General features: G+C 71.3%; 209 protein-coding genes, 1 tRNA gene, 2 pseudogenes and 1 riboswitch (2 of these 213 running past the window's edge). Of the genes and pseudogenes, 79 read left to right on the plus strand and 133 right to left on the minus strand.

What is annotated here, in order from left to right:
* From OG736_RS12215 to OG736_RS12230, 4 genes are all read right to left on the minus strand, one after another.
* Positions 1-1,387 carry the 5' portion of an FUSC family protein gene (locus tag OG736_RS12215; protein WP_327182449.1) on the minus strand. 509 nt of this gene lie to the left of the window's left edge, so 1,387 of the gene's 1,896 nt are visible here — the first part of the coding sequence; the start codon lies at positions 1,385-1,387; its stop codon lies beyond the left edge, outside the window.
* 532 nt (positions 1,388-1,919) lie between these two features.
* Positions 1,920-2,651 carry a DUF7873 family protein gene (locus OG736_RS12220; RefSeq protein ID WP_054242961.1) on the minus strand — a complete coding sequence of 244 codons (732 nt, stop codon included), beginning with the start codon at positions 2,649-2,651 and terminating at the stop codon, positions 1,920-1,922.
* 41 nt (positions 2,652-2,692) lie between these two features.
* Entirely contained in the window at positions 2,693-3,547 is an 855-nt protein-coding gene (locus tag OG736_RS12225; protein WP_327182450.1) for a nucleotidyltransferase domain-containing protein, read from the minus strand.
* Positions 3,548-3,560: 13 nt separating this feature from the next.
* Entirely contained in the window at positions 3,561-3,944 is a 384-nt protein-coding gene (locus OG736_RS12230) for a hypothetical protein (RefSeq protein WP_327182451.1), read from the minus strand.
* Between the two features lie 221 nt (positions 3,945-4,165).
* Here OG736_RS12230 and OG736_RS12235 point away from each other — a divergent pair, with 221 nt between their 5' ends.
* Complete coding sequence (locus tag OG736_RS12235; RefSeq protein WP_327182452.1) at positions 4,166-4,411, plus strand: hypothetical protein; 246 nt, start codon at positions 4,166-4,168, stop codon at positions 4,409-4,411.
* Positions 4,412-4,448: 37 nt separating this feature from the next.
* On the opposite strand, the gene OG736_RS12240 is transcribed toward OG736_RS12235, so the two are convergent.
* Both OG736_RS12240 and OG736_RS12245 read right to left on the minus strand, forming a co-directional pair.
* Positions 4,449-5,171 (minus strand): aspartate/glutamate racemase family protein, encoded by a 723-nt coding sequence (locus OG736_RS12240; RefSeq protein WP_327182453.1) that lies wholly within the window; start codon positions 5,169-5,171, stop codon positions 4,449-4,451.
* A gap of 5 nt (positions 5,172-5,176) precedes the next feature.
* The gene (locus OG736_RS12245; RefSeq protein ID WP_327182454.1) at positions 5,177-6,655 is read right to left on the minus strand and encodes an NCS1 family nucleobase:cation symporter-1; all 1,479 of its coding nucleotides are present in this window, start codon (positions 6,653-6,655) and stop codon (positions 5,177-5,179) included.
* A gap of 153 nt (positions 6,656-6,808) precedes the next feature.
* On the opposite strand from OG736_RS12245, the gene OG736_RS12250 reads away from it, so the two are divergent.
* Together OG736_RS12250 and OG736_RS12255 are read left to right on the plus strand one after the other, a co-directional pair.
* Positions 6,809-7,507, plus strand: coding sequence for a GntR family transcriptional regulator (locus tag OG736_RS12250; RefSeq protein ID WP_327182455.1), 699 nt, complete (start codon positions 6,809-6,811; stop codon positions 7,505-7,507).
* Positions 7,508-7,564: 57 nt separating this feature from the next.
* Entirely contained in the window at positions 7,565-9,022 is a 1,458-nt protein-coding gene (locus OG736_RS12255) for a LamG domain-containing protein (protein WP_327182456.1), read from the plus strand.
* A gap of 7 nt (positions 9,023-9,029) precedes the next feature.
* Here the strand turns inward: OG736_RS12255 and OG736_RS12260 are convergent, their stop codons facing one another.
* The 3 genes from OG736_RS12260 to OG736_RS12270 all read right to left on the minus strand — a co-directional run bounded on the left by OG736_RS12260 (position 9,030) and on the right by OG736_RS12270 (position 11,340).
* The gene (locus tag OG736_RS12260) at positions 9,030-9,674 is read right to left on the minus strand and encodes a uracil-DNA glycosylase (RefSeq protein ID WP_442817167.1); all 645 of its coding nucleotides are present in this window, start codon (positions 9,672-9,674) and stop codon (positions 9,030-9,032) included.
* Between the two features lie 337 nt (positions 9,675-10,011).
* Positions 10,012-10,470, minus strand: a complete 459-nt coding sequence (locus tag OG736_RS12265) for a DoxX family protein (protein ID WP_327182458.1) — start codon at positions 10,468-10,470, stop codon at positions 10,012-10,014.
* Between the two features lie 186 nt (positions 10,471-10,656).
* Positions 10,657-11,340 carry a class I SAM-dependent methyltransferase gene (locus tag OG736_RS12270; RefSeq protein WP_327182459.1) on the minus strand — a complete coding sequence of 228 codons (684 nt, stop codon included), beginning with the start codon at positions 11,338-11,340 and terminating at the stop codon, positions 10,657-10,659.
* Positions 11,341-11,514: 174 nt separating this feature from the next.
* On the opposite strand from OG736_RS12270, the gene OG736_RS12275 reads away from it, so the two are divergent.
* Positions 11,515-11,781, plus strand: coding sequence for a DUF6343 family protein (locus tag OG736_RS12275; protein WP_327182460.1), 267 nt, complete (start codon positions 11,515-11,517; stop codon positions 11,779-11,781).
* A gap of 158 nt (positions 11,782-11,939) precedes the next feature.
* Here the strand turns inward: OG736_RS12275 and OG736_RS12280 are convergent, their stop codons facing one another.
* The 4 genes from OG736_RS12280 to rpsA all read right to left on the minus strand — a co-directional run bounded on the left by OG736_RS12280 (position 11,940) and on the right by rpsA (position 15,829).
* Entirely contained in the window at positions 11,940-12,320 is a 381-nt protein-coding gene (locus OG736_RS12280) for a tetratricopeptide repeat protein (RefSeq protein WP_171396630.1), read from the minus strand.
* A 50-nt stretch (positions 12,321-12,370) separates the two neighbouring features.
* On the minus strand, positions 12,371-12,991 hold the full coding sequence (gene coaE / locus OG736_RS12285) for a dephospho-CoA kinase (protein ID WP_327182461.1): 621 nt from the start codon (positions 12,989-12,991) through the stop codon (positions 12,371-12,373).
* A gap of 123 nt (positions 12,992-13,114) precedes the next feature.
* Positions 13,115-14,053: a PAC2 family protein gene (locus tag OG736_RS12290; protein ID WP_327182462.1), complete on the minus strand. Its 939-nt coding sequence runs from the start codon at positions 14,051-14,053 to the stop codon at positions 13,115-13,117.
* Positions 14,054-14,320: 267 nt separating this feature from the next.
* The gene (rpsA, locus tag OG736_RS12295; RefSeq protein WP_057599462.1) at positions 14,321-15,829 is read right to left on the minus strand and encodes a 30S ribosomal protein S1; all 1,509 of its coding nucleotides are present in this window, start codon (positions 15,827-15,829) and stop codon (positions 14,321-14,323) included.
* Positions 15,830-16,147: 318 nt separating this feature from the next.
* Here rpsA and OG736_RS12300 point away from each other — a divergent pair, with 318 nt between their 5' ends.
* Together OG736_RS12300 and hrpB are read left to right on the plus strand one after the other, a co-directional pair.
* Positions 16,148-17,032 (plus strand): class I SAM-dependent methyltransferase, encoded by an 885-nt coding sequence (locus OG736_RS12300; RefSeq protein WP_327182463.1) that lies wholly within the window; start codon positions 16,148-16,150, stop codon positions 17,030-17,032.
* Between the two features lie 102 nt (positions 17,033-17,134).
* Positions 17,135-19,708 carry an ATP-dependent helicase HrpB gene (gene hrpB, locus OG736_RS12305; protein WP_327187592.1) on the plus strand — a complete coding sequence of 858 codons (2,574 nt, stop codon included), beginning with the start codon at positions 17,135-17,137 and terminating at the stop codon, positions 19,706-19,708.
* Here the strand turns inward: hrpB and OG736_RS12310 are convergent.
* The 3 genes from OG736_RS12310 to OG736_RS12320 all read right to left on the minus strand — a co-directional run bounded on the left by OG736_RS12310 (position 19,698) and on the right by OG736_RS12320 (position 22,763).
* Positions 19,698-20,690 (minus strand): cell envelope lipid trafficking protein PgfA, encoded by a 993-nt coding sequence (locus OG736_RS12310; protein WP_327182464.1) that lies wholly within the window; start codon positions 20,688-20,690, stop codon positions 19,698-19,700. The two genes, hrpB and OG736_RS12310, sit on opposite strands and share 11 nt — an antisense overlap.
* Before the next feature lie 39 nt (positions 20,691-20,729).
* Positions 20,730-20,864 carry an SPW_0924 family protein gene (locus tag OG736_RS12315; RefSeq protein ID WP_142269809.1) on the minus strand — a complete coding sequence of 45 codons (135 nt, stop codon included), beginning with the start codon at positions 20,862-20,864 and terminating at the stop codon, positions 20,730-20,732.
* Positions 20,865-21,020: 156 nt separating this feature from the next.
* The gene (locus tag OG736_RS12320; RefSeq protein WP_327182465.1) at positions 21,021-22,763 is read right to left on the minus strand and encodes a lytic transglycosylase domain-containing protein; all 1,743 of its coding nucleotides are present in this window, start codon (positions 22,761-22,763) and stop codon (positions 21,021-21,023) included.
* A gap of 356 nt (positions 22,764-23,119) precedes the next feature.
* Here OG736_RS12320 and OG736_RS12325 point away from each other — a divergent pair, with 356 nt between their 5' ends.
* Positions 23,120-24,043, plus strand: coding sequence for a DUF4184 family protein (locus tag OG736_RS12325; RefSeq protein WP_327182466.1), 924 nt, complete (start codon positions 23,120-23,122; stop codon positions 24,041-24,043).
* On the opposite strand, the gene OG736_RS12330 is transcribed toward OG736_RS12325, so the two are convergent.
* Complete coding sequence (locus OG736_RS12330; protein ID WP_327182467.1) at positions 24,009-24,446, minus strand: hypothetical protein; 438 nt, start codon at positions 24,444-24,446, stop codon at positions 24,009-24,011. The genes OG736_RS12325 and OG736_RS12330 overlap by 35 nt on opposite strands.
* A 236-nt stretch (positions 24,447-24,682) precedes the next feature.
* Positions 24,683-27,406, minus strand: coding sequence for a DNA polymerase I (gene polA, locus OG736_RS12335; protein ID WP_327182468.1), 2,724 nt, complete (start codon positions 27,404-27,406; stop codon positions 24,683-24,685).
* 189 nt (positions 27,407-27,595) lie between these two features.
* On the opposite strand from polA, the gene OG736_RS12340 reads away from it, so the two are divergent.
* The 9 genes from OG736_RS12340 to OG736_RS12380 all read left to right on the plus strand — a co-directional run bounded on the left by OG736_RS12340 (position 27,596) and on the right by OG736_RS12380 (position 37,608).
* A complete protein-coding gene (locus OG736_RS12340) occupies positions 27,596-29,875 on the plus strand; it encodes an FdhF/YdeP family oxidoreductase (RefSeq protein ID WP_327182469.1) in 2,280 nt (759 codons plus the stop codon).
* Positions 29,876-29,926: 51 nt separating this feature from the next.
* Complete coding sequence (locus OG736_RS12345) at positions 29,927-30,415, plus strand: hotdog fold thioesterase (protein ID WP_142269815.1); 489 nt, start codon at positions 29,927-29,929, stop codon at positions 30,413-30,415.
* A gap of 72 nt (positions 30,416-30,487) precedes the next feature.
* Complete coding sequence (locus OG736_RS12350; RefSeq protein ID WP_327182470.1) at positions 30,488-30,913, plus strand: hypothetical protein; 426 nt, start codon at positions 30,488-30,490, stop codon at positions 30,911-30,913.
* A complete protein-coding gene (locus tag OG736_RS12355; RefSeq protein WP_327182471.1) occupies positions 30,910-31,602 on the plus strand; it encodes a Tat pathway signal sequence domain protein in 693 nt (230 codons plus the stop codon). Before OG736_RS12350 ends, OG736_RS12355 begins: the two co-directional genes overlap by 4 nt.
* A gap of 271 nt (positions 31,603-31,873) precedes the next feature.
* Entirely contained in the window at positions 31,874-33,100 is a 1,227-nt protein-coding gene (locus OG736_RS12360) for a branched-chain amino acid ABC transporter substrate-binding protein (protein ID WP_054242940.1), read from the plus strand.
* A gap of 110 nt (positions 33,101-33,210) precedes the next feature.
* The gene (locus tag OG736_RS12365) at positions 33,211-34,143 is read left to right on the plus strand and encodes a branched-chain amino acid ABC transporter permease (protein ID WP_327182472.1); all 933 of its coding nucleotides are present in this window, start codon (positions 33,211-33,213) and stop codon (positions 34,141-34,143) included.
* A gap of 5 nt (positions 34,144-34,148) precedes the next feature.
* Positions 34,149-35,975 (plus strand): branched-chain amino acid ABC transporter permease, encoded by a 1,827-nt coding sequence (locus OG736_RS12370; RefSeq protein ID WP_327182473.1) that lies wholly within the window; start codon positions 34,149-34,151, stop codon positions 35,973-35,975.
* Between the two features lie 5 nt (positions 35,976-35,980).
* Positions 35,981-36,895 carry an ABC transporter ATP-binding protein gene (locus tag OG736_RS12375; RefSeq protein ID WP_020131826.1) on the plus strand — a complete coding sequence of 305 codons (915 nt, stop codon included), beginning with the start codon at positions 35,981-35,983 and terminating at the stop codon, positions 36,893-36,895.
* Positions 36,892-37,608, plus strand: coding sequence for an ABC transporter ATP-binding protein (locus tag OG736_RS12380; protein WP_327182474.1), 717 nt, complete (start codon positions 36,892-36,894; stop codon positions 37,606-37,608). The genes OG736_RS12375 and OG736_RS12380 overlap by 4 nt, the downstream gene beginning before the upstream one ends.
* 75 nt (positions 37,609-37,683) lie before the next feature.
* Here the strand turns inward: OG736_RS12380 and OG736_RS12385 are convergent, their stop codons facing one another.
* Positions 37,684-38,340, minus strand: a complete 657-nt coding sequence (locus OG736_RS12385; protein WP_020131824.1) for an ANTAR domain-containing response regulator — start codon at positions 38,338-38,340, stop codon at positions 37,684-37,686.
* Between the two features lie 100 nt (positions 38,341-38,440).
* On the opposite strand from OG736_RS12385, the gene OG736_RS12390 reads away from it, so the two are divergent.
* Positions 38,441-38,523 (plus strand) — tRNA-Leu (locus tag OG736_RS12390).
* 80 nt (positions 38,524-38,603) lie between these two features.
* The gene (locus OG736_RS12395; RefSeq protein ID WP_327182475.1) at positions 38,604-39,377 is read left to right on the plus strand and encodes a helix-turn-helix domain-containing protein; all 774 of its coding nucleotides are present in this window, start codon (positions 38,604-38,606) and stop codon (positions 39,375-39,377) included.
* A 10-nt stretch (positions 39,378-39,387) separates the two neighbouring features.
* Here OG736_RS12395 and pyk read toward each other — a convergent pair whose 3' ends face one another.
* A complete protein-coding gene (pyk, locus tag OG736_RS12400; RefSeq protein ID WP_327182476.1) occupies positions 39,388-40,824 on the minus strand; it encodes a pyruvate kinase in 1,437 nt (478 codons plus the stop codon).
* Positions 40,825-41,015: 191 nt separating this feature from the next.
* Complete coding sequence (locus OG736_RS12405; protein ID WP_327182477.1) at positions 41,016-41,717, minus strand: SIMPL domain-containing protein; 702 nt, start codon at positions 41,715-41,717, stop codon at positions 41,016-41,018.
* A gap of 149 nt (positions 41,718-41,866) precedes the next feature.
* Here OG736_RS12405 and OG736_RS12410 point away from each other — a divergent pair, with 149 nt between their 5' ends.
* Entirely contained in the window at positions 41,867-43,678 is a 1,812-nt protein-coding gene (locus OG736_RS12410; protein ID WP_327182479.1) for a bifunctional metallophosphatase/5'-nucleotidase, read from the plus strand.
* 126 nt (positions 43,679-43,804) lie between these two features.
* On the opposite strand, the gene OG736_RS12415 is transcribed toward OG736_RS12410, so the two are convergent.
* The 3 genes from OG736_RS12415 to OG736_RS12425 form a co-directional block, all read right to left on the minus strand.
* Positions 43,805-45,226, minus strand: a complete 1,422-nt coding sequence (locus OG736_RS12415; RefSeq protein WP_327182480.1) for a lysine N(6)-hydroxylase/L-ornithine N(5)-oxygenase family protein — start codon at positions 45,224-45,226, stop codon at positions 43,805-43,807.
* Positions 45,223-46,581 (minus strand): pyridoxal phosphate-dependent decarboxylase family protein, encoded by a 1,359-nt coding sequence (locus OG736_RS12420; protein ID WP_442817026.1) that lies wholly within the window; start codon positions 46,579-46,581, stop codon positions 45,223-45,225. The genes OG736_RS12415 and OG736_RS12420 overlap by 4 nt, the downstream gene beginning before the upstream one ends.
* 679 nt (positions 46,582-47,260) lie before the next feature.
* On the minus strand, positions 47,261-48,361 hold the full coding sequence (locus OG736_RS12425) for a nuclear transport factor 2 family protein (protein WP_327182481.1): 1,101 nt from the start codon (positions 48,359-48,361) through the stop codon (positions 47,261-47,263).
* A 150-nt stretch (positions 48,362-48,511) separates the two neighbouring features.
* Between OG736_RS12425 and sigJ the strand changes: the two genes are divergently transcribed.
* The gene (sigJ, locus tag OG736_RS12430) at positions 48,512-49,450 is read left to right on the plus strand and encodes an RNA polymerase sigma factor SigJ (protein ID WP_327182482.1); all 939 of its coding nucleotides are present in this window, start codon (positions 48,512-48,514) and stop codon (positions 49,448-49,450) included.
* Between the two features lie 73 nt (positions 49,451-49,523).
* Here sigJ and pepN read toward each other — a convergent pair whose 3' ends face one another.
* On the minus strand, positions 49,524-52,004 hold the full coding sequence (pepN, locus tag OG736_RS12435) for an aminopeptidase N (RefSeq protein ID WP_327182483.1): 2,481 nt from the start codon (positions 52,002-52,004) through the stop codon (positions 49,524-49,526).
* Positions 52,005-52,175: 171 nt separating this feature from the next.
* Entirely contained in the window at positions 52,176-52,529 is a 354-nt protein-coding gene (locus OG736_RS12440) for a chorismate mutase (protein WP_327182484.1), read from the minus strand.
* A gap of 92 nt (positions 52,530-52,621) precedes the next feature.
* Here OG736_RS12440 and OG736_RS12445 point away from each other — a divergent pair, with 92 nt between their 5' ends.
* Positions 52,622-53,515 carry a hypothetical protein gene (locus tag OG736_RS12445; RefSeq protein WP_327182485.1) on the plus strand — a complete coding sequence of 298 codons (894 nt, stop codon included), beginning with the start codon at positions 52,622-52,624 and terminating at the stop codon, positions 53,513-53,515.
* A gap of 43 nt (positions 53,516-53,558) precedes the next feature.
* Here the strand turns inward: OG736_RS12445 and OG736_RS12450 are convergent, their stop codons facing one another.
* Both OG736_RS12450 and OG736_RS12455 read right to left on the minus strand, forming a co-directional pair.
* The gene (locus tag OG736_RS12450; RefSeq protein ID WP_327182486.1) at positions 53,559-54,473 is read right to left on the minus strand and encodes an SDR family oxidoreductase; all 915 of its coding nucleotides are present in this window, start codon (positions 54,471-54,473) and stop codon (positions 53,559-53,561) included.
* A gap of 1 nt (position 54,474) precedes the next feature.
* Positions 54,475-55,215: an SDR family oxidoreductase gene (locus OG736_RS12455; RefSeq protein WP_327182487.1), complete on the minus strand. Its 741-nt coding sequence runs from the start codon at positions 55,213-55,215 to the stop codon at positions 54,475-54,477.
* Between the two features lie 54 nt (positions 55,216-55,269).
* Between OG736_RS12455 and OG736_RS12460 the strand changes: the two genes are divergently transcribed.
* Genes OG736_RS12460 through OG736_RS12475 form a run of 4 tightly spaced genes read left to right on the plus strand, consistent with a single transcriptional unit; the run spans position 55,270 to position 58,744 of the window.
* Positions 55,270-56,025: an enoyl-CoA hydratase family protein gene (locus OG736_RS12460; protein ID WP_327182488.1), complete on the plus strand. Its 756-nt coding sequence runs from the start codon at positions 55,270-55,272 to the stop codon at positions 56,023-56,025.
* 54 nt (positions 56,026-56,079) lie between these two features.
* Complete coding sequence (locus tag OG736_RS12465) at positions 56,080-56,943, plus strand: CoA transferase subunit A (RefSeq protein WP_327182489.1); 864 nt, start codon at positions 56,080-56,082, stop codon at positions 56,941-56,943.
* Complete coding sequence (locus OG736_RS12470; RefSeq protein ID WP_327182490.1) at positions 56,940-57,671, plus strand: CoA-transferase subunit beta; 732 nt, start codon at positions 56,940-56,942, stop codon at positions 57,669-57,671. The genes OG736_RS12465 and OG736_RS12470 overlap by 4 nt, the downstream gene beginning before the upstream one ends.
* Entirely contained in the window at positions 57,671-58,744 is a 1,074-nt protein-coding gene (locus OG736_RS12475; RefSeq protein ID WP_327182491.1) for an NAD(P)H-dependent flavin oxidoreductase, read from the plus strand. Before OG736_RS12470 ends, OG736_RS12475 begins: the two co-directional genes overlap by 1 nt.
* A 76-nt stretch (positions 58,745-58,820) precedes the next feature.
* Here OG736_RS12475 and OG736_RS12480 read toward each other — a convergent pair whose 3' ends face one another.
* Genes OG736_RS12480 through OG736_RS12490 form a run of 3 tightly spaced genes read right to left on the minus strand, consistent with a single transcriptional unit; the run spans position 58,821 to position 61,427 of the window.
* Positions 58,821-59,978: an acetyl-CoA C-acetyltransferase gene (locus OG736_RS12480; protein WP_327182492.1), complete on the minus strand. Its 1,158-nt coding sequence runs from the start codon at positions 59,976-59,978 to the stop codon at positions 58,821-58,823.
* 23 nt (positions 59,979-60,001) lie between these two features.
* On the minus strand, positions 60,002-60,613 hold the full coding sequence (locus OG736_RS12485) for a TetR/AcrR family transcriptional regulator (RefSeq protein ID WP_327182493.1): 612 nt from the start codon (positions 60,611-60,613) through the stop codon (positions 60,002-60,004).
* 25 nt (positions 60,614-60,638) lie between these two features.
* Positions 60,639-61,427 (minus strand): SDR family oxidoreductase, encoded by a 789-nt coding sequence (locus OG736_RS12490; RefSeq protein WP_327182494.1) that lies wholly within the window; start codon positions 61,425-61,427, stop codon positions 60,639-60,641.
* A gap of 124 nt (positions 61,428-61,551) precedes the next feature.
* On the opposite strand from OG736_RS12490, the gene OG736_RS12495 reads away from it, so the two are divergent.
* Both OG736_RS12495 and OG736_RS12500 read left to right on the plus strand, forming a co-directional pair.
* A complete protein-coding gene (locus tag OG736_RS12495; protein WP_327182495.1) occupies positions 61,552-62,703 on the plus strand; it encodes an acyl-CoA dehydrogenase family protein in 1,152 nt (383 codons plus the stop codon).
* A 26-nt stretch (positions 62,704-62,729) separates the two neighbouring features.
* Positions 62,730-63,680 carry an acyl-CoA dehydrogenase family protein gene (locus tag OG736_RS12500; protein ID WP_327187594.1) on the plus strand — a complete coding sequence of 317 codons (951 nt, stop codon included), beginning with the start codon at positions 62,730-62,732 and terminating at the stop codon, positions 63,678-63,680.
* A gap of 2 nt (positions 63,681-63,682) precedes the next feature.
* Here OG736_RS12500 and OG736_RS12505 read toward each other — a convergent pair whose 3' ends face one another.
* Positions 63,683-64,174 carry an FBP domain-containing protein gene (locus OG736_RS12505; protein WP_327182496.1) on the minus strand — a complete coding sequence of 164 codons (492 nt, stop codon included), beginning with the start codon at positions 64,172-64,174 and terminating at the stop codon, positions 63,683-63,685.
* 89 nt (positions 64,175-64,263) lie between these two features.
* Between OG736_RS12505 and OG736_RS12510 the strand changes: the two genes are divergently transcribed.
* On the plus strand, positions 64,264-64,836 hold the full coding sequence (locus OG736_RS12510; protein ID WP_327182497.1) for a TetR/AcrR family transcriptional regulator: 573 nt from the start codon (positions 64,264-64,266) through the stop codon (positions 64,834-64,836).
* Positions 64,837-64,908: 72 nt separating this feature from the next.
* Here OG736_RS12510 and qcrB (OG736_RS12515) read toward each other — a convergent pair whose 3' ends face one another.
* From qcrB (OG736_RS12515) to OG736_RS12525, 3 genes are all read right to left on the minus strand, one after another.
* A complete protein-coding gene (gene qcrB, locus OG736_RS12515; RefSeq protein WP_327187595.1) occupies positions 64,909-66,543 on the minus strand; it encodes a cytochrome bc1 complex cytochrome b subunit in 1,635 nt (544 codons plus the stop codon).
* 176 nt (positions 66,544-66,719) lie between these two features.
* Positions 66,720-67,265 (minus strand): HutD/Ves family protein, encoded by a 546-nt coding sequence (locus OG736_RS12520; RefSeq protein WP_327182498.1) that lies wholly within the window; start codon positions 67,263-67,265, stop codon positions 66,720-66,722.
* Positions 67,262-67,981: a vWA domain-containing protein gene (locus tag OG736_RS12525; protein ID WP_327182499.1), complete on the minus strand. Its 720-nt coding sequence runs from the start codon at positions 67,979-67,981 to the stop codon at positions 67,262-67,264. The genes OG736_RS12520 and OG736_RS12525 overlap by 4 nt, the downstream gene beginning before the upstream one ends.
* 106 nt (positions 67,982-68,087) lie before the next feature.
* Between OG736_RS12525 and OG736_RS12530 the strand changes: the two genes are divergently transcribed.
* On the plus strand, positions 68,088-68,900 hold the full coding sequence (locus OG736_RS12530; RefSeq protein WP_327182500.1) for a chitosanase: 813 nt from the start codon (positions 68,088-68,090) through the stop codon (positions 68,898-68,900).
* Positions 68,901-69,149: 249 nt separating this feature from the next.
* Here OG736_RS12530 and OG736_RS12535 read toward each other — a convergent pair whose 3' ends face one another.
* The 3 genes from OG736_RS12535 to OG736_RS12545 all read right to left on the minus strand — a co-directional run bounded on the left by OG736_RS12535 (position 69,150) and on the right by OG736_RS12545 (position 76,318).
* Positions 69,150-70,613 carry a glutamate synthase subunit beta gene (locus OG736_RS12535; RefSeq protein WP_028806850.1) on the minus strand — a complete coding sequence of 488 codons (1,464 nt, stop codon included), beginning with the start codon at positions 70,611-70,613 and terminating at the stop codon, positions 69,150-69,152.
* Positions 70,606-75,204 (minus strand): glutamate synthase large subunit, encoded by a 4,599-nt coding sequence (gene gltB / locus OG736_RS12540; RefSeq protein WP_327182501.1) that lies wholly within the window; start codon positions 75,202-75,204, stop codon positions 70,606-70,608. Before gltB ends, OG736_RS12535 begins: the two co-directional genes overlap by 8 nt.
* A 382-nt stretch (positions 75,205-75,586) precedes the next feature.
* Positions 75,587-76,318: a VIT1/CCC1 transporter family protein gene (locus tag OG736_RS12545; protein WP_327182502.1), complete on the minus strand. Its 732-nt coding sequence runs from the start codon at positions 76,316-76,318 to the stop codon at positions 75,587-75,589.
* Positions 76,319-76,609: 291 nt separating this feature from the next.
* On the opposite strand from OG736_RS12545, the gene OG736_RS12550 reads away from it, so the two are divergent.
* From OG736_RS12550 to OG736_RS12580, 7 genes are all read left to right on the plus strand, one after another.
* A complete protein-coding gene (locus tag OG736_RS12550) occupies positions 76,610-77,737 on the plus strand; it encodes an ADP-ribosylglycohydrolase family protein (RefSeq protein ID WP_327182503.1) in 1,128 nt (375 codons plus the stop codon).
* A gap of 263 nt (positions 77,738-78,000) precedes the next feature.
* Positions 78,001-79,263 carry an ADP-ribosylglycohydrolase family protein gene (locus tag OG736_RS12555; protein WP_327182504.1) on the plus strand — a complete coding sequence of 421 codons (1,263 nt, stop codon included), beginning with the start codon at positions 78,001-78,003 and terminating at the stop codon, positions 79,261-79,263.
* An 8-nt stretch (positions 79,264-79,271) separates the two neighbouring features.
* Positions 79,272-80,447, plus strand: a complete 1,176-nt coding sequence (locus tag OG736_RS12560; RefSeq protein WP_327182505.1) for an ADP-ribosylglycohydrolase family protein — start codon at positions 79,272-79,274, stop codon at positions 80,445-80,447.
* Positions 80,435-81,814 carry an ADP-ribosylglycohydrolase family protein gene (locus tag OG736_RS12565; RefSeq protein ID WP_327182506.1) on the plus strand — a complete coding sequence of 460 codons (1,380 nt, stop codon included), beginning with the start codon at positions 80,435-80,437 and terminating at the stop codon, positions 81,812-81,814. Before OG736_RS12560 ends, OG736_RS12565 begins: the two co-directional genes overlap by 13 nt.
* Positions 81,811-82,704 carry a ribokinase gene (gene rbsK, locus OG736_RS12570; protein ID WP_327182507.1) on the plus strand — a complete coding sequence of 298 codons (894 nt, stop codon included), beginning with the start codon at positions 81,811-81,813 and terminating at the stop codon, positions 82,702-82,704. Before OG736_RS12565 ends, rbsK begins: the two co-directional genes overlap by 4 nt.
* A complete protein-coding gene (locus OG736_RS12575; RefSeq protein WP_327182508.1) occupies positions 82,701-83,909 on the plus strand; it encodes a CaiB/BaiF CoA transferase family protein in 1,209 nt (402 codons plus the stop codon). Before rbsK ends, OG736_RS12575 begins: the two co-directional genes overlap by 4 nt.
* On the plus strand, positions 83,906-84,739 hold the full coding sequence (locus OG736_RS12580; protein WP_327182509.1) for an HpcH/HpaI aldolase/citrate lyase family protein: 834 nt from the start codon (positions 83,906-83,908) through the stop codon (positions 84,737-84,739). The genes OG736_RS12575 and OG736_RS12580 overlap by 4 nt, the downstream gene beginning before the upstream one ends.
* 78 nt (positions 84,740-84,817) lie before the next feature.
* Here OG736_RS12580 and lgt read toward each other — a convergent pair whose 3' ends face one another.
* The 11 genes from lgt to hisI form a co-directional block, all read right to left on the minus strand.
* A complete protein-coding gene (gene lgt / locus OG736_RS12585) occupies positions 84,818-86,008 on the minus strand; it encodes a prolipoprotein diacylglyceryl transferase (protein WP_327182510.1) in 1,191 nt (396 codons plus the stop codon).
* A gap of 94 nt (positions 86,009-86,102) precedes the next feature.
* Positions 86,103-86,879, minus strand: coding sequence for a thioredoxin domain-containing protein (locus OG736_RS12590; protein ID WP_327182511.1), 777 nt, complete (start codon positions 86,877-86,879; stop codon positions 86,103-86,105).
* A 103-nt stretch (positions 86,880-86,982) separates the two neighbouring features.
* Positions 86,983-87,819, minus strand: a complete 837-nt coding sequence (trpA, locus tag OG736_RS12595; RefSeq protein WP_327182512.1) for a tryptophan synthase subunit alpha — start codon at positions 87,817-87,819, stop codon at positions 86,983-86,985.
* Positions 87,816-89,099, minus strand: coding sequence for a tryptophan synthase subunit beta (gene trpB, locus OG736_RS12600; protein WP_327182513.1), 1,284 nt, complete (start codon positions 89,097-89,099; stop codon positions 87,816-87,818). Before trpB ends, trpA begins: the two co-directional genes overlap by 4 nt.
* A 56-nt stretch (positions 89,100-89,155) precedes the next feature.
* A complete protein-coding gene (gene trpM, locus OG736_RS12605; RefSeq protein ID WP_327182514.1) occupies positions 89,156-89,398 on the minus strand; it encodes a tryptophan biosynthesis modulator TrpM in 243 nt (80 codons plus the stop codon).
* A 22-nt stretch (positions 89,399-89,420) separates the two neighbouring features.
* The gene (trpC, locus tag OG736_RS12610) at positions 89,421-90,230 is read right to left on the minus strand and encodes an indole-3-glycerol phosphate synthase TrpC (protein WP_028806852.1); all 810 of its coding nucleotides are present in this window, start codon (positions 90,228-90,230) and stop codon (positions 89,421-89,423) included.
* A 149-nt stretch (positions 90,231-90,379) separates the two neighbouring features.
* Positions 90,380-90,838, minus strand: coding sequence for a DUF2752 domain-containing protein (locus OG736_RS12615; protein ID WP_327182515.1), 459 nt, complete (start codon positions 90,836-90,838; stop codon positions 90,380-90,382).
* A gap of 99 nt (positions 90,839-90,937) precedes the next feature.
* On the minus strand, positions 90,938-91,189 hold the full coding sequence (locus OG736_RS12620) for an HGxxPAAW family protein (RefSeq protein WP_020129886.1): 252 nt from the start codon (positions 91,187-91,189) through the stop codon (positions 90,938-90,940).
* A 168-nt stretch (positions 91,190-91,357) separates the two neighbouring features.
* Positions 91,358-92,008 (minus strand): TIGR02234 family membrane protein, encoded by a 651-nt coding sequence (locus tag OG736_RS12625; protein ID WP_327182516.1) that lies wholly within the window; start codon positions 92,006-92,008, stop codon positions 91,358-91,360.
* 93 nt (positions 92,009-92,101) lie between these two features.
* Positions 92,102-93,580 carry an anthranilate synthase component I gene (locus OG736_RS12630; protein WP_327182517.1) on the minus strand — a complete coding sequence of 493 codons (1,479 nt, stop codon included), beginning with the start codon at positions 93,578-93,580 and terminating at the stop codon, positions 92,102-92,104.
* A gap of 11 nt (positions 93,581-93,591) precedes the next feature.
* Complete coding sequence (hisI, locus tag OG736_RS12635) at positions 93,592-93,984, minus strand: phosphoribosyl-AMP cyclohydrolase (protein ID WP_327182518.1); 393 nt, start codon at positions 93,982-93,984, stop codon at positions 93,592-93,594.
* 140 nt (positions 93,985-94,124) lie between these two features.
* Here hisI and OG736_RS12640 point away from each other — a divergent pair, with 140 nt between their 5' ends.
* Both OG736_RS12640 and OG736_RS12645 read left to right on the plus strand, forming a co-directional pair.
* Positions 94,125-94,760: a TIGR03085 family metal-binding protein gene (locus OG736_RS12640; RefSeq protein ID WP_327182519.1), complete on the plus strand. Its 636-nt coding sequence runs from the start codon at positions 94,125-94,127 to the stop codon at positions 94,758-94,760.
* A gap of 10 nt (positions 94,761-94,770) precedes the next feature.
* Positions 94,771-95,169, plus strand: a complete 399-nt coding sequence (locus OG736_RS12645; RefSeq protein WP_327182520.1) for a VOC family protein — start codon at positions 94,771-94,773, stop codon at positions 95,167-95,169.
* 1 nt (position 95,170) lies between these two features.
* On the opposite strand, the gene hisF is transcribed toward OG736_RS12645, so the two are convergent.
* Genes hisF through hisD form a run of 8 tightly spaced genes read right to left on the minus strand, consistent with a single transcriptional unit; the run spans position 95,171 to position 100,880 of the window.
* Positions 95,171-95,926 carry an imidazole glycerol phosphate synthase subunit HisF gene (gene hisF, locus OG736_RS12650; RefSeq protein WP_327182521.1) on the minus strand — a complete coding sequence of 252 codons (756 nt, stop codon included), beginning with the start codon at positions 95,924-95,926 and terminating at the stop codon, positions 95,171-95,173.
* The gene (locus OG736_RS12655; protein ID WP_314222595.1) at positions 95,923-96,321 is read right to left on the minus strand and encodes a RidA family protein; all 399 of its coding nucleotides are present in this window, start codon (positions 96,319-96,321) and stop codon (positions 95,923-95,925) included. The genes hisF and OG736_RS12655 overlap by 4 nt, the downstream gene beginning before the upstream one ends.
* Positions 96,318-97,043: a bifunctional 1-(5-phosphoribosyl)-5-((5-phosphoribosylamino)methylideneamino)imidazole-4-carboxamide isomerase/phosphoribosylanthranilate isomerase PriA gene (gene priA / locus OG736_RS12660; RefSeq protein WP_314222596.1), complete on the minus strand. Its 726-nt coding sequence runs from the start codon at positions 97,041-97,043 to the stop codon at positions 96,318-96,320. The genes OG736_RS12655 and priA overlap by 4 nt, the downstream gene beginning before the upstream one ends.
* The gene (gene hisH, locus OG736_RS12665; protein WP_442817027.1) at positions 97,040-97,693 is read right to left on the minus strand and encodes an imidazole glycerol phosphate synthase subunit HisH; all 654 of its coding nucleotides are present in this window, start codon (positions 97,691-97,693) and stop codon (positions 97,040-97,042) included. The genes priA and hisH overlap by 4 nt, the downstream gene beginning before the upstream one ends.
* The gene (locus OG736_RS12670) at positions 97,690-97,854 is read right to left on the minus strand and encodes a CG2302 family histidine operon protein (protein ID WP_020129896.1); all 165 of its coding nucleotides are present in this window, start codon (positions 97,852-97,854) and stop codon (positions 97,690-97,692) included. The genes hisH and OG736_RS12670 overlap by 4 nt, the downstream gene beginning before the upstream one ends.
* Before the next feature lie 4 nt (positions 97,855-97,858).
* A complete protein-coding gene (hisB, locus tag OG736_RS12675; protein WP_057599520.1) occupies positions 97,859-98,452 on the minus strand; it encodes an imidazoleglycerol-phosphate dehydratase HisB in 594 nt (197 codons plus the stop codon).
* Positions 98,449-99,558 (minus strand): histidinol-phosphate transaminase, encoded by a 1,110-nt coding sequence (locus tag OG736_RS12680; protein WP_327182523.1) that lies wholly within the window; start codon positions 99,556-99,558, stop codon positions 98,449-98,451. The genes hisB and OG736_RS12680 overlap by 4 nt, the downstream gene beginning before the upstream one ends.
* Complete coding sequence (gene hisD, locus OG736_RS12685) at positions 99,555-100,880, minus strand: histidinol dehydrogenase (RefSeq protein WP_327182524.1); 1,326 nt, start codon at positions 100,878-100,880, stop codon at positions 99,555-99,557. The genes OG736_RS12680 and hisD overlap by 4 nt, the downstream gene beginning before the upstream one ends.
* A gap of 167 nt (positions 100,881-101,047) precedes the next feature.
* On the opposite strand from hisD, the gene OG736_RS12690 reads away from it, so the two are divergent.
* From OG736_RS12690 to ybaK, 4 genes are all read left to right on the plus strand, one after another.
* The gene (locus OG736_RS12690) at positions 101,048-102,637 is read left to right on the plus strand and encodes an oxidoreductase (protein WP_327187596.1); all 1,590 of its coding nucleotides are present in this window, start codon (positions 101,048-101,050) and stop codon (positions 102,635-102,637) included.
* A 125-nt stretch (positions 102,638-102,762) separates the two neighbouring features.
* Positions 102,763-103,809: a hypothetical protein gene (locus OG736_RS12695; RefSeq protein WP_327182525.1), complete on the plus strand. Its 1,047-nt coding sequence runs from the start codon at positions 102,763-102,765 to the stop codon at positions 103,807-103,809.
* An 11-nt stretch (positions 103,810-103,820) separates the two neighbouring features.
* On the plus strand, positions 103,821-104,561 hold the full coding sequence (locus OG736_RS12700; protein ID WP_327182526.1) for an LON peptidase substrate-binding domain-containing protein: 741 nt from the start codon (positions 103,821-103,823) through the stop codon (positions 104,559-104,561).
* Between the two features lie 8 nt (positions 104,562-104,569).
* A complete protein-coding gene (ybaK, locus tag OG736_RS12705) occupies positions 104,570-105,070 on the plus strand; it encodes a Cys-tRNA(Pro) deacylase (RefSeq protein WP_327182527.1) in 501 nt (166 codons plus the stop codon).
* Positions 105,071-105,158: 88 nt separating this feature from the next.
* On the opposite strand, the gene OG736_RS12710 is transcribed toward ybaK, so the two are convergent.
* The 4 genes from OG736_RS12710 to OG736_RS12725 form a co-directional block, all read right to left on the minus strand.
* Entirely contained in the window at positions 105,159-105,848 is a 690-nt protein-coding gene (locus OG736_RS12710) for a DUF2567 domain-containing protein (RefSeq protein WP_327182528.1), read from the minus strand.
* 34 nt (positions 105,849-105,882) lie between these two features.
* Positions 105,883-106,707: an ABC transporter permease gene (locus OG736_RS12715; RefSeq protein WP_327182529.1), complete on the minus strand. Its 825-nt coding sequence runs from the start codon at positions 106,705-106,707 to the stop codon at positions 105,883-105,885.
* A 94-nt stretch (positions 106,708-106,801) separates the two neighbouring features.
* A complete protein-coding gene (locus OG736_RS12720) occupies positions 106,802-107,776 on the minus strand; it encodes an ABC transporter ATP-binding protein (RefSeq protein ID WP_057599528.1) in 975 nt (324 codons plus the stop codon).
* Between the two features lie 107 nt (positions 107,777-107,883).
* On the minus strand, positions 107,884-109,107 hold the full coding sequence (locus OG736_RS12725; protein ID WP_327182530.1) for an NYN domain-containing protein: 1,224 nt from the start codon (positions 109,105-109,107) through the stop codon (positions 107,884-107,886).
* 223 nt (positions 109,108-109,330) lie between these two features.
* Here OG736_RS12725 and OG736_RS12730 point away from each other — a divergent pair, with 223 nt between their 5' ends.
* On the plus strand, positions 109,331-109,495 hold the full coding sequence (locus tag OG736_RS12730; RefSeq protein WP_020129908.1) for a hypothetical protein: 165 nt from the start codon (positions 109,331-109,333) through the stop codon (positions 109,493-109,495).
* 140 nt (positions 109,496-109,635) lie between these two features.
* On the opposite strand, the gene dnaE is transcribed toward OG736_RS12730, so the two are convergent.
* A complete protein-coding gene (gene dnaE, locus OG736_RS12735) occupies positions 109,636-113,175 on the minus strand; it encodes a DNA polymerase III subunit alpha (protein ID WP_327182531.1) in 3,540 nt (1,179 codons plus the stop codon).
* A 215-nt stretch (positions 113,176-113,390) separates the two neighbouring features.
* Here dnaE and OG736_RS12740 point away from each other — a divergent pair, with 215 nt between their 5' ends.
* The 4 genes from OG736_RS12740 (at position 113,391) to OG736_RS12755 (ending at position 118,174) form a co-directional block, all read left to right on the plus strand.
* On the plus strand, positions 113,391-114,716 hold the full coding sequence (locus tag OG736_RS12740) for a DUF2252 domain-containing protein (protein ID WP_327182532.1): 1,326 nt from the start codon (positions 113,391-113,393) through the stop codon (positions 114,714-114,716).
* A 68-nt stretch (positions 114,717-114,784) separates the two neighbouring features.
* Positions 114,785-115,477: a hypothetical protein gene (locus OG736_RS12745; RefSeq protein ID WP_327182533.1), complete on the plus strand. Its 693-nt coding sequence runs from the start codon at positions 114,785-114,787 to the stop codon at positions 115,475-115,477.
* Between the two features lie 109 nt (positions 115,478-115,586).
* A complete protein-coding gene (locus OG736_RS12750; RefSeq protein ID WP_327182534.1) occupies positions 115,587-116,402 on the plus strand; it encodes a DsbA family protein in 816 nt (271 codons plus the stop codon).
* A gap of 92 nt (positions 116,403-116,494) precedes the next feature.
* Positions 116,495-118,174: an alkaline phosphatase D family protein gene (locus OG736_RS12755; protein WP_327182535.1), complete on the plus strand. Its 1,680-nt coding sequence runs from the start codon at positions 116,495-116,497 to the stop codon at positions 118,172-118,174.
* 30 nt (positions 118,175-118,204) lie between these two features.
* Here the strand turns inward: OG736_RS12755 and OG736_RS12760 are convergent, their stop codons facing one another.
* Complete coding sequence (locus tag OG736_RS12760) at positions 118,205-118,774, minus strand: dienelactone hydrolase family protein (RefSeq protein ID WP_327182536.1); 570 nt, start codon at positions 118,772-118,774, stop codon at positions 118,205-118,207.
* Positions 118,775-118,872: 98 nt separating this feature from the next.
* On the opposite strand from OG736_RS12760, the gene OG736_RS12765 reads away from it, so the two are divergent.
* Positions 118,873-119,985 carry a mechanosensitive ion channel family protein gene (locus OG736_RS12765; RefSeq protein WP_054242880.1) on the plus strand — a complete coding sequence of 371 codons (1,113 nt, stop codon included), beginning with the start codon at positions 118,873-118,875 and terminating at the stop codon, positions 119,983-119,985.
* A gap of 3 nt (positions 119,986-119,988) precedes the next feature.
* Here the strand turns inward: OG736_RS12765 and OG736_RS12770 are convergent, their stop codons facing one another.
* The 6 genes from OG736_RS12770 to OG736_RS12795 form a co-directional block, all read right to left on the minus strand.
* A complete protein-coding gene (locus OG736_RS12770) occupies positions 119,989-120,729 on the minus strand; it encodes an SDR family NAD(P)-dependent oxidoreductase (RefSeq protein WP_327182537.1) in 741 nt (246 codons plus the stop codon).
* 100 nt (positions 120,730-120,829) lie between these two features.
* Complete coding sequence (locus tag OG736_RS12775) at positions 120,830-122,416, minus strand: Na+/H+ antiporter (RefSeq protein ID WP_327182538.1); 1,587 nt, start codon at positions 122,414-122,416, stop codon at positions 120,830-120,832.
* A 66-nt stretch (positions 122,417-122,482) separates the two neighbouring features.
* Positions 122,483-122,956, minus strand: a complete 474-nt coding sequence (locus tag OG736_RS12780) for a GNAT family N-acetyltransferase (protein ID WP_327182539.1) — start codon at positions 122,954-122,956, stop codon at positions 122,483-122,485.
* On the minus strand, positions 122,953-123,897 hold the full coding sequence (locus OG736_RS12785; RefSeq protein WP_020129920.1) for an RluA family pseudouridine synthase: 945 nt from the start codon (positions 123,895-123,897) through the stop codon (positions 122,953-122,955). The genes OG736_RS12780 and OG736_RS12785 overlap by 4 nt, the downstream gene beginning before the upstream one ends.
* 62 nt (positions 123,898-123,959) lie before the next feature.
* A complete protein-coding gene (lspA, locus tag OG736_RS12790; protein ID WP_142263775.1) occupies positions 123,960-124,556 on the minus strand; it encodes a signal peptidase II in 597 nt (198 codons plus the stop codon).
* Positions 124,557-124,623: 67 nt separating this feature from the next.
* The gene (locus tag OG736_RS12795) at positions 124,624-125,679 is read right to left on the minus strand and encodes a TraR/DksA family transcriptional regulator (RefSeq protein ID WP_327182540.1); all 1,056 of its coding nucleotides are present in this window, start codon (positions 125,677-125,679) and stop codon (positions 124,624-124,626) included.
* A gap of 580 nt (positions 125,680-126,259) precedes the next feature.
* Between OG736_RS12795 and ileS the strand changes: the two genes are divergently transcribed.
* Entirely contained in the window at positions 126,260-129,427 is a 3,168-nt protein-coding gene (gene ileS, locus OG736_RS12800) for an isoleucine--tRNA ligase (RefSeq protein ID WP_327182541.1), read from the plus strand.
* 197 nt (positions 129,428-129,624) lie between these two features.
* On the opposite strand, the gene OG736_RS12805 is transcribed toward ileS, so the two are convergent.
* The 16 genes from OG736_RS12805 to rsmH form a co-directional block, all read right to left on the minus strand.
* Positions 129,625-130,899 carry a DivIVA domain-containing protein gene (locus tag OG736_RS12805; RefSeq protein ID WP_327182542.1) on the minus strand — a complete coding sequence of 425 codons (1,275 nt, stop codon included), beginning with the start codon at positions 130,897-130,899 and terminating at the stop codon, positions 129,625-129,627.
* Positions 130,900-130,951: 52 nt separating this feature from the next.
* On the minus strand, positions 130,952-131,236 hold the full coding sequence (locus OG736_RS12810) for a YggT family protein (protein WP_020129925.1): 285 nt from the start codon (positions 131,234-131,236) through the stop codon (positions 130,952-130,954).
* A gap of 63 nt (positions 131,237-131,299) precedes the next feature.
* Positions 131,300-131,941, minus strand: coding sequence for a cell division protein SepF (locus tag OG736_RS12815; RefSeq protein ID WP_327182543.1), 642 nt, complete (start codon positions 131,939-131,941; stop codon positions 131,300-131,302).
* Between the two features lie 128 nt (positions 131,942-132,069).
* Positions 132,070-132,789, minus strand: coding sequence for a YggS family pyridoxal phosphate-dependent enzyme (locus tag OG736_RS12820; protein ID WP_327182544.1), 720 nt, complete (start codon positions 132,787-132,789; stop codon positions 132,070-132,072).
* 6 nt (positions 132,790-132,795) lie between these two features.
* Positions 132,796-133,524 carry a peptidoglycan editing factor PgeF gene (gene pgeF / locus OG736_RS12825; protein ID WP_327182545.1) on the minus strand — a complete coding sequence of 243 codons (729 nt, stop codon included), beginning with the start codon at positions 133,522-133,524 and terminating at the stop codon, positions 132,796-132,798.
* A complete protein-coding gene (gene ftsZ / locus OG736_RS12830) occupies positions 133,521-134,717 on the minus strand; it encodes a cell division protein FtsZ (protein ID WP_327182546.1) in 1,197 nt (398 codons plus the stop codon). Before ftsZ ends, pgeF begins: the two co-directional genes overlap by 4 nt.
* Positions 134,718-134,994: 277 nt before the next feature.
* A complete protein-coding gene (locus tag OG736_RS12835) occupies positions 134,995-135,789 on the minus strand; it encodes a cell division protein FtsQ/DivIB (protein ID WP_327182547.1) in 795 nt (264 codons plus the stop codon).
* Between the two features lie 143 nt (positions 135,790-135,932).
* Positions 135,933-137,030: an undecaprenyldiphospho-muramoylpentapeptide beta-N-acetylglucosaminyltransferase gene (gene murG / locus OG736_RS12840; RefSeq protein ID WP_028806861.1), complete on the minus strand. Its 1,098-nt coding sequence runs from the start codon at positions 137,028-137,030 to the stop codon at positions 135,933-135,935.
* Between the two features lie 6 nt (positions 137,031-137,036).
* Positions 137,037-138,401, minus strand: coding sequence for a putative lipid II flippase FtsW (gene ftsW, locus OG736_RS12845; RefSeq protein ID WP_327182548.1), 1,365 nt, complete (start codon positions 138,399-138,401; stop codon positions 137,037-137,039).
* A gap of 108 nt (positions 138,402-138,509) precedes the next feature.
* Positions 138,510-139,937: a UDP-N-acetylmuramoyl-L-alanine--D-glutamate ligase gene (gene murD / locus OG736_RS12850; protein ID WP_327182549.1), complete on the minus strand. Its 1,428-nt coding sequence runs from the start codon at positions 139,935-139,937 to the stop codon at positions 138,510-138,512.
* Positions 139,919-140,992 carry a phospho-N-acetylmuramoyl-pentapeptide-transferase gene (gene mraY / locus OG736_RS12855; RefSeq protein WP_020129934.1) on the minus strand — a complete coding sequence of 358 codons (1,074 nt, stop codon included), beginning with the start codon at positions 140,990-140,992 and terminating at the stop codon, positions 139,919-139,921. Before mraY ends, murD begins: the two co-directional genes overlap by 19 nt.
* Positions 140,989-142,404, minus strand: coding sequence for a UDP-N-acetylmuramoyl-tripeptide--D-alanyl-D-alanine ligase (locus OG736_RS12860; protein WP_327182550.1), 1,416 nt, complete (start codon positions 142,402-142,404; stop codon positions 140,989-140,991). Before OG736_RS12860 ends, mraY begins: the two co-directional genes overlap by 4 nt.
* A 4-nt stretch (positions 142,405-142,408) precedes the next feature.
* Positions 142,409-144,085, minus strand: coding sequence for a UDP-N-acetylmuramoyl-L-alanyl-D-glutamate--2,6-diaminopimelate ligase (locus OG736_RS12865; RefSeq protein ID WP_442817028.1), 1,677 nt, complete (start codon positions 144,083-144,085; stop codon positions 142,409-142,411).
* Positions 144,086-144,155: 70 nt separating this feature from the next.
* Positions 144,156-146,123 (minus strand): peptidoglycan D,D-transpeptidase FtsI family protein, encoded by a 1,968-nt coding sequence (locus OG736_RS12870; protein ID WP_327182552.1) that lies wholly within the window; start codon positions 146,121-146,123, stop codon positions 144,156-144,158.
* 5 nt (positions 146,124-146,128) lie between these two features.
* Positions 146,129-146,674: a cell division protein FtsL gene (locus OG736_RS12875; protein WP_327182553.1), complete on the minus strand. Its 546-nt coding sequence runs from the start codon at positions 146,672-146,674 to the stop codon at positions 146,129-146,131.
* 45 nt (positions 146,675-146,719) lie between these two features.
* Positions 146,720-147,676: a 16S rRNA (cytosine(1402)-N(4))-methyltransferase RsmH gene (gene rsmH, locus OG736_RS12880; protein WP_327182554.1), complete on the minus strand. Its 957-nt coding sequence runs from the start codon at positions 147,674-147,676 to the stop codon at positions 146,720-146,722.
* A 261-nt stretch (positions 147,677-147,937) separates the two neighbouring features.
* Here rsmH and OG736_RS12885 point away from each other — a divergent pair, with 261 nt between their 5' ends.
* From OG736_RS12885 to OG736_RS12900, 4 genes are all read left to right on the plus strand, one after another.
* Positions 147,938-148,546, plus strand: coding sequence for a beta-class carbonic anhydrase (locus OG736_RS12885; protein ID WP_442817029.1), 609 nt, complete (start codon positions 147,938-147,940; stop codon positions 148,544-148,546).
* Positions 148,547-148,816: 270 nt separating this feature from the next.
* Entirely contained in the window at positions 148,817-149,851 is a 1,035-nt protein-coding gene (locus OG736_RS12890; RefSeq protein ID WP_054242860.1) for an AAA family ATPase, read from the plus strand.
* Complete coding sequence (locus tag OG736_RS12895; protein ID WP_327182556.1) at positions 149,851-151,224, plus strand: DUF58 domain-containing protein; 1,374 nt, start codon at positions 149,851-149,853, stop codon at positions 151,222-151,224. The genes OG736_RS12890 and OG736_RS12895 overlap by 1 nt, the downstream gene beginning before the upstream one ends.
* Entirely contained in the window at positions 151,221-153,743 is a 2,523-nt protein-coding gene (locus OG736_RS12900) for a transglutaminase TgpA family protein (RefSeq protein ID WP_327182557.1), read from the plus strand. Before OG736_RS12895 ends, OG736_RS12900 begins: the two co-directional genes overlap by 4 nt.
* A 251-nt stretch (positions 153,744-153,994) precedes the next feature.
* On the opposite strand, the gene OG736_RS12905 is transcribed toward OG736_RS12900, so the two are convergent.
* The 3 genes from OG736_RS12905 to OG736_RS12915 form a co-directional block, all read right to left on the minus strand.
* Positions 153,995-154,408, minus strand: coding sequence for an SCO2097 family morphological protein (locus OG736_RS12905; protein ID WP_020129944.1), 414 nt, complete (start codon positions 154,406-154,408; stop codon positions 153,995-153,997).
* Between the two features lie 275 nt (positions 154,409-154,683).
* A complete protein-coding gene (locus tag OG736_RS12910) occupies positions 154,684-155,511 on the minus strand; it encodes a methyltransferase (protein WP_327182558.1) in 828 nt (275 codons plus the stop codon).
* A gap of 189 nt (positions 155,512-155,700) precedes the next feature.
* A complete protein-coding gene (locus OG736_RS12915) occupies positions 155,701-156,264 on the minus strand; it encodes an SAV_6107 family HEPN domain-containing protein (RefSeq protein ID WP_327182559.1) in 564 nt (187 codons plus the stop codon).
* A gap of 175 nt (positions 156,265-156,439) precedes the next feature.
* Here OG736_RS12915 and OG736_RS12920 point away from each other — a divergent pair, with 175 nt between their 5' ends.
* The 5 genes from OG736_RS12920 to OG736_RS12940 all read left to right on the plus strand — a co-directional run bounded on the left by OG736_RS12920 (position 156,440) and on the right by OG736_RS12940 (position 162,661).
* Complete coding sequence (locus OG736_RS12920; protein WP_327182560.1) at positions 156,440-157,393, plus strand: ATP-binding cassette domain-containing protein; 954 nt, start codon at positions 156,440-156,442, stop codon at positions 157,391-157,393.
* Complete coding sequence (locus OG736_RS12925) at positions 157,365-159,449, plus strand: YhgE/Pip family protein (protein ID WP_327182561.1); 2,085 nt, start codon at positions 157,365-157,367, stop codon at positions 159,447-159,449. The genes OG736_RS12920 and OG736_RS12925 overlap by 29 nt, the downstream gene beginning before the upstream one ends.
* Before the next feature lie 44 nt (positions 159,450-159,493).
* Complete coding sequence (locus OG736_RS12930; RefSeq protein WP_327182562.1) at positions 159,494-160,120, plus strand: TetR/AcrR family transcriptional regulator; 627 nt, start codon at positions 159,494-159,496, stop codon at positions 160,118-160,120.
* Between the two features lie 412 nt (positions 160,121-160,532).
* Entirely contained in the window at positions 160,533-161,150 is a 618-nt protein-coding gene (locus tag OG736_RS12935) for a DUF4126 domain-containing protein (RefSeq protein ID WP_327182563.1), read from the plus strand.
* A gap of 38 nt (positions 161,151-161,188) precedes the next feature.
* The gene (locus OG736_RS12940) at positions 161,189-162,661 is read left to right on the plus strand and encodes a phytoene desaturase family protein (RefSeq protein WP_327182564.1); all 1,473 of its coding nucleotides are present in this window, start codon (positions 161,189-161,191) and stop codon (positions 162,659-162,661) included.
* Between the two features lie 58 nt (positions 162,662-162,719).
* Here the strand turns inward: OG736_RS12940 and OG736_RS12945 are convergent, their stop codons facing one another.
* From OG736_RS12945 to OG736_RS12970, 6 genes are all read right to left on the minus strand, one after another.
* Positions 162,720-163,757, minus strand: coding sequence for an SCO2102 family sporulation regulator (locus OG736_RS12945; RefSeq protein ID WP_327182565.1), 1,038 nt, complete (start codon positions 163,755-163,757; stop codon positions 162,720-162,722).
* Between the two features lie 56 nt (positions 163,758-163,813).
* Positions 163,814-164,737 carry a methylenetetrahydrofolate reductase [NAD(P)H] gene (gene metF, locus OG736_RS12950; protein ID WP_314222645.1) on the minus strand — a complete coding sequence of 308 codons (924 nt, stop codon included), beginning with the start codon at positions 164,735-164,737 and terminating at the stop codon, positions 163,814-163,816.
* A gap of 142 nt (positions 164,738-164,879) precedes the next feature.
* Positions 164,880-165,527: a thiamine phosphate synthase gene (gene thiE / locus OG736_RS12955; protein WP_327182566.1), complete on the minus strand. Its 648-nt coding sequence runs from the start codon at positions 165,525-165,527 to the stop codon at positions 164,880-164,882.
* Between the two features lie 76 nt (positions 165,528-165,603).
* The gene (locus tag OG736_RS12960) at positions 165,604-165,969 is read right to left on the minus strand and encodes an Rv2175c family DNA-binding protein (protein ID WP_054242848.1); all 366 of its coding nucleotides are present in this window, start codon (positions 165,967-165,969) and stop codon (positions 165,604-165,606) included.
* Positions 165,970-166,028: 59 nt separating this feature from the next.
* Entirely contained in the window at positions 166,029-167,276 is a 1,248-nt protein-coding gene (locus OG736_RS12965; protein WP_327182567.1) for an NAD(P)/FAD-dependent oxidoreductase, read from the minus strand.
* Between the two features lie 32 nt (positions 167,277-167,308).
* A complete protein-coding gene (locus OG736_RS12970; protein WP_327182568.1) occupies positions 167,309-167,659 on the minus strand; it encodes an avidin-fold protein in 351 nt (116 codons plus the stop codon).
* A gap of 160 nt (positions 167,660-167,819) precedes the next feature.
* Here OG736_RS12970 and thiO point away from each other — a divergent pair, with 160 nt between their 5' ends.
* The 5 genes from thiO to OG736_RS12995 all read left to right on the plus strand — a co-directional run bounded on the left by thiO (position 167,820) and on the right by OG736_RS12995 (position 173,031).
* A complete protein-coding gene (gene thiO / locus OG736_RS12975) occupies positions 167,820-168,986 on the plus strand; it encodes a glycine oxidase ThiO (protein ID WP_327182569.1) in 1,167 nt (388 codons plus the stop codon).
* A gap of 44 nt (positions 168,987-169,030) precedes the next feature.
* Positions 169,031-169,231 carry a sulfur carrier protein ThiS gene (thiS, locus tag OG736_RS12980; RefSeq protein WP_327187597.1) on the plus strand — a complete coding sequence of 67 codons (201 nt, stop codon included), beginning with the start codon at positions 169,031-169,033 and terminating at the stop codon, positions 169,229-169,231.
* A gap of 3 nt (positions 169,232-169,234) precedes the next feature.
* Entirely contained in the window at positions 169,235-170,029 is a 795-nt protein-coding gene (locus tag OG736_RS12985; protein WP_327182570.1) for a thiazole synthase, read from the plus strand.
* 137 nt (positions 170,030-170,166) lie between these two features.
* Positions 170,167-172,107, plus strand: a complete 1,941-nt coding sequence (gene pknB / locus OG736_RS12990) for a Stk1 family PASTA domain-containing Ser/Thr kinase (protein WP_327182571.1) — start codon at positions 170,167-170,169, stop codon at positions 172,105-172,107.
* Positions 172,108-172,152: 45 nt separating this feature from the next.
* Positions 172,153-173,031 carry a deoxyribonuclease IV gene (locus tag OG736_RS12995; protein WP_327182572.1) on the plus strand — a complete coding sequence of 293 codons (879 nt, stop codon included), beginning with the start codon at positions 172,153-172,155 and terminating at the stop codon, positions 173,029-173,031.
* A gap of 16 nt (positions 173,032-173,047) precedes the next feature.
* Here OG736_RS12995 and OG736_RS13000 read toward each other — a convergent pair whose 3' ends face one another.
* A complete protein-coding gene (locus tag OG736_RS13000; RefSeq protein ID WP_327182573.1) occupies positions 173,048-173,680 on the minus strand; it encodes a sulfite oxidase-like oxidoreductase in 633 nt (210 codons plus the stop codon).
* Between the two features lie 198 nt (positions 173,681-173,878).
* Between OG736_RS13000 and bfr the strand changes: the two genes are divergently transcribed.
* The gene (gene bfr / locus OG736_RS13005; protein ID WP_020129964.1) at positions 173,879-174,358 is read left to right on the plus strand and encodes a bacterioferritin; all 480 of its coding nucleotides are present in this window, start codon (positions 173,879-173,881) and stop codon (positions 174,356-174,358) included.
* 8 nt (positions 174,359-174,366) lie between these two features.
* On the opposite strand, the gene OG736_RS13010 is transcribed toward bfr, so the two are convergent.
* Together OG736_RS13010 and OG736_RS13015 are read right to left on the minus strand one after the other, a co-directional pair.
* Complete coding sequence (locus OG736_RS13010; RefSeq protein WP_171396756.1) at positions 174,367-174,609, minus strand: (2Fe-2S)-binding protein; 243 nt, start codon at positions 174,607-174,609, stop codon at positions 174,367-174,369.
* Between the two features lie 123 nt (positions 174,610-174,732).
* Complete coding sequence (locus OG736_RS13015; protein ID WP_327182574.1) at positions 174,733-176,085, minus strand: class II 3-deoxy-7-phosphoheptulonate synthase; 1,353 nt, start codon at positions 176,083-176,085, stop codon at positions 174,733-174,735.
* 96 nt (positions 176,086-176,181) lie between these two features.
* Between OG736_RS13015 and OG736_RS47270 the strand changes: the two genes are divergently transcribed.
* The gene (locus OG736_RS47270) at positions 176,182-176,238 is read left to right on the plus strand and encodes a trp operon leader peptide (RefSeq protein WP_078912442.1); all 57 of its coding nucleotides are present in this window, start codon (positions 176,182-176,184) and stop codon (positions 176,236-176,238) included.
* Between the two features lie 117 nt (positions 176,239-176,355).
* Positions 176,356-178,263 carry an anthranilate synthase family protein gene (locus OG736_RS13020; RefSeq protein WP_327182575.1) on the plus strand — a complete coding sequence of 636 codons (1,908 nt, stop codon included), beginning with the start codon at positions 176,356-176,358 and terminating at the stop codon, positions 178,261-178,263.
* 7 nt (positions 178,264-178,270) lie between these two features.
* Here the strand turns inward: OG736_RS13020 and OG736_RS13025 are convergent, their stop codons facing one another.
* The 4 genes from OG736_RS13025 to OG736_RS13040 form a co-directional block, all read right to left on the minus strand.
* Positions 178,271-179,299 carry a 6-phosphofructokinase gene (locus OG736_RS13025; RefSeq protein WP_327182576.1) on the minus strand — a complete coding sequence of 343 codons (1,029 nt, stop codon included), beginning with the start codon at positions 179,297-179,299 and terminating at the stop codon, positions 178,271-178,273.
* Positions 179,300-179,430: 131 nt separating this feature from the next.
* Entirely contained in the window at positions 179,431-180,111 is a 681-nt protein-coding gene (locus OG736_RS13030) for a response regulator (protein WP_020129969.1), read from the minus strand.
* On the minus strand, positions 180,108-181,334 hold the full coding sequence (gene macS / locus OG736_RS13035; RefSeq protein ID WP_327182577.1) for a MacS family sensor histidine kinase: 1,227 nt from the start codon (positions 181,332-181,334) through the stop codon (positions 180,108-180,110). Before macS ends, OG736_RS13030 begins: the two co-directional genes overlap by 4 nt.
* A 53-nt stretch (positions 181,335-181,387) precedes the next feature.
* The gene (locus OG736_RS13040; protein WP_327182578.1) at positions 181,388-182,146 is read right to left on the minus strand and encodes a lysophospholipid acyltransferase family protein; all 759 of its coding nucleotides are present in this window, start codon (positions 182,144-182,146) and stop codon (positions 181,388-181,390) included.
* A gap of 158 nt (positions 182,147-182,304) precedes the next feature.
* Between OG736_RS13040 and OG736_RS13045 the strand changes: the two genes are divergently transcribed.
* The gene (locus tag OG736_RS13045; protein ID WP_327182579.1) at positions 182,305-183,084 is read left to right on the plus strand and encodes an alpha/beta hydrolase; all 780 of its coding nucleotides are present in this window, start codon (positions 182,305-182,307) and stop codon (positions 183,082-183,084) included.
* Positions 183,077-183,739 (plus strand): hypothetical protein, encoded by a 663-nt coding sequence (locus tag OG736_RS13050; RefSeq protein WP_327182580.1) that lies wholly within the window; start codon positions 183,077-183,079, stop codon positions 183,737-183,739. Before OG736_RS13045 ends, OG736_RS13050 begins: the two co-directional genes overlap by 8 nt.
* Here the strand turns inward: OG736_RS13050 and OG736_RS13055 are convergent.
* The 6 genes from OG736_RS13055 to OG736_RS13080 all read right to left on the minus strand — a co-directional run bounded on the left by OG736_RS13055 (position 183,736) and on the right by OG736_RS13080 (position 188,943).
* Entirely contained in the window at positions 183,736-184,497 is a 762-nt protein-coding gene (locus tag OG736_RS13055; protein WP_327182581.1) for an endonuclease/exonuclease/phosphatase family protein, read from the minus strand. The genes OG736_RS13050 and OG736_RS13055 overlap by 4 nt on opposite strands.
* Before the next feature lie 181 nt (positions 184,498-184,678).
* A complete protein-coding gene (locus OG736_RS13060) occupies positions 184,679-185,632 on the minus strand; it encodes an ROK family glucokinase (RefSeq protein ID WP_327182582.1) in 954 nt (317 codons plus the stop codon).
* Positions 185,633-185,699: 67 nt separating this feature from the next.
* Positions 185,700-186,212 (minus strand): DUF5304 domain-containing protein, encoded by a 513-nt coding sequence (locus OG736_RS13065; RefSeq protein WP_327182583.1) that lies wholly within the window; start codon positions 186,210-186,212, stop codon positions 185,700-185,702.
* An 81-nt stretch (positions 186,213-186,293) separates the two neighbouring features.
* Positions 186,294-187,469 carry an ArsA family ATPase gene (locus OG736_RS13070; RefSeq protein WP_327182584.1) on the minus strand — a complete coding sequence of 392 codons (1,176 nt, stop codon included), beginning with the start codon at positions 187,467-187,469 and terminating at the stop codon, positions 186,294-186,296.
* Positions 187,470-187,561: 92 nt separating this feature from the next.
* Positions 187,562-188,026, minus strand: a complete 465-nt coding sequence (locus OG736_RS13075) for an SRPBCC family protein (RefSeq protein WP_327182585.1) — start codon at positions 188,024-188,026, stop codon at positions 187,562-187,564.
* A gap of 161 nt (positions 188,027-188,187) precedes the next feature.
* Positions 188,188-188,943, minus strand: coding sequence for a metallophosphoesterase family protein (locus tag OG736_RS13080; RefSeq protein WP_327187598.1), 756 nt, complete (start codon positions 188,941-188,943; stop codon positions 188,188-188,190).
* 348 nt (positions 188,944-189,291) lie between these two features.
* Here OG736_RS13080 and OG736_RS13085 point away from each other — a divergent pair, with 348 nt between their 5' ends.
* Positions 189,292-191,088, plus strand: a complete 1,797-nt coding sequence (locus OG736_RS13085) for an AMP-dependent synthetase/ligase (RefSeq protein WP_327182586.1) — start codon at positions 189,292-189,294, stop codon at positions 191,086-191,088.
* Positions 191,089-191,116: 28 nt separating this feature from the next.
* Here OG736_RS13085 and OG736_RS13090 read toward each other — a convergent pair.
* Both OG736_RS13090 and OG736_RS13095 read right to left on the minus strand, forming a co-directional pair.
* Positions 191,117-191,387: pseudogene (locus tag OG736_RS13090) on the minus strand (GMC oxidoreductase); the annotation flags it as partial.
* Positions 191,388-191,394: 7 nt separating this feature from the next.
* Complete coding sequence (locus OG736_RS13095) at positions 191,395-192,537, minus strand: glycosyltransferase family 4 protein (protein WP_327182587.1); 1,143 nt, start codon at positions 192,535-192,537, stop codon at positions 191,395-191,397.
* Positions 192,538-192,615: 78 nt separating this feature from the next.
* Here OG736_RS13095 and OG736_RS13100 point away from each other — a divergent pair, with 78 nt between their 5' ends.
* On the plus strand, positions 192,616-193,851 hold the full coding sequence (locus tag OG736_RS13100) for a glycosyltransferase 87 family protein (protein ID WP_327182588.1): 1,236 nt from the start codon (positions 192,616-192,618) through the stop codon (positions 193,849-193,851).
* Here OG736_RS13100 and OG736_RS13105 read toward each other — a convergent pair.
* Positions 193,812-195,140: an MATE family efflux transporter gene (locus OG736_RS13105; protein ID WP_327182589.1), complete on the minus strand. Its 1,329-nt coding sequence runs from the start codon at positions 195,138-195,140 to the stop codon at positions 193,812-193,814. The two genes, OG736_RS13100 and OG736_RS13105, sit on opposite strands and share 40 nt — an antisense overlap.
* A gap of 146 nt (positions 195,141-195,286) precedes the next feature.
* Here OG736_RS13105 and OG736_RS13110 point away from each other — a divergent pair, with 146 nt between their 5' ends.
* Positions 195,287-195,817 (plus strand): PadR family transcriptional regulator, encoded by a 531-nt coding sequence (locus tag OG736_RS13110; protein WP_327182590.1) that lies wholly within the window; start codon positions 195,287-195,289, stop codon positions 195,815-195,817.
* Here the strand turns inward: OG736_RS13110 and OG736_RS13115 are convergent.
* The 5 genes from OG736_RS13115 to OG736_RS13135 form a co-directional block, all read right to left on the minus strand.
* Positions 195,805-197,007 carry a hypothetical protein gene (locus OG736_RS13115; protein WP_327182591.1) on the minus strand — a complete coding sequence of 401 codons (1,203 nt, stop codon included), beginning with the start codon at positions 197,005-197,007 and terminating at the stop codon, positions 195,805-195,807. The two genes, OG736_RS13110 and OG736_RS13115, sit on opposite strands and share 13 nt — an antisense overlap.
* Before the next feature lie 39 nt (positions 197,008-197,046).
* On the minus strand, positions 197,047-198,069 hold the full coding sequence (locus OG736_RS13120; RefSeq protein ID WP_327182592.1) for a C40 family peptidase: 1,023 nt from the start codon (positions 198,067-198,069) through the stop codon (positions 197,047-197,049).
* Positions 198,070-198,268: 199 nt separating this feature from the next.
* Positions 198,269-199,303, minus strand: coding sequence for a C40 family peptidase (locus tag OG736_RS13125; RefSeq protein WP_327182593.1), 1,035 nt, complete (start codon positions 199,301-199,303; stop codon positions 198,269-198,271).
* A gap of 211 nt (positions 199,304-199,514) precedes the next feature.
* Entirely contained in the window at positions 199,515-200,858 is a 1,344-nt protein-coding gene (locus OG736_RS13130; RefSeq protein ID WP_327182594.1) for an NYN domain-containing protein, read from the minus strand.
* Between the two features lie 69 nt (positions 200,859-200,927).
* Positions 200,928-201,167: a hypothetical protein gene (locus tag OG736_RS13135; RefSeq protein ID WP_020129990.1), complete on the minus strand. Its 240-nt coding sequence runs from the start codon at positions 201,165-201,167 to the stop codon at positions 200,928-200,930.
* Positions 201,168-201,340: 173 nt separating this feature from the next.
* On the opposite strand from OG736_RS13135, the gene OG736_RS13140 reads away from it, so the two are divergent.
* Both OG736_RS13140 and OG736_RS13145 read left to right on the plus strand, forming a co-directional pair.
* On the plus strand, positions 201,341-202,126 hold the full coding sequence (locus tag OG736_RS13140) for a rhomboid family intramembrane serine protease (protein ID WP_327182595.1): 786 nt from the start codon (positions 201,341-201,343) through the stop codon (positions 202,124-202,126).
* On the plus strand, positions 202,123-202,404 hold the full coding sequence (locus OG736_RS13145; protein WP_020129992.1) for an Lrp/AsnC family transcriptional regulator: 282 nt from the start codon (positions 202,123-202,125) through the stop codon (positions 202,402-202,404). The genes OG736_RS13140 and OG736_RS13145 overlap by 4 nt, the downstream gene beginning before the upstream one ends.
* Before the next feature lie 32 nt (positions 202,405-202,436).
* Here the strand turns inward: OG736_RS13145 and OG736_RS13150 are convergent, their stop codons facing one another.
* The 6 genes from OG736_RS13150 to ctaE form a co-directional block, all read right to left on the minus strand.
* Positions 202,437-203,798 (minus strand): aminotransferase class V-fold PLP-dependent enzyme, encoded by a 1,362-nt coding sequence (locus OG736_RS13150; RefSeq protein WP_327182596.1) that lies wholly within the window; start codon positions 203,796-203,798, stop codon positions 202,437-202,439.
* A gap of 180 nt (positions 203,799-203,978) precedes the next feature.
* Positions 203,979-204,095: riboswitch (SAM riboswitch) on the minus strand.
* Positions 204,096-204,174: 79 nt separating this feature from the next.
* A complete protein-coding gene (gene trpD, locus OG736_RS13155; protein ID WP_327182597.1) occupies positions 204,175-205,239 on the minus strand; it encodes an anthranilate phosphoribosyltransferase in 1,065 nt (354 codons plus the stop codon).
* A gap of 162 nt (positions 205,240-205,401) precedes the next feature.
* Positions 205,402-207,048 carry a cytochrome bc1 complex cytochrome b subunit gene (gene qcrB, locus OG736_RS13160; RefSeq protein ID WP_327182598.1) on the minus strand — a complete coding sequence of 549 codons (1,647 nt, stop codon included), beginning with the start codon at positions 207,046-207,048 and terminating at the stop codon, positions 205,402-205,404.
* Positions 207,045-208,106 (minus strand): cytochrome bc1 complex Rieske iron-sulfur subunit, encoded by a 1,062-nt coding sequence (gene qcrA / locus OG736_RS13165; protein WP_327182599.1) that lies wholly within the window; start codon positions 208,104-208,106, stop codon positions 207,045-207,047. The genes qcrB (OG736_RS13160) and qcrA overlap by 4 nt, the downstream gene beginning before the upstream one ends.
* On the minus strand, positions 208,103-208,915 hold the full coding sequence (gene qcrC / locus OG736_RS13170; protein WP_057599605.1) for a cytochrome bc1 complex diheme cytochrome c subunit: 813 nt from the start codon (positions 208,913-208,915) through the stop codon (positions 208,103-208,105). The genes qcrA and qcrC overlap by 4 nt, the downstream gene beginning before the upstream one ends.
* 65 nt (positions 208,916-208,980) lie before the next feature.
* Positions 208,981-209,601 (minus strand): aa3-type cytochrome oxidase subunit III, encoded by a 621-nt coding sequence (ctaE, locus tag OG736_RS13175; protein WP_020129998.1) that lies wholly within the window; start codon positions 209,599-209,601, stop codon positions 208,981-208,983.
* Between the two features lie 178 nt (positions 209,602-209,779).
* On the opposite strand from ctaE, the gene OG736_RS13180 reads away from it, so the two are divergent.
* On the plus strand, positions 209,780-210,184 hold the full coding sequence (locus OG736_RS13180; protein ID WP_327182600.1) for a response regulator: 405 nt from the start codon (positions 209,780-209,782) through the stop codon (positions 210,182-210,184).
* A gap of 57 nt (positions 210,185-210,241) precedes the next feature.
* Here OG736_RS13180 and OG736_RS13185 read toward each other — a convergent pair whose 3' ends face one another.
* The 4 genes from OG736_RS13185 to ctaC form a co-directional block, all read right to left on the minus strand.
* Positions 210,242-211,495 carry a L,D-transpeptidase gene (locus OG736_RS13185; RefSeq protein WP_327182601.1) on the minus strand — a complete coding sequence of 418 codons (1,254 nt, stop codon included), beginning with the start codon at positions 211,493-211,495 and terminating at the stop codon, positions 210,242-210,244.
* Positions 211,496-211,626: 131 nt separating this feature from the next.
* A complete protein-coding gene (locus tag OG736_RS13190; RefSeq protein ID WP_327182602.1) occupies positions 211,627-212,025 on the minus strand; it encodes a cytochrome c oxidase subunit 4 in 399 nt (132 codons plus the stop codon).
* On the minus strand, positions 212,022-213,758 hold the full coding sequence (gene ctaD, locus OG736_RS13195) for an aa3-type cytochrome oxidase subunit I (protein ID WP_327182603.1): 1,737 nt from the start codon (positions 213,756-213,758) through the stop codon (positions 212,022-212,024). Before ctaD ends, OG736_RS13190 begins: the two co-directional genes overlap by 4 nt.
* Positions 213,755-214,714 carry an aa3-type cytochrome oxidase subunit II gene (ctaC, locus tag OG736_RS13200; protein ID WP_020130003.1) on the minus strand — a complete coding sequence of 320 codons (960 nt, stop codon included), beginning with the start codon at positions 214,712-214,714 and terminating at the stop codon, positions 213,755-213,757. The genes ctaD and ctaC overlap by 4 nt, the downstream gene beginning before the upstream one ends.
* Before the next feature lie 309 nt (positions 214,715-215,023).
* Here ctaC and OG736_RS13205 point away from each other — a divergent pair, with 309 nt between their 5' ends.
* Positions 215,024-216,406 carry a cysteine desulfurase/sulfurtransferase TusA family protein gene (locus OG736_RS13205; RefSeq protein WP_327182604.1) on the plus strand — a complete coding sequence of 461 codons (1,383 nt, stop codon included), beginning with the start codon at positions 215,024-215,026 and terminating at the stop codon, positions 216,404-216,406.
* A gap of 1 nt (position 216,407) precedes the next feature.
* On the opposite strand, the gene OG736_RS13210 is transcribed toward OG736_RS13205, so the two are convergent.
* Positions 216,408-217,382 (minus strand): carbohydrate kinase family protein, encoded by a 975-nt coding sequence (locus tag OG736_RS13210; RefSeq protein WP_327182605.1) that lies wholly within the window; start codon positions 217,380-217,382, stop codon positions 216,408-216,410.
* Between the two features lie 130 nt (positions 217,383-217,512).
* On the opposite strand from OG736_RS13210, the gene OG736_RS13215 reads away from it, so the two are divergent.
* Positions 217,513-217,722 (plus strand): hypothetical protein, encoded by a 210-nt coding sequence (locus tag OG736_RS13215; RefSeq protein ID WP_327182606.1) that lies wholly within the window; start codon positions 217,513-217,515, stop codon positions 217,720-217,722.
* A gap of 129 nt (positions 217,723-217,851) precedes the next feature.
* Positions 217,852-219,702: a flagellar basal body-associated FliL family protein gene (locus OG736_RS13220; protein ID WP_327182607.1), complete on the plus strand. Its 1,851-nt coding sequence runs from the start codon at positions 217,852-217,854 to the stop codon at positions 219,700-219,702.
* A gap of 96 nt (positions 219,703-219,798) precedes the next feature.
* Here OG736_RS13220 and OG736_RS13225 read toward each other — a convergent pair whose 3' ends face one another.
* Entirely contained in the window at positions 219,799-220,155 is a 357-nt protein-coding gene (locus tag OG736_RS13225) for a HesB/IscA family protein (RefSeq protein ID WP_015033024.1), read from the minus strand.
* A gap of 277 nt (positions 220,156-220,432) precedes the next feature.
* Between OG736_RS13225 and nadA the strand changes: the two genes are divergently transcribed.
* Positions 220,433-221,617, plus strand: coding sequence for a quinolinate synthase NadA (gene nadA / locus OG736_RS13230; protein WP_327182608.1), 1,185 nt, complete (start codon positions 220,433-220,435; stop codon positions 221,615-221,617).
* An 18-nt stretch (positions 221,618-221,635) separates the two neighbouring features.
* Here the strand turns inward: nadA and OG736_RS13235 are convergent, their stop codons facing one another.
* From OG736_RS13235 to OG736_RS13260, 6 genes and pseudogenes are all read right to left on the minus strand, one after another.
* Complete coding sequence (locus tag OG736_RS13235) at positions 221,636-223,867, minus strand: serine/threonine-protein kinase (protein ID WP_327182609.1); 2,232 nt, start codon at positions 223,865-223,867, stop codon at positions 221,636-221,638.
* 36 nt (positions 223,868-223,903) lie between these two features.
* Positions 223,904-224,155, minus strand: a pseudogene (locus tag OG736_RS13240) (hypothetical protein); the annotation flags it as partial.
* Positions 224,137-224,820 carry a response regulator gene (locus OG736_RS13245; protein WP_267020334.1) on the minus strand — a complete coding sequence of 228 codons (684 nt, stop codon included), beginning with the start codon at positions 224,818-224,820 and terminating at the stop codon, positions 224,137-224,139. The gene OG736_RS13245 and the pseudogene OG736_RS13240, both read right to left, overlap by 19 nt.
* Entirely contained in the window at positions 224,817-226,040 is a 1,224-nt protein-coding gene (locus OG736_RS13250) for a sensor histidine kinase (RefSeq protein ID WP_327182611.1), read from the minus strand. Before OG736_RS13250 ends, OG736_RS13245 begins: the two co-directional genes overlap by 4 nt.
* A gap of 135 nt (positions 226,041-226,175) precedes the next feature.
* Positions 226,176-226,454, minus strand: a complete 279-nt coding sequence (pspAA, locus tag OG736_RS13255) for a PspA-associated protein PspAA (protein ID WP_327182612.1) — start codon at positions 226,452-226,454, stop codon at positions 226,176-226,178.
* Positions 226,455-226,488: 34 nt separating this feature from the next.
* Positions 226,489-227,259 carry a PspA/IM30 family protein gene (locus OG736_RS13260; RefSeq protein ID WP_253268195.1) on the minus strand — a complete coding sequence of 257 codons (771 nt, stop codon included), beginning with the start codon at positions 227,257-227,259 and terminating at the stop codon, positions 226,489-226,491.
* Positions 227,260-227,583: 324 nt separating this feature from the next.
* Here OG736_RS13260 and OG736_RS13265 point away from each other — a divergent pair, with 324 nt between their 5' ends.
* Positions 227,584-227,842 carry the 5' portion of a DUF3043 domain-containing protein gene (locus tag OG736_RS13265; RefSeq protein ID WP_028806871.1) on the plus strand. Its footprint extends 338 nt past the window's final position, so the window shows 259 of its 597 coding nt (coding positions 1-259); the start codon lies at positions 227,584-227,586; its stop codon lies off the right edge, out of view.

The raw sequence follows: 227,842 nt of genomic DNA on the forward strand, positions 1-227,842 counted from the left end.
ACAGCACGAGGACGGTGACGACGGCCGTCTGGGCGGCGAAGTGCCGGGTGGACACGGGGATGAGCGCTCCGCACAGGGCGACCAGCGCCACCAGCCCCTCCGGCCGGGGCAGCACGGCGGCGAATCCGGCGAAGAGCAGCGCCCCGAGCACGGTCCCCGCGGCCCGGCACAGCACCCGCGACACCAGGGGCCCGAGGTCGGGCTTGACCAGGAAGACGGCCGTGGCGGGCAGCCAGTACCAGTGGGTGTGCCGGCCGTACCACTGGGAGTGGTAGAGGGCCTGCGCGACGGCGGCACTGGCCCCGAAGGAGAGCGCGACCCGCAGCCCGTACTCGCGGCCGCCCGCGCCGAACCCGGTGCGCAGCAGGTTCCGCACGCCGTGCCGGCGGGCGTGCAGGTCACCGCCGCCGCCCTGGTCGAAGGCGTCGGCGGCATGCAGCAGGGCGTCGTCGAGGGCGCGCAGCGCGGGGGCGGACCGGGCGGGCGCGGGCAGCGGCCCGGTGTGGGTGTTCTCGCGGACGGCGGCGGCGAGCCGTCGGGGCCCGGCCGAGGCCCGTTCGGACAAGGGCTCGGCGGCCCAGGCGAGGGCGGTCGCGGCCTCGGCGAGGGGCAGGGCGGCGGCGAACTGGGCGTGCAGCCGCCGTTCGGAGGAGGAGCTGGCGTAACGCCGCAGCCGCGGTCCGGCGAGGGCGTCCTGGGCGTGGTCGAGGGCCGCGGTGAGCGCGGCGCGGCGGGCGGTGGCGTGCTCGGTCCCCGTCGCGTCGAGCAGGTCCGCGACGGCGTCGTACACGCGGGCCACCGCGTCCCGTTCGCCGTCGAACCGGAAGTCGCCGGTCATCGCGCCGGGCGTGGGCAGGACGAGCCGCAGCGCGAGCAGCCATCCTGCCCCGGCGAGGAAGGCGAGGGCGCGCGCCCAGCCGGGCTCCGCGACCGGCATCCCGGCCCCGATCGCCGAGGCGACGAGCAGCTGTGTGCCGCCGCCGGACGCCACCGGCCCGATGGCGCTCATCCCGCCGGCGAGAAGCCCGAGCCCGGTGAGGACGGCCGTCAGCGCGACGGCCCCGACGTGATCCCCGACGTAGGTCCCGACGAGCAGCCCTCCCGCGCCCACGAGGGCGGGCGCCCCGAGCCGCTTCACGGCGGTCCGCCTGCTGCCGGGCCGGTCGTTGATCCCGGCGAGCATCGCGGCGATGGCGGCGACCACCCCGAGAGCGGTCCGGTCGACGAGGACGGACACGAGGAGCAGCGGCCCGGCGGCCAGCGCCCCGCGCGTGACCGCGCTCCACGGGACGGGTCCGCGCTGGGCGCGCAGGGCATGGGCGAGCCAGGGCGGAAGAGCGGCGAGCGGGCGGAATGCGCGAGCGGGAAGGTGCGGGCGCGGGGACACGGAGCTCCTGTCGGGGCGAGGGCGGGGGTGTGCCTTCGGGCGACGGTGGCCGGGGCTGGTCAGCTGTGAGCTGTGGTGTCCACGGTACGGGGCGGTCCGGCAGAGGTGGGGGCGGTTTCGTTTCGGCGAGGTGACGCCTGGCCCGAATCCCGCGTTCTTTATGAACGCAAGGCCGAAAACGGGAGCGGGGCCGGGGGCGTAGCCTGCCCCCGGCCCCTGTGGAGCCGCCCATGTCGCACACCGGCGCACTTGAGGACCCAGGTCAGTCGTGATGTCGTCGCGTCCTGCCTTTGGACCACCGCGCATCGAGCTGCGCGGGCCGGACTTGAACCGGCAATTCGACGTCCGGGGGCCTGGGCCCGGTCGCTCCGGCGATCGGCGGCGAATGCTGAGTCTGGAGCAAGAGTCTGAGATTCATCGCGATCCGTCCCTGAATTGCTCGGCGGGTACGGTTCGCTCGTCACGACAAGCTTCAGGTTCAGCTTGCGCTCCTCGCGCACCCCGGTCACGAAGGACCGGGGAGTCTCGAAGGCTACCCGAACAGATAGCCGAACACGGCGTCACCGACCCGCTGGTCGACGACGTCGGAGCCGTTCGCCTCCTCCCGGGCGAACTTCACCGCCTGCTGCACCTTCTCCAGGCGCGCCAGGAGTTCGTTGACCCGGCGGGCGGGCAGGGCTCCGGAGAACTTCACGGTCGTCCAGTACCCGACCGGCACGTCCTCGTAGTACACCTCGACCTGCGCCGGGTGCTTGTCGGTCGCCTCCGCCTTCACATGGTTGCGCGGCACCTTCTTGGTGCGCAGCGTCCGCACCGGCTCGGTCTTCCACGCGTCGGTGGACGGGTCCTGCGCCCAGGACTCGGAGGCGTCGAGCACGGGCAGCCTGCGCACGAAGGCGGTCAGGTCGACGAGCTGCTTCTCGAGGAAGAGCAGGTAGGACACAGGTACCTCGGCGACGAGCACCCGGCCGTCGACCTTCACGTCGGCGCGGGCGGTGCAGTTGGCCCAGTCCTTCGTGGCGGTCACGTCGAACAGCCGGGTCAGCGTGGCCGCGGTCTCCCGCAGCACGTCCTCGGCCTTCACCTGCACCCGTGTCGACTCGGGCGGCAGCTGCTCGCCCTCCTCGTCCTTGGGCTGGTAGGTCCGCGAGATACCGGCCAGCAGCGCGGGCTTCTGCAGTCCGTGCTGGGCCGTGCTCAGGTCCTGGTGGGCCTTGGACTTGATGCCCTTCTCGACTGCGATGATCTGATTGAGTTTCGCCACGACGAGGACGGTAGCGGCTCCGACACGATCACCCCAAAGGATTATTGACCGAAGAGACGGCCGGCCCTTGCCAACGCCTCTTCCAGCTCGCCGGGACCGGACCCGCACAGTCCCGCGACGATGCCGTCGACACCCCGCAGTCCGGCCCTCTCCAGCAACCGCTTCTCGTTCGTCACCCACTCCCCCCGCGCCGCCAGCACACCGTGGCCCGCCTGCACCGCGGAGGTGACGAGAGCGCCGGCGACCTCCGCGAGACGGCCTGCCGGGGCGTGGTTGGCCAGGGCGTAGGCGAGGGTCGCGCGGGCCGTCCCGTGCCAGCGCTCGCCCGCCGTCCGGCGCAGCCTGTCCGGATAGCCGTCCGGGCGCGGGAGTTCACCGCTGAGCACCTCGTTGATCGCCAGCTCGGCGACCACGAGATAACTCGGGATCCCCGCGAGATGGAACAACAACGGCTCCACCCTGAACCGCCCCTCGGCCGCCTCCGCCCACTCGTGCTCGACGACGTCGAGATCCCGGTAGTGCACATCGACCCGCCGCCCCTCGATCGTCAGCCAGGCACCCCCGTTGAACACCCCGCCGCCCCAGCCGCCCAGCTCCGACACCTCCCCCTCCCAGCCGAGCGCCCGCAGGCCGGCCGGCTCGAAGGAACCCCGGTAGTAGACGGCCAGGTCCCAGTCGCTGTCGGGCCGGTGGGTGCCCTGGGCACGGGAACCACCGAGGGCGACCGCGCGGACGTTCGGAAGGCTTGCGAGGCGGAGAGTGACCTCGCCGAGAAAGTCCCGGTCGTCGCCGGAGGGCGAAGGGGAGCCGGAGGAAGCGGCGGAAATGGTGGAACCGGAGTGCGTGGGAGCGGAGTTGGAGGAGCCGGAGGCTGGGGAGGCGGAGGCTGGGGGCATGAGCGGGTTCCGATCAGCAGTCCCACACGTCCTGGTGACGGTGGCGGGTCGGCGGGTGATCCAGCTCCTCGGCCACGGAGAGCAGCGCGCCCGTCGGGGCGGCGCGGAGCCGGTTGCGGGCGGACGAGCGGAACACGGACAGCGCGGCACGCGCACGGGACTCGTACGGGCCGTCGATCCGCGCGTTCAGGGACCGGGGAAAGGTGTAGGACCGGAAGGCGCGCACCAGCGGAACGGGTATTGGCCGACGCCGCTCGCGCCGTGCCCGTGCCAGCTCCTCTTCGCTGTACCGCAGTTCACCGAGACGGTGGCCGGTGCTCCAGCCCCAGTGCTGCGACGGCCGGTCATCGGGCCGGACGCGGTGCCGCAGACGGACGTGATGGACGGTACGGGACATGGCAGACCTCCTGGGGCCCGCCGGAATCTCCGGCGAGGCACTGAGAAGTCCGCCGCCGTGAATCGGCCCAAGTGCTTGCTCCGCATGGGCAGCAGCGTGGCGAGTACGGCTCGGGGTTGTCCAACGGTTATCCGCCGCACGGCGATTGTCAGTGGGGCGCGCTTCAATGGGAGGTGTCGTGACAGAGCGTCACGACCGGAGTGCGGCGGGGGGAGCGGGCCTTGGTGAGGTACGGGGAGGACGGGCGGCATTACGTGTCACTGGCCGGACTGCGGATGCGGGGGTGGACGGGCCCGCTGGTGCTCCGGCTGCTCGGGCCGCCGGACCGGCTCGGCATCGATCCCCGCGCCCGGGCCGCGCCGCAACTGCGCCTCTACCGCGTCGAGCGGGTCGAAGCGGCCGAGCACAGCGAGGAGTTCCGGACCGAGTGCGCCCCACGAATACGCGGCCCCGAGGAGTCCCCGTGATCCACGGCCTCGCCGCCCCGGGAGCCCCGCCGCCCTGCTACCCGGCCCCCCACACCCTCCGCTTCGCCACCGGCTTCGCGAGACTCCCCGCCCGGCTGGTCGTCAGCCCCAGCCCGACCAGCCCTTCGGCCAGCTTCACCGCCGCGCCCACCCCGTCGACGACGGGAAGGCCCAGCTTGTCCCCCACCATCCGCTCCAGTCCCGTCATCCCGGCACACCCCAGGACCAGCACCTCGGCCCCCGCCGCCCGGACCCGCTCGGCAGCCGCCAGGAAGGCCGCCTCGGTGCGGTCGCGATCGCCCAGATCGAGGACGCCGAGCCCGGTGCCCACGACGGCGGCGCAGTTGCGGCCCACCCCGGCCAGCTCCAGGCTGTCCTCGATCTGGCCGCAGGACCGCTCCAGCGTGGTCACCACCCCGTACCGGCGCCCCAGCAGACACGCCAGATGCGCCGCGGCCTCGGTGATGTCGACGACGGGCACGTCCACCAACTCCCGTACGCCCTCCCGCCCGTGCTCACCGAAGCCGGCCATGACGACGGCGTCGTAGGGCGCCCCGTCGTAGGTCCGCAGCGCGTCCATGACCGCCGCGGCGGAGAGGAAGCTGTCGAGCCAGCCCTCCGCCGACTCGGGCCCCCAGGCCGGGGTCAGTCCGGTCACGGTGGTGCCCGGGCCTGCCGCGGCCCGGGCACCTCGCACGATCTCCTCGGTCATCTCCTGCGTGGTGTTGCAGTTGGTGACGACGATCCGTACGTTCCGCACGCTCCTCAGACCTCCACGGGCTTCTCGGTGACGGCCGCGGACCCGGCGGCCCGCTCGACTCGGCACAGCAGCACGTACAGTCCGGCCCCCAGGGCCGTCCCGATGAACCAGGAGTACGGCGCCACATCGCTGAAGGTCTTCACCAGCGCGAGCACCGCCGCGACCGCCGCCGAGGGAAGGAACGCCCACAGCGCCTTCGGGTTGACGCCCTTGCGGTAGTAGTAGCGGGAGCCGGGGGTGGCGTCGAACAGCTCGTTCACGTCGACACGACCACGCTTGACCCAGTAGTAGTCGACCATGATCACGCCGAACAGCGGACCGAGGAAGGCGCCGAGGCCGCCGAGGAAGTAGTTGACGACCGTGGGGTTGGAGAACAGGTTCCACGGGGTGACCACGAGCGCCGCGACCGTGCTGATCATTCCGCCGACCTTGAAGGTGATCTTCTGCGGCCAGACGTTGGCGAGGTCGTACGCCGGCGACACGAAGTTGGCGACGATGTTGACGCCCATGGTGGCGATGGCGAAGGTGAGTGCGCCCAGGACGAGCACCCAGGTGTTGCCGACCTTCGCGACCAGCTCCGCCGGGTCGGTGATGGCCTCGCCGAACACCTCGAGCGAGCCGGCGGTGACGATCACGGAGACGACCACGAAGGCCGTCGAGTTGAGGGGCAGCCCCCAGAAGTTGCCGCGGCGGACCGTCCGGTAGTCGGGCGCGAAGCGGGAGAAGTCGCAGAAGTTCAGCATCAGCGTGCCGTAGGTGGCGAGGATCAGACCGATCGCGCCGAACCACTGCCGCCACTGCTCCCCCACGGAGACCGGGTGCGGGGTGGAGGTGAGCGAGATGGTCCAGCCCGCCTTGGACAGCACCCACACCGCCAGCGCGATCATCACCAGCCAGATCGCCGGGCCGCAGAAGTCCTGGAACTTGCGCACGGACTCCATGCCCTGGCTGATGATCATCGCCTGGACCAGCCAGAGGGACACGAAGGACAGCCAGCCCAGCGCGTCGAGGCCCAGGAAGGAGTTGTGCGTCCAGGACTCCAGTCCCGGCCAGGCCGCCAGCAGCATCACATTGACGGCGACGGAGGCGAGGTAGGTCTGGATGCCGTACCACATGATGGCGATCACGGCTCGGATGAGGGCGGGGATGTTGGCGCCCCAGACGCCGAAGCTGATGCGGCTGACCACCGGGAAGGGCACCCCGTGGCGCTGGCCGATCCGGCCCATCCAGTTCATGCCGACGTAGATGAGCACGAAGCCGACGAGGAGGGACGTGAAGATCTGCCACACGTTCATACCGAGGACCAGCAGTCCGGCGGCGAAGGTGTAGTTGCCGAGGTTGTGGACGTCCGACATCCACATGGCGAAGAGGTCGAAGACCTTCCAGTTCCGCTTCTCGGCGGGTGCGAGGTCTTCGTTGGTGAGCCGGGGGTCGGGGACGAACGCTGGTGCGCCGGTGGCTTCGGCGCTGTCGGCGAGGGACACGGGGCCTCCATGGGCGAGGGGACGGAGGAGGACTGCTGACCGGACCGTTTGGTATACCAAACTGCGGACATGGTCCCGCCGTCAAGCGTTCCGACCGATGTCCGTCCCGTTACGGCTCCGTAAAAGCACCCTCGCATCGGCGAGGATGGGCCCATGACGAAGATCGAACCCCTCGGAGCGGTGCGCGAGCGCGTCCTGGGGTCCCTGCGGCAGGAGATCATCGCCGGCAGGCTGCGTCCCGGTGACCGGCTCGTCGAGCGCGAGCTGGCCGAACGGTTCGGCGTCTCCAGGGTCCCGGTCCGAGAGGCCATCCGGGCACTCGTCGCCGAGGGCTTCGTCCTGTTCGAGACCCCGCGCCGGACGGTCGTACGGCCACTGAGCCCCACCGACGTGAAGGAACTCTTCGAGCTGCGCGAGGCGTTGGAGGTGTACGCGGCCGGACTGGCCGCCGCCCGGGCCACCCCGCAGGACCTCGCAGAACTACGGGAACTCCTGACGAACGCGGCGAGCGCCACCGACGCCGGGGACGCCGAAGCGATCACCGACATCAACACCCGCTTCCACGACCGGCTCCTCACCATGGCCGGCAACACCCTGCTGATCTCGGTCATGGAACCGGTCGCCGGCCGCCTGCAATGGCTCACCCGACGCAACGAGGAATGGCCCCAACTCCTCACCGAACACCAGGACCTGTACGACGCCATCGCCTCCGGCGACCCGGCCCGCGCCCGCGCCCACGCCCTGAACCACGTACAGGCCAACTACCGCTCCACGGTCCGGCACCTGTTCGGGGAAACGAACCCTCCACAGGCACCGCCCTCCCCCGATCATGCTCCGCCTAGAATCCCCTGACCCTTCGGACAGGTGCCCGAAGGCGCGCACACGGCGAACGGGACGGGGAGAACGACCATGGTGAGCAGACGCGGACTGCTGAGCGGAGCCGCACTCGTAGGGGCGGGAGCGGTGACCGGCGTACTCGGCTCCGCCGGGAGCGCGGCCGCCGACGCCCCACTGGACACCCCGTTCACACCGGTCGCCGCACCCCATCTCGCCCAGGCCGAGCAGCTGGTCCAGTACCAGCGCCTCCTGGCGGCCGGCTACCTGCCCACCGGCCTCACCGGACACTGGCCGCTGGACGGCTCCGGCGCCGACCGCTCCGGCCACGACCACCCCCTGACCCTCGGCACCGGCGCGAGCTGGACCACCCTGCGGGCCGGCGGCGAACTGACCCTCGACGCGGCCTACGCCGCCACGGCCTCCGTGCTCGACACCACGGCCCCGTTCACCGTCTCCGCCTGGGTACGCCTCGCCGACGACGCCGTCCTGACCAACATGTACACGGCGGTCAGCCAGGACGGCACCGGCTGCAGCCGTTTCCTGCTCCAGTACGACGACACCGCCGGCGCCTGGGCGTTCAAGGTGCGCGCCGAGGACCAGAGCGCCAAGATCTCCGCCCTCGCCACCACCGCCCCCGTCCCGGGCAAGTGGACCCACCTGACCGGAGTGTGGGACGGCACCCGAGTCCACCTGTACGTGAACGGCGTCCCGGAAGGCACCGCCGACGCCACCCTGTCCTGGGCCGCCCCCGAGGGCTTCAACATAGGCCGGGCCCGCTGGAACGGCGCCTACGTCAACCACTTCAAGGGCTCCGTCGACGAGGTGCGCGCCTACGGCCGCGCCCTGGGCGCCGACGAGATCTCCCTGATCAGCGGCCGCACGGCCCGCCTCAACAACGTCTACCTGATCGGCTCCCCGTCGACCGTCGCCTGGGGCACACCCGACGACCTGGCGAGCTGGATCGCCCGAGCCCGCTGCTCGTCCTTCGTCACCTGGGTGCTGAAGCACACCTACGGTTGGGCCACCGACGCCTACTTCGCCCAGTACTTCCAGGACCGCATCCCCGAGGCCGCCGACTACCGCCAGGCCTTCGCCAACGGCACCGCGGGCCCGCGCTTCCAGCAGATCCGCAAGGTCGCCGACCTCCGGCCCGGCGATCTGATCGCGGTGGACTACAGCGGTCAGGTCGAGGGCAACACCGGCCACATCGTCATGGTCCGCGAGGTCAAGGGCGTCTTCAGCGGGGTCGCCGACTTCACCGGCGAGACCCAGTACGCCGTCGAGGTCGTCGACTGCACGGCCGAGCCGCACGGCGTGTACACCCTGACCAACTACCCCAGGTATCCCGACACCCGCATGGTCGGCCTCCTCGCGGAGGAGCAGTTCGAGGGCGTCGGCATCGGCCACATGATGTTCTACGCCGCCGGCACCACCGGAGAGTTCTCCCGCTACCGCTGGAGCGTCAACACCGCCCGCGACAAGGCCTACCCCGTCGCGTCACGGCCGGTCACCGCGGCACGCGTCGTCTGACCGGACTTCACGACAGCCCCGCCGCCCCCGCGGCCGTGCGCAGCACATCGCGCAGCATCCCGGGGGTGAGCCGGCCGGTGAAGGTGTTGCGCTGACTGACATGGAAGCAGCCGAAGACATCGAGGCCATCGGCACCGCCCGAGCCGTCCGGGCCGTCCGGGCCGTCGAGCGTCACCCGGGTCCCGTGCCCGAAGGCCGGCCGCGGCCGGGGCACGGTCCAGCCCGCCTGGGCGAACGCGGGCAGCGCCGCCTGCCAACCGAAGGCGCCGAGCACGACGACCGCGCGCAACGTCGGCCGCAGCAGCCTCAACTCCTGCACGAGCCAGGGTCGGCAGGTGTCCCGCTCCCCCGGGGTGGGCTTGTTGGCGGGCGGCGCACAGTGCACGGGCGACGTGATCCGCACGCCGTACAGCTCCAGCCCGTCGTCGACGGACACTGCGGTGGGCTGCGACGCCAGCCCCACGTCATACAACGCCTGGTACAGCACATCGCCGGAACGGTCCCCGGTGAACATCCGCCCCGTACGGTTCCCGCCGTGCGCGGCCGGGGCCAGCCCGACGATCAGCAGCCGGGCGTCCGACGCGCCGAAGCCGGGTACGGGCCGACCCCAGTACGTCCAGTCCGCGAAGGCCGCCCGCTTGGTACGGGCCACCTCCTCACGCCAGTCCACCAACCGAGGACACGCCCGACAGCCCCCGACCCGCCGGTCGAGCACGACCAGGGCGGAGGCGGAGGCTGCGGAGTCGGGGACGGAGTCGGAGGCTGCGGAGTCGGAGGGGGAGACTCCGCAAGCGGAGGGTGAGGAAGGTGAGGGTGAGGAGAGAGGGGTCACGGAGTCGGAGGGGGCCTTGGAGGCGTCCATGTCTCCACGGTAAGACCGCACCGGAGCGATCCGAGCCGGCTGGGTCCGGAGGGGGTGGGGAGCTAAGGGCTGGGGCCCCTCCCCCCCACCCCCCTTCCCCAGCCCTCCCGACTCGTCACGCCTCTCGTCATGCCCCTCGCCGCGCCAACCGCAGCAGCTCCGCGTTCGACTCCCGTCGCTTCCAGGCGATGAGCGCCAGCGGTACGAGCAGGATGAGCGGCGTCGCCGCGTTCTGGCCGTCGAAGACGACGACCTGGACGACGAACGCGCCCACCATCAGCGCACCCAGTGCGATCGCCGCCACGGACTGGAGCACCGGAACGAGCAGGGCGATCGCACCGGCGAGTTCCAGGGCACCGATGGTGTACATGCCCGCGCTGCCCCAGCCCATCTCGTCGAAGGCGTCGGCGGCCGACGGGTGCGCGATCAGCTTCGGCAGCGCGCTGGCGATCCCGTAGAAGAGCGCGAGGAGCACCTGCAAGCCTCGCAGGGCGATCCGGGCGCGGCGGCCTCGGGCGATCGCGGAGGCGGACCGGGGAGCGGCTGCGGAAGTGGTGGCGGCGAGGGAAGCCGTGGTCTCGGACATGAGGGTCTCCTGCGGTGAGCGGTCCGTTGTGCTGTCGGGGAGGTAGACCGACCTCCGTCAGCGAACTCATCGCAACCCGCCGGGCCTTCTCGAACCTTCGCCCCTACCGCCCCTACTACCGCTCCTGCCGTCGCCTCCCGCCCCACCCCCTTCCGTCTTCTCCGGTCCTACCGCCGCCCCTCCCCTCTACTCCGTCACCGGCACCGCCTTCACCCACATCCGGTCCTCCGTCAGATAGCGCTCCACTCTCAGACCCGCCTCCGCCAGGGCCTCCTCGAACTGGTCCTTGGTCAGTGGTCGGGACCGGAACGTCTGGGTCCACACGGCGTCCGGGAAGTCGTACTCCGCGCGTACGGAGTGGACGCCGTCCCCGACGGGCTCGGTCGAGACGATCCGGATCGTGAAGCCGCTCGGGTCGACGCGCTCGCGCGGCACGTTCGAGTGGTAGTCCTCTCCTTCCCGTTGGATCAGCACGCAGCCGCCCTTCGTGACGTGCCGTACGCAGGCCCGCAGCATCCTTCGCCGTAACTCGGCGTCCCCGTTGTGCACGAGGAACGACGCGAGCATCACCACGTCGAACGTCTCACCCAGGGCGAGATCCTCGATGGGACTGCATATCGTGCGGGCCCCGCGGACGCGCTCCAGCATCTCGGCGGACTCGTCCACCGCCGTGACCGCGAACCCGCGCTCCAGCAGGGCGTGGGTCACTCGCCCGACCCCACTGCCCAGCTCGAGGATGTGCGCGCCCGGGGGCACCGCCTCGGCGATGACTTCCGGTTCGTTCCCCACCTGCAGGCGCGAGTAGAGCTCGACCGCGCAGCCGTCCGGGGTGATCGCACCGGGACCGGTTCCCTTGTGTCCGTCTCGCATTTCCAGCTTCATGCCCGTTCAACGGCCCGTCCCCGTAAGGCCGTTCCCCATCCTGGGCGGTTCACCCGTTCGAGGGATGGCCCTTCTGTTCGAGCTACGCCGGAGGCAAGGACACCGGCCCCCTGGAGAACGTCCGGACCGGGGAGTACGTTGCAGGGAGGAGCGGTGATCGGGATGCGTACGGGCAGTGAGCCGGTGACAGCGCGCAGTGCGCTGCGGATGCGTCTGTGGCTGACCCTGTGGGGCCTGGCCTGGGCGATCTTCGGGACGGCCGCGTTCGCTGTCGTGGGGCGTCCGGGGTGGGCGGCCGCGTGCGGGGTGCTGTGGCTGGTGATCACGGTCGATCTGACGATGATCCTCAGGCATCGGCGACAGGGTCCTCACTATCAGCCGGGCCGCGACATCCCGCCGTACCGGCCGCCCGAGCACCGCCACCCTTGAGGCCGGGGGATATCCGGAAACCTGGAGATCCACAGGCCCGGAGATCCGAGGGCCTGAAGGTCGAAAGCCCCGACGGCGCGGCAACCCGAAGCCACAGCGCTACAGCGCCCCAGCGGCCCGAAGCCCCGGCATCCCGAAGGCCCGGCGGCCGGCCGTTCTCAGCTCTCGAAGCGTGCCGCTTTGAGGTACTGCGGGTTCGGGTCCAGTGCCGCGGCCAGCCGGAAGTGGCGCTTGGCCTGGTCGCCCCGGCCCTGCCGCTCATAGGTGCGGCCGAGTGCGAAGTGCGCGAAGGCGTTGTCCGGCTCGCGCTCCAGGACGATGGTGAACTCCAGCTCGGCAGGCCGTAGTTGGGCGGCGGCGAAGAAGGCACGCGCGCGCAGCAGCCGGGCGGCGGTGTTCTCGGGGTGCGCGGCGATGACTCCGTCGAGCAACTTCACCGCGCCCCGCGGGTCCCGCGCGGCGAGCAGATGCTCCGCGGCACGGAAGTCGATGACGTGTGTCTCCGGAGTACGTCCGGTCGAACCGCTGGTATCGGGCACGGAAAAATCCTTCCCTTGCTCAAGGGGTTCAACGCGCGGAGCGCGGGCCGCTATTCCGGAGCGGTCCCGTGCGGCGCGTGGGATCGGTGCGTGAGGTCGGCCCATACGTCCTTCACGCGCCGGTGGAGTTCCGCGAGCGGTACGTCGTTGTCGATCACGATGTCGGCGATCTCCCGGCGTTCGTCGCGGGTCGCCTGTGCGGCCATCCGCGCGCGGGCGTCCTCCTGCGTCATGCCGCGGAGCCGGACGAGCCGGTCGAGCTGGGTCTCGGGGGTCACGTCGACGACGACCACGACGTCGTAGAGGGAGCCGAGGGCGTTCTCGGTGAGGAGGGGGACGTCGTGGACGACGACGGCGTCCTCGGGGGCGGCCGCCTCGAGTTCGCGGGAGCGGGCGCCGACCAGGGGGTGCACGATCGAGTTGAGGAGCGCCAGTTTCGCCGGGTCGGCGAAGACGACCGAGCCCAGGCGGGGGCGGTCGAGGCTGCCGTCCGGGGCGAGGATGTCCGCGCCGAAGGCGTCCACGACCGCCGCGAGTCCCGGGGTGCCCGGCGCGACGACCTCGCGTGCGATGCGGTCCGCGTCGATCAGTACGGCCCCGCACTCGACGAGCAGCCGTGACACCTCGCTCTTGCCGGCGCCGATCCCGCCGGTCAGGCCCACTGTCAGCATGAGCGGAAGCTTAGGGCCTGTCGGTGACGATGCACCCGACAGGCCCCTGTGTGCCGCCCCCTCGGCTTGCGCGGCCGCAATGCCCGACCGGAACGCTCGGCTGCGAACGCTCGGCCGGAGCGGTCAGCCTTCGCCCTCGCGCTCGGCGAGGAACCGCTCGAACTCCTGCCCGATCTCGTCCGCCGACGGGATGTCGACGGGCTCGGCGAGCATGTTGCCGCGGGTCTCGGCGCCGGCGGCGGCGTCGTACTGGTGCTCCAGGCCCTGGACGAGGGAGGTGAGTTCCTCGTCGCCCTCCTGGATCTGACGGTCGATCTCGGTCTGCGTCCGGTGGGCGTCCGTGCGCAGGGCGTGCGCGATGCCGGGCAGGACCAGGCCGGTGGCCGCCGTGATCGCTTCCAGGACGGTCAGGGCGGCGTCCGGGTACGCCGAACGGGCGATGTAGTGCGGGACGTGTGCGGCGACGCCCAGGATGTCGTGCCCGGCTTCCATGAGGCGGTACTCGACGAGCGCCTCGGCGCTGCCGGGGACCTGGGCCTCGTCGAAGGGGCTGCGGTGGCCCGGCATGAGGTCCGTGCGGTTGCCGTGCGGGGTGAGGCCCACGGGGCGGGTGTGCGGGACGCCCATGGGGATGCCGTGGAAGTTCACCGAGAGGCGGACGCCGAGCCGCTCCACGATCTGCTTGACGGCGACGGCGAAGCGTTCCCATTCCACGTCCGGTTCGGGTCCGGACAGCAGGAGGAAGGGTGCACCGGTGGTGTCCTGCACCAGTCGCACCTCGATGGCCGGCTCTTCGTACTCGGTCCACCGGTCGCGCTTGAAGGTCAGCAGCGGGCGGCGGGCGCGGTAGTCGACCAGCCGGTCGTGGTCGAAGCGGGCGACGACCTGGTGGGGCAGCGAGTCGAGGAGCCGGTCGACGATCTGGTCACCGGTCTCGCCCGCGTCGATGTATCCGTCGAAGTGGTAGAGCATGACAAGTCCGGCCGACTCCTGGGCCAGCGCCATGTCGACGACTGCCAGGCCCTTCGGCTCCCATGCGTACAAACCCTGCGGATCAAGCACTTGGACCGCTCCCCTCGTGTTCCTTCTGTCCAACGCGCGCCGGACCGTGGGCATTCCCGGTCCACGCGCCTTGATCGAATGACTCCGGCCGGCTTCTCGCGGGTGGGGGGAGCGGGTGAGGTCGGGCCGGGTCGGGGGCGCGCGGGCGGTCATGGGGCGGACGGCGATCCCGCTTCCGGGCAGCACCGAGGGCCCGCACCTCGAAAGGTGCGGGCCCTCGACACACTGCTAAACCTCAGCGGCTGGGGTCACCCCCGCCGGGGGAGTTCAGCTCTGGCCGCCGGCCAGCTTCTCGCGCAGAGCGGCGAGCGCCTCGTCCGAGGCCAGCGCGCCGGACGTGTCGGCACCCTCGGAGGAGTAGGAACCGCCGCCACCGCCACCGGACGCGGCCGGAGCGGCACCAGCCGCGTCGCCACCCTCGGCAGCGGCCTTCTCGTCCGCCTCGCGGGACTTGATGACCTGAGCCTGGTGCTGCTCGAAGCGCGTCTGCGCCTCGGCGTACTGGTTCTCCCAGACCTCACGCTGCGACTCGAAGCCCTCGAGCCAGTCGTTGGTCTCGGGGTCGAAGCCCTCGGGGTAGATGTAGTTGCCCTGGTCGTCGTACGACGCGGCCATGCCGTACAGCGTCGGGTCGAACTCGACCGAGGCCGGGTCGGCACCGAAGGACTCGTTGGCCTGCTTCAGCGAGAGGCTGATGCGGCGGCGCTCGAGGTCGATGTCGATGACCTTGACGAAGATCTCGTCGTTGACCTGGACGACCTGCTCCGGGATCTCCACGTGGCGCTCGGCCAGCTCGGAGATGTGGACCAGACCCTCGATGCCCTCGTCGACGCGCACGAACGCACCGAACGGAACGAGCTTCGTGACCTTACCGGGAACAACCTGCCCGATCTGGTGCGTGCGGGCGAACTGCTGCCACGGGTCTTCCTGGGTCGCCTTCAGCGACAGGGAGACACGCTCGCGGTCCATGTCGACGTCGAGGACCTCGACGGTGACTTCCTGGCCGACCTCGACAACCTCGGAGGGGTGGTCGATGTGCTTCCAGGAAAGCTCGGAGACGTGAACCAGACCGTCGACGCCACCCAGGTCCACGAACGCACCGAAGTTGACGATCGAGGAGACGACGCCGGAGCGGACCTGACCCTTCTGGAGGGTCGTGAGGAACGTCTGGCGGACCTCGGACTGGGTCTGCTCGAGCCAGGCACGGCGGGACAGGACCACGTTGTTGCGGTTCTTGTCCAGCTCGATGATCTTGGCCTCGAGCTCCTTGCCCACGTACGGCTGGAGGTCGCGGACGCGGCGCATCTCGACGAGGGACGCCGGGAGGAAGCCACGGAGGCCGATGTCGAGGATGAGACCACCCTTGACGACCTCGATGACGGTACCGGTGACGATCCCGTCTTCTTCCTTGATCTTCTCGATGGTGCCCCAGGCACGCTCGTACTGGGCGCGCTTCTTCGAGAGGATCAGGCGGCCTTCCTTGTCCTCCTTCTGGAGAACAAGGGCCTCGATCTCGTCACCGACGGCGACGACCTCGTTGGGGTCGACGTCGTGCTTGATGGAGAGCTCGCGGCTCGGGATAACGCCTTCGGTCTTGTAACCGATGTCGAGCAGGACCTCGTCCCGGTCGACCTTCACGATGACGCCGTCGACGATGTCGCCGTCGTTGAAGTACTTGATCGTCTCGTCGATCGCGGCGAGGAAGGCTTCCTCGTTACCGATGTCGTTGACCGCTACCTGCGGCGTGGTAGAGGTGGTCTCGGTGCTGCTCGTCATGTGGGAAAGGGCTCCGGTACGGACAGTGAGTCGTAGGTACTGCTACGCCGGGAGCCCGTGATCGCTCTGAAGAAGCCGGACAGCTTAGGAAGCACCCCACCGGAAACCCGGTGATGGCGCCTCGAGAACCGAGGGGACAACAACAGATGCGAGCGCAGCCTGCTACGTCTGAGGTGCGCAGGCCCGCAGCGCAACTTGTAGCATACGGGGGCAGCCGGGCGGGGTCAATGCGCGAAGGCGCACACCCGGGGCGGATCGCCGCATTCCCGGCACACAACCTTTCTCCTGAGGTCACGCAGGCCGCAGGAAGCCTCACCGGTGACACCTGGGGGTGACACCGACGGGCGGGTTGCACGGAAGAGTACGACGAGGGAGCCGATCATCCAAGAGCCTGAATCGTCCGAGGCGGCCTTCGAGCCGGAAGCCACCCGACGTGACGCCGACGTCACCGAGAGCTCCCGGGCCAACCGGGGCTGGTGGGACCGCAACGCGGACGAATACCAGATCGAGCACGGCACCTTCCTCGGCGACGACCGGTTCGTATGGGGTCCCGAGGGTCTGGACGAGGTGGAGGCGGAGCTGCTCGGCCCGCCGGAGGAGCTGAAGGGCAAGTCGGTCCTGGAGATCGGCGCCGGCGCGGCACAGTGCGCGCGCTGGCTGACCGCGCAGGGCGCGCGTCCGGTCGCCCTGGATCTCTCGCACCGCCAGCTCCAGCACGCGCTGCGCATCGGCGGCTCGTTCCCGCTGGTGTGCGCCGACGCGGGCGCGCTGCCCTTCGCGGACGCCTCCTTCGACCTGGCCTGCTCGGCGTACGGGGCGCTGCCCTTCGTGGCCGACCCGGTGCTGGTCCTGAAGGAGGTGCGGCGGGTGCTGCGGCCCGGGGGCCGTTTCGTGTTCTCGGTGACCCACCCGATCCGCTGGGCGTTCCCGGACGAGCCGGGCCCGGAGGGGCTGACCGTGTCCTCGTCCTATTTCGACCGCACTCCTTATGTCGAGCAGGACGACCAGGGCCATGCGGTGTACGTGGAGCACCACCGGACGCTGGGCGACCGGGTCCGCGACATCGTGGCGGGCGGTTTCCGGCTGGTGGACCTGGTCGAGCCGGAGTGGCCGGCCTGGAACTCCTCGGAGTGGGGCGGCTGGTCCCCGCTGCGCGGGAACCTGATCCCGGGTACGGCCGTCTTCGTCTGCGAGCGGGACTAGCCGGCTCCCGCTCGCTCGTCCCTCCTCCTCTCCCACCCCGCACACGCACGCGCGCGTGCGTGTGCGGGGTGGTTTTCGCGGGCGTACGACACTGGGGGCGTGATCCCCCGTTACGACGCCCTGGACGCGCTGCCCGTGCGGGCCGCCCTGCCCGCCCTGAACGACGCCCTGGACGGGCACGGCACGGCCGTCCTCGCCGCGCCACCGGGCACCGGGAAGACGACGCTGGTGCCGCTCGCGCTGGCCGGGCTGCTGGGCGAGGGGCCGGCGCGCCGGGTGCTCGTGGCCGAGCCGCGGCGGATCGCGGCGCGGGCGGCGGCCCGGCGGATGGCGTGGCTGCTGGGTGAGCGGCCCGGGGAGAGCGTCGGCCACACCGTGCGCGGGGAGCGGGTCGTCGGGCGGCACACGCGCGTGGAGGTCGTCACGACCGGTGTGCTGCTCCAGCGTCTTCAGCGCGACCAGGAGCTGTCGGGCGTCGATGTGGTGGTGCTGGACGAGTGCCATGAGCGGCATCTCGACGCGGACACCTCGGCCGCGTTCCTGTGGGACGTGCGCGAGACGCTGCGGCCCGAGCTGCGGCTGGTGGCGGCCTCGGCGACGACGGACACGGCGGGCTGGTCGCGGCTGCTGGGCGGGGCGCCGGTGGTGGAGGCGCAGGGTTCCGTGTTCGGTGTCGAGGTGGTCTGGGTGCCTCCGGCGCGTCCCGTGCGGCCGCCGCACGGGATGCGGGTGGATCCCGCGCTGTTGGCACATGTGGCGTCGGTGGTGCGGCGGGCGCTGGCCGAGCGGTCGGGGGACGTGTTGTGCTTCCTGCCGGGTGTCGGGGAGATCGCGCGGGTCGCGGGGCTCCTCGGTGCGCCGGCCGGGGTGGACGTGCTCCAGGTGCACGGGCGGGCGCCGGCGGCCGTGCAGGACGCGGTGCTGGCTCCCGGGGAGCGGCGCCGGGTGGTCCTGGCGACCTCCGTGGCGGAGTCCTCGCTGACGGTGCCGGGGGTGCGGGTGGTCGTCGACTCGGGGCTGGCGCGGGAGCCTCGGGTGGACCACGCGCGCGGGCTGAGCGCGCTCGCGACGGTGCGTGCCTCGCAGGCGGCGGGCCGGCAGCGGGCGGGGCGGGCCGGGCGGGAGGCGCCGGGTGCGGTGTACCGGTGCTGGGCGGAGGCGGAGGATGCCCGTCTGCCGTCGTTCCCGGCCCCGGAGATCAGGGTGGCCGATCTGACGGCGTTCGCCCTTCAGGCGGCGTGCTGGGGCGATCCTGACGCTTCCGGGCTGGCGCTGCTGGACCCGCCGCCGGGTGGGGCGATGGCGGCGGCGAGGTCTCTGCTGACGGCGATCGGGGCGGTGGACTCCGCCGGCCGGGCCACCGAGCGGGGGTTGCGGCTGGCCCGGCTGGGGCTGCACCCCCGGTTGGGCCGGGCTCTGCTGGACGGGGCCGCGTCGGTGGGGGTGGAGCGGGCCGTCGAGGTGGTCGCGCTGCTCAGCGAGGAGGCGCCGCGGGAGTACGGCGACGATCTGGCCGCGGCTCTGCGGTCGGCGCGGCGTGGGGGTGACGCCTACGGCGCGCGGTGGCGGGCGGAGGTGCGCCGGCTGCGGGCCGTCGCCGAAGGCTCGACGCCTGCCGGGCCCGCCGCCGGAGGGAACAGCACCCGAGGGAACAGCACCCGAGCAGGCAGCAGCGGAGGAAACGGCAGCGGGGATGCTGCCGGTTCGGACGCGCTCGCCGGGCTCGTCGTCGCCCTCGCCTTCCCGGAGCGGCTCGCCAGGGCCGACGGGGGTTCCTACCTCATGGTCTCCGGTACCCGGGCCGAGGTCCGCGAGGGCACCGATCTGCGTGGGGCCCCCTGGCTGGCCGTCGCCGTCGCCGACCGGCCGGTGGGGAAGGGGCACGCGCGCGTGCAGCTCGCTGCGGTCGTGGACGAGGAGGTCGCCCGGTTCGCGGCCGGCGCGCTGCTCGACGAGCGGGACGAGGTCCACTGGGCCGACGGGGATGTCGTGGCACGGCGGGTGGAGCGGTTGGGGGCCGTGGAGCTGGCGGTGCGTCCGCTGCGGAACGCCGACGCCGGGCTCGTGCGCGGTGCGCTGGTGGAGGGGCTGGAGAAGGACGGGCTGCGGTTGCTGCGGTGGTCGCCGGATGCGGACGTCCTGCGGCAGCGGCTGGCGTTCCTGCGGTGGCATCTGGGAGAGCCGTGGCCCGACGTCTCCGACGCCTCGCTGCGCGCGCGGGTGGACGAGTGGCTGGAGCCCGAGCTGAGCCGGGCGCGGCGGCGGAGCGATCTCGGGCGGATCGGTGCCGGGGAGGCGCTCGGACGGCTGCTGCCCTGGGCCTCCGGCGAGGCGGCGCGGCTGGAGGAGCTGGCGCCGGAGCGGATCACCGTGCCGAGCGGGTCCAGGATCCGGATCGACTACGCCGACCCGGAGCGGCCGGTCCTCGCGGTGAAGTTGCAGGAGATGTTCGGGCTCCAGGAGTCGCCGCGGGTCGCCGGGGTGCCGTTGCTGGTGCATCTGCTGTCGCCCGCGGGGCGGCCCGCGGCCGTCACCGCCGACCTCGCCTCCTTCTGGAAGGACGGCTACAAGGGGGTGCGGGCCGAGTTGCGCGGCCGGTATCCGAGGCATCCCTGGCCCGAGGATCCGGCCAGTGCCGAGCCGACCCGGTTCACCAACGCGCGGCTCAGGCGGTGACCGGCCGCGGTGCGGCGGGTTCGGCGGCGGCGGGTCCGTCCGGGCGGCGGGAGCGGGCCTCCAGGTAGAGGGAGAGGCACATCAGGAGGACGCCGAGCAGGAGGAAGCCCCAGGGCAGGTAGGCGGTCAGCAGCAGGACCAGGGTGCGGTTGGCCTTGATCACGGACACGGTGTGCTCGATGTAGTCCTCGCGCATCTTCACGTGCCCGGCGAAGGCGGTGACCTTCGCGCGGCCGCCGAGCAGGGTGCCGCCGCGGAGTTCCTCCCGGTGGATCTCCTCTCCGTAGACGGGCGCGCCGGTGACGGGTTCGACCCAGAACTTGCGGACCGTGGTGTACCAGCGGGTGGTGCCGGTCTTGGCGACGGTCTCCGGGGTGATGCCCGCGACCGGCATCGTCCGGGGCATGGCGACCTTGGTCCAGGGGACGGTCTGCTCGAAGTAGTAGACGTCAAGGCCGCGGAAGGTCCGGGTGCCCTGGTAGTGGATGGGGGCCGTGGTGCGGGTCTGCGCGTCGAAGTACTCGTAGTCCCGTTTCTCCGTCAGGAACGGCCACTTGAACTCGATGCCCTCCCGGCGTACCGGGTCGCCGTCGACCATCTCGCCGGTGGCGTGCACGGGTTCCTGGGTGTGGGCGTCGAAGATGTACCGCTCGGGGACCTTGGAGACCATCTTGCCGTCGGGACCCTGGACGTAGGACAGGCCGTCCCAGACGACGACGTCCCGGCCGGCCGTCTTCTCGATCTTCTCGGAGGCCTCCACGTCGCCCTTGAGGGTCTGCACGATGGTGACCTTGGGGACGGTGCGGGCGGTCATGCTGCCGTAGTCGAGGAGGGTGGCGTTCTTGGCCTCCAGGACCATGGTCTGGTATTCGTTCGCCGGGATCTTGGCCAGGCGCGGGTAGGCGTACCAGCGCAGCAGGGGGGACAGCGCCGCGAAGAACACGGCGAGGGCGAGCAGGATCAGGCTGGCCTTGCGGCGCATCTCGGCCTCCTTCGCGGGCGGAACCGGCGGGCGGGGCGGCTAGGGGTGTGCGGGGACCGTCGTCAGCAGTGGCTTCGGGGAGGTCCGGCCGGCCGGTGTGCCCAGTGCGGCGATGGTGAGGACCAGGGCGAGCGCGACGGCGAGACCGGTCGCGGCGGCGATCAGGGCACGCATACGGTCCTCCCGGAGCTGACGGGACGTCAGGTCGGGCACCGTAGCAACGGGCGGGTGAGATGAGAACACGTAGCGCACGACGGCGGCGCCCCTGTGGAGACAGGGGCGCCGCCGTCGTGGCTCGGAACGGAGTCCGGAGCAGGGTCCGAGGGAGGCCTACGAGCCGGTGGGCGTCGACTCCGACTCGCTGGGCGTCGGGGTGGGCGTCGAGGCCTCGGCCGCCGTGACGGTGAGTTCGACCGTCAGGGTCGCTCCGCCCGTGGTGGTGATGCGCAGCAGATAGGTGCCGGCGGTGTCGTCCGCGTACAGCTCGGGCAGCGTCAGCAGGCCGTTCGCGTCCGTCTGGAGGTCCAGGGTGCGGACGGGGTTGCCGGCGGCGTCCTTGAAGTAGGGGCCCTTGTCGTTCGTGGTCGTGTCGTCGGCCGACTTGATCAGGGTGGCGGTGGCCGCGACCTTGTCCGCGACGGCGCCCTTGTAGGTGGCCTTCACCTCGACCCGGTCGGCGAACTTGCCGCCGGCGGTGCAGGTCAGCGCGGTGCTGCCGGTGCGGGCGAGGGTGTCGGCGGCGCGGGCGGTGACGGTGGCCCTGTAGTCGAGGGCGGACAGCGTACGGCCGAGGACCGTGGCCCGGACGGTGAAGCCGCCGGTCTTCTCGCCCGCCTGGAGGGCGGGCGCGAGGGCGACGCCCTTGGCGTCGGTGACGATCGTGGCGACGCTCTCGCCGCCCGTGAAGGTGGCGTCGGTGTCGCCGACGACGGTGAAGCGGATCCGGACCTTGGCGACGGCCTTGCCGGCCGCCGTCTCCGCGCGGGTGCTGATGCGTTCGGTGAACGCGTCGCCCGCCGTGGCGGAGAGGCTCGCCGTACCCGCGTCCTCGAGGTGACCGACCGTCTCGGTCGGCGTCGGGGTCGGGGTCGGGGTGGGCGTCGGGGTGCTGGGCGTCGTCGGGGTGTTGGGCTTGCCGGGCGTCGACGGCTTGTTCGGCGTGTCGGGCGTACTGGGGGTGCTGGGCGTCGACGGGGTGGACGGCGAGGTGGGCGGGTAGCCGGTGCCGTCGTCGCTGCGGTTGTCCGGCACGGTACCGGTGCCGTTGGGGATCTCGTGCGTGCCCTTGCGGTAGTACTCCAGCCACGACAGGACGGTGTTCAGGTAGTCCGTCGAGTTGTTGTAGCTGAGGATCGCGCTGCGCATCCCGGACGTGGCCGACATGTCCCAGTCGTAGCGGCACAGGTAGTGGCCGGCGGCGAGCGCGGCGTCGTAGATGTTGTTGGGGTCCTTCTTGCCGTCGGCGTTGCCGTCACGGCCCGCCCACGCCCAGGTGGACGGGATGAACTGCATGGGGCCCACGGCACGGTCGTAGGTGCTGTCGCCGTCGTACGCGCCGTTGTCGGTGTCGCTGATGTTCGCGAAGCCGACGCCGTTGAGGACCGGGCCGAGGATCGGCGAGATGGTGGTGCCGTCGGCGGTCACGTTGCCGCCGCGGGCCTGGCCCGACTCGACCTTGCCGATGGCGGCGAGGAGTTGCCAGGGCAGGTTGCAGCCCGGCTTGGACTGCGCCAGCTCCGCCTCGGCCTTCTTGTAGGCGTCCAGGACGGTCGCCGGGATCCCCGCCTCCGTGGTGCCGGTGGCGGCCGGGGTGGTGGAGGAGCTCTCGCTCGGCGCGGGGTTCGGGCTGTTCAGCGGCGGCAGGTCCGTGTAGTACGGCGAGTTGCCGGTGGCGCTGTCACCGATGCCGCTGCCGTCGTCGGCGGAGGACGGGGTGTCGGCGGCGGTCTGTCTGCCGTGGCCGTCGGCCGTGACGTCCGGTGCCTGGGACGCGGCCAGAGCCGCCACCGCCAGTGCGGCCACGGTCGTGTTGACCGCTCCCTTGCGCAGCCTCGTGCCGAAATGCGCCGACATGAAGTGAAACCCTCCCGTGGACGCGGTACGCCCGTCTCTTCGCCTGCACCCTGCCGTTGCGGCTGTTGCCACTGTTGTGGCCGTTGCCGCTGCCGCCGCCGTCACCGGTGTGACGATCAACCCGCTCCGACGGTTGCACTCATGGGCGGTTTGCCCTGCTCTGCTGTTCTGTTCGACGCGCCCTCGGGCACACCGACCCAGGCGACCCTACGACAACTTCTTTTGCACCGGCACCCGTTCGGGTGCCGTTTTCACCAGCCGGTCATGCGCCGTTGGCCGGGAACCACGCCCCGCATACTGGACGTCGTAGATCACCGGGCCGGCCGGCCCGTCAACGTCCGCCCCCGGGAGCCCCGTTGCCGTTCACGCTGAGTCACGCGGCGGCCGTGCTGCCCGCCGTGCGCGCCGACGGCACCGGCCGCGGGCAACTCGTCCCGGGCGCCCTGGTGGCGGGCTCCTTCGCTCCCGACATGACCTACTACGCGGCGAGTGTCCTGTCCGGGGCCATGGAGTTCGGCGACGTCACGCACTCCCTCCCCGGCGTGTTCACGGTGGACGTGCTCGTCGCCTGGGTGCTGGTGGGGCTCTGGCTGCTGGTGCGCGAGCCGCTGGTGGCGCTGCTGCCGCGGTCCCGGCAGGGCCGGACGGCCACGCTGACCCGCTGCGGTGCGCCACGCGCGCGTGTACGGCCGTCCACCGCCCTGTGGTGGTACGTCTCCGCGGCGCTCGGTGCGCTGACCCATGTGGTGTGGGACGCGTTCACGCACCTTGACCGCTGGGGCATGCGGCTGTTCCCCGTCCTCGGCGAGGACATCGCCGGCTCGCCTCTGTACTGGTACCTCCAGTACGGGGGTTCGGCCGTGGCCGCGGTCGTGCTCGCCGCGTTCGTGACGTACGCGCTGCGCCGGGCGCCGGACGGCGAGCCGGTGGGGGTCGCGGTGCTGTCGGCGCGGGACCGGTGGTGGGCGGGTGCCGTGATCGGCGGTTGCGCACTGGTCGCGGCGGTGCGGCGGGCGACGCGGTGGTGGGATTACTGGGGCGCGCGCGAGGCGAAGCCGTGGGAGCTCATCCCGACGCTGTGCTTCGGGGCGGGCGCGGGGCTGGTGCTGGGGGTGCTGCTGTACGCGATCGGCGTGCGCCTGTGGCGCCCGGCTCGCCCGGCCCGCCCGGCTCATCCGGTCGCCCGGGATGCCGGCGCCGGGCAGCCGGACGCAGACGCAGACGCAGACGCAGACGCAGACGGGGTCAGTGTGCGGCGGAGTCGCCCGGGCGTTCGGTGACGGGGGGCGCCGTCACGACGAAGAGGGGGATGCGACGGGCCGTCCGGCGGCCGCGGAGGCGGCCGAGGACACCGAGGGCCCGCGCCAGGCGACCCCGTACCGCCTCGGCCCACAGGCGCCGCCGGCTGTCGTTCCGGGAAACGAACCCGGCGAGGGACCGGGTCAGGACCCCGGGCGGAAGCCGGGGCAGGAACCGGGTGAGAACCGGACCGCGGAGCCGTGCGGCGGCCGCACGCAGGGCCGCGCCGGGGATCCACGGGATGCGGGCGGTGGCGGCGCCCGGCGCGAGGGCGGGACGCGGCCGTGTCCGGGAAGCCGCGCCGGGCCCGGACCGCGTGTCCGCGGCCGCCGTGGCGTGAACACGTACGCGGGCCTTCCGACGGTGGAGCATGCGTATACCCATGGCGGCATCCTGGTGGCCCGGACCCGGCAGGGGCCTGTTCTCGGGGGCCACGCGGGTGAGGGCCCTTCGGAGGACGCACCGGCGGTGACCGGACCCCTCGCGACAGCGCCGGCTCGTACGGCACCGGCTCCCACCAGGCATGCGAAGGGGCCCTGCCGGTGTCGGCAGAGCCCCTTCCAGCTGTTCCGGCCGTCCCTCTGCTCCGGGGAGAGCGGCGGGCCGCCCCCGGCAAAAGGCTAGTGCGCCGCCGACTCCCAGTCCGCGCCCGCGCCGACCGACACGTCCAGCGGGGCCCTGAGCCGGACGGCACCGGCCATCTCCCGGCGGACCAGCTCCTCGACCGCCGCACGCTCGCCGGGAGCGATCTCCAGGACGATTTCGTCGTGGACCTGGAGCAGCATGCGGGACTTGAGGTCCGCCGCGCGCAGGGCCGCGTCCACCTTGAGCATGGCGATCTTGACGATGTCCGCCGCCGTGCCCTGGATCGGCGCGTTGAGGGCCATGCGCTCGGCCGCCTCGCGGCGCTGACGGTTGTCGCTGTTGAGGTCGGGCAGATAGCGGCGGCGGCCGAAGAGCGTCGCCGTGTAGCCGGTCGCCCGTGCCTCGTCGACCGCGCGGCGCAGGTAGTCCCGGACGCCGCCGAAGCGCTCGAAGTAGGCGTCCATCAGGCCGCGGGCCTCGCCCGCGTCGATGTTCAGCTGCTGGGACAGGCCGAACGCCGACAGGCCGTACGCCAGGCCGTAGGACATCGCCTTGATCTTGCGCCGCATCTCCGCGTCCACGGCGGCGGGCTCGACGCCGAACACCTGGGAGGCGGCCGTGGTGTGCAGGTCCTCGCCGGAGGTGAACGCCTCGATGAGGCCCGCGTCCTCCGACAGGTGCGCCATCACGCGCAGCTCGATCTGGCTGTAGTCGGCCGTCATCAGGGACTCGAAGCCCTCGCCGACGACGAAGCCGCGGCGGATCGCCCGGCCCTCGTCGGTGCGGACGGGGATGTTCTGGAGGTTCGGGTCGGTGGAGGACAGCCGGCCGGTCGCGGCGACGGTCTGGTTGAACGTGGTGTGGATGCGGCCGTCCGCGGCGATCGTCTTGATCAGGCCCTCGACGGTGACCCGCAGCTTCGCCTGTTCGCGGTGGCGGAGCATGATGACCGGCAGCTCGTTGTCCGTCTGGCCCGCGAGCCAGGCCAGGGCGTCGGCGTCGGTGGTGTAGCCGGTCTTGGTCTTCTTCGTCTTCGGCAGGCCCAGTTCGCCGAAGAGGACCTCCTGGAGCTGCTTGGGCGAGCCCAGGTTGAACTCGTGCCCGGCCGCCGCGTGCGCCTCCTTCACGGCCTGCTGGACGGCGCCCGCGAACATCTGCTCCATGGCCTCCAGGTGGGCGCGGTCGGCGGCGATGCCGTGCCGCTCCAGGCGGGCCAGGAGAGCGGAGGTCGGCAGCTCCATGTTGCGCAGCAGGTCGGCCGCGCCGACCTCCTCCAGCCGGCCGCGGAACGCCTCGCCCAGGTCGACGATCGTGCGGGCCTGCACCATGAGGGCCTCGGCCTCGGCGCCGTCGTCCGCGCCGAAGGCGAGCTGGCCGTCGGCCGCGGCGGCCGGGGCCAGCTCACGGCCCAGGTACTCCAGGGACAGCGCGTCCAGGTCGAAGGAGCGGCGGCCCGGCTTGACCAGGTAGGCGGCGAGCGCGGTGTCCATGCCGACGCCGGCGACGGACCAGCCGTGCTCGGCGAAGACCCGCATGGCGCCCTTGGCGTTGTGCAGGACCTTGGGGCGGTCCTCGGCGGCGATCCAGGCCGCCCACGCGCTCTCGTCGGCCTCGTCGAGCTCCGCCGGGTCGAACCAGGCGGCCGCTCCCCCGGCCGCGGCGAGCGCGACCTCGGCGACCGAGCCGGCGCCCAGCGCCCAGGCGTCGACGGTGGCGACGCCGAGGGTGTCGGTGCCGTGCTCCGCGAGCCAGCCGGCCAGCTCGCCGGTGCCCAGCACCGTGCCGTCCAGCTCCACTCCGCCGGTGATCACCGGCGTCGCCTCGGCCTCCTCGCCGCCGGGGTCGACGGCGAACAGCCGCTCGCGCAGGGACGGGTTCCTGATCTCCAGGGTGTCCAGGATCATCGCGACGGCCGTGCGGTCGTACTGGGCGCGCTCCAGCTCGACGACCGTCTTCGGCAGCTCGACGGTGCGGACCATCTCGGTGAGGCGCCGGTTGAGCTTGACGGCCTCCAGGTGGTCGCGCAGGTTCTGCCCGGCCTTGCCCTTGACCTCCTCGACGCGCTCGACGAGGTCCGCGAACGAACCGAACTGGTTGATCCACTTCGCGGCCGTCTTCTCACCGACGCCGGGGATGCCCGGCAGGTTGTCGGACGGGTCGCCGCGCAGCGCCGCGAAGTCGGGGTACTGGGCGGGCGTCAACCCGTACTTCTCGACGACCTTCTCCGGGGTGAACCGGGTCAGCTCCGAGACGCCCTTCGTCGGATACAGGACCGTGGTGTGCTCGGACACCAGCTGGAAGGAGTCACGGTCGCCGGTGACGATCAGCACCTCGAAGCCCTCGGCCTCGGCCTGGGTGGCGAGCGTGGCGATGACGTCGTCGGCCTCGAAGCCGTCCACCGCGAACCGGGACACGTGCATCGCGTCGAGCAGCTCGCCGATCAGCTCGACCTGGCCCTTGAACTCGTCGGGTGTCTTGGAGCGGTTCGCCTTGTACTCGGTGAACTCCTCGGAGCGCCATGTCTTGCGGGACACGTCGAACGCGACCGCGAAGTGCGTGGGCGCCTCGTCACGCAGGGTGTTGGCCAGCATCGACGCGAAACCGTAGATCGCGTTCGTCGGCTGGCCCGTCGCGGTGGTGAAATTCTCCGCGGGCAGCGCGAAGAACGCGCGGTAGGCCAGCGAGTGCCCGTCCATGAGCATCAGGCGGGGCCGGCTGCCGGCGGGGGTGTCGGTCTTCTTCGCTGCTGTCTCTGCCACGCCCCCGATCCTGCCACGCCCCACCGACAGTCGGTCCCGGCCGTCACGGCTCACGGGGTTCCGCGGGCCGCCCGCCGTCCGCCGCAAGCTTTGCTCCCGCCCGCCGACCGGCCCGCGCATCCACACTGTCGGCGGCTCGTGCGAGGATCCATGCGGTGTGTGGCGCAGGCGAGCGAAGGAGAGCGCGCGATGGCAACGAAGCCCCCCAAGGCCGATCCGGTCCAGGACGCTCCGCAGGTCGCCGAGCCGAAGCAGGTGGCGGCGGGCCTGCCGGCCGTCGGGCACTCCCTGCGGATCGCCCAGCAGCAGATGGGTGTGAAGCGCACCGCGCTGACCCTGCTGCGCGTCAACCAGAAGGACGGCTTCGACTGCCCCGGCTGCGCCTGGCCCGAGCCCGAGCACCGGCACACCGCCGAGTTCTGTGAGAACGGCGCGAAGGCGGTCGCCGAGGAGGCGACCCTGCGCCGGGTCACCCCCGAGTTCTTCGCCGCGCACCCGGTCGCCGACCTCGCCGGCCGCAGCGGCTACTGGCTCGGCCAGCAGGGCCGTCTCACGCATCCCATGTACCTCCCCGAAGGCGGGGAGCGCTACGAACCGGTGACCTGGGAGCGCGCCTTCGACATCATCGCCGAGGAGACCGCCGCGCTCGCCTCTCCCGACGAGGCCGTGTTCTACACCTCGGGCCGCACCAGCAACGAGGCCGCGTTCCTCTACCAGCTGTTCGCGCGCGAGCTCGGCACGAACAACCTCCCGGACTGTTCCAACATGTGCCACGAGTCGTCCGGCTCGGCCCTGTCGGAGACCATCGGCATCGGCAAGGGCAGTGTCCTGCTCGAGGACCTCTACCAGGCCGACCTGATCATCGTCGCCGGGCAGAACCCGGGGACCAACCACCCGCGCATGCTGTCCGCCCTGGAGAAGGCCAAGGCCGGCGGCGCGAAGATCATCAGCGTCAACCCGCTGCCCGAGGCGGGCCTGGGACGCTTCAAGAACCCGCAGACTCCCAAGGGCCTCACCGCGGGCGCGGCGCTGACCGACCTCTTCCTCCAGATCCGCATCGGCGGCGACCAGGCCCTCTTCCGCCTCCTCAACAAGCTCGTCCTCGACACCGACGGCGCGCTCGACGAGGCGTTCATCGCCGAACACACCCATGGCTTCGAGGAGTTCGCCGACGCGGCCCGCACCGCCGACTGGGACGAGACGCTCACCGCGACCGGCCTCACGCGCGCGGAGATCGAGGAGACCCTGCGCATGGTGCTCGCCTCCGAGCGCACCATCGTCTGCTGGGCCATGGGCCTCACCCAGCACAAGCACTCCGTGCCGACGATCCGCGAGGTCGTCAACTTCCTTCTGCTGCGCGGCAACATCGGCCGTCCCGGCGCGGGCGTGTGCCCGGTGCGCGGCCACTCGAACGTGCAGGGCGACCGCACCATGGGCATCTTCGAGCGGCCCGCGCCCGCCTTCCTGGACGCCCTGGAGAAGGAGTTCGGCTTCGCGCCCCCGCGCGAGCACGGCTTCGACGTCGTCCGCGCGATCCGCGCACTGCGCGACGGCGAGGCGAAGCTGTTCTTCGCGATGGGCGGCAACTTCGTCTCCGCCTCCCCGGACACCGAGGTCACCGAGGCGGCCATGCGGCGCGCCCGGCTGACGGTGCACGTGTCGACGAAGCTCAACCGCTCGCACGTCGTGACGGGCGCGCGGGCGCTGATCCTGCCGACGCTCGGCCGCACCGAGCGCGACCTCCAGGGCGGCGGCGAGCAGTTCGTGACCGTCGAGGACTCCATGGGCATGGTGCACGCCTCACGCGGCCGCCTCGCGCCCGCGAGCGCGCACCTGCTGTCCGAGCCCGCCATCGTCTGCCGCCTCGCGCGCCGCGTGCTCGGCGAGGACAGCAAGGTGCCGTGGGAGGAGTTCGAGAAGGACTACGCGACGATACGCGACCGCATCGCGCGCGTGATCCCGGGCTTCGACGACTTCAACGCGCGCGTGGCCCGCCCCGAGGGCTTCACCCTCCCGCACGCCCCGCGCGACGAGCGCCGCTTCCCCACCACGACCGGCAAGGCCAACTTCACCGCGGCCCCCGTCGAGTACCCCCGGCTGCCCGAGGGCCGGCTGCTCCTGCAGACGCTGCGCTCGCACGACCAGTACAACACCACGATCTACGGCCTCGACGACCGCTACCGGGGCATCAAGAACGGCCGCCGGGTGGTCCTGGTCAACGCCGAGGACGCGCGCACTCTCGGGCTCGCCGAGGGCTCCTACGTGGACCTGGTGAGCGAATGGCGGGACGGCGTGGAGCGGCGGGCGCCCGGCTTCCGGGTCGTGCTGTACCCGACCAGCCGGGGCTGCGCCGCCGCGTACTACCCGGAGACCAACGTCCTGGTCCCGCTGGACGCCACCGCCGACACGAGCAACACCCCGGCCAGCAAGTCCGTCGTCGTCCGTCTGGAACAATCGACCACCGACTGAGCGTTTGCTTAAGTCACGCTGGACTGTGATCGACGAACGGAGCCGGGCCCCATGGGCGAGCAGCAGCACGTGAAGTTCCCGCAAGAGGTCATCGACGAGTACGCGGCACTCGGCATCGACATCCTGGCCCTGTTCTCCGCCGGACACCTCGGCACCCGCATGGGCGTGGAGATCGTCGAGGCCTCCGCGGACCGGGTCGTCGGCACCATGCCGGTCGAGGGCAACACCCAGCCCTACGGCCTGCTGCACGGCGGCGCCTCCGCGGTCCTCGCCGAGACCCTCGGCTCGGTGGGCTCCATGCTGCACGGCGGCAGCACCAAGATCGCCGTCGGTGTCGACCTGAACTGCACCCACCACCGCGGAGTCCGCTCCGGCCTGGTCACCGGCGTGGCCACGCCCGTGCACCAGGGGCGCTCCACCGCGACGTACGAGATCGTGATCAGCGACCAGGAGGGCCGGCGCGTGTGCACCGCGCGGCTCACCTGTCTGCTGCGGGACGTCCGGGCCGGCGACGGTGCCCAGGTGCGCGCCGCCCACTGAAGGCACCGGCTCCGGAGGGTGACCCACGCGCGGCCGTTGCCCACCGCCACCGCGGCGGCCTAGCGTCGGGGCATGACCACGGGAGGAGCCCCACGGGCGGGGGCGGCGGGGCGGCTGCCCGGACCGGCGTTGCCGGCGGCCTTGTCGGCGGGGCTGCTGGCGGGGCTGCTGGCGACCGGCTGCGGAGCCTCCGGGAGCGCCGGCGCGAGCGGCACCCCGTCGCCGCCGACGTCCACCACCTCGCCCGAGGAGCTGTGCACCCGCATCGTCGCCCACTGGTCGCGCGAGGTCCTGGACAGCACCGCCTACGGGGACTACCAGTCGATGGGGCTGTCCAACGGGCAGTACGAGATCCTGCGGACCGTCGTGGACGCCGCGCGGACCGCGAAGAAGCGTCAAGGGGCCGACGCGGCGGACGAGTTGATCGGCCGCGAGGCGGCCGAGGGCTGCGCGGACCGGTACCGCTCCGGCGGCCCGACCGAGGGTCCCTGGCAGTGAGCGGCGTCGGCCCCGTGGAGCCCGGAGAGGGCACACACGCGTGGGAGACCCCCGAGGCCGCCCACGCACCCGCGCCCGCATCCGTCCACGCCGACGCCCCCGGCGCCCTCGGCGCGGACGCCTCGACTCCCGCCGCCCGCCTGCTCCGTGGGCTCGGCCGCCGCCCTGCCGCGCACCGCCGGGCCGCGTCGGCCGTCCTCGCCACGGCGGTCCTCCTCGCGGGCGGCTACCTCTGGGCGACGCGGCCGCACGACGCCGAACAGGCGGCCCCCGCACCGCCGTTCCCGTCCCAGGTGGTGGACGTCAGCTACCTCGGCGAGGTCGCCGTACCGCCCGGCACCCGCCCTCGCACCTTCGCCTTCGACCTGGTGCTCGGCGTGGAGTCCGGCCCGCCGGTCACCGTGACCCGGCTCGCCCAGCCGTACCTCGGGCTTTCCCTGACCTCGGCCCCCCGGGCCCCCTTCAGGACAAAAGCGGGTTCCGCCCGCAAGGTCGTCATCACCATGCATGTAACGGAATGCGGAAAAGTGCCGAAGAACGTCGGGCTCCCTTTCGTGGACGTAACTCTACGTAATGCGCGCGCAATACAAGTCCACAGTTTCATCCTCGGCACGCGCTATGCGCACGACCTCTCCGCGGCCATACAAGTCGCCTGTAGCAACGAATCAAGTAATCACCAAAACGCCTGAGACACCTGAACGTACCCGGGTTCGTCCTGCACGTTCTCACCATGCGGACAGGGCGAATCGGCCTGAATTCAGCTGTTCCACCCACCAAGTACCGCTCTGCATTACCTCGTGTCATAACAAGAGCGTCACAGCATCGGTCAGACCCTCCTCCCCGTCAGCTTCACCCGCTTAGAGTCACGCCCAGTCACCGCGCGGCTGGAATACCCCTTCGGCCCAGCGCTCGACTCGGCCTCTTCCAGGGGGGAGGGCCGCCCAGGGAAAGGACTGGAACGTGCGTCAACGTTCGCTCATCGCCATTACCGCCGCGCTGTCCGCAGGAGCGCTCACCCTCACCGCTTGCGGTTCGCGAGACAGCGACGACAAGGGCTCCGACAGCGGTGGCACCACCGTCACCATCGGTATCGACGCCCCGCTGACCGGCGACCTGTCCGCGCTGGGCCTCGGCATCAAGAACTCCGTCGACCTCGCCGCCAAGACGGCCAACAAGCAGAAGTACGTCGACGGCATCACCTTCAAGATCGAGGCGCTCGACGACCAGGCCCAGCCGTCCTCGGGCCAGCAGAACGCCACCAAGCTCGTCGCCGACAAGTCCGTCCTCGGCGTGGTCGGCCCGCTGAACTCCTCCGTCGCCGAGTCGATGCAGAAGGTCTTCGACGACGCCAAGCTCGTCGAGGTCTCCCCGGCCAACACCAACCCGGCGCTCACCCAGGGCACCGACTGGGCGACCTCCAAGAAGCGCGTCTACAAGTCGTACTTCCGCACCGCGACCACGGACGCCATCCAGGGCCCGTTCGCCGCGCAGTACCTGATCAACGACGCCAAGAAGAAGAAGGTCTTCGTCATCGACGACAAGAAGACCTACGGCGCCGGCCTCGCCGGAACCTTCACCGAGGAGTTCAAGAAGCTCGGCGGCACGGTGGCCGGCACCGAGCACATCAACCCGGACAGCAAGGACTTCTCGGCCATCGCCACCAAGGTCAAGACCTCCGGCGCCGACGTCGTCTACTACGGCGGCGAGTACCCGCAGGCCGGCCCCCTGAGCAAGCAGATCAAGGCCGCCGGCGCCAAGATCCCCGTGGTCGGCGGTGACGGCATCTACAGCGCCGACTTCATCAAGCTGGCCGGCGCCACCGCCGCCGGCGACCTCGCCACCTCCGTCGGCGCACCGGTCGAGCAGCTCCCCTCCGCCAAGGAGTTCGTCGCCAACTACAAGACCGAGGGCTACAAGGAGGCCTACGAGGCCTACGGCGGCTACTCCTACGACTCGGCCTGGGCGATCATCGAAGCCGTGAAGAAGGTCGTCGACGACAACGACGGCAAGCTTCCCGACGACGCCCGCGCCAAGGTCACCGCCGCCATGCAGAACGTCTCCTTCGACGGTGTGACCGGCAAGGTCTCCTTCGACGAGTTCGGTGACGCCACCAACAAGCAGCTCACCGTCTACGCCGTCGAGAACGGCGCCTGGAAGCCGGTCAAGTCCGGCACCTACTCCGGCTGACCCACCCCGCATCACACGAGCCGCGCGGGGCGCTGTTCCACTGGCGCCCCGCGCGAACTCACATCCGGACACACACGTCGAAATTATCCGAACGTCTCGGAGGACATGCGGTGAACGAACTGCCGCAGCAGCTGGTCAACGGCCTGCTACTGGGATCCATGTACGGGCTGGTCGCCATTGGCTACACAATGGTCTACGGCATCGTCCAGCTCATCAACTTCGCCCACGGCGAGATCTTCATGACGGGCGCCTTCGGGGCTCTCTCCGTCTACCTCTGGGTACTGCCGAACGGCACGACCATGTGGATAGCCCTGCCGCTCATGCTCATCGGCGCCGTCCTGGTCGCCGTCCTCGTCGCCATCGGAGCGGAACGGTTCGCCTACCGCCCCCTGCGCGGCGCACCCCGCCTCGCCCCCCTCATCACCGCCATCGGCCTCTCCCTGGCCCTCCAGCAGGCGGTCTGGGCCTGGTACCCGGAAGCCACCTCGGCCCGCACCTTCCCCCAGATCGAGGGCGGCCCCTTCCACATCGGCGACGTCACCATCCAGACCGGTGACATCTTCCTCCTCGCCGCCGCCCCCATCAGCATGGCCGTCCTCGCCTACTTCGTCATGAAGACCCGCACCGGACGCGGCATGCAGGCCACCGCGCAGGACCCGGACACCGCCAAGCTCATGGGCGTCAACACCGACCGCATCATCGTGATCGCCTTCGCCCTCGGCGCCGTCTTCGCCGCCATCGGCGGTGTCGCCTACGGCCTGAAGTACGGCCAGATCGACTACCGCATGGGCTTCATCCTCGGCCTCAAGGCCTTCACCGCAGCCGTCCTCGGCGGCATCGGCAACATCTACGGCGCCATGATCGGCGGCGTGGTCCTCGGCATCGCCGAAACCCTGGCCACCGCCTACATCGCCGACATCCCCGGCATGGACAAGTTCGGCAGCCAGTCCTGGGCCGACGTCTGGGCCTTCGTACTTCTCATCCTCGTACTGCTGTTCAGGCCACAAGGCCTGCTCGGCGAGCGCGTCGCGGACAGGGCGTGACACCGATGACCACACAGACCACCGCACCCGAGACCCCGAGCACCCCCGCCTCCGGGCCGGCCACCGGCCTCATCGGCATCCCGGCACACCTCGGCCGCGCCCTCGCCACCGGTGGCGGCGCCCTCACCGTCGTCTCCACCTTCCTCGCCTGGACCTGGACCTCCGCCTTCCCCGGCGACCTCACCGTCTACGGCTACCCCGGCGGCCTCCAGGTCCTCGCCCTCATCGGCGGCGCCCTCACCACCCTCTTCGGCCTGTCCTCCTACGGTGTGAAGGGCCTGCGCTGGCTCACCCCGGCCGGCGCCGACGGCGCGATCAAATTCGCCGCCCTCGCCGCCTTCGCCACCGTCTGGTACACGGTCATCGCCATCACCGTCGACCTCGGCGGCGTCGTCAACCTCGAGCCCGGCGGCTACATCGCCGCCCTCGCCACCCTCGCCGCCTTCCTCGGCGCCCTCGCCCTCCCGTTCGAGCGCCCCGAACCCGAACCCCACGACCCGGACGACACCGGCTGGGACCTCGTCCGCCACCGCCTCCGCGCCGGACGCGACACCACCAAGGCAGCCTTCGCCGGCGGCACCACCCGCCCCCTCGGCGCCCTGCCCTCCTACGCCGAGATCCTGATCATCGTCGCCGTCCTCGGCCTCGGCCTCACCGTCTTCACATACGGCATCGGCACCGAGTACGACGAACTCTTCATCGGCTTCCTGATCACCGCCGCCTTCGGCTTCGCCGCACTCAACAAGTCCGGCCTCGTCGCCCAGGCCAGCCAGATCACGGCCCGCCACCAGAACATCACCATCTGCGGCGCCTTCGTCGCCGCCGCGATGTTCCCCTTCACCCAGACCGACGACCAGTACGCCACCGTCGGCGTCTACATCCTCATCTTCGGCACCGTCGCCCTCGGCCTCAACATCGTCGTCGGCCTCGCCGGCCTCCTCGACCTCGGCTACGTCGCCTTCCTCGGCGTCGGCGCCTACGCCGCCGCCATGGTCTCCGGCTCCCCCAGCTCCCCCTTCGACGTGCACTTCCCGTTCTGGGCCGCCGTCCTCGTCGGAGCCGCCGCATCCCTCGTCTTCGGCGTCCTCATCGGCGCCCCGACCCTGCGACTGCGCGGTGACTACCTCGCCATCGTCACCCTCGGCTTCGGCGAGATCTTCCGCATCACCGCCAACAACCTCGACGGCACCTCCGGCCCCGACATCACCAACGGCTCCAACGGCATCTCCTCCATCCCGAACCTCAACATCCTCGGGTTCGACTTCGGAGCCGAACACGCCATCGCCGGATTCACCATCGGCCGCTTCGCCAACTACTTCTTCCTGATGCTCGTCATCACCGCCATCGTCGTCCTCGTCTTCCGACGCAGCGGCGACTCCCGCATCGGCCGCGCCTGGGTCGCCATCCGCGAGGACGAGACCGCCGCCCTCGCCATGGGCATCAACGGCTTCCGCGTCAAGCTCATCGCCTTCGCCGTCGGCGCCTCCCTCGCCGGCCTCGCCGGCACCGTCCAGGCCCACGTCACCTACACCGTGACCCCCGAGCAGTACCTCTTCGCCGGCCCCATCCCGCCCAACTCGGCCTTCCTCCTCGCCGCAGTCGTCCTCGGCGGCATGGGCACCATCAGCGGCCCCCTCATCGGCGCGGCACTGCTCTTCCTCATCCCCAACAAGCTCCAGTTCCTGGGCGACTACCAGCTCTTCGCCTTCGGCCTCGCCCTCATCCTGCTGATGCGCTTCCGACCGGAAGGCCTCATCCCCAACCGGCGCCGCCAGCTCGAGTTCCACGAGGACGCGGAAGCTCCCACCGTCCTGACCAAGGCAGGGGCCTGACCACCATGACCACCGACACCACCACCAAGGACGCCCCTGTCGCCCCTGTCGGCGAGACGGTGCTCGACGCCCGCGGCGTCACGATGCGCTTCGGCGGCCTCACCGCCGTCCGCGACGTCAACCTCCACGTCAACGCCGGAGAAATCGTCGGCCTCATCGGCCCCAACGGCGCCGGCAAGACCACCTTCTTCAACTGCCTCACCGGCCTCTACATCCCCACCGAGGGCGAAGTCCGCTACAAGGGCACCGTCCTGCCGCCCAAGTCCTTCAAGGTCACGGCCGCAGGCATCGCCCGCACCTTCCAGAACATCCGTCTGTTCTCCAACATGACCGTCCTGGAAAACGTCCTCGTCGGCCGCCACACCCGCACCAAGGAAGGCTTCTGGTCGGCCGTCCTGCGCCTGCCCTCCTTCCACCGCGCCGAAGCCGCCAGCCGCGAACGCGCCATGGAACTCCTGGAGTTCATCGGCCTCGAGAAGAAGGCCGACCACCTCGCCCGCAACCTGCCCTACGGCGAACAGCGCAAGCTCGAAATCGCCCGCGCACTCGCCAGCGAGCCCGGCCTCCTCCTCCTGGACGAGCCCACCGCCGGCATGAACCCCCAGGAAACCCGCGCGACCGAAGAACTCGTCTTCGCCATCCGCGACAAGGGCATCGCCGTCCTCGTCATCGAGCACGACATGCGCTTCATCTTCAACCTCTGCGACCGCGTCGCCGTCCTCGTCCAGGGCGAAAAGCTCGTCGAAGGCGACAGCGCCACCGTCCAGGGCGACGAACGAGTGGTCGCCGCCTACCTCGGCGAACCCTTCGAAAACGCCCCCGGCGACGAAGAAATAGCCGAAGTCGAGGCCGCCGAAGCGAAAGCCGAGAGCGCCGCCACCCCGACGGACGCCGCGCCCGGCAAGGAGAACGACCGATGACCGCACTGCTCGAAGTCGAGGACCTCCGGGTCGCCTACGGCAAGATCGAGGCCGTCAAAGGCATCTCGTTCAAGGTCGAGGCCGGCGAGGTCGTCACCCTGATCGGCACCAACGGCGCGGGCAAGACCACCACCCTGCGCACCCTGTCCGGCCTGCTCAAGCCGGTCGGCGGCCAGATCAGGTTCAACGGCAAATCGCTGAAGAAGATCCCCGCCCACGACATCGTCTCGCTCGGACTCGCCCACTCCCCCGAGGGGCGGCACATCTTCCCGCGCATGACGATCGAGGACAACCTCCGCCTCGGCGCCTTCCTCCGCAGCGACAAGCCCGGCATCGAAAAGGACATCCAGCGCGCCTACGACCTCTTCCCCATCCTGGGAGAGCGCCGCAAGCAGGCCGCCGGAACCCTGTCCGGCGGCGAACAGCAGATGCTCGCCATGGGCCGCGCCCTCATGTCCCAGCCCAAACTGCTCATGCTGGACGAGCCCTCCATGGGCCTCTCCCCCATCATGATGCAGAAGATCATGTCCACCATCGTCGAGCTCAAGGCCCAGGGCATGACCATCCTGCTCATCGAGCAGAACGCCCAGGCCGCCCTGTCGCTCGCCGACCACGGCCACGTCATGGAGATCGGCAAGATCGTCCTCTCCGGCAGCGGCCAGGACCTCCTCCACGACGAGTCCGTCCGCAAGGCGTACCTCGGCGAGGACTGAGCACCCCCTCGCACACGACGAGGCCCGCGCCCCTTCTCCGGGCGCGGGCCTCGTCTTTTGCTCCACCGTGCTTGCTCAGCCCTTGGACGACTTCTTCTCGTCCGCGTCCTGGATGACCGCCTCCGCCACCTGCTGCATCGACATACGGCGATCCATCGACGTCTTCTGGATCCAGCGGAACGCCGCCGGCTCCGTCAGCCCGTACTCCGTCTGCAGAATCGACTTCGCCCGGTCCACCAGCTTGCGCGTCTCCAGGCGAAGGGTGAGGTCCGCGACCTCGTTCTCCAGCTCCCGCAGCTCCGTGAACCGCGAGACGGCCATCTCGATCGCCGGGACGACGTCACTCTTGCTGAACGGCTTCACCAGGTACGCCATCGCACCGGCGTCCCGCGCCCGCTCGACGAGATCGCGCTGCGAGAACGCCGTCAGCATCAGCACCGGCGCGATGCGCTCCTCGGCGATCTTCTCGGCGGCGGAGATGCCGTCCATCTTGGGCATCTTCACGTCGAGGATGACCAGGTCCGGCTTGTGCTCGCGCGCGAGCTCGATCGCCTGCTCACCGTCACCGGCCTCGCCTACGACGCTGTAGCCCTCCTCCTCCAGCATCTCTTTGAGGTCGAGGCGGATCAGGGCCTCGTCCTCGGCGATGACGACACGGGTCGTCAGCGGAGGCACGTGCGACTTGTCGTCGTCGGGCGCGTCTACGGGCTGGGGCGACTCGGGGGCGGTCACGGGGGCTCCTTGTTGCGGGCCGGGCAGTACTGCTGCTTATGCAGCCTACCTAGAGGCGGGCAAGTACGGTGACCCGGTATGCTTCCGACCAGCCAGGCCTGCCGGGTTGGTGGAATGGCATACACGGATGTCTCAAACACATCTGCCCGAGAGGGCTTGCGGGTTCGAGTCCCGCACCCGGCACCGATAGGCGGAGGATCACGTTCGCGTGATCCTCCGCTTTTTGCTGCGCACGGTCACCGCCAGTCACGCAACGTGTTCGTATGAACTTTCATGGCACCGAGGTTCGACAGAAGGCCGTCACGTTGTTGCGCAACGGCACCCGGAACGCTGATGTGGCTCGCCAGTTCAACATCCCGCTGGGCACGGTCAGCTACTGGAAGCACATGGACCGTGCGAAACGCGGCGAGTGTCCCGGGCGCACTCAACCTCCGTGCCCTCGATGCGAAGACGAATTGGACTCGCCCGCCTACTGCTACCTCTTGGGTCTGTACCTCGGGGACGGCCACATCATCCAGAACCGCGCGATGCGAGTACCCAGCCTGTCCATCTCTTGCGCTGATGCCCATCCCGGGCTAGTGGACGAATGCGAACAAGCCATGCGGTCGGTCTTCTCCGGAAACTCGGTCTGCCGGGTCCGCCGGAAGGGCTGCCATGAGGTGAAGCTCTACTCCAAACACCTCTGGTGCCTCTTCCCCCAGCACGGCCCCGGCAAGAAGCACGAACGGCGGATCGCCCTGGAACCCTGGCAGCAGGCCATCGTCCACGAGCATCCCTGGGAGTTCATCCGCGGTCTCATCCACTCCGACGGATGCCGCATCACCAACTGGACCGAGAAGACCATCGACGGTGTACGCAAGCGCTACGAATACCCGCGCTACTTCTTCAGCAACCTGTCGGGTGACATCGTCCGCCTCTTCACCGACACGCTGGACCACGTGGGCGTCGAATGGAAAATGGCGAACCCCAGGAACGTCTCCATCGCCAAGAGAGCCGCCGTAGCCCTCGTGGACACCCACGTAGGCCCCAAGTACTGACCCGATCCCCTTACTTCGGGCTGTCGTCCTCTCCGACGTGGTGGACGCGGACCAGGTTGGTCGAGCCCGAGACGCCGGTGAGCGAACCCGCCGTGATGACCACCACGTCGCCCCTCTCGCAGCGGCCGTACCTCAGCAGCAGCTCGTCCACCTGGTCGACCATCGCGTCCGTCGAGTCCGCGTGCGGGCCGAGGAACGTCTCGACGCCCCAGGTCAGGTTGAGCTGGGAGCGGGTCGCCGGTTCCGGGGTGAAGGCGAGGAGGGGGATCGGGGAGCGGTAGCGGGAGAGGCGGCGGACGGTGTCGCCGCTCTGGGTGAAGGCGACGAGGAACTTGGCGTCGAGGAAGTCGCCGATCTCGGCGGCGGCTCGGGCGACGGCGCCGCCCTGGGTGCGGGGTTTGTTGTTGGCGGTGAGGTCGGGCAGGCCCTTGGCGAGGATGTCCTCCTCGGCCGCTTCGACGATCTTCGCCATGGTGCGGACGGTCTGGATGGCGTACTTGCCGACGCTGGTCTCGCCGGAGAGCATCACCGCGTCGGTGCCGTCGATGACGGCGTTGGCGACGTCGGAGGCTTCGGCGCGGGTGGGGCGGGAGTTCTCGATCATGGAGTCGAGCATCTGGGTGGCGACGATGACGGGCTTGGCGTTGCGCTTCGCCAGCTTGATCGCGCGCTTTTGGACGATGGGGACCTGTTCGAGGGGCATCTCGACGCCGAGGTCGCCGCGGGCCACCATGATTCCGTCGAAGGCGGCGACGATGTCGTCGATGTTCTCGACGGCCTGGGGCTTCTCGATCTTGGCGATGACGGGGAGGCGGCGGCCTTCGTCGTCCATGATCCGGTGGACGTCCACGATGTCGCGGCCGCTGCGGACGAAGGAGAGGGCGATGACGTCGAAGCCGGTGCGGAGCGCCCAGCGGAGGTCGTCCTCGTCCTTCTTGGAGAGGGCGGGGACGGAGACGGCGACGCCGGGGAGGTTGAGGCCCTTGTGGTCGGAGATCACGCCGCCTTCGATCACACGGGTGTGGACGCGTGGTCCGTCGACGTCGGTGACTTCGAGGCAGACCTTGCCGTCGTCGACGAGGATGCGTTCGCCGGTGGTGACGTCGGCTGCGAGGCCGGCGTAGGTGGTGCCGCATCTGTGGCGGTCGCCTTCCACGCCTTCTTCGACGGTGATGGTGAAGGTGTCGCCGCGTTCAAGGAGTACGGGGCCTTCCGCGAAGTTGCCGAGGCGGATCTTCGGGCCCTGAAGGTCGGCGAGGAGGCCGACGCTGCGGCCGGTTTCGTCGGAGGCCTTGCGGACGCGCTGGTAGCGCTCCTCATGCTCGGCGTGGCCGCCGTGGCTGAGGTTGAAGCGGGCTACGTCCATTCCGGCGTCGACCAGGTCTTTGATCTGGTCGTATGTGTCGGTGGCGGGGCCCAGGGTGCAGACGATTTTTGCTCGGCGCATGTTTCGAGCTTATGTCTTACCGGTGGGTAGGGAATTCGGAGGGCATGGCCGTCCAACAACCTTTGGGTGAAGGGTTGTTGTCGTCTGCCGTCAATTAATAAATTGTGCGGGCTGCCGCTCTGATGAGCACTTTTCGGTTTTCCTCCGGCTCTTGCTGCGACTCCTGCCGCGGCTTCCCCGAATGGGTGAATTCACCGGCTCGGTGGATTCATCGTGAACTGCGCGCGGACCTCGGCGTGGACCTGGATGCGTTGTGGTTCGAGGTCGAGGGGTTCGGGTGCGGTGGTGTCCGTGTCGGCGGCGGCCATGGAGAAGCGGACGGCGCGGCGGTCGAAGGCGGCGCGGGGGCGTCCGCCGGCTGTGCCGGTGTCGGCGAGTTCGAGGAGGGCGGCGACGGTGGTGCCGAGTGCTTCGGCGTATTCGTCGGCTCGCTGTACGGCTTCGCGTACGGCTTGTTGGCGGGCTTGGCGGTGGACGGGTGAGGTGGGGCGGAGTTCCCAGGTGGGGCCGTCGATCCTGGTGAGGTCGAGGTCGGCGAGGCGGGTGGTGAGCTCGCCGAGGGCGGTGAAGTCGGTGAGTTCGGCGGTGAGGTGGATGGTGCCGTGGTAGGTGCGGACGCGTTCGCCTCGGCCTCGGTGGGTGAGTTCGGGGGTGAGGGAGACGGCTCCGGTGGAGAGGTTCTCGACCGCGTCGCCGTAGGACTTCACGAGGTCGAGGGCGGTGGTGTTGCGGCGGGTGAGGTCGTCGAGGGTGGTGCGGCGGTCGCGGCCGCGGGCGGTGATGGTGATGCCGATGCGGGCGATCTCGGGGTCGACTTCGAGTTCGGCCTCGCCGCGGACCGTGAGGAGGGGGGCTTCGGGGGTGCCGTACGGGGGATTCTGCGGGGAGGTCATACGTCCTACCTTGTCACGGCTTTCCCCGGTCCCTGGCGGGAGTTGACCGTGCTGGTCATCAGATCGCAACCTCCTGGACCTGTTGCCGTCGGTCGTGTCCGGGTCAGAATCTACGCGCGTCGTTGACCTTTCCCCGAGGAGCATGAGACATGCCGTTGAATCGCCGGAAGTTCCTGAAGAAGTCCGCTGTGACCGGGGCGGGGGTGGCGATCGCGGGTGCTGCGGCGGCTCCGGCGCGGGCCGCCGAGGCGAAGAAGCCGGGGAAGCCGGTCAAGCAGCCGAAGCGGTATGCGCTGACGGTGCTGGGGACGACGGATCTGCATGGTCACGTGTTCAACTGGGACTACTTCAAGGACGCGGAGTACAAGGACGCGGCCGGTAACGCGCAGGGGCTGGCGCGTATCTCGACGCTGGTGAACCAGATCCGTAAGGAGAAGGGGCGCGAGAACACGCTGCTGCTGGACGCGGGTGACACGATCCAGGGCACTCCGCTGACGTACTACTACGCGAAGGTGGACCCGATCACCGCCAAGGGTGGTCCGGTGCATCCGATGGCGCAGGCGATGAACGCGATCGGGTACGACGCGGCGGCGCTGGGCAACCACGAGTTCAACTACGGCATCGAGACGCTGCGGAAGTTCGAGTCGCAGTTGCGGTTCCCGCTGCTCGGTGCGAACGCGGTGGATGCGAAGACGCTGAAGCCGGCGTTCGCGCCCTATGTGATCAAGACGTTCTGTGTGAAGGGTGCGCCGCCGGTGAAGGTGGCCGTGCTGGGGCTGACGAACCCGGGTATCGCGATCTGGGACAAGGCGTATGTGCAGGGCAAGCTGGCGTTCCCGGGGCTGGAGGAGCAGGCGGCGAAGTGGGTGCCGAAGCTGAAGTCGCTGGGTGCGGACGTGGTGATCGTGTCGGCGCACTCGGGTTCGTCGGGTACGTCGTCGTACGGTGATCAGCTGCCGTATGTGGAGAACTCGGCGGCGTTGGTGGCGCAGCAGGTGCCGGACATCGATGCGGTGCTGGTGGGTCATGCGCATGTGGAGATTCCGGAGCTGAAGGTCGTCAACGCGAAGACCGGGAAGACGGTCGTGTTGTCGGAGCCGTTGGCGTATGCGGAGCGGCTGTCGGTGTTCGATGTCGAGCTGGTGTTCGAGAAGGGGCGGTGGACGGTCGAGTCCGTCTCCTCGAAGGTGCTGAACTCCAACTCGGTCGCGGACGACCCGAAGATCACGAAGTTGCTGGGTGACGAGCACGCGAAGGTCGTGGCGTACGTCAACCAGGTGGTCGGTTCGGCGACGGAGACGTTGACGACGGTGGAGGCGCGGTACAAGGACGCTCCGATCATCGACCTGATCACGAAGGTGCAGGAGGACGTCGTCAAGGCGGCGCTGGCCGGTACGTCGTACGCGTCGCTGCCGGTGATCGCGCAGGCGTCGCCGTTCTCGCGGACGTCGGAGATCCCGGCCGGTCAGGTGACGATCCGGGATCTGTCGAGCCTGTACGTCTACGACAACACGCTGGTGGCGAAGTTGATGACGGGTGCGCAGGTGCGGGCGTACCTGGAGTATTCGGCGCAGTACTTCGTGCAGACGGCTGCGGGTGCGGTGGTCGACACGGAGAAGCTGACGAACGCGGCGGGTCGTCCGGACTACAACTACGACTATGTGTCGGGTCTGGTGTACGAGATCGACATCGCGCAGGCGGCGGGTTCGCGGATCAAGAACCTGACGTACAACGGGGCGGCGTTGGACGATGCGCAGCAGTTCGTGCTGGCGGTGAACAACTACCGGGCCAATGGTGGTGGCGCGTTCCCGCATGTGGCGTCGGCGCAGGAGCTGTGGTCGGAGTCGACGGAGATCCGTACGCGGATTTCGGAGTGGGTGACGGCGAAGGGTGTGCTGGACCCGAAGGACTTCGCGTCGGTGGACTGGAAGCTGACGCGTGACGGTACGCCGGTCTTCTAGGGGTTCCGCAGTCGTGTAGTCCCGCTGGGCGGTGGGCGGTGTTTCGTGCGGTGGCCGGGTCGGTCGCTGTGGGAGCACCGCCTTTCGCGTGCGTGGGCTGTGGGCCGTGGGTGTCGGGTGTGGCTCTCAGCGTCGGTCGACGAGGGGGGTGAGGGTGGGTGCCTGTCGGGCCGCGGGGACTCGGGGTTGGGGTTGTTCGAGTCCGAAGGTGGTGAAGGCGGTGCGGGTGGGGAGGGGGTAGGTCTCTTTGCCGGTGAGGGTGTTGAGGATGGTGGCGGCGCGCCAGGCGGCGAGGCCGAGGTCGGGGGCGCCTACGCCGTGGGTGTGGCGTTCGGCGTTCTGGAGGTAGATGTTGCAGCCGGTGGCGGTGACGGAGGGGTCGAGGACGAGGCGGAAGTGTTCGTCGACGCGGGGGCGTTCGCTGTTGTCGCGACGGATGTAGGGGTCGAGGCCGGCGAGGACGCGGTCGAGGGGGCGTTCGCGGTGGCCGGTGGCGAGGACGACGGCGTCGGTGGTGAGGCGGGTGCGGGTGTTCTGCTGGATGTGTTCGAGGTGTAGTTCGATCTTGGTGGTGGCGATGCGTCCTGCGGTGCGGACGCGGACGCCGGGGGTGAGGACGGTGTCGGGCCAGCCGCCGCCGAGGGTGCGCTGGTAGAGCTCGTCGTGGATGGCGGCGAGGGTGGTGGCGTCGATGCCTTTGTGGAGTTGCCATTGGGCGGCGGTGAGGCGGTCGCGGGTGCTTTCGGGGAGGGCGTGGAAGTAGCGGGTGTAGTCGGGGGTGAAGTGTTCGAGGCCGAGTTTGGAGTACTCCATGGGGGCGAAGGCGTCGGTGCGGCCGATCCAGTGGAGTTGTTCGCGGCCGGTGGGGCGGTGGCGGAGGAGGTCGAGGAAGACTTCGGCGCCGGACTGTCCTGATCCGACGACGGTGATGTGGCCGGCGGCGAGGAGGGTGTCGCGGTGGGTGAGGTAGTCGGCGGCGTGGACGACGGGTACGCCGGGGGTGTCGACGAGGGGGCGGAGGGCGTCGGGGACGTAGGGCTCGGTGCCGATGCCGAGGACGACGTTGCGGGTGTGGGTGCGGCCGAGGGCTTCGGCTTCGCCTTCGGTGCCGAGTCGGGTGTGGTCGACTTCGAAGACGTCGCGTTCGGGGTTCCAGCGGACGGCGTCGACCTGGTGGCGGAAGTGGAGGCCGGGGAGTTGGTCGGCGACCCAGCGGCAGTAGGTGTCGTATTCGGCGCGTTGCGTGTGGAAGCGCTCGGCGAAGTAGAAGGGGTAGAGGCGCTGGTGGGTTTTGAGGTAGTTGAGGAAGGTCCAGGGGCTGGTGGGGTCGGCGAGGGTGACGAGGTCGGCGAGGAAGGGGACCTGGATGCGGGCGCCGTCGATGAGGAGGCCGGGGTGCCAGTCGAAGCGGGGGCGTTGTTCGTAGAAGACGGCGTCGAGTTCGGCGAGGGGGTGGGCGAGGGCGGCCAGGGAGAGGTTGCAGGGGCCGATGCCGATGCCGACGAGGTCGCGGGGGGTGTCGGCGGTGAAGTGTGGGGGTGTGTTCATCGGGGGGTGTTTCCTTCCACCAGGTCGAGGAGGGCGGCCAGGTCGTGGGGGCGGGTGTGGGGGTTGAGGAGGGTGGCCTTGAGCCAGAGCCGGTCGTCGAGGCGGGCTCGGCCGAGGACGGCGTGGCCGTGGGTGAGGAGGTGGCGGCGTATCTCGGCCACGGTGTCGTCGGTGGCGCCGGTGGGGCGGAAGAGGACGGTGCTGATGGTGGGTGGGGCGTGGAGTTCGAAGCCGGGGTGTGCGGTGACGAGGTCGGCGAACTCGTTGGCGTGGGCGCAGACTTGGTCGACGAGGGCGCCGAGGCCGGTGCGGCCGAGGGTCTTGAGGGTGACGGCGATCTTGAGGGCGTCGGGACGTCGGGTGGTGCGCAGGGAGCGGCCGAGGAGGTCGGGGAGGCCGGCTTCGGTGTCGTCGTCGGCGTTGAGGTAGTCGGCGTGGTGGTGGAGGGCGGTGAGGTCGTGTGCGTCGCGGGCGGCGAGGAGCCCGGCGGCGACCGGCTGCCAGCCGAGTTTGTGCAGGTCGAGGGTGACGGTGTGGGCGGTGTCGAGGCCGGTGAGCAGGTGGCGGTGGCGGTCGCTGAAGAGGAGGCCGCCTCCGTAGGCGGCGTCGATGTGGAGGCGGGCGCCGTGGGTGGTGGTCAGGGCGGCGATGGCGGGGAGGGGGTCGATGAGTCCGGCGTCGGTGGTGCCGGCGGTGGCGGCGACGAGGAGGGGGCCGGGCAGGGTGGTGAGGGTATGGGTGAGGACGGTGGGGTCGAGGGTGCCGGTGGGGGTGGGGAGGATCACGGGTTCGGGGAGGCCGAGGAGCCATGCGGCGCGGGGCAGGGAGTGGTGGGCGTTGGCGCCGCAGACGAGCGTGAGGGTGGGGCCGTGAGTCTCGCGGGCGAGGAGGAGGGCGAGGTGGTTGGCTTCGGTGCCGCCGGTGGTGACGAGGGCGTCGGCCATGCCGGCCTGTGCGGCGAGTGTCCGTGTCACGAGGGCCTCCACTTCGGAGGCGGCCGGTGCCTGGTCCCAGGAGTCGAGGGAGGGGTTGAGGGCGGAGACGGCGAGGTCGGCGGCGGTGGCGACGGCGAGGGGTGGGCAGTGCAGGTGGGCTGCGCAGAGGGGGTCGGCGGGGTCGGCGGCGCCTTCGGCGAGGGCGTGGACGAGGGTGGCGAGGGCGGTGGGGTCGCCGTGTTCGGGGAGCACCTCCCCCACGGCGTGCCGTAGCCGGGTGGCGACCGCTTGGGGGCCGCCTGCGGGCAGTGGTCCGCCGCGGGCCCGGGTGCCGGTGGCGAGGGCGTCGAGGACGGTGGCGAGCAACGGCCTTAGGGCGTCGGGGCCTTCGGGTCCTGAGGCGAGGGGCGGCATGCTCACGGGGGCTCCTCCGGGACGCGAGGGCGGGTGCCCGCAGCGGGGAGTGCCAGCTTGTCGGGGATTGCGGGGGCGCGCCCGGAAGATCCGGTGATCGGAACCCTAAAGGGGGATGTGCGCCTGCGGCCCCGGCGCGGGAGGCCGCACCGGGGCCGGGGGACCTGGCGCCACGGCCGGGCGGGGGCTGGCGCCGCGGCCGGGCGGGGGTTGGCGCCGCGGCCGTGGCGGGGCCGGCGCCGCGGCCGGAGTGGGACCTGGTGTCCGGCCGGGGCGGTGCACGGGACCTGACCCCGGGGCCGGCGGGACCTGGCGCCACGGCCGGGGCGGAACCTGGCGCCGGGACCGGAGGCAGGGACCTGGCACTGCGGGCCGGGGCGGGACCTGGCGCCTCAGCCGGAGTGGTTCGTGGCGCCGGGGCCGGGGCGGTGCACGGGACCTGGCCCCGGGGCCGGGGGGACCCGGCGTCAGAGCCGGGGGCGTCGTCGTCGGGAGGGCTGCCAGGGTGCGTGTTCGGGGTGTGGGCTCGGTGTGGGTGGGTGGTGGTCGGCCGCCTCGAGCGGGACCGGGCCGTGGCGACCCGGTGCGGCGGGCTCGCGGTCCTCTGCGAATGCGAAGCCACCGTCCGGGTCGCGGCTCTCGGTGACCGGCTCCGAGCCCGTGGCTCGATGGGCCCTGCGCCGGGTCAGTATCCGATGGCTTCTCGGAGAAGCAGTACGGTGCCGCGCCCCGGGCGGGGTTCGGCGTTGAGGACGAGCAGGCGGTTGACGGCGCTGGGCATCCCGTACACCGCCTGGGCGCGGACGTTCTCCAGTGGGAGGGCGTGTTCCTCGACGCGGCGCAGTGCTGTGCTCAGGTCGGGCACCACCTTCTGCGCGCCGACGATCCAGACCGCGTGGGCGGCTCCGCCCGCGTTGGCGGGGAGTTGGCTGCCGCTGCCCGAGGCGAGAACGAGCGAGCCGGTCTCGGTGACCGCGGCGACGCTGTTGACGACGAATTCAGGGCAGGCGGCCAGCCTTCGGATCTCGTCGGCGCCGGTGGCACGGTCCATGGCCAGGATGCGCGGCCTGACGGCGTCGTACCGGCCGCCGGCGTTGATGTCCTCGTCGATGCCGGAGAGCCGGAGGGTCTCGCTGGCTCCGGTGAGCACGGAGGCGCCCTCGGGGAGCAGGTCCTTGATGCGGGCGCGCGCGGCCGCGGCGTCGTCGAGGATCTCGGCGGTGAAGCCGTTGGCACGCAGCGCGGCGGCTGCCCGCTCCAGTTGTTCGGCCGGTGCCGGGTCGGCGAAGGACGCGGCCGGAGCGGGGGTGGCCGTGGCGGCTGCCGGGTCGGTCGCAACATCGCGTGCCGCCTGGGGTGCGGTGCCCGCCAGCGGGGAGGTGTCGAGGTATCTGACCTCGTACACCCGCTCGGCGAACTTCCAGCCCTCCGCGGTGCGTCGGTAGCGGTCGTGGTAGACGGCGTAGTTCAGACCCTGGCGTCCGTCGAGGGTGCGCGCGAGTTCCTGGATGTAGGCGCGGCCGGTCGCGGTGTCGCCGTCGAGGACGATCGTGCCGGGGTGTGTGTTCTGTACGAAGAAGTCCCACTGGCTCTGCAGCCGTTCGCCCTGGGCGCGGATCTCCTCGCGGCCGACCATCTCGGCGGGGATGTTGGGCATGCGCAGCGCGCCGTCCGGTGTGAACAGCGATGCCAGGCGGGGTCGGTCGCGCATCATCACCGCGTCGGTGAACTCGCCGCGCAGCGCCTCGATCTCGACGCGGTCCGCGATGGCCTGGAAGTCGTTCATGGACGTCACCTCTCCGTCTTGTCGTCGTCCTCACCGGTACGACAAGGCAGCGCGTCGGAATGTGAGGCGGCGCGTCGGCCTGACATTCCGATGCGCTGTCCTGTCGTAAGGGGTAGAGGCACAGAGGCGAGCGAGGGAGACGGCCGGACGATGACCACCAGAGGCGAGCACGACGACGATCGGAGCGATCCGGATCTCGGTGCGATCATGAGCGAGCGGCGTCGGCTGATCAATCTCGGCTATCGGCTCCTCGGGTCCGTGGCGGACGCCGAGGACGTCGTGCAGGAGACCTACGCCCGCTGGTATGCCCTGTCCGCGCGGGAGCAGCAGGCCATCGAGTCGCCCGGTGCCTGGCTGATGACGGTGGCCGGCCGCATCTGTCTGAATCTGCTCGGCTCGGCGCGGGCCAGGCGGGAGACGTATGTGGGTGACTGGATCCCGGAACCGCTGCCCGAGCCCACGGAGTGGATCACCGGGCGTTCCGGCGGTGGCGGGATCGATCCGGCGGACCGGGTCACCCTCGACGAGTCGGTGACGATGGCGTTCCTGGTCGTCCTCGATTCGATGACCCCGGCCGAGCGTGTCGCGTTCGTCCTGCACGACGTCTTCCGCTACCCCTTCGGTGAGGTCGCCGGGGTCGTCGGCCGGACTCCGGCGGCGTGCCGCCAACTGGCCTCGTCCGCGCGCCGTCGTATCCGCGGTGTGCAGGCCTCGGCGGGTCCGAGTGCCGGGCAGGCCGACATCGTCAGGCGGTTCAGGGCGGCGTGGGAGGCCAGGGACATCGAGGCGCTGGTCGGTCTGCTCGACCCCGACGCGACCGCGACCGCCGACGGTGGCGGGCTGGCCGTCACCCACCCGCGTCCGATCGAGGGCGGTGAGCAGATCGCGCGTGCGTACGCCGAGATCCGCCGTGTGTCGGGCGACCGTACGACGTTCCTGGAGCGCACGGTCAACGGTCTGCCCGGCTTGGTGGCGTGGCAGGACGGCAGAATCGCGACCGTGTTCGCGTTCGAGATCGCGGGCGACCGGATCAGGCGTATCTGGGCGGTGCGGAACCCCGAGAAGCTCCGTTCCTGGCGGATCGACTGAGGAGCGATCCGCCAGGCCGCAGCGTCGGGGTGACCCGCCCCGCCCGCGATTGCCCGCGCTGCCCGTGGTGTCCCTACGCCTCCCTCACCCTCAACGCCCGTGCCAGGTCGTCGAGTTGGTCGACGAGTTTGCGGCGCAGGGCGGGGATGGGGTCGGCGTCGGCCAGGCATTCCTCGCCCAGGCGGAGGGTGTCGGGGGTGACAGCGTGGGTGGGGAAGGCCCAGCGGCCGGCGGCTTCGGCGATGGCGGGGCCGCGGCGGGCGGCGAGGGTGACGGCGTCCCGGTAGTAGCGGGGGACGTAGTCGGCGACGAGGTCGCTCTGTTCGGGCTGCCAGAAGCCTTGGGCGGTGGCGGTGAAGAGGTAGTTGGAGAGGGTGTCGTCGTCGAACATGGCGGCCCAGGCGGTGCGTTTGGCGTCCGCGTCGGGGAGGGCGGCGCGGCAGCGGGCGGCGCCTTCCCGGCCGGTGGCGGAGGGGTCGCGGTCGAGTTCGGTGGCGATGGCGCGCTCGTCGGTGGCGCCGAGGACGGCGAGCCGGGCGAGGACGCGCCAGCGCAGGTCGGGGTCGAGTTCGGGGCCGCCGGGGACGGTGCCGTCGGCGAGCCAGGCGGCGATGGTGTCGGGGTGGGCGGCGACGTCGATGAAGTGGCGTACGGCGATGAGGCGCAGGCCGGGGTGGTCGCCGTCCTCGGTGCGGCGGATGAGGTCGCGGCAGAGGGCGGAGAGGGTGGCGACGGCGGCGGGGCGCTGCTCGGGGGTGACGTAGCGGTCGGCGACCTGTGCGGAGGCGTAGGCGAGGACGCCCTGGACGAGGGCGAGGTCGGTTTCCCTGGGGAGGTGGGCGCGGGCGGCGTCGAGGTAGGCGGTGGGGGCGAGGTCGCCGTCGCGGACGGCGTCACGCAGGGCGTTCCAGACGACGGCGCGGGTGAGCGGGTCGGGCAGGCCGGACAGGCTGGTGCGGACGGTTTCGGAGGAGGCGGGGTCGAAGCGGACCTTGGTGTAGGTGAGGTCGCCGTCGTTGAGGAGCACCAGGGCGGGGCGCTTGCCGATGGGCTGGGGTGCGTTCTGCGGGATGTCGATCTCGAGGCGTTCGCGCAGGGTGAGGCTGCCTGCGTCGGTGAGGTCGAGGTCGTAGAGGCCGGCGGCGACGCGGTGCGGGCGGCTGCCGTGGTGGGTGATGGTGAGGCTGTGGTCGCCGTTGCTGCCGTGGAGGGTGGGGGTGAGGGTGTCGACGCCGGTGGTGCGCAGCCAGGCGTCGGCCCAGGCGTGGACGTCGCGGTCGGTGTGGGCGGCGAGGGAGTCGATGAAGTCGGCGAGGGTGGCGTTGGCGAAGCGGTGGCGGGCGAAATGGGTGTTGATGCCGGCGAGGAAGTCCTTCTCGCCGAGCCAGGTGACGAGTTGCCGTAGCGCGGAGGCGCCCTTGGCGTAGGAGATGCCGTCGAAGTTGAGGAGGGCGGAGGCGGTGTCGTCGACGTTCTCGGGGGCGACGGGATGGGTGGAGGGGCGCTGGTCGGCTTCGTAGCCCCAGGCTTTGCGGGCGACGCCGAAGTCGGTCCAGGTGTCGGTGAAACGGGTGGCTTCGGTGAGGGTCTGGTAGCCCATGTACTCGGCGAAGGACTCGTTGAGCCAGATGTCGTCCCACCACTGGAGGGTGACGAGGTCGCCGAACCACATGTGGGCCATCTCGTGGGCGATGACCATGGCGCGGGTCTGGCGTTCGGTGTCGGTGACGGCGGAGCGGTAGACGAACTCGTCGCGGAAGGTGACGAGGCCGGGGTTCTCCATGGCGCCGGCGTTGAACTCGGGCACGAACGCCTGGTCGTAGGAGTCGAAGGGGTAGGGCTCCTCGAACTTCTCGTGGTAGCGGTCGTAGCACTGCCGGGTGATCTCGAGGAGTTCGTCGGCGTCGGCGTCGAGGTGGGCGGCCAGTGAGCGGCGGCAGTGGAGGCCGAAGGGGAGTCCCTGGTGCTCGGTGGTGACGGAGTGCCAGGGGCCGGCGGCGACGGCGACGAGGTAGGTGGAGATGAGGGGGGTGGGGGCGGCCTGCCAGCGGCCTTCGCCGAGGTGTTCGGTGATGCTGTTGGCGAGGACGGTCCAGGTTTCGGGGGCCTTGACGGTCAGCTCGAAGACGGACTTGAGGTCGGGCTGGTCGAAGGCGGCGAAGACGCGCTGGACGTCTTCCATGAAGAGCTGGGTGTAGAGGTAGGTCTCGCCGTCGGTGGGGTCGGTGAAGCGGTGCATGCCTTCGCCGGTGCGGGAGTAGCGCATGCTCGCCCGGACGCGCAGTTCGTGGTCGCCGGCGGTGAGGTTCTCGAGGGGGAGCCGGTTGCCGTCCAGGGTGTCCGGGTCGAGGGGCTCGCCGTCGAGGGTGACGGAGTGCAGTGTCGCGGGCCTGACCTCGACGAAGGTGTCCCCGTTGGCGCGCGCGGCGAACCGGATGACGGTGCTGGACTCGAAGGTCTCGTCGCCGGTCGTCAGGTCGAGCTCGATGGTGTAGCGGTGGACGTCGAGGAGCTTGGCACGGCTCTGCGCTTCGTCGCGCGTCAGTACGGACATGAACGACATGCTGCCTGATACCGCTGGCCGGGCACAGGGGCGGATCGGTACGTGCCCTATGTCCCTTCTCGCGCCGGAGCGCCGTGCCGGTCGGCGGGTGGTGCGGGTGCGGCGGGCGGCGCCGACGGGTCGTGTCCGGCCGGTCACCGCCAGTAGCGCCCGCCGCGTGGGTCAGTTCGGTGCGGCGGCGGGGCCGTTGACGGTGTCCTCGGCGATGCGCTCGTGGTGGCGGATCACCTCGGCGATGATGAAGTTGAGGAACTTCTCGGCGAACGCGGGGTCGAGTTTCGCGTTCTCGGCGAGGGTGCGCAGCCGGGCGATCTGGCGGGCTTCGCGGGCCTGGTCGGCGGGCGGCAGCTGGTGGCGGGCCTTGAGGTGGCCGACCTGCTGGGTGGCCTTGAAGCGCTCGGCGAGCATGTGGACGACGGCCGCGTCGATGTTGTCGATGCTGTCGCGCAGCCGGGCGAGCTCCTCGCGGACGGCGGGGTCGACGTCTCCGGGGCCGGGGGTGTTGCTGGTGGTCATGGGCGTTCACCCTAGTGCGTCCGCCGGGCCCGCTCCGGGGGTGGCCTGCCCTTACAGTGGAATCGGGTTCTCGGCGTCTTGGGGGTGCGGGCGTGGCGAACGGCGGGCCGGTCGAGCACGGGTACCCGCACCTGGAGACGGTGCGGGCGGCTGTCACGGCGTTGTACAGGCGGTTGTCGTACGACACCATCCATCAGTTCACGTCGAGTGTGGTGCCGGCGGACGTGGCGTTCTGCGACACCGACGATCTGCATCTGGGGGTGCAGCGGGTGGCGCGTGAGCTGGTGCGCCACTTCCGGTTGCCGCAGGCGCGGATGATCGTCGCGTTCCGTGCGATGGAGCATGCGGCGAACGTCGAACTCACGGCGGGTCCGGAGTACTTCGTCGAGCTGAACGACCGGTTCCGTACGCATCGGCGGGACATCGGCGCGGCGCTGGCGCACGAGATCATGCATGTCTATCTGCATCGGGTGGGGCTGTCGTTCCCGGGGACGCGGGACAACGAGATCCTGACGGACACGGCGACGACGTATCTGGGGGCGGGCTGGCTGTTGCTCGACGCGTACCGGGAGGACGCGGCATCTTCGCAGAAGCTGGGGTATCTGACTCCGGAGGAGTTCGGGTATGTGCTGGCTAAGCGGTCGCTGGTCTTCGGTGAGGATCCGTCGGTGTGGTTCACGAGTGCGCAGGCGTACACGGCGTACGGGCGGGGTCTCGAGCGGGCCCGGCATGACGAGCGGCAGCCTCCGCTGACGGCGGCGGGCTGGGCGGGGCGGCGGCGTTACGCGCGCGATCGCCGGCAGGCCCAGGACCATCCGTCGGTGGCGGCCCCGGACGGCCCGTACAGCTTCGCTCCGGACTCGCCGGGGGCGTTGCGGGTGACGTTCGCGTGCCCCACCTGTCACCAGCGGATCAGGGTGCCGGTACGGGGTCGGGTCCGGGCGCGGTGCGCGTTGTGCCGGACGGTGCTGGAGTGCGACACGTAGGTGCGTCGCCGTCGGGAGGCTCGCGTCCCGTGCACGCGGGTTCTCAGGGGGCCTGGGTCCCGTACACCGGGCCCGGTGGTGTCGTGTGCGTCAGTAGTTTCTGTACGGCCTCCCCGGCCTCGGCGGCGGTCCACCGGGCTCCTTTGTCGGTGGTGGGTCCCGGCCGCCAGCCCTCCATGACGGTGATCCGTCCGCCGTCCGCTTCGAAGACGCGTCCGGTGACGCCGTCGCTCGCGGCGGAGCCGAGCCAGACGACGAGCGGGGAGACGTTCTCGGGGGCCATCGCGTCGAAGCCGTTCTCGGGGGCGGCCATGGTCGCGGCGAAGGTGGCCTCGGTCATGCGGGTGCGGGCGGCGGGGGCGATCGCGTTGACCTGGACGCCGTAGCGGGCGAGTTCGGCGGCGGCGACGAGGGTCAGGGCGACGATCCCGGCTTTCGCGGCGCTGTAGTTGCCCTGCCCGACCGAGCCGAGCAGTCCCGCGCCGCTGCTGGTGTTGATGATGCGGGCGGTGGGCGGGCGGCCCGCCTTGGTCTCGGCGCGCCAGTGTGCGGCGGCGTGTTTCAGGGTGAGGAAGTGGCCTTTGAGGTGGACGCGCAGGACGGCGTCCCAGTCGTCGTCGGCCAGGTTGACGAGCATGCGGTCGCGCAGGAAGCCGGCGTTGTTGACGAGGGTGTCGAGGCGGCCGTACGCGTCCAGGGCGGCGTCGACGAGGCCGGCGGCGCCCTCGGGGGTGGCGATGTCCCCGTGGTGTGCGACCGCTTCGCCGCCGGTCGCGCGGATCTCGTCCACGACCTGTCCGGCGGGGCTGTGGGCGCCGGGTGTGCCGTCGAGGCCGACGCCGAGGTCGTTGACGACGACCCGGGCGCCCTCGGCGGCGAACGCGAGCGCGTGGGCGCGTCCGAGGCCGCGTCCGGCGCCGGTGACGACGACGACGCGCCGGCGGCAGATTCCGTTCATCTCACGTCTCCTTGTTGGCGGTTGCGGCGTCGAGGAAGGCGGGCCGTTCGCCGCCTCCGTGCAGGAGCAGGCTCGCCCCGCTGATGTAGCGGGCGGCGTCGGAGGCGAGGAAGACGGCCGCGGCGCCCACGTCGGCGGGGAGGGCGAGCCGGCCGAGCGGGACGGTGCGGGCGACGGCTTCGACGCCGTCCTCGCCGCCGTAGTGGAGGTGGGTCAGTTCGGTGCGGACCATGCCGACGACGAGGGTGTTCACGCGCACCCGGGGCGCCCATTCGACGGCCATGGAGCGGGCGAGGTTCTCCAGGCCGGCCTTGGCCGCGCCGTAGGCGGCCGAGCCTGGCGAGGGGCGGCTGCCGCTGACGCTGCCGATCATCACGATCGAGCCGTTCGCGTGCTCGAGGTGGTCGTACGCGGCGAGGGAGACGGTCAGTGGTGCGAGGAGGTTGAGTTCGATCACGCGCGCGTGCCGTGCGGCGTCGGTGTGCGCGAGGGGGCGGTAGGGGGCGCCGCCGGCGTTGTTGACGAGGATGTCGAGCCGGGGCAGGTCGGTGAAGAAGCGCTGTACGGCGTCGGTGTCCCGGACGTCGAGCGGTATGAACTCGGCTTTTTCGAGGGGGTGTTCCGGTGGCCGGCGGGCGCAGACCACGACCTGGGCGCCCGCGCGTGCGAGGGAGCGTGCGATGCCGGCGCCCACTCCGCGCGTGCCGCCGGTGACGACGGCGACCTTCCCGTCCAGCTCCATTCGCTGCTACCTTCCACCTAACAAACGTTTGGTGGAAAGGTAGCTGATGCTTCCATGGGTGTCTCCACCTCGTCCCCGGAAAAGGGGCCGGACAAGGGGATCGCGCTCGTCACGGTCGACTTCCCGCCGGTGAACGCGTTGCCGGTGAGCGGCTGGTTCGCCCTGGCCGACGCCCTGCGCGCGGCCGGCCGCGCTCCCGGAACCCGGTGTGTGGTGCTGGCCGCCGAGGGGCGCGGGTTCAACGCGGGCGTGGACATCAAGGAGATCCAGGCGCAGGGGCCGAGCGCGCTCGTCGGCGCCAACCGCGGCTGCTTCGAGGCGTTCGCCGCGGTGTACGAGTGCGAGGTCCCGGTGGTGGCGGCGGTGCAGGGCTTCTGTCTGGGCGGCGGCGTCGGCCTGGTGGGGAACGCGGACGTGATCGTGGCGAGCGAGGACGCCGTGTTCGGGCTGCCGGAGCTGGACCGGGGCGCCCTGGGCGCGGCCACGCATCTGTCCCGGCTGGTCCCCCAGCACCTGCTGCGCGCCCTGTACTACACCTCGCGCACGGTCACGGCGGCCGAACTGCACGGGCACGGCTCGGTGTGGCGGGTGGTGCCGCCGGGCGGGCTCCGCGCGGCGGCCCTGGAGCTGGCCGGCGAGATCGCCGCGAAGGACGGGGAGCTGCTGCGGCTGGCCAAGGCGGCCATCAACGGCATCGACCCGGTCGACGTGCGCCGCAGTTACCGCTTCGAGCAGGGCTTCACCTACGAGGCGAGCGTCGGCGGGGTGGCCGACCGGGTCCGTGACACCTTCGGAAGGGACGGTGACTGAGTGAGCGCCGACGCCGACAGGCCCACCGGCACGAGCGGGGCCGACAGGACCGACATGACTGTCAGGGCAGACAGGGCAGACAGGGCGGACAAGTTGCTGTCCGCGGACGAGGCGGTGTCCCGGCTGCGCAGCGGCATGACCCTCGGCATCGGCGGCTGGGGCTCCCGCCGCAAGCCGATGGCGCTGGTCAGGGCGCTGCTCCGGTCGGAGGTCACCGATCTCACCGTCGTGTCGTACGGCGGCCCGGACGTCGGGATGCTCGCCGCGGCCGGCCGGATCCGGAAGCTGGTCACCGCCTTCGTCACCCTCGACTCGATCCCCCTGGAGCCGCACTACCGCGCGGCCCGCGAGCGCGGGGCCTTCGAACTGACGGAGGTCGACGAGGCGATGTTCATGTGGGGTCTGCACGCGGCCGCGAACCGGCTGCCCTTCCTGCCCGTGCGGGCGGGGCTCGGTTCGGACGTGATGCGGGTCAACCCCGGTCTGCGGAAGGTCACTTCGCCGTACGAGGACCAGGAGACGTTCGTGGCCATGCCGGCCCTGCGGCTGGACGCGGCCCTGGTGCACGTCAACCGGGCCGACCGGCTGGGCAACGGGCAGTACCTGGGCCCGGACCCGTACTTCGACGACCTGTTCTGCGAGGCGGCGGACGCGGCGTACGTCAGCTGCGAACAGGTCGTCGACACCGCCGAGCTGACGAAGGCGGCGGCGCCGCAGACGCTGCTGGTCAAGCGGCACACGGTGACCGGGGTGATCGAGGCCCCGAACGGGGCGCACTTCACTTCCTGCGCCCCCGACTACGGCCGGGACGAGGCGTTCCAGAAGCGGTACGCGACGACGCCCTGGCCCGAGTTCGCGGCGCGGTTCCTCGCCGGGGACGAACAGGCGTACCGGTCGGCGGTCGAGGAGGAGTCATGAGCGGGGGCGTGAGCGAGGTGACGCGCGCCGAGTACTGCGTGATCGCCTGCGCGGAGGCATGGCGCGGCGCGGGCGAGATCCTGGCCAGCCCCATGGGCCTGATCCCCTCGGTCGGTGCCCGCCTCGCCCGGCACACCTTCGCGCCGGACCTGCTGCTGACCGACGGGGAGGCGCTGCTCGTCGGTCTCGACGGCACCGTCGAGGGCTGGCTGCCGTACCGGCAGCATCTGGCACTGGTCACCGGGGGCCGGCGGCACGTGATGATGGGCGCGAGCCAGATCGACCGGTACGGCAACCAGAACATCGCGTGCATCGGCGACTGGGCGAAGCCCACGCGGCAGTTGCTCGGGGTGCGCGGCGCGCCGGTCAACACGCTGAACAACCCGACGAGTTACTGGGTGCCGAGGCACTCCCGGCGGGTGTTCGTCGAGCGGGTCGACATGGTGTGCGGGGTCGGGTACGACCGTGCGGCCGGCGCGCGCCATCACCGCATTCCACGGGTCGTCTCCGACCTCGGCGTGTTCGACTTCGCCACCCCCGACCGGTCGATGCGGCTGGCCTCGCTGCACCCCGGGGTGAGTGTCGAACAGGTCCGGGAGGCGACGGGGTTCGACCTCGTGGTCCCGGACGAGGTGTCGCGCACCCGTGAACCGACCGCGGGCGAACTGGGTCTGATCCGCGAGGTGATCGACCCGGGGAACACCCGGGCCCGGGAGGTCTCCGGCTGATGGAAACGGCGCTCACCCGGCTGGTCGGGGTCCGTCACCCGATCGTGCAGACCGGGATGGGATGGGTGGCGGGCCCTCGCCTGGTGTCGGCGGCGGCGGACGCGGGGGCGCTGGGCATCCTGGCCTCCGCGACCATGACGGTCGACCAACTGCGGGCGGCGGTGCGCGAGGTGCGGTCGCGGACGGCGGCGCCTTTCGGGGTCAATCTGCGGGCCGACGCGGCGGACGCCGGCGACCGGGTGCGGATCGTCCTCGACGAGGGCGTGCGGGTCGCGTCCTTCGCGCTCGCGCCCTCCCCGGAGCTGATCGCCGAGCTCAAGGAGGGCGGGGTCGTCGTCATCCCGTCCATCGGGGCCCGCCGGCATGCCGAGAAGGTCGCCGCGTGGGGTGCGGACGCGGTGATCGTGCAGGGTGGGGAGGGCGGCGGACACACCGGGGACGTGGCGACGACGGTGCTGCTGCCGCAGGTGGTGGACGCCGTGGACATCCCGGTCGTGGCGGCGGGCGGCTTCTTCGACGGGCGGGGACTGGTGGCGGCGCTGGCGTACGGGGCGGCCGGGGTCGCGATGGGCACCCGGTTCCTGCTCACCTCGGACTCGCCGGTCCCGGACGCGGTGAAGGCCCGGTACCTGGCGGCGACGGTGCGGGACGTCACCGTCACCCGGGCGGTGGACGGCCTCCCGCACCGCATGCTGCGCACCGCTCTGGTCGACGCCCTGGAGGACGCAGGCCGGGCCAGGGCCCTGGTGCGGGCGGTGCGTCACGCGGCCGGCTTCCGCAGGCTGTCCGGCCTCACCTGGCGGGAGATGGTCCGCGACGGCCTGGCCCTGCGCCACGGCAAGGATCTCGCCTGGAGTCAGGTGCTGCTCGCCGCGAACACCCCGATGATGCTCAGGTCCGCGATGGTGGAGGGGCGGACGGACGCCGGGGTGATGGCAGCCGGGCAGGTCGCCGGGGTGATCGACGACCTGCCGTCGTGCGCGGAGCTGGTGGCCCGGATCATGCGGGAGGCGGAGGAGACACTCGCCTCCCTGGACCGGCTCGGAGCCGCTCGTCGACCGTCACCTTCGTAGCGGTCACAGCGGCCCGCCGACCGTCACCTTCGTAGCGGTCACAGCGGCCCGCCGACCGTCACCTTCGTAGCCGTCGTCACAGCCGCTCGATGATCGTCACGTTGGCCTGGCCGCCGCCCTCGCACATGGTCTGCAGGCCGAACCGGCCGCCGGTGCGTTCCAGTTCGTGCAGCAGGGTGGTCATCAGCTTGGCGCCGCTCGCGCCGAGCGGGTGGCCCAGGGCTATCGCGCCGCCGTTGACGTTGACCCTCTCCGGGTCCGCGCCGGTCTCCTTCAGCCAGGCCAGGACGACGGGCGCGAACGCCTCGTTGATCTCGACGAGGTCGATGTCGTGGATCGACAGCCCGGTCTTCTTCAGGGCGTGCGCGGTGGCCGGGATCGGAGCCGTCAGCATGCGGATCGGGTCCTCACCTCGGACGGAGAGGTGGTGCACGCGCGCGCGTGGCGTCAGGCCGTGCTCGCGCACCGCCCGTTCCGAGGCCAGCAGCAGGGCCGCCGCGCCGTCGGAGACCTGCGAGGAACAGGCGGCGGTGACGGTCCCGCCGTCGATGACGGGCTTCAGCGCGGCCATCTTCTCCAGGGAGGTGTCCCGGCGCGGCCCCTCGTCGGCGGTGACCTCCCCGTGGGCGACGGTCTCGCGGGCGAAGCGGCCCTCGTCGATCGCCCGCACCGCCCGCCGGTGCGAGCGCAGGGCGAACTCCTCCTGGTCCCGGCGGCTGATGCCCCACTTCGCGGCGATCATCTCGGCGCCGGCGAACTGGTTCACCGGCCGGTCCCCGTACCGCGCGCGCCAGCCCTCGCTGCCCGCGAAGGGGCCCTGGGTGAAGCCGAGCGGCTCGGCGGCCTGCCGGGTGGCGTAGGCGATCGGGATCTGCGACATGTTCTGCACGCCGCCCGCGACCACCAGGTCCTGGGTCCCGGACAGCACGCCCTGCGCGGCGAAGTGCACGGCCTGCTGCGAGGAGCCGCACTGCCGGTCCACGGTCACGCCCGGCACCTCCTCGGGAAGCCCGGCGGCCAGCCAGCAGGTCCGTGCGATGTCCCCGGCCTGCGGCCCGACGGTGTCCAGGCAGCCGAAGACGACGTCCTCGACGGCGGCCGGGTCGATCCCGGCCCGCGCGACGAGCTCCTTCAGCACATGCGCGCCGAGGTCGGCCGGATGGACCGTGCTCAGTCCTCCTCCGCGCCGCCCGACGGGCGTACGGACCGCTTCGACGATGTAGGCCTCGGCCATGTCAACTCCCTCACAGGAAAGGGCTATTCACGTACGGCGATCCCGTCCAGCACCATCGACAGGTACTGCCGGGCGATCTCCTCCGGGCTGTGCTGCCCGCCGGGCCGGTACCAGGACGCGGCGACCCACACGGTGTCGCGGACGAAGCGGTAGGCGAGGCGGGTGTCGAGGTCGGTGCGGAAGACCCGGTCCGTGACGCCGCGCTCCAGCGTGGACAGCCACGCCTTCTCGAACCGGCGCTGCGACTCGGCGAGGAACGCGAACCGTTCCTGCGCCACGAGCTGCTTGCTCTCCTTCTGGTAGATCGCGACGGCGGCGCGGTGCCGGTCGATCTCCCGGAAGGACTCGGTGACCAGGGCCGCGAGTGTCTCCCGGGGGCCGAGCTCGGCGCCCAGGACGGTGTCGTAGCCGTCCCAGAGCTCGTCGAGGAAGGTCCGCAGGATCTCCTCCAGCATCGATTCCTTGGAGTCGAAGTGGTAGTAGAGGCTGCCCGCGAGCATGCCCGCGTGGTCGGCGATCTTCCGGACGGTGGTGGCGTTGTAGCCCTGTTCGGCGAAGACCTCGGCGGCGGTGTCGAGGAGTTCACGGCGACGCGCGGGCGCCGCGGTCACCTGGGGCTTCTTCTTGGTCGGCACGAACACATTGTCGTCGCTCCGGCCGTCAGGCGTGCTGGCCGCTGACGGAGACGACCTCGCCCGTCATGTACGAGGAGTAGTCCGACGCCAGGAACACGATCACGTTGGCCACCTCCCAGGGTTCGGCGTACCGCCCGAAGGCCTCCCGGCCGGTGAGTTCCTCCAGCAGTTCGGCCGAGGTCACCTTCACCAGGTGCGGGTGCATGGCGAGGCTCGGCGAGACGGCGTTGACCCGTACGCCGTACCCGGCCGCCTCGATCGCCGCGCAGCGGGTCAGCGCCATCACGCCCGCCTTCGCGGCGGCGTAGTGCGCCTGTCCGGCCTGGGCGCGCCAGCCGACGACGGAGGCGTTGTTGACGACGACTCCCCCGCCGGTCTCCCGCATCAGCCGCAGGGCGGCCCGGGTGCACCGGAAGGTGCCGTTGAGTGTGACGTCCAGGACGCGTGACCACTGCTCGTCGGTCATGTCGACGAGTTCGGAGGTTCCGCCGAGGCCCGCGTTGTTGACGACGACGTCCAGCCGCCCGTGTTCGCGCACGGCGGTGTCGAACAGGGCCCGCACCTGGCTGTCGTCGGTGACGTCGCACGGCAGGGCGGCCACCGACGCCTCGCCGAACTCGGCGGCCAGTTCGGCCTGGTACGCCTTGAGCCGCCGTGCGTGGGCGTCGCTGATCAGCACGCGCGCGCCCTCCTCCAGGAAGCGGCGCGCGGTCGCTCCGCCGATGCCCGCGCCGGCCGCCGCGGTGATCACGGCGCTGCGGCCGTCGAGCAGCGCGTGCCCGGGAACGTACGGCGGACCCTCGACGTTCTTCATGACGGCACGCTAACCTACCAAACACTTGTTAGGGAAGAACGAAGGCACCCGAAGGACGCACGCGCAGGACATCCGTCAAGGACGCACGGACGCACCCGTGGGTCGCGCACCCGAGGAGGGACCGGTGGACCTCGCACACTCCCCCGCCGACGAGGCGTTCCGCGCCGAGGCCCGGGCCTGGTTGCGCGCGCGGGTGCCGTCCGAGCCGTTGCCCTCCCTGGAGACCGCCGAGGGCTTCGCGGCGCACCGCGCGTGGGAGGCCGAACTGGCCTCGGGCGGCTGGTCGGTGGTCAACTGGCCGACGCGCTACGGCGGACGGGACTGCGGGCTGATGCGCTGGCTGGTCTTCGAGGAGGAGTACTACGCGGTGGGCGCCCCGGCCCGCGTCAACCAGAACGGCGTGAGCCTCCTCGCCCCCACCCTGCTCGACCACGGCACCGAGGAACAGCGGGCCCGGGTCCTGCCCCCGATGGCCACAGGGGAGGTCGTCTGGGCGCAGGCCTGGTCGGAGCCCGAGGCCGGGTCGGACCTGGCCGCGCTGCGGGCCAGGGCGGTCCGCGTGGCCGGCGGCTGGCGGCTGAGCGGCCAGAAGACCTGGTCCTCGCGCGCGGCCTTCGCCGACCGCGCCTTCGGCCTGTTCCGCACCGACCCCGGCGCCCCGAAACCCCATCTGGGGCTCACCTACGTCATGTTCGACCTGCGGGCCCCCGGAGTCGGCGTCCGCCCCATCGGCCGCCTGGACGGGAAGCCGGCGTTCGCCGAACTGTTCCTGGACGAGGTGTTCGTGCCGGACGAGGACGTGATCGGGGAGCCGGGCCAGGGCTGGCGGATCGCGATGTCGACGGCGGCCAACGAACGCGGGCTCACCCTGCGCTCCCCCGGCCGCTTCCTCGCCTCGGCCGACCGCCTGCACGCCCTCTGGGTGGACCGGGGCAGCCCGCGGTCCGGCGCGGCCCGCGTCGCCGACGCCCTGATCGGCGCCCGCGCCTACCAGCTGTTCACCTACGCGGCCGCCTCCCGCTTCCTCGCCGGGGAGCGGCTCGGCCCGGAGTCGAGCCTGAACAAGGTCTTCTGGTCGGAGTACGACATCGCGCTGCACGAGACGGCGCTGGATCTGCTCGGCGCGCTGGACGCGGAAGGGGAGGCGGCCGACACCGACTGGTCGGAGGGTTATGTCTTCTCCCTGGCCGGCCCGATCTACGCGGGCACGAACGAGATCCAGCGCGACATCGTCGCCGAGCGGCTGCTCGGCCTGCCGAGGGGACGCCGTCGATGACTTCGCCCAGACCGGCTCCGCCGGCGATGCGCTTCCTGCTGGACACCGAACAGCGGGCGTTCGCCGCTTCGTTGGACGCGATGCTGAGCGCGGCCGACACCCCGGCCGTGATCCGTGACTGGAGCCGGGGCGAGCGGGCGAGCGGCCTCGCCCTGTGGTCGCGGATCGCCGAGGCGGGCGTGTTCGCCCTGGCGGTCCCGGAGGCGTACGAGGGGCTGGGGCCCCGGCCGGTGGACCTGGCCGTCGCCTTCGTGGAGCTGGGGCGGCACGCGGTGCCGGGACCGCTGGTGGAGACGGTCGCCGCGGCGGCCCTGCTGCTCGATCCGGGCCCCGCCGAGCGGTTCCTCCCCGCTCTGGCCGCGGGCAGCTCGATGGCCACGCTGGCACCCGAGGGCTCGTACGCCGTGGACGGTGACGCGGCGACCTTGCGGCTGGCGCAGGCCGCCGACGGCCTGCGGCTGGCTCCCGGACACGGTCCGGTGCGCCCCTCCCTCGACCCCGCCCGTCGCCTCACCCGGCTGCTGCCGGGCGGCGAACTCCTCACCCCGGACCCGCCCATGGACCGTGCCCTGTGCTGGGCCCGTCTCGCCACCGCCGCGCAGGCTCTCGGGGTGGGTCTGGCGCTGCTGGAGCGGACCGTGGCGTATGTCGGGCAGCGCGTGCAGTTCGGCGTCCCCGTCGGCTCGTTCCAGGCGGTCAAGCACCGGCTGGCGGACGCGAAGATCGCGTTGGAGTTCGCCCGCCCCCTGGTCCTGGGCGCCGCCGTGACGATGAGCCCGGCGGATGTCGCCGCCGCGAAGGTGAGCGCCTGCGAGGCGGCGTACACGACCGCGCGCACCGCACTCCAACTGCACGGCGCGATCGGCTACACGGCGGAGTACGACCTGTCGCTCTGGCTCACCAAGGCCCGCGCCCTGCGCACGGCCTGGGGCACCCCGGACGACTGCCGGGCGGAGGTCCTGCGCGGGCACACCTAGCCTCAGCCGGTCACCTTGGCGACGAACGCGGCGAGGTTCGCCACGGTCCGCCCGATCTTCTCCTCCAGCGTGATCGTCTCGGGCAGCCTGGCCCCGACGCCCGCCTCCCGCTTGCCCCGCACATACAGCGAGCAGGCGAGGTCGCTGCAGATGTAGGCCCCCACCGAGTTGCCCTGCTGGCCGGCTCTGCCCGCCTTCGGCGCGACCATCAGCGAGACGCCGCCGGAGTGGGTGGTCAGGCACATCGTGCACATACTGCGCCGGGCCTGCCACGAACCCGAGGTGGAGGAGCGCAGCGCGAGGGCCTTCGGCCGGCCGTCCAGCTCCACGGCGAGGTAGGCCCGGTCGGGGGCCTGGGGGTCCCGCCAGCCGAGGTAGTCCAGGTCCTCCCAGGGCCGGTCGGCCAGGTCGCGGGGGACGGCCAGGCGCTTGGCCTCGCCCTTGGTGCAGTTGACGAACGCGGCACGGATCTCTTGCTCGGTGAGCGGCTTCATATAACGCAGGCTAATTTGCCTAAAGCTTTTAGGCAAACGCATAATGACTCTCGGCGGAGAGGTACGGGGCGAGACGCAGGAGGACGGGCATGGGGCGTGTGGGGCTGAGCACGGATCGTCTGGTCCGGGCGGGCGCGGAGCTGGCCGACGAGGTCGGCTTCGACCAGGTGACCGTCTCGGCGCTCGCCCGGCGCTTCGACGTCAAGGTGGCGAGCCTGTACTCGCACGTGAAGAACTCCGAGGACCTCAGCACCCGGATCGCCCTGCTCGCCCTGGAGGAACTCGCCGACCGGGGCGACCTCGCGCTGGCCGGGCGGGCGGGCAAGGACGCCCTGACCGCCCTGGCCGACGTCTACCGCGACTACGCCCGCGAACACCCCGGCCGCTACGCCGCGGCCCAGCTGCGACTCGCCCCCGAGACGGCGGCCGCGAGCGCCGGACCGCGGCACGCCCGCATGACCCGGGCGATCCTGCGCGGCTACGACCTCACCGAGCCGGACCAGACCCACGCCGTCCGGCTCCTGGGCAGCGTCTTCCACGGCTACGTCAGCCTGGAGCTCGGCGGCGGCTTCAGCCACAGCGCCCCCGACACCCAGGAGACCTGGACCCGGATCCTGGACGCCCTGGACGCCCTGCTGCGCAACTGGCCGCCCAAGAACTGACCGGACCTGCACCCCGGCACCCAGGCAGGCGGGCAGGCGGGCAGGCGGGCAGGCGGGCAGGACGAGCCTGTGTCAGTGTCCGGGCCCGCCGGTCAGTTCGCGATGCTCCTCCGGCGTCGGCTTCGGGATATGGCTGTCCGCCCCGAACATGGCACGCGCGAGCCGCGCCCGTACCCGCTGGGACACCGTGACCGGCCGCCGCACACCGTTGTGGTCGACGAGCGGCCCGATCTCGTACGGCGGGTGCTGCTCGTGCTGGGTGAGGGTGAACAGCTGGGCCTGGTTCAGGGGTTCGTGGACCTCCACGTACTCGCCGTGCGGAAGACGCTTGATGGTCCCCGTCTCGCGGCCGTGCAGCACCTTGTCCCGGTCCCGGCGCTGGAGGCCCAGACAGATCCGCTTGGTGACCATGAAGGCGACGACCGGGGCGGCGAACACGGCGACCCGTACGAACCAGGTGATGGCGTTGATGGACAGATGCAGATGCGTGGCCACGATGTCGTTGCCGCCACCGATCAGCAGCACCACGTACAGGGCCAGCCAGGCCACCCCGAGGGCGGTGCGCACGGGCGCGTTGCGCGGCCGGTCGAGGATGTGGTGCTCCCGCCTGTCACCGGTGATCCACGCCTCGACGAACGGGTAGATCCCGATGGCGAGCAGGATCAGCGGGAACAGCGTGAAGGGGATGAGGACGCCGGGCACCAGGGTGTGGCCCCAGACGTTGATCTCCCATCCCGGCATCACCCGGATCAGCCCCTCGGAGAATCCGAGGTACCAGTCCGGTTGCGCGCCCGTCGTCACCAGGTCCGGACGGTAAGGGCCGAACGCCCACACCGGGTTGATGCTCGCGATCCCGCCCATGACCGTCAGCACGCCGAAGACCAGGAAGAAGAACCCGCCCGCCTTCGCCATGTAGACCGGCATGAAGGGCATGCCGACGACCGACCTCTGGTCGCGTCCGGGCCCGGGATACTGCGTGTGCTTGTGGAAGAACACCAGGATGAGATGGGCGACGACGAGCCCCAGCATGATCCCGGGCAGCAGCAGCACATGGATCGGGAAGAACCGGGAGATGATGTCGTGCCCCGGGAACTCCCCGCCGAAGAGGAAGAACGACATGTACGTCCCGATGATCGGGACGGACAGGATCGCGCCGTCGGCGAACCGGACGCCGGTGCCGGAGAGCAGGTCGTCGGGGAGCGAGTAACCGGTCAGTCCGGTGAGGATGCCGAGGAACAACAGGGTCCAGCCGAACAGCCAGTTGACCTCGCGCGGCTTGCGGAACGCGCCGGTGAAGAACACCCGCATCATGTGCACCAGCATGCCGGTGACGAAGACCAGAGCCGCCCAGTGGTGGATCTGCCGGATCAGCAGCCCGCCGCGCACGTCGAAGCTGATGTCCAGCGTCGACTCGTACGCCTTCGTCATCGTGACGCCGTTGAGCGGGACGTAACTGCCGTCGTAGACGACTTCGGCGCTGCTCGGCTCGAAGAAGAGCGTGAGGTAGACGCCGGTGAGGAGGAGGACCAGGAAGCTGTAGAGACAGACCTCGCCCAGCATGAAGGACCAGTGGTCCGGGAAGACCTTGCGCAGGTTCGTCCTCGCCAGCGCGTACAGTCCCAGCCGCTCGTCGGCCCAGTCGGCGAGCCGCTCACCCCCGCCGGACTCTCCGGGCCTCGAAGTCCCTTCGCCCGCGGCCCCGTTCACCGATCGCGCGTCGTCACCCATACGTCGCCTCCCGCCGGATCAACCCCAGGGTGGCACGGCGGCCCGGCTGAGCCAACGGTGCGGACAGCCCGGGCGAACGGCGCACGGAAACCCTGCGGACGGCCCGCCCTCGACGGCGGCGGGCCGAGCGGCCGGCGGGGCCGCACGCGCCGCCGTCACGGACTGAGGCCGACCACCGCCGTCGGGCCGTGCGCGTGCAGCGTCGCGTCCTCCCCGGTCAGCAGGAGGGCGTCGTGCCGGGCGAGCCGCACCCCGTCGACGTCGGCGGACCCGCCTTCGTCGAGGGCGACGATCAGGGCGTGCGCCGCCCGCAGGCCGAGTCGGCCGCGTACGACCGCGACGGTGGGGGCCGGGGCGCCCCTGCGCCACATCACGTTGAGGTTGACGACGGGCCCGTCCAGCAGCCGGCAGTCGGTCGGCTCGTCACCGGGGAGGTCCTGGGGCACGTACGGTGCGTCGACGAGCCGTCGCCGCCCGCCCACGGTCAGGTCCATGCCCGCGCCCTCGACCAGCGTCAACGTCCGCTCCACCTCGGGGAACACGGAGAACGGGCCGTCCGCTGCGACCTCGGCGAGGCTGACCCGCCAGGTGAAGTCGGCCATGCCCGCGCCCGCCGGGAAGCAGACGATCTCACGGGTCACCCCGCCGCCGTTCTTCCAGGCCATGGCGGCACGCCCGGCGGCGGGCAGCAGGGCGGTCACCGGATGATCCCCTGCGCCCGGGCCGCCCCCAGCCACGCCGGGAACTCCCCGACCAGCCGGTCGTACAGCTCCGCGTCCGACACCTTGCGCGGATCCGAACCGGCGTGGAAGAAACCGGCGTTGTCGACGGCCCGCTTCGCCGGTACGGGCAGTTCGTCGAGCTTGCGCAGGAAGTCGAACTGCTTGCTGCCCCGGTCGCCGAAGCCGATGAACTGCCAGAACAGGGGCAGCTTCGAGGCCTTGCACAAGTAGCGCTCGGCGGCGAGCTTGTTGATCGGGCCGCCGTCGGTCTGGAAGACGACGAGCGCGGGGTCCTTCGACCCGCTGTCGAGGTAGTGGTCGATGACGGCGTCCATGGCCAGGTGGTAACTGGTCTTGCCCATGTGCCCGAGCCCGGCCACGATCCGGTCCACCCGCCCCTGATGGTCGGTGAGGGCGATGTCGGTGACGGCGTCGACATCGGTGGAGAAGAAGACGGCCGGCACCCGGCCGTCGTCGTCGAGGTGCGCGGACAGGCCCAACACCCGGTCGGCGAGCGCCTGCACACTGCCGTCCTGGTAGTACGGCTTCATCGACCCCGAGTAGTCGACGACGAGGTAGACGGCGGCCCGCTGGCCGTCGAGACCGTGCTTGGTGAGGGAGACCCCGGCGCTCTTGTAGAGGTTGACCAGCGCGGGTGCGGTCTCCTGGACCTTGGTGAGACTGATCGCGACCATGGCGCACAGCCTCCCACACCCACCGGCCTTCGCCCTTTTGTTCGTTCGTCGACTAATTAGGATGGAATGACAAGGAACACGACATTCCCGCTCTAGGGTGTGCGGCATGAAACGTGCCGCCGCCCTGGTCTGCGCCGCCGTAGCGTCGACGGTGTATCTGTTCACTCCCGCCCGGCCCGCCCAGCCGACGGCCGGTGTCCAGGCGACCCAGCCGGGCCTCACCGCCCCGACCCAGAAGGAACTGGCCCAGAAGATCGTGGCCAGCGCCGAGAACGGGACCCTGGACTGGCGCAGCGCATACGGCTACGTCGAGGACATCGGCGACGGACAGGGCTACACGGCGGGACTGATCGGCTTCTGCACCGGCACCCACGATCTGCTCACCCTCGTCGAGCGCTACACGCGCGACCACCCGGACAACGCCCTCGCCCGCTATCTCCCCGCCCTGCGCCGGGTCGACGGCACCGCCTCGCACGCCGGTCTGGACCCCGGCTTCCCGGCCGCCTGGCGGGCGGAGTCGACGGTGCCCGCCTTCCGGGCCGCCCAGGACGTCGAGCGCGACCGTGTCTACTTCGGCCCGGCGGTCCACCGGGGCCGGGTCGACGGCCTGGGCGCGCTGGGCCAGTTCATCTACTACGACGCCCTGGTCTTCCACGGCCCCGGCGCGGGCCCGACCAGCTTCGACGGCATCCGGGCGCGCGCGATGCGGCAGGCCCGCACCCCGGCGCAGGGCGGCAAGGAGACCGAATACCTCGACGCCTTCCTGGACGCCCGCCGCCGGGCCATGCTGACCCGGCACCCCGGCATCGACACCTCGCGCGTCGACACCACCCAGCGCCGCTTCCTGAACGAGGGCAACCTCGGCCTGCGCCCGCCACTGCGCTGGCAGGTGTACGGGGAGACGTACCGGGCGCCGTAGAGCGACCCGTACGCCGACAACAGACGGACGGCAAGACGGGCAGACGGGCTGACGCCAGGCGGTCAGGCGGTCAGGCGGTCAGGCGGTCAGGCGGTCAGGCGGTCAGGCGGTCAGGCAGTCAAGGCAGAGACGCAGGCGGACATGCGGCGGCGCCTGCCCGGTCGTCCGGTCGGGGACTGTGGGGCAGGCGCCGTCTGTGTTCCGTACGCCTTTGTACGGGACGTATGAGTGGCCCTGGGGGCCGGGCCGTCAGACCAGCAGCGAGCGGTCCGTCGGGCGGATCGGGGCCGGCAGCTCGCTCGCGCCGGTCAGGAACCGGTCGACGCCGCGGGCGGCCGAGCGGCCCTCCGCGATCGCCCACACGATGAGCGACTGGCCGCGGCCGGCGTCACCGGCGACGTACACGCCCGGGACGTTGGTCCGGAAGTCGGCGTCGCGGGCGATGTTGCCGCGCTCGTCGAGCTCCAGACCGAACTGCTCCACCACGCCGTTCTCACGGTCGGTGCCGGTGAAGCCCATGGCGAGGGTGACCAGCTGGGCGGGGATCTTGCGCTCCGTGCCCGGCTTCGGGGTCAGCCTGCCGTCGATGAACTCGACCTCGCTGAGGTGCAGCCACTGGACGTTGCCGTCCTCGTCGCCCTCGAAGTGGGTGGTGGAGACGGAGTAGACCCGCTCGCCGCCCTCCTCGTGCGCGCTCGTGACCTTGTAGAGCATCGGGAAGGTCGGCCACGGCTGGGAGACCGCGTCCCGCTCCTCGCCCGGACGGGGCATGATCTCCAGCTGGGTGACCGAGGCCGCGCCCTGACGGTGGGCGGTGCCCACGCAGTCGGCGCCGGTGTCGCCACCGCCGATGACCACGACGTGCTTGCCCTCGGCCGAGATCGGGGGCGCCACGAAGTCGCCCTCCTGGACCTTGTTGGCCAGCGGCAGGTACTCCATCGCCTGGTAGACGCCCTTGAGCTCACGGCCGGGGACCGGAAGGTCACGGGCGGTCGTGGCGCCGGCGGCGATGACGATGGCGTCGTAGCGCTTCTTCAGGTCGGTCGCCTTGAGGTCGCGGCCGATCTCGATCCCGGTACGGAAGCGGGTGCCCTCCGCGCGCATCTGCTCGATACGGCGGTTGATGTGCCGCTTCTCCATCTTGAACTCGGGGATGCCGTACCGGAGGAGGCCTCCGATGCGGTCCGCGCGCTCGTAGACGGCGACGGTGTGGCCGGCCCGGGTGAGCTGCTGGGCGGCGGCCAGGCCCGCCGGGCCCGAGCCGATGACCGCGACGGTCTTGCCGGACAGGCGCTCAGGCGCCTGCGGGGCGACGTCACCGGTCTCCCACGCCTTGTCGATGATCGAGACCTCGACGTTCTTGATGGTGACGGCCGGCTGGTTGATGCCCAGCACGCACGCCGACTCGCACGGAGCGGGGCACAGACGGCCCGTGAACTCCGGGAAGTTGTTCGTGGCATGCAGCCGCTCGGAGGCCGCCGTCCAGTCCTCGCGGTAGGCGAAGTCGTTCCACTCGGGGATCAGGTTCCCCAGCGGACAGCCGTTGTGACAGAACGGGATGCCGCAGTCCATGCACCGGCCGGCCTGCTTGCCGATGATCGGCAGCAGCGAACCGGGGACGTAGACCTCGTTCCAGTCCTTCAGACGCACGTCGACGGGACGGGACTTGGCGACCTCACGGCCGTGGTTCAGGAAGCCCTTCGGGTCAGCCATTGGTCGCCGCCTCCATCATCTTCTCGGTGATCTCGGACTCGGAGAGTCCCGCCTGCTCGGCGGCGTCCTTGGCGGCGAGCACTGCCTTGTACGTGCTGGGGATGATCTTGCTGAAGCGCTCCGCGGCGGTGTCCCAGTCGACCAGCAGCTTCGCCGCGACCGTCGAACCGGTCTCCTCGGCGTGGCGGCGCACGACGTCGTGCAGCCACTGCTTGTCGGTCTCGTCCAGTGCCTCGACGGCGCCGAGGTTGCCGGAGTTGACGTTGTCGCGGTTCAGGTCGATCACGTAGGCGATACCGCCCGACATACCGGCCGCGAAGTTGCGGCCCGTCTCGCCGAGGACCACCGCGTGACCGCCGGTCATGTACTCGCAGCCGTGGTCTCCCACGCCCTCGGAGACGACCGTCGCGCCGGAGTTGCGGACGCAGAACCGCTCACCGGTACGGCCGCGCAGGAACAGCTCGCCGCCGGTCGCGCCGTAGGCGATGGTGTTGCCCGCGATCGTCGAGTACTCGGCGAGGTGGTCGGCGCCCCGGTCCGGGCGGACGACGACGCGGCCGCCCGAGAGACCCTTGCCGACGTAGTCGTTGGCGTCGCCCTCCAGGCGCAGCGTGACACCGCGCGGGAGGAAGGCGCCGAAGGACTGGCCGGCGGAGCCGGTGAAGGTGATGTCGATGGTGTCCTCGGGCAGGCCCGCGCCACCGAACTTCTTCGTCACCTCGTGGCCGAGCATGGTGCCGACCGTGCGGTTGATGTTGCGGATGGTGACCTGGGCGCGCACCGGCTGGGCGTCGGTCGCGGAGTCCGCGGCCAGGGCGTCGGCGGCGAGCTTGATCAGCTCGTTGTCGAGCGCCTTCTCCAGGCCGTGGTCCTGCGTGATGACCTGGTGCAGCGCCGCGCCCTCGGGCAGGGCGGGCACGTGGAAGAGCGGGGCCAGGTTCAGGCCCTGTGCCTTCCAGTGGTCGACGGCGCGCTCGACGTCGAGGACCTCGGCGTGGCCGACGGCCTCCTCGATGGTGCGGAAGCCCAGCTCGGCGAGGATCTCGCGGACCTCCTCGGCGATGAACCTGAAGAAGTTCACCACGTACTCCGCCTTGCCGGCGAAGCGGTCGCGGAGCACCGGGTTCTGGGTGGCGATGCCGACCGGGCAGGTGTCCAGGTGGCAGACGCGCATCATGACGCAGCCGGAGACGACGAGCGGCGCGGTCGCGAAACCGAACTCCTCGGCGCCGAGCAGCGCGGCGATGATCACGTCGCGGCCGGTCTTCAGCTGACCGTCGGTCTGCACGACGATCCGGTCGCGCAGGCCGTTGAGCAGCAGCGTCTGCTGGGTCTCGGCGAGGCCGAGCTCCCAGGGGCCGCCCGCGTGCTTGAGCGAGGTGAGCGGGGAGGCGCCGGTGCCGCCGTCGTGACCGGAGATCAGCACGACGTCCGCGTGCGCCTTGGACACACCGGCCGCGACCGTGCCGACGCCGACCTCGGAGACCAGCTTCACGTGAATCCGCGCCTGCGGGTTCGCGTTCTTCAGGTCGTGGATCAGCTGGGCCAGGTCCTCGATCGAGTAGATGTCGTGGTGCGGCGGCGGGGAGATCAGACCGACACCGGGGGTGCTGTGCCGGGTCTTGGCGACCCACGGGTAGACCTTGTGGCCCGGCAGCTGGCCGCCCTCGCCGGGCTTGGCGCCCTGGGCCATCTTGATCTGGATGTCGTCGGCGTTGACCAGGTACTCGGAGGTGACGCCGAAGCGGCCGGAGGCGACCTGCTTGATCGCCGAGCGGCGCGCCGGGTCGTACAGCCGGTCCGCGTCCTCGCCGCCCTCACCGGTGTTGGACTTGCCGCCCAACTGGTTCATGGCGATGGCGAGGGTCTCGTGCGCCTCCTTGGAGATGGAGCCGTACGACATGGCGCCGGTGGAGAAGCGCTTGACGATCTCGTCGGCCGACTCGACCTCGTCGATGGAGATCGGCTGCCGGTCCGACTTGAAGCCGAAGAGGCCGCGCAGCGTCATGAGGCGCTCGGACTGCTCGTTCACGCGGTCCGTGTACTTCTTGAAGATGTCGTAGCGGGCCGTGCGCGTCGAGTGCTGGAGGCGGAAGACCGTCTCCGGGTCGAACAGGTGCGGCTCGCCCTCGCGGCGCCACTGGTACTCGCCGCCTATCTCCAGGGCGCGGTGGGCCGGCGCGATGCCGCTGGCCGGGTACGCCTTGGCGTGGCGGGCGGCGACCTCCTTGGCGATGACGTCGATGCCGACGCCGCCGATCTTGGTGGCGGTGCCGCTGAAGTACTTGGTGACGAAGGCGTCGTCGAGACCGACGGCCTCGAAGACCTGGGCGCCGCGGTAGGAGGCGACGGTCGAGATGCCCATCTTGGACATGACCTTCAGGACGCCCTTGCCCAGCGCGTAGATCAGGTTGCGGATCGCCTGCTCGGGCTCCATCCCGTTGAGGAAGGTGCCCGCGCGCAGCAGGTCCTCGACGGACTCCATCGCCAGGTACGGGTTGACGGCGGCGGCGCCGAAGCCGATCAGCAGCGCGACGTGGTGGACCTCGCGGACGTCGCCGGCCTCGACCAGCAGGCCCACCTCGGTGCGCTGCTTGGTGCGGATGAGGTGGTGGTGGACGGCCGCGGTGAGCAGCAGCGACGGGATCGGGGCGTGCTCGGCGTCCGAGTGGCGGTCCGACAGGACGATGAGACGGGCGCCGTTGTCGATGGCCGCGTCGGCCTCGGCGCAGATCTCCTCGATGCGGGCGGCCAGCGCGTCACCGCCGCCGTGCACCCGGTACAGACCGGAGAGCGTCGCGGCCTTGAAGCCGGGCATGTCGCCGTCGGCGTTGATGTGGATGAGCTTGGCCAGCTCGTCGTTGTCGATGACCGGGAAGGGCAGGGTGACCGTCCGGCACGACGCGGCGCTCGGCTCGAGCAGGTTGCCCTGCGGGCCGAGGGAGGAGCGCAGCGAGGTCACGAGCTCTTCGCGGATCGCGTCCAGCGGCGGGTTGGTGACCTGCGCGAACAGCTGGGTGAAGTAGTCGAAGAGCAGCCGCGGGCGCGCGGAGAGCGCGGCGATCGGCGAGTCGGTGCCCATGGAACCGAGCGGTTCGCCGGCGGTCTTGGCCATCGGCGCGAGGATGACGCGCAGCTCTTCCTCGGTGTAGCCGAAGGTCTGCTGGCGGCGGGTGACCGAGGCGTGGGTGTGCACGATGTGCTCGCGCTCGGGCAGGTCGACCAGCTCGATCTCGCCGGCCTCCAGCCACTCGGCGTAGGGCCTCTCGGCGGCGAGCTGGGCCTTGATCTCGTCGTCCTCGATGATGCGGTGCTCGGCGGTGTCGACGAGGAACATCCGGCCGGGCTGGAGGCGTCCCTTGCGGACGACCTTCGCGGGGTCGATGTCGAGGACGCCGACCTCGGAGCCGAGGACGACGAGGCCGTCGTCGGTGACCCAGTAGCGGCCGGGACGCAGACCGTTGCGGTCGAGCACGGCGCCGACCTGGGTGCCGTCGGTGAAGGTGACACAGGCCGGGCCGTCCCAGGGCTCCATCATCGTGGAGTGGAACTCGTAGAAGGCGCGCCGGGCCGGGTCCATGGAGTCGTGGTTCTCCCACGCCTCCGGGATCATCATCAGCACGGAGTGCGGCAGCGAGCGGCCACCGAGGTGGAGCAGCTCGAGCACCTCGTCGAAGGACGCCGAGTCGGAGGCGTCCGGCGTACACACCGGGAAGATCCGCTCGATGGACTTCTCGTCCGGGCCGAACAGGTCCGAGACCAGCTGCGACTCCCGGGCGGTCATCCAGTTGCGGTTGCCCTTGACGGTGTTGATCTCACCGTTGTGCGCGACGAAGCGGTACGGGTGCGCGAGCGGCCACGACGGGAAGGTGTTCGTCGAGAAGCGCGAGTGGACGAGCGACACGGCCGAGGCGAAGCGGCGGTCGGACAGGTCCGGGAAGAAGGGCTCGAGCTGGCCGGTGGTCAGCATGCCCTTGTAGACGATGGTCCGCGCGGACAGCGACGGGAAGTAGACGCCGGCCTCGCGTTCGGCGCGCTTGCGCAGCACGAACGCCTTGCGGTCGAGGTCGATGCCCGTGCTCGCGTGGTCCGTGACGAAGATCTGGCGGAAGGCCGGCATCGTCGAGCGGGCGGTGGCGCCGAGCAGCCCGGGGGCGACCGGGACCTCGCGCCAGCCGAGGACGGTGAGGCCCTCGTCGGCGGCGATCGTCTCGATCTGTGAGACGACCTCGTCGATGCCGTCCTCGGGGAGGAAGGCGATACCGACGGCGTAGCCGCCGGCCTCGGGGAGCTCAAGTCCGGCCACCTCGCGGAAGAAGGCGTCCGGGACCTGGGTCAGGATGCCCGCGCCGTCGCCGGAGTCCGGCTCGGAGCCGGTGGCGCCGCGGTGTTCGAGGTTGCGCAGAACGGTGAGCGCCTGCTCGACCAGCGTGTGGCTCGCCTCGCCGGTGAGGTTGGCCACGAAGCCGACGCCACAGGCGTCGTGCTCGTTGCGGGGGTCGTACATACCCTGCGCAGCAGGGCGAGCATCCATGAAGGACCAGTTCTGGCCATTCCCGGAATGCTGGGACGGCTGGCGCGGCGTACGCATCGGCTCTCCCGTCGTCGTCTCAAGTGGCATATCTGCTGGCGAAGGGACGACGTTGGCCCTCTGCGTAACGCAAAATTTCGTGCAGGTTACATGATGGAGCGGTTCTCGGGAACCGGATACTCCGTTCCAGCATGCGGACGCCACGGCGTCGCGACAGGGGTACCGCGCACGTGGCTCAAAGTGTGTGGGGACCGAACGGGACAAGATCGATCAGATCAGTGTCCGCCGGCCCGGAAGGCGAGGGGAGCGGCGTCCGTTCACCTCGCGAGTGCGCCGGAGGCGTCATTGCCCACAGCGCTTACGGCTCATGCCCGGTGGTTAAGCACTCGAAACCAGTCAGTAACGGCTACTTATGCGGCCCAACGCATAAGTAGCATTCGCACTATCCTACGGCCGTTCCGAACCAGCTGCCCAGGGCGTACGTCACACCGGCCGCCGCGCCACCGAGAGCAAGCTGCCGCAGTCCGCTGTACCACCAGGTGCGCGCGGTCACCCGGGCCACCACCGCCCCGCACCCGAACAGTCCGAACAGCGCGAGCAGCACGGCCGGCCAGAGCGAAGCGGCGCCCAGGAGATAAGGGAGTACGGGCAGCAGCGCGCCCAGCGCGAACGCGCCGAAGCTCGACCCGGCGGCGATCAGCGGCGAGGGCAGATCGGAGGGATCGATGCCCAGCTCCTCACGGGCGTGGATCTCCAGGGCCTGTTCGGGATCGCGCGACAGCTGCTGGGCGACCCGCCGGGCCAGCTCGGGCTCGACACCCCGGGCCTCGTACAGCGCGGCGAGCTCGGCCTCCTCGTCCTTGGGGTGCTTTCTCAGCTCCCGGCGCTCGACCTCGAGTTCGGCCTCGACGAGCTCGCGCTGCGAGGCGACGGAGGTGTACTCGCCGGCGGCCATGGAGAAGGCGCCCGCGGCGAGACCGGCGAGTCCGGTGATGACGACGGTCTGGTGACCCACCGAACCGCCGGCGACACCCGTCATCAGGGCGAGGTTGGAGACCAGGCCGTCCATCGCGCCGAAGACGGCGGGCCGCAACCAGCCCCCGTTGACGTCCCGGTGGGTGTGGTTGTCGCGGTGCGCCTCGTGCAGTGCGGCTTCGGTTTCGATGATGGCCATGAGGTCCCCCTGGGTGTTCCCGAGCGCCCCAGCAAGCTGAGGCAAAGCTAAGTCTGGACTGATTCCACTATTCGACAACACCAAAGATAGGCCGAGGGATTCCCGCCCGCCAGGAAGGAAAGGCTGCGCTAACCTGCGGTTTTACCCTCGAATGCTCATACGATCGGATAGCTGCACAGATGTCGACCGGGTGACATGAGGGCCTCCGAGGCTGAGGTCAACCGCCGACGGTGGGACACATCCGCAAAAGGGCTCCGCGCCCCGTGCGGAGCCCCTGAGGAGAGGTCGCGTATGGCATCGACCGCCCGCATCCCCTCGGTCCCGGCGCCGGGGGACGCCGCCGCACTGCGCGAACGGGCCCGCGGCGCCCTGCTCGGCCTGGCCGTGGGAGACGCCCTGGGAGCCCCCGCGGAGAACATGAAGCCCTCCGAGATCCGCGCCCGCTGGGGCCGTATCACGGGATACGTCACCGACCGGCCGGCCGGCACCGACGACACCGAGTACGCGATCTTCTCGGGCCTGCTGCTGGCCCGCCACGGCTCCGCGCTCACCCCCGCCCATGTCGAGGCGGCCTGGCACCAGTGGATCGCCGACCTCGACGAGGGCCCCTTCCGCGGCGCCGGCTTCAGCGAACGCGGCACCCTGGAGAACCTCCGCCGAGGCCTCGCGGCGCCGATCTCGGCGCAGCACCGGCACGCCTGGAGCGACGGCCTGGCGATGCGCGCGGCCCCCTTCGGCGTCTTCGCCGCGGGCCGCCCGGCGGAAGCGGCCCGTCTGGTCGCGATCGACGGCGCGGTGAGCCACGACGGCGAGGGCATCTACGGCGGCCAGGCGGTCGCGGCGGGAGTGGCGGCGGCGATGGCGGGAGCGCCTGCGATCTCGGTGGTCGCCTCCGCCCTCGCCGTGGTCCCCGAGGACTCCTGGACGGCGCGTTCGCTGCGCCGGGCGGTGGCGGTCGCCCACCGGGGCGAACGGGCGGTCCGCTCCGCCGTCGTCATCGGCGGCTACCCCTGGACCGACCTCGCCCCCGAGGCCGTCGCCCTCGCCTTCGGCGCCTACGCGGCCGCCGACGGCGACTTCCGCGAAGCCGTCCTGACGGCGGTGAACATGGGCCGCGACGCGGACACGACGGCCGCGGTGGCGGGCGCCCTGGCCGGTGCGACGCAGGGCGTGTCGGCGATCCCGGCGGAGTGGGCGGCGGCGATCGGCCCGGCACGGGGCAGCTGCCTGCCGTCCATGGCGGGCCACCACGTGCTGGACGTGGCCGAGTTGCTGGTGCCGGGCGAGGGCGGGAAGTGGGGCGAGGGGATGGTCATGGACGACCTCGTGCCCAACCTGATGGGCCTCGCCCGGTTCCCCCTGCCGGACCCGACCGCCTTCACCCTGACCACGAACGACACCGCGGAGGTACGGCTGTGAGGCCACCGGGCCCCTGGCAGGAGGACACGTCCACGGGAACTCCACCCCCGGACCCCACCGAACCCACCGAACCCACCGCACCGGTGCCGTCGACGGCGTCGGCAGCGACGGCGGCACCGGCTACCGCGACACCAACCCGGACGCTGACGGGGACACTGTCGGGGACCGGGACGGGGACCGCGACCGGGACGGCGGCGGGGACCGCGACCGGGACGGCGACGGGGACCGGGACGGCAGCAGCGGCAGCGGCAGTCGCAGGGACAGTGACTGCGACCGGAGCCGCGGTCGCCGACGGCGGGAGCGCCCCGCAGGGGCCACCCGCACCCGACAACGAAAGCCGTACGGGCCTTCCGAGTGGGAAGAACCGGGCCGAAGGCGCAGCCGAGGTGTCCCGCAACGCCCGGCCCCCGCAGGGAACCCGCATCGAAGGCCTCCTGCTCGGCCTCGCCGCGGGCGACGCCGCCGGCTGGCCCGCCGCCCGCCACCGAGCCGCCCGAATGCCGGAGTGGACCCGCCGTCTGACCCGCGAGCTCGACACCTTCGCCGAGCACAACGCGACGACCACCCTCCCCGTCCCTATCGCCCTCAACCAACCCCCCGAACCGCTCCGCCTCGGCCCCTCCGACGACGCCGAGTGGGCGGCCTTCGCTGCCGAGGCGGTCCTGCGGGCCGGCGACGACGCCGCCCTAGGCGACCTCAGCCGGGAACGCCGGATGCGCGCCGCCATCGACCTCACCTGGAACGCCATCGCCTGCGAGGTGGCGGCGGCCGCCGACCGCGCGCCCGAGATCGAGTCCGCCGTCCTCCCCCTGCGCGCCCGGATCTCCGTCCGCGCCGGCCTCGGCAACCTCGCCGCAGGACTGCGGCCGCCCGCCACCGGCCACGACAACCCCCACTACTTCGACGACGCGGCCTGCGTGCGCGCCTGCGTCCTGGCCGTGGCCCACCCCGGCGACCCCCGACTCGCCGCCGAACTGGCCGAGTTCGACGCCCGCTACACACAGGACGGCGACGGCGTGCACGGCGCACGCGCGATGGCGGCGGCCCTCGCGCTGGCCCTCGTCGGCGCGGACCCCGACGCCTGCGTGGCGGCGGCGCTCGCCGAACTCCCCGAGCACACCGAGATCGGCCGCAACGCCCGTCACGCCCTCGCGCTGGCCCGCGGCGCCGACAGCGCCTTCACGCTCATCCCCCTCCTGGAACACCAGATCGTCGACCACGTCTACAGCTACGGCATCGCGGCGGCGGAGACGGTCCCGGTGGCCCTGGCCCTGGTGACGGCGTCCGGCGGCCGTATCGGCGAAGCGGTACCGGCGGCGGCCTGTCTCTCCCGGGTCGCGGACTCGGCCCCGGCCCTGGCGGGCGCGCTGACCGGCGCGTTGGGCGGCGGCGCCGCGATCCCCGTCTCCTGGCGGGACAGCTGCCGGGTCCTCTCCGGCTGTGTACTGCCCCGGCTCACCGGCACCGACCTGGTGGAACTCGCCGAACTCCTGGAAGCCACGCAACCGGCCACTCCAGGAGGATGATTCGGGGCATGACGCCCAAAGCACAAGAAAGCACCGGCGGAACCCTGGAAGACCGCATCACCGGAGCCCTCGTCGGCGCGGCCGTCGGCGACGCGCTCGGCGGCCCCGTCGAGGGCTACTCCCCCGAGCAGATCCTCCAGCGCCACGGCAGCCGGGTCCACGGCGTCGTCGGCCCCTGGAACGGCGACGACTGGCGCACCGCCCGCCCCATCGCCCCGTACCACAAGGGCGACGGCCACGTCACCGACGACACCTTGATGACCCACGCGCTGATCAGGGTCTACGCCACGGTCCGCGATCACCTGGACGCCTACGCGGTCGCCGACCACCTGGTGCCGGACCTGCTGACGACACCCCGCTGGATCCCGGAGCTGGAGGCGGAGGCACTCCCCCTCCAGCGGATCTTCCTGGCCGAGAAATGGCTGGTGGCAAGGCTGCACTACGGCCATGTGGACCCCCGTGAGGCAGGCGTCGGCAACATCGTCAACTGTGGTGCGGCGATGTACATGGCGCCGGTGGGCCTGGTCAACGCGGCCAACCCGGCGGGCGCGTACGCCGAGGCGCTGGACATCGCCGGCGCCCACCAGTCGTCGTACGGCCGCGAGGCGGCGGGAGTCTTCGCGGCGGCGGTGGCGGCCGCGTGCACGCCGGGCGCGACGGCGGACTCCGTCGTCACGGCCTGTCTGGCCCTGGCCCAGGACGGGACCCGCACGGCGATCGAGAGGGTCTGCGAAGCGGCGGCCCGGCACACCGACTTCGAGTCGGCGCTGGTGCCGCTCCGGGAGGCGGTGGCGCCGTACGACACCGTCGGCCCCGACTACCGCCGGCCCTCCCTGGCCGCCCGGCGCCCCTCCCGCCTGCACGCGATCGAGGAACTCCCCGTCGCCCTGGGCATGTTGCTGGTGGCCGACGGCGACTACCGGCAGGCCGTTCTGGGCGCGGTCAACTACGGCCGCGACTGCGATTCGATCGCGACGATGGCGGGAGCGATGGCCGGCGCCCTCGGCTCGCCGGTCCCCGACGCGTGGTCGAAGCAGGTCGGCGAGGCCAGCCGCCTCGACCTCCGGCAGCCCGCGGCGACGCTCACCGAGGTCACCCGGGAGATCTTCGACCGCGACGTCCACCACCGCCGCACCCACGAGCGGGCGTTCTCCGCGATCGGAGGTCCGCGATGCTCCGACTGACCTGGGTCCAGCCCGAGGACCTCCTCGGCCACGAACTGCGCCAGGCCGCCCAGGACGGCCGGGAACCGTGGGCGATCGCCGCCCGCTGGAAGGCGGCCGGCGGCTGCGAGGCCCCCGCCCGGGCCGGTGCGTCCCCGCAGCGCGCCTCGCGCTATCTGCGCCTCCTCGCGGACGACCTGCTGGACGAACTGGCCGACCTGCCCAGCAGGTCCGCGGAACACGAGCCGACCGGACTGGAGAAGATCAGGGCCCTGTGCCCGCAGTGGCCGAGCCGTCCGGCCGGCGCGCCCGCGCAGGCCCCCGCCCCCGCCGCACTGGAAGCGGCCTGGCTGGGCCGGGCCGTCGGCTGCCTGCTGGGCAAACCGGTGGAGAAGCTCCCCCTGGACGCCGTCCGCCAACTCGCCCGGTCCACCGGCAACTGGCCCCTCGCCGGCTACTTCACCGCCCGCGGAATCCCCCAGCCCCTCCTCGAGGCGCACCCCTGGAACCGCCGCTCGGCGACCACCTCCCTCGCCGAGAACATCGACGGCATGCCCGAGGACGACGACCTCAACTACCCGCTTCTCAACCTCCTCCTGCTCCGCCGCCACGGCAGGGACTTCACCACCACGGACGTGGCCCGGCTCTGGCTGGACGAACTCCCCGCGGGCCGCACCTTCACCGCCGAGCGCATCGCCCTGCGCAACCTCCTCTCCGGCATCGAGCCCCCGCTCACCGCCCGCCACCGCAACCCCTTCCGCGAGTGGATCGGCGCCCTCATCCGCGCCGACGTCCACGGCTGGACCAACCCCGGAGACCCGGCCGCGGCGGCCGAGCAGGCGCACCGCGACGCCACCCTCACGCACACCGCCAACGGCGTCTACGCGGCGATGTTCACGGCGGCCACCATCGCCACCGCCGCGACCGGCGCCCATGACGTCCACGCCTGTCTGCGCACCGGCCTGAGCGTCGTCCCGCCCCGCTCCCGTCTCGCGCAGGCGGTCACCCACGCCGTCCGGCTCGCCGGGGAACACCCCGACTTCGACACCGTGGTGGACGAACTCCACGCCGCCCACCAGGGGCACCACTGGGTCCACGCCATCCCCAACACCGCCCTGATCGCCGCCGCCCTCACCCACGCGGACGGCGACTTCACCGGCTCCACCGGCCGTGCCGTGTCCGGCGCCTTGGACACCGACTCGGCCGGCGCGACGGCCGGCGGGATCGCCGCCCTGCTCACCGGCGACCCGGCCGCCCTGCCCGACCACTGGACGGCCCCCCTCAAGAACCGCCTGGCCACCTCCGTCGCCGACCTCAACGGCGTCGGCTTCGACACCCTGGCCCACCTCACCTGGTCCCTCATCCCCCGGGAGGCTTCCCAGCCATGACCGACATCGTCGTGCTCGGCAGCACGAACATGGACCTCGTCGCCTACGTCGAGAAGCCCCCGCAGCGCGGGGAGACCGTGACGGGACGGGAGTTCCGTACGATCCCCGGCGGCAAGGGCGCCAACCAGGCGGTCGCCGCCGCCCACGCGGGCGGCACCGTCTCGATGATCGGCGCCGTCGGCAACGACGCCTTCGGCACCCGGCTGCGCTCCACCCTGGAGCACTCCGGCGTGAACACCGACCACCTGCGCACCGTCGAGAGCCCCTCCGGCACCGCGCACATCGTCGTGGACGACGAGGGCGGCAACGCGATCGTGGTCGTCCCCGGCGCGAACGGCACCGTCGACCACCTCGTCCCGGGCGACGAGGTCCTCATCTCCTCCGCCGACGCGCTCCTGCTCCAGCTCGAGGTCCCCCTCGCCGCGGTCGTCGCGAGCGCCCGGGCGGCCCGCGCCCACGGCGTCCGGACGATCCTCACCCCGGCCCCCGCCCAGCCGCTCCCGCCCGAACTCCTCGCGGCCACCGACCTGTTGGTCCCCAACGAGCACGAGGCGGCAACGCTCACCGGCCGCACCGACCCGCGCGAGGCGGCCACCGCCCTGCTGGACAGCGTGCCGGAGGTGGTCATCACGCTCGGCTCGTCCGGCAGCCTGTACGCCACCCGGGGAGCGCAGCCGCTGACCGTGCCCGCCCCGCGCGTCACCGCCGTCGACTCGACCGGCGCGGGTGACACCTTCGTCGGCGCCCTCGCGGTCGCGCTGGGCGAGGGGCGGCCCGTACGGGAGGCGCTCGCCTGGGCATCCGCGGCGGCGGCCCTGTCGGTCCAACGACCGGGCGCCTCCGCCTCGATGCCCTACCGCTCCGAGATCGAGACGCAGTACGCGTCATGACCGAGAAGACCACCGAGAAGGCCACTCCCCTGCAGGGTGTCCGTGTCCTGGACCTGGCCACCCTCTTCGCCGGCCCCCTCGCCGCCACCATGCTCGGCGACTTCGGCGCGGAGGTCATCAAGGTCGAGCACCCCACTCAGCCGGACCCCTCCCGAGGCCACGGCCCGTCCAAGGACGGCGTGGGCCTCTGGTGGAAGCTCCTCGGCCGCAACAAGCGCACCGTCACCCTCAACCTCTCCAGGCCCGGCGGCCGCGCCACGCTGCTGCGCCTCGCCGCCACCGCCGACGTGATCATCGAGAACTTCCGTCCCGGCACCCTGGAGAAATGGGACCTCGGCTGGGATGCGCTGTCGGCGGCCAACCCCCGCCTGGTCCTCACCCGGGTCACCGCCTTCGGCCAGTTCGGCCCCTACGCCCACCGCCCCGGCTTCGGCACCCTCGCCGAGGCGATGAGCGGATTCGCGGCGATCACCGGAGAACCGGACGCGTCCCCGACCCTCCCGCCCTTCGGCCTGGCCGACTCGATCGCCGGTCTGGCCACCGCCTACGCCGTCATGACGGCCCTCGCCGCCCGCGACCGCACCGGCGAGGGACAGGTCGTCGACATGGCGATCATCGAGCCCATCCTCACCGTCCTCGGTCCCCAGCCGCTCTGGTACGACCAGCTGGGATACGTCCAGGCCCGCACCGGCAACCGGTCCGCCAACAACGCCCCGCGCAACACCTACCGCACGGCCGACGGGAACTGGGTCGCCGTCTCGACGTCGGCCCAGTCGATCGCGGAGCGCGTGATGCGCCTGGTCGGCCGCCCCGACCTGGTCGACGAGCCCTGGTTCGCGACCGGCGCCGACCGGGCCGCCCACGCCGACCTGCTCGACGAGGCGGTCGGCAGCTGGATCGCCGCCCGCAGCCGCACCGACGTCCTCGCCGCCTTCGAGAAGGCGGAGGCCGCGATCGCCCCGATCCAGGACGTACGCGACGTGATGGCGGACCCCCAGTACCAGGCCCTCGACACGATCACCGCGGTCGAGGACCCGGAGCTGGGCCGGATCCGCATGCAGAACGTCCTCTTCCGGCTCTCCTCGACCCCCGGCGCGATCCGCTGGCCCGGCCGCCCGCACGGCGCCGACACGGAGGAGGTCCTCACCGAACTGGGCCTGACGAAAGCCGAGCTGACGTCCCTCCGCGAGGCGGGCGCCGTATGACGAAGACCCCTCTGACCTGGCTCTATGTCCCCGGTGACCGCCCGCAGACGGTCACCAAGGCCCTCGCCTGCGGCGCCGACGTCGTCATCGTCGACCTGGAGGACGCGGTCGCCCCGGACCGCAAGGAGTACGCCCGCACGGCCACCGCCGAACGCCTGCGCGAGCCCCAGCCGGTCCCGGTCCACGTCCGGGTGAACGCCCTGGACAGCCCCTTCGCCGCGGCGGACCTCCGCACGATGGCCGCCCTCCCCGGGGTCTCCGCCCTGCGCCTGCCGAAAGTGACGTCCCCGCACCAGATCACCCGCGTCGCCGCGGCCATGCCGCCCGCGGACCGCGGAGCCACCCCCCTCCACGCCCTCCTGGAATCGGCCCTCGGCATCGAGCACGCCTATGCCATCGCCTGCGCCCACCCCTCGCTGCGCGGCATCGCCCTCGGCGAGGCGGACCTACGAGCCGACCTGGGCGTCCGTGACGACGCGGGCCTCGACTGGTCCCGCGCCCGGGTCGTGGTCGCCGCCCGGGCCGCGGGTCTGGCGCCCCCACCGCAGTCGGTGCACCCCGACATCCGTGACCTGGAGGGCCTGGCGACCAGCTGCGCCCGCGGCCGCACCCTCGGTTTCCTGGGCCGCGCCGCCATCCACCCCCGCCAGCTCCCGATCATCGAACGGGCCTACCTGCCCACCCAGCACGAGCTGGAGGAAGCCGAGACGATCGTGAAGGCGGCGGCCACCGAGCAGGGCGCCCAGGCCCTCCCGGACGGCCGGTTCGTCGACGCGGCCGTGGTGGCGATGGCACAGCGCACCCTGTCCCTGGCAGCCCGAGGGGACTGAACCCTCCCCGTCACGCACAGACGACGAGGGCGCCCGGCAGACCCCGGGCGCCCTCGTCGTCGTACGAACAACCAGTCGTCAGCTCTTCTTGCCGGCCGACTCGGCTCCGTCCTCGACCTCGTCCTTCACCCCGGCCACGTCCTCGGAAGGGTCCTCGGCCTTCACCGCGGCGGCCTTCCCGGCCTCACCCTTCGCGCCGGCGTCGGCCTTGACGTCGGCAGAGACCTTGGCGGAGGCCTTGGTGCCGACAGAGACCTTGGTGTCGGCGGAGGCCTTGGTGTCCGCCTCGCCCTTCGCGTCGGCGTCGGTCTCGGCCTTCGCCTCGCCGTCACCCTTCGCGCCGGTCTTCGCCTCGGCGCCGGACTCAGCCTTGTCCTCGGCCTTGTCCTTGCCCTCGGCCGCGTCCTCCGACGTGCCTTCGCCGTCGGCTTCCGTCCCGCCGTCGGAGACACCCGCACCCGGCTCGACCACCGCTTCGCGCCCCGGCCGCTTCTTCGCCGAGATCACGATGTAGATCACCGCGAGCACGAACACGACCATCGCGGTCCAGTCGTTCAGCCGCAGACCCAGGATGTGGTGGGCGTCGTCGACCCGCATGTACTCGATCCACGCGCGGCCCACGCAGTACGCGGCGACGTACAGCGCGAAGGCCCGCCCGTGCCCGAGCTTGAAGCGGCGGTCGGCCCAGATGACGAGGAGCGCGACGCCGATGCACCACAGCGACTCGTACAGGAACGTCGGGTGGTAGTAGCCGGGCACCCGGCCGTCCGCCGAGGACGTGATGTGCAGCGCCCAGGGAAGGTCGGTCTGCTTGCCGTACAGCTCCTGGTTGAACCAGTTGCCCCAGCGGCCGATCGCCTGGGCGAGGGCGATGCCGGGCGCGATGGCGTCGGCGTACGCGGGCAGCGCGATACCCCGGCGGCGGCAGCCGATCCACGCGCCCACCGCGCCGAGGGCGATCGCACCCCAGATACCGAGGCCGCCCTCCCAGACCTTGAAGGCGTCCACCCAGTCGCGGCCCTCGCTGAAGTACAGCTCGTAGTCCGTGATCACGTGGTAGAGCCGGCCGCCGACCAGTCCGAAGGGCACCGCCCAGACGGAGATGTCGGCCACCGTGCCGGTCTGCCCGCCGCGGGCGACCCAGCGCCTGTTGCCGAGCCAGACCGCGACGAAGACGCCGATGATGATGCAGAACGCGTAGCCGCGCAGCGGAACGGGGCCGAGATACAGCACCCCGTGCGACGGGCTGGGAATGTAGGCAAGTTCCATGGCAGGGTCGACGCTACCGTGCCGGACCGGGCCGACGACGGGCAGCCCGGCTACGGCTCCATAACGGGCGGGTGTGCAGGGGCCTCAGCCCTGGTCACCCTTTGTCGGCTTCCTCCACCATCTGCTTCAGCTTGGCCGGCGTCATCGACTGGTCGGCGTAGATGTTCTTGCCGTTGAACAGCACGGTCGGAGTACCGCCGAAGTGGCCGTTCTGGAAAGCCTGGTTGGACTTCTCGACCCAGCTGTTGTGCGTGCCGTCCTCGACGCAGGTACGGAACGCGGGCGTGTCGAGGCCGTCGACCTTGGCCGCGAGCCCGATGAGCTTGCTGTTGTCGGCGAAGGCGTCGTCCGTCTCCTCCGGCTGGTTCTCGTACAGCACGTCGTGGTAGGCGGGGAACTTCCCGACGTCCTGCGCGCACGCCGCCGCGTTGGCCGCGTTACGGGAGCCGCTGCCGCCCATGTTGCCGTCGATCAGCGTGGCCAGGTGGTACTCGACCCTGAGCTTCCCGGCGTCCGTCAGCTCGTGGATCGTGGGGCGGTACGCCGCCTCGAAGGCCTTGCAGGCCGGGCAGCGGAAGTCCTCCCACACGGTGAGCGTGGACTTGGCACCGTCCTTGCCGACGGGGATCGCGAGCGCGTCCTCGCCCTGCGCCCCCGAGGGGGCCACGACCGGCCCCGCCTTGTCACTGCTGTCGTCCTTGCCGGAGTTCGCCGCGACGACCCCGATCACCGCCGCCAGACCCAGGACGCAGACGACGCTCGACGCGACGATCAACGTCCGCCGTCGCCGCTCCGCGGCCTTCTGTTTCTCTCGCTCGTCCGCCAGCCGCTCCCTGGCGGTGCGCTTTCCCGCACGATTCTTCTCGCTCACACCCCCAGAACGAACCGGGGAGGCGCATTGCGCCTCCCCGACCCCAGGTCCACCCGTTCGAGTGACCCGGAGAAATATCCCGCTCTGTTACGCCTGTCCCTGCCTACGCCTGTCGGCGCACGCCCTTCGCCAGCTCGCCCGCGAGCTCGCGGACCGCCTCGATTCCGGCCGCGTCGTCCGGCGCGTCGAGCATCCGCTTGACGAAGGCCGAGCCGACGATCACGCCGTCGGCGAAGCCGGCGACCTCGGCGGCCTGCTTCGCGTTGGAGACGCCGAGGCCGACACAGACGGGCAGGCCGGTACCGGTCGCCCTGGTCCGCTCGACCAGGTCCTGGGCCTGCGCGCCCACCGACTCACGGGTGCCGGTGACCCCCATCAGCGAGGCGGCGTAGACGAAGCCGCTGCCCGCCTCGGTGATCTGCGCGAGCCGCGCGGCCTTGCTGCTCGGCGCCACGACGAAGACCGTCGCGAGGCCGTGCTTGTGGGCGTGCTCCCTCCACAGCGCCGACTCCTGGACCGGCAGGTCGGGCAGGATGCAGCCCGCGCCGCCCGCCTCGGCCAGCTCGGCGGTGAAGCGCTCGACCCCGTAGCGGTCGATCGGGTTCCAGTACGTCATGACGAGGATCGGCTTCCCGGCGGCCTCGAAGGCCTCCCGGACCGTCCGCATCACGTCCGCGATCCGCACCCCGCCGCGCAGGGCGATGTCGTCGGCGGTCTGGATGACCGGGCCGTCGAGGACCGGGTCGCTGTGCGGCAGACCGACCTCGACGATGTCCGCGCCACCGTCGATGACGGCCTTGATCGCCTCGATGCCGCCGTCCACGGTCGGGAACCCGGCCGGGAGGTAGGCGATGAGCGCGGCGCGGCCCTCCGCCTTGGCGTCGGCGAGGGTGTCCGACAGCAGCGCGCTCTTCCCACCGGTGAATTCGGCCCCGCTCACTTGGCGTCCCCTTCGATCTCGGCGGTGTCGGCCGCGTTGGCGGCGACCTCGGCGTCGGTGTCGTACAGGCCGAAGTAACGGGCGGCCGTGTCCATGTCCTTGTCGCCGCGGCCGGACAGGTTGACGACGATCAGCCCGTCCTTGCCGAGCTCCTTGCCGACCTCCAGGGCCCCGGCCAGCGCGTGCGCGCTCTCGATGGCCGGGATGATGCCCTCGGTGCGCGACAGCAGGCGCAGCGCCTGCATGGCCGCGTCGTCGGTGACCGCGCGGTACTCGCCGCGGCCGCTGTCCTTGAGGTAGGAGTGCTCGGGGCCGATGCCGGGGTAGTCCAGGCCCGCCGAGATGGAGTACGGCTCGGTGATCTGGCCCTCGTCGTCCTGGAGGACGTAGGAGCGCGAGCCGTGCAGGATGCCGGGCTCGCCCGCGGTCAGGGTCGCCGCGTGCTCGCCGGTGTCGATGCCGTGACCGGCCGGCTCGCAGCCGATCAGCCGGACGTCGACATCAGGGATGAAGGCGTGGAAGAGGCCGATGGCGTTGGAGCCGCCGCCGACGCAGGCGACAGCCGCGTCGGGGAGGCGTCCGGCGCGTTCCAGGATCTGGCGGCGGGCCTCGACGCCGATGACGCGGTGGAAGTCGCGCACCATCGCCGGGAAGGGGTGCGGTCCGGCGACCGTGCCGAACAGGTAGTGGGTGTGGTCGACGTTGGCGACCCAGTCGCGGAAGGCCTCGTTGATGGCGTCCTTCAGCGTGCGGCTGCCGGACTTCACGGCCACGACCTCGGCGCCCAGCATGCGCATGCGCGCCACGTTGAGGGCCTGGCGCTGGGTGTCGATCTCACCCATGTAGATGGTGCACTCGAGGCCGAAGAGGGCGCAGGCGGTGGCCGTCGCCACGCCGTGCTGGCCGGCGCCGGTCTCGGCGATCACGCGCGTCTTGCCCATGCGCCGGGTGAGCAGCGCCTGCCCGAGCACGTTGTTGATCTTGTGGGAGCCGGTGTGGTTGAGGTCCTCGCGCTTGAGGAACACCCGGGCACCGCCGGCGTGTTCGGCGAACCTCGGCACCTCGGTGAGGGAGCTGGGCCGGCCGGTGTAGTGCACGAGCAGGTCGTCGAGCTCGCGGGCGAACTCGGGGTCGTGCTTGGCCTTGTCGTACTCGACGGCGACCTCGTCCACGGCGGCGACGAGGGCCTCCGGGATGAACTTGCCGCCGAACGCGCCGAAGTAGCCCTCGGCGCTGGGGACCTGACCCTCGGGGTCGGGGATGAAGAACTCGCTGGGCATGCGGAAACCTCACGGTGAGTGTGTGTCGGACACTGTCGCCGTGGGGGCAGGGACGGTCAGTCGGCTGCGGGACCGTTGTGGCTGGTCGCGCCCGCGCGGCGGTGGCCGCACATCCGAAAGAGCCCCGCGCCCCTGACGGGGCGCTGCCATCGCATGCCGTTCACCTGGCCGGGTTCGTCTCCGATGACGTACCGCACGCGCCGGCCGTGCACCCGGCGTGCGGGCGCGCGGCAGCCACGGGGGCGGCAGCCGCGCGCGAGGCGGGCGTACCTGTCCATGGCCGTCTTCGTGGGTGTCATCGGAGCCGATCCTACCGGGGGATCAGCCGCGGCCGTGCCGGAGTGCGGGGTGCTCGCCCGCCGCCACCAGGTCGGCCACCGCCGTCTTCGGGTCGCGGCCCGTCACCAGGGACTCGCCGACCAGGACCGCGTCGGCGCCGGCGTTGGCGTACGCGATGAGGTCGTGCGGGCCCCGGACGCCGGACTCGGCGACGCTGACGACGTGGGCCGGGATCTCGGGGGCGACGCGCTCGAAGGTGCCCCGGTCGACCTCGAGGGTCTTCAGGTTGCGCGCGTTGACACCGATCACCTTGGCGCCCGCGTCGACCGCGCGCTCCACCTCGTCCTCGTCGTGGACCTCGACGAGCGGGGTGAGGCCGATGGAGACGGCGCGCTCGATCAGCGACTCGAGGGCCGGCTGTTCGAGGGCGGCCACGATCAGCAGCGCGAGGTCGGCGCCGTACGCGCGGGCCTCCCACAGCTGGTACGAGGTGACGATGAAGTCCTTGCGCAGCACGGGAATGTCGACCCGCGCGCGTACCGCCTCGAGGTCGGCGAGGGAGCCGCCGAAGCGGCGCTGTTCGGTGAGGACGGAGATGACGGCCGCGCCGCCCGCCTCGTAGTCCGCGGCCAGTCCGGCCGGATCGGCGATCGCGGCCAGCGCGCCCTTGGACGGGCTGGAGCGCTTGACCTCGCAGATGACCTTGACGCCGTCGCCCCGGAGCGCGGCCACCCCGTCCTTGGCGGCGGGGGCCTTCGCCGCGCGCTCCTTGAGCTCGTCGAGGCTGACGCGCGCCTGCCGCTCCGCGAGGTCGGCACGGACTCCGTCGATGATCTCGTCGAGCACACTCACGCGAGCGGCCCCCTTCCAGCGGTTGAGAGACGGTTGACAGTTCCAGCGACCAGTAGAAAAGAGGTGGTCACTGCGATGGTATCCGGAGGAAGGCGAAGGCCTCACATCCGGTTGACGCCGGTCCCACTACCTGGACATTCGTCGGTTGATCAAGGATGCAGCCAGCCACCGAACGGCAGGTTCCGGACAACCGTGAAGACCAGCACGAACGCGCCCAGCGTCCACAGCTGCACCGAGGTCGGTTGCACGCGCGCGGGGCGTCCGCGCACCGCACGGACCACCCAGACGGTCCACACCACCGCGAAGCCCAGATAGCCGACGACGGCCAGTGCGTTGTCGTGCAGGGCGGCGGCGAGGTCCCCGTGCACGAAGGCGTGCGCGCTGCGCAGTCCGCCGCAGCCCGGGCAGTACAGGCCCGTGAGGCGCAGGAGGGGGCAGACCGGGTAGTGGCCGGGCTCGTTGGGGTCGACGGTCCCGACGTACGCGAAGGCGCCGACGACGGCCGTGAGGATCCCGGCGGGCACCGCGAGTCGTCCGAGCACGGTTCCCGGGGGTGTCGGGGGTGGCCGGGGCGTCACCCGCCGGCTGTCGGCGTTCACGCCTCGCATTGTGCCCCGCCGGGGCGCCGCGCGCGCGTGAGGGGCGGCCGGTGTGCACCGGCCGCCCCTCACGAGGTCCTGCGGAAGTCCTGCCGAGGTCTCCGGGGCTCAGGCCTCGGCGGCCGCCGGCTCGCGGGTGGCCGTGACCTGGTGCACCGGGTGGGCCTCCTTCGGCATGCCGAGGCCCATCGAGCGCATGATGCCGCCGACGACACCGCCGAGGGCCACGATCGCCATGCCGGCCCAGAAGCCGAGCGGCTCGGCCATCACCATGAACGCGCCCGCGACGGTGAACCCGATGAAGACGATGGTGACACCGGTCCAGGCGGCCGGGGTGTGTCCGTGGCTGCTGCCCGCCATGACTTGCTCCTCATTGCTGTCTCTGTGTCCGTCCGAGCCGGACGCTCGTCGTCCATTGTCCCGTACCGGCGCGCGTCGCGGACGCGGGGGTGGCCTCCCGGTCGCGTCTGATTCACCACATCGGGAACCGCGCGACCGGACGTCGGCCGGCTCCGCGCGAGGCCGGATTCAGGCGGGATCCGCGCCCGTCGGATCCTCGCCCCGGTCCAGCGCCTTCCACATGTCCTCGGGCCGGTCCGGGTCGACGGGCCTGGCCGCACGCCGGGGGCGCGGGGTGCCGTCGCGTTCGTAGCGGCCGGACATCGCGGGCCACAGGCGGCCGTAGCGCAGGGCGAGCAGGCCGGCCAGCAGGATCAGGGCGCCGCCCGCGGCCGCGGCGTAGGGCCAGGCGGTGTGGCTGAAGGAGGCGACGGTCGCCGAGGTGTCGCCGGAGGCCCGGGCGGCCTGCTCGTCGAGCGAGGAGCCGTCGGAGGCGCCGAGCAGGGCGGCGACCATGATGCCGGCGCCGGAGAGCGCGAGCAGCGCGGAGACCGCGAAGCGGCCGGTCCTGCGGACGGCGAAGACGGCGACGAGCGCGGCGAGGGCCGCTATGGCGAGCGCCGCGGGCACGCCCGTCACGTCGCTGCCCCTGGCGGTCAGCGGGAAAGCGCCGCCGGCCACCGTGGCCGTGCCCTCCGACCAGCGCTGCCGGGTGGACAGCAGGGTCACGGCCGAGCCCAGCGCGCCGAACAGCAGGGCGAGCGCGAGGCTTCGGCGGCCGGACCCGGCGGGGGCGGCGGCTTCGGATCGGGGGTGCGGAACAGCAGTCACGTACTCCACTATCGCCTGAACCCCGGGCGAACCGTCACCCGGGGTTCACGTGAGACGCGTCCTATCTTCGAAAGGTGACCCGGCCGTCTGTCCGGAAGCGCCCTATTTCGCCAGTCGGTTGGCGGTGTGGACGGCGCGCAGGACCGCCGCCGCCTTGTTGCGGCACTCCTGGTCCTCGGCGACCGGGTCGGAGTCGGCGACGATGCCCGCGCCGGCCTGGACGTAGGCGGTGCCGTCGCGCAGGAGGGCCGTACGGATGGCGATGGCGGTGTCGGAGTCGCCGGCGAAGTCCAGGTAGCCCACGCAGCCGCCGTACAGGCCGCGCCGGGACGGCTCCAGTTCGTCGATGATCTGCATGGCGCGCGGCTTGGGGGCGCCGGAGAGGGTGCCGGCGGGGAAGCAGGCGGTGAGGACGTCGAAGGCGGTGCGGCCCGCCGCGACCTTCCCGGTGACGGTCGAGACGATGTGCATCACGTGGGAGTACCGCTCGACGGACATGAAGTCGACGACCTCGACCGAGCCCGGTTCGCAGACCCGGCCCAGGTCGTTGCGGCCGAGGTCGACGAGCATGAGGTGCTCGGCGCGCTCCTTGGGGTCGGCGAGCAGTTCGTCGGCGAGGGCCTGGTCCTCCTGCGGGGTGGCCCCGCGGTGCCGGGTGCCGGCGATGGGGTGGACCATGGCGTGCCCGTCCTCGACCTTGACGAGGGCTTCCGGGGAGGAGCCCACGACGTCGAAACCGTCGAAGCGGAACAGGTACATGTACGGGGACGGGTTCGTCGCCCGCAGCACCCGGTAGACGTCCAGCGCGCTCGCCGTGCACGGCGTCTCGAAGCGCTGGGAGGGGACGACCTGGAAGGCCTCGCCCGCGCGGATGCGCTCCTTGATGTCCTCGACGGCTCCCTGGAAGTCGGGGCCGCCCCACAGGGCGCTGTACTCGGGGAGTTCGGAGGGCGGGAGGACGGCCGGGGGCTGGGCGACCGGGCGGGAGAGGTCGGCCTCCATGGCGTCCAGCCTGGCCACCGCGTCCGTGTAGGCCTCGTCTACGCCCGTGTCGAGGTCGTTGTGGTTGATCGCGTTGGCGATCAGCAGGACCGAGCCCTCCCAGTGGTCCATGACGGCGAGGTCGCTGGTCAGGAGCATGGTCAGCTCGGGCAGCCGCAGGTCGTCGCGGTCGCCGGGGCCGATCTTCTCCAGGCGGCGCACGATGTCGTAGCCGAGGTAGCCGACCATGCCGCCGGTGAAGGGCGGCAAACCCTCCTCGTGGGGGGTGTGGAGGGTCTCGATGGTGGCGCGCAGGGCGGCGAGCGGGTCGCCGTCCACCGGGACGCCGACGGGAGGGGTGCCGAGCCAGTGGGCCTGGCCGTCGCGCGCGGTGAGGGTCGCGGCGCTGCGGACGCCGACGAAGGAGTACCGAGACCACGAGCGGCCGTTCTCCGCGGACTCCAGGAGGAAGGTTCCGGTGCGCTCGGCGGCGAGCTTGCGGTAGAGCGCGACCGGGGTGTCGCCGTCGGCGAGGAGCTTGCGGGTGACCGGAATGACGCGGCGGTCGGTGGCCAGCTTGCGGAACGTCTCGAGGTCCATGGCGGCTGACCTTACTGATCCGTGGCGGGTACGCCGGAATCGGCGTTCTCGACCAGCACGTCGGCGTCGAAGCAGGTGCGCGCTCCGGTGTGGCAGGCGGCGCCGACCTGGTCGACCTTGACGAGCACCGTGTCGGCGTCGCAGTCGAGGGCCACGGATTTCACCCACTGGAAGTGGCCGGAGGTGTCGCCCTTGACCCAGTACTCCCGGCGGCTGCGCGACCAGTAGGTGCAGCGGCCGGTGGTGAGCGTGCGGTGCAGCGCCTCGTCGTCCATCCAGCCGAGCATGAGCACCTCACCGGTGTCGTACTGCTGGGCGATGGCGGGGACGAGCCCGTCGGCGCTGCGCTTGAGGCGCGCGGCGATCCGGGGGTCGAGGTTGCTGGGCTGGGGCGTGCTGGTCATGTCTGCCATTGTGCCGCGCGCCACTGACAGTGACGGGCCGCGTCCACTGGATGGGAAGGAGCGGCGCGAAAGCGACACGGTGAGGGATGGTGGTCGGGCGACGGGTGGGCGGACCTTCCGCGCAGTCGTAGGCTGACGGCATGTCGACTTTCGCCAAGCGTGAACGACTTCTTCTCGCCGACCTCTTGGAAACGGCGGGCCCCGAGGCCCCGACCCTCTGCGAGGGCTGGCAGACCCGGGATCTCGCGGCACACGTGGTGGTGCGCGAGCGCCGCCCGGACGCCGCCGGGGGCATTCTGATCAAGCAGCTCGCGTCCCGCCTGGACAAGGTGATGGAGGAGTTCGCCGCCAAGCCGTACGAGGAGCTGATCCAGCTGATCCGCACGGGTCCGCCGCGCTTCTCGCCCTTCCAGCTCAAGCAGCTCGACGAGGCGTCCAACACGATCGAGTTCTACGTCCACACCGAGGACGTCCGTCGCGCCCGGCCGGACTGGACGCCGCGCGCGCTCGACCCGGTCTTCCAGGACGCCCTGTGGACGCGCCTGGAGCGCACCGCCCGCCTGATGGGCCGCGGCACCCCGACCGGTCTGGTGCTGCGGCGCCCGGACGGCCGCACGGCGGTCGCCAACCGGGGCACGCCGGTCGTGACGGCCACCGGGGAGCCGTCGGAGCTGCTGCTGTTCCTGTACGGCCGGCAGAGCGCCGCGGAGGTGGAACTGGACGGCGAGAAGGAAGCGATCACCAGGCTGCACGGCGGAAAGCAGCTCGGAATCTGAGAGGCCGCACATGATCAAGGTCGCCATGACGAGCGTGTACGTCGACGACGTCACGAAGGCGCACGCGTTCTACACCGAGGTCCTGGGGTTCGAGACGCGTCTGCACATGGATCTGGGCGAAGGCACGCTGTTCGTCACCGTGGGCGCGGCGGAAGGGGCCCAGCGGGATCTCCAGCTGCTGCTGGAGCCCGGCCGGGGCCCCATCGCGGAGCCGTACCGGGCGGCCCTGCGGGAGGCGGGGCTGCCGTGCATCGTCTTCTCGGTCGACGACCTCGATGCGGAGTACGAGCGGCTGCGGGGGCTGGGTGTGCGTTTCACCCATCCCCCGCAGGACCAGGGCCCGGTCGTCGCGGCCGTCCTGGACGACACGGTGGGCAACTTCGTGCAGCTGACCCAGCCGAAGGGCTGAGTCAGCGCACGGGGTGGCCGGTCTCCCGCAGCGCGTCCTTGACCTGGCCGATCCGCAGGTCGCCGAAGTGGAACACCGACGCGGCGAGCACCGCGTCCGCGCCCGCCTCGACGGCCGGCGGGAAGTCGGCGAGCTTGCCGGCGCCGCCGGAGGCGATCACCGGGACCGTCACGTGCTTGCGCACGGCGGCGATCATCTCCAGGTCGTAGCCGTCCTTCGTGCCGTCCGCGTCCATCGAGTTGAGCAGGATCTCGCCCGCGCCCAGCTCGGCCGCGCGGTGCGCCCACTCGATGGCGTCGATGCCGGTGCCCTGGCGGCCGCCGTGCGTCGTCACCTCGAAGGTCCCCGCGGGGGTCCGCCGGGCGTCCACCGAGAGCACCAGCACCTGGCTGCCGAACCGCTCGGCGATCTCCTTGATCAGCTCCGGGCGGGCGATGGCGGCCGTGTTGACGCCCACCTTGTCCGCTCCGGCCCGCAGCAGCTTGTCGACGTCCTCCGGGGTGCGTACCCCGCCGCCGACCGTCAGCGGGATGAACACCTGCTCGGCGGTGCGGCGCACCACGTCGTAGGTCGTCTCGCGGTTGCCCGACGAGGCGGTGATGTCCAGGAACGTCAGCTCGTCGGCGCCCTCGGCGTCGTACACCTTGGCCATCTCGACGGGGTCGCCCGCGTCGCGCAGGTTCTGGAAGTTGACGCCCTTGACGACCCGGCCGTTGTCCACGTCCAGGCAGGGGATGACTCGTACGGCAAGGGTCATGCCGAGGACCCTCCTCGATAGGCCTCCACCTCGACCTCGACGACCAGACTGGGGTCCACGAGGCCGGAGACGATGAGCATGGACGCGGCGGGCCGGACGGTCTCGAACAGCTCCTTGTGGGCGCGTCCGACGTCGTCCACGTCCCGCGCGTGGGTGAGGTACATGCGCGTGCGCACGACGTCGTCGCGCCCGAGGCCCAGCTGCTCCAGCGCCGCGAACGCGACACCGAAGGCGTTGACCGTCTGCTCGTAGGGACCGCCGCCGGCGATCTCGCCGTCCACGATCGATGTGCACCCGGAGACCAGCACCAGGCCGTTCGGCAGCTCCACCGCGCGGGAGTACCCGAAGGTCTCCTCCCAGGGCGCGCCGGTCGTGATGCGTCGTACCTCGCTCACCGGGCGACCGCCTCCAGGGCCTCTTCCAGGGTGAACGCCTCGGCGTACAGGGCCTTGCCGACGATGGAGCCCTCGACGCCGAGGGGCACCAGCTCGGCGATGGCCCGCAGGTCGTCGAGGGAGGACACGCCGCCCGAGGCCACGACCGGCCGGTCCGTCACGGCGCACACGTTCTTCAGGAGCTCCAGGTTCGGGCCCTGGAGCGTGCCGTCCTTGGCGATGTCGGTGACGACGTAGCGCGCGCAGCCCTCCTTGTCGAGACGCGCCAACGTCTCGTAGAGGTCGCCGCCGTCGCGGGTCCAGCCGCGGCCGCGCAGGGTCGTGCCCCGTACGTCCAGGCCGACCGCGATCTTGTCGCCGTGCTCGGCGATGACCTCGGCGACCCACTCGGGGGTCTCCAGGGCGGCCGTGCCCAGGTTGACCCGGGTGCAGCCGGTGGCCAGGGCGGCGGCGAGCGTGTCGTCGTCGCGGATGCCGCCCGACAGCTCCACCTTGATGTCCATCGCGCCCGCGACCTCGGCGATCAGCGCGCGGTTGTCGCCGGTGCCGAACGCGGCGTCCAGGTCGACGAGGTGCAGCCACTCGGCGCCCGAGCGCTGCCAGGCGAGGGCGGCCTCGAGCGGGGAGCCGTAGGAGGTCTCGGTGCCCGACTCGCCGTGCACGAGGCGGACGGCCTGGCCGTCGCGGACGTCGACGGCGGGGAGGAGTTCGAGCTTGCTCACAGTGTTCCGATCCAGTTGGTGAGGAGCTGGGCTCCGGCGTCGCCGGACTTCTCGGGGTGGAACTGCGTGGCCCACAGGGCGCCGTTCTCCACGGCGGCCACGAACGGCTTGCCGTGCGTCGACCAGGTCACCTTCGGCGCCCGCAGCAGCGGGTTGTGCACGTCGAGGGACCAGTCCTGCACCGCGTAGGAGTGCACGAAGTAGAAGCGCGCGTCCGCGTCCAGTCCGGCGAACAGCTCGGAGTCGGCCGGGGCGTCGACGGTGTTCCAGCCCATGTGGGGCACGATCTCGGCCTGGAGCGGCTCGACCGCGCCGGGCCACTCGTCGAGGCCCTCGGTCTCCACGCCGTGCTCGATGCCTCGCGCGAACAGGATCTGCATGCCGACGCAGATGCCCATCACGGGGCGCCCGCCGGACAGCCTGCGGCCGATGATCCAGTCGCCGCGGGCCTCCTTCAGGCCTCGCATGCAGGCGGCGAAGGCGCCGACGCCCGGCACCAGCAGCCCGTCGGCGTTCATGGCCGTGTCGAAGTCACGCGTGATCTCGACGTCGGCCCCGGTGCGCGCGAGGGCCCGCTCGGCGGAGCGGACGTTGCCGAAGCCGTAGTCGAAGACGACGACCTTCTTCGGGCTCTTCGGGGTGCTGCTCAATTCCACACCTCCAGCCGCACTACGCCGGCGACGAGGCACATCGCGGCGCCGATCGAGAGCAGCACGATCAGGCTCTTCGGCATCTGTTGCTTGACGAAGGAGTAGATGCCGCCGACCAGGAAGAGGCCGACGACGATCAGGATGGTCGACAGTCCGCTCATGGTTCTACAGGGCGCCCTTCGTGGAGGGGAGGATGCCGGCCGCGCGCGGGTCGCGCTCGGAGGCGTAGCGCAGGGCCCGGGCCAGCGCCTTGAACTGGCACTCCACGATGTGGTGCGCGTTGCGCCCGTAGGGCACGTGCACGTGCAGCGCGATCTGCGCCTGGGCGACGAAGGACTCCAGGATGTGCCGGGTCATCGTGGTGTCGTACTCGCCGATCATCGGCGCCATCTTCTCGGGCTCGGTGTGCACGAGGTAGGGCCGGCCGGAGAGGTCGACGGTGACCTGGGCGAGGGACTCGTCCAGCGGGACCGTGCAGTTGCCGAACCGGTAGATGCCCACCTTGTCGCCGAGGGCCTGCCTGAAGGCGGCGCCGAGCGCGAGGGCGGTGTCCTCGATGGTGTGGTGGGAGTCGATGTGCAGGTCGCCGTCGGTCTTCACGGTCAGGTCGAACAGACCGTGCCGGCCGAGCTGGTCGAGCATGTGGTCGTAGAAGCCGACGCCGGTCGACACATCGACCTTGCCGGTGCCGTCGAGGTTGATCTCGACGAGGACCGACGTCTCCTTCGTCGTGCGCTCTGTGCGTCCTACGCGGTTCATGGCCTCTGCTCCTTCTTCACATCACGGACCGCGTCGAGGAACGCGTCATTCTCTTCGGGGGTACCGGCGGTGACCCGCAGCCAGCCGGGCACGCCGTTGTCCCGGACCAGGACGCCCCGGTCGAGGATCTGCTGCCAGACCGTGTGGGCGTCTTCGAACCGCCCGAACTGCACGAAGTTGGCGTCGGACGCCGTGACCTCGTAGCCGATCGCGAGCAGCTCGGTGACCAGCCGGTCGCGCTCCGACTTGAGCTGCTCGACGTACTTCAGCAGCGTGTCGGTGTGCTCCAGGGCGGCCAGCGCGGTCGCCTGGGTGACGGCCGACAGGTGGTACGGCAGCCGGACGAGCTGGACGGCGTCCACGACCGCCGGGTGCGCGGCGAGGTAGCCGAGGCGCAGGCCGGCCGCGCCGAAGGCCTTCGACATGGTGCGCGAGACGACGAGATTCGGCCGACCTTCGAGCAGCGGCAGCAGTGAGTCGCCGTGGCTGAACTCGATGTACGCCTCGTCCACGACGACCATCGACGGCTTGGCGCGCTGCGCGGCCTCGTACAGCGCGAGGACCGTCTCGGCCGGGACCGCGGTGCCGGTGGGGTTGTTGGGGGTGGTGATGAAGACGACGTCGGGCCGGCGCTCGGCGACGGCCTGCTCGGCGGCCGCCAGATCGATGGTGAAGTCCTCGTTGCGGGGACCCGAGATCCAGCCGGTTCCCGTGCCGCGCGCGATGAGCCCGTGCATCGAGTACGACGGCTCGAAGCCGATCGCGGTGCGGCCCGGTCCGCCGAAGGTCTGGAGCAGCTGCTGGATGACCTCGTTGGAGCCGTTGGCGGCCCACACGTTCGCCGGGCCGACCTCGTGCCCGGAGGTGTCCGTCAGGTACTGCGCGAGCCGCGTGCGCAGCTCCACGGCGTCCCGGTCCGGATAGCGGTTGAGGTTGCGGGCCGCCTCGCGCACCCGCTCCGCGATCCGCTCGACGAGCGCCTCGGGCAGCGGGTAGGGGTTCTCGTTGGTGTTCAGCCGTACGGGGACGTCCAACTGGGGCGCGCCGTAGGGGGACTTGCCGCGCAGCTCGTCCCGTACGGGGAGATCGTCGATTCCGAAGCTCACTTGCTCGCCGGTACCTTCCAGTCGAACCGCGCCTTGATCGCCGCGCCGTGCGCGGGCAGGTCCTCCGCCTCCGCCAGCGTCACCACGTGCCGCGCGACCTCGGCCAGCGCGTCCCGCGAGTAGTCGACGATGTGGATGCCCCGCAGGAAGGACTGCACGGACAGCCCGGAGGAGTGGCAGGCGCAGCCGCCCGTCGGCAGTACGTGGTTGGACCCGGCCGCGTAGTCGCCCAGGGACACCGGCGCCCAGGGGCCGACGAAGATCGCGCCCGCGTTCTTCACCCGGTCGGCCACGGCGGCCGCGTCGGCCGTCTGGATCTCCAGGTGCTCGGCGCCGTACGCGTCGACCACCCGCAGGCCCTCGTCCACGCCGTCGACCAGCACGATCGCGGACTGCCGGCCGGCGAGCGCCGGGACGATCCGGTCCTCGATGTGCTTGGTGGCCGCGACCTGCGGCTCCAGTTCCTTGGCGACCGCGTCCGCGAGCTCGACGGAGTCGGTGACCAGGACGGCGGCCGCGAGCGGATCGTGCTCGGCCTGGCTGATCAGGTCGGCGGCGACGTGCACCGGGTCGGCGCTCTCGTCGGCGAGGACCGCGATCTCGGTCGGTCCGGCCTCCGCGTCGATGCCGATCTTGCCGGCGAAGTAGCGCTTGGCGGCGGCGACCCAGATGTTGCCGGGGCCGGTGACCATGTTGGCGGGCGGGCAGGACTCGGTGCCGTACGCGAACATCGCGACGGCCGTGGCGCCACCGGCCGCGTACACCTCGTCGACGCCGAGCAGGGCGCAGGCCGCGAGGATCGTCGGGTGCGGCAGGCCGCCGAACTCGGACTGGGCCGGGGAGGCGAGCGCGATGGATCCGACGCCGGCTTCCTGCGCCGGCACGACGTTCATGACCACGGAGGACGGGTAGACCGACCGGCCGCCGGGCGCGTACAGCCCGACCCGCTCGACCGGCACCCACTTCTCGGTCACCGACCCACCGGGCACGACCTGGGTCGTGTGCGTCGTACGGCGCTGTTCGCGGTGGACGAGACGGGCGCGGCGGATGGACTCCTCCAGGGCCGCGCGGACGGCCGGGTCGAGCCGCTCGAGCGCGTCGGCGATCGCCGCTGCCGGCACGCGTACGGATTCCAGCCGCACCCCGTCGAACTTCTCGGCGAAGTCGATCAGCGCCGCGTCGCCCCGATGATGCACGGCCTCGCAGATCGGACGCACCTTCTCGAGGGCGGCCGAGACGTCGAAGTCGGCTCGGGGCAGCAGGTCGCGCAGGGCGGGTCCCTCGGGGAGGGCGTCGCCGCGCAGATCGATTCGGGAGATCACGCCGTCAATTCTCTCAGACCGGGATCGGGCGTCGTTCGCGCGTATCAATGGCTGATACAGAACCTGGCCGGAATCCGGAAGATCGGCTTCGGGTGTGGCGTTCGGGGGTCGCCCACCGGGCATGAACAGCTGTGCGAAATCGGTGAGTGACGAAGTGGGTGACGAGCGTGACCGAGGGGGCGGACAGCCGCGCGGGAGACCGTCCGGGCGATCTGCCGGACGACCTGACCGCCGCCGAGGCCGGCATGTGGCAGGCCTTCCGCAACGGCAGCGTGTACGACCTGAGCAGCGGGGACACGGTCGTCGACGACCCGCACGGCGGGCATCCGTGGGGCGCGTCGCGGACCGTGCGGGCGCGGATCGTCGCCTGGCTGCTGCTGGACGGGCCGCCCGCGCTGGCCGGCCGGGTCGCCTCGCTGAAGCTGGTGGGCGTGCAGGTCAGCGGCACCCTGGACCTCGCGGGCGGCACGGTGGTGCCGTACCTGGAGATGAAGCGCTGCCGGTTCGAGCGGGAGGTGCTGCTGCCTGAGGCCCGGTTCACGACCGTGCGGATGGTGGACTGCTCGGTGCCGCGGCTGGAGGCGGCCCGGGTGCACACCGAGGGCGATCTGCACCTCCCGCGCTGCCGCTTCCACAACGGCGTGCGGCTCACCGACGCGCACATCGGCACCGACCTGCTGCTCAACCAGGCGATCGTCTACCGCGACCGCAGCGGCCGCTCGATCGCCGCCGACGGCCTGACGGTCGGCCAGGACCTCCAGGCCGAGCTGCTCGAATCGCACGGCGAGCTGAGCCTGCGCAGCGCCAAGATCGGCGTGTCGCTGAGCCTGCGCGGGGCGCGGCTGGCGAACCCTTACACCCGGCTCGCGCTGAACGCGCCCCAGCTGACGGTGGAACGCTCGCTCTACCTGACCCCGGCCGGTGTCGGCGGCCAGGCGCTGAGCGGCACGACACCCGCGCGCGGGACCCGCATCCAGCGCTTCGAGTGCCGGGGCGGGGTGCGGCTGGACGACGGGCGGTTCGGGGACGCCGTGGACCTGGAGCGGGCCCGGTTCGTGTTCACGGAGGACCAGGAGCTGTCGCTGCGCCGGGTGCAGACGCCCGAGCTGCGCTTCCTCGGGGAGCGGCCGCCGCGCGGCAAGGTGGTGCTGTCGGGCGCCCGGGTGATCAACCTGGTGGACCGGGCGAGCGCGTGGCCGGGCCCCGGCAGTGTGCACATGGGTGGCTTCGCGTACGAGAACCTGGTGCCCCAGGGCCCGTTCCCGCTGGCCGAGCGGCTGCGCTGGGTGGCCGCGGCGACCGCCGAGTACGCCCCGGAGCCGTACGAACGGCTGGCCAGCGTGCTGCGGGCCGGCGGCGAGGACGAGGACGCCCGCGAGGTACTGCTGGCCAAGCAGCGCCGGCGCCGCGAGACCCTGCCCCCGGCCGCGAAGCTCTGGGGCTACGTCCAGGACTGGACGGTCGCCTACGGGTACCGGCCGGGCCGCGCGGCGGTGTGGATGGCGGTGCTGTGGGCGGCGAGCTCGCTGGCCTTCGCGCACGCCGCGCATCCGCCCGTCCACCGGGACGGGCACCCGCCCTGGAATCCCGCCCTCTTCGCCCTCGACCTGCTGCTGCCGGTCATCGACCTCGGGCAGGTCGGCGAGTGGCGGCTGCGCGGCGGCTGGCAGTGGCTGTCGTCCGCGCTGATCCTGCTCGGCTGGATCCTGGCGACGACGGTCGCGGCGGGGGCCACGCGGCTGCTGCGCCGGGGATGACCGGTGGACAGCGGGCTCACGTGCCGTCGCCCACAGTCACCTTTTACCGCTCCTTGACCGTACGGTGTACAACTTTCGTGAAGGTGCCGGAACCCTCTGGCGCAATCTGAACCCGCGGCTTTTCAATGGGCGACACCATGGCTCTGCTGCCCCCGTTCATTCGCGCCTCCCGGGCATCCCGGACGGCACGGAACGCCGCCGCCCCCCACAGCGCCGCCGGGCTCCCCGCCGACGACGAGGTGCTCCTCGACGTGCCCGACGACCGACTCGGGCCCGCCCTGGTCGCCGCCGGACTGGGCGCCTACGCGCCCGCCGCCCAGCTCATGGCCCAGACCCGGGAACGGGCCGAGTGGGAGTACCGGGACCGGTACGCCACCCGGCTGGCGTCCTTCGCGCACTCCCGGTCGGAGTGGTTCGAGGAGTGGTGCGCCGCCGCCCCGCGCGACCCGGACGTGCTGCTCGTCGCAGCCCAGCTCGCGGTGCACCGGGCCTGGCGCTCACCGGCCCGCGCCGAGCTGCTGCGCGAGGTGAGCCCGCTGATCACGGCCGCCGCGCAGAGCGACGTCCGCGACCCGGTGCCGTGGCGGATCGCCCTGGACCACGCGCGCGGCACCCGCGCCGGACACAAGTACTTCGGCGAACTGTGGTCGGCCGCGGTCCGCCGCGCCCCGCACCACTACGGCTGCCATGTCGCCGCCAAGCGCTATCTCGCCGAGTCGTGGCACGGCTCCCACCGGGAGTGCTTCGACTTCGCCGACCGTGCCGCGCAGGACGCGCCGGCCGGCTCCCTCGTCCAGGCGCTGCCGACGCGGGCCGCCTTCGCGTACCTGACCGACGGCTGCGGGCCCGAGGTACCGCGCGAGCGACTGGACGCGGCGGCCGACCGCGCCATCGCGCTCTCCGCCCGTTTCCCGTCCGTCGACCCGTGGCCGGCCGAGATCCGCAATGTGCTGACGTACGTCCTGGTCCGCCTGGACCGCCACGACGACGCCCTCACGCAACTGCGTCTGGTCGGCCCCTACGCCACGTCCTTCCCCTGGGGCCGGCTGTCGGACGACCCGCTCGGCCACTTCCTGGCGGTACGCGAGGAAGTGCGCTCGGGGCCGTCCGAGCGGCCCCCCTGGCGTCCAGGTATCGGGCACGGCGAACGAGCCCACTCCAGGGACCACTAGGCTTCAGCGTCGTGACCACCGTCCGTCTGCCGCTCTTCCCCCTGAACTCGGCGTTGTTCCCGGGGCTCGTGCTCCCGCTCAACGTCTTCGAGGAGCGCTATCGCGCCATGATGCGCGACCTGTTGAAGACCCCCGAGGACGAATCACGCCGGTTCGCCGTCGTGGCCATCCGCGACGGCCATGAGGTGGCCCCGAGCTCCCACGGCCTGCCCGACCAGACCGCGCTGCCCGAGCGCGGCCCCGCGGCCGGCTTCGGCGACGCCCCGCTCAAGGCGTTCCACGACGTCGGCTGCGTGGCCGACGCGGCGACGATCCGCGAGCGCGCCGACGGCACCTTCGAGGTGCTGGCGACGGGCACGACCCGAGTGAAGCTGCTGTCGGTGGACGCGTCGGGCCCGTTCCTGACCGCCGAGCTCCAGGAACTCCCCGAGGACCCGGGCGACGAGGCGGGCGCTCTCGCGGAAGGCGTGCTGCGCGCCTTCCGCCAGTACCAGAAGCGCCTGGCGGGCGCCCGCGAGCGCTCACTGACCACCGGCGCGGATCTCCCGGACGACCCGTCCGTGGTGTCGTACCTGGTGGCGGCCGCGATGATGCTGGACACCCCGACCAAGCAGCGCCTGCTCCAGGCCCCCGACACGGCCTCCCGTCTGCGGGACGAGCTGACACTGCTGCGCGCGGAGACGGCGATCATCCGCAGCCTGCCCTCGCTGCCCGCGTCGGACCTGACGCGCGGCCCGACCAGTCTCAACTGAAGGCCCGCATGGCGAAGAAGCCGAAGAAGCAGCAGTCCGCAGGAACGCCCGCGACGGTGGCCCTGACGGCGGCGGGCGTGGACTTCACGGTCCACGCCTACGACCACGACCCGAGCCACCCGTCCTACGGCGAGGAGGCGGCCGAGGCGATGGGCGTCTCCCCCGACCGGGTCTTCAAGACCCTGGTCGCGGACGTGGACGGCGCGCTGACGGTGGCCGTGGTCCCGGTGGCCGGCTCCCTGGACCTGAAGGCCCTGGCGTCGGCGGTGGGCGGAAAACGGGCGGCGATGGCCGACCCGACCCTCGCGGAACGCACCACGGGCTACGTCCGGGGCGGCATCTCCCCCCTGGGCCAGCGCAAGAAGCTCCCCACGGTCCTGGACACCTCGGCCTCGACCCACCCCACGATCTGCGTCTCGGCGGGCCGCAGAGGCCTGGAGGTAGAGCTCTCCCCGACGGACCTGGCCGGCCTCACGGGGGCGGTACTGTCCGAGATCGCCCGCGCCTGAACAGCCCGTCCGGCGTTTGAGGACGAGGCCGTCCAGCCCGAAAGCGGGGGTCTGGGGCCGCAGCGGGCGGCGGGGCGAGAAGGCCCCGCTAGCCCATCGGCGCCCCGTACCCGTCCTTCGGCAGACCCACCTGCGCCTGATACGGATCGGGATCCCGAGGCCCGAACAACGCCGTGAGCCCCAGATGCACCAGCGCCGCGGCGAACGACCACGCCAGCAACGCCCCCTTCGCCTCGAGCTTCAGCGGCGCCGAGAACGTGACCCCCTTGCCCGCCGACCGCGCATGCGCGATCACGTCGGAGTCGGGCCCCAGCCACATCCCCAGCCGCCACGCCAGCAACGACCCGAGGAACCCCCCGACGGCGAGAGCGATCACCAGCGGCACTCCACCGCGCCGCCGCCACAGGAACACGGCCGCGGCGCTCACGGCCCCGCACGCCAGGGCCAGCAGCGTGAACGTTCCGTCCACACCGATCGCCTGCTCCCCCTCGGTGTCCTTGAAGTAGACGACCCAGTTGTCGTCCACCAGGTCACCGACGAGCGGCACCTTGGGCGCCAGCCACACCCACAGCAGCCCGAGCAGCGCTCCGGCGAGCGCGACCGCCACCGTGATGACGGCGGCTTCGCGCAGTTCGGTCTTCATGCCGGGCCCGTCCTGTCCGTACGCGACGTCATGGGGCGCGGTGGCCACCCCCGCGTACCCGCCGGGCGGCGGAGGCCAGGCCGTGTGCGAGGAGGGTTCGTGCGGCGGCGGAGGCGGAGTCAGCGGTGCGGTCACTCTGACATCGTGCCAGGCGCGCCTGTGCCGCGCGTCACCGGACGGCGGCTCGGCGGTACGCCCAGGTGGCGACGGCCAGCGAAACGACGCCGACCCCGGCGCACACGGCGAGGTCGGCGAGGACGAACGCCCAGTCGGGACTCGCCCGGAAGGTCCGGGCGAACGCCTCGACCCCGTACGTCGACGGCAGCAGATCGCGGGCGAAGCGCACCGCCTCCGGCATCCGGTCCGGCGGCAGCACACCCAGCAGCAGCGCGGCGGACATGCCGAGCTGCCCCAGCACGGTGGCCAGCTCCGGCCGCGGCGCGAGCAGCCCGAAGGCCGCGCCGAGTCCGGACAGCGCGGCGCCGGCCAGCGGGATCACGGCAGCGAGGATCCACAGATGGGTGAGCGGCAGCCCGAACAGCACGCAGCCGAAGACCGCGGTCACCAGGGTCCCCGGCACGGTGAAGGACGCGTACGCCCCCGCCGCCCCGAGCACCACGGCCGCGGGCGGTACCGGAAGGGTCGCGTAGTGGTCCAGCCCGCCGCTCGCCCGCAGCTGTCCGAAGTACTGCGCGAGCAGGTTCAGCGCGACGAACGCGACGACGAGGACCGCGGAGCCCGCCACCACGGCCTCCGCCTCGCGGCCCCCGTCCACCACCCCCCGCATCATGATCAGGATGCCGACCGACTGGAAGGTCGCCACGAACAGCAGCGGGATGCGCGCCACCCGGGCCCGGGACAGCTGTGCCCGGTACACGGCCACCAGCGACGGCCACAGCCGCGCGCGGGGGGCCAGCTCGGCGGCGGCACGGGGCACCGTCTGTGTGACGGGCCGGGCGCTTCCCGGCAGAACCTCGGCGGGTACGACACTCACGTGACGTTGCTCCTCTTCCCTACGGTTCCCCTACCGTCCCATACGGGCCTGGAGGCCCGCTCGCTCACCTCGGCGCCCCACGCTCTCGCCGCGCTCAAGCCCGCACCAGCCCCTGCCGTGCCGCCCCGCCCAGCGCCAGATAGACGTCCTCCAGGCTCGGTGTGGCCAGCGTGAAGTCGTCAAGGGCCGCGAAGGCGGCTCCGCCGGTGACGGTGGCGACGACCGCGCGGGCCTCGTCGGGCGCCAGCCGCAGGGTCCAGCGGCGGCCCGACTCCACGGCCCGCTCGCGCAGCGCGGCGACCTCGGGCACGTCCAGCGGCGCCCGCTCGCGCCACACCAGTTCGACCCGCACCTCGTCGGCGACCTGCTCCTTGAGCCCCGTGGGGGTGTCGCAGGCGATGACCCGGCCCTGGTCGATGACGGCGACCCGGTCGAGGACGGTCTCCGCCTCGATGACGTTGTGGGTGACGAGCAGCACGGTCGTCCCGCGCTCGGCCCGCCGCCGGTCCACGGAGGCCCACACCGCCCGCCGTGCCACCGGATCCATCCCGGTGGTCGGTTCGTCCAGCACGAGCAGGGGGCGCTCCCCCACCAGCACGGCGGCGAAGCAGGCCAGCCGGCGCTGTCCGCCGGACAGCTTGCGCAGCGGCCGTCCGGCGATCGGCGTGAGACCCAGCTCGTCGAGGACGGCGTCCCGCTCCCGGCGGGCCGCGCGCACGTCGAGGCCGCGCAGCCGTCCGGTGGTCTCGGCGGCCAGCGAGACGGTGAGGTCGTCGAGGGCGGTGGACTCCTGCCCGAGGTAGGCGAGGATCCGCGCGGCCCGCTCGGGGTGGCGCACGATGTCGTGCCCGAGGATCTCCACGCTGCCCGAGTCGGGCCGCATCAGCCCGGTCATCTGCCGTACGAGGGTGGTCTTCCCTGCGCCGTTCGGGCCGAGCAGCCCGAAGATCTCACCGCGCCGGATGTCCAGCCGTACGTCGTCGGTGGCCCGGACCTCGGGTGTCGCGGGAGTGCCGCGCCGGCCGCGGACCGCCGGATAGGTCTTGGTCAGCCCGCGCACGGCACACACGACCTCGTCCCTGTGCCGAATGGGCGGTGCCGCGCGCGTACTCACAAGGGACGAGACTACGGGGTCACGGACCGTCGCTCGCCGTCGGGGCGTCCCGGGCGGCCGGTTCAGTCCGCGGCCGGAGCGTGCTCGGCGGCCGTCCGTACGTCGATCTCGCGCCAGAATCCCGCCCGGATGGCGTACCGGTCGTGTTCGTCGATCTGGTCGTCCTTGTGCGCGAGCAGCCCGAAGCGGGCCGCGTACCTCAGCAGCTCGCCGTCGATGCGGTGCGGGATCCGCGGGTACATGCCCGACAGCTTCTGGAGCTGGCCCTGCTCGCCGAGGCGCGCCATCCACCGGCGGGCGAAGACCTGCCCCACCTCGAACGGGTCGCCGCCGACGGTGGTGATGTCCTCCTCGCGGTCGGCCCACCGCTGCTCCGCCGTGGTGAGCTGCGCGAGCGTCGGCATCGCGGCGACCTCGGAGGGCTCGGCGGGGATCCCGGGACGGTCGACCCAGCCCTTGTCGGAGGACCAGCGCAGGGTCGCCGTGGTGGGGTGCTGGGCGGCCTGGGCGCCGGGTGCGCGCAGGGCGGCCAGGTCCTTGGGGGTCGGCACGCCCCCCTTGGGCGCGGGAACGCGCTCCTCGGTGCCGTTCTCGGAGGCGCCGGCCGCGGAGGCGTGCTCGGCCTCCTCGGCGTTGCGCTCGGAGGGCCGGGCGAGGCCGGAGTCGGGCAGCGGCGCGGAGAGGATCGCGGCGATCTCGGGCCGGGGCGCGGGCGGCGACGCGCAGGCGCCGCCGACCTCCTTCGCGCGTACGGCCTTGGTGATCCAGATGCGGTCCAGGACGCGCCGTTCGTCGGCCTCGGCGACCAGGTCCTCGGACTGGTTGTAGTCGCCGTCGGCGGCCTGGACGGCCCACAGGTGGACGGCGACGCCGTGCTCCTTGGCGGCCATCATGCCGGGCAGCAGATCGCCGTCGCCGGTGACGAGGACCACGTCGGAGCAGGCGCGGTTGCGGGCCAGCTCGGTCAGCTCGGCGTGCATGGCGGCGTCGACGCCCTTCTGGGCCCAGCGGCCGTCGCTGCGGGTGAGCGCGCCCAGCCGGACGGTCACCCGCGGCATCACACGCAGTCTGCGGTGTTCGGGCTGGGGGACGCGGTCCGGGGCGCCGTCGAACCAGTAGATGCGCAGCAGCGGTCGTTCGGTCTCGGACTCGGCCTGTTCGCGCAGGCCCTGGACGAGGGCGGAGTGGTCGACGGTGATTCTCGATCGCGAGGGCTCTCCGGCGAGGAGGCTGGCGGCGGCCCCCAGCAGATACCCGGCGTCCACCAGGACGATGCAGCGGTCCACACGACTCACCCTCTTTCCGGGAGGTTTGCATCGGGCTTTCTTCGAGTCTGCCCGACCACGCGGAGGTTAACGGCCGGAACTCGATCTTCGGCGTGGCGTTTCGGGGGCTTGCGCTCCGACAACCCCTGTTACAGACGGTAATTATCCGAAATGCGTTGTAAGTCAGCCTATGTGAGTCTGGTCCCGTCGATGGCCCCCAGATCCCCCCAGGAGGCAGATCACCATGGCCAAGAACAAGAAGCAGGAGCGTAAACAGCCGCAGTCCGAGCGTGGTCAGCAGGCGGCCCAGCAGTCCTCGATGGAGTCGCAGGCCGAGCAGCGCATCGCGCAGGTCACGCCGGCCGATGTCGCCCGCAAGGGCAGGCAGAAGCGCTTCGGCCACAACTGACATCCGGGCGACGGGCCGTTGCGGCTCGCACGCACCGAGGGGCGCATCCGGTACCGGATGCGCCCCTCGTAGGTTTCTTCCCCCGTCGGTCTCCCGCGGTGTCCCGTGGATCTCCCGCGGTCTCCCGTCTTCTGCCGCGCTCAGCCGGCCAGGCAGGCCGGGCCGAGCAGCACCTTCAGATCACCGAACAGCGCGGGGTCGGGCTTGACCCGGTGCCGGTCCAGACGCAGGACGGTCGTCTTGGTCGGGCCCTGGAGCCTGATCCGGACCTCGCTGTCACCCCGGTGGTGCGTGAGGATCTCCCCCAGGCGGTTGATCATCGGCGGGGTGACCCGGGTGGCCGGGATGGTGAGGATCACGGGGGCGTTGGTGCCCGCGTTCGACAGGTCGGGGACCTGGAGCTCCATGGCGACGAGCCGCGGCACGTCCTCCCGCTTGTCGAGGCGGCCCTTGACGAAGACGACGGCGTCCTCGACGAGTTGGGTCGAGACGAGCTGGTAGGTCGCCGGGAAGAACATGCACTCGATGGAGCCCGCGAGGTCCTCGACGGTGGCGATCGCCCAGGCGTTGCCCTGCTTGGTCATCTTCCGCTGGAGACCGGAGATGATGCCGCCGATGGTGACGACCGCGCCGTCCGCGTGCTCACCGCCGGTGAGCTGGGCGATGCCCGCGTCGGCCTTGTCGGACAGCACGTGCTCCAGGCCGAAGAGCGGGTGGTCGGAGACGTACAGACCGAGCATCTCCCGCTCCTGGGCGAGCAGATACGTCTTCTCCCACTCGTCGGTCGTGAACTCGACGTCGAGTCCGAAGCCGGGCTCGCTCGTCTCCTCCTCGCCCATGCCGCCGAAGAGGTCGAACTGGCCCTCGGCCTCCTTGCGCTTGACCGCGACCACGTTGTCGATCATCGGCTCGAAGTGCGCGGTGAGGCCCTTGCGGGTGTGCCCCAGGGTGTCGAACGCGCCCGCCTTGATCAGCGACTCCGTGGTGCGCTTGTTGCACGCGACCGCCTCGACCTTGTCGAGGTAGTCGGGGAAGGAGCCGTACTTGCCCTTGGCCTTGCGGCTCCTGATGATCGACTCCACCACGTTGGTGCCGACGTTGCGCACGGCTTCGAGGCCGAAGAGGATCACGTCGTCGCCCTGCGCGGCGAAGTTGTGGACCGACTCGTTGACGTTCGGCGGGAGCACCTTGATGCCCATGCGGCGGCACTCGTTGAGGTAGACGGCCGACTTGTCCTTGTCGTCCTTGACCGAGGTGAGCAGTCCGGCCATGTACTCGGCGGGGTGGTTCGCCTTCAGGTAGGCGGTCCAGTACGAGACCAGGCCGTACGCGGCGGAGTGCGCCTTGTTGAAGGCGTAGCCGGCGAAGGGGACCAGCACGTCCCACAGGGCCTTGATCGCCTCGTCGCTGTAGCCCTTCTTCTTGGCGCCCTCCTGGAAGAGGACGAAGTTCTTCGCCAGCTCGTCGGGCTTCTTCTTGCCCATCACGCGGCGCAGGATGTCGGCCTCGCCGAGCGAGTACCCGGCGATGATCTGGGCGGCCTTCTGCACCTGCTCCTGGTAGACGATCAGGCCGTAGGTGACCGCCAGGACCTCTTCGAGCGGCTCCTCGAGCTCCTTGTGGATCGGGGTGATCTCCTGGAGCTTGTTCTTGCGGAGCGCGTAGTTGGTGTGCGAGTCCATGCCCATCGGGCCGGGACGGTAGAGCGCCGAGACGGCGGAGATGTCTTCGAAGTTGTCGGGCTTCATCAGGCGCAGCAGCGAGCGCATGGGGCCGCCGTCGAACTGGAAGACGCCGAGGGTCTCACCGCGCTGGAGGAGTTCGAAGGTCTTCGGATCGTCGAGCGGCAGGGCCAGCAGGTCGAGGTCGACGCCCTTGTTGGACTTCACCATCTTTACGGCGTCGTCCATGATCGTCAGGTTGCGCAGGCCGAGGAAGTCCATCTTCAGCAGGCCGAGCGACTCGCACTGCGGGTAGTCCCACTGGGTGATGGTCACGCCGTCCGTGTGCCGCACCCAGATGGGGGCGTGGTCGACGATGGGCTCGCTGGACATGATCACGCCGGCCGCGTGCACACCCATCTGCCGGACCAGGCCCTCGACGCCCTTGGCGGTGTCGATGACCTTCTTGACGTCCGGCTCGTTCTCGTACATCGCGCGGATCTCGCCCGCCTCGCTGTAACGCGGGTGCGAGGGGTCGGTGATGCCGTTGAGGTCGATGCCCTTGCCCAGGACGTCGGCGGGCATGGCCTTGGTGAGGCGGTCGCCCATCGCGTACGGGTAGCCCAGCACGCGCGCGGAGTCCTTGATGGCGTTCTTCGCCTTGATCTTGCCGTAGGTGCCGATCATGGCGACCTTGTCGGCGCCGTACTTCTCGGTCACGTACCGGATCACCTCGACGCGCCTGCGCTCGTCGAAGTCGATGTCGACATCGGGCATGGAGACGCGCTCGGGGTTGAGGAACCGCTCGAAGATCAGGCCGTGCGGGATCGGGTCGAGGTCGGTGATGCCCATCGCGTAGGCGACGATCGAGCCGGCCGCGGAGCCACGCCCCGGACCGACCGCGATGCCCTGGTTCTTCGCCCACATGATGAAGTCGGCGACGACGAGGAAGTAGCCCGGGAACCCCATCTGGATGATGACGTCCATCTCGTACTCGACCTGCTTCTGCCGGTCGTCGGGGACGCCGCCCGGGAAGCGGCGGTCCATGCCCCGGCGGACCTCCTCCTTGAACCAGGTGACCTCGGTGAAGCCGTCGGGGATGTCGAACTTCGGCATGAGGTTCTTCGCCTCGAACATGCCGGTGGTGTCGATCTGCTCGGCCACCAGGAGGGTGTTGGCGCAGCCCTCCTGCCAGGCGTCCGAGGAGTCGATGGCGTACATCTCGTCCGTGGACTTCAGGTAGTAGCCGGTGCCGTCGAAGCGGAAGCGGTCCGGGTCGGAGAGGTTCTTGCCGGTCTGGATGCACAGCAGCGCGTCGTGCGCGGTCGCCTCGTGCGCGTACGTGTAGTGCGAGTCGTTGGTGACCAGCGGCGGGATGCCGAGCTTCTTGCCGATCTCCAGGAGGCCGTCGCGGACCCGGCTCTCGATCTCGATGCCGTGGTCCATCAGCTCCAGGAAGTACCGGTCCTTGCCGAAGATGTCCTGGTAGTCGGCCGCCGCCTTCAGCGCCTCCTCCTTCTGGCCGAGGCGCAACCGGGTCTGGAGCTCGCCGGAGGGGCAGCCGGTGGAGGCGATGAGCCCCTCGGACCACTGGGAGATCGTCTCCTTGTCCATCCGGGGCCACTTCTGTAGCCAGCCCTCGGCGTACGCGTCGGAGGAGAGCTTGAAGAGGTTGTGCAGGCCCGTCGCGTTGGCCGCCCAGATCGTCTTGTGGGTGTAGCCACCGGAACCGGAGACGTCGTCGCGCTTCTGGTGCGGCTGGCCCCACTGGATCTTGCGCTTGTTGCGCCGCGACTCGGGGGCGACATACGCCTCGATCCCGATGATCGGGGTGACTCCGGCCTTCTTCGCGGTGTGGAAGAAGTCGTACGCCCCGTGCAGGTTGCCGTGGTCGGACATGGCGATGTGGGTCATGCCCATCTCGTTGCACGCGTCGAACATGTCCTTGAGCCGCGCGGCACCGTCCAGCAGCGAGTACTGGGTGTGGACGTGCAGGTGCGTGAACGGCGGCTTTGACACGGCTGCGGCCTCCAAGGGAAACAAACGGCGACGGGTGTCCCACCGGTTACGGACGGATCGGGGGACAGCGTCGAAGTCTATGCCTCGCGACTGACACCCGGGCTCGTTCCCCACGTACCTTCACGGGTGAGGCCGCGGGCACTTTCGTCCGGCCCCGCCCGTTGGATGCGACAGAAACGCTGTCGTACATGTCATGCACCAGGAGGCACCCAGCGATGTCGGTTCCGCAGCTCAACGACGAGCACCGCGGCGAGGAGATCCTCGCCGTCTTCGACACCGCGTTCGGCGAGCTCCTGGCCGCCGACCCGGCCGCGTTCCGGGTGAAGTTCCGGAAGATGGCGGCCTCGGCGTTCGCGTTCTACCGGGGTACCGCGGGCCTCTTCTACCACGATCTCGACGCCGAGAAGCGGGGCGGCCCGTTCCTGGACGAGCGCACCTCGCGCGTGTGGATCCACGGCGACCTGCACGCGGAGAACTTCGGCACGTACATGGACGCGACAGGCCGGCTGATCTTCAACGTCAACGACTTCGACGAGGCGTACGTCGGCCCCTTCACCTGGGACCTGAAGCGCCTGTCCGCCTCCATCGCCCTCATCGGGTACGCGAAGGCGCTCGGCGACGAGCAGATCAGCGAGCTGGTGGAGGTGTACGCGGGCGCGTACCGGGAGCGGATCCACGCGCTGGCCACCGGCGCCAAGAGCGACGAGGTGCCGCCCTTCACCCTGGACACCGCGCAGGGCCCGCTGCTCGACGCGCTGCGTGACGCGCGCTCCCTGACCCGCTTCGGGCTGCTGGACTCGATGACGGAGATCCGTGACTTCGAGCGCCGCTTCGCACCGGGCGGCGGCTCCATCGAGCTGGACGCCGCCACCCGCTACAAGGTGCTCGCGGCCTTCGACGGCTATCTGGAGACCCTTCCGGAGACCTCCCTGGCCCGCCCGGACTCCTACCGCGTGAAGGACGTCGTCGGCCGCCGGGGCATCGGTATCGGCTCGGCCGGTCTGCCGTCGTACAACATCCTCCTCGAGGGCCACAGCGACGCCCTGGAGAACGACGTGGTGATCTACATCAAGCAGGCCCAGACGCCGGCCGTCTCCCGGCACATCACCGACCCGGCGATCCGCGACTACTTCCAGCACGAGGGCCACCGCACGGTGATCTCCCAGCGCGCCCTCCAGCAGCACGCCGACCCGTGGCTGGGCTGGACCGAGCTGGGCGGCGCGGGGCAGCTGGTCGCCGAGGTCTCGCCGTACGCGGTCGACCTGGACTGGGGCGACATCGACGACCCGGAGGAGATCGCGGGCGTCGTCGCCGACCTGGGCCGGGCCACGGCCACGATGCACGCGGCGGCGGACGACACCTCCGGCGAGTCCCTGGTGCCCTTCTCCACCGAGCGGGCCATCGACGCGGCGATCGCGGCCGACGAGGACGGCTTCGCGCCGCTCCTGGTCGACTTCGCGCACACCTACGGCGCACGCGCGCGTACCGACCACCAGATCTTCGTCGACCTGTTCCGCAACGGCCGGATTCCAGGTCTCTAACGGTCGGCCTTCTCACAGGGACCCTTTAGGGGTCTCCTACAGGAGCACGTGACACACTCTCCTCCGCTATGGACATATCCGGGACCCGCCTCAGAGCCGTACGCGCGGCGCTGTTCACGGCATGCGTCGTGACGCTCAGCACCGCGTCGCACGTGCTGCTGTCCCGGGCCCCGCTGCCGCTCAACACGGTGGCCGCCGTCGCGGCCGCCGTGTTCGCCCTCGCGTACGTCCTCGCCGGCCGCGAGTGCGGCTTCGGGCGGATCGCCGCCCTGCTGATCCCGCTGGAGCTGGCGGCCGACACCGTCTTCACCACCGGCCAGCACGTCTGCTACGGCCGTGCGGGCGGCCCGGTCGCCGGCCCGCTGGCCTCGGTCGGCTGGGACGTGCTGTGCGGCGACGGCACACCCGTCGGCACCCCGCTGGCCCAGGTCACCGGCACCGACACGGACCAGCTGGGCGGGCTCCTCGCCCACCCCGACCCGGCCGCCGCGTGGCTGCTGCTCGGCGCGCACGTCTGCGTCGGCCTGATCGCGGCCGCCTGGCTGCGCCGGGGCGAGCGGGCGCTGGCCCAGCTGCTGCGGGCCGCGACCGCGACGACCTTCCGGCCGCTGCTGCTGGCCGTCGCCGCCGTGGCCGTACGACGCGCCCCGGCGGCCCGCCGCCTGCCGCGGCCCACCCGCCGGTCGACCACCGTCCGCGAGCGGATTCTCGTGCACTCCTTGGGACGGCGTGGACCGCCGTGCTCGCCCGCCGCGGTCTGAACAGGCCCGCACGTCTGCGCAGGCCCAGGCACCCCGAGCACCACTCCAGTCCCTCAGTCCCCACACGAACTTCCGCGTACGACATGTGCGCGTCCCTTTGGAGAACACCATGAGCAAGCGGAACAGCGCGGCGGCGAAGACGGCGGCCCGGGAGCGGCTGCGCATCGAGCGTGAGCGCGAGGCCAAGCGGGCCAAGGTCAGGCGGCAGATCATCGTCGCCCTCTCGGTCGTCGGCGTGCTCGCCGCGGCCGGCGGCATAGGTTACGCCGTCGTCCAGGCGAACAAGCCCGGCTACTGGGAGGACGCGGCGAAGGCCAAGCTGGTCAAGCCGGCCAACACCAGCGGCAAGAACGGCACGACGGTCGTCATGGGCAAGGCGAGCGCCAAGAAGACGCTCGTGATGTACGAGGACCCGCGCTGCCCCGTCTGCGCCCAGTTCGAGCAGACCGTCGGCGCGACGGTGAAGAGCGACTACGACGCCGGCAAGTTCAAGATCGAGTACGTCGGCGCGACCTTCCTCGACCGCAGCCTGACCGGCGAGGGCTCCAAGAACGCGCTCAGCGCCCTGGGCGCCGCGCTCAACGTCAGCCCCGAGGCGTTCCTCGAGTACAAGACCGCGATGTACTCGGCCAAGTACCACCCCGAGGAGACCGAGGACAAGTTCAAGGACGACTCCTACCTGATCAAGGTGGCGGACACGGTCTCGGCGCTGAAGGGCAACGCCAAGTTCCAGAGCGCCGTGAAGAACGGCACCTACGACCGGTGGGCGCTGGAGATGTCCAAGACGTTCGACAAGAGCGGCGTCTCGGGCACCCCGACCCTGAAGATGGACGGCAAGACGCTGACCGGCTCCGACGGGCAGGGCAACGCCCCGATGACGGTCGCCGACTTCACCACGGCGATCGACGCGGCGCTCAAGGGCTGACCGGCAGCTGATCCGACTCTCCGAGGAAGAGCGGGCGAACTTTTGGGAGTTCGCCCGCTCTTTTGTCGTACTGGTCAGTAATCTGATCGTCCGTGACCAGTCGATACAGATCCTCCGAGAGCGCCGACACCTCGTCAGAGCGCCCCAACTCGCTTTCGCCGCGCCGCCGTACGGCACTGAAGGCCGTGGCCGCCACCGCCGTGCTGGCCGGCCCGCTCGCCGCCGCGCTGCCGGCCCGTGCCGCCGAGGCCCCCGTCTTCCTGCACGGCCTCGCGTCCGGCGACCCGCTGCCCGACGGCGTCCTGCTGTGGACCCGGGTGACGCCCACCGCCGAGGCGATACCCGGCTCCGGACTCGGTCCGGCCACGGAGGTGAGCTGGGTCGTCGCCACCGACAAGGCACTGACGAACGTGGTCGCCAAGGGCTCCACCACCGCCTCCGCCGCGAGCGACCACACCGTCAAGGCCGACATCCGCGGTCTCGCGCCCGCCACCGACTACTGGTTCCGCTTCTCGGCCGGCGGCACCGACTCCCCGGTGGCGCGCACCCGCACCGCGCCGGCGGCGGACGCGGCCGTGCCGGGCCTGCGTTTCGGCGTGGTCTCCTGCGCCAACTGGGAGGCCGGCTACTTCTCCTCGTACCGTCACCTCGCGGCCCGCGGCGACCTGGACGCCTGGCTGCACCTCGGCGACTACATCTACGAGTACGGCACCGGCGAGTACGGCACGCGCGGGACCGTCGTACGGCAGACGGCCCCCACCCACGAGATCCTCACCCTCGCCGACTACCGCACCCGGCACGGCAAGTACAAGACCGACCCGGACCTCCAGGCCCTGCACGCGAAGGCGCCGGTCGTCGCGATCTGGGACGACCACGAGTTCGCCAACGACACCTGGTCGGGGGGCGCCGAGAACCACACCGAGGGCGCCGAGGGCGCCTGGTCGTCCCGGCAGGCGGCCGCCAAGCAGGCCTACTTCGAGTGGATGCCGGTCCGGCCGGCCATCGCCGGCACGACCTACCGCCGGCTGCGCTTCGGCAAGCTGGCCGATCTGTCCCTGCTGGACCTGCGGTCCTTCCGCTCGCAGCAGGTCGCCGTCGGCAACGGCACCGTCGACGACCCGGACCGCACGCTCACCGGCCGCGCCCAGCTCGACTGGCTGAAGGCCGGGCTGAAGGCGTCCGACACCACCTGGCGGCTGGTCGGCAACTCGGTGATGATCTCGCCGTTCGCCATCGGCTCGCTCTCCGCGGACCTGTTCAAGCCGCTCGCCAAGCTGCTCGGCCTGCCCCAGGAGGGCATCGCCCTCAACACCGACCAGTGGGACGGCTACACCGACGACCGCCGCGAACTCCTGGCCCACCTGCGCTCCCACGCCATCCGCAACACCGTCTTCCTGACCGGTGACATCCACATGGCGTGGGCCAACGACGTGCCGGTGGACGCCGGGACCTACCCGCTGTCGGCCTCGGCCGCCACGGAGTTCGTGGTCACCTCGGTGACCTCCGACAACCTCGACGACATCGTGAAGGTCCCGGAGGGCACGCTCACCGCGATCGCCTCCCCGGTCATCCGGGCCGCCAACCGGCACGTCCACTTCGTCGACACCGACCGGCACGGCTACGGGGTCCTGGACATCACCGCCGAGCGCGCGCAGATGGACTACTACGTCCTGTCCGACCGCACCACCACCACGGCGACCTCCGCCTGGTCCCGCTCGTACCGCACACGCAGCGGCACGCAGAAGGTGGAGCGGACCTACGACCCGGTCTAGGTCTGGTTCCTTCCGGAGCTCCGGATCCTTCTAGAGCGAGTCGAGGAAGCCGAGCGCCACCCGCCAGGTGGCCTCGGCCGCCTCCTCGTCGTAGTCGGGCAGCTCGGGGTCGGTGTACAGGTGCCCGGCTCCCGCGTACCGGTAGACCTCCACGTCGGCGCCCGCTCTGCCCATCTGGAGATACCAGGCGCTCAGCCAGTCGTCGGTCTCGAACTGGTCCGGCTCCGCGACATGCAGCTGCACCGCGAGGCCGTCCACCGAGACGTTCGGCGCCAGGTCCGAGGTGCCGTGCAGCAGGAGCAGGCCGCGCGCCCTGGCGTCGCCGAGGGCGAGGGTCTGGGCGATCGACGCACCGAGCGAGAACCCGGCGTACACCAGCCCGCGCTCCGAGTAGGGCGCGGCGGCCAGGACGGCTCTCTTCAGCAGCTCGTCCTTGCCGATCTCCTCGTTGTACGCCATGCCCTCCTCGACCGTGTCGAACGTGCGTCCCTCGAAGAGGTCCGGCGTCCACACCTCGTGCCCTGCGGCGCGCAGCCGGTCCGCCGCGGCGCGTACCGCGGGCCGCGGACCATAGGTCGAGTGAAAGAGCATGATGTTCATGTGCCCATGGTGCCAGCCTGCACCGACAACGCCGTGCGTGCGCCTCCTCACAGAAACCACATGTTCAGGACCCCTCCGACCCGGTTACGTTCGAAGGCATGGAGAACCTGCTCCGCCCCGTGATCGTGGTCGGCGGCTCGGTCGTGCTGACAGTCCTCATCGGCTGGGCCACCGACCGCCTGCTGTCCAAGGCCGACCTGCGGCACCCCGAGACCCCGCTGTGGGGTCTGCTGCGCCGTGGCCGCATCCCCTATCAGCTCGTGCTGTGCGCGGCGCTGCTGAGAGGGTCGTACGACGCCGCGCAGTTGCTGGAGGACCATCGGACCGGTATCGGCCAGTTCCTCACCCTGGTGCTGATCGGCTCGGCGGCCTGGCTGGTGATCAGGATCGCGGCGGCGATCGTCGAGACGTCGTACACCCGCTACGCGCGCGTGCACCGCGATGCGGCCCGGGTCCGGCGGGTGCGGACCCAGGTGTCGCTGATCATGCGGGTGGTGGCGGCCGTCGTCGGGGTGGTCGCGGCGGCCTCGATGCTGCTGACGTTCCCCGCCATGCGCGCGGCGGGCGCCTCCCTGCTGGCCTCGGCCGGGATCCTCGGCATCGTCGCCGGTGTGGCCGCCCAGTCGACCCTGAGCAACATGTTCGCCGGCTTCCAGATCGCCTTCGGCGACATGGTGCGCATCGGCGACACGGTCGTGGTGGACGGCGAGTGGGGCACGGTCGAGGAGATCACCCTGACCTTCCTGACCGTGCGGACCTGGGACGAGCGCCGGATCACGATGCCGGTCTCGTACTTCACCTCGAAGCCCTTCGAGAACTGGTCGCGCGGCACCCCGCAGATGACCGGCATCGTCTACTGGCACGTCGACCACGCGGCGCCGGTGGAGGCGATGCGCGAGAAGCTGCGGGACATCCTGCGCGAGTGCCCGGCCTGGGACGGCCGTGCCTGCGGGCTCGACGTCACCGACACCACGCCCAACACCATGCAGGTGCGGGCCCTGGTCACGGCGAAGGACGCCGACGACATCTGGACGGTGCGGGTCAGGGTCCGCGAGGAGATGATCCGCTGGCTGTCCAAGGAGCACCCGTACGCGCTCCCGAGGGTCAACACGGCGGACGCGGCGCTGCCCCCGGGCCGCCTGCCCGGCCAGTCCCACTCCCCCGACGGTGCGGCCCGGCGCGTCCACGAGCCGCCGCGGACGGGCCGCTGAGCGTCAGTTCCCCCGCTCCGCACCCCCGTTGACCTGGACGACCTGCGAAGTGACGTGACCGGCGCCCGGGGAGGCCAGCCAGTGCAAGGTGGCGGCGATGTCCCCGGGCGTCCCGGCGCGCCCGGTGAAGGTCTCGCCGACGAGCCGCTCGCGCCGCGCGGGGTCGATGGCGTCCCCGAAGAACCCGGTGTCCTCGACGTATCCCGGGGCGACGAGGTTCGCGGTGATGCCCCGCGGCCCCAACTCCCGGGCGAGGTCACGGGCGTACGGGTGCAGCGCGGCCTTGGCGCCGCCGTAGGCCCCGCTGCCGGACCCCCGGTAGGCGGCGATCGAGCTGACGAACAGCACCCGTCCGCCCGGCGAGGCGAGCCGGTCCTTCAGCGCCTCGGTGAGCAGGGCGGCGCTGAGGGTGTTGCTGCGGAAGTTGACGGTCCAGTCGTGCGCGACACGGTCCAGCGGATCCGCGCTGTCGCTCGGTGGCTCCAGGTGCCCGGCGCCCCCGGCGCTGTGCACCAGCACGTCGACGGTGCCGAACTCCGCCTCCACGAACCGGGCGACCCCCCGCACCTGCTCCGGCTCACTCAGATCCGCGGCGTAGGTGAGCGCCCCGGCCACCCCGGCCTTCTCCAGCACTTCCGCCCGCCGCCCGAGCAGCAGCACCCGATCCCCGTCCGCGGCGAAGACCTGCGCCGCGGCGAGCCCGATCCCTGTTCCGCCTCCACTGATCACCACATTGCGTGCCATGGTCCGAGCGTAACGAGCAGCACCGACAGGGGTCATGGCGGTTTACGCGACTGCCATGAACCGGGCAGCCACTAACGGCGGACCGGCCTGCCCGGTCGCCTCACCTGAGGCTGCGCACGTCCAGATGCCGCAGCACCCGGTCCACGATCTCCGGATCGGCGCCCGGCTCGCTGCGCGCCGCGACCACCTCGTGCCGGGCCGCGCTCAGCATCTCCCCCTGGATCCGCCGCACCCGCTTCAGCCTTCGCACCCGCTGGTCGTGGCCCTCCCGCCGTTCGTCCTCCCCGACGTCGGGGCTGATCCGCAACCCGATGTCGAAGGCCCGCCGCAGCATCTGCTCGGACAGCTCCTCCGGCAGGTCCTCCTCGGCCTCGATCTCCCGCAGCCGCCGCTTCGCCGCCTTCGCGGCCCGCACCGCGAGCTCCTTCTCGAACTCCTTCTCGCGGTCGGTGTCCGACTGCACGTCGAGGCGCTTCACCAGCCACGGCAGGGTCAGGCCCTGAAGGACCAGCGTCGCCATGATCACGCCGAACGCGATGAAGATGATCTCGTCCCGGTCGGGGAAGGGCCCCCCGTCGTCGGTCTTCAGCGGCACGGCCAGCGCCAGCGCCACCGAGGCCACCCCGCGCATCCCGGCCCACCACATGACGAGGGTCTCCCGCCAGTTCGTCGGAATGTCCTCGAGGTGGTCCTGTCGGGCGTGCAGCCGTTGCGTCAGCCAGGTCGCCGGCAGCAGCCACAGCAGCCGTACGACGACCACGACGACCACGATCACCCCGGCCCAGCCCAGCATCTCCCCCCAGCGCCCGGACGCCGTCCGGATCGCGTTGTGCAGCTCCAGGCCGATCAGCCCGAACGCGACGCCCGTGACGAGGGTGTCGATGATGTCCCAGAAGGTGTGGCCGGCCAGCCGGGTCAGCACGTCGTCGGGGTCGGTGGCGTACTCGGCGAGGAACATGGCCGTGGTCAGGACGGCCAGCACCCCGGACCCGTGGAACTCCTCCGCCAGCACGTACGAGGCGTACGGCACCAGGAGCGTCAGCCCGATCTGCAACGTCGTGTCCCCGAGGACGTCCAGGAGCCTGTTCGCGCCCCAGCCGAGCGCGACGCCCACCGCCACCGCCACCACCGCGGACAGCACCAGGTCGAGACCGGCCTGCCACGGCGAGAACGACCCGCTCACGGCCGCGGCGATCGCGACGTGGTAGAGCACGATGGCCGTCACGTCGTTGAACAGCCCCTCGCCCTCCAGGATGGACACCAGCCGGCGGGGCAGCCCGAGCTGTCCGGCCACCGCGGTGGCGGCCACCGGGTCGGGCGGCGCGACCAGCGCGCCCAGCGCCACGGCCGCGGCGATCGGCAGCCCCGGCACGATCGTGTGGGCCACGGCCGCCACACACACCGTCGTGACGAACACCAGCGCCACGGCCAGCAGGAAGATCGGCCGCACGTTCGCCGCGAACTGCCGCCACGAGGTCCGCCGCACCGCCGCGTACAGGAGGGGCGGAAGCAGGAGGGGCAGGATCAGGTCCGGCGGGATCTCCACGTTGGGCACGAAGTCGAGCACCGCGAGGACGATCCCGAGCAGAGTCATGAGCACCGGCGCCGGCAACCCGAACCGGTCCCCGACAGGGACGCTCACCACGGCCCCGAGCAACAGGACGAACAACAGGGCCAGCTGGTCCACGGTCAGCGCTCCGGGTCTAGACGATCAAGAACATCCAGACCTCCAGCGTCGCACGACCACCGTCCGCTACAGAGGACGCCGCATGGACCGGTGCGGAATCCCCGCCTCCATGTCCTCCGGCCCGTACGCCGCGTACCCCAGCCGCTCGTAGAACCCCAGCGCCTGGGTCTGTGCGTGCAGGTCCACGGCGGCGAGCCCCCGCGCGCGTGCCGCCTCCTCGATGGCCCGCACCAGCGCCACCCCGACGCCCAGCCCGCGCGCCTCGCGGGTCACGGCGAGCCGCCCCAGCGAGCCCACCGACAGGTCGCCGCCGGTCCGGTCGGCGACCGCCTCGCCGTACAGCAGCCGCCCGGTGCCGAGCGGCAGCCCGTCCTCCCGGACCGCCAGCACATGGACGGCGCCCGCGTCGTGCGCGTCGTACTCCAGGTCCTCGGGCACGCCCTGCTCGCCGACGAAGACCTCCTTGCGGACCGCGAAGCACGCCTCCCGGTCGGCGGGGTCCTCGGCGACCCGCACCGCGTACCCGTGCGGGCCGCTCATCCGTAGGTCTCCTCGCGGACCTGCTCCAGGGCCTTGGCCAGGTCCTCGGGGTAGTCACTGGCGAACTCCGCCCACTGCCCGTCCCCGGGGTGCTCGAAGCCCAGCCGCACCGCGTGCAGCCACTGCCGGGTCAGGCCCAGCCGCTTGGACAGCGTGGGGTCGGCGCCGTACGTCAGGTCGCCGACGCAGGGGTGGCGGTGGGCGGCCATGTGGACGCGGATCTGGTGCGTACGGCCCGTCTCCAGCTTCACGTCCAGCAGGGAGGCCGCGCGGAAGGCCTCGATCAGGTCGTAGTGCGTGACGGACGGCTTGCCCTCGGCCGTGACCGCCCACTTGTAGTCGTGGTGCGGGTGCCGGCCGATGGGCGCGTCGATCGTGCCGCTGGTCGGGTCGGGGTGGCCCTGGACGAGCGTGTGGTAGCGCTTGTCGACCGTGCGCTCCTTGAACTGGCGCTTCAGCGACGTGTACGCCCGCTCCGACTTGGCGACCACCATCAGCCCCGAGGTGCCGACGTCCAGCCGGTGCACGATGCCCTGGCGCTCGGCGGCACCGGAGGTGGAGATGCGGTACCCGGCGGCGGCGAGCCCGCCGATGACGGTCGTCCCGCTCCAGCCGGGCGACGGGTGCGCGGCCACGCCGACCGGCTTGACGATCACGACCACGTCGTCGTCGTCGTGCACGATCTCCATGCCCTCGACCGGCTCGGCAACGATCTGCACCGGCGCCGGAGCCTGGGGCATCTCGACCTCCAGCCAGGCCCCGCCGATCACCCGCTCGGATTTGCCGACCACCGAGCCGTCGACCGTGACCTTCCCCGCCGCAGCCAGCTCGGCGGCCTTCGTACGGGAGAAGCCGAACATGCGGGAGATGGCGGCGTCTACGCGCTCGCCCTCCAGGCCGTCCGGCACGGGCAGGGTACGGGTCTCGGGAATCGTGCTCACCCGTCGAGTATGCCGGACGGCTCCGGTACCGCCGTACGGCCCTGTGGACAACCGCCGGGAGGTCAGTCCTTGTGGACGGTCCCGTCCGGGTCCAGGCCCTTGAAGGACAGCAGCACGATCAGGATGCCGCCGCAGACGATCGCCGAGTCCGCGAGGTTGAAGACCGCGAAGTGCTTCGGGGCGATGAAGTCCACGACCGCGCCCTCGAAAACGCCCGGCGCGCGGAAGATCCGGTCGGTGAGGTTGCCCAGCGCGCCGCCCAGCAGCAGCCCCAGGGCGATCGCCCAGGGCAGGCTGTAGAGCTTGCGGGCGAGCCGGGCGATCACCACGATCACGGCCGTCGCGATCACCGTGAAGATGATGGTGAAGGCCTCACCGAAGCCGAAGGCCGCGCCCGCGTTGCGGATGGCCTCGAACTTCAGCCAGTCCCCGATGATCTCGATCGGCGCGTGGTGCTCCAGTTTGGCGACCACGAGCATCTTGCTCACCAGGTCGATCACGTACGCGACCGTGGCGACGGTGAAGAGCACGGCGATCCGGCGCTTGCCCCTGGGCCGCGCCTCGGTGCTCTCCTGCCCGTCCGGGCCGGACGACTGCTCCGGCTCGGATCCCGCCTCTGGGATGTCCGGCGTACCGATGACGCGCTCCGCCTCTGCCACGTGAGTCCCTCAACCTAGGTACCTGACTGAGGACGAGGGTACGGCACACCCCCCGACCGCCAGGTGATCAGTACCGGCGCTCCTGCTTCTGCTTGCACTCGACACACAGTGTGGCCCTCGGGAAGGCCTGCATCCTGGCCTTTCCGATGGCCTGGCCGCAGTTCTCGCACAGGCCGTACGTGCCGGCGTCCAGCCGTTCCAGGGCGTGCTCGGTCTGGATCAGCATCTCGCGCGCGTTGGCGGCCAGCGCCAGTTCGTGTTCACGCGTGATGTTCTTCGTCCCGGTGTCCGCCTGGTCGTCGCCCGCGCCGTCCCCCGAGTCCCGCATCAGCCCCGTCAGGGCCGCCTCGGACGAGGCGAGCTCCGCCCGTAGCCGTCCCTGCTCGGACTGGAGCTCCGCACGGGCCTCCTCGACCTCCTCCGGTGTCCACGGCTCCTCGCCGGGGCGCACCGCGAGCTCGCCGGGCTCCACCGCCGCGAGGCGCGCCTTGGGAACAGCGGTCTTCGCCGCCGTGGCCGTACCCGGAGTCTTCTTCGCAACCACAGTCGTGGCTCCCGTCTGCTCCGCGGCCGAGGCCGCGCCCACCTTCTTGGCCGTGCTCTTCCTGCCCGCGCTCGTCCCGGTCACGCCTTCGGCGCCGGCGATCTTCTCGACCGCCGCCTTCCCGGCGGTGACCTCGGCGGTGACCTTCTTGGCGGCCGCCTTCCTGGCAGACGCCCTTTTCGCGGTCGCAGGCTCCGCCGCGGCCGCCTTCTTGGCCGCGGTCTTCTTGGCCGCGGTCTTCTTGGCGGCCGACTTCCCGGTGACCGCCTTCGTGGCGACCGCCGTCTCCGTGGCCGCCTTCTTCACCGCTCTCTTCGCGGCGCTCTTCTTCGTGGCGGGCGCCTTCCCGGCAGGTCCGTCCCTCTCGACCGGCTCCGCCGCCTCCCCCTCCTCAGGTCTTCGGGCCACGGCCTTCTCGGCAGCCGGCTTCCCGGCCGCGGCCTTCTTCGGCGCTCCGGCCGTCGCGGACCGCACCGACCTCACGGCCCTGGAGTCCTTGGCCGCGCCGCCGGAGGCACCGGAGGCACTCGTGGAGCTGCCGGACGCCGACTGCTGTACGGCGGTCTTCTTCGCCACCATGGCCGCGGCCCCTTCACATATTGTGATCTTGCACGCGAATCGTGCTGGGACGATAAATCGACTTGGAGCCCGCGGCAACGGGGCGCACCGCTCGATTCGCCCGCCTCGCGGCAAGCCTGCATCCGTTGTGCCCAGCTCCCCGCCCGGTAATCCGCCGAGCCGGGCATCCCGGAATCCGAACGCACACACCATCACACATAGCCACCATTCGGGTCATTACGGTCTCCGTCGTCGACCGGGTCCCGCGCCCCCGAAAACCCGTCGGCCGCTGTCGCCGGGGAGCCGTACACTGGGCGGAGCGAAAAGTGTGGATGGGGACGAGTAGCGGCGTACGCAGCCCAGAGCGACCCGGGGACGGTGGAAGCCCGGGGGCGAGCGCGACGTGAAGATCACCCCGGAGCCGCCGGAAGAAAGCCGCAGCCGACAGGCGAGGGCCAGTAGAACCGGCATCGCGACCCCAATGAGGGGGCTCACCGGCGCGCAGAGCGCACCGGAGGGCCAAGGAGGGTGGTACCGCGGGAGCGCGCCGCACACGGCGTAGACAGGCAAGTCGGCTCTCGTCCCTCCGACGGAAGGCAGTATGTCCGCCGGAGGAAGCTCGTTGAACACGCAGCCGCAGTACCGCCAGGTGCCCGCCCAGGTCGACCTGCCCGCCCTCGAGCACGCGGTGCTCGACTTCTGGCGTGAGCAGAAGATCTTCACCAAGAGCCTGGAGCAGTCCGAGGGCCGCCCCGAGTGGGTGTTCTACGAGGGCCCGCCCACCGCCAACGGAATGCCCGGCGCCCACCACATCGAGGCGCGCGTCTTCAAGGACGTCTTCCCCCGCTTCCGCACCATGCGCGGCTACCACGTGGCCCGCAAGGCCGGCTGGGACTGCCACGGCCTCCCGGTGGAGCTGGCGGTCGAGAAGGAGCTCGGCTTCTCCGGCAAGCAGGACATCGAGGCGTACGGCATCGCCGCCTTCAACGACAAGTGCCGCGAGTCCGTGCTCCGCCACACCGACGCGTTCTCCGAGCTGACGACCCGCATGGGCTACTGGGTCGACCTCGACGACGCCTACGTCACGATGGACCCCGAGTACATCGAGTCGGTCTGGTGGTCGCTGAAGGAGATCTTCAACAAGGGCCTGCTGGTCCAGGACCACCGCGTCGCCCCCTGGTGCCCCCGCTGCGGCACGGGTCTGTCCGACCACGAGCTGGCCCAGGGCTACGAGACGGTCGTCGACCCCTCCGTGTACGTCCGTTTCCCGCTCACCTCCGGTCCGCTCGCCGGCGAAGCCGCCCTCCTGGTGTGGACGACGACCCCCTGGACGCTGGTCTCCAACACGGCCGTGGCCGCGCACCCCGAGGTCGCCTACGTCGTGGCGACCAACGGCGAGGAGAAGCTCGTCGTCGCCGAGCCACTGGTCGCCAAGGCGCTCGGCGAGGGCTGGGAGACCACCGGCCAGACCTTCACCGGCGCCGAAATGGAGCGCTGGACCTATCAACGTCCGTTCGAGCTCGTGGAGTTCCCGGAGCCCGCCCACTACGTGGTGAACGCCGAGTACGTCACCACCGAGGACGGCACCGGTCTGGTCCACCAGTCCCCCGCCTTCGGCGAGGACGACCTCAAGGTCTGCCGCTCCTACGGCCTGCCGGTCGTCAACCCGGTACGCCCGGACGGCACCTTCGAGGAGTCCGTCCCGATGGTGGGCGGCGTCTTCTTCAAGAAGGCGGACGAAAAGCTCACCGAGGACCTCCAGCAGCGCGGCCTCCTCTTCAAGCACATCCCGTACGAGCACAGCTACCCGCACTGCTGGCGCTGCCACACCGCGCTCCTCTACTACGCGCAGCCGTCCTGGTACATCCGCACCACGGCCGTCAAGGACCGCCTCCTCCAGGAGAACGAGAAGACCAACTGGTTCCCGGACACGGTCAAGCACGGCCGGTACGGCGACTGGCTGAACAACAACATCGACTGGGCGCTCTCCCGCAACCGCTACTGGGGCACCCCGCTGCCGATCTGGCGCTGCGAGGACGAGCACCTCACCGTCGCCGGCTCCCGCGCGGAGCTCACCGAGCTGACCGGCACCGACCAGTCCGAGCTGGACCCGCACCGCCCGTACATCGACGCGGTCACCTTCGCCTGCCCCCACGACGGCTGCGGGCGGACGGCCACGCGCGTGCCGGAGGTCATCGACGCCTGGTACGACTCGGGCTCGATGCCGTTCGCGCAGTGGGGCTACCCGTACAAGAACAAGGACCTCTTCGAGTCCCGCTACCCGGCGCAGTTCATCAGCGAGGCCATCGACCAGACCCGTGGCTGGTTCTACACGCTGATGGCCATCGGCACGCTGGTCTTCGACAAGTCGTCGTACGAGAACGTCGTCTGTCTGGGCCACATCCTCGCCGAGGACGGCCGCAAGATGTCCAAGCACCTGGGCAACATCCTCCAGCCGATCCCGCTGATGGACCAGCACGGCGCCGACGCGGTCCGCTGGTTCATGGCGGCCGGCGGCTCCCCGTGGGCGGCCCGCCGCGTGGGTCACAACACCATCCAGGAGGTCGTCCGCAAGACGCTCCTGACGTACTGGAACACGGTCGCCTTCCAGGCCCTGTACGCCCGTACGTCCGGCTGGGCGCCGAGCGAGGCCGACCCGGCCCCGGCCGACCGCCCGGTCCTGGACCGCTGGCTGCTCTCCGAACTCCACGCGCTCACCGACCAGGTGACGCAGGCTCTGGAGGCGTACGACACCCAGCGCGCCGGCAAGCTGCTCTCCGCGTTCGTCGACGACCTGTCCAACTGGTACGTCCGCCGCAGCCGTCGCCGCTTCTGGCAGGGCGACAAGGCCGCGCTGCGCACCCTGCACGAGGTCGTCGAGACGGTCACCAAGCTGATGGCCCCGCTGACGCCGTTCATCACCGAGCGGGTCTGGCAGGACCTCGTCGTGCCGGTCACCCCGGGCGCCCCGGACTCCGTCCACCTGGCCGCCTGGCCGGAGGCCGACCTCTCCGCGATCGACCCGGAGCTGTCGAAGCAGATGGTCCTGGTCCGCCGCCTGGTGGAGCTGGGCCGCGCCACACGCGCGGAGTCGGGCGTGAAGACCCGCCAGCCGCTGAAGCGCGCCCTGATCGCCGCGAGCGGCTTCGCCGCCCTCGACCGCGAGCTGCACGGGCAGATCACGGAGGAGCTCAACGTCGAGTCGCTGGCGTCCCTCTCCGAGGTCGGCGGCAGCCTGGTCGACACGACCGCCAAGGCCAACTTCCGCGCCCTGGGCAAGCGGTTCGGCAAGCGCGTCCAGGACGTGGCCAAGGCCGTCGCGAACGCCGACGCCGCCGCGCTCTCCCTCGCCCTGCGCGAGGGCACCGCCTCGGTGGAGGTCGACGGCGAGACGATCACCCTGGCCCCCGACGAGGTCATCATCACGGAGACCCCGCGCGAGGGCTGGTCGGTCGCCTCCGACTCCGGCGCGACGGTCGCCCTCGACCTGGAGATCACCGAGGAGCTGCGCCGCGCGGGCCTGGCCCGGGACGCGATCCGGCTGATCCAGGAGGCCCGCAAGAACAGCGGCCTCGACGTCGCCGACCGCATCGCGCTGCGCTGGACCGCGACCGACCCGGCGACCGCCGACGCCCTGTCCGGCCACGCCGGCCTCATCGCCGACGAGGTCCTCGCCACGGACTTCGCCCAGGGCGATGCGGACGACACCTACGGCGCCGCGTTCACGGACGACGGCCTGACGCTGACGTTCCGCCTGCGCAAGGCGTAAGGCACCTCCGCGAGGGCCCGGCTCCCCCGAGGGGGCCGGGCCCTCCGCATGTCCGGCGTGCGGGCTCACGGCGGCCGCACGGAGGCAAGCAGCGCGCATGATCGCCGTCAACACGCGTAAAAAGGGCGGGACCCCGGATGGTGATCCGGGGTCCCGCCCTTTGAACGCTGCCGACGCCTAAGGCGTACTACAGGCCGTCAGTTGTCGTCCTCGTCGATGAGGAAGCCACGCATCGGCGAGGGAGCCTGGCCCATCGGCGACGGGCCCTGCGGCCGCACCGGCGCCATCGGCTGGGTCATCGCCGGGGACATCTGCTGCTGCCCGCCGTAGGACGGAGCGGCCGGGCTGGGAGCACCCATGCCCGGGTTGCCGCCGTAGGACGGAGCACCGGCACCGGCCGGAGCCATGGAAGGCGCCGGGGACGGCGGCAGCGATGCCGTGGCCGGAGTACGCGGCGGAGCGAGGGAGTCGTCGGCCTGGGTCTCCAGCTGGCGCAGCTGGGACTCGAGGTAGGACTTCAGACGCGTGCGGTACTCGCGCTCGAAGCCACGCAGGTCCTCGACCTTGCGCTCCAGCGTGGCGCGGGCGGACTCCAGGGAGCCCATCGCTACGCGGTGCTTCTCCTGCGCGTCCCGCTCCAGGGCGTCGGCCTTGGCACGGGCGTCCCGCTCGAGACCCTCGGCACGCGAACGCGCCTCACCCACGATCTTGTTGGCCTCGGAACGGGCCTCGGCGATCGCCTGGTCGGCGGTCTGCTGGGCCAGCGAGAGGACACGGGCGGCGCTGTCGCCACCGGGGCCCTGACCGGGGCCGCCCATCGGACCACCCATGGGGCCGCCCATCGGGCCACCCATCTGCTGCTGCATGGGGTTCTGGCCCATCGGACCCTGACCCATCGGACCCTGACCCATGGGGCCCTGGCCCATCTGCTGCTGCATGGGGTTCTGACCCATCGGACCCTGGCCCATCGGACCCTGGCCCTGCGGACCACCCTGACCGCCGTTGGGACCGGCGGGCAGCTGCGGCGCACCGCTCGGCAGCTGGGGCGGGCCACCCATGGGGCCACCCATCTGCTGCTGCGGCGGGCCCGATATTCCGGCGGGCACCGGGGCGCCCGGGCCTCGCATGCCCTGCTGCGGCATGCCCTGCGGAGGCATCCCCTGCTGGGGCATCCCCTGCTGCTGCATACCGCCCTGCTGCATACCGCCCTGCTGCATGCCACCTTGCTGGGGCATGCCACCACCCTGCTGCTGGTCCTGTTCGGGCGGCTTGCGCATGTTCTGCTGGTTCTGGGCAGCAGCGCGCGTGGCCGCGGCCAGTTTGGCCCGCAGGTCCTCGTTCTCACGAAGCAGGCGGGTCAGTTCGGCTTCGACCTCATCGAGGAAGGCATCGACCTCGTCCTCGTCATAGCCTTCTCGGAGGCGGACGGTCGTGAACTGCTTGTTCCGCACGTCCTCGGGGGTCAACGGCATCTCTTCACCTCAACGTAGTCTTCGGCATCGGCAAGACGGTAGTTCACATCGCTCACAGCCGACTCACGATCGAGATCAGGATGTAGACGATGATCATCAGTACGAAGAAGGACAGGTCGAGCGCCACGCCCCCGAGACGCAACGGCGGGATGACCCGCCGAAGAAGCTTGAGCGGTGGATCGGTGACAGTGTAGGTGGCCTCCAGAACGACCACCATCGCCTTGCCGGGCTGCCATGAGCGGGCGAACTGGAAGACGTAGTCCATGACCAACCGGAAGATGAGCACGATGAGGAAGACCATCAGCGCGATGTAGACGACATCCAGGACCACGCTCATGTTCGGTGCTTCCCTCTCCCCTGTTCCGTGCTTCTCTGTACTGCCGTTTTCCGGTCGAGCGTCTCAGCTCTGGTTGAAGAACCCGCCCTCTGCGATGCGGGCCTTGTCCTCCGCCGTGACATCGACGTTAGCAGGCGACAACAGGAACACCTTCTGCGTCACCCGCTCGATGCTGCCGTGAAGACCAAACACCAAACCGGCCGCAAAGTCGACAAGTCGCTTCGCGTCTGTGTCATCCATCTCAGTCAGATTCATGATCACCGGGGTGCCCTCACGGAAGTGTTCCCCGATGGTACGGGCCTCGTTGTAGGTCCGGGGGTGAAGCGTGGTGATCCGGTACGGCTCTCGTTCCGACACGACCTTGGGCATGATCACCGGTGCGTTCTTCTCCAGGGACTGACGTTCTTGTGTGATGGATGCCACGGGCGCGATGCGCGCCGGACGCCCGGATTCCGCGCCTAGCGAAGCGGAACGAGCCACCGGCTCACGCGGCGCCGGCGGCTGCACGATTCGCACCTCTTCGTCCCTTTGGGACTGATGCGCACCATGTGACTGGTGGGACGGCTCGTGTCGCCGGTGTTCCCGCTCGGGCTCCGGGTCGAGCTCGGGTTCGAAGTCGTCGTCGGGGTCGAATCCCCGGCCGTCGTACCCATCGTCCTCCACGAGGCCGAGGTAGACCGCCATCTTGCGCATCGCGCCGGCCATTCTCTGAGTCCTCCGCTCTGTGGTGGATCGACTTTCAACTGCCAAGTCCCGCGATCCACGTGGCCCTTGTGTCCGCCCTTCGGCGGTAATGACCATATTTTCTGCTGTGGTCCGACTTCCTGGCGACGTTACCCGAGCCTGGGGCGGACTCCGAGTACCGCAGTGCCGACGCGTACATGTGTCGCTCCGGCCGCCACGGCATCCTCGAGGTCCGCACTCATCCCTGCCGACACCATGTTCGCAGCCGGATGGGCTCGGCGCAGGTCAGTCGACAAATCCATCAACCGCCCGAAGGCCTCGCGTTGGCGCCCGGCGTACTCCCCGGTCAGAGGTGCGACGGTCATCAGTCCGTCAAGCCGCAGCCCCGGCGATCCGGCGACCAGAGCGGCCAACTCCTCGACGCCGCCCGGAGCCACACCGCCCCGCTCACCCCGCTCGCTCGCCCCGGCGTCGAGCGCCACCTGCAGCAGACAGCCCACCTCGCGCCCGGCCCGCACGGCCTCCTTCGACAGGGCCGTCACCAGCCGGGCCCGGTCGACGGACTGCACCACATCCGCGTAACCGACCACGGAGCGGACCTTGTTGGTCTGCAACTGGCCGACGAAGTGCCACCGCAGCGGCAGCTCGGCACACTCGGCCGCCTTGGGTGCCGCGTCCTGGTCCTTGTTCTCGGCGACATGGCGCACACCGAGTTCCGACAGCAGCCGCACATCGCCGGCCGGGTAGGTCTTGGTGACCACGATCAGGGTCACCTCCTCCCGCGCGCGGCCCGCGGCCGCGCAGGCGGCGGCGATCCGGTCCTCCACCTTCGCCAGGTTTGCGGCGAGTTCGTACTTACGGTCCGTCATGCCCCATCAGTCCAGCCAGACATATCCCGCGAGTCGCCCCGTGGAGCGGTCGCGGCGATACGAGAAGTGATCGTTCGACTCCCGTGTGCACACCGGCGACCGCTCCCGGTCGTGCACCCCGAGACGGTCGAGCTGCGCGTGCACCCCGGCGATCACGTCGACGGCGGGAGTGCCCCAGCTCGTCTCGGCGCTCGCCGCCGGCTCGACGGCGGCCACCTCGGCGCGCATCGCCTCCGGCACCTCGTAGCACCGCCCGCACACGGCGGGTCCGGTGCGGGCGACGATCCGGGACGGGACGGCGCCGAGCGACTCCATCGCGTCGACGGCCGCCGGCACGATCCCCTTGACCATGCCGGGCCGCCCGGCGTGGGCGGCCGCGACCACCCCGGCGACGGGATCGGCGAGCAGGACAGGCACACAGTCCGCCGTCAGCACGGCGAGGGCGAGTCCACGGGTCGCGGTCACCAGACCGTCGACCGGCGGGGTGAGCCCGGTGGTCCACGGTCCGTCGACCTCGGCGACGTCATTGCCGTGCACCTGGTTCATCCAGACGACCAGGCCGGGGTCCAGACCCAGCGACTTGGCGGCCAGTTCACGATTGGCGCGTACGGCGTCGGGGTCGTCGCCGACCGCTCCGCCGAGGTTGAGCTCCTCATACGGAGCGGCGCTCACCCCGCCCCACCGGTCGGTGAAGGCGAAGTGCGCGCCGCTCACGCTCTCGCGCTGTCCTATCACTTCAGGAAGTCCGGCACGTCCAGCTCCTCGGCCGCGCTGTCCGAGTAGGACCGCGACGGCGGCACCGGCGGCGAGACCGGCAGGTCCGCCACCGGCTCGGGCGCCGGCTGCGTTTCCTCCTTGGGGGTCACGCTGCCGAGCGAACCGAAGGACGGCCGGCTCTCGGGCTGCCGCACCGGAGTGGGCTCCTCGCGGCGTGCCGAGGACGAGGACGAGCCCATGACGGTCTCCCGGCGGGCCGGGGGCTGGCCCCCGTCGAAGCCGGCCGCGATGACCGTGACCCGCACCTCGTCGCCGAGAGCGTCGTCGATGACCGCACCGAAGATGATGTTGGCCTCGGGGTGCGCCGCCTCGCTGACCAGCTGGGCGGCCTCGTTGATCTCGAACAGGCCGAGGTCGGAGCCGCCGGAGATGGAGAGCAGGACGCCCCGGGCGCCGTCGATCGAGGCCTCCAGGAGCGGCGAGGAGATCGCCATCTCCGCGGCGGCCACCGCACGGTCGTCGCCACGGGCCGAGCCGATGCCCATGAGGGCCGAACCGGCCTCGGACATGACCGACTTCACGTCGGCGAAGTCGAGGTTGATCAGACCGGGGGTGGTGATGAGATCGGTGATGCCCTGGACACCGGAGAGCAGGACCTGGTCGGCCGACTTGAAGGCGTCGAGGACCGAGACCTGGCGGTCGGAGATGGAGAGCAGTCGGTCGTTGGGGATGACGATGAGGGTGTCGACCTCTTCGCGGAGTTCCGCGATGCCGTCCTCGGCCTGGTTGGCGCGGCGCCGGCCTTCGAAGGTGAAGGGGCGGGTGACCACGCCGATGGTGAGGGCGCCGAGGTTACGTGCGATGTTGGCCACGACGGGCGCGCCGCCGGTGCCGGTGCCGCCACCCTCTCCGGCCGTCACGAAGACCATGTCGGCCCCCTTGAGGACCTCCTCGATCTCCTCGCGGTGGTCCTCGGCGGCCTTGCGGCCCACGGCCGGGTTGGCGCCGGCGCCGAGTCCGCGCGTGAGTTCACGGCCGACGTCGAGCTTGACGTCGGCGTCGCTCATCAACAGCGCCTGCGCGTCGGTGTTGATGGCGATGAACTCGACGCCCTTGAGACCGACCTCGATCATCCGGTTGATGGCATTGACACCACCGCCGCCGACACCGATGACTTTGATGACTGCGAGGTAGTTCTGCGGTGCTGCCACGTCGAAGGCCTCTCGCCTCGAGTTACGTGTCGTCGCCTCGCAGGTGATGCGATCCGACGACTGATGCCGAATGGGCCGGTCCGTTTCGCCGACCCGAACCCTAACGCTGAAGTTTAGGGTTACCAGTGTGTCTGTTCCTTGGAGTCTTCTGAACAGGACACTAAGTCGACAAGTGGCGCCCGTTCAACGAACACGCCGAACCTCCCGTTTTTCTTTTCACCCTATGTGATCAGGCGTGTCACTGCCCAACCAGGGTGCTGGCCTGCGCAGACGTGCGTCAACTCCCCGCTGACGCAGGGGCGGTGGGAGCGCTGACATCGAAGTGCCGCGCGGCCGGGGCGGCTTTCATGAGAGCGGTGAGTGTACGACCCTTCGCCGCGGCCTTCTCGGCACTTCCCCACGCGACCGTGCGGCCGCCGCTCAACTCCAGCGAGATGTCGTCGTAGGAACGGACCTTGACGACCCGGGTGGCCCGCGCGACGCCGGCGGGCAGGGAACCGGCCGCCTTCACCGCCTCCCGCACCAGCCGGGCCTCGCCGAAGCGGCGCAGGCTCGCGGCGGCCGAACGCGACGAGGAGACGGCCATTTCCAGCATCGGGACGCCTTTCGGAGCCTTGGAAACCGTGGCGAAACGGACGCCTTCGTCGTCCACTTCCACGAAGTTCGACCCCTTTTGCACGAGCAGAACCGGCGTACGCTCCGTCACTTTCAGGCCGATTCCATGGGGCCACGAACGCACCACGTCGACCGAGTGGATTCGGGGCAGTTCCGTACGCAGCCGGGCCTCGATCGCGTCGATGTCGACCGAGACCAACGGCGATCCGACCGGTACGGCGGCGGCTTCGCGCACCTGCGGCGGCGTCAGCACCTTCGTGCCGGACACGGAGACCCGCTCCACGCGCAGCCACTGCGAGCCGTACAGCACCCAGCCGGTGCCCGTGCCGAGGAGCACGACGACCAGCGCGAGAATGATGATCTTACGAAGTCGGCGCGGCCCCAACCACCGGACGAGGGGCGGGCCGGACGACTCCTGCTGGCGTGCACCGCGCTCGGCGGTGGCGGATCCGGCCACGCACACTCCCTTTCCTGGCTCGGTTCACCTCAGGGGCGCCACGGCCGGTGCCGAGAGCCCGGCCGCGCTCGGCCCCTCGGGCCTCCGCGGGCTCGACCCCTCGACACCGACGCGCCCCTTCGGCTCACTCGCCGACGCGTTTCCTAACGGCGTGCACGACTGGCGGCGATCGCCTCGTACACCATGCCGACGAGCAGCTCGTCGGCGTCCCGGCGGCCGAACTCGCTGGCGGCGCGGGACATCTCGTACAGCCGGTGCGGGTCGGCGAGGACGGGCAGGACGGTCTCCCGGACCCACTCGGGGGTCAGTTCCGCGTCGTCGACCAGCAGTCCGCCGCCCGCCTTGACCACCGGCTGGGCGTTCAGCCGCTGTTCGCCGTTGCCGATGGGCAGCGGGACGTAGGCGGCCGGAAGCCCGACGGCGGAGAGTTCGGCGACGGTCATCGCGCCCGCGCGGCAGAGCATCATGTCCGCGGCGGCGTACGCGAGGTCCATCCGGTCCACGTACGGTACCGGGATGTAGGGGGGCATCCCCGGCATCTGTTGCACCTGCGGCAGTTCGTTCTTCGGGCCGACCGCGTGCAGGATCTGGATACCGGCCTGCTGGAGCCAGGGCGCGACCTGCTGGACGACCTCGTTGAGGCGGCGGGCGCCCTGCGAACCGCCGGAGACCAGCAGGGTGGGCAGGTTGGGGTCGAGCCCGAACATGTGCCGGGCCTCGGGGCGCATGGCCGCGCGGTCCAGGGTGGCGATGGAGCGGCGCAGCGGGATGCCGATGTAGCGGGCGTCCCGCAGCTTGCTGTCGGGCGTGGAGACGGCGACCCGGGCCGCGTAGCGCGAGCCGATCTTGTTGGCCAGGCCGGGGCGGGCGTTCGCCTCGTGGACGACGATCGGGACGCCGAGTCGCTTGGCGGCCAGATAGCCGGGCAGGGCCACGTAACCGCCGAAGCCGACGACCGCGTCCGCCTTGGTGCGCTCCAGGATCTGCTCGGCGGCCTTGATCGTGCCGCGCAGCCGGCCCGGGACGGTGATCAGTTCGGGGGTGGGCTTGCGCGGCAGCGGGACGGCGGGGATCAGCGCGAGGTCGTAGCCCCGCTGCGGAACGAGCGTGGTCTCCAGACCGCGCTCCGTGCCCAGTGCCGTGATCCCCACGGTGGGGTCCTGCCTGCGCAGGGCGTCCGCGAGGGCGAGCGCGGGCTCGATGTGGCCGGCGGTCCCCCCACCAGCGAGTACGACATGCACCGAAATTCACCGCTCTCCGGACGGACGCGCCGCCGAGGCACGCCGTCGCATCGTGTTCCATCTCCGGGGGCTCCGGTCGAAAGCGGAGCCCCCAGCCCCCCGCTTTCTACCAAAGCGGGGGTGCCGCATCGCAAGCGCCGCCCGCGCACCGGGCTCGTCGCGTGCGAAAGCGATGAGCAGCCCGATGGCGAACATGGTCGGCAGCAGGGCGGAACCCCCGTAGGAGAACAGCGGGAGCGGGACGCCGGCGATCGGCAGCAGGCCGAGCACCGCACCGATGTTGATCACCGCCTGAGCGGTGATCCAGGTGGTCACGCCTCCCGCGGCATACCTCACGAAGGGGTCCTCCGTGCGTCCGGCCACGCGGATACCCGCATAGCCTAGAGCCGCGAACAGGGCGAGTACCGACAGCGTCCCCGCGAGACCCAGTTCCTCGCCGGTGACGGCGAAGATGAAGTCGGTGTGGGCTTCGGGGAGTTGGCCCCATTTCTCCACACTCGCACCGAGCCCCGAGCCGAAGATCCCGCCGGAGGCCAGGGCGTAGATCCCGTGCACCGCCTGCCAGCAGGCGTCGCCGGGGCCGGGGTCGGTCGCGCCGATGCACTGCAGACGGGCCATCCGGTTCGGGCTGGTCTTGATAAGGATCACACCGAGGGTCGCCGCGATCGACAGCACCCCGACGAAGAGCCGCGTGGGCGCCCCCGCCAGCCACAGCAGTCCGAACAGGATCGCCGTCAGGATGATCGCCGTGCCCATGTCGCCGCCGAGCATGATCAGCCCGAGCAGCATGAACGCGACCGGCACCAGCGGCACCAGCATGTGCTTCCACTGCGCGAGCAGCTTCTTGTCCTGTTTGCGGGCGAGCAGATCGGCGCCCCAGAGCACCAGCGCGAGCTTGCCGAACTCGCTGGGCTGGATCTGGAAGGAGCCGCCGAGCGAGATCCAGTTCTGGTTGCCGTTGACCGACATCCCTATCCCCGGCACCTGCACCAGCGCCATCATGAACACGGCGCCGGCGAGGATCGGGTAGGCGAGCGCCCGGTGCAGTTTCACCGGCATCCGGGAGGCGACCAGCAGCAGCGCGGCCCCGATGGAGGCCGCCAGGAACTGTTTGCGGAAGAAGAACGATCCCGGCAACGACATCTGCAGCGCGGTGATCTGGGACGCCGAGTAGACCATCACGAGGCCCAGGACGGTGATCAGCAGGCTGCCGCCGAAGATCAGGTAGTACGCGGTCAGCGGCCGGTCCCAGGCCTTCTGCGCACGCGTGCGGAGCCGTCGTACGGGGTTGTCGCGGAGCGGGCGGGAGGCTGTCGCGGGTCTGCGGACGGTCCGCTGGACAGGCGGACGCCCGGTACGGCTACCGGGCATCCGTTGCTCCCCGGTGCGCGGCGCAACCGCTGTACCCGGCTGCCGAGCCGTAGGTCGGCCGTGACGGTCCCACGCGTCCCTCCCAAGGTCGCCCGGCAGGCGGCCGGGTCAGGTTCCGAGTTCGCCAACCGCCTGGGCGAACATGTCACCGCGCTGGTTGTAGTTGACGAACATGTCCATGGAGGCGCAGGCCGGGGCGAGGAGCACCGTGTCGCCTTCGACGGCGAGGCGCCGAGCCTCCTGGACAGCCGCGAGCATCGCCCCAGTGTCCGTCCGCTCGAGGTCGACGACGGGTACTTTCGGGGCGTGTCGCGCCAGGGCTTCACGGATCAGGGCGCGATCGGCGCCGATGAGCACCGCCGCGCGAAGCCGCTTCGCCGACTTGGCGACCAGCTCGTCGAAGGTGGCGCCCTTCGCCAGTCCGCCCGCGATCCAGACGATCGACTCATAGGCCGCCAACGAGGCTTCCGCCGCGTGCGTGTTGGTCGCCTTGGAGTCGTCGATGTACGCGACGCCGTCCACGTCCGCCACGTGGGCGATGCGGTGGGCGTCCGGTGTGAAGGCCCGCAGGCCGTCCCGTACGGCCTTGGCGGGCACCCCGAAGGCGCGTGCGAGGGCCGCCGCGGCAAGGGCGTTGGCGATGTTGTGCGGGGCGGGCGGGCGGACGTCGGAGACCTCGGCGAGCTCCTGGGCGTTCTGCTGCCGGTTCTCGACGAAGGCGCGGTCGATCAGGATGCCGTCCACGACACCGAGTTGGGACGGCGCGGGGGCGGCGAGGGTGAAGCCGATCGCCCGGCAGCCCTCCTCGACGTCCGCCTCCCGGACCAGGTCCTCGGTGGCCTTGTCGGCGACGTTGTAGACGCAGGCGACCTGATTGCCCTCGTAGACACGGCCCTTGTCCTTGGCGTACGCCTCCATGGAGCCGTGCCAGTCGAGGTGGTCGGGAGCGAGGTTGAGGACGGCGGCGGAGTGGGCGCGCAGCGAGGGCGCCCAGTGCAGCTGGTAGCTGGACAGCTCCACGGCGAGGACGTCGTACGGCTCCTCGCCGAGGACGGCGTCCAGCAGGGAGACACCGATGTTGCCGACGGCCGCCGTGCGCAGGCCGGCCGCCTTCAGGATGGACGCCAGCATCTGGGTGGTGGTCGTCTTGCCGTTGGTGCCGGTGACGCACAGCCAGGGAGCGGCCTTCCGGCCGTCCAGTTCCCTGAGCCGCCAGGCGAGTTCGACATCGCCCCAGACCGGTACCCCGGCCTCGTGGGCCGCCGTGAACAGCGGCTTGTCGGGCTTCCAGCCGGGTGCGGTGACGATGAGTTCGGTGCCCTCGGGCAGGGTCGCCCCGTCACCGAGGCGCACGGTGACGCCCAGTGCCTGAAGCTCGGCGGCCTGCTCACGCGCGCGTGCGTCGTCGCCGTCGTTGACGACGGTGACCTTCGCGCCGAGCCCGTGCAGCACCTTGGCCGCCGGGATGCCGGAGACGCCGAGCCCGGCGACGGTGACGTTCTTCCCCTGCCAGTCGGTCACTTGTCCGCTGCCCATCCCGCGTAGAAGATGCCCAGTCCGACGATCACACAGATGCCCTGGATGATCCAGAAACGGACCACCACCAGGACCTCGGACCAGCCCTTGAGTTCGAAGTGGTGCTGCAGTGGCGCCATCCGGAAGACCCGCTTGCCGGTGAGCTTGAAGGAGCCGACCTGGATGACCACCGACATCGTGATCAGTACGAACAGGCCGCCCAGGAGGGCGATCAGCAGCTCGGTGCGGGAGCAGATCGCGAGGCCCGCGAGCACACCGCCGAGCGCCAGCGAACCGGTGTCGCCCATGAAGATCTTGGCCGGCGAGGTGTTCCACCACAGGAAGCCGAGGCAGGCGCCCATCAGCGCGGACGCGATGACCGCGAGGTCCAGCGGATCGCGTACCTCGTAACAGGCGCTGGGGTTGGTCAGGGTCTCGCCGTTGGCGCAGGACTCCTGGAACTGCCAGACACCGATGAAGGTGTAGGCACCGAAGACGAGGACGGAGGCGCCGGTGGCGAGGCCGTCCAGACCGTCCGTCAGGTTCACGCCGTTGGACATCGCGAGGATCATGAACAGCGCCCAGACGACGAACAGCACCGGGCCGATCGTCCAGCCGAAGTCCGTGATGAAGGACAGCTTCGTGGAGGCCGGGGTGTTGCCGCGCGAGTCGGAGAACTGCAGCGAGAGCACCGCGAAGGCGATACCGACGATCAGCTGGCCGGCCATCTTCGCCTTGGCCCGCAGACCCAGCGAACGCCGCTTGACGATCTTGATGTAGTCGTCGAGGAAGCCGACCAGGCCCATGCCCGTCATCAGGCCGAGCACCAGCAGACCCGAGTAGGTCGGGGGCTTGCCGGTGATCACCTTGGACAGGAAGTACGCGGCGATCGTCGCGAAGATGAAGGCGATGCCGCCCATGGTCGGCGTACCGCGCTTGCTGGCGTGCTCGCGCGGGCCGTCGTCGCGGATGTACTGGCCGTAGCCCTTGCGCGCCAGCAGCTTGATCAGCAGCGGCGTACCGACCAGCGTCAGGAAGAGGCCGATCACACCCGCGAACAGGATCTGATTCATCATCGGGCGGCGACCTCACCCTCGGTGCCGGTCGCGAGCAACGCCTGCGCGACGCTCTCGAGGCCGACCGAACGGGACGCCTTCACGAGTACGACGTCCCCCGGGCGCAACTCGCTGCGCAACAGGTCGACCGCCGCCTGTGCGTCGGACACGTGCACCGACTCCTCACCCCACGAACCCTCGTTATATGCGCCCAGTTGCAGCCAGGCGGCTTCCCTGCCCCCGACCGCGACGAGCTTGCCGACATTGAGCCGGACGGCGAGCCGTCCGACCGCGTCGTGCTCGGCGAGCGCCTCGTCCCCGAGCTCGGCCATCTTGCCGAGCACCGCCCACGTCCGGCCCCCCTTGCCCATGGCCGCGAGCGCGCGCAGAGCGGCTCGCATGGACTCGGGGTTCGCGTTGTAGGCGTCGTTGACGATCGTCACGCCGTCCGGGCGCTCGGTGACCTCCATCCGCCAGCGGGAGAGGGAGCCCGCCTCGGAGAGCGCGGTGGCGATCTCTTCCGCGGACATGCCCAGCTCATGGGCGACGGCGGCCGCTGCGAGCGCGTTCGACACGTGGTGCTCACCGTACAGGCGCATGGTCACGTCGCTGCACCCGGAGGGTGTGTGAAGGCTGAAGGCGGGCTGTCCGCTGTCCGTGAGTCGCACGTTCTCGGCCCGTACGTCCGCTTCGCCGGACTCTCCGAAAAAGACCACCTTCGCCTTCGTACGGGAGGCCATGGCCCGTACCAACGGGTCGTCGGCGTTGAGGATCGCGACGCCACCCTCACCGGCCGGCGGCAGGCTCTCGACGAGCTCGCCCTTTGCCTGTGCGATCTGTTCGCGGCCGCCGAACTCGCCGATGTGCGCGGTGCCGACGTTGAGGACGAGGCCGATCTTCGGGGGCGTCAGATCGGCGAGGTAGCGGATGTGGCCGATCCCGCGGGCGCCCATCTCGAGCACGAGGAACTTCGTCTCCTCGGTCGCGGACAGGGCGGTCAGGGGCAGCCCGATCTCGTTGTTGAGCGAGCCCGGTGTGAAGACGGTGGGCGCCTTGCGGCGCAGGACCTGTGCGACGAGGTCCTTGGTGCTGGTCTTGCCGGCCGAGCCGGTGAGCGCGACGAGGGTCGCGCCGAGCTTTTGCACGACGTGCCGGGCGAGGGCGCCCAGCGCCGTCTGGACGTCGTCCACGACGATCGCGGGGACGCCGACGGGCCGCGAGGCCAGTACGGCCGCCGCGCCCGCCTCGACGACCGCGGCCGCGTAGTCGTGGCCGTCCACGCGTTCGCCGACGAAGGCGACGAAGAGGCTGCCGGGCACCACCTCACGGGAGTCCCGGACGACCGGTCCGGTGACTTCCGCGGACGGATCCGGTATGTCGTGGGTCTGCCCGCCGACGACTGCTGCGATCTCGGCGAGGGAGAGGGCGATCACAAGTTCATCCCTGGGTCTGCTGGATAGCTTCGCGAAGCACCTGGCGGTCGTCGAACGGACGGACCACCCCGGCGATGTCCTGGCCCTGCTCGTGGCCCTTGCCCGCGATCAGCACGGTGTCCCCGGCGTGCGCGCGGCCGACGACCGCGGCGATCGCGGCGGCCCGGTCCTCGAACAGCAGGACCTCACCGCGCTCGTGCGCGGGCACGGACGCCGCGCCCTGAAGCATCGTCGCGAGGATCGCGAGGGGGTCTTCGGAGCGGGGGTTGTCGGAGGTCAGTACGGCGGTGTCGGCGAGCCGGGCCACCGCGGCGCCCATCGGGACGCGCTTGGTGCGGTCCCGGTCGCCGCCGCAGCCGAGGACGACGTGCAGCCGGCCCTTGGTGACCTTGCGCAGCGCCTTCAGGACCGACTCGACGGCGTCCGTCTTGTGGGCGTAGTCGACGACCGCGAGGTAGGGCTGCCCGGCGTCCACGCGCTCCAGCCGGCCCGGCACGCCCGGTACCGCGGCGACACCTTCGGCGGCGGTCCGCGGGTCGATGCCGGCGACGGCGAGGGCGACGATCGCGGCGAGGGTGTTCGCCACGTTGAAGGAACCCGGCAGCGGCGCCCTGGCGGCGACCCGCACCCCGTCCGGGCCCACGACGGTGAACGTCGAGTCCAGCGGACCGATCTCGACGTCGACCGCGCGCCAGTCGGCGTCCGGGTCGCCCTCGGCGGAGAAGCTGACGACCGGGACCTCCGCCTCCCGGATCAGCCGGCGGCCGTACTCGTCGTCGAAGTTGACCACGCCGAGTTTGCTGCGTTTCCGGGTGAACAGCTGCGCCTTGGCCTGGAAGTAGTCCTCCATGCCGGAGTGGAACTCCATGTGCTCCGGGCTGAGGTTGTTGAAGACGGCGATGTCGAAGACACAGCCGTCGACCCGGCCGAGGACCAGGGCGTGGCTGGAAACCTCCATGGCGACCGCCTCGACACCGCGCTCGCGCATGACCGCGAACAGCGCCTGGAGGTCGGTGGCTTCGGGGGTGGTGCGCTCGGACTTGATCCGCTCGTCGCCGATGCGCGTCTCGACGGTGCCGATCAGTCCGGTCGACCTGACCGGCTTGAGGCCGCCCTCCATGAGATACGCGGTGGTGGTCTTGCCGGAGGTGCCGGTGATGCCGATCTGGAGCAGGTCGCGGCCCGGGGCTCCGTAGATCGTGGCCGCCAGTTCGCCCATCCGTCCGCGCGGGTCGTCGACCACCAGGACCGGCAGGCCGGTCGCGGCGGCGCGTTCCGCGCCGGCGGTGTCGGTCAGGACGGCGACCGCGCCCAGGCCCGCGGCCTGGGTGACGAAGTCGGCGCCGTGCAGGCGGGCGCCCGGCAGGGCGGCGTACAGGTCGCCGGGGCGGACCGCGCGCGAGTCGTGGGTGATGCCCGTGACCTCGACGGCGGCGCTTCCCGGCTGCTCGGCACCCAGCTGATCGGCGAGCTCCGCGAGGGGTGTTGCGGAGACCTGAGCCGGTCGCGGCGGTCCCGGATATGTCACGGAAGCGCCCTTCTGGGGGGTTTGGGACTGATCAGCGTGTGGCACGGCGGTGAGCGTACCGGGCGTACCCGCCTGCGGGCGAAGCGAGGGCGGGGCCGCGGACGACGATGCGGGCGGTGCGGGGTTCCCGGGGTCGGGAGTGATCATGGTCACGGGCTGGTTCCTGGCTTGTTCGGCGCTGAACAGTGACGGGGCGGGGGTCGAGGCGGGCGGTGCGGGACGGTCAGGGGGTGAAGGAGACAGGGAGGCTCGCGGCCTTGGCGCCGGTCGGTGGGATCTGGAGGGTCTTCAGGGCGAACTCCATGACCTGCTTGAAGACGGGACCGCAGATCTGGCCGCCGAAGTAGCTGCCCTTGGTGGCGTTCTGGATGGCGCAGTACACGGTGACCCGGGGGTTGTCGGCGGGCGCGAACCCGGCGAACGAGGAGGTGTAGCCCTTGTAGGTGCCGGTGGCCGGATCGACCCGGTTGGCGGTACCGGTCTTGCCCGCGACGCGGTAGCCGGGGATCCGCGCCTTGGCGCCCGTGCCCTCCTCGTCGTCCACCACCGACTCCAGCATCTGGGCGAGGGTCTTCGCTGTCTTCTGGCTGACGACCCGGGTCTTCGCGGGCGCCTCGGCGGGGGTGAAGCGTCCGTCCGGGCCCTTGGTTCCGCGCACCAGGGTGGGCTCCACACGGACCCCGCCGTTGGCGATCGTCGAGTACACCGAGGCCGCCTGGAGCGCGTTGAGGGACATGCCCTGGCCGAAGGGGATCGTGTACTGCTGCGAGGTCGACCACTTGCCGGGCTGGGCCAGGATGCCCTTCGTCTCACCGGGGAAGTCGAGTCCGGTCTGGCTGCCGATGCCGAACTTGCGCAGGTACGAGTAGAGGACCTGGTTGGCCTGGGCCTGCGTCTTGCCGAGCTGGCCGGTGGCCAGGATGGTGCCGATGTTGCTGGACTTTGCGAGCACGCCGTTGAGCGTGAGGTACCAGGTGGCGTGGTCGATGTCGTCCTGGAAGAGCCGGTCGCCGCGGTGCAGCCGGTTGGGCACGGTGACATGCGTCAGCGGTGTGGCGGCGTTCTCCTCCAGCACGGCGGCCATCGACATGACCTTGGCCGTGGAGCCGGGTTCGTAGGCGTCCTGGACGGAGGCGTTGCCCATGTCCGCGGACTTGGCCTGCGAGAGGTCGCCCGGGTCGAAGCCGGGCGAGTTGGCCATGGCGAGGATCTCGCCCGTGCGGTTGTCCTGGACGATGACGTAGCCGCGGTCCGCCCGGGACTCCTCCACCTGCTCGGTGATGGCGTTCTGCGCGGCCCACTGGATGTCTCGGTCGATCGTCAGCTCGACGTCGGAGCCGGGCACCGCGGGGGTCTCGGTGGAGCCCACGGTGGGGACCTGGCGGCCGCCGGACTGGGCGTAGCGGATCTTGCCGTCCTTGCCGGTCAGGGTCGCGTTCAGCTGCTGCTCGACACCTCCGCCGCCCTTGCCGTCGGCGTTGACCCAGCCCAGTATCCCGGCGGCGAGGTTCCCGTTCGGGTACACGCGCTTGCTGCTGGGAACGGAGAAGACGCCGGCCAGGACGTTGACGGTGGACTTGTCCGTCTCCGCCTTGGTGGACAGGGCGGATCTCAGGTCCTTGATCTGCTTCCAGACCTGCGGGGTCTGCCGGCCGGCCAGCTTGACGTAACGCAGGCTCGCGTCCTTCGGCCGCAGCTTCTTGACGAGCGCGGACTGCTGCTGGCCGAGGATCGGCGCGAGGAGGGCCGCCGCCTGCTCGGGGGCGTCGCCGACCTTCAGCTGCGCGCGCGTGAACATCGTGGGGTCGGCCGTGATGTCGTAGGCGTCCACGCTGGTCGCGAAGGCCACACCGGCGCGGTCGGTGATCTCGCCCCGCTCGGCGGCCAGCACCTGGCCGACGTACCGGTTCTGCTCGGCCTTGGCGGCGTAAGCGCTCGCGTCGACGGCCTGCACCTGGAGCAGACGGACGACGAAGGCGATCAGCACCAGGGTCAGCGCGAGGCCGACCATCCGCAGGCGCGGACGGGGGCTGCCGAGCCGGATGACACGCTGCGCCGCGGGGCGTGGAGCGGGTGCGGTCGGGCGGCGGGCGGGACGGGCGCCGGGGCCCGGCCGCCGCTGGGCGGACACGGGGCGGGAGGGCCGGGCGGGGCCGGGCACGCGCCGGCGCGGCGGTTCCCTGTCGGACACTTCCGTCACCTGCCGGGGGTCTCGGGGATGGCTTCGGTCGGGGCGGCGCTCGGGGCCGGGGGCTCGGTCGGCTCGGAAAGGGTGCTCGGCGGGGATGTCGCCGGGGACGGCGGCGCCTCGATCGTCTGGGAGAGCAGGATGGCCTCCGGCGGCCGTACGGCGGAGGGAGCCTCCTGCAGGGACTGCTGGGCGGCGGGCGAGGGGACGCCCTTCACGGTGCCGTCGGGATTCAGGAAGGCCGGGTCTCCGCCGGGGACCATGCCGAGTTCGCGTGCGCGGCGCTGGAGGGCGTCGGGGGCGGAGTAGGAGTCGATGTCCCGCTGGAGCGCCTGCTCCTCGTCGGTGAGGCTCTTGGTGTCCTTCTGGAGGTCGTCCATCTTGAACGAGCCCTCGCTGAGCGCGGAGTTCAGCACGAGCAGTCCGATGAGACCGCCGCCCAGGAGAAGGACGACGAGAAGGACGAACGGGGTACGGGCCGCCTGCCGCGGGCCGGCCGGGAAGAGTCGCGCGAGCCGGGCGGCCCTCCCCTTCAGTTCGGGTTTCCTACTCACTCGGCCTCCCCCGGGTCGGAATTCCGAACCCTCGGCTCACGCCCGTCATTCGATGGACTCCCTGATTCGCTCGGCCCCGCGCAGGCGCGCCGGGGTGGCACGCCGGTTCTCGGCGATCTCTTCCTCGGTGGGAAGTTCGGCACCGCGGGTGAGCAGCTTGAGCCGGGGCTGGTAGCGCTCGGGGACGACCGGCAGCCCGGGCGGCGCGGTGTTGGCGGCACCGGCCGCGAACACCTGCTTCACGAGCCGGTCTTCGAGCGACTGGTACGACAGGACGGCGATCCGCCCGCCCACGTCGATCGCCTCCACCGCCGCCGGGATCGCCCGCTCCAGGACGGAGAGTTCACCGTTGACCTCGATGCGCAGCGCCTGGAAGGTGCGCTTGGCCGGGTTGCCGCCGGTGCGCTTGGCGGCCTGGGGAAGGGCGTTGCGGATCAGCTCCACGAGCCGCGCGCTGTTGGTGAACGGCTCCTTGTCGCGTTCACGCATCACTGCGGAGACGATTCGCTTGGCCTGCTTCTCCTCGCCGTACGCCCGCAGGATCCGGACCAGTTCACCGGGCGGGTACGTGTTGAGCACCTCGGCCGCGCTGACGCCGGTCGTCTGGTCCATCCGCATGTCGAGCGGGGCGTCCTGGGCGTAGGCGAAGCCGCGGTCGGCCTCGTCGAGTTGCATGGAGGACACGCCGAGGTCGAACAGGACGCCCTGCACGCGCGCGATGCCGAGCCGGTCCAGTACGTCGGGCAGCTCGTCGTAGACGGCGTGCACGAGGGTGGCGCGGTCGCCGAACGGGGCGAGGCGCTCACCGGACAGGCGCAGCGCCTCCTTGTCGCGGTCGAGGGCGACGAGCCGGACCTCGGGGAACTGCGTCAGCAGGGCCTCGCTGTGGCCGCCGAGGCCGAGTGTGCAGTCGACCACCACCGATCCCGGCCGCTGGAGGGCGGGGGCCAACAGGTCCAGGCACCGCTGGAGCATCACCGGGACGTGTCGACTGTGACTCAAGGGGCCCTCTCAGATCCGGCGGGTGTACGCATCGCCGGGTCCCCGCCCCCTGAGGAAGGGAAGGCCTGCCGGCGCCGCGGGGAGATCTCCGGCGGCCGGGCCGGGGTCTCACGGGGTTCAGTCCAGCAGGGAGATCGTCGCCTCCCGCTTCGCGTCACTTTAGTCCACGGTGTCTCGCGGTCAATCAACCGGCCTGCGCGGCGCGGCCCGACGGGATCCCCTCCCCGCCTCCTCTGTGGCTTACCTCACAAAGAGCACGTGATGACACTCTTTTTCCGTTCTCACAGCAGGCCCAGAACGCACGTGACCAGTACCGTCATCGGTATGACGACTTCTGCATCGGTTCCCGCACGGCCCGAAGGCGCCATAACCGACGACACCGTCACCGACCGCCTCGTCGAGGCGAACGAGCGGTACGCGGCCGCCTTCTCCGACCCCGGCATGGACGCCCGGCCCGTTCTGCACGTCGCGGTCGTGGCCTGCATGGACGCCCGACTCGACCTGCACGCGGCGCTCGGCCTCGAGCTCGGCGACTGCCACACGATCCGCAACGCCGGCGGCGTGGTCACCGACGACGTGATCCGCTCGCTCACCATCAGCCAGCGCAAGCTGGGCACGCGCAGCGTCGTCCTCATCCACCACACCGGCTGTGGCCTCGAGGCGATCACCGAGGACTTCCGCACCGAGCTGGAGATGGAGGTCGGCCAGCGTCCGGCCTGGGCGGTGGAGGCCTTCCGGGACGTCGACCAGGACGTACGGCAGTCGATGCAGCGGGTGCGCACCTCCCCGTTCCTGGTGCACACCGACGACGTGCGCGGCTTCGTGTTCGACGTGAAGACGGGCCTGCTGCGCGAGATCGACCCCGCGTAATCGCCCCCGAGCCCCTGTGCGACCGTTCACGGACGCCGTCGTTCGCTGTCGTTTCGCTGTTGATTTCCGCACCTCGGACGCCCAAATAGTCATAACACCGACATATCGAGGACAGTTGTCCACAGGCGAGTGACACGAATCGGTAACGGCAGCAAGAATGCGGGTGTGACGTCACGCTGAGCAGTTCGTGCACGGCGTCCGTGATTCGGGGTGGGCCGGTTTGCCGCACAGAGCGTCGGCCCGGAGAAAGTTTGGGCCGAGGAGGGCCGGGTGACGACCTATGACGAGCGAGCGAGCCTCACAGATCTGACCGCCACTGTGGAGCGTGTCCGCAGTTCGGTGGAGGGAGTGATCGAGGGCAAGCCCGAGGTCGTACGGCTTTCGCTGACCGTGCTCCTCGCCGAGGGGCATCTGCTGATCGAGGACGTGCCGGGCGTCGGCAAGACGATGCTGGCCAAGGCGCTGGCGAAGTCCATCGACTGCTCGGTCCGCCGTATCCAGTTCACGCCCGACCTGCTGCCCTCGGACATCACCGGGGTGTCCATCTGGGACCAGCAGCGCCGGGAATTCGAGTTCAAGCCGGGCGCGATCTTCTCGCAGATCGTGATCGGCGACGAGATCAACCGCGCCTCGCCCAAGACGCAGTCGGCGCTCCTGGAGTCGCTGGAGGAGCGCCAGGTCACCATCGACGGGACGACGTACGAGCTGCCCAGTCCCTTCATGGTCGTGGCCACCCAGAACCCGGTCGAGATGGAGGGCACCTACCCGCTGCCCGAGGCCCAGCGCGACCGTTTCATGGCCCGTGTCTCCATCGGCTACCCGAGCCCGGAGGCCGAGCTCCAGATGCTCGACGTCCACGGCGGGGTCAGCCCGCTGGACGACCTGCAGCCGGTCGCGCACGCCCACGAGATCGTGAAGCTGATCGACGCCGTCCGCGGTGTCCACGTCGCCGACTCGGTCCGCCGCTACGCGGTCGACCTGGTCTCCGCCACGCGCACCCACCCGGACCTCAGACTCGGCGCCTCCCCGCGCGCGACGCTGCACCTGGTGCGCGCGGCCAAGGCGACCGCCGCCCTCAGCGGCCGGGACTACGCGCTCCCGGACGACGTGCAGAACCTCGCCGTGGCCGTCCTGGCCCACCGTCTGCTGCCCACCGCGCAGGCGCAGCTGAACCGCCGCACGGCGGAGCAGGTCGTCGAGGAGATCATCCAGCGCACCTCGGTGCCCGCGAGCCCCCAGCAGCACGGGTACGGACTCGGCCACGGCACACAGGCGTACGGCCAGCAGCAGTCGCGGAGGCTGTGATGACCGCCGGGGGGACCGGGCAGCCGTCCACGGGCCACGGGGAGAAGGGCGAGAAGGGCGGCGCACGCACGGCCCTGGCCGGTCTGACCACCCGCGGCCGCTCCTTCCTCGCCGCCGGCATCGCGGCCGCCATCTGCGCCTATGTGCTCGGGCAGCCCGACCTGCTGCGGGTCGGGCTGCTGCTGGCCGCTCTGCCGCTGATCTGCGCGGCCGTCGTCTACCGCACCCGCTACCGGGTCGCCGGCAGCCGCCGGCTGTCTCCCGCCCGAGTGCCCGCCGGCAGCGAGGCCCGCGTCCACCTGCGGATGGACAACGTCTCGCGGCTGCCCACCGGCCTGCTGATGCTGCAGGACCGGGTGCCGTACGTGCTCGGTCCGCGCCCCCGCTTCGTCCTGGACCGGGTCGAGGCGGGCGGTCGCCGCGAGGTGTCCTACCGGGTCCGCTCCGACCTGCGCGGCCGCTACCCGCTGGGCCCGCTCCAGCTGCGCCTGAGCGATCCCTTCGGCATGTGCGAACTCACCAGGGCCTTCTCCACCTACGACACGCTGACCGTGATCCCGCGCGTGGAGCCGCTGCCCCCGGTCCGCCTGAGCGGCGAGGCCAAGGGGTACGGCGACGGACGGCTGCGCGCGCTGGCGCTGGCCGGCGAGGACGACGTGATCCCGCGCGGCTACCGCTACGGCGACGACCTGCGCCGGGTGCACTGGCGTCTGACCGCCCGCTACGGCGAACTGATGGTGCGCCGCGAGGAGCAGCCGCAGCGCTCCCGCTGCACGGTGCTGCTGGACACCCGGGGCCTCTCCTACCAGGGCGCGGGCCCGGACTCCGCCTTCGAATGGGCGGTCTCGGGCGCCGCGTCCGTGCTGGTGCACATGCTGGAGCGGGGCTTCTCGGTGCGGCTGCTGACGGACACGGGCAACTCGGTGCCCGGTGAGGGCTCCGACGGGTTCGCCGGCGCGAGCCAGGAGTCGGCGGACGCGGCCGGGCTGATGATGGACACCCTGGCGGTGGTCGACCACTCCGACGGCACGGGCCTGTCCCGGGCGTACGACGTGCTGCGCGGCGGCAACGAGGGACTGCTGGTGGCCTTTCTCGGCGATCTCGACGAGGAGCAGGCGGCGGTGGCCGCGAGGATGCGCCAGCGCAGCGGAGGCGCGGTCGCCTTCCTGCTGGACGGCGACAGCTGGGCGCGTGAACCGAACGGCGCTCCCGATCCGATGAACAGGCAGGAGGAGCGGCTGCGGATGCTGCGCGAGGCGGGCTGGACAGCCCTCAGCGTGCCGCGGGGCGCTCCGCTGAACGAGTTGTGGCGCCAGGCGGACCGCGAGCGGGCGGGCGTGATGACGACGAGCGGCGGGGAGGGACGGTCATGAGCGGGCGGGCCCGACTGACGCTGTGCTCGGCGGCGGCGACGCTGATGGCCTCGTGCGCCCTGCTGCCCCTTGTCACCCCGGCGACCTGGCTCCTCCAGGCCGCGTTCCTGCTGGCCGTCCAGTCCGGCGTGGGCGCGGCGACCCGGCGGGTGCCGCTGGCCCGGCCGCTGACCGTGGCCGCCCAGACCCTGGTCACGCTGGTACTGCTGACCCTGTTCTTCGCCCGGGAGCACGCCCTCGCCGGCCTGATCCCCGGCCCGGAGGCCTTCCGTCATTTCGGTGACCTGCTCCAGACGGGCACCGACGACGTGGGGCGGTACGCGATCCCGGCCCCGCTGTCCGACGGCATCCGGCTGATGGTGATCGGCGGGGTGCTGGTGATCGGTCTGGCGGTGGACACCCTCGCGGTGACCTACCGCAACGCGGCCCCGGCCGGCCTGCCCCTGCTGGCGCTGTACTCGGTCGCCGCGGGCCTGTCCGACGGGGTGACCGACTGGCTGTGGTTCCTGGTCGCCGCGGCCGGCTATCTGATGCTGCTGCTCGCCGAGGGCCGGGAACGGCTCTCGCAGTGGGGCCGGGTCTTCGGCGGGGCGCCGCGCGGTCCGGGCGGACCGTCCGGCCCGGTGGCCCCGGTGCGCACCGGCCGCCGTATCGGCATGGCCGCGCTGGGTGTCGCCCTCGTGGTACCGCTCCTGCCGCTGCCGGCGATACAGGGCGGGCTGCTGGACGGGGCGGGCACCGGTGTCGGCGCGGGCAACGGCAGCGGGGGCACTATCTCCGCGGTCAACCCGCTGGTGTCGCTGCGCGACAGCCTGAACGTGGACGAGGACCGCACGGTCCTGACCCTGCGGACCACCACCAGCAACATCTCGGACATGTACCTGCGGATCGTGTCGCTGGACGACTTCGACGGCACGACGTGGAAGCCGGCGAAGCGTCACATCATCGCCGTGCCGGACGAGTTCCCCTCACCCACCGGCCTGGGTCAGGACGTCAAGCGCACCGAGGTCACGACCCGGATCGCGGCCGCCGCCGCTTACGGCCAGGACTGGCTGCCGATGCCGTACCCGCCCAGCAGCGTGCAGATCAAGGGCAACTGGCGGTACGAGCCGGTCGGCATGACGCTGGTCGGCGACCACGGCCAGAAGACCAACGGCAAGACGTACCAGGTGACGAGCCTCGATGTGCAGCCGACGGCGGAGCAGCTGGCCTCGGCGCCCGAGGCGCCCGGCTCCGTGAAGAGCACCTACACCAAGGTCCCGGACTCCCTCCCCGCGGTGGTGAGGCAGCAGGCCCGGGAGATCACCAAGGGCGCCACCGGCGACTACGAGAAGGCGGTTGCGCTCCAGGACTACTTCGCGGTGACCGGCGGCTTCGAGTACGACACCGAGGTCGAGGTCGGCAGCGGCCCCAACGCGATCGCCCGCTTCCTGAAGGACAAGCAGGGCTTCTGCGTCCACTTCTCGTTCGCGATGGCCGCGATGGCCCGCACGCTGGGCATACCGGCGCGGGTCGCGGTGGGCTTCGCGCCGGGTTCCCCGCAGGCGGACGGTTCGTTGGCGGTGGGCCTGAAGGACGCGCACGCCTGGCCGGAGCTGTACTTCGAGGGCGTCGGCTGGACCCGTTTCGAGCCGACCCCGACCCGGGGCACGACGCCCACGTACACGCTGCCGGACAGTACGGGCGAGACCGTTCCCGACCTGCCGCAGGCCTCCCGCTCGGCGGACGCGGGGCCTTCGACCGAGCCGTCGGCGAGCACCAGCTGCTCGGCCCAGGACAAGAAGCTCGAGGGCTGCGCCGCCGCGCTGCCGCTGGACCCGACGGAGCAGGACGGCGGCGGTCCCCCCTGGTACGAGGTCGCCGGATGGACGCTGCTGGGGGCGGCGGCACTCGCCCTGCCGCTGCTGCCGATGCTGTGGCGGCTGAGACGACGTGCGGTGCGACTGGCGTCCGCCCAGCACTCCGCGTCCTCGCCCGCCGGGGCACCCCCGGGCCGGCGCAAGGACGGCGGGAAGGGCGGGGACGTCCGGCAGCCGGGCGACCCCGGTCCGGCGGTGCTGCTGGACGTGCCGCCGCAGGAGGCCGGTGAGGCGGCCGTCGAGCATGTGCTGGCGGTGTGGCGCGAGCTCACCGACTCGGCCTGGGACTACGGCATCGAGCCGGACGACGCGCTGACCCCGCGGCGAGCGGCCGCGCGGATCGTCCGGATCGGGGAGCTGGACGAGACGGTGGGCCGTTCGGTGCACCGGGTCGCCGGCGCCGTGGAACAGGTGCTGTTCGCTCCGGAGCCCAGGGCCGAGGGCGGCCTGGCCGACGACGTGCGCAAGGTGCGGGGGGCCCTGCGCGAGCGGGTCGGCTGGACCACGCGCGTGCGTGCCGTCGTGGCACCGCGTTCGGCCATCCGCGCGGTCTGGGATCTCCATGACCGCTGGACGGCCCTCAAGGCGTCCTGGGCGGCCCGTCTGGCGACTCTCGTGCGCCGACCGTCCGGGCCACAGAGCCAAGAGCAGAGCGGCTGAGAAGCCGAGAAAGGGCCGAGCCGGCGTCCAGGTGGACCCGTGCTCGGCCCGAGCCGGGCCCGAGCCCGACTCGAGCACCGGCCGGCCCGTGCCGAGCACGGGCCACGCAGGGCAGCCAGGGTGCGCAGGGCACGCAGGGGCTCTGCAAAAGCCGGGGACGCGCGGCTGGGACGGCAGAAACGTTGAGGGGGCGACCACCCGGCCGGGTGGTCGCCCCCTCAACGTTTCTTCGCATGGGGGTGGTACTGCGGTCAGTGACCGCCCTGCTCATCACGGCGGCGCTGCCAGCGCTGCTCGATCCGGTCCATCATGGAGCGCTTCTGCCGACCCTGACCACGACTGTGCGGGGTACCCGGGGCTCCTGCGGCACCTGCCGCGGGTTGCTCGCCCGGCTTGGGCGCCTTGCGCCAGCCGGTCACGGCGAGAACCGCGCAGCCCAGCATGACGAGGAAGCCCACCACGCTCAGCCAGACCTGCTTGGCGACCATACCGGCCATGAGGAGCGCGATACCCACGAGGAAGCCTGCGACCGCCTGGTAGACCCGCCGCCGGGTGTACGTACGCAGCCCGCTTCCCTCGAGCGCCGACGCGAACTTGGGATCTTCGGCGTACAGCGCTCGCTCCATCTGCTCGAGCATGCGCTGCTCGTGCTCCGAGAGCGGCACGGAGTCCTCCTCATCGTGCAGTCGCCGGGGCGACCCGGGGGGTCCCTTCAGGATAGGCAGGGAATCGCCCCCGTGAAACCCGCCCCTCTACGCCAATTGGCCAACCGGAGCCCGTCATGGACGTCCCGGCCCGCTGAGGTTTCATTCCCCAGGAGCCGACCCGTCATGCCGGGCGGTCTCCCTCGATCATACGGCGCACTGCGCCCGAACGGGGGGCCTGTGGCGTACTCCATGCGCTGCAGAGGCCCTGATCAGCGGTGCGCCCCAGGAGGCACTCAGCTCCCGTCGGCCCCCTGCGTCTCCCCCAGCACGTGAAGCTGGGTCGCCACGGAGTGGAAGGCGGCTAGTTCGGCGGCGGCCTCCTCCAGCTTCAGCAGGGCTTCCATGGCTCCGGGCTCGGTGTCCACGAGCACACCGGGGACGAGGTCGGCGAAGACCCGCACGCCGTGCACCGACCCGACCCGCAGGCCCGCGCCCTCGACCAGGGCGGTGAGCTGCTCGGCCGTGAAGCGGCGCGGCACCGGGTCGCCCTCGCCCCAACGGCCGTCCGGGCCGGTGAGGGCCTGCCGGGCCTCCTTGAAGCGGCCGGCGAGGGCGCGCGCGAGAACGGCTCCGCCGAGTCCGGCGGCGAGCAGACTGAGGACGCCGCCGGAGCGCAGCGCGGCCACCACGTTGCGGACGCCCTCGGCCGGGTCGTCCACGTACTCCAGGACTCCGTGGCACAGGACGACGTCGTAGCCGCCCCGTTCGACCACGTCGAAGAGCCCGTGGGCGTCGCCCTGGACGCCCTTCACGCGATCGGCGACGCCGGCCTCGGCGGTGCGGCGCTCCAGGGCGAACAGCGCGTTGGGGCTGGGGTCGACGACGGTGACCCGGTGCCCGAGGAGGGCGACGGGCACCGCGAAGTTCCCGCTGCCGCCGCCGGTGTCGAGGACGTCGAGCGACTCACGCCCGGTCGTCTTGACCCGGCGCTCGAGGGCGTCCTGAAGGACCTCCCAGACCACGGCCGTACGGAGAGCGGCGCGGGGCCGAGGGGGGTCGGAGCGTAGCGGCGTCGGGTGCGGGCTGTGGTGGGAGACGGGCGGGCGCATCGGGTCCGACACGGCAGTTGACTCCTCGGCACGGCACCGCCTCTTGCGCGGCGGAGCGAACGGGCTGCCTTCCCGGCCCGATCCGACCCGGCCCGGTGCGGGCGGGGCAGGGTGGGCGGAGGCAAGGCTTCAGGCGCCTTCCACCCTATTGCCTCCGGCGCCTTTGCCCGGTCACGGTGGTGCGCCCCGGCGGCGGGCATGTCAGCCCGCGTCCGGCAGGTCGCGTCCCGCACCGGAGCCGTCCGGGTCCTCCCCCTCCTGGCGCGGCTGCGGCAGGACCGGCTGGAGCACCAGCATGCGTTCGACGAGGCGGAGGAACATCGCCACGTCGCGTATCAGGTCGTCGGCGTCCCGGCGGTTGGCCGCGCCCTGGATGCCCGCCTCGGCCCGGGCACGGCGCCGGGCCCCGGAGGCGAACAACGCGCTCCACTCGGTGAGTTCGGGCGCTATCTCGGGGAGCACTTCCCAGGCGCTCCGGATGCGGGCCCGGCGGCGCGGGGCGGGATCGGGGCGGCCCCGGGCGGCGAGCACGGCCGCCGCGGTGCGCAGGGCGGCCAGATGCGCCGTGGCGTAGCGCTCGTTGGGGGTTTCGAGGACGGCCGCCTCGTCCAGCCCGGCGCGGGCCTGGGCGAGCAGGTCGAGGGCGGCGGGCGGGGCCGTGGTGCGGCGCAGCACGGGGTGCACATCGCTCGCCGGGCCGTTCAGTGAGGGGGCAGGGCCGGCGGCGCGGCGCCGGTTTGCGGCGGCTGCGTGGTAGGTGGCCATGACGAACCTCCTGTCGTCTGTGTGACGGCACGCCCTGATACGGGTTGCCGTATGTGCCCATCGTGGGGTATGGCACTGACAATCCGTTCTGACCTGGGCTTTTGCTTCGATCGAAGGTTCGGGCTAGTTTTTGCACTGACCAGTCAGTTCAAATAGTCGTCAATCAGGGGGACCTGTGGACGGAGTCGGTGTCACCGCCGACGGCTTCGGGCTCCGAGGCCCTCGCGGATGGGCGTTCCGGGGCGTCGGCCTCGACGCGGAGCCGGGCTCGTTGATCGCCGTCGAGGGGCCGTCCGGCTCCGGGCGGACCAGTCTGCTGCTCGCCCTCACCGGGCGGATGAAGGCCACCGAGGGGACGGCGACCGTGGGCGGGGCACGGCTGCCGAAGCAACTGGCCGCCGTGCGGCGCGTCAGCGCGCTCGCGCACGTCGCCGGGGTCACCGACCTCGACCCGGCCCTGACCGTCGGGGAGCACCTGCGCGAACGGGCGCTGCTGGAGCGGCGGTTCGGCGGCCCCGTACGGGAGTTGCTGCGACCGCGCGCCGAGCGGGCGGCCGAGGTGGGGCTGCGGATCGACACCGCGCTCGCCGCCGCCGGGCTCGACCGGGAGGCCCTGCCCAAGGGGTCGCGGACCGCCGTCCGGGATCTGGAGCGCCTCGAAGCGCTGCGGCTGTCCGTGGCGCTGGCGCTCATCGGACGCCCCGGGCTGCTCGGTGTCGACGACATCGACCTGAAGCTCACGGACGCCGAGCGGGAGGAGGTCTGGGCGCTGCTCGGATCCCTCGCCGAGGCGGGGACGACCGTCCTCGCGGTGTGCGGCGAGGCCCCCGAGGGCACGGTCACGGTCTCCACCGGCCCGCAGGCCGCCCCGCTCGACCGGGAGGACGCCGACGAGGCCCCTGACCGGGAGGACGCCGACGAGGCCCCTGACCGGAAGGACGCCGACGAGGCCCGTGGCCAGAAGGACGGCATCGAGGCCTCCGACGAGCCCGCCGCCGGATCCGCCCGAAAGACGGCCAGGTCCACCGAGTCCAGTGAGCCCACCGAGCCCACCGAGTCCACCGAGCCCACCGGGTCCGAGCAGGAAGAGGAGAAGACGGATGCGATCGCCGAGACTGGCCGCGCTTGAGCTGCGGCGCTTCGGCCGGGGCAAACTCCCCCGGGCGGCCCTCGTCGCGCTCCTGCTGCTGCCCCTGCTGTACGGCGCGCTGTACCTGTGGTCCTTCTGGGACCCGTACGGCCGCCTGGACCGCATTCCCGTGGCACTCGTGAACGACGACAAGGGCGCCACCGCCGACGGCAAGAGGATCACCGCCGGGGACGACATCACCAAGGGCCTGCGCGACAGCGAGGTCTTCGACTGGCACGAGGTGAGTGCCGCCGAAGCACGCGCGGGCGTGGAGGACGGCAGGTACTACCTGTCGCTGACCATGCCGGCCGACTTCAGCGGACGGATCGCCTCCAGCGCGGGCGACTCGCCCGAGACGAGCGCCCTCCAGGTGCGCACCAACGACGCCAACAACTACATCGTCGGGCAGATCTCGCGAACGGTCTTCAGCGAGGTGCGTACGGCCGCGTCCACGAAGACCTCGCGGTCCTTCCTGGACAAGATCTTCGTCTCCTTCTCCGACATCCACGGGGCGACCGCGAAGGCCGCCGACGGGGCCGACGACCTCACCGGCGGCATCGGCAAGGCCGAGAAGGGCTCCAAGGACCTCGCCGACGGGCTGAGCGACGCCAAGGACGGCAGCGGCAAGCTGGCGAAGGGCCTGAAGAAGCTCGACAAGGGCGCCGACGACCTGGAGGACGGTTCGCAGAAGGTCGCGGACGGCACCCAGACGCTCGCCGACAAGGTCAACGGGGTCGCCGACACGCTGGGGCCCTTCGTCAAGGACAACGAGAAGACCATCGGGGACACCGCCCAACTGGTCGCCGACTCGGCCAAGGTGATCCGCGACAACCTCGCCACCCTGGTCAAGCTGGCGCCGACCGCCGCCGAGGGCGCCCACACGGCCTCGGACACCCTCGCCGCCGTCCACAAGGCGCGCTGCGAGACGCCGGTACTGCCCGACCCGGCGTGCGCCGACCTCAAGAAGGCCAAGGACGCGGCCGCCGACGTGGCGAAGGTCGCCGACGACCTCAACACGCTGATCGCCGACCAGGACGGCGACCTGAAGACGCTCCGCACGAACCTCGCCACCCTCCAGAAGCAGGCGCAGTCGCTCGCCGACAGCGCCCCGCACCTCTCCGAGGACCTCGACGACGCCGTGACCAAGGTCAACGCACTCAACACGGGCGCCGCGAAGGTCGCCAAGGGTGCCAAGAAGCTGCACACCGGGCTCGGCACGGCCAAGACGGGGTCGGTCGACCTCGACGAGGGTGTCACCAAGCTCGAGACGGGCGCCCAGGACCTCAACGGCGGCATCTTCAAGCTCTCCGACGGCTCCGGAAAGCTCGCCGACGGCCTGCACGACGGTGCCGAACAGATCCCCGACTACGACACGCAGCAGCGCGACGCGCGCACCGCCGTCATGGCCGACCCCGTGCAGCTCGCCTCCAAGGACCTGCACAAGGCGCCCAACTACGGCACCGGCTTCGCCCCGTACTTCATCCCGCTGTCGCTGTGGGTGGGCGCGATGGTGGCGTACATGCTGATCGCGCCGATGAACCGGCGCGCACTCGCCGCGGGCGCCCCGGCGTGGCGGATCGCGCTGGCGGGCTGGCTGCCGGTGGTCGCGATCGGGGTGCTCCAGACGACCGCCCTGATGGCCGTGCTGCACTGGGCGATCGGCCTGGAGATGGCAAGGGCGGCCGGCACGGTGGGCTTCCTGTTCCTGGTGACGGCGTGCTTCGCCGCCCTCGTGCAGTGGCTCAACGCGCGCTTCGGGGCAGCGGGCCGCATCCTCGTACTCGCCCTGCTCATGCTGCAGTTGACGTCGGCGGGCGGCACCTATCCGGTGCAGACCAGCCCCGGCTTCTTCAACGCGATCCACCCCTACCTGCCGATGAGTCACGTCGTCGACGCGCTCAGGAGGCTCATCACGGGCGGCGGCCTGACACCGGTGTGGCACGCGTGCGTGGTGCTCGTCGCCTTCACCGCGGGCGCCCTCGCGCTGACCGCCCTGTCGGCGCGCCGCCGCCAGGTGTGGACACTGGACCGGCTGCACCCGGAGCTGAGCCTGTGAGGATCCGGCGTCCGGCGGGCCGGGTTCCTGTGACAATCAGGACCATGGAAAGCAGCACCACCCCGGGCGGCAGCACCCGCCGCGAGGCCACCCGGCAGAAGCTCTACGAGGCAGCCGTCACGCTCATCGCCGAGCAGGGCTTCTCCGCGACGACCGTGGACGAGATCGCCGAACGGGCCGGCGTCGCGAAGGGCACGGTCTACTACAACTTCGCGAGCAAGTCGGTCCTCTTCGAGGAACTGCTGAGGCACGGCGTGGGCCTCCTCACCGCCTCGCTGCGGGAGGCGGCCGAGCGCACCGCGCGGAGCGGCGGCAGCAAGGTCGACGCCCTGGACGCGATGGTCCGCGCGGGCCTCGTCTTCATCGACCGCTACCCGTCCTTCACCCAGCTCTACGTGGCCGAGCTGTGGCGCACCAACCGTGCCTGGCAGTCCACCCTCATGGTGGTCCGGCAGGAGGCGGTGGCCGTCGTCGAGGGGGTGCTGCGCGAGGGCGTCGAGAACGGCGAGTTCAGCGACGAGATCGATGTCCCGCTGACGGCGGCCGCTCTGGTCGGCATGGTGCTGGTGGCCGCGCTGGACTGGCAGGCCTTCCAGCCGGAGCGCTCCCTGGACGACGTCCACTCGGCGCTGTCCCGGCTGCTCCAGGGACGGGTGAGCGGTCACCGGTAGCCCACGCGCGCGTGGTGCGGGGCTGAACCGCGCCACGCGCGCGTGGGCACGAGGAAGCGCCGGTCCGCGGTGGCCCCGTCCCCCGTGGGCCGCCTCGAACCGGCGCTTCCTCGTGCTCCCCCGTTCCCCCTGTTCCCCCGTTCCCTCCCCCGTTCGGTCGTTCCCCCGGGGTGCCCCCCGCGCCTCGCTCCCGCCGAACCGGCCGGCGGAAGGAGCGGATCGAGGGCCGCTCCGTTCCGGCGCCCCGTGTCGCCGGTGCCGGAGCCGCTCCTCTTTCCGTGCCACCACTCTCTCGTTAGCGCAGGTCCGCCCCCATCCGCGCGCGTACTCAACTCACCCACTAGGTACGCGTACTCAGCTCTGCGCACTCATCCCCAGGACGCCGCGCGGCCGACTGGTTACGATCGCGTCCGTGTCCGTACTCCCCCTTGTGTTCACCAGCGGCTGGGCCAGCGGCATCAACGCCTACGCGGTGGTGCTGCTGCTCGGCGTGTTCGGCGCGACCGGGCTGAGCGAAGACGTCCCCGAGACCCTCCAGCGGCCCGAGGTGCTCATCGCCGCAGGCCTCCTGTTCCTCTGCGAGGCGGTCGCCGACAAGATCCCGTACGTGGACTCCGCGTGGGACACCGTGCACACGGTCGTCAGGCCGGCGGCGGGAGCCTGGGTCGGGGCGGTGCTCGCCGGGCAGAGCGGTTCGCTCTCCGACGCGGCGGCGGGCCTGCTCGGCGGTTCGACGGCGCTGGCCAGCCACGCCGTCAAGGCCGGCACCCGGATGGCGGTGAACTCCTCGCCCGAGCCGTTCAGCAACGTGGTCGTGAGCCTGGCCGAGGATCTCGGGGTCGCCGGGATCGTGACGTTCGCGATGTTCCACCCGGAAGCGGCCGCGATCATCGCGGGGGCCCTGCTGCTGGCCGGTCTGGCGGTCCTCTTCCTCCTCGTCTCGCGGATCCGCCGGTTCCTGCGGCGCAGGGCGCAGCGGCGGGAGGAACGCCGGCTCGCCCGGCTCCCGTGGCCGCCGCCACCGGGCTGACGGCGTGGCTGTCGGTGGCGGCCGATAAAGTCGCAGGCATGGCAGGGATTGCGGTGATCGGCGCCGGCATGGGCGCGCTGACGGCGGCCGCCCGGCTGGCCGTCGCGGGCCATCGGGTGACGGTGTACGAGCGTACGCAGACGTACGGCGGAGCGGTGCGCCGCTTCGAACGGGACGGGTTCGGTTTCGACACCGGTCCCGGTCTGCTGCCCCTTCCCGCCGTCTACCGCGACCTCTTCGTCAAGACCGGCAAGGAGCCGCTGGAGGCCTGCGTCGAGCTGGTCCAGGTCGATCCGTCCGCACGACACGTCTTCGCGGACGGCACCGAGGTGGCGCTGCCGAACGCCTCGCGGGCAGGGGTCGTCGCGGCACTGGACGCGGCACTCGGGGCGCCGGCCGGGCAGCGCTGGGGCGACTTCCTGGTCCGGGCCCGCGAAGCCTGGGACCGCACCCGCCGTCCGCTCCTGGAGGAGCCCCTGTGGGACGACTGGTCGGTGCTGGCGGCCCGCGAGCCCTACCCGGCGGTCCCGCACAAGCGCCTGCTGCGCACCCGTCGGGCGGGCACCCTCGCCGAGGTCGGCGCCTGGGAGCTGCGTGACCCCCGGCTCACCGCGCTGCTCGAGGGCCACGCGCTCGCGTACGGCCTGGACCCGCGGGTCACCCCGGCGAGCGCGGCCGTGCTGCCGTACATGGAGCACGCCTTCGGCACCTGGTACGTACGCGGGGGGATGCGGGAGCTGGCCCGCGCGGTCCACGAGCGGTGTCTGGCCCGGCGGGTGGAGTTCGTCTTCGGCGCCGAGGTCATCCGGATCCTGGAGAAGGACGGCCGGGCGGTGGGCGTGGAACTCGCCGACGGCGAGGTGCGGGATGCGGACTTCGTGGTCGCCCCCGGCAGCACCGGCGGTCTGCCCGCCCGCGCGGACGGCGAGGTCGCTCCCCAGCAGAGCCTGCCGAGCCGGCTGGCCGTACTGCTCGCGCTGCGCGGCGCCCGGCCGGAGGGGACCGCGCACCGGACGGCGGTGCACTCGCAGGACCGTGACGGCGAGTTGGAGAGCCTCTTCGGTACGGCGCCGTCAGTGCCCGCGCGACCGACGGTGACGGTCCTGCGGCCCGACGACCCGGCCCTGGTCCCGGACGGCGCCCACGAGGCGGTCACGCTCGGTGCGGTGGTGCCCGCGGGCGCGGAGATTCACGAGGCACACGTGGACGCGCTGGTCGCGGCCGCCGAACGAGCCGTCCCCGGTCTGCGCGACCGCGTCCTGTGGCGCGAGGTGCGCACCCCCGCCGACATCGCGCGGGAGACCGGCGCGGCGGGCGGGGCGGTCCCGGCGCCGGCACTGGCCGCGGCCGGGGGGCGGCTGCTGCATCCCGCCAACTCCACGGGCCTGCAAGGGCTGTTCACGGTCGGCGGCTGGTCACACCCGGGCGGCGGACTGCCGCACGCGGGCATGTCGGGTGCGCTGGTGTCCGGGCTGATCGTGGAGGGCCCGCGGTTCCGAGGCTCGCAGTGAGCCGCCGAGGTTCCCGGCGGCGACCCCGACAGCAGGCGTTCCCGGGAGGACGCGGCCGTCAGAACCGATACTGCTCGTCGTAGCCGGTGCCCTGGCCGTGGCCCTGCTGCTGGCCGTCGCCCTGGTACGGGTACTGCTGCTGCTCGGGCGGGAGTTCGCCGCCCAGCGGGTCGTCGGTGCTGCGCTGCTGCGGGACCCAGACGCCGCCCGCCGGGGTCTCCCCGTAGCCGCCGGTGCCGTACTGCTCCTGGCTGTAGCCCTGCTGCCCGTACTGCTGCTGGCCGTAGCCGGCGTCGTAGGAGCCGCCGCCGTAGGTCTGGGTGCCGATGTACGGGTCGGAGTAGGCGGCGTACTGCTGCTCGCCGGTGGCGTCGTAGCCGTACTGCTGCTGGTGGTACCCGGAGTACGTGTCGTACCCGTAGTTCTGGTCCGTGCCCTGGGCGGCCGTCGCGTACTGGTCCTGGGGCTGGCCCTGCGACTGGTCCTGGCCGCCCGCGGCCGCGTACGCGGTGTCGCTGTATATGCCGTAGGAGCCGGTGTCGTCGGGCAGGGGCTGCGGCTCGTACACGGACGTGGTCTCGGCCGCCGAGGGATCGGTGCTGCGGGCCGCGGGCGTGAAGACGTCGTCGCGGTCGTAGTCGTCGTCGCCGAAGGCGTTCTTGTCGCCGAAGGCGTTCCTGTCCTGGCCGAACGCCACGTCGTCGGTGCCGTACTGCGAATCGGCGCCGATACCGGCCTCGCCCGCCTCCAGGCCGGAGACCTCGAGCGTCGGGTCCTTGCGCTCGGCCTTGCCGCGGCGCCGCTTGGTGACGGCACCGCCCTCACCGTCCGTGTCCGCGTCCCCGCGCCGGAAGGCCCAGCCCTCGGCGAAGCCGCGCCGGAACGACAGCGTGACGTAGGTCTGGCCGACCGCGAAGGCGGCCGCGCCCAGTGCGATGACGATGACCGACGGGATCAGGACACCGAGAACCACGCCGAGGAAGCCGACGAAGGCCAGCAACCGCCAGCGCAGCCGCGCCTTGTACTGCAGCAGAACCTCGCCGAGCAGCCACAGCGCGACAAAGCCAAACGCGATGTAGAGGACCGTCCAGCCCATGTACGCCCCTCTCCCAGTGGCCGCTACGCAGTGTGTCGTATGTGAATGCGACCGGTCTAGGCCTGCGGCGGATGGTGCAGGCCCAGGTTCTCGTAGATTTCCAGCGTCGCCGTGGAGTTGTTGAGCGTGATGAAGTGCAGTCCGGGCACTCCCTCGGCCAGCAGCCGTGCGCAGAACTCCGTGGCGAAGTCGATGCCAATGGAGCGTACAGCGGCCGGATCGTCTTTGGCTGTGAGGATCCGCTCTTTCAGGGCGGCCGGGAAGTGGGCGTTGCTGAGCTTGGGCAGGCTCTCCAGCATCTTCACACTCGTCACCGGCAGGACCTCGGGGATGACCGGAGTCACACAGCCCGCCGCCTCGACGCGGTCGCGCAGCCGCAGATACGACTCGGGCTCGAAGAACATCTGCGTGATGGCGTAGTCGGCGCCGGCCCGGCACTTGTCGACGAAGTGCGTGACGTCCGTGTCCCAGTCGCCGGAGCGCGGGTGCATCTCGGGGAAGGCCGCGACACCCACGCAGAAGTCGCCCGACTCCTTGATGAGCCGGACGAGTTCGGCGGCGTACGTCAGGCCCTGGGGGTGCGGTACCCACGCGCCCATGGGGTCGCCGGGCGGGTCGCCGCGCACGGCGAGCATGTTGCGGATCCCGGCGTCGGCGTACTGGCCGATGATGTTGCGCAGCTCGGCGATGGAGTGGTCCACGGCAGTGAGGTGCGCGACCGGCGTGAGGGTGGTGTCGACGACGATCTGCTGGGTCTCCCTGACCGTGGTCGCCCGGGTGGAGCCGCCGGCACCGTACGTCACCGAGACGAAGTCAGGGGCGACCGCCTCGACCCGGCGCAGCGCGTTCCACAGGCTCCGCTCACCCTTCGGCGTCTTCGGCGCGTAGAACTCGAACGAGTACGTCGTCTTGCCGGTCGCCAGGATGTCGCGCACGGTGCGCGCGCGGTCCGTCCTGGTGGATGCGGTTCCTAGGGCCATACCCGCAGGTTAGCCAGGGGTGGGCGGTCCCCCAACCCGATGCGGGAAATTTGCCCGGATTGTCGACTTGTTGTCCACCCCTTGGGACAGCCGTACCAGACGTGTCGGCCGTGCCGGAAGTACCGGCCCGGGGCCGGCCGGATCACGCCTCGCGCAGCCGCTTCGCGAACTCCGCCGCCGCGGCACCCGGGTCGTCCGCGTCCGTGATCGCCCGGACGACGACGACCCGGCGGGCACCCGCCGCCAGTACCTCGTCCAGGTTGCCGAGGTCGATGCCGCCGATGGCGAACCAGGGGCGGTCGGTGCCGAGGGCGGCCGTGCGCCGTACCAGGTCGAGGCCGGGGGCGGGCCGGCCGGGCTTGGTGGGGGTGGGCCAGCACGGGCCCGTGCAGAAGTAGTCGACGCCCTCCTGGACGGCGGCGGCCCCGGCCTCCGCCTCCGAGTGCGTGGAGCGGCCGACGAGGACCTCCTCGCCGAGGATCGCGCGGGCCGCGGGGACCGGCAGGTCGCCCTGGCCGAGGTGGAGCACGTCGGCGGCGGCCGCGTGCGCGACGTCCGCGCGGTCGTTGACCGCGAGCAGCTTGCCGTGCCGGGCGCAGGCGTCGGCGAAGACCTCGAGGTGCTCCAGCTCCTCGGCCGCCTCGATGCCCTTGTCGCGCAGCTGGACGATGTCGACACCGCCCGCGAGGACCGCGTCCAGGAACTCCGGGAGGTCGCCCTGGCGGGTGCGGGCGTCCGTGCAGAGGTACAGCAGGGCGTCGGCCAGGCCGGTGCGGGCGGTGTCGGGCATACGAAGGTCCCCCAGTGCGGTGGCGTACGGGAGCGAGCGCCCCCGTACGCCGCGTGTGTCGGTTCGAATACGCGGGTCAGACGGCGAGCGCCTGGGCGCGGCGCTTCACCTCCGTGCCGCGATTCTCACTCAGGGCCTGCGCGGGGGTGCCCGGCAGGCTCGGGTCGGGGGTGAAGAGCCACTCGAGCATCTCTTCGTCCTTGAAGCCGTCGTCCCGCAGCAGGGTCAGGGTCCCGACCAGGCCCTTCACCACCTTGTCCTCGTCGATGAAGGCGGCGGGGATGTGCAGCGCGCGGTTCTCGCCTCGGCGTACGGCGATGAGCTGTCCGTCCTTGATCAGCTGCCGGACGCGGATCACGTCGACATCGAGCATCTCCGCGATGTCGGGCACGGTGAGCCAGGCGGGGACGAGAGCATCGGTCTTTGCGTCAATCTCGGTCACGGGAACAAGCCTGCCATCTGCCGCTGACAGTCGGAAACCGGGCCGGTCCGACCAGGCGCTCAGGCCGCCGCCGTCGCCGCCTTCAGCGGCCTCGCCGGATCCGCGAGGAGCCGCGGGTTCATGGGCGTGCCCGCCTGGATCAGCCGCTTGCCCTGGGCGAGGTCGCGCGCCCTGCCCACGGCCAGCAGGGCGACCAGCCGGTCCCCGCGCAGCCAGCACACCGACCAGGCCGGTCCCGACGGGTCGCCGCGCCACAGCACGCGGTCGGCGTCGGCGTGGTGTCCGGCGTACTGGACGAAGCGGCCGAACTGCTCGGACCAGAAGTACGGGACGGGGTCGTAGACGGCAAGGGGTTCGTCGGTGGCGGCGCCGACGATGTTCGCCGCGACCGTGCGCGGTCCCTGGAGGGCGTTGTCCCAGTGATGCACGAGGAGCCGCTCGCCGTACCGCCCCGAGGGGAAGGAGGCGCAGTCGCCGACCGCGTACACATCGGGCACGGAGGTCCGCAGATGGACGTCGGCCACGACCTCACGGTGGGCGCCGAGCGCGACGCCGGAGCCGGCCAGCCAGGCGGTGGCGGGGCGGGCGCCGATGCCCACCACGACGGCGCCGGCGGGCAGCCGGGACCCGTCGTCCAGGACGACCGCACCGGGCTCGACGCGCTCCACGCGCGCGTGGGTGCGCAGCTCGATGCCGCTGTCGGCGTACCAGGCGGTCATCGGGGCGGCGACCTCGGAGGGCAGGGCCCCGGCCAGCGGCCGGTCGGCGGCCTCGACGACGGTGACCGCGCAGCCGGCCTCCCGCGCGGCCGTGGCGAACTCGGCGCCGATCCAGCCGGCGCCGACGACCACGATGTCGTGCTGCCGGGCGAGTACGGGCCGCAGCCGTTCGGCGTCGTCCAGGGTGCGCAGCAGATGCACGCCGGGCACGCCCTCGGCGCCGGGCAGCCGGATCGGTTCGGCACCGGTGGCGAGGACGAGGACGTCGTAGGGGACGGGCCCGGCCTCGGTGTCCAGCTCGTGGTCGGCGGGTCGAAGGCCGCCGACCTCACGGCCGAGCACCAGCTCGATGCCGAGGCCCTCGAAGTCGACGTCGAAGGCGGAGCCCTCGGCGTTGCCGAGCAGGACGGCCTTGGACAGCGGGGGCCGGTCGTAGGGCTGGTGGGGCTCCGCGCCGATCAGCGTCACCGTGCCGTCGAAGCCCTGCTCACGCAGGGCCACGGCGGTCTGCACCCCGGCCATGCCCGCGCCGACGACCACCACGCGCCGCCCGGACGGACCGCCTTCTTCCTGCCTCTGCTCGCTCACCTGATCACCTTAGGCGGCTGACGAATCGTCAGTCAGCCGTCGTGCGCCGTGACCTGCTCCACAACGCTGGTGCCGCTGCCCTCCTGCGACTCCCACGCCCAGCTCTCCTCGAGCCGCATCCGTCCGTCCTCCAGCTCCACGACCGTCGAGACGCAGTGCCCCGAGGACGTCGTCCCGTCGTGCTTGAGCTGTACGTACCGGAAGTCGAGCCGGTCCCCTTCCCGGGTACCCACGAGATGCCCGCGTACGACGTCACCGCCCGCGTACTCCGCCCAGATCTCGCCGCCGCGCTCGTGGTACGTGAAGCGGGTGCGGGTGCCGACCTGGCCCGGGGCCTGGTCGGCGACGGGCGCGAGGACGAGGCCGTCCAACGAGCGGGGCATGACGAAAGGCTCCCTTACAGAGGCGCCGGACCACGGGCTAGGGTGGCCAACCTAGAGCACACGCGGGAGTCCGGACGCACCGGGCTGAGAGGGAGGCTGGCGGCCTCCGACCGTCGAACCTGATCCGGGTCATGCCGGCGAAGGGAGGGGCTGGACGCCCATGTCGTCTCCACGTACGTCAGACGTCCTCGTCATCGGGGGCGGGATCATCGGGCTGGTCACGGCCTGGCGGGCCGCGCAGCGCGGCTTCGCCACGGCCGTGGTCGACCCGGCGCCGGGCGGCGGAGCCGCCCAGGTGGCGGCCGGGATGCTGGCCGCCGTCACCGAACTGCACCACGGCGAGCAGACCCTGCTCGGCCTCAACCTGGCCTCCGCCCGCCGCTATCCGGAGTTCGCGGCCGAGCTGACGGAGCTGACCGGCCACGACCTCGGCTACCGGCGCTGCGGCACGCTCGCGGTCGCGCTGGACTCCGACGACCGCGCCCATCTGCGCGAACTGCACGCGCTTCAGCAGCAGTCGGGGCTGGAGTCGGAGTGGCTGTCCGGGCGTGAGTGCCGGCGCCTGGAGCCGCTGCTGGCGCCCGGGGTGCGGGGCGGGCTGCGGGTCGACGGCGACCATCAGATCGACCCGCGGCGGCTGACCGCGGCGCTGGTGGCCGCGTGCGAGCGGGCCGGGGTGGCCTTCCACCGCGTACGGGCCGAGCGGCTGTCCGTCGTGGGCGGGCGCGCCACGGGGGTCGTCACGCGGGACGGTACGGCCCTGGAGGCGGGGCAGGTGGTGCTCGCCGGCGGCAGCCTGAGCGGACGGCTCGCGGGGGTGCCGCAGGACGTGCTGCCTCCCGTACGGCCGGTGAAGGGCCAGGTGCTGCGGCTGACCGTGCCGCCGCGGTACGCGCCGTTCCTGAGCCGGACCGTGCGGGCCGTGGTGCGCGGCAGCCAGGTCTACCTGGTCCCCCGGGAGAACGGCGAGCTGGTCGTGGGCGCCACCAGCGAGGAGCTGGGCTGGGACACCACGGTGACGGCGGGGGGCGTGTACGAGTTGCTGCGCGACGCCCATGAGCTGGTCCCGGGGATCACCGAGCTGCCGCTCACGGAGACGCGCGCGGGGCTGCGGCCCGGGTCCCCGGACAACGCGCCGCTTCTCGGGCCGACGGAGCTGGCGGGGTTGCTGCTGGCCACCGGCCACTACCGCAACGGCGTGCTGCTGACGCCGGTGACGGGTGACGCGATGGCGCACGCGCTGGCCACCGGGGAGCTCCCGGACGAGGCCCGTCCCTTCACGCCCCGGCGCTTCGGCGCCACCGCACTCTCGGAGCAGCCCGCATGAACGCCCAGGACAACGCCCAGGACAACGCCCGGGAGAACGCCCCCGTGCAGGTCTCGGTGAACGGAGAGCGACGCGAGTTCGCTCCCGGTACGGCCCTCGACAGCGTCGTACGGTCCCTGACGCCGGCGCCCTCCGGGGTGGCCGCCGCGCTCAACGAGACCGTCGTCCCGCGCGCGCAGTGGCCGTCGACGGCGCTGCGCGACGGTGACCGGGTGGAAGTCCTCACCGCGGTCCAGGGGGGCTGAGCCATGGCCGACGATCCCTTCGTCCTCGGAGGCAGGTCCTTCTCGTCCCGTCTGATCATGGGCACCGGGGGTGCGCCCAGCCTGGAGGTGCTGGAGCGGGCGCTGGTGGCGTCCGGGACCGAGCTGACGACGGTCGCGATGCGCCGGGTGGACCCGTCGGTGCACGGTTCCGTGCTGTCGGTGCTGGAGCGGCTCGGTATCCGGGTGCTGCCGAACACGGCGGGCTGTTTCACCGCCGGGGAGGCCGTGCTGACGGCCCGGCTGGCGCGGGAGGCGCTGGGCACCGATCTGATCAAGCTGGAGGTCATCGCCGACGAGCGCACGCTGCTGCCGGACCCGATCGAGCTGCTGGAGGCGGCGGAGACGCTGGTGGACGACGGGTTCACGGTGCTGCCGTACACGAACGACGATCCGGTGCTGGCCAGGAAGCTGGAGGACGTGGGGTGCGCGGCGGTGATGCCGCTGGGCTCGCCGATCGGCTCCGGGCTGGGCATTCGCAACCCGCACAACTTCCAGCTGATCGTCGAGCACGCGCGCGTGCCGGTGATTCTGGACGCGGGGGCGGGCACCGCGTCGGACGTGGCGCTGGCGATGGAGCTGGGGTGTGCGGGGGTGATGCTGGCGTCGGCGGTGACGCGGGCGCGGGAACCCGAGCGGATGGCGTCGGCCATGCGGGCCGGCGTCGAGGCGGGAAGGCTGGCCCGGCTGGCCGGGCGGATCCCGCCCCGCTACTTCGCGGAGGCTTCCTCGCCCGTGGAGGGCCGGGCCGTGCTGGACCCCGAGCGCCCCGCGTTCTGACCTCCGCCGCGCTACCGTCCGGTCTCCGGATACGGGAGTCGCGGGACCCGTGGGTTGCGTCACAGGTCGGCTCCAGTCACGCTGCGATCGCGGTGGAACCGGCGGAGGTGTCAGCGGCGGCTCGTAGACTCACCTGCGTGGACACGACCCTTCAGGACCCTCTGGTCGGGCAGCTGCTCGACGGCCGGTATCGCGTAGAGGCGCGCATCGCGGTCGGCGGGATGGCCACGGTCTACCGGGCCGTGGACACCCGCCTGGACCGCGTGCTCGCCCTCAAGGTGATGCACCCGGCGCTCGCCGCCGACGGGGCGTTCGTCGAGCGGTTCATCCGGGAGGCGAAGTCGGTCGCCCGGCTCGCCCACCCGAATGTCGTCCAGGTGTTCGATCAGGGCGCCGATGGGTCGTACGTCTATCTCGCCATGGAGTACATCGCCGGATGCACGCTGCGCGACGTGCTGCGGGAGCGCGGGGCGCTCCAGCCGCGGGCCGCGCTCGACATCCTGGAGCCCGTGCTGGCCGCGCTCGGCGCCGCGCACCGGGCCGGGTTCGTGCACCGGGACATGAAGCCGGAGAACGTGCTCATAGGGGACGACGGGCGGGTCAAGGTCGCGGACTTCGGGCTGGTGCGGTCCGTCGACACCGTGACCAGCACCACGGGAGCCGTCCTCGGCACCGTCGCCTATCTCGCCCCCGAGCAGATCGAGCAGCCCGGCGCCGCCGACCCCCGCGTCGACGTGTACGCGTGCGGGGTGGTGCTCTACGAGATGCTCACCGGTGAGAAACCTCACGACGGCGACTCCCCCGCGATCGTGCTCTACAAGCACCTCCACGAGGACGTTCCACCGCCGTCGGCCCTCGTCCCCGGGATGCCCTTCGAGCTGGACGAGCTCGTGGCGTCGGCCACCGCCCGCACCCCCGACGTCCGGCCGTACGACGCCGTCGCGCTGCTCGGGCTGGTACGGGAGGCGCGCGCTCCGCTCAGCGTGGACCAGCTGGACGCGATGCCGCCACAGGCCGTCTCCGCCGGACACGACAACGCCGAGGACCGGACGAGCGTGATCCCGCGCTCGCTCACCGTGCCCCGTCCGCTGCCCGTCAACGACGACGACCCGGCCGACGGTGAGGACCCGCTCAACCGCACCTCTCGCTTCCAGAGCGGGCCGCCCCTGCCGCCCCGGCGCCGTTCCGCACGGCCCCGGCGCGGGGTGCTCGCGCTCGTCGCCGCCGTCCTGCTGGTGTTCGGCGTGGGCGCCGGTGTCTGGTACATCAACTCCGGCCAGTTCACCAAGGTCCCCGCGGTGCTCACGCAGAAGGAGGCGGAGGCCAGGACCCGGCTGGAGGCCGCCGGCCTCGAGGTCGGCAAGGTGCGGCACCAGCACAGCGACACCGTGAAGCGCGGCACCGTCATGGACACCGACCCGGATCCGGGCGCCCGGATCCGCAAGCACGACTCCGTGACGCTCACCGTCTCCGACGGCCCGGAGATCGTGAAGGTGCCGGATGTGACGGGCTCCCGGCTGGACAAGGCCGAGGAGCTGCTGAAGACGGACGGCCTGGAGCCGGGTCTGGTCACCCGGGAGTTCAGCGAGGACGTCATCAAGGGCTTCGTGATCAGCACCGACCCGGAGGCGGGCACGAAGCGCCGCGCGGGCACCGCGGTGTCGATCGTGGTCAGCAAGGGCGCCCCGGTCGACATCCCGGACGTCACCGGCGACGCCGTGGACGACGCCAGGGCCGAGCTGGAGGAGGCCGGTCTGAAGGTGAAGGTCGCCACCGAGCAGGTCACCTCGGAGTTCGACAAGGGCCGGGTCGCGACGCAGACCCCGGAGGAGGGCAGCGAGGCCGCCGAGGGTGACACGGTGACGCTGACGCTGTCCAAGGGACCGGAGATGGTCGAGGTCCCGGACGTGGTCGGCGCGAGCGTCGACGACGCCAAGTCGCTCCTGGAGCAGTCCGGGTTCGAGGTCGAGGAGGACCGGGGGCTGCTCGGACTGTTCGGCGACACCGTGAAGAGCCAGTCCGTGGCCGCCGGCGACACGGCGCCCAAGGGATCGACGATCACGATCACCATCCGGTGACCGGGCGGTGCCGGGGCGGTGCGCAGGGCATGACACCCTGAACGGGTGAGTTCTCCAGCCCCCCTCCCCTCCCGCAATCCCATCGGCGGTCACGTCCCCGTGGCCGGCGGTCTGCACGACGTGGGCATGTCGTACGCGCGCGACCTCGCCGCCGAGACGGTCCAGGTCTTCGTCGCCAATCCGCGTGGCTGGGCCACTCCGGTCGGCAACCCGCGACAGGACGAGGCCTTCCGGGAGGCGTGCGCGGCGCGATCGGTCCCGGCGTACGTACACGCGCCGTACCTGATCAACTTCGGCTCGCACACCGAGGCGACGGCCGAGAGGTCGGTGGAGTCGATGCGGCACTCGCTGCGCCGCGGGCGGGAGATCGGCGCGCTGGGCGTGGTCGTGCACACGGGGAGCGCGACGGGCGGACGGGACCGGTCGGTGGCGCTGAAGCAGGTGCGGGAGTACCTGCTGCCGCTGCTGGACGAGCTGACCCACGACGACGACCCGTTCCTGCTGCTCGAGTCCACCGCCGGCCAGGGCGCCTCGCTCTGCTCCCGGACCTGGGACTTCGGGCCGTACTTCGAGGCGCTGGACGCCCATCCCAAGCTGGGCGTATGCCTCGACACCTGCCACATCTTCGCGGCCGGGCACGATCTGACCGGCCCGGCCGGTATGCACCAGACCCTCGATCTGCTGGTGGACACGGTCGGCGAGGGCCGGCTGAAGCTGATCCACGCCAATGACTCCAAGGACGTGGTCGGCGCCCACAAGGACCGGCACGAGAACATCGGCGCGGGTCACATCGGCGAGGACCCGTTCCGGGCGCTGATGACGCACCCGGCCACCGCGGGCGTACCGCTGATCATCGAGACGCCCGGCGGCAAGGAGGGGCACGCGGCGGACGTGGAGCGGCTGAAGAAGCTGCGGGACGGCTGACGCCGTACCGGGGAGATCAGAGTTCCGGGCCGTCGCCCGGCCCCTCCTGGTACGAGTAGCGCTGTTCCTTCCACGGGTCGCCGAGGTTGTGGTAGCCGCGCTCCTCCCAGAAGCCACGGCGGTCGGCGGTCATGTACTCGACGCCGCGGACCCACTTGGGGCCCTTCCAGGCGTAGAGGTGCGGAACGACCAGCCGCAGCGGGAAGCCGTGCTCGGCGGTGAGCAGCTCGCCGTCCTTGTGGGTGGCGAAGATCGTGCGCTCGGCGGCGAAGTCGGCCAGGCGCAGGTTCGAGCTGAAGCCGTACTCGGCCCACACCATCACATGGGTGACGTTCGGGGCGGGCGGAGCGCTCTCCAGGATGGTACGGGCCGGGATCCCGCCCCACTCGGCGCCGAGCATGCTGAACTTCGTCACGCAGTGCAGATCGGCCACGACGGACGCGTACGGAAGGGCCGTGAACTCCTCGTGGCTCCAGCAGCGCTTCTCACCGTCGGCGGTGGCGCCGAAGACCCTGAACTCCCAGCGCTCGGGCCGGAACTTGGGCACCGGGCCGTAGTGCGTGACGGGCCATCCCCGCTGAAGTCGCTGCCCCGGCGGAAGCTCGGACACTGCTTCTTCTCCAGATTCGCGCTCCACCGGCTGACCCATGACTCCATCCTGACAGACCCCGGACGGTGCACATGACCAGCCATGACCGGGCATATCCCGAATCGGGCAACTGCTACTAAGCATGCACTAACTTACTAAGTACGCACTTACTGGACGATCTTCGGCACCGGTGCAATCATTCGGCGGCAGCCTCCCCGAATCCCCACCCCGATTCCCCATGTGGAAGGAGCCTCTGCGATGCAGGGCGACCCCGAGGTCATCGAGTTCCTCAACGAGCAGCTCACCGGCGAGCTCACCGCGATCAACCAGTACTTCCTCCACGCCAAGATGCAGGAGAACTTCGGCTGGACGAAGCTCGCCAAGTACACCCGGCACGAGTCGTTCGACGAGATGAAGCACGCCGAGGTGCTCACCGACCGGATCCTGTTCCTGGACGGGCTGCCGAACTACCAGCGGCTCTTCCACGTACGGGTCGGACAGACGGTCAAGGAGATGTTCGAGGCCGACCGTCAGGTCGAGGTCGAGGCGATCGACCGGCTGAAGCGCGGAATCAAGGTGATGCGCGAAAAGGGTGACATCACGTCCGCGAACATCTTCGAATCGATCCTCGAGGACGAGGAGCACCACATCGACTACCTCGACACGCAGCTCGACCTGGTGGAGAAGCTCGGTGAGGCGCTGTACCTCGCGCAGCTGATCGAGCAGCCGGAGAGCTGAGCCCCTGGTTAGGCGGCTTCCTCGAGGCCTTCGTACTCCTCGAGGCCGGCGAGGACCGGCCTGCCCTGGCCTGCGAGGTCGCGGCGCGGCAAGGCGCCCCGGCCGAGGATCGCCTGGATACGACGGACGCACGACCCGCAGTCCGTGCCCGCCTTGCAGGCGGAGGCGATCTGGCGGGGGGTGCAGGCTCCGTTGTCCGCGTGCTGCTGGACCTGCGCCTCGGTCACACCGAAGCAGCTGCATACGAACACGCGGATTCACCTCCCACCGAGATCAATAAGGCTAACCTAACCTTACCCGGCGGTCGACGGACGCAAAAGTGGAGTGGGGCGCGGATCGTATGTGATCCGCGCCCCACCTCCATGACCGGAAGGTCACTGGTCCCGGTACATCTCCGCCACCAGGAAGGCCAGGTCCAGGGACTGGCTGCGGTTCAGGCGGGGGTCACAGGCCGTCTCGTAGCGCTGGTGCAGGTCGTCGACGAAGATCTCGTCGCCGCCGCCCACGCACTCGGTGACATCGTCGCCGGTCAGCTCCACGTGGATGCCGCCCGGGTGGGTGCCGAGCGCCTTGTGGACCTCGAAGAAGCCCTTGACCTCGTCGAGCACGTCGTCGAACCGGCGGGTCTTGTGACCCGAGGCCGCCTCGTAGGTGTTGCCGTGCATCGGGTCGGTGATCCAGGCGACGGTCGCACCCGAGGCGCTGACCTTCTCGACCAGCTCGGGCAGCTTGTCGCGGACCTTGTCGGCGCCCATGCGGACGATGAAGGTCAGCCGGCCCGGCTCGCGGTCGGGGTCGAGGCGCTCGATGTACTGCAGCGCCTCCTCGGCCGTGGTCGTCGGGCCGAGCTTGATGCCGATCGGGTTGCGGATCTTCGAGGCAAACTCGATGTGCGCGTGGTCCAGCTGCCGGGTGCGCTCACCGATCCACACCATGTGCGCCGAGACGTCGTACAGCCGCCCGGTGCGGGAGTCGACCCTGGTCAGGGCGGACTCGTAGTCGAGCAGCAGCGCCTCGTGCGAGGAGAAGAACTCGACCGTCTTGAACTCCTCCGGGTCGGCCCCGCAGGCGTGCATGAAGTTCAGCGCGTTGTCGATCTCGCGGGCGAGCTGCTCGTAGCGCTGACCGGACGGGGACTGCTTCACGAAGTCCTGGTTCCAGGCGTGCACCTGGCGCAGGTCGGCGTAGCCGCCGGTGGTGAAGGCACGCACCAGGTTGAGCGTGGAGGCGGACGCGTTGTACATCCGCTTCAGGCGCTCGGGGTCCGGGATACGGGACGCCTCGTCGAAGTCGAAGCCGTTGACCGAGTCGCCTCGGTACGTCGGCAGGGTCACGCCGTCGCGGGTCTCGGTGCCCTTGGAGCGCGGCTTCGAGTACTGGCCGGCGATCCGGCCGACCTTGACGACCGGCACCGAGGCCGCGTACGTGAGCACGGCGCCCATCTGGAGCAGCGTCTTGAGCTTGTTGCGGATCTGATCGGCGGACACCCCGTCGAACGCCTCGGCGCAGTCGCCGCCCTGGAGAAGGAACGCCTCTCCCTTGGCGACGGCCGCCATCCGGGCGCGCAGCTGGTCGCACTCGCCCGCGAAGACGAGCGGCGGATACGACTCGAGGTCCGCGATCACTGCGCGCAGAGCCTCGGTGTCGGGGTACTCGGGCTGCTGCGCCGCGGGCAGGTCTCGCCAGGTGTTGCCAGCGCTCGCGCTGGTCTTAGCGTTCACGGTCACGCCCTCAACATTACGGGGTCGTGTCGAGTCGTTTTCGCCCGGCTCGACAGGTGAGACGCCCCTGTGCTCAGGTGCGCGTGGGGTAGGGTGCGTCGCATGTTCGCGCTTTCGACCCAGAACTGGTGGTGGACCGCTCATCCGGCGGCCCACTGAACTGCGCGTACGCAAGACTTCGCGAAGGCCGCCCGAGGGGCGGCCTTCGGCGTGTCCGGGGCCGTTCCTCACCGATACCGACATCGATCGAGATCGAGATCGACGGAAGAGGAACCCATGGACCTGGCACAGCTGCTCCACGACGACCGCCCGTTCGCCCTGCTCCGCCGCCGCACTCCCGGCCATGACGCGGACACGGTGGAGGTGCTGCTCGGTCCGGTCGCCACGTACGACCGGCTCGCCGACCTGCCCGAGGAGTGCCTGGCGCTCGTCCCCTTCCGGCAGATCCGCGAACGCGGCTTCGACGTCCGCGACGACGGCACCCCGCTGGCGGTGCTGGTTCCCGAGGAGCGTCACGTCCTGCCCCTGGCGGATGTCCTCGACCGGCTCCCGGCCCGGGACGTGCGGGTCGAGGACGGCGGCTTCGACGTGTCCGACGAGGACTACGCGGAGATCGTCGGGCGGGTGCTGCGGGACGAGATCGGCCGGGGCGAGGGTGCCAACTTCGTGATCCGGCGGACCTACCGGGGGCGGATCCCGGGGTTCGGCCGGGCCGACGCGCTGGCCCTCTTCCGGCGGCTCCTCGAAGGCGAGCGGGGCGCCTACTGGACGTTCGTCGTGCACACCGGGGACCGGACGCTGGTGGGAGCCAGCCCCGAGGTGCATGTGCGGATGTCCGGCGGCACGGTCGTGATGAACCCGATCAGCGGGACGTACCGGTATCCGGCGGAGGGTCCGACACCCGAGCGGCTGCTGGACTTCCTCGCCGACGGCAAGGAGATCGAGGAGCTGTCGATGGTCGTCGACGAGGAGCTCAAGATGATGTGCACCGTCGGTGACATGGGCGGGGTGGTGATCGGACCCCGGCTGAAGGAGATGGCGCATCTCGCGCACACGGAGTACGAGCTGCGCGGCAGGTCCTCGCTGGATGTGCGGGAGGTGCTGAAGGAGACCATGTTCGCGGCGACCGTCACCGGCTCGCCCGTGCAGAACGCATGCCGGGTCATCGAGCGGTACGAGCCCCTCGGGCCGGACGGGGTCGGGCGGGGTTACTACGCCGGCGCGCTGGCGCTGCTGGGCCGGGACACGGGCGGGGCCCAGACCCTCGACTCCCCCATTCTCATCCGCACCGCCGACATCGACGCGGCCGGGCGGCTGCGGGTGCCGGTGGGCGCCACGCTCGTCCGCGGCTCGGATCCGGCGGGCGAGGTCGCGGAGACGCACGCGAAGGCGGCGGGCGTGCTGGCCGCGCTCGGTGTCCGGCCGGGCAGGCCACGGACGGACGGCACGCGGCCCCGGCTGGCCGACGACCCCCGGGTGCGGGCGGCGCTGGACGGGCGCCGGGCCTCGCTGGCGCCGTTCTGGCTGCGGATGCAGGAGCGGACGGAGGAACTGACCGGGCACGCGCTCGTCGTCGACGGCGAGGACACCTTCACCGCGATGCTCGCGCACGTGCTGCGGTCGAGCGGTCTCGAGGTCAGCGTCCGGCGCTACGACCAACCCGGGCTGACGGAGTCGGTGCTCGCGCACGAGGGGCCGGTCGTGCTGGGCCCCGGCCCCGGCGACCCGTCCGACCTGACCGACCCGAAGATGCGGTTGCTGCGGGGGCTGACCGCGCGGGTGATCCGGGAGCACCGGCACGGTGTCCTCGGGGTCTGCCTCGGGCACGAGCTGATCGCGGCGGAGCTGGGGCTGGACATCGTGCGGAAGGAGGTGCCGTACCAGGGGGCGCAGACGACCGTGGACCTGTTCGGGCGGGCGGAGACCGTCGGGTTCTACAACAGCTTCGTGGCGCTGTGCGACGACGAGACGCTGCGGGAGCTGGCCGCGCACGGGGTGGAGGTGAGCCGGGCCGTGAACGGCGAGGTGCACGCGCTGCGCGGGCCGCGGCGCGCCGATGGCGCCCCCATGAACGCGGTCGCCGGCGTCCAGTTCCATCCGGAGTCGGTGCTGACGCTGAACGGGGCTGCCGTGGTGCGGGAGTTGGTGGCCCGGGTGTGCGCCGAACCGCGGCCGGCCCGTTAGCGGTCCGTCAGCCGAAGAACACGCCGACCTCCGTGTACAGCTTCGGGTCCACCGTCTTCAGTTTCGCGGTGGCCTCGGCGATCGGTACGCGGACGATGTCCGTGCCGCGCAGGGCGACCATCGTGCCGAAGTCGCCCTCGTGGACGGCGTCGATGGCGTGCAGGCCGAAGCGGGTGGCGAGCCAGCGGTCGAAGGCGCTCGGCGTACCGCCGCGCTGGACGTGGCCGAGGACCGTGGTGCGGGCCTCCTTCCCCGTCCGCCGTTCGATCTCCTTGGCGAGCCACTCGCCGACGCCGGACAGCCGGACGTGCCCGAAGGAGTCCAGCGACCCGTCCTTCAGCACCACGTCGCCGTCCCGGGGCATCGCGCCCTCGGCGACGACCACGATCGGGGCGTACGACGCCCGGAAGCGGGAGGTCACCCAGGCGCAGACCTGCTCGATGTCGAAGCGCTGCTCGGGGATGAGGATGACGTTGGCGCCGCCTGCCAGGCCCGAGTGCAGGGCGATCCAGCCGGCGTGACGGCCCATCACCTCGACGACGAGGACGCGCATGTGGGACTCGGCGGTGGTGTGCAGCCGGTCGATGGCCTCGGTCGCGATGCCCACGGCGGTGTCGAAGCCGAAGGTGTAGTCGGTGGCGGACAGGTCGTTGTCTATGGTCTTCGGGACGCCCACGCAGGGCACCTCGTACTCGTCGGAGAGCCGGGCCGCCACCCCGAGGGTGTCCTCGCCTCCGATGGTGATGAGGGCCCCGACCTTCTGCCGGGCGAGGGTGTCCTTGATCCGGCGGATGCCGTCCTCCTCCTTGAGGGGGTTGGTCCGCGAGGAGCCGAGGATCGTGCCGCCGCGGGGCAGGATGCCGCGCACGGCGGGGATGTCGAGGCGGATCGACCTCCCTTCCAGGGGGCCCCGCCAGCCGTCACGGAATCCGACGAACTCATGGCCGTACTCCTGGACGCCCTTGCGGACGACCGCCCGGATGACGGCGTTGAGGCCTGGGCAGTCCCCGCCTCCGGTCAGTACTCCGACGCGCATGGAAGTGTCCCTTCGCCGCGGTTGGCCGACGAAGGTCACGGTAATGGTGATCCAGGTCACACAGATATGCCTCGGCGGATTCAATTCCGTTGAATCGCCGGGGAATTGGCCGCCACCGTGAGCGGCCGTCGTCACTCGTCGTCGAGGCCGCGCTCTATCGCGTACCGGACCAGTTCCACCCGGTTGTGGAGCTGGAGCTTGCCGAGGGTGTTCTGGACGTGGTTCTGGACCGTGCGGTGGGAGATGACGAGGCGTTCGGCGATCTGCTTGTAGCTCAGGCCCTTGGCCACCAGCCGCAGCACCTCGGTCTCCCGGTCGGTCAGCCGGGGCGCGTTCGGTTCGTCGCCGCCGCCCGCGGCGGGGCCGGGGTCCGAGGCCAGCCGGCGGTACTCGCCGAGGACCAGTCCGGCCAGGCCCGGGGTGAACACCGGGTCGCCGACGGCCGTGCGGCGCACCGCGTCCAGCAGCTCCTCCGTGGACGCGGACTTCAGCAGGTAGCCGGTCGCGCCGGACTTCACCGCCTCCAGCACGTCGGCGTGCTCACCGCTCGCCGACAGCACAAGCACCCGCAGGGCCGGGTTCGCGGCGACGACCTCCTTGCAGACCTGGACGCCGGGCTTGGCCGGCAGGTTCAGGTCCAGCACCAGCACATCGGGCGTGGTGGCCTTGGCCCGGCGCACGGCCTGCTCTCCGTCGCCCGCGGTGGCGACCACGTCGAGGCCGGCCTCGGCGAGGTCCCGGGCGACGGCGTCGCGCCACATGGGGTGGTCGTCGACCACCATGACCCTGATCGGATCCTGCTGACTGCTCATCGCTGTTCCGCCTTCCCCCGCCGCACGTTCTTCTCCTTCGGCACCGTCAGTTCGACCTCCGTGCCCTGCCCCGGGGTGGAGATCAGCTCGGCGCTGCCGCCGAGGTCACGCAGCCGGCCCCGGATCGACTGGGCGACCCCGAGCCGTCCCTCGCCCTCGGCCTGCGCGAGCCGTCCCTCGGGGATGCCGGGCCCGTCGTCCCGCACGGTGATGATCACCTCGTCGGGCTCGTCCTCCACCAGGATCCAGGCCCGGGCGTCCTCCCCGGCGTGTCTGCGCACGTTGTCCAGGGCGGCCCCGACCGCCGCGGCCAGCTCCTTCGCGGCGGGCGCGGGCAGCATCACCGGGGCGCCCGGCTCGGCGAGGTTGACGCGGGCGGCGGCGAAGGGGGCGAGCAGCGAGCGCAGGTCGACCGGACCGGTCTGCTCGGCCGGCTCCTCCACCACCCGCACGACGGCCCCCTCGGCCGCGTCCTGCGACACCCGCGAGACGGGCACCAGGCCGCCGGCGACCAGGGTGCGCAGCGCGACCTCCTGCTCCCCGGCCATCCGGCCCAGCTCGGCCGCCTCACCGCCGAGCACGGCGCCGCGCCGCTGCACCATGGCCAGCACCTGGAGCACGCCGTCGTGGATGTCCCGGGCGAGCCGCTCCCGCTCCCGGGTCGCGGCCTCGATCTCCAGCGCGCGGGCCAGGGTGCGTTCGGAGGCACGGGCGACCTCGACGACGTAGCCGATGGCGATGGAGGCGACCCAGACGAGGATCACGTTGTGGATGGTGTCGCGGGCCGGGGTGCCGCGCTCGACCAGGTTGGCGACCGCGACAGTCGTGGACGCGAACGCCGCCCAGCGCCAGCCGCCCTTGATCGCGAACGCCAGGACGGACCCGGCGGTCCATATCGACGGCAGGGTCGGGCCGCCCGACTGGATGCGCTCGTGGGTGTCGGCCACGGTGGTGAGCAGGATGCCGGTGAGCGCGATGGTGAGGTCGGCGGCGAGGAAGCGCTTGGTGCAGCTCGCCGCGCTCGCGACCTTGGGCAGGGTGGCCACGGTCCAGACGAACAGGACGCAGTAGTAACCGACGGCGACCCAGGGCCGGGCGAACCCGTCGTAGGCGGTGGCGAAGAAACCCACCGCGTACAGCATGGTGAGCACCCGGTAGCCGGCGAGCGCACGCCACAGCGGCAGCTCGACCGACATCCTGATGACTCTCTCGCGCCTGGCCATCCGTCCCCCGCCCCCGGGCCCCGACTACCGACTGCCGCCCACCGACCGCCGGACTACTGCTCTTTTTCCTTCTTGGCCTGGTCCTTCTCGGCCTGCGCGAGCGCCGCCTTCGCGGCCCTCTCCGCCTCCTTCTCGGCCTTCGCCGCCTCCGTGATCTGCCGCTTGGCGGCGGTCGCGTAGATGTCGACGTACTCCTGGCCGGAGAGCTTCATGATCTCGTACATGACCTCGTCGGTCACGGCGCGCAGCACGAAGCGGTCGTGATCCATGCCCTGGTACCGGGCGAAGTCCAGCGGCTTGCCGATGCGTATGCCGGGCCGCATGACCTTCGGCAGCACCTTCCCGGGCGGCTGGATCTTCTCGGTGTCGATCATCGCGACCGGGATCACCGGCGCGCCGGTGGCGAGCGCCACGCGCGCGAGGCCGCCCGGCTTGCCGCGGTAGAGCCGGCCGTCGGGCGACCGCGTGCCCTCCGGGTAGATGCCGAACAGCTCGCCCCGCTCGAGCACCTCCACGCCGCTCCGGATCGCCGCCTCGCCGGCCCCGCGACCGCCGGAGCGGTCCACCGGGAGCTGTCCGACGCCCTTGAAGAAGGCCGCCGTCAGCCGGCCCTTCACACCGGGCGTGGTGAAGTACTCGGCCTTCGCGATGAAAGTCACCTTGCGGTCGAGGACCGCGGGCAGGAAGAACGAGTCCGAGAAGGACAGGTGGTTGCTCGCCAGGATCGCGGGCCCCTCGGCGGGAATGTTCTCGAGGCCTTCCACCCAGGGCCTGAAGGTGACCTTCAGCGGTCCCCCGATAGCGACCTTCATCGCGCCGTACAACAAGCGAGTGCCTCCTGTTTGTGTCGCTCAGACCTTAACCCGGAGTGGCCGCAAAGGCTCCGACGACCCTGGTCGGTGTCAGTGCGGTCGCGTACGGTGAAGGACACGTCCCTCCCACGAAGAACAGACGAAGACAGGAGACCGAGGTGCCGGTCCTTCCTGGAGCCGAGCCGTACCGCCATGAGGGCGGAGAGGTCGGGGTGCTCCTCTGTCACGGCTTCACCGGTTCCCCGCAGTCGCTGCGCCCCTGGGCGCGGTACCTGGCCGGGCAGGGCCTGACCGTCTCGCTGCCGCTGCTGCCGGGACACGGCACGCGCTGGGAGGACATGGCGCTGACGGGCTGGCCGGACTGGTACGCGGAGGTGGACCGCGAGCTGCGCGCCCTGCGCGACCGGTGCTCCCGGGTGTTCGTGGCCGGCCTGTCGATGGGCGGCGCGCTGGCTCTGCGGCTCGCCGCGAAGCACGGGGAGGGGGTGGAGGGCGTCATCGTCGTCAACCCGGCGAACAGGGTGCACGGCCTGTCCGCGTACGCCCTTCCGGTGGCCCGCCATCTCGTCCGGACGACGAAGGGGATCACCAGCGACATCGCGAAGGAGGGCGTGCTGGAGAGCGGGTACGACCGGGTGCCGCTGCACTCGGCGCACTCCCTGCGCACCTTCCTGCGGATGATCGACGGCGAACTGCCGCAGGTCACCCAGCCGCTGCTGCTTCTGCACAGCGTCCAGGACCATGTCGTGCCGGCCGCCGACTCGGCCCGGGTCCTCGGCCGGGTGTCGTCGACCGACGTGACCGAGATCCTGCTGGAACAGAGCTACCACGTGGCAACGTTGGACCACGATGCGGACCGGATCTTCGAGGAGAGCTACGCGTTCATCGCCCGGATCGCGCCCAGTGTCGGCAAGGAAGGGACGGCCGTAGGTGGCTGAGCACGACTCCGACCGTGAGGACCGGGAGAACCGGGACGAGCGGGACGGCCCGGAGGGCCGGGAGGGCCGCGCGTCGGAGGAGCAGAGCGTGCCCTTCGACGAGGCCGCCGCATGGGCGGCGATCGTCGCGGGATACGGCGAGGAGCCGGCGGACCCGCCGGGCTCCAAGCCGTTCAAGTCGGTCGAGGACCTGGCACTGCTCGAGGTCGAGACGAACGACGAGGTGTCCGGGGCGGAATCCGACCAGGAACCCGCGAAGGACTCCGCCAAGGACCCCGCCAAGGACCCCGGCGAGGAGAAGGAACCGGCCAAGCCGCTGGGCGGCTCGATCGCTTTCGCGCCCGGTGTCGGTCCGCGCGACTACACGGCGCCCGAGGCCGCGGAGGAGGACTTCGACGGGGACGACGAGGGTCACTTCGTCCCGCCGGAGCCGCCGCCGCTGCCCGCCGCCGACACCACGGCCAAGTTCGCCTGGCTCGGGGTGATCGGCGGGCCGTTGCTGCTCCTGCTCGCGGTGCTGCTGGGGTGGGAGATGACGTGGTGGCTGTCGACCGTCGGCATCGGCGGCTTCCTCGGCGGCTTCGCCACCCTGGTGATGCGGATGCGCACGGACGACGAGGAGGACGGGGATCCGGGGCGGGGAGCGGTCGTCTAGGGCCTGTCCGCGGGGATCCTGAGGGCGGCGAGGACCGGAAGGTGGTCCGTGGCCGCCCTCAGATCGCTCCCGGTGACTCCGGGAAGCCCGATCGGCACCCCGCAGCCCAGCACCTCCACGCCCTTCGTCACGAAGATCCCGTCGATGCGGCGGTTCGGCCCGGTGGACGGGAAGCTGTCCTCGGCGCCCCAGGGGGCGGCGGCGCGGCAGTCCTGGAGCGCGGTGGCCAGGCGGCCGAAGGTGCGGCCGCCCGGGCTCTCGTTGATGTCGCCGCCCGCGACGGCGTGCTCCACGCCCATCCCGGCGAGACGGTCGAGCAGCATGCCCGCCTGCTCGTAACGCTCGGCGGCCGTCAGACCGAGGTGGCAGCCGACCACGCCGAGTCGGGCACCGGCGAAGCGGACCACGGCCGTCGCGAGGCCCCGGCGGTGCTCGCCGGGGGTGAGCGGCAGCAGGACGTCCTCGGTGCGCTCGACGGTCGCCCGCAGCGAGCACAGGACGGCCGGGCCGGCCGCCGTGCCGCCACCGGTGAGGATCACCTGGCCGGAGGCGGCCGCGAGCCGGGCGAGCTTCTTGCGCCAGCGGAAGAAGCGGGGGGCCTCCTGGACCAGGGTCAGGTCGGGGGCGCAGGCCGTGATGACCCGGGCCAGGGCCTCGGTGTCGTCCCGCATCGAGCGGATGTTGTAGCTGAGGACCCGGATGACGGTCGAACCGTCGGGCTCGGTGCGGGAGTTGGGTAGCGGCGAGGTCGTCGGCATAGCGATCAAGATACGCCGCTCCGTCCCCTACGTCCGGAAAAGCGAACGGGGGCCGCGAGCAGCCCCCGTGTTGACGCCATGTGCCGTACGACCGGCCGTACCAGTAGGAGCAGCAGTAGCAGTAGCAGTACGACCAGCCGTACGAGCAGGACGAGCGGTCCCAGCAGTACGAGCAGTACGACTACATGATCGGGTCGGGTTCTCTTGCCAGGTCCGCCGCCCCCACCAGGCCCGCCTTGTTGCCCAGCTGGGCCGCGATGACATCGGCCACCGGGCGCCAGTTGCCGCCGACCAGCCAGCGCTTGTAGGACTTCCGGATCGGGTCGAGGACCAGCTCACCCTCGTCGGAGAGACCGCCGCCGACGATGAAGGCGGACGGGTCGAAGAGGGAGGCGAGGTCGGCGAGGCCGGCGCCGGCCCAGCGGGCGAGCTCGCGGTAGGAGTCGACCGCGACCGGGTCGCCCTGGCGGGCGGCCATGGAGATGTGCTTGCCCTCGATGCCGTCGGGGTTGCCGTCGCCCAGCGACAGCAGGATCTCGGCGTTCTCGGGGGTCGCGTTGGCGCGCTGCTTGGCGTAGCGCACGAGGGCACGGCCGGAGGCGTACTGCTCCCAGCAGCCCTGCGAGCCGCAGCCGCACAGCAGACCGTCCGGCACCATGCGGATGTGACCGAACTCGGCCGCGACGCCGAAGTGACCGCGGCGCAGCTTGTTGCCGATGATGATGCCGCCGCCGAGGCCGGTGCCGAGGGTGATGCAGATGACGTTGCGGTGGCCCTTGCCCGCGCCGAACTTGTACTCGCCCCACGCCGCGGCGTTGGCGTCGTTCTCCACCACGACGGGGAGACCGACGCGGGCCTCGACCTCGGCCTTGAGCGGCTCCTGGCGCCAGTCGATGTTGGGTGCGAAGTAGACCGTCGAGCGCTGGCGGTTGACATAGCCGGCGGCGCCGATGCCGACACCGACGATGTCGTGCCCGGCACGCGCGCCCTCCACGGCGGAGGCGATGGCGTCCACGATGCCCTCGGGCGTGCCCGGGGTCGGCACCTTGTGGGTCGAGAGGATGTTGCCTTCCTCGTCGACCACGCCGGCCGCGATCTTCGTGCCGCCGATGTCGACGCCGATGGTGAGTCCCATGAATCCCTCAGTTTCGGTCGAGCCCCGCTACGGCCAACCGTACCCGAGGCCCTGCCCCCGGAGAGCTTCAGTCCAAGTCGATGCGCTGGCCGGGACCGGTGCCGTCGCCGTCGCGACCTTGATCGCGCGGGGTGTTCCCCGGGTCCTTCGCGCCCGTCGTCCAGCGTTGTTCCTGGGTCTGGACGGCGGAGCGGTAGGCGGCGAGGAGTTCGGTGCCGGCGGCCGCGAGGTGGTCGAAGACGTCCGGGTTGCGCTCGATGACGGGCTCCACGGCGGCCTTGGCCTGCTCGACGACCTGGCGGACCACCTGCTGGGCGGCCGGTCCGGCGACCGCGCCGAGCAGCGGGGACTGGAGCGAGGACAGCTTGTCGCCGACGGCGTCGACGAGCTTGCGCAGTTCCTCGGCGGCCGAGCCCGGGGGCAGCCGGTCGTCCTGGGCGCGGCGGCGGGCCTTCTCCGCCGCCAGGTCCTCGGCGGCGGCGGTGGCCCAGGCGTCGGCGTCGGTCGCGCGGGGCTCGTCGAAGCCGGATGTCCCGGCGGGCTCTCCGGCGGCGTCGGGCGTGGGGCGCTCTTCGCTCATGGCGGACTCCTGATGACTCCTGGTCGACGACGCCTGATGACGGCTCGTCCCTACGACGTTACCCGAACGGCGGAACGTCGTTCAGTGGGTGCGCGGCCACAGCCCGGGATCGGGCGCGAACCGCACGCACAGCTCGCCGTCGCGCAGCGCGGCGCCGTCGACGGTGCAGCGGCGCAGCACGGAGGGCAGCGCGACGATACGACGGAACGGCCCGGCGGTGACGACGAGTTCGTCGCCGCGCCGGACGAGGTCGAGCTCGTCGCGTATGGCGCCGGGCAGCGGGAGGTGCCAGACGAGCACACCGTCCTCGGCGAGCCGGTCGGCCACGGGCCACTCGACCGGGGAGGTCGCCGGGTTGACGGCGGGCACGGCGAGCGCCGCGAGGTCGTCGGCGCCGCGGGGGTCGTACCCGAGGTGGGCGACAGGGCGGGCCGCGTCGCCCCACTCCCCCAGGGCCTTGCGCTGCTGGGTGACGAGCCGGCCGAGCAGGCCGTCGTCACCCGCCGCCTCCGGCAGGACGCGGTTGGCGACGAGCGACTCGACGGGCAGGGCGCGCAGGGCGAGGCCGAGGCGGGCGTCGCGGACGGCGTCGGCGCCGGCCGGTCCCGGCTCGGCGACCAGGCGTACGGCGGTGCCGGGGTCGGCGAGGACGGCCTCGACGGCGGCCAGCTCCATGTCCCAGCGGGCGGTCGTCTCGTACAGCCACTCGGCGGGCATCGGCACCCCGGCGAGACGGCCGAGCATCGGGCGCAGGGCGCGGGCGGCCTGTCGTTCCGGCGGGAGCAGCCGGCGCAGATAGCGGCGCAGCTCCTCCGGGAGGGCCAGCAGGGCGAGGGCCTGCGAGACCGGCGGCAGGTCGACGACGAGGAGTTCGTGCAGCTCACCGCCGTCGGCGAGGACGGCGTCCCGCAGCGCGCGCAGCAGCGTCAGCTCCTCGGCGCCGGGGAGGGGGGTGACCTCCTCCGGGTCGAGCCGGGAGGCGCCGAGCAGGTCGAGGACGGTGGAGGCACGGTCCTGGAAACCGGCGAGGTCGTCCCGGAAGCCGGCGGTGGCGTCGGGGCGCCAGGCGGTGAGGCGCGGGGCGACCGGGACCGGGCTCGCCCCGGTGCGCGCTCCGAGCGCCGCGCCGAGGGTGTCGGTGCGGTCGGCGCTGAGGACGAGGGTGCGGGTGCCTTCCGCTGCCGCGCGCTGTGCGGTGGCGGCCGCCACGGTGGTGCGTCCGCTGCCGCCAGGGCCGGTGATCAGGATGGTGCGCATGAGGGTGAACCGTAACGGAGGTCGGGGCAGCCCCCCGACCTCCTCGCCCCGCCCCCGGACCCGCTGACTCCCGGGTCCCGTGACCGGCGGCGCTACTTCTCGGGCGCCTCGAAGCCGGCCTCTCCCGACTCCACTCGCTTCTTCAGGCCGGCCAGCGCGCGGTCGATGATGACCTTCTCGGCCTTGCGCTTGATCATGCCCAGCATGGGGATCTTGACGTCCACGGTCAGCTGGTAGGTGACCTCGGTCGCGCCCGCGCCGGCCGGCTTGAGGAGGTAGGAGCCGTCGAGCTGGCGCAGCATCTGGGACTTCACCAGCGTCCAGGACACCTCGTGCTCGCCGGCCCAGGTGTAGCCGAGGACCTGGTCGTCCTTGATGGCGCCGGCGTCCATGACCAGGCGGACCTGCTCGGCGCGGCCCTGCCCGTCGGTCTCGAGGACCTCCGCCTGCTTCACCTCTCCGGTCCAGTCCGGGTAGCGGGCGAAGTCGGCGATCACCGCCATGACCTCAGCCGGTGCCGCCTCGATCGTGATGCTCGAGCTGGTGTGTTCCGCCATCGCTGTGGCTCCTCCAGATGCGGGCCGGTAAAGGTAGAGAAGAGGACACCGTGCGCCAGCCGCCGCGCACGTGTGTGCAGCGTGAAGGCTACCGCGCGCCCGACCTGCCGCCGTCACCCGGAGTCAGGACACCGTCCGGACGGCGTCGGGTCGTCGCCCGGTCACCACTCCAGCGCCCACGGCTTCCCGCTGCCCGCGAAGTGGCCCACGTTCACGCACTCGGTCGCGCCGACCCGCATCCGGCGGGCGAGCGGCTGGTGCACGTGCCCGAAGAGCGCGTAGCGGGGCCGGGTGCGGCGGATGGCGTCCAGCAGCGCCCGGCTGCCCCGCTCGAAGCGGCGGGCCACGGTGTCGTAGACGAGTTCCGGCACCTCCGGCGGGATGTGGGTGCACAGCACGTCCACCTCGCCCACGGCCTCGATCTTCGCCGCGTACTCCTCGTCGCTGATCTCGTACGGCGTGCGCATGGGGGTCTTCAGGCCGCCGCCCACGAAGCCGAAGACCCGGCCGCCGATCTCCACCCGCTCCCCGTCCAGGACGGTCGTGCCGGGCCCGGCGAACTCGGGCCACAGCCGCGGCATGTCGACGTTGCCGTAGGTGGCGTACGTCGGGCTCGGGAACGCCGGGAACAGCTCGGCGTACTGCTTGCGGACCGCCTGCTCGATCAGCGCCGCCCGGTCGCCGCCGATGCCTCCCCACAGCCGGGCGCCGAGCTCACGGGCCTCCTCGAAGCGGCGGGCGGTGCGCAGTTCGACGATGAGGTCGGCGTTCTCCACGCCGAAGAGGTCGGGGAAGATCCCGCGGGAGTGGTCGGCGTAGTCCAGGAACAGGACCAGGTCGCCCAGACAGATCAGTGCGTCCGCGCCCTCTCCGGCCCGGGCCAGGTCGCGCGCGTTGCCGTGCACGTCGCTGACCACGTGGATGCGTGTCCGGCGGTTTCCGGGCGGTGTGGATGCCATGGCGATCAAGGGTAGGCGTGTGCGGCATACGTGAACAGTGTCGATCGGGATACCGGTTACTGGCCAGTCAGTAAAGCGGTGGACTACTGTCGGCCGGGAAACACCAATCTGTGTGACGCAGCGAACATCTCGCCGGACCCCCCTGTCGAAGACGCCATACCGACGGGTAACGTCCGGGCAGTCCAGTCGTGCTCAGGATTTCAACCATCGAGATCCACCGAGGTCCCGAGCACAGTCCCGAGCCTTGGACCGCATCGTCGCAGCACACAACGTCGTGGCGCCGGCGCCCTATGAGGAGCAGCAGTCTTGCGCGAGTTCAGCCTTCCGGCTTTGTACGAGGTCCCTGCGGACGGCAATCTGACCGACATCGTCCGCAGAAACGCCGCGCAGCATCCCGACGTCGCCGTCATCGCCCGCAAGGTCGGCGGCGCCTGGCAGGACGTGACGGCCACGGCCTTCCTGGCCGAGGTGCACGCCGCCGCCAAGGGCCTCATCGCCTCCGGAGTCCAGCCCGGCGACCGGGTCGGTCTGATGTCGCGCACCCGCTACGAGTGGACGCTGCTCGACTTCGCGATCTGGTGCGCGGGCGCGGTCACCGTGCCGGTGTACGAGACCAGCTCCCCGGAGCAGGTGCAGTGGATCCTCTCCGACTCGGGCGCGACCGCCGTCGTCGTCGAGCTGGACGGCCACACGGCGGCCGTGGAGTCGGTGCGCGAGTCCCTGCCGGCACTGAAGCACGTCTGGCAGATCGAGGCCGGGGGTGTCGAGGAGCTCGGGCTGCTCGGCAAGGACGTCTCCGACGAGGTCGTCGAGGAGCGCAGCTCGCAGGCCAAGGCCGACGACCCGGCGACCATCGTCTACACCTCCGGTACGACCGGCCGCCCCAAGGGCTGTGTGCTGACCCACCGCAGCTTCTTCGCCGAGTGCGGGAACGTCGTGGAGCGGCTGCGGCCGCTGTTCCGCACGGGCGAGTGCAGCGTGCTGCTCTTCCTCCCGCTCGCGCACGTCTTCGGCCGGCTGGTGCAGATCGCCCCGATGATGGCGCCGATCAAGCTGGGCACCGTCCCGGACATCAAGAACCTCACCGACGAGCTGGCCGCCTTCCGCCCGACGCTCATCCTGGGCGTGCCGCGGGTCTTCGAGAAGGTCTACAACTCGGCGCGCGCCAAGGCGCAGGCGGACGGCAAGGGCGCGATCTTCGACAAGGCGGCCGACACCGCGATCGCCTACAGCAAGGCGCTGGAGCTCCCGGCGGGCCCGCCGCTGAAGCTGAAGATCAAGCATAAGGTCTTCGACCGGCTCGTCTACAGCAAGCTGCGCGCGGTCCTCGGCGGCAAGGGCGAGTACGCGATCTCCGGCGGCGCCCCGCTGGGCGAGCGCCTCGGTCACTTCTTCCGCGGCATCGGCTTCACCGTCCTCGAGGGCTACGGCCTGACGGAGTCCTGCGCCGCCACCGCCTTCAACCCCTGGGACCGGCAGAAGATCGGCACGGTCGGTCAGCCGCTGCCCGGCTCGGTCGTGCGGATCGCGGACGACGGGGAGGTGCTGCTGCACGGCGAGCACCTCTTCAAGGAGTACTGGAACAACCCGGCCGCGACCGCCGAGGCGCTGGCCGACGGCTGGTTCCACACCGGTGACATCGGCACCCTCGACGAGGACGGCTACCTCCGGATCACCGGGCGCAAGAAGGAGATCATCGTCACCGCGGGCGGCAAGAACGTCGCGCCGGCCGTGATCGAGGACCGGATCCGGGCGCACGCGCTGGTGGCGGAGTGCATGGTGGTGGGCGACGGGCGGCCGTTCGTGGGCGCACTGGTCACCATCGACGAGGAGTTCCTGGGCCGCTGGGCTGCCGACCACGGCAAGCCGGCGGGTTCGACCGCGGCGTCGCTGCACGGGGACGCCGACCTCCAGGCCGCCGTCCAGTCGGCGATCGACGACGGCAACGCCGCGGTCTCGAAGGCGGAATCGGTGCGGAAGTTCCGCATTCTCTCCTCCCAGTTCACGGAGGACTCTGGCCACCTCACGCCGTCGCTGAAGCTCAAGCGCAATGTCGTGGCGAAGGACTACGCGGGCGAGATCGAGGCGATCTACGCCAAGTAGCGGCGGCTCAGCACCTCCTGACGGAGCGTCATGGCGCGGTGTTCTCCACGGGGGACCCGCGCCGTCGTGCGTTCGGCGAGGGCGGTGACGGAGACGAACAGGTTCACCCCGACGCTGCCCGGCACCAGCGAGCCGTCGGTGACGTACAGCTTCGAATACCCCTTCACCCGGCCGTAGTTGTCGGTCGCCTTCCCCTGCACGCAGCCACCGAGCGGGTGGTACGTGACGTCGTCGGCGAAGACCTTGTCGGACGAGCCGAAGAGGTCGTAGCGGCAGACGGTGGCGTTCGCCGCGCGGAGGGAGAGGCTAGAGCAACGTCTTCAACTTCTCCGCCAGCAGGTCCCACCGCCACTTCTCCTCCACCCAGGCGCGCCCGCGCTCCCCCATCCGGCGGCGCAGCTCCGCGTCCCCGAGCAGGGCGACGATGCGCTCGGCCGCGTCGGCCGGGGAACCGCCCCGCACGACCCACCCCGTCTCCCCGTCGAGCACCGCGTCGGGCGCCCCGCCCGAGTCCCCGGCGACGACGGGCAGCCCCGTCGCCGACGCCTCCAGGTAGACGATCCCGAGCCCCTCGACGTCGAGTCCGCCCCGTCGCGTCCGGCACGGCATCGCGAACACGTCCCCGGCGCCGTAGTGGGCGGGCAGCTCCGACCAGGGCACCGCCCCGGTGAAGCGCACCGCGTCCGCCACCCCGCGCTCACGGGCGAGCCTGCGCAGGTCCTTCTCGTACGGCCCGCCCCCGACGATCAGCAGGACCGCCTCCGGCTCGGCGGCCAGGATCCGCGGCATGGCGAGGATCAGCGTGTCCTGGCCCTTGCGCGGCACGAGCCGCGAGACGCACACCACCACCGGCCGGTCGGTCAGCCCGAGGCGCGCCCGTACCTCCTCGCCACCCGATCCCGGGTGGAAGGTCTTCTCGTCGACGCCCGGCGGCAGCTGCACCATCCGCCCGGCCGCCCCGGCGCTCAGCGCCGTCGCGATCCGCGAGCGGGTGTACTCGCCCAGGTAGGTGATCGTGTCCGTGCTCTCGCCGATCCGGCCGAGCAGCTGCCGGGCGGCGGGCAGCTGCGCCCACCCGGCCTCGTGCCCGTGGGTGGTGGCCACCAGCCGCTCGGCGCCCGCCTTCCGCAGCGCCGGCGCCATCAGCCCGAGCGGAGCGGCCGCCCCGAACCACACCGACGTGCACCCGTGCTCCCGCAGCAGCCCGACGGCCCGACGGGTCGCACCGGGGGTCGGCAGCAGCATCGTCGTGGAGTCCCGTACGACGGTGAAGGGCTGCTCGGCGTCGAAGGCGGCCGTCGCCTCGACACCCTCGCGGGAACGCTTCCAGGTGGACGCGTAGACGACGAGTCGGTCGGGGTCGAGCCGGAGCGCCATGTTGTGCAGGAACGCCTGGATGCCGCCCGGGCGGGGCGGGAAGTCGTTCGTCACGATCAGGGTCTTGTGCATCGCAGCCGACCTTATCCAAACGCCATTCACAGCCGCGCCCGACCGCGCTTCACAGCCCCGCGGGAGATCATGTGGGCCATGGAGACGACGGCCGCGGGGCGGCCCCTGACGTGCCTGCTGACGACCTGGGGCGTGACCCGGCTCGCGCTGCTGCTCTTCGTCTTCAAGGTGTTCCTCTTCCCCGGCCCGGACGTCACCAGCGACATCTCCGTCACCTATCAGGGCTGGTACGAGGTGCTGAGCGGCGGCACGTTCCCGGCCGCCGACGTCACCTGGCAGTACCCGCCCGCCGCCGCCCTCGCGATCCTCTCCCCCGGCCTGCTGCCCTTCCTCGACTACGCGTCGGCCTTCTTCGTCCTGGCCTTCCTGGCCGACCTGGCCGTCCTCATGCTGCTGCTGAACACGGGGCTGCGCCCCGGCCGGTCGCTGCGCGGCGCCTGGATGTGGGTGGCGGGCGTGCCCCTGCTCGGTCCCACCGTCTACTCCCGCTACGACGTGATGGTGACGGCGGTCGCGGTCGCCGCGCTGGTCGCCGGCGTCCGGCGGCCCCGGGTGATGGGCGCACTGACGGGTCTCGCGGTGCTGCTGAAGGTGTGGCCCGTGCTGCTGCTGGCGGGCGCCGTGCGCAGGCGGGCCTGGGGCGCGGCGGCGGTGACCGTCGGCGCGCTGGCCGTGCTGTTCGCCCTGGCCATGCCCGGCGCCTTCGCCTTTGTGACCTTCCAGCGCGACCGGGGCACCGAGGTGGAATCGCTGGGCGCGCTCGCCCTGCATGTGGCCCGGCAGTTCGGCTGGCAGGGCCGGGTGCTGCTCAACTACGGCTCACTGGAGTTCCTCGGCCCGTACGTGGGCGTGGTGAGCGACGTGGCCCTGGGGCTGACCGCGGTCGCGTTCGGCTGGCTGCTGCTGTGGCGGCTGACGGCGAGGCGCTTCGCGCCGCAGACGCTCGCGGAGGCGGCGTTCACGGCGGTCCTGCTGTTCACCGTCACCAGCCGGGTGATCAGTCCGCAGTACCTGGTGTGGCTGATCGGCCTCGCGGCGGTCTGTCTGTGCTTCCGCGCCGGCTGTATGGTCCTGCCCGCCGTCCTGGTCCTGGCCGCGTCCTTGGTGACGGTGCTGGAGTTCCCCGTCTTCTTCGCGGACGTCGTCGCGAGCAGCCCGCTCGGCGTCACCCTCCTGTTCCTGCGCAACGGCCTGCTGGTGGCCGCCACGATCGTCGCGGCCGTCCGGCTGTGGCGCTCGACGGTGCCGGGCGCCGTCCCCGCTCCCCCGGCCGGTCAGGCCGCCCGTAGCAGCGAGCCCGCGGTCTCCCCCTGACGCCCGGGCCACGCCCGCCGCAGCACCACCCCCACCGCCAGGCACTGCACCGCCATGCCGAGCGCCAGCGCCAGACACACCCCCGGCAGCCCGAGCCCCGACAGCGCGTACGCCAGCGGGAGCTGGACGGCCGTGCCGAGCACCGTCACCCGTAGCAGCACGGGCGCACCCCCGCTTCCCTCGAAGACCCCGCCCAGGGCGATGAACCCGGCCATGAGCAGCAGATACGGCCCGACGCAGCGCAGGAACAGCACGCCCTCACGGGTCACGGCGGGCCCGGCGCCGAAGGCGGCCATGATCCAGGGGGCCGTCGCGCACAGCAGCACCGCGGCCACCAGTCCGACGGTCCCGGAGACGAGCACGGCCTGCCGCCCGATCGCCCGGCGCTCCTCCCGGCCCTCGCCCCGGGTGTGCGCGGTGTGGATGGAGGCGGCCTGGCGGACGGCGTAGAAGGCCATGGTCGCCACGTACATGACCTTGTACGCGATCGAGTAGGCCGCCACGGCCGTCACCCCCAGCCGGGCCACCACGGCGACCAGGGCGAGCGCGCCGCCCTGGCGCAGGGTGAAGTCTGCGGACATCGGCAGCCCGGTCGTCAGGGTGCGCCGCAGCGAGGCGCCGGTGGAGAGCGCGGGCGCCACCCCGGCGGCCGCCCGCAGCACGGCGTCGCGCCGCAGGGCCAGCAGTCCGGCCCCGAGCGCCACGCACCGGCACAGCACCGTGGAGACGGCGGCGCCCCGGACGCCGTAGAGGTGGATGAACAGCGGGTCGCAGACCAGGATCAGACCGCCCGCGAGCAGCGCCAGCCGCATCGGCGTCCTGGTGTCCCCGGCCCCCTTGAGGATGCCGTCGACGAGCTGCTGGCCGAAGAAGACGGCGATGCCCGGCATCGAGATCGCGAAGTAGGAGACGGCGAGCGGCAGGGCGGGGCCGCCGTGCCCGCCGAGGACCAGCCGGGCCAGCGGTTCCCGCAGCAGGAAGCCCCCGCCCGCGACGACCGGCGTGACCACCGCGCACAGCGCCCAGCCGCCCCGCACGGCCGCCCGCAGGGCCCCCGGGTCCCGCGCCCCTCTGGCGTGCGCGACCAGCACCGTCGTCCCGGAGGCGAAGACCAGCGCGACCCCGAGCAGCACGTTCTCGGCGTTGGTGGCGACCGCGACGGCGGCCACCGCGGGCCCGCCGAGCCGGGACACCCAGACCGTGTTGATGATCCCGGCGGCGACGGAGGCGAGCAGCGAGAAGTAGACAGGGCGGGCGAGCGAGACGAGCTGCGTGCGATGACCGGCCATGACGGATCCCCCTCGAACGAGACAGCTCCGAACGCGCTGCCCCTGAACGGATTGCCTGTGAACGGATTACCTCTTATCGAGTTACCTCTAAACGAGATAACTCGATAAGAGGTAGCATGGCGTCATCGTGTCCGCAAGGGAGGACCATGCTCGAGCTGTCGATCCTCGGTTTCCTGGCCGAAGAGCCGTTGCACGGCTATGAGCTGAAGGAGCGGATCAAGGCGCTGACCGGCCACGTCCGCCCGGTCAGCGACGGCGCGCTCTATCCGGCGATCACCCGTCTCGTCACCGCGGGCAAGCTCGACCAGCACCGGGAGGACGGCGCGGGCGCGGCCCCCCGACGGGTGCTCTCGCTCACCGACGAGGGCCGGGCGGACCTGCTGGAACGTCTCCGTCACCCCCGGCAGCAGGAGATCACCGACCACGTCCGCTTCAACACGGTCCTCGCGTTCCTGCGGCACCTGCCCGACCGAGGGGAGCAGGCGGCCGTCCTACGGCGCCGGCTGGACTTCCTCGAGACGCCCACGAGCTTCTTCTACGCCGAGGGCGAGCCCGTACGGGCGGAGGAGGCCGGGGACCTGTTCCGGCAGGGCATGCTGCGGGTCGCCCGGGCGACGGGCGAGGCGGAGCGGGCCTGGCTGCGCGAGGCGATCGAGCAGCTGACTCAGGCGAGCTGAGCCTTCAGGTAGCCCTGCCAGTCCGCCGTGAGCTCCGCGAGGGAGGTGCCCAGCACGCTCTTCAGCGCGCCCTCCACCGCCCCCGGCCGCTTCCGGTGCTCCCCCACGGCCCGGTAGAACGCGTCCAGCTTCACCTCGCCCCACCGCTCGGCGATCATCCGGCAGGCCAGCCAGCCGCCCTCGTACGCCTGGGCCAGCCGGTCGGCGTCGCCGGAGAAGCCGAAGTCGCCGTCGGTGGGCAGCGCCGCCGGGACGGCGCCGACCGTGACGGCGTGCTGGAGCTCCGGGGCGACCTCGGCGGGGGTACGGCCGGTCCCGCGGTAGCCCACCCAGTCGGCGTACCCCTCGGACAGCCACAGCGGGGTGGCCGCGTTGGTGTGGGCGCGCGTCGCGACATGGGTGGCCTCGTGGGTGAGGACCACCTGGCGGCCCACCCGGCCGAGCATGCCGTACGCGTCCGGGTTGACGATGATCCGGTCCGCGGGCGTCCTGGCCCCGCCGCCCGTCTCGCCCGTGGTGACCGCGGCGATCCCCCGGTAGGAGGAGGCGGGCGAGCCGAGCAGCCCCGCCATGCCCTCCAGCGACTTCGGTACGAGGACGACGAGCTGCCCCGCCCAGCCGGTGCCCCAGGCCGCCGACACCTCCGGGACGGCGTCGTCGGCCAGGTCGGCGAAGGACCGCAGCCGCGCCTGCGACTGCCCGACCCCCAGCACGAGACTGTGCGCGCTCCGTACGACGTCCACCGTGCCCTGGTCCCACAGCTGCTGGCCGGCCTTCGTCGCCGGCTTGTCCGAGGCCACCGACCACCGGCCGGCCCCGTCACGGGTCAGGCGCAGCACGCGGGCCGTGGTCACCGGGGCCTTGTCGTAGCCGTCGACGCGGTAGCTCAGTTCGGCGTCGGCGGTGGCGGTGTCCCCGCTGCGGTGGAGCGACGTCACGCGGTACGACCAGGCCGCCAGCGGAACGGCCCGCACCGCGGCGTACCCGGCGGCGGCGCCGGTGGCCGCGTAGGCGCCCTGGTCATGGTCCAGGACCGCGGCGGCCCGCCGGTCGAGGACCCGCTGCACATCGGCCGTCGCGTCGCCCGACGTGGCCCGCCCGCCGCAGCCGACCAGACAGCCGAGGAGCGAGACGAGCAGCAGGCAGAGCCCCAGGACCCCGGGTCCGCGCGCCCGCCCTCGACCAGCCATCCTCCCGATCGTACGGCGGCGGCGCCGCGCGGGCTCCGCTCAGGGCCGGGTGACGGACGAGACCGGCATCATCCCGACCGGGTCGTAACGCACCGGCGCCCCCGGATAGGGGGCGTGGATGACCTGCCCGTTGCCGACGTACATGCCGACATGGCTGGCGTCGGAGCGGTAGGTGACGATGTCGCCGGGCCGGGCCTGGGAGAGCGGCACCCGCCGGCCCGCGTGCGCCTGGGCCTGCGAGGTGCGCGGCAGCGAGATCCCGGCCTGCGCGTACGACCACTGCATGAGGCCCGAACAGTCGAACCCGGTGGGCCCGTTGGCGCCCCAGACGTACGGCTTGCCGAGCGCGGAGCGCACGGCGGCCACGGCGGCGCCCGCGCGGCCGGAGGCCGGGACGGCTCCCGACAGGTCGGACATGGAGTCCCGGCCGGAGCGGGAGGCCCGGTCGAAGGCGGCGCGTTCGGCGGAGGGCAGGGTGTTGAGCAGCTGCCGCGCCTTGGCGAGCTTCTGCTCCACGGTCCGCTTGTGCCGCACCACGGCCTTGCGGCTCTTCTCCAGTTCGGCGAGCTTGCCCGCGGCCTCGGCGCGCTCCTGGGTGAGTTCGCGCATGGCGCCCTGGAGTTCCCTCAGTTCCCCGGCCTGGTGCGCGGTGATCCGGTCGAGGACGGACGCCTTGGCGAGGTACTCCTCCGGGTCGTCGGAGAACAGCAGCGCCAGGGAGGGGTCGAGGCCGCCGGAGCGGTACTGGGCGCCGGCCAGCGAACCGAGCTGCTCACGCAGGCCGTTGATGCGCTCCTGCTGCCGGGCGATGTGGTCCTGGGCCACGCCGACCTGCCCCCGCAGGGTGTCGGCGCGCTCGTCGGCCGTGTTGTAGGCCTCGGTGGCCTTCTCGGCCTCCTCGTAGAGACGGTCCACCTCGGCACGGGTGTCTTCGTGCGGAGCGGCCGTGGCCGGTACGGCGGACACGGCGCCGAGTGCGGCGGCCGCGACGGACAGCACGCTCAGGGCACTACTGGCGCCCCGGTCGAACCCGGACTGTGCAAGGCGGCGATGGGACCCCACGGGATGCCGCGCTCCTTCCGCTGACGGACAGGGAAACGCGGCAGACAGTAGCCCCGCGGAGGGGGGTCGGCCAAAGACCTCGGCGGCAACGCACAGTGACGCCCCGCCGCTGACGCAGGTCACCGGCGGGGCGTGGGGTCACTTCTCGTTGTCGTGATTCGCCCGTTCGGGCGGCATGGTGTCCCGATCTCGGGACTGATCAGATCCGGACGCCGAACTGGAAGGGCATGTTGTTGATCGACTCGTAGCGCACGACGGTGCCGGTGCGCGGGGCGTGCAGCACCTGGCCGTTGCCCGCGTAGAAGCCGACGTGGTGCTGGTCGCCGTAGAAGATGACCAGGTCGCCGACCTTGAGGGCGCTCTGGGAGTAGATGCGCGTGCCGGCGTTGGCCTGGGCCTGCGAGGTCCGCGGGATGGAGACGCCGGCCTGGGCGTAGGCCCAGGAGGTCAGGCCCGAGCAGTCGTACGTGGCGGTGCCCGTGGCGCCGTACTGGTAGGGCTTGCCGAGCTGGCTCTGCGCGGCCTGGAAGGCGGCCATGGCCCGGCCGGAGCCCGCCGGGGCGTCGCCGAGGTCCACGCGGTCGCCGGCGTCGCGGCTGGCGCGGGCGTCGGCGGCCGCGAGGGACTCCTGCTCCTTGGCCGTCAGCGTGTTGAGGAGCTTGCGCGCCTCGGTGAGCTTGGCCTGGACTTCCTTCTTCTTCTTGCCCAGTTCGGTGCGGGTGGTGGCGAGGTCCTTGAGCTTGGTGGAGGCCTCGTTGCGCTCCTGGGCGAGCTCGCGCTGCTTCTCCTGGATCTTCTTCAGCGCCTCGACCTGCTGGGCGCTGAGCTGGTCGGCGGCGGACGCCTTGTCCAGGTAGTCGTCCGGGTTCGAGGAGAGGAGCAGCTGCAGGGAGGGGTCTATGGACCCGGTGCGGTACTGGGCCGCGGCCGCCAGACCCATGGAGTCGCGCAGCTCGTTGAGGTCGGCCTGACCGCGAGCGACGTTGTCCTGGATGGTGGAGATCTCCTTCTGGAGCTTCTCCTGCTTCTCCTTGGCACCGTTGTACTTCTCGGTGGCCTGCTCCGCGTCCTCGTAGAGCTTGTCGACCTTGGTCTTGACCTCGTCCTTGGTGAGCTTCTCGCTGGGCGCCGCGTTGGCGGCCTGCGAGCTCAGTACGACGGCAGCGGCGGCTGCGGTGGTCAGCACGGTCACGCGTGCGCGACTCGGCTGCTTCGGTCGACGGTGGGACGCCACGGAGACGGGCTCCTTCTTTTGAGTGATCACCCGTTTGGAGATGCGAGCCCTGACCTTAGTGACCTCGCCGTGATCAGTTCAAATCCTCAGGAGAAAAAAACCCACCACGCAACGCAGTTTTTTCAATCAACTCACGTGCAGTCATGCTCGATTGACGCTACGTTGCGTGACGATCCCGCCAATTCGGGCAATAAACCTGGAACTTCGACGTTTAGGACAGCCGCTTCAGAAGTACCGCGGAAGCCACCGGTCGGGCACCCGCCTTGGCGATCCCGTCGGCCACCTCACGGTCGGTCGAGACGACGATGACCGGCCGGCCCGGCGGCTCGGCCCGCACCAGCTGACGGATCAGCTCGTCGGCCGTGACACCCGGCTTGGAGAACAGCACCCGCACCCCGCGCGGCGGCGCGAGCAGCACCGGAGCGGCCAGCTCGGCCCCGTCGAAGACACAGGTGACCTCGGCGCCGGTCTGCGCGGCGAGCTGCGAGAGTTGCCCGAGGAGCCTGAGCCGCTGCTTCTCCAACGGCATCTGCGGATAGCCGGTCTTGGTGACGTTGTAGCCGTCGACGACGAGATGGGCCTGGGGCAGCGCGAGCAACTGGTCGAGAATGGCCGGATCGTTCTCCGACAGAGCACGCGTGGCGATGTCCTTCGGGGTCATTCGTCCCGGTTCGACCGCGTCGACGGTTGCCGCCGGACGCACCGACACCGGCGGCAACGCCAGTTCCCGCCGCAGCCCTTGGGCCGCGTCGAGCACCGTGTCCAGCAGCAGCCGCACCCGCATGTCCTCGACGCTGCGCCCCTCGCGCGCCGCCCGCCGGGTGGCCTCCAGCGCCGCCTCCACCTCGCCGAGCCGCGCCTTCAGCCGCCGGGTCTCGCTCTCCGCGGCCGACACCTGGGTCTGCCCCTCGGCGCGCACGGTCTCCAGCTCGCCGCGCACCTTGCGCAGCGCGGCCTCGCCCCGCTTCACGTCGCTGAGGGCCGAACGCAGCTTGCGATGGAGCGATTCCGCTTCCTTCTTCGCGGCGTCCAGTTCGGCGCGCAGCCCCTCGGTGCCCGCCCGGGACTGCTCACGGGCCCGGTCGAGCTCCTCGCGCAGCCGCTCCAGTTCGGCCCGGCTCTCCTCGCCGGCCCGCTCGGCGTCCGCCCGCTGGGCCTCCTCACCGGCCGCGGTGACCAGTTTCACCCAGCCGGTGGGCCGCAGCACATAGGCCGCGGCCGCCACTTCGTGCGGGTCCGCGGCCGGGGTCGGCGAGCCGGAGTCGAGAGCGCCGGCGAGTTCCGGCTGGGCCTCTCTGAACTTCTCGGCGATGCGCTGCCGGAAGAGCGGATCGGTCTCCAGCGCGGCGGCCATCGCGTTGCCCGCGAACTTCGCCCGCCGGTTCGGTGCGAACCGGGCGTACTGCCGCAACTGGACGGGCAGTTCGCCGACGGTCAGCCCGCCGAAGCCGTCGGAGACGATCTGTACGACCCTGCGCCGCACGCCGTCCGGCAGCGGACGGTCGAGCATCTCGGCGGCGCCGTCGCCCGGCCCCCCGCCTGCGCTCTCCACCATCCGTCACACCCCAATACTGTGCGGGCCTCCCCCACTCTCGGCTTCGCTCGAGCGGGGGGACCCCCATCGTCAGGAACCGGCGCCCGGCCGATCCACGAGTTCCACCTGGTCCACGGCGTTGCACCAGCGGCACCGCACCGACTCGATGGTCTCACTGACCACCTCGCGCTCCTCGACCTTCGGCTCACCGGCGAGGTCGAGGTGCACGTACTCGACGACCTTCGACGAGCGCGTCACGTCGAACCGCGTGAGGTTGCCGCAGAGCGTGCAGCGCCACCGCGTCGCGGCGGTCGGCAGGGGAACCGTCATCGTGGCTATCCGCTTCCTTCTAGTGTCGTGCTTCCGGTTGCCGGGGTCGGGCCGGAGGCTCCCCCGCGCGTATGGCTCGTAACCCTACGGCCTGGCGGGTACTCGCCGCCCATCCGTCCACGGCGGCGAGGCGGTCCGGACGAGTGCGTCCGATTACGTCATGCTTTGTTCTCATGATCGGCGACTGGAACGGGACGGTCGGCAGGGTGGTCCGCAACCGCCCGGCGCCGGTGACCTACACACTGATCGCCCTGTGCTGCCTGATCTTCCTGATCGGGCCCGCCTCGGGCTTCAATCCGGCGTACGGCTCCGGCGACGAGCTGCTGGCGGCGCAGCGCGCCTACTTCCGGCGCTGGGGCGTGGTGCCCGGCGAGCTCTTCGAGGGCGCGCCACGGGCCGCCCTGACCCCGGCCACGGCCCTCTTCGTCCACGGCAGCTGGGTGCATCTGCTGGGCAACATGCTCTTCCTCTACGTCTTCGGGACGATGACCGAGGACCGGATGGGCCGCGTCGAGTTCACGCTCTTCTACCTCGGCTGCGGCTACCTGGCCCTGATGGGCTACGCCGCCGCCAACGCCGAGTCGTCGCAGTCCCTGGTCGGCGCCTCCGGGGCGATCTCCGCGGTCCTCGGCGCGTTTCTGTACCTGTTCCCCCGGGCGCGGGTCACCAGTCTCCTGCCGTTCCTGTTCTTCCTGCCGCTGCGCTTCCCCGCGTGGGTCGTGCTGCCCTTCTGGGCCGCCCTGCAGTGGGTGGCGGCGGGGCGGGCCGCCCAGGGGCCGGGGGTGGCCTATCTGGCGCACCTGGTGGGCTTCGGCCTGGGGCTCCTCTACGCGTGGGCCCGTTCCGGGAAGAAGCAAGGCCCGAAGGGTGGCCTCGAAGGGGCGGCGGCGGGTGACGGGCGGGCGACTAGAGTGAAGCCCGCCCCAGCTCCGGCCCCCGAGGGAGAGAACCAGCCGTGATCACCGCGATCGTCCTCATCAAGACCAGCGTGGACCGGATTCCCGAGATCGCGGAGCGGATCGCTTCGCTGGACTCCGTCAGCGAGGTCTTCTCCGTCACCGGGACGTACGACCTGATCGCCATGGTGCGGGTCAAGGAGCACGAGGACCTGGCGGAGGTCATCCCGGGCAGCATCAGCAAGATCCCCGGGGTGGAGGGCACGGACACGCACGTCGCCTTCCGCACCTACTCGCAGCACGACCTGGAGGCGGCGTTCGCGATCGGGCTGGACTCCTGACCGGCTGAACACCGCCTCCGGCGGACCGTCGCTCAGACCGCGGGCACGCAGCGGCCGTCTTCCGTCCGGTACTGCCACTGCGCACCCTCGCTCACCAGTTCGCGCACCGCGTTCACGAAGCGCTCCACGTGCTCGTCCGGGGTTCCCGCGCCGAAGCTCACCCGGATCGCGTTGAGGGACTTCTCGCCGGGAGCCGCCTCGGGGGCGCCGCACTCGCCCTGGTTCCGGGGGTCGCTGCCCAGCAGGGTACGGACCAGGGGGTGGGCGCAGAAGAGGCCGTCGCGGACCCCGATGCCGTACTCGGCGGAGAGGGCGGCGGCGAAGTGGGAGCTGTTCCAGCCCTCGACGACGAAGGAGATCACGCCGACCCGCGGCGCGTCGTCCCCGAACAGGGACAGCACCTTCACCTGCGGGACCTCGGCCAGACCGGCCCGCACCTTCGCGATCAGGTACTCCTCCCGGGCGACCAGGCTGTCGAAGCCCGCCTCGGTGAGGGCCTTGCACGCCGAGGCGATGGAGTAGGCGCCGATCACGTTCGGGGAGCCGGCCTCGTGGCGGGCGGCGCTCTCGTGCCACTCCACGTCCACTCCCCCGTCCTCGCGCCGCGTGACCTTGCGGCTGGCGCCGCCGCCCGCGAGGTACGGGTCGGCCGCCACCAGCCAGTCGGCGCGGCCGGCCAGCACGCCGGAACCGAAGGGCGCGTACAGCTTGTGACCGGAGAAGGCGATCCAGTCGACGTCGAGCTCCTGCACGGAGACCGGGTGGTGCGGGGCCAGCTGGGCCGCGTCCAGGACGATCCGGGCGCCGTGGGCGTGCGCGGCGGCCGCCAGCTCGCGTACCGGCCACAGCTCGCCGGTGACGTTCGAGGCGCCGGTGACGCAGACCAGGGCCGGGCCGTGGGGGTCACGGTCGGCGAGGGCCCGCTCCAGCGTCTCGACGGCCTGGCGCGGGGTGCGCGGGGCGTTCAGGTAGGTGACCCGGGCGTCCTGCCAGGGCAGCAGCGAGGCGTGGTGCTCGGTCTCGAAGACGAAGACCTGGCAGCCGGCCGGGAGGGCCCGAGCCAGCAGGTTGAGGGAGTCCGTCGTCGAGCGGGTGAAGACCAGCTGGTCGTCGGGGCGGCAGTCCAGGAACTCGGCCACCGTCCTGCGGGCGTTCTCGAAGAGGTCCGTGGAGAGCTGCGAGAGGTAGCCGGCGCCCCGGTGGACGCTGCCGTAGTACGGGGCGTAGGCCGCCACGTCGTCCCAGACGCGCTGGAGGGCGGGGGCGCTGGCCGCGTAGTCGAGCGCCGCGTAGGTGACCTCGCCGCCCGTCACGAGCGGGACCGTGACATCCCGGCCGAGAACGGGCAGCGGGGCACAAACGGTACGGGCGGCGGCAGCGGTGGAGACAGACATGGCGAACTCCCGTGAGAGGCAAGGGGGAACCACCGTGCGAGCGGGCATGGCTCGAGCACGGAGGAAGGTGAAAGGGGTGTGCGGAGGCGGGGCTCTACGCCCTATCGCATTCGCTTGCTCACGGAAGGCTCCCTCGAACGACCAGGACCCCTGGCGGTACTCACTCAGAAGAGTGCGAGGGGTCCGCGCTTGCCGTAGACCTCGCTGCCTACGACCTGGTCTTCACCCGGGGCACCCCGCCACGGACGGAGGGTTGCCGGACAGTCGGCCGGGGCCTCATGACTGTCACTCATGACCTGATACAGGAACGTACGTGAAGTGATCGCCGTCCCGCAACCCGTGTCCGGATCGCGGGACGGCCTTCAGCGGTGAGGCGTCACGCCTGGGTGGCGGCGACCCAGCGGTCCAGCGCCCGCTTGGCCGCACCCGAGTCGATCGACTCGGCCGCCTTGTCCATGCCGTCGCGCAGTTGCCCGGCAAGGGTTCCGGAGCCCGGCTCCAGGGCCACCAGCGCCGCCGCCGAGTTCAGCAGCACGGCGTCCCGCACCGGTCCCGTCTCGCCCTCCAGAAGGCGGCGGGCGACCTCCGCGTTGTACGACGGGTCCCCGCCCCGCAGAGCCTCGACCGGGACCAGCTCGAGCCCGACGTCACGCGGGTCGAAGGTCTCCTCGGTGACCTTGCCGTCGCGGACGACCCACACGTGGGACGTGGCGGTCGTGGTCAGCTCGTCGAGACCGTCGTCGCCCCGGAAGACCAGGGAGGAGTTGCCGCGCTCGGCGAAGACGCCCGCGACGACCGGCGCCATCCGCGGGTCCGCGACCCCGACCGCCTGGGCCCGCACCTTGGCGGGGTTGGTCAGCGGGCCGAGCACGTTGAACACCGTGCGGATACCCAACTGGCCGCGCGCGGCGCCCACATGACGCAGCGCCGGGTGGAACTTGATCGCGAAGCAGAAGGTGATCCCGGCCTCCTGGGCCACCTCGGCCACCCGCCGCGGGGTCAGCTCCAGATTGACGCCGAGCTTCTCCAGGACGTCGGAGGCGCCGGACGCGGAGGACGCCGCCCGGTTGCCGTGCTTGACGACCGTGGCGCCCGAGCCGGCCACGACGATCGCCGACATCGTGGAGATGTTGACCGTCTTCGCGCCGTCACCGCCGGTGCCGACGATGTCGACGGTCCGGCCGGGCACCTCGATCAGGTTGGCGTGCTCGTACATCGCCCGGACGAGTCCGTTGATCTCCGCGACGGTCTCGCCCTTGGCCCGCAGCGCCACCACGAACCCGGCGATCTGCGCGTCGGTCGCCTCGCCGCGCATGATCCGGTCCAGCGCCCAGAACGTGGCGTCGGCGTCCTGGTCGCGACCGTACAGCAGACCGTTCAGCACCTCGGGCCAGGAACGGCCCGCCGCGGTGTCGCCTCCAGCGGGGGTCACAGCGCTCATAGCCGCTCCTGCGTGTGTCGTCGTGTACGTCGTGTACGTCGTCTGCCGTCGTGCGCCTCGTGACAAGGTGCACCCCACCCTATCCAGCCCGTGGGCACGGCAAAGGGCCCCGTCCGAAGACCGGACGGGGCCCTTTCCTGCGGCGTGGCGACGCCTCAGCGATCAGTGGTGGCCGTGGCCGCTCGTGATCTCCTTGTACTCCTCCACGGTGGGCTTCGGAATCTGCTGGTCCTCACCGAAGTACGCCCCGCTGATCTTGGCGCGGAGCTTCTCCTTGCCCTTCACCTTGCGCTCGACGCCGTTGTCGTCGACGGCGGCGCCGATCGCGGCCGGCTCGTACTGCTCGTGCGCCGTGAGGGTGTGCAGCTGCTCCTGGCTGAGCGGTTCGTGGATCTCGATGAACTCACCGTGCGGCAGGCGCTTGATGGTGCCGGTCTCGCGACCGTGCAGCACCTTGTCCCGGTCCCGGCGCTGGAGGCCGAGGCAGATCCGCTTGGTGACGATGTACGCGATGACCGGTCCGGCGATGAAGAAGATCCGGACGAACCAGGTGATCGAGTTGATCGACAGGTGGAGGTGGGTGGCCCACAGGTCGTTGCCACCGCCGACCAGCATGATCATGTACATCGTGACCCAGGCGACACCCAGCGCCGTGCGCGTCGGGGCGTTGCGCGGCCGGTCCAGGATGTGGTGCTCGCGCTTGTCGCCCGTGACCCACGACTCGATGAAGGGGTAGAGCGCGAGGATCGCGAGGAGGACACCGAACAGGACCAGCGGGATGAACACACCCAGGACCAGGGTGTGGCCCCAGATGTTGACCTCCCAGCCCGGCATGAATCGGATCAGACCCTCGGCGAAGCCCATGTACCAGTCGGGCTGGGCGCCGGTGGACACCTGGTCCGGACGGTAGGGGCCCATGGCCCAGATCGGGTTGATCTGGGCGATGCCCGCGATGACCCCGATGACACCGAAGACCAGGAAGAAGAAGCCTCCGGCCTTGGCCATGTACACCGGCAGCAGCGGCATGCCGACGACGTTCTTGTTGCTCTTTCCGGGGCCCGCGAACTGCGTGTGCTTGTGGTAGAAGACCAGGATCAGGTGGCCGACCACGAGCCCGAGCATGATGCCCGGCAGCAGCAGGATGTGGATCGAGTAGAACCGCGCCACGAAGTCGTGGCCCGGGAACTCCCCGCCGAACAGGAACATCGAGATGTACGTGCCGACGATCGGCATCGACAGGATCGCGCCCTGGGTGAAGCGGACACCGGTGCCGGAGAGCAGGTCGTCCGGGAGCGAGTAGCCGGTGAAACCGGTGAACATGCCGAGGACGAACAGCAGGAAGCCGAACAGCCAGTTGATCTCACGCGGCTTGCGGAACGCGCCCGTGAAGAACACCCGCATCATGTGCACGAACATGCCGGCGAGGAAGATCAGCGCCGCCCAGTGGTGGATCTGCCGGATGAGCAGACCGCCGCGCACGTCGAAGGAGATGTGCAGGGTCGAGCTGAACGCCTCGGACATCAGCTGTCCCTGGAGCGGGACGTAGCTGCCGTGGTACTCCACCTCGTTCATCGACGGGTGGAAGAACAGCGTCAGATACACACCCGTGAGGATGATGATGATGAAGCTGTAGAGGCAGATCTCACCCAGCATGAACGACCAGTGGTCGGGGAAGATCTTGCGCATGTTGGCCTTGGCCAGGGTGTAGATCCCCAGCCGGCCGTCGGCCCAGTCGGCGATCCGCTCGCCCGCCGGAGCCTTCCCGCGGTCACGGGACTCGTTGCTCTCGGTGTTCTCGTTCGTGCTCATCCGCGCTCCCAGAAAGCAGGACCGACGGGCTCTTCGAAGTCGCCGAGCGCCTCGAGATAGCCCTCGTCGTTCACACCGATGCGCAGCTGCGGCAGGGCGTGGCCGGCGGGGCCGAAGATCACTCGGGCACCGTCGGAGAGGTCGAAGGTGGACTGGTGGCAGGGGCACAGCACGTGGTGCGTCTGCTGCTCGTACAGCGAGATCGGGCAACCGACGTGGGTGCAGATCTTCGAGTACGCCACGATGCCCTGGTAGGACCAGTCGAGTTCCTGCTTGTCCTTGATGTTGTCCGGCTGGAGCCGGACGATCATCAGGGCCGCCTTGGCGATCTCGTTCTGGAACTCCTCGTCGTGCTCCTCCAGGCCCTCGGGCTTGGCGAAGGTGAGCGAACCGACGGCGACGTCCGAGGGACGCAGCGGCTCGTTCGTGTTCATGTTGACGAGCAGCTTGCCCTTGGCCCACAGGGTGTGACGCAGCTTGTCCTCGGGCAGCGGGCCGAGGTCGCGCAGCAGCACGACACCGGACAGCGGCACCAGGGTGAGCGCGCCGAACATCGTGTTGCGGATCAGCTTGCGACGGCCGATCGCGGACTCCTTGGCCCCCTGCTTGAAGTCCTCGTGGACCTTCGCACGGAGTTCGGGGGCCGCGGCGATCGCGTGCCGCTCGTCGGCGACCTCCACGTCGGACATCAGGGTGCGGGCCCAGTGGACCGCGCCGGCGCCGATGGTGAACAGCGCCGTGCCCAGCGTCAGACCCAGCGCGAAGTTCAGCGCGCTGAGGTGGCCGATCGGGAACACGAAGATCGACTTGTCGGCGGGGATCGCCACGTACGAGGCGATGAAGCCGACCGTGGCGAGCATCGACAGCGTGAACAGGAAGGCGACCGCACGCTCGGACCGCTTGGCGGCCCGCTCGTCGATGTCCTGGACGCGATGCTCGTGGGGCGGCAGCCCCGGGTCCGCGAACGGGTTCTGCTCGTCCGCGACGCCTACGGCGCTGCCGTGTGCGTGGCCCTGCTCAGCGGGCAGGTTCTCTTCTGGAATGTCTTGGCTACTCATGACTTCTTGGCCTTTGCGGTCCGAGCGGCGACCCAGACGGCTACCGCGATCAGGGCACCGAGACCGAAGATCCACGCGAACAGGCCCTCACTGACCGGCCCGAGGCCGCCCAGCTCCAGACCACCGGGGTTGTTCGTCTCGTCGCTGTTGACCGCGTGCAGGTACGCGATGATGTCCTTCTTGTTCTGCTCCGACAGGGTGGTGTCGGGGAAGGAAGGCATGTTCTGCGGGCCGGTCTGCATGGCCTCGTAGATGTGCTTCGGGTCCACGCCCTCGAGGGTCGGGGCGTACTTGCCCTTGGTGAGGGCACCGCCCTTGCCGGTGAAGTTGTGGCACTGCGCGCAGTTGGTGCGGAACAGCTCGCCACCCTTGGCGATGTCCGCACCCTCCGGGCCGTACTCGGCGTCGGTCGGGACGGACGGGCCGGCGCCCAGGGAGGAGATGAACGCGGCGAGCTGGTCGATCTCGGCCTGCGTGTAGATGACCTTCTTCGCGGGCACCTGGGCGCCCTGGGAGGTGGCCGCGGGCATGCGCCCGGTGCCGACCTGGAAGTCGACGGCCGCGGCACCCACGCCGACCAGGCTCGGGCCGTCGGAGGTCCCCTGACCGCCGGTGCCGTGGCAGCTTGCGCAGCCAACGGCGTAGAGCTTCTTGCCCTCGTCGATGGCGAGGGACTGGGCGGTGTCGTCTGCCTGCGCCTTGCTCGCGGGCGCAAACGCGGCGTACAGCCCCCCGGTAGCCGCCAGCGCGAGGAGTAGGACGACGAGCGCCGCCAGCGGATGGCGTCGTCGTGCGGAGAGCTTTTTCACGGATTACCCCGGTGTCAGGATCTTCTGCGTCGATGCTTGGGATGTGCGGGAGCGAGCGTGCCCGGCTACTTGATCATGTAGATCGTGGCGAAGAGGCCGATCCAGACGACGTCGACGAAGTGCCAGTAGTAGGACACGACGATGGCCGCGGTCGCCTGCTCGTGGGTGAACCTCTTGGCCGCGTAGGTGCGCCCGAGGACGAACAGGAAGGCGATGAGGCCGCCCGTCACGTGCATGCCGTGGAAGCCGGTGGTCAGGTAGAACACCGAGCCGTACGGGTCGGAGGAGAGCGAGAGCCCGTCCTTCTTCACCAGCTCCGTGTACTCGAAGATCTGACCGCCGATGAAGATCGCACCCATGATGAAGGTGACGATGAACCACATCCTGAGCTTCTTCACGTCACCGCGCTCGGCGGCGAAGACGCCGAGCTGGCAGGTGAGCGAGGAGAGCACCAGGATCGTGGTGTTGGTGGCCGAGAACGGGAAGTTCAGGGCCTCGGCCATTTCCTTCCAGTGATCAGGACCCGTCACCGATCGCAGGGTGAAGTACATCGCGAAGAGGGCCGCGAAGAACATCAGCTCGGAACTCAGCCAGATGATGGTTCCGACACTGGTGAGGTTCGGCCGATTGACCGACGGGTGCGCGTGCCCGGTTTCTACTGTCGTTGCTGTCGCCACGACCGACATTATGTCGGTCCCTTATCCCGCCCTCACTCCGGGGGGTGCCGTTCGGAGTGTTCGCACCGTGTGTACTGCCCGTATGGCCCATCGAAGTGGTGTTCCAAGCGGTGTTGACGACGTGTTCAAGGGAGTAGCATCCGCGGCATCGGTTCTGTCCGTACGACGCTGATGTCACGGAGGAAGCATGCAGGCGACCGCCACGGTGCTGGTCTACAGCGACGACGCCAACACCCGCGAGCAGGTCCGGCTCGCGACCGGGCGCAGGCCAGCGCCGGACGTCCCCGTGGTGGAGTTCCTGGAGTGCGCGACGCCCGCGGCGGTGCTGCGAGAGCTGGACAGGGGCGGCGTCGACGTCGTCGTCCTGGACGGCGAGGCCGCGCCCATGGGTGGCATGGGGCTGTGCCGGCAGATCAAGGACGAGATCTTCCGGTGCCCGCCGGTGCTTCTGCTCATCGGGCGGCCCCAGGACGCCTGGCTCGCCACCTGGAGCCGCGCTGACGCGGCTGTGACGCTGCCTGTGGAGCCCGTGGAGTTCGCTTCGGCCCTGGCGTCCTTGATGCGGCGCAAGAGCCTTACACAGAGCGCCTAGCGAGGGCACAGGGGCGTGGGGTTCCCCGCGCCCCCGGCGGCCGCGCCCCGGCAGTACCTACACCGCGGCAGGCCGCAGTCTCGACGTGTCCTGCTCCGCCTTCTGCTTGCCGCCCGTCAGCGCGCTGCCCTTGGTCCACTTCTTCCAGTCCAGGTTCCAGTCGCCGAAGCCGTTGCCGAAGGTCTCCATCGTGTCGCCGTAGCTGTTGACGACCTGGACGACGTCGCCCTGGCGGATGTTGTCGAAGAACCACTCGGCGTTGGACGTGCTCATGCCGGTGCAGCCGTGGCTGACGTTCGCGTACCCCTGGGAGCCCACGGACCAGGGAGCCGCGTGGACGTACTCGCCGCTCCAGGTGACGCGGGTGGCGTAGTACACGGGCAGGTCGTAGGACTCCGAGGAACCCTCCGCGATACCGACGGTGGTGCCGCGCATCCGTACGAAGTACTCCTTGCCCAGGACGACCTTGACGCCGTTGCGGGTCTCGAAGCCGGGCTTGCCGGTGGTGACGGGGATCTGGTTGATCTCCTCGTTGTTCTTGAAGACCGTCATGGAGTGCGACGACGCGTCCGTGACGGCGATGACCCGGTCGCCGATCGTGAGCTTGAGGTCCTTCGTGGGGCCGCCCCACAGCCGGTCGCCGATCTTGATGCCGTCCAGGTTGCTGTGCACCCGGAGACTGGCGTGGGCGGGCCAGTACTCCTGCGGCCGGTAGTGGAGTTCCTTGTCGTCCACCCAGTGCCAGCCGCCCTGCACGGACGGCGTCGAGTCGACCTTGAGGGCGCGTTCGACGACGGCCCGCTGGGCGGGGTCCTTGATGGGCTGGTCCAGCTTGGCGGTGACGGGCTGGCCGACGCCGTACTCGCCCGCATCGGGGCCGAACTCGACCCCCAGGCGCTTCTTGGAGGTGGGCTTGCCGGTGTCGAAGGTGAGCACCCGGCGGCCGGGGGCGCCGTCGTCGTCCTCGGTGCTCACGCGGACCGTGTAGTGGGCGTTCGCGGCCAGCGGCTCGGTGCTGTGCCAGCGGCTGCCGTCGGCGGCGAGTTCGCCCGCCACGTAACGGCCCGCGCCGTCCACGGCGATGACGTCCGTGATGCGGTCGTCGTCCTCCGCGGTGACCTCGAGAGGCTTGTCCGGGTCGGACTTCTTCCCGTCGCCACCGAGGTTGCTGAAGGAGATCTGGTCCGTCGCGTCGTAGGGGCGCGCGGAGAGCGGATTGCCGTCCGAGCCGCAGGCGCTTGCAACCGCGCCCAGGGCGATCACCAGCAGGGTGCAGCCCACGACGGTGCGAGGGCGGGGTTCGTGGCTCATGACTTCACGCTAGGGAGCCGGGTCGGCCGCGGCACGCTGAGTGACACGGACGGAGGAGCACCGTTGCGGCAAAAGCGTGAGCCCGGACCCTCCTGACGGAGTGTCCGGGCTCAGCCTGTGTTCAGCGCGTGCTACTGGGTGCGGCTCTCACCGCGGTAGTACTCGAAGACCCAGCCCCACAGACCGATGAGGATCATCGGCAGGGAGAAGTACAGCAGCCACCAGCCGACAGCGACCCCCAGGAAGGCCAGGGCGCCGCCGATGCCCAGCGACAGCGGCTGCCAGCTGTGCGGGCTGAAGAAGCCCAGCTCGCCGGCGTCGTCCGCGACGTCCGCCTCCTTGTTGTCCTGCGCGCCCGCGTCGACCCGCCGGGCGGTGAAGCCCAGGTAGAAGCCGATCATGATGCACAGGCCGAAGGCCAGGAAGAGGGCCGTGGTACCGGCCGGCTCCTTCGACCACACGCCATAGACGATCGCCATGACGAGGACGAAGACGCTCAGCCAGACGAACATCTTGCCCTGGATCTTCACTTGCCGGCCTCCTTGCTGCCCGAGATGGCACTGGCACCGTGGCCGGCGTGCTCCAGCTGCTCGATCGCGGCGATCTCGGGGTGGTGCAGGTCGAACGCCGGGGATTCACTGCGGATCCGCGGCAGGGTGAGGAAGTTGTGGCGCGGCGGCGGGCAGGAGGTGGCCCACTCCAGGGAGCGGCCGTAGCCCCACGGGTCGTCGACGCCGACCGGCTTGCCGTACTTGGCGGTCTTCCACACGTTGTAGAAGAACGGCAGGACGGACAGACCGAGGACGAACGAGCTGATCGTCGAGATCGTGTTCAGGGCGGTGAAGCCGTCGGCCGCCAGGTAGTCGGCGTACCGACGCGGCATGCCCTCGGCGCCCAGCCAGTGCTGGACCAGGAAGGTGCCGTGGAAGCCGACGAACAGCGTCCAGAAGGTGATCTTGCCGAGGCGCTCGTCGAGCATCTTGCCGGTGAACTTCGGCCACCAGAAGTGGAAGCCGGAGAACATCGCGAAGACGACGGTGCCGAAGACGACGTAGTGGAAGTGCGCCACCACGAAGTACGAGTCGGACACATGGAAGTCCATCGGCGGCGAGGCCAGGATGACGCCGGTCAGACCACCGAAGGTGAAGGTGATGAGGAAGCCCGTCGCCCACAGCATCGGTGTCTCGAAGGACAGTGAGCCCTTCCACATCGTTCCGATCCAGTTGAAGAACTTCACGCCCGTCGGCACGGCGATGAGGAACGTCATGAAGGAGAAGAACGGCAGCAGCACGCCACCCGTGACGTACATGTGGTGCGCCCACACCGTCACGGAGAGACCCGCGATCGAGATGGTGGCCGCGATCAGGCCCATGTAGCCGAACATCGGCTTGCGGGAGAACACCGGGATCACTTCGGAGATGATCCCGAAGAACGGCAAGGCGATGATGTACACCTCTGGATGGCCGAAGAACCAGAAGAGGTGTTGCCACAGCAACGCGCCGCCGTTGGCGGCGTCGAAGACATGGGCACCGAACTTGCGGTCCGCCTCCAGGGCGAACAGCGCGGCCGCGAGGACCGGGAAGGCCAGCAGGACCAGGACACCGGTCAGCAGGACGTTCCAGGTGAAGATCGGCATCCGGAACATCGTCATGCCGGGCGCGCGCATGCAGATGATCGTGGTGATGAAGTTGACCGAGCCGAGGATGGTGCCGAAGCCGGAGAAGGCCAGACCCATGATCCACATGTCGGCGCCGATGCCGGGGCTGCGGACCGCGTCCGACAGCGGGGCGTAGGCGAACCAGCCGAAGTCGGCCGCACCCTGCGGGGTGAGGAAGCCGGCGACGGCGATCAGCGAGCCGAACAGGTAGAGCCAGTAGGCGAACATGTTCAGCCGCGGGAAGGCGACGTCCGGCGCGCCGATCTGGAGCGGCATGATCCAGTTCGTGAAGCCGGCGAACAGCGGCGTCGCGAACATCAGCAGCATGATCGTGCCGTGCATCGTGAACGCTTGGTTGAACTGCTCGTTCGACATGATCTGCAAGCCCGGTCGGGCGAGCTCGGCGCGCATGAGGAGCGCCATGACGCCACCGATGCAGAAGAACGCGAACGACGTGACCAGGTACAACGTACCGATGGTCTTGTGGTCGGTGGTCGTCAGCCACTTCACCACGACGTTGCCGGGCTGCTTGCGCCTGACCGGCAGCTCGTTCTCGTACGAGTCCTCAGCTGCGGAGGCACCCTGGGGTTCGTTGAGGATGCTCACAGGTTGTTCGTCTCCCGGTTCTTCTCGTGGCTCGTCTGCTCGATGCCCGCGGGAACGTAACCGGTCTGCCCCTTCTTCACGAGGTCCTTGAGGTGCTGCTCGTAGCGCTCCTGGGAGACGACCTTCACGTTGAAGAGCATCCGGGAGTGGTCGACGCCGCAGAGCTCGGCGCACTTGCCCAGGTAGGTGCCCTCCTTGTTGGGGGTCACCTGGAAGGAGTTGGTGTGGCCCGGGATGACGTCCTGCTTCATCAGGAACGGCACCACCCAGAAGGAGTGGATGACGTCACGCGAGGTGAGGACGAAGCGGACCGTCTTGCCCTCAGGGAGCCAGAGGGTCGGGCCGGGGTTGTTGGTCTGCGGGTTCCGCTCACCGGGAGTACCGCAGGTGTAGACGCCGCCGGCGTTGTCGGGGAAGTCCGCCTTGAACCGGTCCGGGATCGCGGCCAGGTTCTTGTCGGTCTTCGCGTTCCCGTCGGAACCGTCGACGTTCTCGATGTAGTTGAAGCACCAGCTCCACTGGAAGCCGACCACGTTCACCGTGACATCGGGCTTCTTGTCGAGGCTCAGCAGCTTCGACTCGTCACGGGCCGTGAAATAGAACAGCACCGAGACGATGATGATCGGAACCACCGTGTACAGCGCCTCGATGGGCATGTTGTACCGGGTCTGCGGAGGAACTTCGACCTTGGTGCGGCTGCGCCGGTGGAAGAAAGCACTCCACAGGATCAGGCCCCACACCAGCACGCCGGTGGCCAGCGCGGCTGCCCAGGATCCCTGCCACAGGGAGAGGATCCGCGGAGCCTCTTCTGTGACCGGGGTGGGCATACCAAGGCGGGGGAAGTCCTTGTATGTGCAACCGGTGGCGGTCGCCAGGACCAGGCCCGCGGTCATTGCCTGGAGCAGCTTCCGCCGCATCGGGCGCCGCGGCGAGCGGTCGGAGCCGTTGGGACTCACGTAGCGCCTTCCCGAGAGTCTCGCCCGCGCGGTTGGCTGCGGCCTGCCTTCTCGCGGGTCGGTCGCCGCCCTGCGTCGGGCAGGGGTTTGGATGTTTATGCGGACCAAACCCTAGCCGACGCCCTCCGGGGGTTCGCGGGGAGGGTGGCATACGCGCCGCGGGTCACCCCGAAGGGGTGGGATGAGCGTCTGATAGCGCCTAATAGCTCGTCAATGCGGCATGTATGGCGGCTGCGGGCCCGCTGTGGCCTGTTGCGCAGTTCCCCGTGCCCTGGGGTGCCGACCGCACCGGCGCTTTACCGTTGCCGTGTGTCCTACTTCGACGCTGCTTCTGCCGCTCCCCTGCATCCCGTGGCCCGCCAGGCCCTGTTGGCCTCGCTCGACGAGGGGTGGGCCGATCCTGCCCGTCTGTACCGGGAGGGGCGGCGGGCGCGGATGCTGCTGGACGCCGCCCGGGAGGCGGCCGCCGAGGCGGTGGGCTGCCGGCCGGACGAACTGGTCTTCACCGCTTCCGGAACGCGGGCCGTGCACACCGGGATCGCGGGCGCGCTGGCCGGGCGTCGGAGGGTCGGACGTCACCTGATCGTGTCAGCCGTCGAACACTCCTCGGTACTCCATTCGGCAGAGACGTTCGAGGCGGAGGGCGGGGCGGTGACCCGGGTCCCGGTGGTCAGGACCGGTGCGGTCGCCGTCGGGTCGTACGGCGACGCCCTGCGGTCCGACACCGCGCTGGCCTGTCTCCAGTCGGCCAACCACGAGGTGGGGACCGAGCAGCCGGTGGCGGCCGTGGCCGAGCTGTGCCGGGAGGCGGGGGTGCCGCTGCTGGTGGACGCGGCGCAGTCGCTCGGCTGGGGGCCGGTGGAGGGGCCCTGGTCGCTGCTGGCGGCGAGCGCGCACAAGTGGGGCGGGCCGTCCGGGGTGGGGCTTCTCGCGGTGCGCAAGGGGGTGCGGTTCGCCGTCCAAGGGCCGGTGGACGAGCGGGAGTCGGGGCGAGCTGCCGGGTTCGAGAACATTCCGGCGATCGTGGCCGCGGCGGCCTCACTGCGGGCGGTACGGGCGCAGGCGGCCGCCGAGGCGGTACGGCTGCGGGAGCTGACGGCGCGGATCCGGGCGCGGGTGGCGGCCGTCGTACCGGATGTGGAGGTCGTCGGGGACCCGCTGCGGCGGCTGCCGGGGATCGTCACCTTCTCCTGTCTGTACGTCGACGGGGAGGCGCTGCTGCACGAGTTGGACCGGGAGGGGTTCTCCGTGTCCTCCGGGTCGTCCTGCACCAGCAGCACGCTCACGCCCAGCCATGTGCTGAAGGCGATGGGGGTGCTGAGTGAGGGAAACGTGCGGGTTTCGTTGCCGACGGGGGTCGCCGAGGAGGACGTCGAGCGGTTCCTCGCCGTGCTGCCGGGGGCGGTGGCGGGGGTGCGGGAGAAGCTCGGGGCGCCCGTTCCGCCGACCGGTGCCGCCGTACGCGGCGACGAGCTCGTCGTGGACGCGCTGGGCAAACGGTGTCCGATTCCCGTCATCGAGCTGGCGAAGGTCATCGGGGAGGTGCCGGTCGGGGGCACGGTGCGGGTGCTGTCCGACGACGAAGCGGCCCGTCTGGACATCCCCGCCTGGTGCGAGATGCGGGACCAGGAGTACGTCGGTGAGGAGCCGGCGGACCGAGGCTCGGCCTATGTGGTCCGCCGGCTGTCCTGAGTCAGGCCAGGTGCTTGCGGACCTCGGTGGCGGCATCGTCGCCGTAGGCCTTGGTGAAGCGGTCCATGAAGTGGGCGCGGCGCAGCTGGTACTCCTGGGTGCCGACCGTCTCGATCACGAGGGTGGCGAGCATGCAGCCGATCTGCGCGGCGCGCTCGTGGGAGACGCCCCAGGCCAGGCCGGAGAGGAAGCCGGCGCGGAAGGCGTCACCGACGCCCGTGGGCTCGACCTTGGCCTCCTCCTCCGGGCAGCCGACCTCGATCGGGTCCTCGCCGGCCCGCTCGACACGGACGCCGCGCGAGCCGAGGGTGGTGACGCGGTGGCCGACCTTGGAGAGGATCTCGGCGTCCGTCCAGCCCGTCTTGGACTCGATGAGGCCCTTCTCGTACTCGTTGGAGAACAGGTACGTCGCGCCCTCCAGCAGTATCCGGATCTCGTCGCCGTTCATACGGGCGATCTGCTGGGAGAAGTCGGCCGCGAAGGGGATCGAGCGGGTACGGCACTCCTCGGTGTGGCGGAGCATCGCCTCCGGGTCGTCGGCGCCGATCAGGACCAGGTCCAGGCCGCCCACCCGGTCGGCGACGGTCTTCAGCTCGATGAGGCGGGCCTCGCTCATCGCACCGGTGTAGAAGGAGCCGATCTGGTTGTGGTCGGCGTCGGTGGTGCACACGAAGCGGGCGGTGTGCAGGGTCTCGGAGATACGGACCGACGCGGTGTCGACGCCGTGCCGGTCGAGCCAGGCCCGGTACTCGTCGAAGTCCGCGCCCGCGGCGCCGACCAGGATCGGGTCGGTCCCCAGCTGGCCCATGCCGAAGGCGATGTTCGCGCCCACGCCGCCCCGGCGCACGTCCAGGTTGTCGACCAGGAAGGAGAGCGAGACCGTGTGCAGCTGGTCCGCGACGAGCTGGTCGGCGAAGCGGCCGGGGAACGTCATGAGGTGGTCGGTGGCGATGGAGCCGGTGACTGCGATGCGCACGGCGTGGACTCTCCTGAGGGGAGGGGGATTGACAGTTCACGCTACCCGGTCGACCCGCGCCACTGAAGCAGCCGAAACTACCCGATAGTAGATCTTTCTTCGCGGCCTCCGGCGTGCATACGGTTCGGCTATGACGAACCTCAAGGTCCACGCCCCCGCTCCGGCCGACATCGACGGCGACCTGGCGTCGCTGCGCGGTGACGGCGCCCGGATGGCTCGGCACTGGGCCGCCCCGGAGAAGATCACTTCCCTTCCGGTCTCCCCGTCACTCATCCTCGGCGTGATCGTTCCGGCGACGTCGGCGCGGCTCCTGGAGGCGATGCCGGACTACGGCAACTAGGGGTAAACCCTCGATTTCCTTCGGTACGGCGCTCGGGAGGGAACCGTGCGCTCCCCCGTCGCGTCCCATCGCCGTCCCCCGTAAAGGGGATGTGGGGTACGACAGCAGGGCAGCCGAAGGAGCGATGCGGTGAACACCGAGCGACCCGAGAACGACGACGCCGCGCGCGAGCCGGAGGAGACGGGTTCGGAGACGGCCGAGGCCGAGGTCCGGGAGACCGAGGTCCAGGAGGCGCGGGCCGAGGGCGCGCCGGCCACGGAGACCGGCGTTCCGGACGAGGAGGCCGGCCCGACCGACACTCCCGTCGGCTCCGATGCCGGGGCTCCCGCCGTTTCCGAGGCCGACACCACCGCGGACACCGGCACCACGGACATCAGCACTGCGGACACCGGCACTGCGGACACGGACACCGACGCCGGTGAGCGGGCCGCCGCGTCCGAGGCCGGCGTCGGCGCCGATGCCGGCGAGGTGCCGGCCGATTCCGGCTCCGGCGCGGACGACGGCGCGGACGAGCACGTCGTCGGGCCGGTGGCCGAGGACGCGCCCCCGGCGGGCCCGCGCCGCCGCTCCCCCGTGCTCATCGCCTCCGTAGCGGCCGCCGTGCTGCTGGTGGGCGGGGGCGGGGCCTATCTGACCTCCAGTACGGTCGGCGGCTCCGGTGGGGGTGCCGGCGCCGGTTCACCGTCCGGGGACGGCACCCCCGCGGCGCTCCTCCTGGACGACCACTCCGTGGGTACGGGTACCCCCGAGGGCGGTACGAGCGGTATCGCACCCGGTGAGCCGAACCCCTACGGGGTGACCTACAAGGCCGCCGGCACCCTTCCCGACGGTCCCGGCTCCGCGCCCGTGTACTGGGCGAAGGGCGAGATCACGAAGGACGAGGTGGCCCGGCTGGCGAAGGCACTGGGGGCCGAGGGGACGCCGGTCGTCGACGGCGAGGCGTGGAAGGTCGGCGCCGGGAACGACGGCTCCGGCCCGGTGCTGCGGGTGAACCGGCAGGCGCCGGGGATGTGGACGTTCACCCGGTACACGCCCGGCACCGACAACTGCACGGCCGGCACCGACAAGTGCACGGTGACTCCCCCGGCCGGATCCGGCGCCCCGGTGAGCGAGGCTGCCGCGAAGAGGGCGGCGGCGCCGGTACTCGAGGCGGTCGGGCAGGACGGCGCCCGGCTGGACGCGAGTCAGGTCATGGGGAGCCAGCGGGTGGTGAACGCCGACCCCGTGTTCGGCGAGCTGCCCACCTACGGCTGGACGACCGGGATCAGCGTCGGCGCCCAGGGCGAGGTGGTCGCCGGGAACGGGCAGCTGGAACCGCCGGTGAAGGGCGACACCTACCCCCTGCTGAGCGCGCGGGAGGCGCTGGACGCGTTGAACACGGCGCCGGGGACGGACCACCGGATGGGCATCGGCGGCTGTGCCAGTCCGGTGCCGCTGAAGGACCGGCTGGAGAGTCCGTGCGGTTCGTCCACGGCGGCCCCCCAGGCGCAGACGGCGACGGTCGAGGGCGCGGTGCTCGGGCTGGCGCCGCACACCTCGGGCGGACGGCAGGTGCTCGTACCGTCCTGGCTGTTCGACGTGAAGGCCGCAGGGGTCGCGGGCGGCTACACGGTCACGCAGCCGGCCGTCGAGCCGGCGTATCTGAAGTCCGCCGCGACGCCCACGCCGTCGCCGACCGCGTCCTCGGGGACGCGGGACGTGAAGGTGGACGGCTACACCGTCGAGGGCGACGATCTGGTCGTGAGCTTCACCGGCGGGGTGTGCGGCGACTACAAGGCCACGGCGACCGAGAGCGGCGACGAGGTGAAGGTCACCGTGACCGAGACGCCGTGGAAGGACAAGGTCTGCATCCTGATCGCCAAGGAGTACCACCAGACCGTGCACCTGGACGCCTCGCTGGGCAGCCGGAAGGTCGTCGGGTCGGACGGCGCGGCGATCCCGCTGGAGAAGGCGGGCGCGCGGCTGCCGCAGGTCCAGTAACGCCCGGCAGCGGTTCGCGCGGCGCGAACGCGAAGGCGGCGGCCCCGTTGGAGGGGGCCGCCGCCTTCGCGTCGTTCAGCGGTACGAACGGGCGACCTAGCTGAAGGAGTCGCCGCAGGCGCAGGAGCCCGTCGCGTTCGGGTTGTCGATCGTGAAGCCCTGCTTCTCGATGGTGTCGACGAAGTCGATGGAGGCGCCGCCCAGGTACGGGGCGCTCATCCGGTCGGTGACGACCTTGACGCCGTCGAAGTCCTTCACCACGTCACCGTCGAGCGAACGCTCGTCGAAGAAGAGCTGGTAGCGCAGGCCCGAGCAGCCGCCGGGCTGAACGGCGACGCGCAGTGCCAGGTCCTCGCGGCCTTCCTGGTCGAGCAGGGCCTTGACCTTCGCCGCGGCGGCGTCGGACAGGAGGATGCCGTCGCTGACAGTGGTCTTCTCGTCCGATACGGACATCTACATCTCTCCCGGGTTGTACGGAGACTGCTTGCCGACGTTTCCAACCGTCGGGGCCGCGGATTCATTCCGCGCCGAGGAGTCGTGTTTCCACTTCTTTCCTCTTCTTGCCCTTCATGCTCGCACACACGCGATGCGGCGGACAGCGGCCTTCGGAGCGGCGCCGACCACGGCGCGGGATTCACGTCACATCGACGCGATGACCATCGTCAAAGTGACGTGAAGCGGGTTATGATAGATAACGTCAGATCGACGAAAAGTAGAAAGGGTGCGTGCCGTGACCACCGCCCAGACCACGGAGCTCGACGTACAGCCGACTCCGCTCGCCCTGTTGCTGCTCGGCCGTGAGGCCGACCCGAAGAGCGAGCGGGGCGTCGAGTGCCCCGGCGACCTGCCCTCGCCCTCGGACCCGGACCTGGTCGAGCGGGCCCGCGCCGCCAAGGAGAAGCTCGGTGACAAGGTCTTCGTGCTCGGCCACCACTACCAGCGCGACGAGGTCATCCAGTTCGCCGACGTCACGGGCGACTCCTTCAAGCTGGCCAAGGACGCGGCCGCTCGCCCGGAGGCCGAGTACATCGTGTTCTGCGGTGTGCACTTCATGGCCGAGTCCGCGGACATCCTGACGTCCGACGACCAGAAGGTGGTCCTCCCCGACCTCGCCGCCGGGTGCTCGATGGCCGACATGGCCACCGCCGAGCAGGTGGCCGAGTGCTGGGACGTGCTGACCGAGGCCGGCATAGCCGAGCAGGTCGTGCCCGTCTCGTACATGAACTCGTCCGCGGACATCAAGGCGTTCACGGGCAAGCACGGCGGCACGATCTGCACCTCCTCCAACGCCCAGCGGGCCCTGGAGTGGGCCTTCGAGCAGGGCGAGAAGATCCTCTTCCTCCCCGACCAGCACCTCGGTCGCAACACCGCCGTACGGGACATGGGCCTGTCCCTCGAGGACTGCGTCCTGTACAACCCGCACAAGCCCAACGGCGGGCTGACCGCCGAGCAGCTGCGCGACGCGAAGATGATCCTCTGGCGGGGCCACTGCTCGGTGCACGGCCGCTTCAGCCTGGAGTCGGTCGAGGACGTCCGCGCCCGGATCCCCGGCGTGAACGTGCTCGTGCACCCCGAGTGCCGGCACGAGGTCGTGGCCGCGGCGGACTACGTCGGCTCGACCGAGTACATCATCAAGGCGCTGGAGGCGGCCCCGGCCGGCTCGAAGTGGGCCATCGGCACGGAGCTGAACCTGGTGCGCCGGCTGGCGAACCGCTTCGCGCCCGAGGGCAAGGAGATCGTCTTCCTCGACAAGACGGTCTGCTTCTGCTCGACGATGAACCGGATCGACCTCCCCCACCTGGTCTGGACCCTGGAGTCCCTCGCCGAGGGCAAGCTGGTCAACCGGATCCAGGTCGACCAGGAGACCGAGGCGTTCGCGAAGCTGGCGCTGGAGCGGATGCTGGCGCTTCCGTAGCCCCGCCGTGGGCCCGGATCACCCCGACAGCGGCTCCTGGTCGGGGTGATCCGGGTCCAGCGTGAAGACGGTCCCGTCGGGGCTGAGCACCACCAGGGCGCCTTCGTCGAGGAACACCCGTCCCGCGGCATAGCCGGCCCCGACGACCTGCTCGGCCCGTGCGGGGGACTCCCACAACAGGCTGCCCGTCTCGATGTCGAGGGCGGCGACCCGTCCGGAGGCGCTGGCCGCGAACACCGCACGCCCCTGCCCGTCGGCGACGGGAGTGCCGGGCTGCTGAAGGGTCGTCGAGGTCTGCCACAGCTGCTCGCCCGTCTCGGGCGAGTGGGCGACCAGCTGCCCCGCGGAGGAGGCGAAGCAGAGCACTCCGCCCACCAGCGCCACCTCGCCGCGCGGGTCGCCCACCAGCTTCCTCGTGCGTACGGCGCCGGTGTCCGGGTCGATCAGCAGGACCTCGCCGTACGCCGACTCCGCGGAACTCTGGGCGTCCCGCGGAATGAACATCACGAAGGCCAGATCGCCGCCGACAGCGCCGACGTGGACGGCGTCGCCGTCCGGCACGCTCACCTTCCGGGTCGAGCCGTCGGCCGGGTCGACGGCGTAGAACACGGTGCGCGACGGTGTGCCCGCGTCGCCGCAGCCGGCGTACGGGACGCCGTCGACGTCGTAGAACTGGCAGCCGTAGGTGGGCCCGGCGGGCAGGGTGGCCGTCCAGCGCGCGGTTCCGTCGCGTGGGTCGCGGGCGGTCACCCGGTTGCCGTCGGGGGTCATCAGCAGGTCGCCCATGAGGGCGGCGGTGACGCCGGTCGCGCTCATCGGGTGCGACCAGAGCCGCTTGCCGGTGGCGGAGTCGAGGGCGACGACGGTCATGGTCTCGTCGTCGCCCGCGCTGTTCATGACCGACTGGGAGACCAGCAGCACGCCGTCGTGCACCCCGAGGACCACGCTGCCGTATGCCTTCTGCGCCACGCCCGGGGGCACGGAGTCGGCCCGCCAGGCGAGCCGGCCCGTCGCCCCGTCGACACGGACCGGGAGGGTGCCGTTGCCGCCGCAGTACAGAGCGCCCTCGCCCATGGCACAGGACAGGGAGGTGCCGGTTCCGGAGTCCCCGCCGCCCAGCGGCTTCCTCACCCCGCTCGCGGCGGTCCCGAACACCGAGGTCCGCCAGGGCTTCCAGCCGTTGGGCAGCGGATCCCAGCTGGGCGCCCCGGAGTCGGCGACGTCCGAGTCCGCCGCCTCGCCGTTCCCCTCGAAGGGGTCGAACAGGAGGTAGCCGGTGAGCGACATGGCCAGCAGACCCGCCACCCCGGCGAGGACCGGCCACCGGCGCAGCCGGGAGCGGCGGCCCGTGCGGGGCGCGGCCGCGGCCGGTCCTGGCTCCTCGCCCGCCTCGGGCGCGGGCGGCAGACGCAGGGTCACCGTCTCCATGTCGCCCGCCGCGGGTTCGGGCAGCGCCTCCGCGAACTCCCCGGCCAGCTCGTCGAGTCCGGGCCGGTCGTCGGCGTCCTTGGCCAGACAGCGGGTCATGATCGCGCGCAGCGGTTCGGCGACCGCGTCCACCTTCGGTTCCTCGTGCATCACCCGCCACGCCGTCAGATAGGGGCTGTCGGCGTCGAAGGGGCCGCGGCCGGTCGCGGCGAAGACCAGCAGCGCGCCGAGGGAGAAGACGTCCGAGGCGGGGCCGACCGACCGGGCGTCCTTGAACTGCTCCGGGGACATGAACGGCGGGGTGCCGATGGCGTGGCCGGTCTCGGTGAGGGTCTGGTTCTCGGTGGCGCGGGAGATGCCGAAGTCGATGACCCGAGGGCCGTCCTGCGCCATCAGGACGTTGGAGGGCTTGAGGTCGCGGTGGACGACCCCGGCCCGGTGGATGTCCCGCAGCGCCTCCACCAGACCCAGGGCCAGCCGGCGCAGCTCCGCGCCCTTGAGCGGGCCGGCGCTCCGGATCCGGGCGGAGAGGGCCGGTCCGGGCACGTACTGGGTCGCCATCCAGGGCCGTTCGGCCTCCGGGTCGGCGTCCACGACCGGCGCGGTGAAGGCGCCGCTCACCTTGCGGACGGCGTCGATCTCCTGCCGGAAGCGGGCCCGGAAGACCTTGTCCTCCGCGAACTGGGCGTGCACCACCTTGACGGCGACCTCACGCCCCGAGCGGGACCGGCCCAGGTAGACGACGCCCATGCCACCGGACCCGATCCGGTCCACGATCCGGTACCCGCCGAGCGCCTTCGGGTCGTCCTTGTGCAGCGCCAACGCCCCGGTCCCCTTCCCCCGCAGAGCAGTTCGAGTTCACAGGATAGGGAATCCGTACGGGGGAAGGGCACCGGCGCCGCGGCGTCGGACCCCGGCAGGTTCCGGGGTCTTCTCGGGCTGCGCCGACTGCCGCTTCGCGGCACGCTTCCTCACCCGGCGCTCCATGCGCAGTTCGGGCATCGCGCACAGCGTCGGGACGAGCAGCGGGGTGAGCAGGGTCGAGGTGATCAGACCGCCGATCACGACCACCGCCGGCGGTTGGGCCGGACTCACTCCACCCTCGGACGTACCAGCCCCGACTCGTACGCGATCACCACGAGCTGGGCCCGGTCGCGCGCGCCCAGCTTGGCCATGGCCCGGTTGACGTGCGTCTTCACGGTGAGCGGGCTGACCTCGAGGCGCTCGGCGATCTCGTCGTTGGAGTGGCCGCCGGCGACCTGCACGAGGACCTCGCGCTCGCGCACGGTGAGTGCGTCCAGCCGGGCGGAGCGGGCCGGGTCGTGTTCGTCGTCCATCGCGCCGCCCTGGGCCAGGAAGCGGGCGATCAGGCCCTTGGTGGCGGTCGGCGAGAGCAGGGCCTCCCCGCCGGCGGCGACCCGTATCGCGCTCAGCAGTTCCTCCGGCTCACTGCCCTTGCCGAGGAAACCGGAAGCGCCGGCCCGCAGCGACTGCACCACGTAGTCGTCGACCTCGAACGTCGTCAGGATGACCACCCTGACGTGCGCGAGGGAGGGATCGGCGCTGATCAGCCGGGTCGCGGCGAGACCGTCCGTACCGGGCATGCGGATGTCCATCAGGACGACGTCGGCCCGCTGCTCCCTGGCCAGCCGGACCGCCTCGGCGCCGTCGGACGCCTCGCCGACCACCTCCATGTCGGACTCCGAGTCGACGAGCACGCGGAACGCGCTGCGCAGCAGCGCCTGGTCGTCGGCGAGCAGGACACGGATGGTCATGCGTTCTCCCCCGTGGTGGCCGTGCGGGTCTTGACCGGCAGGATCGCATGGACGCGGAAGCCGCCTCCGTAGCGGGGACCGGTGGTGAGGGTGCCGCGCAGGGCGGTGACGCGCTCCCGCATGCCGAGCAGGCCGTGGCCGCCGCCGGCCTCCGGGGGCCCGTCGTCCGCGGGACGCCCGTTGTCGAGGACCGTGACCTCGATGTTCGGTCCTACGCGTACGACGCTGACCTCGGCCTTCGCCTCGGATCCCGCGTGCTTCTGGACGTTGGTGAGAGCTTCCTGGATGACCCGGTAGGCGGCCAGCTCGACGGCGGCCGGGAGCTTCGTCCCGTGGTCGGTACGGGCCACCTCGACCTGGAGGCCGGCGCTGCGGAAGGTGCCGGCCAGTTCGTCGAGCCGGTCCAGGCCGGGTGCGGGCTCGGTGGGGGCCTCGGGGTCGCCGGACTGGCGCAGCAGCCCGACGGTGGCCCGCAGTTCGTTGAGCGCGGAGCGGCTCGCCTCGCGGACGTGGGCGAGGGCCTCCTTGGCCTGGTCGGGCCGCTTGTCCATGACATGCGCGGCGACTCCGGCCTGGACGTTGACCAGGGCGATGTGGTGGGCGACGACGTCGTGCAGGTCGCGGGCGATACGCAGGCGCTCCTCGGCGACCCGGCGGCGGGCCTCCTCCTCCCGGGTGCGCTCCGCGCGCTCGGCGCGGTCCCGGATGGCCTGGACGACGGCCCGGCGGCTGCGGACCGCGTCGCCGGCGGTGGCGCCGATGCCGGTCCAGGCGAGGATCCCCAGGTTCTCCTGGGCGTACCAGGGCAGCGGTCCGGCGAGCATGGCCGCGCCGGTCAGGATCGTCATGGTGAGCAGACCGGCGCGCACGGTGGTGGCGCGGTCGGTCGTGGCGGCGACGGTGAACAGGGCGATCACGGCGGACATGGCGACGGGGGCCCGGGGGTCGCCGGTGACGGACTCGATCACGGAGGCGGCGCCGGTGAGGGCGAGGACCGTCATGGGGGCGCTGCGGCGGAAGACGAGGGCGACGGCGGAGAGGGTCATCAGCAGCAGGCTGAGCGGGTCGGGGCTGCGGATGCGCCAGCTGACGCCGTGCCCTCCGTGCGGGTCGACGAAGGAGCCGGCCAGCATGCAGAGCAGTACGCCCGCGGCGAGCGCGGCGTCCAGGGCCAGAGGGTGGGCGTGCAGTTGGCGCTGGGCGCGGGCAAGGGGGGTCACTGTTCAGTTACCGTCGCTTTCCTCGCCGTATCGGGGGCTGCCGCCCCGCACCCCCGCTGTCGGCCGTGACCGGACCTCGTCCTCGATCGCCGGACGGGCTGGAACACCGTGATCCGCGCTGAGGAGTCGCCGTCCTCAGCCCGGGATCAGACCGTCGTCGCTCAGCATCTCCCGGACCTCCTCCAGGCTCGCGTCCGGGGCCGGGAGGATCAGTTCCGAGGGTTCCAGGGCGGCGTCCGGCAGCGGGTCGCCGAGGCGGCGGACGGCGTCCAGGAGGGCGCCGAGGGTGCGGTGGAAGCCGTCCTCGTCGCCGCTCTCCATCTCCGCGAGCAGCTCGTCGTCCAGCGTGTTCAGTTCGACGAGATGGGAGTCGGCCAGTTGCCACTGGCCCTCCCCCATGATCCGTACGATCATGTCGCCCTCCTCGGCTCCGGTCCCCGGCGCCGGGCTACTGCTTGTCGAAGCGCGGGGTGTCCTGCGGCTGCTGCTGGGACTGCGACTGGCCCGTGCCACCTTCGATGGCCTGCTGGCCGGCCGAGCTGCCCCCGGCGAGCTCGGCCTTCATGCGCTGCAGTTCCAGCTCTACATCCGTACCACCGGAGAGCCGGTCCAGCTCGGCCTGGAGGTCGTCCTTCGCGATGCCCGTCGGGTCGTCCAGGGCGCCGGACGCCATGAGCTCGTCGAGGGCGCCCGCGCGGGCCTGGAGCTGGGCGGTCTTGTCCTCGGCACGCTGGATGGCCAGGCCGACGTCGCCCATCTCCTCGGAGATGCCGGAGAAGGCCTCGCCGATGCGGGTCTGGGCCTGGGCGGCGGTGTAGGTGGCCTTGATGGTCTCCTTCTTCGTACGGAAGGCGTCCACCTTGGCCTGCAGGCGCTGGGCCGCGAGGGTGAGCTTCTCCTCCTCGCCCTGGAGCGTGGAGTGCTGCGTCTCGAGGTCGGTGACCTGCTGCTGGAGCGCCGCACGGCGGGAGAGCGCCTCGCGGGCGAGGTCCTCCCGGCCGAGCGCGAGCGCCTTGCGGCCCTGGTCCTCCAGCTTGGAGGACTGCGACTGCAACTGGTTCAGCTGGAGTTCCAGGCGCTTGCGCGAGGTCGCGACATCGGCGACACCGCGGCGGACCTTCTGGAGAAGCTCCAGCTGCTTCTGGTACGAGTAGTCGAGGGTTTCGCGCGGGTCCTCGGCCCGGTCAAGGGCCTTGTTCGCCTTCGCGCGGAAGATCATCCCCATACGCTTCATGACACCGCTCATGGGCTTCGCGCGCCCCCTTCTGACGTCCAGCTCCAGCTCTGCGACAGAACCCACAGTACGGGCCCTGCATCCATTGACGCACTGTTCGGGGACGGATGCGCTCATCCCCAAGGACGACTGACCAAGACCTTGCTCCGGCGTAGGGAGTAGGTGACCTTCAGGGTGAGCGATCGGTCACCCTGCGCCCCCTCTTTCCCGCTCCTGTCCCGGTCTGTCCCCTCTACAGACGACTGGTGTTGCCGGATCGTTCCCCTCCGGGCTGTGGTCCATGCTCGCGAGCGCTTACCCTTGGGTTTTGTGTTCCGTAGCCGTGCCAAGGAAGAGAAGGCCCCCGCCGACAAGGCCGTGGTGACCGACTCCATGCAGCCCCGTGACCCGCAGGCCAAGAAGGGCAGGCCCACGCCCAAGCGCAGTGAGGCCCAGTCCCAGCGCCGCAGCGTCGCCAACACCTCGACGTCCCGCAAGGACGCCGCCAAGCGGCAGCGCAGCGAACGCCGCGCCCAGCTGGACAGGCAGCGCCAGGCGCTGGCCGGCGGGGACGAGCGGTACCTGCCGG

Source organism: Streptomyces sp. NBC_01334, assembly GCF_035983595.1.
In the GTDB taxonomy this organism is placed as follows: domain Bacteria; phylum Actinomycetota; class Actinomycetes; order Streptomycetales; family Streptomycetaceae; genus Streptomyces; species Streptomyces coriariae.

Excerpts from the sequence above, each read along its gene's own strand:
- OG736_RS12225 (WP_327182450.1), bottom strand. The coding sequence starts at position 3,547 with ATGCCCCCAGCCTCCGCCTCCCCAGCCTCCGGCTCCTCCAACTCCGCT.
- OG736_RS12230 (WP_327182451.1), bottom strand. The coding sequence starts at position 3,944 with ATGTCCCGTACCGTCCATCACGTCCGTCTGCGGCACCGCGTCCGGCCC.
- OG736_RS12250 (WP_327182455.1), top strand. The coding sequence starts at position 6,809 with ATGACGAAGATCGAACCCCTCGGAGCGGTGCGCGAGCGCGTCCTGGGG.
- OG736_RS12255 (WP_327182456.1), top strand. The coding sequence starts at position 7,565 with ATGGTGAGCAGACGCGGACTGCTGAGCGGAGCCGCACTCGTAGGGGCG.
- OG736_RS12265 (WP_327182458.1), bottom strand. The coding sequence starts at position 10,470 with ATGTCCGAGACCACGGCTTCCCTCGCCGCCACCACTTCCGCAGCCGCT.
- OG736_RS12270 (WP_327182459.1), bottom strand. The coding sequence starts at position 11,340 with ATGCGAGACGGACACAAGGGAACCGGTCCCGGTGCGATCACCCCGGAC.
- OG736_RS12275 (WP_327182460.1), top strand. The coding sequence starts at position 11,515 with ATGCGTACGGGCAGTGAGCCGGTGACAGCGCGCAGTGCGCTGCGGATG.
- coaE (WP_327182461.1), bottom strand. The coding sequence starts at position 12,991 with ATGCTGACAGTGGGCCTGACCGGCGGGATCGGCGCCGGCAAGAGCGAG.
- rpsA (WP_057599462.1), bottom strand. The coding sequence starts at position 15,829 with ATGACGAGCAGCACCGAGACCACCTCTACCACGCCGCAGGTAGCGGTC.
- OG736_RS12310 (WP_327182464.1), bottom strand. The coding sequence starts at position 20,690 with ATGCGCCGCAAGGCCAGCCTGATCCTGCTCGCCCTCGCCGTGTTCTTC.
- OG736_RS12315 (WP_142269809.1), bottom strand. The coding sequence starts at position 20,864 with ATGCGTGCCCTGATCGCCGCCGCGACCGGTCTCGCCGTCGCGCTCGCC.
- OG736_RS12320 (WP_327182465.1), bottom strand. The coding sequence starts at position 22,763 with ATGTCGGCGCATTTCGGCACGAGGCTGCGCAAGGGAGCGGTCAACACG.
- OG736_RS12330 (WP_327182467.1), bottom strand. The coding sequence starts at position 24,446 with ATGGGTATACGCATGCTCCACCGTCGGAAGGCCCGCGTACGTGTTCAC.
- OG736_RS12340 (WP_327182469.1), top strand. The coding sequence starts at position 27,596 with ATGGCAACGAAGCCCCCCAAGGCCGATCCGGTCCAGGACGCTCCGCAG.
- OG736_RS12345 (WP_142269815.1), top strand. The coding sequence starts at position 29,927 with ATGGGCGAGCAGCAGCACGTGAAGTTCCCGCAAGAGGTCATCGACGAG.
- OG736_RS12350 (WP_327182470.1), top strand. The coding sequence starts at position 30,488 with ATGACCACGGGAGGAGCCCCACGGGCGGGGGCGGCGGGGCGGCTGCCC.
- OG736_RS12370 (WP_327182473.1), top strand. The coding sequence starts at position 34,149 with ATGACCACACAGACCACCGCACCCGAGACCCCGAGCACCCCCGCCTCC.
- OG736_RS12375 (WP_020131826.1), top strand. The coding sequence starts at position 35,981 with ATGACCACCGACACCACCACCAAGGACGCCCCTGTCGCCCCTGTCGGC.
- OG736_RS12380 (WP_327182474.1), top strand. The coding sequence starts at position 36,892 with ATGACCGCACTGCTCGAAGTCGAGGACCTCCGGGTCGCCTACGGCAAG.
- OG736_RS12395 (WP_327182475.1), top strand. The coding sequence starts at position 38,604 with ATGAACTTTCATGGCACCGAGGTTCGACAGAAGGCCGTCACGTTGTTG.
- pyk (WP_327182476.1), bottom strand. The coding sequence starts at position 40,824 with ATGCGCCGAGCAAAAATCGTCTGCACCCTGGGCCCCGCCACCGACACA.
- OG736_RS12405 (WP_327182477.1), bottom strand. The coding sequence starts at position 41,717 with ATGACCTCCCCGCAGAATCCCCCGTACGGCACCCCCGAAGCCCCCCTC.
- OG736_RS12410 (WP_327182479.1), top strand. The coding sequence starts at position 41,867 with ATGCCGTTGAATCGCCGGAAGTTCCTGAAGAAGTCCGCTGTGACCGGG.
- OG736_RS12415 (WP_327182480.1), bottom strand. The coding sequence starts at position 45,226 with ATGAACACACCCCCACACTTCACCGCCGACACCCCCCGCGACCTCGTC.
- OG736_RS12425 (WP_327182481.1), bottom strand. The coding sequence starts at position 48,361 with ATGAACGACTTCCAGGCCATCGCGGACCGCGTCGAGATCGAGGCGCTG.
- sigJ (WP_327182482.1), top strand. The coding sequence starts at position 48,512 with ATGACCACCAGAGGCGAGCACGACGACGATCGGAGCGATCCGGATCTC.
- pepN (WP_327182483.1), bottom strand. The coding sequence starts at position 52,004 with ATGTCCGTACTGACGCGCGACGAAGCGCAGAGCCGTGCCAAGCTCCTC.
- OG736_RS12440 (WP_327182484.1), bottom strand. The coding sequence starts at position 52,529 with ATGACCACCAGCAACACCCCCGGCCCCGGAGACGTCGACCCCGCCGTC.
- OG736_RS12450 (WP_327182486.1), bottom strand. The coding sequence starts at position 54,473 with ATGAACGGAATCTGCCGCCGGCGCGTCGTCGTCGTCACCGGCGCCGGA.
- OG736_RS12455 (WP_327182487.1), bottom strand. The coding sequence starts at position 55,215 with ATGGAGCTGGACGGGAAGGTCGCCGTCGTCACCGGCGGCACGCGCGGA.
- OG736_RS12460 (WP_327182488.1), top strand. The coding sequence starts at position 55,270 with ATGGGTGTCTCCACCTCGTCCCCGGAAAAGGGGCCGGACAAGGGGATC.
- OG736_RS12465 (WP_327182489.1), top strand. The coding sequence starts at position 56,080 with ATGACTGTCAGGGCAGACAGGGCAGACAGGGCGGACAAGTTGCTGTCC.
- OG736_RS12470 (WP_327182490.1), top strand. The coding sequence starts at position 56,940 with ATGAGCGGGGGCGTGAGCGAGGTGACGCGCGCCGAGTACTGCGTGATC.
- OG736_RS12475 (WP_327182491.1), top strand. The coding sequence starts at position 57,671 with ATGGAAACGGCGCTCACCCGGCTGGTCGGGGTCCGTCACCCGATCGTG.
- OG736_RS12480 (WP_327182492.1), bottom strand. The coding sequence starts at position 59,978 with ATGGCCGAGGCCTACATCGTCGAAGCGGTCCGTACGCCCGTCGGGCGG.
- OG736_RS12490 (WP_327182494.1), bottom strand. The coding sequence starts at position 61,427 with ATGAAGAACGTCGAGGGTCCGCCGTACGTTCCCGGGCACGCGCTGCTC.
- OG736_RS12500 (WP_327187594.1), top strand. The coding sequence starts at position 62,730 with ATGCGCTTCCTGCTGGACACCGAACAGCGGGCGTTCGCCGCTTCGTTG.
- OG736_RS12505 (WP_327182496.1), bottom strand. The coding sequence starts at position 64,174 with ATGAAGCCGCTCACCGAGCAAGAGATCCGTGCCGCGTTCGTCAACTGC.
- OG736_RS12510 (WP_327182497.1), top strand. The coding sequence starts at position 64,264 with ATGGGGCGTGTGGGGCTGAGCACGGATCGTCTGGTCCGGGCGGGCGCG.
- OG736_RS12525 (WP_327182499.1), bottom strand. The coding sequence starts at position 67,981 with ATGGTCGCGATCAGTCTCACCAAGGTCCAGGAGACCGCACCCGCGCTG.
- OG736_RS12530 (WP_327182500.1), top strand. The coding sequence starts at position 68,088 with ATGAAACGTGCCGCCGCCCTGGTCTGCGCCGCCGTAGCGTCGACGGTG.
- OG736_RS12535 (WP_028806850.1), bottom strand. The coding sequence starts at position 70,613 with ATGGCTGACCCGAAGGGCTTCCTGAACCACGGCCGTGAGGTCGCCAAG.
- gltB (WP_327182501.1), bottom strand. The coding sequence starts at position 75,204 with ATGCGTACGCCGCGCCAGCCGTCCCAGCATTCCGGGAATGGCCAGAAC.
- OG736_RS12545 (WP_327182502.1), bottom strand. The coding sequence starts at position 76,318 with ATGGCCATCATCGAAACCGAAGCCGCACTGCACGAGGCGCACCGCGAC.
- OG736_RS12550 (WP_327182503.1), top strand. The coding sequence starts at position 76,610 with ATGGCATCGACCGCCCGCATCCCCTCGGTCCCGGCGCCGGGGGACGCC.
- OG736_RS12560 (WP_327182505.1), top strand. The coding sequence starts at position 79,272 with ATGACGCCCAAAGCACAAGAAAGCACCGGCGGAACCCTGGAAGACCGC.
- OG736_RS12565 (WP_327182506.1), top strand. The coding sequence starts at position 80,435 with ATGCTCCGACTGACCTGGGTCCAGCCCGAGGACCTCCTCGGCCACGAA.
- rbsK (WP_327182507.1), top strand. The coding sequence starts at position 81,811 with ATGACCGACATCGTCGTGCTCGGCAGCACGAACATGGACCTCGTCGCC.
- OG736_RS12575 (WP_327182508.1), top strand. The coding sequence starts at position 82,701 with ATGACCGAGAAGACCACCGAGAAGGCCACTCCCCTGCAGGGTGTCCGT.
- OG736_RS12580 (WP_327182509.1), top strand. The coding sequence starts at position 83,906 with ATGACGAAGACCCCTCTGACCTGGCTCTATGTCCCCGGTGACCGCCCG.
- lgt (WP_327182510.1), bottom strand. The coding sequence starts at position 86,008 with ATGGAACTTGCCTACATTCCCAGCCCGTCGCACGGGGTGCTGTATCTC.
- trpB (WP_327182513.1), bottom strand. The coding sequence starts at position 89,099 with ATGCCCAGCGAGTTCTTCATCCCCGACCCCGAGGGTCAGGTCCCCAGC.
- trpM (WP_327182514.1), bottom strand. The coding sequence starts at position 89,398 with ATGACACCCACGAAGACGGCCATGGACAGGTACGCCCGCCTCGCGCGC.
- OG736_RS12615 (WP_327182515.1), bottom strand. The coding sequence starts at position 90,838 with ATGCGAGGCGTGAACGCCGACAGCCGGCGGGTGACGCCCCGGCCACCC.
- OG736_RS12620 (WP_020129886.1), bottom strand. The coding sequence starts at position 91,189 with ATGGCGGGCAGCAGCCACGGACACACCCCGGCCGCCTGGACCGGTGTC.
- OG736_RS12630 (WP_327182517.1), bottom strand. The coding sequence starts at position 93,580 with ATGGACCTCGAGACGTTCCGCAAGCTGGCCACCGACCGCCGCGTCATT.
- hisI (WP_327182518.1), bottom strand. The coding sequence starts at position 93,984 with ATGACCAGCACGCCCCAGCCCAGCAACCTCGACCCCCGGATCGCCGCG.
- OG736_RS12640 (WP_327182519.1), top strand. The coding sequence starts at position 94,125 with ATGTCGACTTTCGCCAAGCGTGAACGACTTCTTCTCGCCGACCTCTTG.
- OG736_RS12645 (WP_327182520.1), top strand. The coding sequence starts at position 94,771 with ATGATCAAGGTCGCCATGACGAGCGTGTACGTCGACGACGTCACGAAG.
- hisF (WP_327182521.1), bottom strand. The coding sequence starts at position 95,926 with ATGACCCTTGCCGTACGAGTCATCCCCTGCCTGGACGTGGACAACGGC.
- OG736_RS12670 (WP_020129896.1), bottom strand. The coding sequence starts at position 97,854 with ATGAGCGGACTGTCGACCATCCTGATCGTCGTCGGCCTCTTCCTGGTC.
- hisB (WP_057599520.1), bottom strand. The coding sequence starts at position 98,452 with ATGAACCGCGTAGGACGCACAGAGCGCACGACGAAGGAGACGTCGGTC.
- OG736_RS12695 (WP_327182525.1), top strand. The coding sequence starts at position 102,763 with ATGGGCGACACCATGGCTCTGCTGCCCCCGTTCATTCGCGCCTCCCGG.
- ybaK (WP_327182527.1), top strand. The coding sequence starts at position 104,570 with ATGGCGAAGAAGCCGAAGAAGCAGCAGTCCGCAGGAACGCCCGCGACG.
- OG736_RS12730 (WP_020129908.1), top strand. The coding sequence starts at position 109,331 with ATGGCCAAGAACAAGAAGCAGGAGCGTAAACAGCCGCAGTCCGAGCGT.
- OG736_RS12740 (WP_327182532.1), top strand. The coding sequence starts at position 113,391 with ATGTCGGTTCCGCAGCTCAACGACGAGCACCGCGGCGAGGAGATCCTC.
- OG736_RS12745 (WP_327182533.1), top strand. The coding sequence starts at position 114,785 with ATGGACATATCCGGGACCCGCCTCAGAGCCGTACGCGCGGCGCTGTTC.
- OG736_RS12750 (WP_327182534.1), top strand. The coding sequence starts at position 115,587 with ATGAGCAAGCGGAACAGCGCGGCGGCGAAGACGGCGGCCCGGGAGCGG.
- OG736_RS12760 (WP_327182536.1), bottom strand. The coding sequence starts at position 118,774 with ATGAACATCATGCTCTTTCACTCGACCTATGGTCCGCGGCCCGCGGTA.
- OG736_RS12765 (WP_054242880.1), top strand. The coding sequence starts at position 118,873 with ATGGAGAACCTGCTCCGCCCCGTGATCGTGGTCGGCGGCTCGGTCGTG.
- OG736_RS12770 (WP_327182537.1), bottom strand. The coding sequence starts at position 120,729 with ATGGCACGCAATGTGGTGATCAGTGGAGGCGGAACAGGGATCGGGCTC.
- OG736_RS12780 (WP_327182539.1), bottom strand. The coding sequence starts at position 122,956 with ATGAGCGGCCCGCACGGGTACGCGGTGCGGGTCGCCGAGGACCCCGCC.
- OG736_RS12795 (WP_327182540.1), bottom strand. The coding sequence starts at position 125,679 with ATGGTGGCGAAGAAGACCGCCGTACAGCAGTCGGCGTCCGGCAGCTCC.
- ileS (WP_327182541.1), top strand. The coding sequence starts at position 126,260 with ATGTCCGCCGGAGGAAGCTCGTTGAACACGCAGCCGCAGTACCGCCAG.
- OG736_RS12805 (WP_327182542.1), bottom strand. The coding sequence starts at position 130,899 with ATGCCGTTGACCCCCGAGGACGTGCGGAACAAGCAGTTCACGACCGTC.
- OG736_RS12810 (WP_020129925.1), bottom strand. The coding sequence starts at position 131,236 with ATGAGCGTGGTCCTGGATGTCGTCTACATCGCGCTGATGGTCTTCCTC.
- OG736_RS12815 (WP_327182543.1), bottom strand. The coding sequence starts at position 131,941 with ATGGCCGGCGCGATGCGCAAGATGGCGGTCTACCTCGGCCTCGTGGAG.
- OG736_RS12820 (WP_327182544.1), bottom strand. The coding sequence starts at position 132,789 with ATGACGGACCGTAAGTACGAACTCGCCGCAAACCTGGCGAAGGTGGAG.
- ftsW (WP_327182548.1), bottom strand. The coding sequence starts at position 138,401 with ATGCCCGGTAGCCGTACCGGGCGTCCGCCTGTCCAGCGGACCGTCCGC.
- murD (WP_327182549.1), bottom strand. The coding sequence starts at position 139,937 with ATGGGCAGCGGACAAGTGACCGACTGGCAGGGGAAGAACGTCACCGTC.
- mraY (WP_020129934.1), bottom strand. The coding sequence starts at position 140,992 with ATGATGAATCAGATCCTGTTCGCGGGTGTGATCGGCCTCTTCCTGACG.
- OG736_RS12885 (WP_442817029.1), top strand. The coding sequence starts at position 147,938 with ATGACACTCTTTTTCCGTTCTCACAGCAGGCCCAGAACGCACGTGACC.
- OG736_RS12895 (WP_327182556.1), top strand. The coding sequence starts at position 149,851 with ATGACCGCCGGGGGGACCGGGCAGCCGTCCACGGGCCACGGGGAGAAG.
- OG736_RS12900 (WP_327182557.1), top strand. The coding sequence starts at position 151,221 with ATGAGCGGGCGGGCCCGACTGACGCTGTGCTCGGCGGCGGCGACGCTG.
- OG736_RS12915 (WP_327182559.1), bottom strand. The coding sequence starts at position 156,264 with ATGGCCACCTACCACGCAGCCGCCGCAAACCGGCGCCGCGCCGCCGGC.
- OG736_RS12925 (WP_327182561.1), top strand. The coding sequence starts at position 157,365 with ATGCGATCGCCGAGACTGGCCGCGCTTGAGCTGCGGCGCTTCGGCCGG.
- OG736_RS12930 (WP_327182562.1), top strand. The coding sequence starts at position 159,494 with ATGGAAAGCAGCACCACCCCGGGCGGCAGCACCCGCCGCGAGGCCACC.
- OG736_RS12940 (WP_327182564.1), top strand. The coding sequence starts at position 161,189 with ATGGCAGGGATTGCGGTGATCGGCGCCGGCATGGGCGCGCTGACGGCG.
- OG736_RS12945 (WP_327182565.1), bottom strand. The coding sequence starts at position 163,757 with ATGGGCTGGACGGTCCTCTACATCGCGTTTGGCTTTGTCGCGCTGTGG.
- metF (WP_314222645.1), bottom strand. The coding sequence starts at position 164,737 with ATGGCCCTAGGAACCGCATCCACCAGGACGGACCGCGCGCGCACCGTG.
- thiE (WP_327182566.1), bottom strand. The coding sequence starts at position 165,527 with ATGCCCGACACCGCCCGCACCGGCCTGGCCGACGCCCTGCTGTACCTC.
- OG736_RS12970 (WP_327182568.1), bottom strand. The coding sequence starts at position 167,659 with ATGCCCCGCTCGTTGGACGGCCTCGTCCTCGCGCCCGTCGCCGACCAG.
- thiO (WP_327182569.1), top strand. The coding sequence starts at position 167,820 with ATGTCGTCTCCACGTACGTCAGACGTCCTCGTCATCGGGGGCGGGATC.
- OG736_RS12985 (WP_327182570.1), top strand. The coding sequence starts at position 169,235 with ATGGCCGACGATCCCTTCGTCCTCGGAGGCAGGTCCTTCTCGTCCCGT.
- OG736_RS13000 (WP_327182573.1), bottom strand. The coding sequence starts at position 173,680 with ATGGGTCAGCCGGTGGAGCGCGAATCTGGAGAAGAAGCAGTGTCCGAG.
- bfr (WP_020129964.1), top strand. The coding sequence starts at position 173,879 with ATGCAGGGCGACCCCGAGGTCATCGAGTTCCTCAACGAGCAGCTCACC.
- OG736_RS13020 (WP_327182575.1), top strand. The coding sequence starts at position 176,356 with ATGGACCTGGCACAGCTGCTCCACGACGACCGCCCGTTCGCCCTGCTC.
- OG736_RS13025 (WP_327182576.1), bottom strand. The coding sequence starts at position 179,299 with ATGCGCGTCGGAGTACTGACCGGAGGCGGGGACTGCCCAGGCCTCAAC.
- OG736_RS13030 (WP_020129969.1), bottom strand. The coding sequence starts at position 180,111 with ATGAGCAGTCAGCAGGATCCGATCAGGGTCATGGTGGTCGACGACCAC.
- macS (WP_327182577.1), bottom strand. The coding sequence starts at position 181,334 with ATGGCCAGGCGCGAGAGAGTCATCAGGATGTCGGTCGAGCTGCCGCTG.
- OG736_RS13040 (WP_327182578.1), bottom strand. The coding sequence starts at position 182,146 with ATGAAGGTCGCTATCGGGGGACCGCTGAAGGTCACCTTCAGGCCCTGG.
- OG736_RS13055 (WP_327182581.1), bottom strand. The coding sequence starts at position 184,497 with ATGCCGACGACCTCGCCGCTACCCAACTCCCGCACCGAGCCCGACGGT.
- OG736_RS13060 (WP_327182582.1), bottom strand. The coding sequence starts at position 185,632 with ATGGGACTCACCATCGGCGTCGACATCGGCGGCACGAAGATCGCGGCC.
- OG736_RS13065 (WP_327182583.1), bottom strand. The coding sequence starts at position 186,212 with ATGAGCGAAGAGCGCCCCACGCCCGACGCCGCCGGAGAGCCCGCCGGG.
- OG736_RS13070 (WP_327182584.1), bottom strand. The coding sequence starts at position 187,469 with ATGCGCACCATCCTGATCACCGGCCCTGGCGGCAGCGGACGCACCACC.
- OG736_RS13075 (WP_327182585.1), bottom strand. The coding sequence starts at position 188,026 with ATGGCGGAACACACCAGCTCGAGCATCACGATCGAGGCGGCACCGGCT.
- OG736_RS13095 (WP_327182587.1), bottom strand. The coding sequence starts at position 192,537 with ATGCACAAGACCCTGATCGTGACGAACGACTTCCCGCCCCGCCCGGGC.
- OG736_RS13100 (WP_327182588.1), top strand. The coding sequence starts at position 192,616 with ATGGAGACGACGGCCGCGGGGCGGCCCCTGACGTGCCTGCTGACGACC.
- OG736_RS13105 (WP_327182589.1), bottom strand. The coding sequence starts at position 195,140 with ATGGCCGGTCATCGCACGCAGCTCGTCTCGCTCGCCCGCCCTGTCTAC.
- OG736_RS13110 (WP_327182590.1), top strand. The coding sequence starts at position 195,287 with ATGCTCGAGCTGTCGATCCTCGGTTTCCTGGCCGAAGAGCCGTTGCAC.
- OG736_RS13115 (WP_327182591.1), bottom strand. The coding sequence starts at position 197,007 with ATGGCTGGTCGAGGGCGGGCGCGCGGACCCGGGGTCCTGGGGCTCTGC.
- OG736_RS13130 (WP_327182594.1), bottom strand. The coding sequence starts at position 200,858 with ATGGTGGAGAGCGCAGGCGGGGGGCCGGGCGACGGCGCCGCCGAGATG.
- OG736_RS13135 (WP_020129990.1), bottom strand. The coding sequence starts at position 201,167 with ATGACGGTTCCCCTGCCGACCGCCGCGACGCGGTGGCGCTGCACGCTC.
- OG736_RS13140 (WP_327182595.1), top strand. The coding sequence starts at position 201,341 with ATGATCGGCGACTGGAACGGGACGGTCGGCAGGGTGGTCCGCAACCGC.
- OG736_RS13150 (WP_327182596.1), bottom strand. The coding sequence starts at position 203,798 with ATGTCTGTCTCCACCGCTGCCGCCGCCCGTACCGTTTGTGCCCCGCTG.
- trpD (WP_327182597.1), bottom strand. The coding sequence starts at position 205,239 with ATGAGCGCTGTGACCCCCGCTGGAGGCGACACCGCGGCGGGCCGTTCC.
- qcrB (WP_327182598.1), bottom strand. The coding sequence starts at position 207,048 with ATGAGCACGAACGAGAACACCGAGAGCAACGAGTCCCGTGACCGCGGG.
- qcrA (WP_327182599.1), bottom strand. The coding sequence starts at position 208,106 with ATGAGTAGCCAAGACATTCCAGAAGAGAACCTGCCCGCTGAGCAGGGC.
- ctaE (WP_020129998.1), bottom strand. The coding sequence starts at position 209,601 with ATGTCGGTCGTGGCGACAGCAACGACAGTAGAAACCGGGCACGCGCAC.
- OG736_RS13180 (WP_327182600.1), top strand. The coding sequence starts at position 209,780 with ATGCAGGCGACCGCCACGGTGCTGGTCTACAGCGACGACGCCAACACC.
- OG736_RS13185 (WP_327182601.1), bottom strand. The coding sequence starts at position 211,495 with ATGAGCCACGAACCCCGCCCTCGCACCGTCGTGGGCTGCACCCTGCTG.
- OG736_RS13215 (WP_327182606.1), top strand. The coding sequence starts at position 217,513 with ATGACGAACCTCAAGGTCCACGCCCCCGCTCCGGCCGACATCGACGGC.
- OG736_RS13225 (WP_015033024.1), bottom strand. The coding sequence starts at position 220,155 with ATGTCCGTATCGGACGAGAAGACCACTGTCAGCGACGGCATCCTCCTG.
- OG736_RS13245 (WP_267020334.1), bottom strand. The coding sequence starts at position 224,820 with ATGACCATCCGTGTCCTGCTCGCCGACGACCAGGCGCTGCTGCGCAGC.
- pspAA (WP_327182612.1), bottom strand. The coding sequence starts at position 226,454 with ATGATCGTACGGATCATGGGGGAGGGCCAGTGGCAACTGGCCGACTCC.
- OG736_RS13260 (WP_253268195.1), bottom strand. The coding sequence starts at position 227,259 with ATGATCTTCCGCGCGAAGGCGAACAAGGCCCTTGACCGGGCCGAGGAC.